Raw genomic sequence first — 230,686 nt, forward strand, 5'->3', positions numbered from 1 at the left:
TCATCGCTGAGGTTAGAAAGCGTCAACCAAACCTTTCTTATTTTGATGAAAGCTATACTGGGGAATATCCAAGTGAAGCACCATTTACTATCTCTGAGTTAGAGGAAATTTATCCAACTGCGAGTGAATATTCAAAAGAACATCCTGAGTTTCGTGAAGAAGCAAAAGAAGTTGTATTTGAATTACAAAATGGTCACCGTGGATACACGGCTCTTTGGAACCACATAATGACTGTTTCCATGAATGACTTAAAGAAAAATTATGATAACCTTAACGTTCATTTTGATGTATGGAAGAAGGAAAGCGATGCTCAACCTTATATTCCTGGCATGGTAACTTACTTAAAAGAGAATGGATATGCAAAAATCAGCGAGGGTGCTTTGGTAGTGGATGTTAAAGAAGAGACGGATACCAAAGAATTGCCTCCATGTATGATTTTAAAATCTGACGGTGCAAGCTTATATGCTACCACCGATCTTGCGACATTAGTTGAGCGTATGGAATTATTCATGCCTGCATCCGTTATCTATGTCGTAGATAAGCGCCAGGAACTTCATTTTGAATTAGTATTTCGCTGCGTGAAGAAAACAAAATTAGTTCCTAAAGATGTGAATCTGACTTTCCTTGGTTTTGGTACGATGAATGGAAAGGACGGAAAGCCATTTAAGACTAGAGATGGCGGTGTAATGCGTCTTGAACATTTAATGGATAGCATTAATGAAGAAGTTTATAAGAAGATAATGTCCAATCGAGAAATGGAAGAAGAGGAAGCTAGAGAAATTGCTAAAATAGTCGGTTTGGCAGCATTAAAATACGGTGATTTATCTAATCAAGCATCCAAAGATTACATCTTTGATATTGACCGCTTTACTTCCTTTGAAGGAAATACAGGCCCTTATATTCTTTATACTATCGTTCGTATTAAGTCAATTCTTGCAAAGTATCAAGAAGAAAACAAAGCAGTGGATGTTAGCAAGCTTTGCATTAAGTCTGGTAATACAAGAGAATACGGCATAAGTGAAGTAAATCTTATGTTAGAATGTGCGAAGTTCAATGATATGATTGAACATGCTGCATACGAAAATGCGCCACATAAGTTATGTGCTTATGTTTACGATTTGGCGAATGCATTTAGTACGTTCTATCATGAAAATAAAATTATTGCAGAAGAAAACAAAGAGAAACAGCAAGAATGGATTGCTCTTATTAAGTTAGTATTAAGAATTTTATCTACTTGCATCGAATTATTAGGTTTTAGCGCACCAGAAAAAATGTAAGAAATAATCTAAGCGCGCGAAAGGACTGGAAAGTAACGAGCTTTCCAGTCTTTTTTTATCTTCGAGGTATGTGCATATCATGTAGGTATGGCAAGCGAAGGTCTTAGCTTGATAAAGTGTATTCACATTGGCAAGTACCTTAGCTATAAGATAACGGCATGGGAAACCTAGAGTGGCAAAGCTACTTTGTTTAATTTATAGTGAGTAAATAAAAGAAGATTGGAGACTGATTTATGTATAAACTGTTATCTAAACTAGTCATTTATCGTAATATCGGAAAAGACAGTATACTGGTACGTTTAGCAGATATTATAGAACAGTATCAGCGAGGAAATTTAAATAAAGAAGATACGATTGCATCTATCTATACACAGATACATAATTTACTTGATATCGCAACGGAATATGGTTTTAATGATAACTTATGGCATAATTATTTGAGTTATTTACTTGCCTCTGTTGAGAATCCTTTTAGTATGTCTTGTGAGAAAATAGGGGCAAGAGAAGGTACTGTAAATAAGTTTGCTAAAGGGGACTTTGCAATATTTAAAGCATTATTTGATTATGACTTTACTCCATTAGAGGATGAGCTTGGCATTGATTGCTTTAACGTTATTACAGACTATAAAGCAATTGAGAAAAATGGAAAGTGCTACAATCGTAGTGTTAGTGAAAAAGTTCAAGTATTAAGTCGTAAGATTTCAGAAGCAAAGGATGAACATGAAATCTTCCAGATTGTAACGGATTTTTATAAATATTATGGTGTTGGGATGCTTGGGTTAAACAAAGCTTTTCGTATAGGGAAAGACAGTGATGAGTTCCGATTATCACCGATTACGAATACGGAAGAAGTAGTGTTGTCTGATTTGATAGGTTATGAGATTCAAAAGAAAAAATTAGTTGATAACACAAAAGCATTTATCGGAGGGAAAAAGGCAAACAATGTTCTATTGTTTGGAGATAGTGGGACAGGAAAGTCAACTAGTGTTAAGGCTATTCTTAACGAATACTACCCAGAAGGACTTCGTATGATTGAAATCTTTAAGCACCAGTTTAAAGATTTATCAACAGTGATCTCAAAAATTAAGAATCGAAATTATAAATTTATTATTTATATGGATGATTTGTCATTTGAGGAATTTGAAATAGAATATAAGTATTTAAAAGCAGTGATTGAAGGTGGGCTTGAAACAAAACCTGATAATGTTTTAATCTATGCGACCTCAAACCGTAGACATCTTATTAGAGAAACATGGAGTGATCGTTCTGATATGTCAAAAGACGAGTTACATCGTTCTGATACGATGCAAGAAAAACTCTCTTTAGTTGCTAGGTTTGGTATCAGCATCAATTATTCTGCTCCATCTCAAAAAGAGTATTTTATAATTGTTGAAGAGTTAGCGAAAAAATATAATAACTTTGGTTTATCAAAAGAAGATTTAATCCAAAAAGCAAATATGTGGGAGCTTAGTCATGGAGGTTTATCTGGTAGAACAGCCTCCCAGTTTATCACTTATATGCTAAGTCAAGAGCATAACTACGAAGATTAGAATTCGTCATTTTAAAATTAATGATATACAAAATCAGATGATATTTAGCGACTGCAAAGTCGATAAAAAATGAAATTTGTCGCATATAGTTAATAGAATCAAAATAAATACAAAAATGTACTATAATTGCTAAAAGAAGCAATAATTATTTTGACATTGTGATACGTCACTGGTAAAATAGGACTAGATGTATCATAAGGTGAGAGATTTTGCCTTATTATAAATAAAAAGGTAGTGTTTACTACTTGGAAGGTTAGTAGTATTAGTAATAGAAACAAATTGTATTGAAAGTGAGGTTAACCATGGAGGCAAGAATAAGTAAAAATGGAAAACGAATCTTAAGAGGTGCAATGTTTGGAGCTTGTTTTGCGATGACAGTAGCACTTTTTAAAACTTCAGTTACCTATGGAAATGAACTGAAAATAAATGCATTGGTTTCTACAACTCAAGATAAGGATGAAACTTATTATCTTGGTAAAGTAACGGGTGGTGTCAATGTCAGAGTTGGCGCAGGTGCGGATAAAGACCAACTAGTCGTGGCTAATCAGAGTGTGAAATTAAAAAAAGGTACTGAGGTTACCATACTATCCGAAGTAATGGTGGGTAATAAGGCTTGGTATGAAGTTAGGTTTAAATTAGGAAAAGAAGAAGTAGTGGGTTTTGCAACGAGTACATACATTGAGAAGACAAAAAAGACAATTACTCCGACTCCAATGCCAACACTTACTCCAGAACCTACATCAACACCAACACCAGTACCAACTGCAGTACCGACGGTAGAACCTACTGCGACTCCTGCTAAGTCAACGAACGAAGCAGGTGATAACAGTACAGGGAGCATGATTTTATGGATATTTGGCGGAATTTCTATGTTAGCTTTGGGTATTGTGTTAACACTTTCCGTTAGAAAGAAACGAAAAGAAGACTTTGAAGAGGCTAAGGAAGTATCTAAAAAAGTTGATAAACTTAAGAATATGGTGATAACGAAAGATATCGATGAGAAAGATTCTGCCGACGAAAATCCAAAGAAAAAGGCAGCAGGAAAATTCACAAAAGAAGGAAGGCCTACACGCCAACCAATTGCGATTCAGCATACCGCTGAGGTTTATGTTAAGAATTCAAAACTCGGTGATTCAAATAAATTTACAGATGAACTTGCTGTTACAAAAGAGCAAGTAGCTGAGGATTTCTCTGTAATAAAAGAGAGTTTAGAAAAAGACAGTGGTGAAAAAAATGAATTGCGTAAAGCAGTTCAAGCACTTCGTGAGCATGATATTGTAATTCATAAGTATTTTGGTAAAGGGGAAGTCTTCGATAACTCGGATGTTAAACTGATTGAGGTTCGCTTTGGCGGAGATGCCAGATTCCTTAATAAAGAACAGTTGGTTACTAAGAAGTTATTACAGATTACAAATGAGCGTAGAAGATAATCTGTTGAGTAATTCTTAAATTTAAAATAAATGCCATATGATAGGGACAACTACCATATGGCATTTTTAAAAGCATTTAGCGCTATTTGGCTATACTCATTCCCCTGGAAGCTACTGCTTCCTTCTGTTTATTACTTCAAAAACATCTAGTGTTATGAATCCATCCTCCATTACAAATAGAGGAATCCCAATATTCCCGTCATCTTTAACTTTATCAAATAATGAATTTGTATCGCGATATTTTAAAAACTCTTTTAAATGAGTTGTTGCTTGTGTGAATTCTCGATATTCTACAGTAATATCTGCATGATTTTGTAGTACGTTCATAGCCTCGGTGCAGTCCGGGCAAATATTCATTCCATACATAATAACGTTCATTGATGCCTCCATAGAAAGTTTGTTTTATATTATGAGTTAAGCATAGCATATTAATTATCCTTTTAAAAGGAGTTCAGTTAGAGAGTGATTTTTTTAGTTTTATTATTCATCGAATTAAGAATTTCATTAGAGAATCATAACCTCTGCTATGCATAATATATAACAGATATGTAAATAAAGTGAGGAATAATATGATGCAGGAAGGTAAAGGGGAAACTCTGTTAAAACATACAAAGAAAAAGACAGTAACGGACGAAGGTGGAAAACTCGATCTTTTAGAGTGTTCCTATGGATATCCTCAGATTTTAACTAATAAAGAAGATAGCCCACAGGCTAAGGTGAATAAGGATATTACAAGAGTTATGGATCAACGATATCAGAGTAATTGTGAAGAGGCATTGGTTAATGCCTTATATATTGTTGATTTAGTAAGCGTACCAAATGATGGTTTGATAGGACCTTCATGGTTTCCTTTAAAAGCAAGCGTTACTTATCGAGTAACATTTAATCAACATGGTATATTGTCTATCGTTTTTTTAGAATTTCGCTGGTATGGTGGTGCACATCCTATGACGGAGCAATTCTCCATGACCTATAATGTGGAAACGGGGAAACAAATTACAGCTCCGGAAATTTTGGGAGAATCAGAGGATGAGGTTAAGAAACAAATTGCAAGCGGTTTTACGAAACAGTTCGAAAAAGATCCTGATAAGTTTTTTCCAGATTCTATCAAAGATTTAGCCAAGCTTAAGTTTGAGTACCGCTTCTATTTGAAAGGGGATAATATCGTTTTTTATTTTAATCCTTATGAAATTGGACCTTTTGCCTCAGGAATTTTAGAATACTCCATGCCAATTTTAAAGAAAAAACAATGAGTTTTATAGTAAGTATTATAGAAACCATACACTATATTGAAAAACGATTAAGAAAATGATGGATATTGTCTAAATCAAATTTAAGATGGAAAGACTAAAATATGGTATTGACATTCCTATTGTTATGGTGTATTATACAACTAGTACACTAATCAACACATACAAGAGAAATCCTTTGAAAGGAGGCTTTGAATGGAGTTTAATAATAATATGCCTATTTATATGCAAGTAATTCATGAGTTAAAGAAAGAGTTAATTCGTGGTAATCTAGCACTTGGTAGTAAAATGCCTTCCGCTAGGGATTTAGCAATTCAATATCAAATTAATCCAAACACTGCGAATCGTATTTACCGAGAGATGGAACTTCAAGAGCTCTGCTACACAAAGCGAGGTCTAGGAACCTTTGCAACAGAGGATGAGCAAAGACTTATGCGGGTAAGGGAAGAGATGGCCAAGGAGTATATGAGTGCATTTCTTATAGGCATGAGAGATTTGGGTTTACAAGAAGAGGATGTGATTTCTCTCATTAAAAAAGAGTTTGACAATACAAAGGAGCAGGGTTTAAGTTAAAGATTTTCATCTGAAATAATGGGAATCTAAGAAATCATGAAACAAACTTTTAAATGAAAAAGTACATGATTAGAAATGGAGGCTAAGATGTTAGTTAGTAAGGATGTTGTAAAACGGTATATGTCAAAAGTGGCAGTATCGGGTATCTCCATGCAAATGGAGGAAGGAAAAATTTATGCATTACTCGGTCCTAATGGGAGCGGGAAAACAACTTGGATGAAGATGGTAGCAGGTTTGATTAAACCTACCATGGGGTCTATCACATACAATGAATTGCCGATTGGTATAGAAAGCAAAAAGAAAATTGCTTATATGTCCACGGAGCCATTTTTTTATGATTACATGACAGTAAAAGATGTTGGTAAGTATTACGCGGATTTTTTTGAAGATTTTGATATGGCAAAGTATGAACGACTAGTCGCCAAGATGGATTTAAATATGAAAGATAAATCAAAAAACCTTTCCTCTGGTCTTTCTGCAAAGTTAAAGATCGCAGCGACGCTTGCAAGGAAGGCAGAAGTATATTTACTTGATGAACCTTTAAATGGAATTGATATTATAGCGAGAGATCATATCATGAATGCAATATTAGAGGTAGCAAACGAGAAGACGATGATTGTAATATCGAGCCATCTGGTAGATGAATTAGAAAAAATAATAGACAATGCAATCTTTATAAAGAGTGGAGCATTAGTTTTAAATGGTGATGCGGAGACCATTCGAAAAGAACATCAAAAATCTATCGTAGATTTGTATAAGGAAATCTATGCATAAGAGAGGGGAGTAAAAAAATCTATGTTTAAATTAATTAAGTATGAGTTAAGAAAACAATGGTTTTCCAAGCTCTTTATATTGATTGTAATGGGAATATTAGAGCTTTCTTTTTTATTTAATCTGATAAGAGATAATAAGAATTCGTTAGGAATTACAATCGGAATTATGACATTTGTTGCATTCACCGCGATTATGTTTGTATCTTTTGAATGTATTATGACCTATTCCAAAGACTTAAAAACGAAACAAAGTTATATGCTTTTCCTTACACCAAATTCAACTTACAAAATTGTCGGTGCAAAAGTAATAACCTCTGTTGCGCAGATTGGAATTACAGCAGCATTTATGATTGGTGTGGTAATCCTTAATATGTCTGTAGTTATGATACGCTATAAAGAGATTGGGAATACGATAGAATTAATACAGAGACTGATGAGAGAAGTAATGGGATTAGATGTTGATTATGGTCTCATATTAATTGCTATTTTTGCATTTTTACTAGAATGGATAGAAAAAGTAATCATGGGTATGCTAGCGATTACTCTTAGTACCACTTTTTTATCCAACACAAAGGGAAAAGGTATTGTCAGCTTAATTATATTCTTTGTCTTAAATTATATCGTAGGAAGAATTGGAAAATTATTCATGCCAAAGAGCATGCCAATGTTTGATACATTTATGATTGATGCCATCTTTATGGCTTTTGTTATAGCAGCTTTTTACCTTGCGACAGCATGGATGTTGGATAAAAAGGTGAGCGTTTAATATTAGCTATTTTGGATATTTCGGATAAAAATCCGAGGTGTCTGCACAAAAGAAGCCACCACAATTTGATACTATAGAATCAAAAATAGGAGTAACATTACTATATAGTTCACCAGGGAAAGTTACCATATATAAACTTTGTATCTGATGTTTTGATAGAAATTCTGTACCAGCGGGATCACGAAAATAAGGTTTCATTTCCTCAAAGTCCAAAGAATTTTTTGGAGTAAGGCAGATTTCCATAACACCAGCGGTTTCCCACAACTCTATATCGGTATTGCTCTTAATAGCTTCATATAGTTCACGAATCGGAGTTTCTTTCGGATTCATATAAAACCAGTCACCAGTGATGGAAGATTTCTTCTCTGGAACGGCTGGTTTTTTATTTTCTTTTTTACTATCAAACTTGTCATTTTGTTTTTTAAAATTCATTAGAACTCCTATCTGCGTGCTTTAACACGCTTACAACCAAGAAAAAGTACGCTCCTTGCACTTTCCTCGCTTTATTATTGTTCATAGTATACCACAGGTGGAAAGGTTTGAAAACAAGCATGAACATAAGATTCTAAGAAACCAAGTTGTATTTTGGTAGTTATCATAGTAAAATTACGATAAAAAGATGTGGAGGGTATCAATATGGCAATTATAAAACCGTTTTATTGTGTTAGGCCAGAGAAAGAATATGCAAGTCGTGTGGCAGCTTTACCATATGATGTCTATAACAGAGTGGAAGCGAAAGAGGCTGCCCTAAAAGATGAATTATCTTTTTTAAATATAGACCGTCCGGAGACTGGATTTGAGGATTCCGTAGATATGTATGATGAAAGGGTTTACCAAAGAGCAAAAGATTTGTTAATAAAACGAATCAAAGATGGAACTTATCTTGAGGATGAGAAAAAGTATTATTACATATATGAGCTGATAATGAAGGGGCGTTCGCAAACAGGTATTGTCGCTTGTGCTTCTATTGATGACTATCAGAATAATATAATTATGAAGCATGAAAATACAAGAGAAGACAAGGAGCAGGATAGAATTCGTCATGTAGATACCTGTAGTGCTCAAACTGGTCCGATTTTTTTAGCATACCGATCGAATGAAGTAATTCATAATGTTGTGGAGCGTGTAAAAAAAGGAGAAGCGCTATACTCTTTTAGTACAGAGGATGGGATATCACATAATGTTTGGAAAATAGAAGAGGAACTTTCTATAGAAACTATTGAAAAAGCTTTCGGTGGAATTGATAGAATTTATATTGCGGATGGACATCATCGAGCAGCGTCTGCGGCTAAGGTAGGTTTAAAAAGAAGAAAAGAAGCCAAGGAATATGATGGTAGCGAGGAGTTTAATACATTTCTTTCTGTATTATTTCCGGAGGATCAGCTTATGATTATGCCTTATAACAGGGTAGTTGCTAATTTGAATGGCCTTAGTAAAGATGAGTTTCTAAATGCTGTTCGTGAGAATTTTTATGTCAAGAATATGGAAGAAGTTAGAGTGTCTCCGGAGAAAAAAGGTACATTTGGTATGTATCTTCATCATACTTGGTATGAATTGATTGCAAAAGAGACATTATTACAGATAGAAGACCCAGTCGATGCGTTAGATGTGTCATTATTACAAGATTATATATTAAATCCGATTTTAGGGATCAAGGATCCTAGAACAGATCACAGAATTGATTTTATTGGTGGTATTCGTGGTCTTGGCGAGCTAGAAAAACGTGCTACGGAGGATATGACTGTTGCATTTTCCATGTATCCAACCTCTATTCAGGAATTGTTTGCTGTATCAGATGTAGGTAAATTAATGCCTCCGAAATCTACATGGTTTGAACCAAAATTAAGAAGCGGTTTGTTTATACATCGAATTTAAGGAGATACTCACTTCCTGTGATTCTCATGAAATTCTAATCAATTTTTTCCAGTTTTATCATTGAACCAGATATTTGGGTATGTTATATTTTTTCTTAAAGAAGATTAAATTAGGAGGTTCATCGGCATGAGAGATTATTCTATTCAAGGATTGGGAAGTATCTCTGGAGGAGAGTTTATCCGATTAACAGTGGAGGGAATGGGAACTAACCACGGTGATATTACTGCTCAATATCTGTCTATTGAGGGCGTTTTCAAAAGTACAGGAAATGTAAATGCTGGAGAAATTCAATGTGAGGGGGTTGCTGATTTTTTTGGAAACCTTCGCTGCAAAAAAGCGATAATGGAAGGTGTACTAAATCTTAAAGCTTATAGCAAATTAGAAGCTGAGGATATTGTAGGAGAAGGATGTATTAATACAAAGTCAGATATAAATGCCACACGATTAAAGCTATATGGCTGTATAAATGCGAAAAGTATCTACGGAGATCAGATAGAGATAGAAAGTAAAGAAGAGGGCTATTCTACTTTTAAGAAATTCCTTCATAAGATTAATTTATCGGAGCATGGTAAGGGAAGTAATATTGAGTTAATTCAAGCAAACAATATAGTAATAACAGGGGTTTACGCAAAGGAAGTTATTGGTCATGATATCATTATTGGACCATATTGTGAGGTTGAGAAGGTAAATTGTACGGGAACATTAAAAGTACATGAAACTGCTAAGGTAGGTACTATCGTAGGGGCCACACCTAGTGCCTAAGAAGTGAATGTAAAGTTATTAACTGATTAGTGTTAAAACAGCTTGACCGTTTTAATGGCTGTATTGCAAGATAATAGAATTTTAAGGGTATTAGTGAAAGGAGACTAAGTATGTTTAAGAAAAAAGAAATTGTACCTGTAACTCCATATAAAAAGTCAAAAGGAAAGACAGTTGTAAAGGTAATTGTTGCGATTGCAGCAATTCAAGGGATCTTTAAAATCGTTTCATTTTATAAAAATAAAAAAAATGAGAATCAGTCAACTGACGCGGAAACTAAAAAGTATACCGTTTGGATGAATGGGAAGCAAGTTCGTTTAGATGAGGAAGAAGTACGCTCCATTGATATCCAAGCAGTGATGTCAGGAATCGATATAGACCTTACGAAAGCTAAGATTCATGAGGATATGTTCATCTCTGGTAAGGCAATCATGTCTGGTGTATGTATCCGTGTCCCTGAAGATATTAACGTAAAAATGAATTGTAAAACTATACTAGGCGCATGTGCAAATTCTGTTCCAAAATACTTTGATGAAACATTACCAACTGTTTTTGTTGAGGTAGATGGTATCATGAGCGGTATCGCGGTGAAAATAGGAAAAACTGATGAGACTGAGTATGATGAAAGTGATTCGGATAAAAAAGATTCCGATGAAGAAGATTTCGATCAGGTAATTGCAGAATAGAAAACAATCAAAACTTCTTATGAAAAAGGAAAGGAAGATAAAGTTATGATAGTGGAACCAAAAGTAAGAGGCTTTATATGTACAACAGCTCATCCAGAAGGTTGTAAGGAGAGTATAAAAAGACAAATTGAATATGTAAAAAGGCATGGCCAAAAAGAAGGACCAAAGAAAGTATTGATTATCGGTGCTTCTACAGGGTATGGTCTTGCATCACGAATTTCGCTTGCCTATACATACGGAGCCGCTACTCTTGGTGTTATGTATGAAAAGCCTGCAAAAGAGAACAGAACAGCAACTCCTGGTTACTATAATACAGAAGCGTTAGAAGAATTTTTACATCAAGATGGCTATTATGGTGAATCAATCAACGGGGATGCATTCTCAAGAGAAGTGAAAGAGATGACCATAGCAAAGATTAAAGAAGATCTTGGTCAAGTAGATATGGTAATATATAGCCTTGCAGCTCCACGTCGTACAGATGAAGATGGTGTAACTTATTCTTCCGTTCTAAAAACAACCAGTGTTCCTTATACGAATAAGTCTCTGGATTTAAGGAATAATCAGATATCTGAAGTAACGGTACCTGCTGCTACAGAAGAAGAGGAAATTGCTACTGTAAAAGTTATGGGTGGCGAAGACTGGGCGCTATGGATCGATGCGCTAAAAGATGCTGGTGTGTTAAGTGAAGGAGTAATTACAATCGCTTATTCTTATATAGGGCCAAAGCTTACTTATCCGATTTATTATGAAGGAACGATTGGTAAAGCAAAGGAAGACCTATACCAAACATCCGTTTTGTTAAATGAGACATTGAAAGATTTACAAGGGAAAGCTTATATCTCTGTAAATAAGGCATTAGTAACTCAGGCCAGTGCAGCTATTCCTGTGGTACCACTCTATATTAGTATTCTTTATAAGGTTATGAAGGAACAGCAGCTTCATGAGGGTTGTATCGAACAAATGGACCGTTTATTTTTTGAGAACTTAGATCATCTAGAAGAAGAACTAGATGAACAACAGCGTATCAGAATGGATGATTATGAGATGCTTCCAGAAGTTCAAGAGAAGGTCGCTGAGGCTTGGGATTATGTAACTACAGAGAATCTATCTGAATATGCTGATATTAAAGGATACTGGGAAGAATTTTATCATATGTTTGGATTCCATTACGATAATATCGATTATACGAAGGATGTTGAACTTTAAAGGGTATAGTAAAAGTTTCTTCATACGTAAATTTGCGCCTGTGAACCAGAGTTTGTAGGCTATGTAAAGGCAGGATTATTATTATGAAAGTATTATTTTTAGAAGATGAACCTGTGATTCAAGATGTGTTAGCGGAATATATGAGGATGAAAAATTATGATGTAGTGACAGTAAGCGATGGTGAAGCCGCCATCGCTACTCTTTCGAGAGAAGACTTTGATATCGCTGTTCTAGATATTATGGTACCTAAGAAAAATGGCTTATTTGTCCTAGAGTATATTAAAGAACGAGGAATCGATCTTCCTTGTATCATGCTGACTGCACTAGAAGATGAGCAGACACAGTTAAAAGCATTTAATTTATATGCCGATGACTATGTTATAAAGCCGGTTTCTCCGATTATTTTATTAAAGAGAATGGAAACCATTTTACGTAGAGTTTCTAGTTATAAAACCAAACCAATGAATAATAAAGAATTTTATTTACTTGAGGATTCCTATCAGGCATTTTTTCAAGGAGAATCCTTGAATTTAACCTTAAGTGAATTTTTACTTTTGCAGATGCTATGGAAAGAGCCAAATAGAGTATTTACTAGAGAACAAATAATTCTACATATCTTTAATGAAGATTATATTGGTAATGATCGAATTATTGATGCCCATGTGAAAAACTTAAGAAAAAAGTTACCGTTTTACTGTATTCGTACCGTGATTGGAGTAGGTTACCAATTTGATATCGCTCAGTTAGAGAATGGGGTGAAAAGTTGAAGTTATCCAAAAAAACACTGATTTATAGTCTGGCTGTTTCTCTCTTGATGGTTGCTTTATTTATTGGTTATTTTAATGCATTATTACCATCCCTTTATGTTGATTTTAAACAAGACAAAAATTTAGAATCTATCAAAGAGTTGCAGCAAAAATATTGTAAGGAACGTTCCTATGCGAATTTAAAGGTGTTAAACCCAACTAGTACTATTACAATAGAATTTCCGATGGTTGGTAGTACTCTAATTCTTAAGAATAATTTTATGGAAGTAGAAGCTACGATAAAGGATTCAGAACTTCTTGAGATGCTCGATAAGCTGAGAAATTTATCAGATGATTTTTCGAATGAAGATTTTCAAATCTCAGAGGATGAATTAAAAAGTTATCAGGACACTATCTTTGATAAATTAATGCCATCAAAATTAGTGTTAGAGAATTATCCTATTTCAGTTCATGTAAAGTCAACTTCTGATTATCAAGGGCTGATTCAAATATCAAATAAAATGCACCTTATTTCCAAGAAGACTTTTGTTTACGAATCCAATGTTGGAGATGGGCAGACTTATTATACCAGTTATTTTGCGATTTCAAGGTTATCTGATATGATTGTGGTTACTGTTTCCAGTGTAACTACGCCAAGTATGGATGATATTAAGCCTGTGATTGTTCGAAGTCTTCCAATGATACTTGCAATTGTCGTATTACTTTCTATGTTGTTATCGAGTATATTTGCGAAATACATTGTACAGCCGATTCGTAAAGTGACATTTATGGCAGAACATATTATAAATACTAAAAAATTAAAAATGAAACCAATTGTTCTTGGTAATAAGGATGAGATTGCTTATCTAGGGGAAACGATGAAAGAGGTTTACCAAAGACTAGAGGATAATTTCCAAGAGCTTGAGATAAAAAATGCTCGGTTATCGGAAGAAAATAGAAGACAGGAAGTATTTTTAAGAGCTTCCTCCCATCAGTTAAAGACACCGATTCAAGCTGCGCTACTTCTTACCGATGGAATGATAAATGAGGTCGGAAAATACAAAAATACGAAGGAGTATCTACCACAGTTAAAAGGACAAATCTTAAATATGAAGCGGATTGTAGAAGAAATTCTATCTCTTCATCACAACACAAATGAGCTTTCGATGGAAACGGTTGAAATATCTGTGCTATTAAAGAGTATACTTGCCCGCTACGATTGTCAAATCAGTGAAAAAGCGTTAACGGTTGTTACAAAATATGGAGAAGTAATGATGGTATCAAATCAAGAGCTGTTGGAGAAGATATTTGACAATATTATAGCAAATGCAATTAATTATACACCGAGCAATAATAGTATTCGAATTAATGTAACAAAGGAAGAAGTTAGTATTTGCAATGAAGGAACTATGATTGAGCCAGAACTATTGCCACATATTTTTGAACCATTTGTAACAAGTAATGTAAAGGAAAGAGGTCATGGGCTAGGGTTATATATTGTATCCTATTATTCAAAATTGCTTGGTCTAATCGTCAATATTGAGAATACGAAAGAGGGCGTATTGGTTAGAATTATGAATGATAAAAGTTGTTAGTTCGAAATCCTAGATATTACTTTGAAATCCTAGATATTACTATAAAATCCTAGATATTACTTTAAAATCCTAGAATATTAGTATAAAAAATTGATTATTTTCAATATAACATCATTCGATAATGCTCGTTGTTTTGCTTGCTCGACAATGAGCATTATTAGTGTGCCCAGTGGGCAGAATTTCGTGGGAAATAGCAGACTTAAACACTAAAGTTAAACTAACGCTATGCTACATGAAAACATCATCGTATCTTCATACCAAATTCATATCCCTTTGATATAATAAAAGCATCAAAGTTGGCAAAAGGAGGAAACCATGTTAACGATTAAAGACTTAAAAGTTACCTATGGTGAACAGATTGCTTTATCTATAGAGGAACCGATTGTTATCGAAGATGGTGATCGTATTGGAATTATAGGAAGCAATGGAGCTGGTAAATCGACGCTTGTTAAATCGATCTTAGGAGTTACGAAATATGAAGGAACCATTCTTACTAATTTACGACAAGAGGAGATATCTGTACATTTACAACAAAACAATTATGTAAATACAATGCCAGTGAAATATATAATTGAGATGGTGTTATCTGTTAATATAAAGAAAGATAAAAAACTACAAGATTTAATCTCTTATTTTCAATTTGAGGGGTGTCTTAACAAGCGATATGCTCATCTTTCTGGAGGTGAGAAGCAAAGATTAACGATAATATTAGTACTTCGAAAGGATACACCGCTTGTATTTCTTGATGAAGTAACTTCTGGTCTTGATTTTGAAACCAGACAGAAACTTATGCAAGGACTTAATAAGTGGTACGAAGGAAAAAAAACAACGTTATGTATAGTATCGCATTATTATGAGGAATTGGAGCAATTGGCTAATAAGTTATTAATCTTAGAAAAAGGGCGCGTAATGGCTTATGGCACGAGGGAGGAGCTATTTCATAAATATTGTGGAAAGACCCTCTATATCCTTGAAAATAACGAAAAGAATCAAGAATATAAGAAACAGTATAAGAGTGTTCTAGCTCCAGAACACCTTATAGCTCTTACTTGTGACACAGAAGAAGAGGAGCGAAATTTAACAAATCTCCTAATTCACGCAAATGTTGATTTTAAACGAAGTAATAGTGATATTGAGATTTTATCAATAAATGCTAAGGCGAAAGAATTTGCAGGAGCGGAAGGGGGAGTCCTAATTGAAAACGTTATTGCCTAATAAGAGAATGATTCTCTATGAGTTACGTAATGTAAAAGGGAATTTCTTTACTTTATTCTTTGGTATTGCATTTCCAATCGTATTTTCCATATTAATGCCAAGTATTATTATGAGAGATCTTCCAGAAAGCGAGCAATCAAAGGCTATCGTTTCAGTATTTGTCACAATGAGTATGGTAATACCGATGGCAGTTATGCTACTTGGATATGCTGCAAACTATTCGCAAGAAGTAGAAAATGAGGTTCCGCTTCGCCTTGACCTATTCGGTATTCAACCAAAGAAATTATTTGCAGCGAAGTTGATTGCACATTTGATATTTATTACAATAACATTCATGATCTATACCCTGGTTGACTTTATTGTACTTGATATTCCAATACCTGCCGCTCGTGTGATAATAATCTGGCTTTCCTGTTTGTATTTGTTAGCGATTATATTCTTTATGATGGCCCATGGGATCACATCCATACTGAAAAAATTCGGAACAACTTATGGTGTTATCATGTTCATGTATTTTGCATTTATGATATTATGCGGTATGATGGGATTGACAGTAGAACAGTTACCAAAGGGTTTAAAAAGTATTGCATTATTATTACCGATGTCTTATATCAGTAAAGATTTTGTGGGCATATGGGAAGGCGGAAGTTATAATTACGCCCCTCTAATTCAGTCCTTTATCTTTTTTGCTGCCATTGCAGGTATCTTAGTATTACTTGGTATTAGAAAGAGTAATCGTACGAAAGGAATTTATCAGAAGATGGAATAAATTATAAAGAATCCTCCGTAAGATGAGTACTTACGAAGGATTCTTTTTTTAGTTTGCGCGTCTTCCGAATTGATGGCATTGAGACACAATGCATCCATATTCAAATCTAATGTATAAAGAGCTAGTGTAAAATATTTGTATTAAATAAATAAAATAATAGAAGGTTCCTGTTTATATTTAAGCGACCAAACCAAAATAATATATAAAGTGAGGATTCTTCTATGATAAAGAGTATACAACGATTTAAGAAATTGGAAGGTGTATTTTTTGACACCACATTTTTTATACGTTATAATAAGATATTATTATAGAATATATGTTTAAGAACATGCTAACCAAATAGAGATAGTAAATATATTAGAGGATTATGTAATGTTTATTGAAACAAAACGTTTGATAATAAGGGATTTCCTAGAAGAGGATGTATTGGAAGCTTATCAATATCTTAGGGATGAGCGAGTTATGAAGTTTGTGGAACCTATTTTTAGTGTAGAACAAGCAAGGGAGTTTGTTTTAACATATGGATGTGAAAAAAATATGGTTTTTGCACTAATGGAAAAGGAATCTAAAAAATTAATTGGACATGTGATATTTCATCCTTATGACAGCCAAGATGAATATGAAATTGGATGGATTTTAAACAGTGATTTTTGGGGAAAAGGATATGCTGCTGAGGCGAGTGAAGCATTAATAGGGCATGCATTTGAAAATTTGAATGTGAACCGAATTGTAGCAGAAACCGTGGATAGAAATGTGTATGCTCTGTCAATCATTCAAAAACTAGGTATGCAAGAGAATAGGATGAGATCAGGAACGTTTTTGAAGTTATTTGAAATTAATAAAGTTGAAGTTAATAAATTTGAAATTAATAAAGCTGAAGGGGAAAAAGATGAAACTACTATTTAAACAAAGATTTTTTTCATGGTTTGACAGCTATGACATTTATAATGAATTTGGTGAAACCGTTTATACGGTAAAAGGTGTTCTCTCTTGGGGACACTGTCTAAAAATATATGATTCCGCAAATCGAGAGGTCGGAATGTTAAAAGAACAGGTTTTGACTTTTCTGCCGAAATTTCATATGTTTTTATATGGAAATGAAATTGGTACTATAAATAAAGAATTTACTTTTTTCCGACCTAAATTTTATCTTAACTGTAATGGTTGGGAGGTAGAGGGAGATTTATTTGAATGGGACTATTCAGTTAAGGATGGTTCACAGCTTATTATGACAGCATCAAAAAAGCTTTGGAATCTTACTGATACGTATGAAATAGATGTTATACAACCAGAAAATGCGCTTGTTGCTTTGATGATTGTACTTGCAATAGATGCTGCTAAATGTGGAAAAAATTAAGATTATTTTTATAACACAGTGAGAGGAGGAAATTTTCATTAATGATGAAGATTTCCTCCTTCTCGATTTAAAACAAATTCCCTTCAATAAAAATACATAATTGCATAGAGGAAAATTCAAAGATTTTTACAGCTTCCACATCAATCGCATGTTGTGGAAACTTATCACCACTTAACATCTGTGCATACTACTAAAAATGCCTCCAATGAAGGAGAGAGCCATTTATCACTATGGTGTACAACCTGAATGAACAATTCTAAATTTTTCCCTTTCCAATCGATCATAGAAAGTTGATTGGATGCTATTTCCTCATCTACGGCATATAAAGGTAAAACTGCTATTCCAAAGCCCAGTACAGCAAATTGCTTAAGATCAGAAATGCTTGCTGTTTCCAACATAATTCTAAATGACTCATTTGCTTCTTCCATAACCGCCTGAAAGATATTCTTCCAGCAACTGCTGTGCGATATTAAAAGCATGGGGTGACTTGATACATCGTGGGGAAGTATATTTCCCACGCCATCTAAAGGGTGATTAGGTGAAACAAAAAGACCCAATGATTCTTCCTGATATATTTTAACTGTTAGCTCAGGGACGTGCCATGGCTTGTCCAATAACACTGCTACATCAATTAGATTTTCTTTCAACCACAATTCCAATTCATCCGATGAACCGATTTTTATATGAAATTCAACCTCTGGATACCGTTTGCGATATTCGTCTAACAGTTTAGGCAATTTAACAGAGCAAACGGATTCATTCACTCCAATCGTTAAAATTCCATGTGGAGACTTTAATAAAGATAGAGAACCTTTTGCCTTTTCCCATGAAAAGAGAAGTTGTCTTGCATCTACGAGGAATTGTTCGCCTTCGGGTGTAAGGCAGACCTTTTTGCCTAATCTATCAAATAATTTTACACCCAATTCTTTCTCCAAAAGTTGTATTTGGGATGTAATGGATGATTGAGCGTATCCAAGCTGGTCTGCCGCCTTCGTGAAGTTATGCAGTGTAGCGACAGTCACAAATGCTATAATTAAACGTATGTCCATAATATGAAACCTTCCATCTGATTTATTGATTGTATCAATAGAAACAATTAATTTTACCGATTATATAAATCGTGTTACCATGATATCACATATTGAAAGTAAAAAACAATGCTTAGTTTTTTGAGTTGTGATTTATGAAATACAAGAATGGGAGGTAGTAATGTGAAAGAAATATTTAATCGCAGAAGTATTCGGGAATTCAAAAACATGCCTGTGGAGAAAGATAAAATAGACAAATTGTTACGAGCAGCTATGCAAGCACCTTCAGCGTTAAATCAACAGCCTTGGGAATTTATTGTATTTGAAAGCAAAACAGCCCTACAGAAACTATCCAAGGCTATGCCAGATGCAAAACCAGTTTATAATTCAGGGTTAACAATGATTTTGGTAGCGAATAGCGAAAAATTTAGATATGAACCAGATTGGGAGTTGGATATGAGTGCAGCAGCCCAAAATATTTTATTGGAAGCTGTTCATTTGGGACTTGGAGCAGTGTGGATGAGTATTACATCTGTGGATTCTGCTATAAATTATGTGCGGGAGATGTATAAACTGCCATCAAATATAAAACCTTTTGCCTTGATTGCTATTGGGTATCCAGATAAGCACAAAAATCAATTTATAGATCGATATAATTCTGAAAAAATCCATTATGAAAAGTGGTAAGACTGTGATTAGCAGAAATACACTTAATAATGTTGGAGCATTCCTCAATGGTATGAAAATTTGAAAAGGAGAAATTTGAAATGTCTAAAAATATTGTTGTAATCAATGGAAGTCCAAGAAAAAACGGTAACTCGGAACTTTTGGTGGATGCGTTTATTGAAGGAGCCAATGGTAGTGGAAATAAAGTCACCATATCGGCCGGTAGAGAGAGTGGTAAAGATTACTACCAAACCTGTAAAAGGTATGGGCGCCCAGATGGGCGCTTTTTATTTCCTTCATTCTATTTGGCTTTTATGGTAATTATATAAAATAAGGTTACCTTTTGCCCTATTTATGATATTTTCCTGTACACTCTACGATATCAATCTCAATCACAGCGGTACCCTTAATCATGTTATCAGGAAGCTCTTTCCCAGCAAATTGTGGCGTGTACTTCTCAACCAGCCTATTCAACACTTCACGTTTATATTCTAGGTCCTCAAGCAGCGAAGCGTTTCCAATAATTACAACACTATTGTACTCAGCCTCAGTGTCACAAGCATTTTCTATATTGTCAGTCAAGAGACCAAACAATTCATCAACCTCAAAGCATACTTTGGAATTTCGATTTACATTATCGATTTTTTGTCCCTTTGGAAGACCATGCATATAAATTTTATTATTGTAGTAAACAAAATGCATAGCAATGACATATGGATAACCATTCTCGTTGATGGTAGCGAATCGTCCAGTATTTGCACGATGAAGTAACTCTTCAATCTGCTCCAACGTTAATTGAAACTTTCTCATTCTATATTGCATAATTCTTCACCCTCCTAATTATGTTAAATTGACTTATATTCAAGATTTATATGTACTTGATATACAAGCAAACATATTATATCATGTAAGTGTACCTGTAAAAAGATACACTTATACGATATATTATGGGGTACACTTATGATTAAGGATGGTTATAATTCTATGATCTATATTCAGGAAAATTCAGATGATCCAATGTATCTTCAGATCTACTATCAGATCAAAGAAGATATTGTACAAGGAAATATTGTACCTGAGGAACGGCTTCCGGGTATTCGCACATTAGCCCAAACACTTGGTATAGCGCGTAATACTGTCAGTCGGGCTTATGCCCAGCTAGCTGTGGAAGGATATGCTGAGTCAAGACATGGTTCAGGATTTTTTGTTCTAGATGTCTCAAACAAAGTTACGGAGAGGAATTATGTAACACAAGATACAGACATTTTATCTGACGAAAGATTGAAACTGAAGCAATCAGTATGTCTATATGATTTTCAATACGGTGGGCTTCCTCATGAACAATTTCCTTTTAAGTTATGGCGAAAATATACCTCTCAAATTCTCTTATCATCACAAAAAGATGTAGTGAATCAATATCCGGATAAGCAGGGTGATCTGTTATTAAGACAAGAAATCAAAAAATACCTACACAGGTCAAGGGGGATGATTTGCCTTGAGGAACAGATTATCATAGGCTCTGGACTACACTATTCGTTAGATATTTTGTGCAAGATTTTGTTTAAAGAAAACAATACGATTGCTATGGAAGAACCCGGCTATAATGGAGCCAGAGATGTATTTATTAACAACAATTATAATTTGTATCCGATCCCAGCCAATAAAGATGGAATTATTCTCTCGTCCATTCATTGTTCTGGTGCATGTGCTGCTTATGTAACACCTTCACATCAATTTCCTTACGGAACCGTGATGCCAATATATCAGCGTAAGGAACTCCTTAATTGGGCAATTGATAACGATGCGTATATCATTGAGGATGATTATGACAGTGAACTCAGATATGATGCTAACCCAGTGCCATCGCTCCATTCCCTAGACATTGACGATCGTACTATCTATATCGGAACTTTTTCAAAGTCCCTTTCTCCTTCCGTGCGGGTGAACTATATGGTGCTACCAGTACGGTTACTCACGAGGTATTATAGTCTATTCCGTTCCTACAATTCTCCTGTATCATGGTTGACGCAACGTGTTTTAGCCGATTATATGAGAGATGGAAACTATGAGCGTCATGTTCGAAAAATGTGCCTCACCTATAAAAGACGGCATGATGTGTTAGTACGGGAGGCAACGAAACTGTTTGGCAGCAAAGTAATCTTATATGGTCGCGGAGCAGGGTTGCATTTCGTTTTGGTGTTCTCAGGTGGTGAAGAACAGGAGTGGCTTATTAATCAGGCGGAAAAAGTTGGGGTCAAAGTATATCCTATGATTCCATTCTGGAATGAGAGGAACGCTTGTCCCAAAAACGTGATATTTTTAGGATACAGCTTACTGAGTGAACAAGAGATACGAAGAGGCATCGCATTGCTACAGTCCGCATGGTTTGGTGTATTACCATAAGATGTATGTATACTTAATAGAAAACATAAAGCCTCTCAATTAGGAGATCATAAAGAACCATGTCGAGCATTTAAAAGATTTAAAGAGCCATGGAAAACTTGTACTTTGTGGGCCTTTCACGGATTATCCCGAAGGAATGGCTGTTTTCTTGGTTGGGGATAAAAAGGAAAAAGAGGCGGCTTTGACTGTTTTTAAAACCGCCTCATCGACTTAAATTATATTATTAGATGTTGATGTACAATCGTCCCTGATTTCTTCTTCAACTAACTCATCCCGAAAAATAAATTTTGCATTACACTTATATCCATAGCAAAAATTTCGATTGGAAGGTTGTATCGTCCAACAATAAGGACAACATACTCCATTTTTCGGGCGTGTTTCAAATACAATATCTTGAGGTGAAGTGAATGGTTCATTTGCAAGTTCTAAGAGATGATTCTGATACTCTTTTTTTAAGTTACGAATTCCTTCACAGTTCTTTCTGTTTTTGCTTTCTTTGTTGCAGAGGAATTGCTCATATATCATATTTAACGAGATTCCGATAGCAACCAGTACCCCACCTGTAAAAGTTTTTTCTGAGTATCCACTCTTTGTTAATATATCAATCACAATTCCTGTAAATATTTGACCTACAAAAGTTAAAAGTGTTAATCGAAATGCTGATAATTTCGGAACAGTTATGTTGCTAAGCAATACGGTGGTAACGCCAAGCATACCTCCTAAATATATCCATAACTCAGGCGTAAACTTATATACTATGAAAGATTGGCTACTTTTTGTGATCGCAATTGTGATTACAACTGCTATTGGGAGTCCCACAACATGGTTTATGAATGAACTCTGCATATCACCAACATGTTGTGACAACTTAGCATTTATTGAACGAGAAAGAACTATTGTAATTCCTGAACAGAAAGATAGCAATATAGCATATAATGCTGTTTCCGCTATATTATCTAACATTACAAGAATACCAAGAAGGGAAAAAACAAACCCGATAATTGATGACTTCCTAAATGCGTGCTTTTTCATACCAAAAAGTCCAAGACAGTCAATCAATAATGAAGCTACTGTCTGACCCAATAGACCTAAAGCTACGATACTTGTCAAACTGATTTTTCCAAATGCAAAGTTATTAAATACGAGTGTCAATATACCAATTGCTCCACCTAAATATAACCAGAGAGGCATATTTTTCTTTAGGGTAATCGTTTTTTTTGTTAATTTGCAAAGTAAGAATGCAAATATAACACCTACGACATGAACAATTATTATTGCATTAAAATTACCATATTGAAGTGCAAGTCTACCGTTGAGTGCAACCATTACAGCTATGACTAATCCAGTAATTAAAGATAGTATATTATACATATTATTACCTCCTTAAATCAATTGTACTAGATAAGTTGACATTCCCATAGGACATATGTCATACTGATTTATAATATATGTTATAATTTGGAGGGTGATAAATGCAGAGTAGTCCTTTGAAAAAAGAGCATCTCAATAAATTAGAAGGATATGGCATAAACAATATGCCCTTGGATGCATGCTTATGTCTGAGGTTTGAAGCTGGAGAAAACATTTTACATGAAGGAATGCCAATTATGTACCTTATGTTTGTTGTTACAGGGAAGGTTAAAATTTGTTCCACAGCGAAAAATGGCAAAGATTTAGTTTTATGCTATTATATTTCCGATGGCATTATAGGCGATTTAGAATTGATGACCAATACCTATGATGCAACAGCCAGTATTATAGCCATAACTGATTTTGAGTGTATCGCATTGCCCTATCAAAAATATGCTATAGATTTAAAAAATAATCTTGCCTTTCTGAAGAGAATTGGGAGTGAACTTTCTAACAAGCTATTGCGAATTTCAAAAAATTATGTATTTACTACCTTGCATTCAGGAGAAGAACGTCTATGCTCCTATATTTTACAAGCATCACATAATGGTATATTTAATGATATACTGACGGATGTATCTTGTTCAATAGGTATGAGTTATAGGCATATGTTTCGCTTGTTGAACCAGCTCTGTACAGATGGGTTATTGGACAAAAGAGACAATGGGTATATCATTGTTGACCGTGAAGAATTGCTTCGAAGAGCGCCAGGGGGATACGACGGCATGATGTGTTGAACAATAGATAAAAAAGGCATTGCATTTGCTACAATCCGCAAGGCTCAGTGTATTACCATAAGAAATGTTACGCTTTGATAAAGTGTCTTCGGCCTCAAGATAAATGACCTAGGAAGCCTAGGTCATTTATCTTGAGGCCGAAGACACCTTTTTTAGTCTAATCAGCTAGTACTAAAGATGGTACCCAGTTATCATCACCAGCTAATACTTTTTCCTTGGTATATTTAAGTGCTTCATAATCTGAGAGCTGCTTAGAAAAAGAAGCTCGTTTTCCTTCAGTGATAGCTTTTGAACCTTCACCAGTACTTTGATATTCTGCATAAAGCATCGTTTTATGAGCTTCTGGTTTATTCCAGTCATGCCAACCTTCCTCACGAATATGCTCCCCAATTTCACAATGTAGAAATACTGTCTTAGCAAAGTTTCGCCAAGGTCTTCCTAAATATATGCTATGTTTTGGGCAATCGCTGGTTAGACGGCAATGAGAAAAGACATATCCATATTCCTGTCCTTCTGCAGTACTTGCTGCAGTTATATAGCCATAGTTCTTCTGTTCTTCTCCTTGTTTTGCAGGAGGAAGATCGTCTGTCTTTTGAGAAAAAATTTCACAGTGATCAAAAAATGAAGTTGCACTTCCAAAGATAAAATCAACATCGCCTCGAATATAACAGTTACGATAATAATGACGACCATTTACTCGTGGTTCAAACTCTTTTGGTCCAGTAAAACCACCAAGTTGGTTTGCTGATGGAGGGAGTGGAGCTGTAAATAAGGTATCTTGACTACCAAGAAGAATACAATTATCAAATACCATTCGGTCTCCATCCACATAAAGTGCAAGTGCTTGTCCTACTTGATGACCATAACCAGAGTTATTTTGAAAAGTGAGATTCTTTGCTGTGAAATCATTAGCATCAATGAATACAGAAGGGGTGCGAAACGTTCCTCTTTTACTGCCATCTTCCATAATCATGTTAGCATAATCATCAAAGGTAAGTATGGTCTCTTCTTTTGATTCACCAATTAAGGTTAAGTTAGGCTGCTTAATGATAAGTTTTTCTTTGTATGTTCCCTTCTTAATAAAAATAGTTACCGGCTCTATAGTTCCTTCTGGAATACTTGAGAGTGCATCAGTAATCGTAGAAAATTCATGTTCTGATGTTTTGTCTTTGGATACGTAAATCGTTCTACTCATTTGTTCTTCTCCTTTATGTAGTGTAAGTAATCTATAAAATGATTAGGTTATTTAAATATATTTGACTTAGATGAGGAAATCTCAATATCCCTGACAATAAATCAAAAGTGACCGTATTGTTTATATAAAAGTACTTTGGTAAATACTAAGTCTTAAATTATAAGAACTCAAAATCGTGCTCTTATAATCTGATTGTCGGTGCAAAAAGGGCACCTTTTGTCAGAAGCATATAAAAGAACTTCGGATGATTTATATTATAGAGACTAAAATCATGTTTCTAAAATCGGATTAGCGGTGCCAAAAGCGCACCTTTTATCAGAAGTTAAAAATCAAACTTCTGATAATTTATATTATAGAAACTAAAAGCATGTTTTTATAATCAGATTAGCGGTGCCAAAACGCACCTTTCATCAGAAGTTTATAAATCAAATTTCTCATAAGACTTATTATAGCATACGGTACAAGAGGATACTATAAACAATTAATGCTCCCATGATATTAAAGGCGATGGAAGTTCACATTTACTTTTGTGGAGAAAAAAGCTATAATACTAACAGAATATGAAACAAGGTAGGTAAAAGAATGCTTAGAGCAACCTTTCAAAATATAGTAGAGAACAGGGATGTTAGAAAAAATCTGATTCTTTTAAAGGAGATGCTTCGTGAAGATGGAAAAAATGATAGTCATAATAGAGAAGCTTTGCTTTATGTGATTGCTGGAAAATATGAGGTATTTCGTGGCTTATTGCAGGATGAAGATGCAAAGGTTAGAAAAAATACAGCATTAATTATGGGGGAATTGGCAGTTCCAGAATTTGCAGAGATTCTTTATGAAGCTTATAATAACGAGACACAACGATTTGTGAAAAGCTCGTATTTATCTGCTTTAATGAACATGGACTATAATGAACTTCTTCCAAAGCTTCGGACAAACTATGAGGCTGTGAAAAGTATTCCATTAACGGACGAGAATAAAAAACATCTGAGTGAGGAGCTTCGATTACTGGAGGAGCTTTTGGTTCAATCAGAAGGAGAAAAAAAGCACACCTTTGTTGGTTATGATAAGGTAAATGAAATGGTTTTACTGTGCAATCGAAACCATATTTATGTGACCATGGAACAACTTGGGAAGATACCCAAGAAGGAATTTACAGCTGGGGTAATGGTAAAGACAAAAGAATTAAGAGAAGTTCTTAAAATACGGACTTACCGAGAGTTACTATTTGCAGTTGATGGAGTTCGAACAGTACCAAATGATGTTACGGAAGCAGCTGGAGTTTTGACAGATGGTAGCTTATATCAATTTTTAGAAGAACGTCACAAAGGAGAAGGACCTTTCTATTTCCGTCTCGAGATAAAAGGAAAGATGGATTTAGAGAAGCGCACTACCTTTGTTAAAAAACTTAGCGTTGAGATAGAGTATTTGAGTGAGCGTAAGCTTCTTAATTCCGTAAATCATTATGAGGTCGAGATTCGCCTTATTGAAAATAAAGAAGGCAAATTTAATGTATTATTGCGCCTTTATACGTTACCAGATGAGCGCTTTATATACCGTAAAGAAGTGATTGGTACCAGTATCCACCCAGCAAATGCAGCACTAACTGCGCAACTTGTGAAACCATACCTTATAGAAGATGCGCAAGTACTTGATCCATTTTGCGGAGTTGGAACAATGTTAATCGAACGTGATTTATGCGTGCGTGCAAAAACAATGTATGGTCTTGATATCTATGGTGAAGCTATAGAGAAGGCGCGTATTAATACGGAGCTTGTAAACCGATGTGGGCTTAAAAATGAAGATGGCGGACATCTCGTGATTAATTATATTAATCGAGATTTCTTTGATTTCAGGCATGATTATTTGTTTGACGAAATCTTTACCAATATGCCTACCGTAGGACGAAGCATGGACGAAGGTGAATTACTCAACTTGTACCAGAAGTTTTTTAGGAGAGCTCATGAACTTTTAGAGGATCAGGGGATAATTGTGTTATATTCACATAACCGTGATTATGTAAGAAAATTTGCAAGTACAAAGCCTTATCGCATTGAGAAAGAGTTTGAGATTTCTATGATGGAGAAGACTTATGTATATGTAATTAGAGTTAGTAGATAGTAGTATCAAAATCTTCAAAATGATTTGATACGCAAGTGTATTAGTGACAAAAGAAAGTAGAGGTTTTTATGTTAAAGATAGGTTCCCACGTCGGGATGAGTGGAAAAGAGGCGTTTTTTGGTTCTGCTAAGGAAGCTCATTCTTATGATGCGAATACATTTATGGTATATACAGGAGCACCACAGAATACGAGAAGAAAAGATATATCAGACCTTCGCTTAGAGGAAGGATTTGAGTTTATGAAACAGCATGGAATTTCCGATATCGTGATTCATGCACCGTATATCATCAATCTTGGTAATTCCGTGAATTTAGATACTTATAGCTTAGCAGTTGATTTTTTAGCAAAAGAAATGGAAAGAACCAAGGCATTTCGCAGTAAGTATTTAGTTCTTCACCCAGGAGCACATGTTGGGGCTGGTGTGGATGCTGGTATTAAACAAATTGTGCAAGGTTTGAATGAAGTTTTAACGAGAGATACAGATCTCTATATCGCACTAGAAACTATGGCTGGAAAAGGCAGCGAAATAGGAAGAAACTTTGAAGAACTAGCTAGAATATATGACGGTGTCAAGTATAATGACCGTTTACGTGTTTGCTTTGATACCTGTCATACCAATGATGCAGGATATGATGTTGTAAATGATTTTGATGGAGTCATAGAACAATTCGATAAACTGATAGGCAAAGAACAAATTGCGGTGTTCCATATCAATGATAGCAAAAATGATAGAGGGGCATCGAAAGATCGTCATGAAAACATTGGATTTGGGACATTAGGCTTTGATGCAATTAGCTATATTGTTCATCATAGTGATTTTATCGAAGTACCAAAGATTCTTGAAACCCCATATGTTAGTCTGCCAAATGAGAAAGAGAAATCCTTACCACCGTACCGATATGAAATTGAAATGTTAAGAAATAGCGTATTTGATCCACAAATCTTAGAGAAAATACAAAATAACCGATAGAAGTTGAATCCACTCCGTTCACTAGATTTCTAATTGAAACTTTTCTTATGTTTCTGGGTTACAATCTAGCTTGGGCGAAATACAGATAAAGAAGCAAAAGGGTGATTACGATTTTTAAAAGGGGTGTCTAACAGTATATAGTAACTGTGCGAAGGGAGATTGGGTATGAGAAGCCAATTATTACAGCGGGGTAATTTATTGGATGAAAAGGGTTGCCTAACGGGTACAGGTTATGCAACCTCCTTGGTAAAAGACTATCGACGAAAGGATATTAAAGCAGGTTCTTTACGAATCAAAGAGTGGGATTATTATTTAATCTATAATGAGGATTTCGGGATTGCGTTAACTCTAGCAGATAATGGCTATATGGGGCTTGTGGGGGCATCCTTTATAGACTTTAAGAATGCGACAGAGAAAACAACAAATATTATAACTCCTTTTCCAATGGGGCGTATGAAGATGCCCGAAAGTTCAGTAAGCGGCGATGTTAGTTACCAAAACAAACGGGTTGAGGTTTCTTTTCAAAACGATGGGAAGGAAAGACATCTTTATCTAAAGATGAAGCATTTTCATAAGGACAAAGATTTTTTTGCTGATGTTACTTTAACAGAAAAGCCAGAGCTAGATTCTATGGTAATTGCGACACCATTTTCTAAGAAGAAAAAAGCATTTTATTATAATCAGAAAATAATCGGTATGCAAGTGAGCGGATGTGTTATTATTGGGGAAAAAACTTATTCTTTCGGAAAAAGCAGCCTAGGGTTATTAGATTGGGGACGTGGGGTCTGGACTTATAATAATGTATGGTACTGGGGTGCTGGTCAGGGACAGGTTGATGGAAAATCATTTGGTTTTAACTTAGGTTATGGTTTTGGTGATACCAAAAATGCAACTGAGAATATGATTTTTTATGAGGGAAAAGCACACAAGTTTGACGATATTGAATTTATAATACCAAAGGATGAATCCGGGAAAGAAGAGTATCTAAAGTCGTGGAAATTTAAGTCGTCTGATCAAAGATTTGAGATGGATTTTACACCAATATTAGATCGAAAGTCACGAACCAGTTTTGCAATTTTATTAAGTGATCAACATCAGGTCTTTGGTAAATTTAATGGGAAAGCTATCCTTGATGATGGAACAGAGATCATGGTTACTGATTTTCTCGGGTTTGCGGAGAAAGTACATAACAAGTGGTAAGTGTGAAGAGAATTTCTAAGGCGTTATAAGACATCGCCCAAGAAATTCTAAAACTTCACGTCCTACTATGCAGTTTTCCGTCATAGATTGCTAGTAAAGTGAAATGTTTGGACATTTGTTAATAATATTAGAAGGGGGAAGGAGCTTTAGATAGGAATGTCTAAGTTGGCTCCTTTTTTATACTATGTATCAGTTAGAAGAAAAAGATATCAATTTAATTAGACCATTTTATGAAAAGTCTACCGATTCAACCATCTACGCATGCTTAGATGGATATATGGGAAAAGCTTTTGTGGATGATAAAGAATCAACGCAGCACACAATTATACTGCAGGGGGATTTTGTATTTCCTTCCAATTTAGGAGCGTTTCATGAAGAAACAGCGGGGAGGATGATAGAAGATTTGCTAACCTACAAGGACAAATATAATATGTTAATTGTTCCTCAAACTACGGAATGGAAAAAGTTCTTTAAAGATAGTGATAAATTTTCCACCATTACTCGATATCATTTACAAAGTCCATCCTTTGAACAATTTGATCCGTTGAAACTAGAGGAGTATTGTAATGGTTTATCAAAGGAATTTACCTTTCGTAGAATCGATGAAACATTATATGAAAAAGTAATGTCAGAAGATTGGTCCAGAGATTTTTGTAGTAATTTTTCCTCTGTAGATGATTTTTTACAACATGGAATTGGCATCCTTGTAATGAAAGGAGAAGAAATATGTTGTGGAGCCTCCTCCTATACGGCATATCGCAAAGGCATTGAAATCGAAATCGTAACAGAAAAAGATTATAGAAATCTTGGACTTGCTACCGCTTGTGGAGCAAAATTAATACAAACTTGTATAAATGAAGGGAAGTTACCTCACTGGGATGCAGCAAATGAAACTTCAGTGCGTCTAGCAATGCGCTTAGGTTATGACTATGTAGGGCCTTACGATACGTACTGCTTTAAGTAGGAGGGATAGACTTATGGTAATCGGAATAAGTGTCGTAGTTTTACTTTTACTCCTAGCAACCTATCAGTTATCTAACGTAATATTAAAACCAAGGGTGAAAACACCGGAGGACATCTTTAAACAGGAAGTAGAGAATGGAAGAATAGTACCGGATATTTATGAAAGTATGGAGAAAACAAAGGTACAGATACCAAGTCGCTACGGATATACTTTATCCGCTGTAGTATTAGAGAATGAATTTACAAAACGTGTTGAAAATAAACATAAAGTTGCGGTATTATGTCATGGATATACTTATGGGAAACTTGGTGCCATCGTCTATGCTCAGATTCTTATGGAGCTTGGGTTTACTGCTATTATTTATGATCATAGGAATCACGGTGAGAGTGGTAAAAAATACACAACCATGGGATACTATGAAAAGTATGATTTAGAAACAGTAGTTGATTGGTGTTTTGTAAATTTCGGAAGAGACATTCGAATTGTAACTCATGGTGAGTCTATGGGTGCAGCCACGGTACTAGATTATCTAAATATCGAAGGCAATGTTGCATTAACGATTGCGGATTGTGGATATTCCGATTTAAGAACTTTGTTACAACATCAGATGAAGACTGTATTTCATATACCGCACGTTATTTTTATGCCATTTGCTATTCTTTGTTTAAGGCTTCGTGCTGGTTTTTATATCAAGGATGTTTCACCAATGGATGGAGTTAAAAAAAGCAAAAACCCTATCTTATTTATACATGGAGATAAAGATACTTATGTACCTTATCAGATGTCAATCCAGATGTTTGAGGAATGTAAGGCACCAAAGAAATTATATTTAGCAAAAGGTGCGATTCATGCAAATTCTGTAGTCGTAGACTACGAACAATATAAGCGCGTTGTCAGAGATTTTATTAATAAGTATTACGATAGTGGGTATTAAAAAGTAAGAAGAGATATAAGAGGAGTGTGAAAAAACACAAGTATTTTTACACAAGAATTGTTTTGCAATTCACTCTACCAATATTGTGTCTGCGACCCAAAGTGTGCAGGTTATGGAAAGGTACGGTTATTTTTATATGGAAAATCAATTTGAAAGAAGCGCATTTATCATTGGGGAAGAAGGGGTAGAAAAACTCCAGCAATCTCATGTAGCAGTATTTGGCGTAGGTGGTGTTGGAGGTTATGTGGTGGAGGCTCTCGTTCGTAGTGGGATTGGAGAGATTACTATTGTAGATAACGATACAATTTGTTTGTCAAATATTAACCGACAGATTATAGCAACTCATGATACCGTAGGTCAATACAAAGTTGATGTAATGGAAAAGCGTATTAAGTCCATTAATCCAAATGCGATTATACATTCGTATCGTAGCTTTTTTCTACCAGAGACTGCAGAGGAGTTTGATTTTGCTTCTTATAATTATGTTGTAGACGCAATCGATACAGTAGCAGGAAAACTTTCTCTTGTAGAGAAAGCTCAAGCAGTGGGGACTCCTATTATGTGTAGTATGGGAGCGGGAAATAAATTAGACCCTACCAAGTTTGAAGTTGCGGATATCTACAAAACTTCTATTTGTCCTCTTGCCAAAGTGATGCGTTATGAGTGTAAGAAGAGAGGAATCAAGAAATTAAAGGTTGTATATTCAAAGGAATTACCTATTACACCAGTAATGCAACCACAAGAACAAACACAAAGACGCTCGACACCAGGAAGTATCGCGTTTGTTCCATCGGCAGCAGGATTAATTATTGCTTCCACAGTTGTAAGAGATTTGTTAGGAAAGTAATAATAAGTTTGAGCTTTAAATTTAGCTTTTCTAAATTAGTATAGAAACGATTTTGAAGGAGGGGTTATTTGACCCTCCTTCTTATTTTTGCACTTTTCCAAAGGTATAGATTTCCTGACTGAAAAAGTCAATTTATCATTTACTAACAGGCTTGTTATTTCATTAAATGATTGATTTTCATATTTCTCTATCATCTTACACCTCACTTCCGATAAATTTAATTGGTTAGGTGTTATCATAATGTATTTAACATCTGATTTCAAGAAAATTAACAGATATTTACTACATAAACATAGGTGGTGTGTTTCTTTCTATTGCATTCAGATGATACCTTAAATCATCGAACTCCACATGGATTCATATTATCTCAAGAATTAAATATCTCATAAAAGAATAAAGTCTTTACAGCTAGTCTAACTATCTCAACAGGTTTACGTATGGAGTAGCCCGGAATCATCATTTACAAAATGATTAACGTATCATTTCACGATATGCAAAAATAACAAAGATATTTTATAATTGCTATACCATTTGTATAAAAATGTAAATTCATCTGGATTTTGATAAAAGAGTATGCTATAATGTATAAAAGAAAGTAAAAAATTACCAATGCGTAGTGCAGTTAGCATAAAATAATAGAAATAGAAATAGAAATAGAAATAGATAGTGGTTAGAAAGATAGAATGATCTATTAATAGTTTAACGTTAAACTATTAACTAACCTATAATAATTAACTTAAATAAAAGGATTATTTCTTCCTACATTCATTAGTAAGATAATTTTAATTGAACAATATAGAGTTTAACGTTAAACCATGAGAGATATTTAATGCAGCGTGCTAGTTTATTCTTACTATAAATTTAAATTAAAAATAAGGGAGGAGGTTGGAGTATTTTATTAAGGGTTATATCAACAATAGAAAAATGTAAAAAAGGGCTACAAAAGAATGGGAGGAACGTACGCTTAAACAAAAAAGGTTCTATGCTTTTAAATAACGAAAGAAGGGAAAATTTTGTTTTTGATTTGAAGAGTTAAGTTAAATTAAGAAGGGAGAAAAAACAATGAAGAAAAAAGTAAGTAAAATTCTAGCGATGCTTCTTACAATTATGTTAATAGTGCAAACAGCTACTACATTTGTAATGGCGAAAGAAATTACATCCAATGCAACAGTTTATATTAAAAATGCTACCACAGGTTCTTATCTTTATGCTTCTGGTTCTAGTGTAAATGCTGGAGGTTTTCAAGAGAAAAACCCATATTACATATGGAGTATAACTAAGAAAACGGACGGTACTTTTTGGATTCAAAACATGGGAACAAACTCGTATTTATGTTTAGAACATGCGAGCGGAAAAGCACTATTAGAGACTACAATATACGAAGTATGGATGAGTAGTAAATGGTACATCGAAGGTAATGCGGATTCTTCTACAATTGATAATATGTGGAAGAGCACAAGAAGTAGTGGAACTGGTGGTTATTTATATACAAACAGTGGAAATTCAGATGTATTCTACGGAACAACAGCGCAACGATGGATTTTTGAAGACTACAGTTCAACTTCCAATATTCCAGAGGATGGTGTTAAAGGTAAATTAACAAATAAAGTTGCAGCAGATGCAATCGTAGTTCCTGCTCCAAACAGCGATGTTTCAAGCATTGGTGCCACGATGCCATATGTACGTTATGATTCCGAATATGCAGTATTAGGTGGTGGCGCAAGGCTTGCAACCTCAACGAATTGGGATTTAACGAATATTGCTAGCCAGGCATCCAATCAATCTTATGTCGTTCTTCCATCGAGCGGTTCTTATGCGGAATGGAGAGTAAATTCTTCTGGTAATGGTGTTGTTATGAGATTTACCTTACCGGATACTCCGAACGGAATGGGACAAAATGGTTCCTTAGACGTATATGTGAATGGCTCCAAAGTAAAAACAGTTAATTTAACCTCGTATTATATGTGGCAATATTTAAATGGTGGTGCAAGTGATACCCCAGGTGGTGGCACTGCATGTTTCGCATTTGATGAAGCACATTTTCGGTTAGATAGATCCTTAGTTCCGGGAGATACAATCCGAATTCAAAGTTCAGGAGCTTATGGTCTTACTTATGGAGTTGATTTCTTAGAAATAGAGGAAACGGGAGGTCCAATACCTCAACCAGCTGGTTCTTATTCCGTAGTAGATTTTGGCGCTGTACCAGACGATGGTATTGATGATTATGCAGCAATTACTGCTTGTGTTGCTGCAGCAAATGCGAATGGCAAAGATGTTTACTTCCCAGCAGGAACCTATCACATCAATCAAATATGGCGTTTAACGGCGTCTAATATGATGATTACTGGTGCTGGAATGTGGTATACCAACATTCAATTTACTAATTCAGCACAGCAGTCTGGTGGTATTTCTGGAAATGGTGATGGTAACACAAAGAATATTGAATTCTGTAATTTGTACATCAACTCCAATCTTCGTTCCCGTTATGGTGAAAATGCAATCTATAAAGGGTTCATGGATGTATTTGATGGTAAATCCTTGTTCCATGATTTGTGGGTAGAGCATTTTGAATGTGGATTCTGGATTGCAGACTATAATGGTGTCTTAGATTACTCAGATGGAATTAAAATTGCAAATTGCCGTATTCGAAACAATCTTGCAGATGGTGTGAACTTCTGTCAAGGAACAAGTAATGCAACAGTGTATAATTGCTCTATCCGAAACAATGGGGATGACGGCCTTGCGATGTGGAATAACAATTTCATGTCAGCGAAGGACTTAAGTAATAATATATTCTGTTATAATACGATTGATTTAAATTGGCGTGCTGGCGGCATAGCAATTTATGGTGGAAACAATCATAAAATTTATAACAATTATATTAGAGACTGTTTTATGTCTTCTGGTATTCATTTAAATACTACATTTCCTGGATATAAGTTTAATAACACACAAAGTATCCAATTTGCTAACAACACAATTATCCGAAGTGGTTGTAGTTATGATACTTGGAGAAGTGAGTATGGCGCAGTTGATTTAACCGGTTCTGTGAAAAACGTAACATTTGATAATACTTATATTTACGATGCACAACATGACGGAATACGTCTTGGAGATAGTGTTAACAATGTTGTTTTCAACAATCTTTATATTTATGGTACTGGTGTTGATGGTAACACCCCGTCCTACTCCTCCTTACCACATCTAGGGGCAGCAATCATGTCCTTTGGAGGAAATCCTTCTGTCACTATTAACGGTATGCATTTAAGAAAGATTGCCTATCTAGATGTTTATTATCTTAACCAGGCAAATGTTGTTCGTAATAATGTGACTAACGAAGGGAATGTGGCATATACGATACCGGCTTATCGTGCAGTTGGTTCCTTACAAACGGATCATGGTAACCATGGTCAGGTACCAACAATTATACCAACAGCTACGCCAACAGCAACACCAATACCAACAGCAAGTCCAAGTGTAACACCGACTCCAACAGCTACACCATCACCAACAGTAACGCCAACACCTTCTGTTCCATATGGTAATCCAGATATGATTGTTACAGATATTACGTGGTCACCAGCAAATCCAACCAATGGCAATCAAGTTACTTTTAGTGCAGTTATTAAAAATATAGGAACTGGGGTAGCGCCACTTGGATCAATTAATGGAGTTCAATTTCAAGTAAATGGTACTAGTGTTTCTTGGTCAGATAATGACAAAACTCAGATTCAACCAGGTCAATCCATTACAGTAACAGCCGTAAGTGGGCCTTCTGGCTCTGCAACATGGGCAGCGAAGACAGGTACCTATACCATTACTGCATGGGTAAACGATGTTAATCGTTATCCTGAGTCTAATACCAATAATAATATGTTAACAAAACCACTTACTGTAACAGAAGGAGCGGTACAACCAACGGTTACACCGACACCTACCCCAACGGGGCAACCTTATGGTAATCCAGATATGGTTGTAACGGATATTACTTGGTCTCCAGCAAGCCCAGTAAGCGGGAATAAGATCACATTTAGTGCAGTTATTAAGAATCAAGGAACCGGAGTAGCTCCAGTAGGGGCAATCAACGGATTACAATTCCAAGTGAATGGTACCTGTGTTTCTTGGTCCGATAACAATACAACTCAGATAATGCCAGGACAGTCAGTGACGGTAACAGCAAATAGTGGTCCAGCTGGCAGTCCAACCTATACTGCTACGGCAGGTACCTTTAATGTTATGGCTTGGGTCAATGATATTAATCGGTATCCAGAATCCAATACAGATAATAACACTTTGACGAAAACGATGACAGTACGTTAGTGTAGAAGTATGTTAATATAGTAATACATTAGCATAAAAGTACGTTAGTATGGAAATACATTAGCATAAAGTACGTTAATATAGAAATACATTAGCATAAAAGTACGTTAGTATGGAAATGCATTAATACAAAAGTACGTTAGTTTATAAGTTTGACTAATCATAACGCATCTCCGTATAAATTGGAAAGTGACAAACGGCATTCATATTAATGTCCGTTTGTCGCTTATTCTTAACAATGAGAAGCTCAATGCGTGATTTTCCTTGTTTTATATAAAACTTATTTAAGGACATACTTTTCTTAGAAACATAAAATTCTGAGTAATATCGATTCTGTGAAATAAACCCCGTCTCACATCTTTATCCATTATGAATTAGATATTGACATTATGCTAAAACCATAATAACTTATCAATAATAGCATATAAGATACTTAACTTTATTAAATTGTATCAGAAAGGTGAGCTCAAACTACCTGGTGAGAGTCTTAGGAAAAGGATTGATGAAAAAAGATAAATCTTTGCTAAATCGAAATGAGATTATTCGGTACCTTGGGTATCGTAATCAGGAACCGGATGAGATTATGTTAGAAGAAATAAAAATTTGTGAAGACGAGTTTTATAAAGTCATGGACCCGAAATTTCATTATGAAGTGTTTGATCTAAAAAGAGAAGGTGGGAGATTAATGCTTTCTGATGAAAGCTTTGAATTTATTGGCGAAAATATTAAAAAGCATCTATCTGGATGTGAAAAGGTGGCATTTAGTTGTGCAACCTTATCTGAGGGTGTTGATGAATTAATAGATCAGGCACAAAAAGAAGATATGTTAATGGCATTTATTTATGATGCCATTGCAAACGCTGTGGTGGAAGAAGTACGAGCGAAAGCAGAGTTTTCTGTTGCTAATGATTATCCAGATTATTTTTGCAATTGGCAATATGGAATTGGGTATGGTGATTTACCACTTTCTTTACAGCCATTGTTTTTAAATCGCATCAATGCAAAGGAAACGATAGGTCTAACGTGTAATGATCGTTGTTTATTAGTCCCTTTAAAGTCAGTAACAGGATTCATCGGTTTATCAAAAAAAGAGCAAAAGAATAATGGATGTAATCAAAGAAGTTGCCTCACTTGCAATAACCAAGAACGATGTATCTATCGAAAAAATGACATGGAATACTAAGCTCCATGTCATTTATGAATTTATATTATTTTTTCTTGTGAACTGAGGTAAACCTGATTACCCCAAGCCTTGTTACCTACTCATATAAAAGTGCTAAAAATATTGGTTATATTAAATAACTTATAGTATATCAAACTTAAGAAATCTTTTTGAAAAGTTTACCTATGACCTAATATTTTTAATACAAATATGCTGCAAGATAAATAGTAAGCGCAAGAAGCAATTGCCCGGAAAAATAATAAAGTATAGCTACAGTATCGGAAAGGCTAGTTTCTTTATATAAAGTGTTTCTTGCAAGAAGGATATCGCTAACGACAAGTAAAACCGAAGCTAAGGCTAGAGGGTATCCTAATATGCCAAAGGTGAATGGCAGTGTTAATCCTAGTGAAAGAGAGGTAAATATGGTAAGCCCATAGATACAATACAAATACTTTTCTTTTCCCAGTCGCGCACTAAAGCGATAGAAGTAGCAAAGTGCTATGCCAGCAAAGATTGAAATCATGGGGATACAAATTATAGGAAATCCCCCAAGCTCAATAAAGTATACGATATAAGCAATATGACCAAGAAAAAAGAGAACTCCTCCAATGTAAGCTTGAATCCCTAGTAGTACATCAGCAAATAAACATATTGTTAGTCCAACAAGTACAGAGCGGCTAAAAAATAATGCTGGTAGATTATCCATTACATCTGTAGACATTGCCTTCCAATAACCTATATACGATAGAACTACTGCAATTAATGTAGTTGCACCTTTAACAGCCAGTCTAAGTTTTTTATTTCTACCACTTCTTTTTAAAGAAAGATAGCATGGCATGAGTATAAAAATCATGAGAAAGATACCAAACATCGAGATAATGATAGCTTGCATCGGTAAACCTCCCTTCAAATACCTATTGATATATGTATATAGGATACAACATGTCAGAATACGTATTTTCGATAAAGGTTTGGATGATGGATAAATTCTTAGTCTCTAAGTAATTTGATAAATAGAGATAGGTTTGATTTTATTCTTAGTCTCTAAGTAATTTGATAAATTCAGTAAGTTTTGATTCTCCAATTACAGTGATTCCATGCTCCGCTAATAAATTAGCGGTAATTCCGTTACCATCTATTAGGGAATCGGTAAAGCTTCCATCGTATATTGTACCGTAACCGCAGGAAGGACTACGTTCCTTTAAAATAGCATAAGTACATTGATAAAGTTTTGCAAGTTTTAAGGATTCAAAAGCCCCTGCTTCAAATTGTTCTGTGACATCGATACCAGTTTTACTCATAACTCTTTGGTTTTGTATTTCAGAAGCTGGTCGAGGGGTGGGAAGCCCACCTAATTGTTCTGGACAAATTGGTATCAGATGATGATGCTCTTGTAGTTTGAGTAAATCCTCTTGTAATTTCCCCTCTCCGTTGTATCGACAATTCACTCCGAGCAAACAAGCACTCACTAATATGTTCATATGTTAACTCCTTTTCTACTAAATAAATTAGTTGTTATTTAATACTTTTAAAATCTATTGCAAAAACAATTGCTAATAGTACTACAATATCGGAAACTAGGAACAGGTTCCGATAATCAGAATGACGGTGCAAAAACCGCACCTTTTATCAGAAGTTTATAAAGCAAACTTCTGATAAGCCATATGACATTATAGCAATTTTTCGCCGAATAAGATACTTTCTTTTGCACTTCAAAAAGATATGTGTTAACATTGAGAAAGAGAAAATTGTTTTCTATGTTATGTTACATAGAGTAGAAAGGATAGTATATATGCTGTCGACCAATCTGCAATATCAAATTGTGTATAGTAAACGAAGAACCGTTGGAATTGAGGTAAGTCCAGATGGAACGGTTACTGTCCGTGCGCCATTACGGATGCCCAAAAAAGATATTGAACAGATTATAATGTCAAAACTTGACTGGATAGAACAAAAGAGAATGATGTTCCATAAAAAAGCAGAGAAGGCAAATCGTGTTTTAAATACGGATTATGCCGAAGGAAGTCTTATGCCATATCGTGGAGAACGTTATCCAATCCGCCGTTCCTTTCATCAAGGTTTAAAGAAGGTAATGGTATCCTTCGATGATACAGAATTTTCAGTTCGATACGGAAATGAGGATAGTGAAAGTATCAGGCAGGCTTTTCTTGTTTGGTATAAAAAAGCGGCTAAAGAGGAATTTCTCCGTCGTGTTGAATATTATAAGGATATTATGCAGGAATCTGTCGGAACTATCCGTATAAAAGAACAAAAAAGTTGCTATGGTAGCTGTTCCTCAAAACGAAATCTAAACTTTAATTGGAAATGTATTCTTGCACCACCAGAAGTATTAGACTATATTGTTGTTCATGAATTATGTCATCTTCGCCATATGAATCACTCGAAGGCATTTTGGGCTGAGGTGGAAAATATATTACCTGACTATCCTAAAGCAAAGCGATGGTTAAAAGATAATGGAATCTTATTAGAAATATAAATCAGCATTTTTATAAGTGATGGGATAAGTCTACCCTTTTGTATAGAAGTGCCGTTGGCTTATTGATGAATTTAGATTAAAAATATTACTGTATTCAAGAGTAGGAGGAACTCATGGAAGAAAAAGAGCTACAGAAAAAGTCCTATTCCAAAGTGATAGATTATATTAAACATCAGATTATGGCTGGTCAGCTAAGAATAGGTGATAAACTTCCTGCGGAGAGAGAATTATCGGAAGCGCTGGGAGTCAGTCGTAACTCAGTACGTGAAGCTGTCCGTACGTTAGATATTATGGGGGTTATATCCAGCCAGCATGGAGCCGGTAATTATGTCCAAGGAAACTTTGAGAATAATTTAGTAGAATCCATGTCCATGATGTTCTTACTAAACCAGATTAATTATGAACAGATCAGCCAACTAAGACTTGGACTGGAAATGCAGGCTTTAATGTTATCTATAGACAACATCACAGAACCTGAGTTAAAACAAATGGAACAGATTATATCCCAACTGGAGAACGTAACGGAAGAAAACAATGTGATTCTGGATAAAAAACTGCATTACAGTATTGCTGTGGCATCGGGGAATGTATTAATTCTTAACATATTACAAGCTTTGTCCACCATAGTAGATCAGTTTATTGTGGACTTAAGAAGAGAAATATTAAGTAGTGAAGACAGCAAGGCTGGCTTATGTGAAGCCCATAAGGGAATGGTTAGGAGCCTACTGACAAAAGACAAAGAACTGGGCAGAAAATCAGTATATAAGCACTTTGCATTAATTGATGATAAGTTAAAGAATTTTGATAAGTAAGGTTTTTAGTCCTAATTACAAATGTATTGAAAGATGGAGCTTGTATTATATTCGAATTTGTGATTGTCTCAGAAAGGCTCAGGTAATTATATCTTAATTTCTGATTGACTCAGAAATGTGCAGCTAATTATATTCGAATTTCTGAATGACTCAGAAATATGCAGCTCATTATATCTCAAGTACTACTTGGATCAGAAGGAATTTCTACCTAAGTTTTATATAATATGAATAAAAGATAAAACGAAAATTTCAATAAATACTACATATTTACCCATAACTTATTGACGCATAACTAAAATAATTAGGCTCTATGTCAAGTCTTGGGGTATAATTGTTATCAATCATGCTCCATTACTGGATGTAGAGCTATTTTTATATTTGGGGCCTATAACATATATTTTTGGGCATACGAAATAAACCTCGTGCCAGTCTATTGTTATTTAGTTACAAGAGTGTAAAATACGAGTACGGAAACGTTCAAAGTTTCGAATACCATAGGAAATACGTTTAAGAACTTTTATCTTATTATTAAAACCTTCTGTTGGTCCGTTTGTAATTCCATATTTAAAAGAATTTAATATTTCTTTTCCCCAGTGACGGTATGTGGCAGCACATTTTTCAAACTCTGCTATACCAGAACTTTCTGCATTGCGAATCCATTCGTAAAACTGTGTTCTCTGAAAGGAGTACTTAGTACTTTGACAAATATCATAAAACCATTCTTTCAACATATGCGCTTTTCGTAAGTCATCATTGTAATAAAGCATCAAGTCACATGCTTTTTTGTATTCGTCTTCTAGTTTATGATAGCGTGTTAAAATCAGTTTATGGCTTCGTTTATAGTATTTTCTTAAAGAAGTAGGCATTGTTTTTTGAAGTCGCTTTCTTACATTTTCAATTGCCCAGGTGACTTGACGAATAAAATGATATTTATCAATAATTACTTGTGCATTGGGGAAATAGCTATGGGCTAAATCCACATATGGCTGCCACATATCACACACAAAATATTTTACACGATATCGCTCGCTACGGTTTATATTCCGAAAATAGGCAGATAAGTGAGGTTGTGTGCGGTCAGGAAGGATATCCATAATGGAGCGCTGCTTTGGATTAACGATGATACATTGATACTTTCCAGTCTCAGCATTGCCTTTATATTCATCAATGGATATCGCGTCTTTTAAAGAAGGGCAAGTATAATGGATTGTGTCTAGAATCCTTACAATAGTAGCGGATGAAACATTGGCTTTATTAGCAACAGATTTTAGTGAAGTAGTATCTCTTAATTCATTTACTATGTATTGAGTTAAGCGAGTAGATCTTTGCTGATAACGAGCAAGGAAAGAATACTTTTCACTAAATCTTTTTCCACAAGAACATCGATAACGTCGCTTTTTTAAAACTAGGTAACAATGCTTTAGTTGAAAGGGCAAGTCCTTGATGGATTGCCAACGGTAATCATGAATTTGCTTGGTATGGCGACCACAGCAAGGACAAGTTTGTACGCTAGCCTTTGTTTCAATAAAGATTTTTACATAGGAATCCCCATGAATTATATTTTTTACTTTTACCTCTTTTAAATTTAGTAGTTTATTGATACAATAATTATGCATTTATGCAACCTCCTGGTGATTTGTTTCGAGACTGGCACTGGGAGGTTTTTTATTATTATAAAATAAAAAACGTTGGAGTAGCGAATTAATTTCACATACCCCAACATTTATTATAGAGCCAATAATTATATAATTAGAACAACAAGTGGTACTACCAGTTAGCTACCACTTTAATTTTTGCCAAAAGTGGTAGTACCAATTTTGAAAGGAGTAGATCAGTGAATATTTTAGTTTGTATTAAACAAGTCCCTGAAACCAACAAAGTTGAAGTAGATCCCGTTACCGGTGTACTTAAAAGAAATGGTGTTAGCTCTAAGATGAATCCTTATGATTTATATGCCATTGAAACTGCACTAAGGATTCGTGAAGAAAAGGGAGGAACCATAACCGTTATAACCATGGGGCCTAATCAGGCCATGAGTATTATAAGGGAAGCTTTCTCCATGGGAGCAGATCAAGGAGCGATTATTTCAGACCGCAAATTTGGCGGAGCTGACGTATTGGCAACCAGTTATACCATATCACAAGGAATAAAAAAATTAGGTCATTTTGATTTAATTCTATGCGGTAAACAAACAACAGATGGGGATACTGCTCAAGTAGGACCTGAAGTTGCAGAATGGCTGCAGATACCAAGCGTGTCTAATGTATGTAAGATAAAAGAAATAGATGAAAGTTCTATTGTTGTGGAAATGGATATGACTGAGGATATAGAAATAGCTATAGTAGGATTTCCTTGTCTTTTGTCAGTGGATAAAGATATATTTACCCCGAGACTACCTTCCTATTTGAAAAAGCAAGCCTCTAAGGATCGTGAGATCACTGTGATTACTTTTGATGATTTGGAAGACAAGAATGAAAAACATTATGGACTAAATGGTTCACCGACACAAGTACAACGTATCTTCCCACCAGAAGTGAATACCGAGCAGGTAATATGGAAAGGCAATGGTTCGGAACTGGCAAACCAGCTTTACGAAAAACTGGAAGAATTAAAACTGGTATAGGAGGAGTGAAAACATGGCTAAGCTTATTATTAATCAAAGTAAAATTGATAATATAAAAGAATTTATAAATATCTGTCCTTTTGGTGCATTAGAAGAAGCAGAGGGAGAAGTCAGAGTAAATGCTGCCTGTAAGATGTGTAAATTGTGTGTGAAAAAAGGACCGGAAGGTGCTGCAACTTATGTGGAAGAGACTGTAGAAGCAATTGATAAATCTTTATGGAAAGGTATCGCTATTTATGTGGAACATATCGATGGGGAACATATCGATGGGGACATTCATCCTGTTACCTATGAATTAATCGGTAAAGCAAAAGAACTCGCTAAAAAGATTCATCATCCTGTATATGCCATTATGATGGGAAGTAATATAAAAGATAAATGTGAGGAACTTCTTCATTATGGCATTGATAAAATATTTGTATATGACATAAATGAGTTAGACCGTTTTAAGATAGAACCATATACGGCAGTTTTTAAAGATTTTATAGAAAATATAAAACCAACTGCTATCTTAGTAGGTGCAACTACCGTGGGACGCCAGTTAGCACCTCGCGTTGCGGCAAGACTTCGAACCGGATTAACAGCAGATTGTACTATACTGGATATGAATGAGGATACTGACCTGATACAAATTCGCCCTGCTTTTGGCGGTAACATTATGGCACAGATTCTAACTCCTAATCATAGACCTCAGATGGCAACGGTACGTTATAAAGTTATGGATGCCCCAAAGAGAGAAAAAGAGAAATCCGGTGAAATACTTTTTTGTAACATAGATTCCAAACTCTTAAAAACCAATGTGGAAGTATTGGATATCATCAAGAAAGAAAAAGAACAATTTATCGAAGGAGCCGATGTACTGGTAGTAGCAGGCCGTGGTGTGAAAAAGGAAGAAGATATTGCAATGCTTGCGGAACTTGCAGATTTATTAGGTGGCCAGCTTGCTTGTACCAGGCCAATGGCAGAATCCGGATGGATGGAAGCAAAACGACAAATCGGATTAAGCGGAAGAACAGTAAGACCAAAACTTATTATCACCTGTGGTGTGTCTGGTGCCATTCAGTTTGTGGCAGGTATGGATCACAGCGAACATATTATAGCTATTAATAAAGATGAGAAAGCACCAATCTTTAAAGTAGCAAATGATTGTTTGGTTGGAGATTTATATGAAATCATACCGGACTTAATTGAGAAATTAAAGGCAAGTAAGGGGGCTTAACTGTGAATTATAAAAGAATGAATCAAATAGATTTAATATACATACAAAGTATCATTGGAGACAAAGAAAGAGTACTCTATGGTGAAAATATAAACGAAGAATATAGCCATGATGAATTAAGCGGTACAGAAAGCTACCCAGATGTAGTGGTTAGAGTAACCTCAGCAGAAGAAATATCTGCGATTATGAAATATGCATATGATAATAATATTCCGGTAACTCCTCGTGGAGCAGGAACCGGACTGGTAGGCTCTTCTGTGGCCATGGAACATGGTATTATGTTAGAAACTGGATTAATGAATCATGTACTGGAACTGGATGAAGATAATCTTACTATCACTGTCGAGCCAGGTGTATTATTAATGGACTTGGCCGCTTACGTAGAAGAAAGAGACTTATTCTATCCTCCGGATCCAGGTGAAAAATCAGCTACCATAGGAGGTAATATCAGCACCAATGCAGGTGGAATGAGAGCGGTTAAATACGGAGTTACCAGAGATTATGTCCGTGGCCTTGAAGTGGTGTTACCTAATGGAACTATTACAACTTTTGGCGGAAAGGTTGTAAAGAATAGTACCGGTTATGCTTTAAAGGATTTAATGGTAGGCTCGGAAGGAACACTTGGAATTATAACTAAGGCCGTACTAAAATTATTACCATTGCCTCAAAAAGCCATCAGTTTATTAATACCATTTCCAAGTTTAGAACAAGCCATCAGAACCGTACCATTAATTATAAAATCAAAGTCCATTCCTACCGCCATTGAATTTATGCAACGAGAAGTAATCATGGATGCAGAAAAGTATTTGGGTAAGAAGTTCCCTGACAATTCTGCCGATGCTTATCTTTTATTAAAGTTTGATGGTAATTCCGTTGAAGAAATTGAAAAATCCTATGAAAGAGTAGCGGGGATATGCTTAGAACAGGGGGCTATAGATATTTTAATCTCTGATACGGAAGAGAGAGAAGAATCCATATGGAAAGCAAGAGGTGCATTCTTAGAGGCTATTAAAGGATCCACTACCTATATGGATGAAGTAGACGTTGTTGTACCAAGAAGCTCAGTTAATGAGATGGTAGAATACATCCATAATCTTCATGAAAAAGTAGACATTCGAATCAAAAGCTTTGGTCACGCAGGAGATGGCAACCTTCATGCCTATATCTTAAAGGATGATTTAAGTAATGAGGAGTGGGAACTAAAGATGAAAGCTGCAATGGATAACATCTATGAAAAAGCTAGGGAATTAAATGGCCAGGTTTCCGGTGAACATGGAATTGGATATGCAAAAAAATCCTATCTATTAGAATCTATGGATCCTGTAGTTGTAGAACTAATGAAAGGGATTAAGGAAGCCTTTGATCCAAAAAATATATTGAATCCACATAAAGTCTTTAAATAAATTGCTTTATCTTGCAGCCCTTTACACCTTATTAGAAAAGTCCCATGCTTCTTTAAGCATGGGACTTTCCTGTTTAGGCAGGAGATCAAGTTTCGTTTTAATTGGCCTGTTCTACATAACTGTGAAGCCAGTCAGCCTTTTTATAATAAATTAGAAACGAAATAGAACTTAGGAACCAGGTTAATGGATATGCCCAAAAGATTACCCGTATGTCTGGTATAATACGTACCATAATTGTTATGTAGGTTATGCGGATAAAACACCAACAGACAAGCATAACAAACATAGGAATAGTAGATTTCCCAGCACCTCTTAAAATACCTGCTAGACAGTGAGAGAAGGCGAGTAGACAAAAAAACAATGCTTCTGTTCTTGACTGCATAACGCCAAACTCTATGACATCCGGCTGATTATTAAAGAATCCAATGAGTACCGGTGCAAAAATCCATAGTACAATGCCGACAGTTTCGGCCAACAGTACCCCAGATAGAATTCCAAAACGGGCACCTTTTTTTACACGTTCAAATTGCTTAGCACCTAGATTTTGTCCGATAAAAGTTGTTAAAGCAACGCTGAAACTAGTAATAGGTAAAAATGCAAAGCCCTCAAGTTTTGAATAACTACCGCAACCAGCCATGGCGATAGAACCAAAATTATTAATGTTGGATTGGACAATAACATTTGCAAATCCTATCACAGAATTCTGAACCCCAGTTGGGATGCCCATTTTTAGGATTCTTGTAAGCATGTTACGTTGGATGCGTATTTTATTGATTTGTATCCGGTGCTCACCATCGACTCTCAATAGTTTAACAAATCCAAGAATAGCGCTTACAAACTGTGAGATTACAGTTGCAATAGCTGCACCACCAATACCAAATCCTAGGACAGCTACAAATAAAAGATCCAAAACAACATTGATGATTGCTGCTATAATCAGGTAGTAAAGCGGGTGCCTACTGTCGCCTACTGCCTGAAAAATACCCATGCATGCATTGTACATAACAATGCCAATACCTCCAGCAAAATATAATTGAAAATACATAATAGAATTGGGAAGTACATCCTCTGGTGTTCCCATCATTTTCAGCATCCAAGGAGATAATCCCATTCCTAATGCTGTTACAATTATTCCGGCAATAATTCCAAAAGCAATGGTGGTATGGACAGCAATAGATAAATCTTTCATGTTTTTTGCTCCAAAATAGCGAGCAATAATCACGCCAGCTCCTACAAAGATACCATTTATAAATCCTACAATTAAAAAAATCAAGCTGCCGGAAGAACTTACTGCCGCTAGTGCATCTTTTCCAAGAAAGTTCCCAACAACAAGGGAATCTACAACGTTATAAAGCTGCTGAAATAAGTTCCCCAAAAATATTGGCATGGCAAAAAATACAATTTTTTTTGAAATTTTTCCTTCTGTCAAAGTTTTATCCTTCCTGTATGTAATTACTTCAACTTTATATGATAGTTGATGTGACGAATATATGCAAGTCCATAAAATAATGCTATTTTAACCTAATCGGTATAAATGTTTCCATGTGTGCCCAGCCTTGTGCATTTATAATCTCTTTGGGAGTGATAATATGTCCCATTGAATAATGATTAGAGCGAACATCCAACTCAAAAATCTCTGAGTTTTTTATGTATTCCATAGCTTCATTATATAGCTTACCATTTGTTTCTTCGTCGCCATCTCTATAGACATAAGTCAGATAGTATCCACCTTCAAAATCAACAATCTTGTTGTCGCCATCATTCATATCATCACTTAACGCCCACCACCAAACCATACCTTGATTTTCTTCATCAAAAAACAAAAAATCTCTTGGCATAAAATTATCCCTTGCTGAGGGAGTGATTGCAGAAAAATATCTATCAAACTTCCCTAATATACCATCTTCGGAAAAATCAAAGTTCTTATCTACACCAGAAGAAGCAGCTTTAAAAGGTGGCAAAGATATAATCCTAAACTCCATAAGAATACCTTCTTTCATTTTATTTATATTTATTTTACCATATTACCCCTGATAAAGGAAACCAATCTGTGTTGTAAAAAGTGTATTTTCTACAATAATTCGTGTTATCTTTAGCATTGGTAACAATTTTTACCGGATACAGTAAGAGCAGGAGACTGATCTAGTTTTTTAAATTTTTTTTTCTTCTTTACTGGACAGATTACTATAAAGAGTTTTTCACTTTGTTCTCCACAAAATTTCAGGTATATTTTGGATTTATAAAAAGCTGTTGCTACCTATTTTATATTTTAATTTTATTAAATATTTTTGGGAAGAAAACATGATAGAAAAAATCATATCAAAAGCTGACAGATTAACTAAAACATACCAGTGTATTATAAAAATCACTGCATATACTAAGAGCGTAACAAACAACAACATTTTCTGACGAAAAAAACAGCATGGTAATACCGTAAGGTAGACAGTTTAGTCAGACCATGAAATGGAGGAGTTTATTATGAGTTCTAGAAACCGTGTAGAAGTTCCAGAGGCAAAAGAAGCATTAGATCGTTTTAAGATGGAATGTGCATCTGAAGTTGGTGTACCTTTAACTAACGGATATAACGGCAACTTAACATCTTACCAAAATGGTAGCGTAGGTGGACAGATGGTTCGTAAGATGATTAAGGCACAGGAAGAACAAATGGCAGGTAAATAGTCAAAGTACAGTACAGAAGTAATCTCTAGATAAATATTGAGTCATTCTGCTAATAGCAGTAATCTCATAATAAAGCAGCAACCGGCAAATGTCGGTTGCTGCTTTCCGTTATGTTATGTTGTTTTGTATTTATTATAGTTAGTAATATTCTTCCATTTGTGTTTATGTTTTATATTATCCTTCTCTTTGATATTGGTTATATATATTCACAATTAGCAGTTATATCGTGAACTTCTTTTAATCGTTTTAATTTTATGAAATAATGGTAAAATACATGGTGCGTTTGCACTAATCAGTGAAAAATTGATTGACATTTAGCAAGAATATACTACAATATGATTATATGCAAAATAAAGTAAGTGAATTGAGTTTTTCGATGTTTCATCGTTGAATATACAAGAATTCCTGTAGATTTAATGCATTGTGTAATATACTTAAGGTACTTTCTAGTAGATAATTTTTTTATCGAAAGATACATACTGAATGTTAAAAAAAGTAATTACAAAAAGCTGAAATTGGAGTATAATATATGAGAGTTATCGCTGGAAAAGCTAGAAGAACATTGTTAAAAACCCCAGAGGGATTAGATACTAGACCGACCACAGATCGCACGAAAGAGACATTATTTAATATTCTTCAGGGAAATTTAGCTGATAGTTGTTTTTTGGATTTGTTTAGCGGAAGTGGTGCTATCGGAATAGAAGCTCTGAGCAGAGGAGCAAGTTTTGCAGTATTTTCTGATACAAGTAAAACTGCAGTTGATTGCATAAAGGCAAATATCAAAACAACCCATATGGAGGGACAAGCTGAAGTTTTTCAAAAGGATGCAATTTCAACAATAAAGGCAATGGAAGTAGCAGGAAAGGTGTTTCAAATTATTTTTATGGATCCACCTTATAACTGTGATCATGAAAAAATAATATTAGAGATGTTAGATCATTCTAACATAATAGATGAGGATACGATAATAGTAGTAGAAGCCTCTTTAGCAACGAAATTTGATTACTTAAAGAAAAGTAGGTTTCGCGTATATAGAGAAAAAGAATATAAAACAAATAAACATGTTTTTATAGAAGTTATAGGCTAAGGAATCGTCGATCCCATAGTTTGGAGGAATTTGATGAAAATAGGGATATATCCGGGCAGCTTTGACCCAGTTACATTAGGACATTTGGACGTAATTAGGAGATCTGCTAAAATTATGGATGAATTAGTGATTGGAGTATTAGCAAACAGTTCCAAAACTCCATTATTTACAGTTGAGGAAAGAGTAAAGTTACTGGAATGTGTGGTAAAAGACATACCGAATGTAAAGGTGGTTGCTTTTGATGGTTTAACGGTAGATTTTGCGAAAAAGCTAGGCGCTAAATTTTTGATTCGTGGCTTACGTGCTATTACCGATTTTGAATACGAATTACAAATTGCTCAAACAAATCATAAATTGGATGAGGAAATAGATACAGTATTTTTTACAACGAGTGTAGAATATTCCTATTTGAGCTCTAGTATCGTTAAGGAGATAGCTAGTTATGGCGGTGACATATCGAAATTTGTCCCAAATAGTATTATTCAAGTGATATATGACAAATACAATGGAAAGAGGAGTGAATAAGATGGGTATCAGCAGAATCGAACAATTGATAGAGGATATATATGAGTTTGTAGAAAGCTGTAAGATGCAGCCACTTTCTCAGACAAAGGTAATCGTACCGAAAGATCAGTTATATGATTTATTAGATGAGCTGAGACTTCGCACACCGGATGAAATCAAGCGCTATCAAAAGATTATTGCAAACCGTGATGCAATTATTGCAGACGCAGAGCAAAAGGCACTAACGATTCAAGCTGAGGCGAAGGAAAAGGCGAAAAATCTAATTAATGAGAATGAAATTATGCAACAGGCTTATTATCAAGCGAATGAGATGGTTAGTTCTGCAAGTGCTCAAGCAGAGTCAATTTTAAAAAGTGCAAATGACGATGCAGAGCAAATTCGTGAAGGGGCACTCGGTTATACTAACGAGATTCTTTCTGATGTTGAGAAAATATTATCTAGTGCGTATGAAAGTACTCGTCAAAAATCAGAGACTCTAGTAAGCTCATTAAAGACAAGTCTTGATATTGTTATTAATAACAAACGTGAAATCGTTGACTCACTCACTCCACATCAGGATTACGTGGCTCCTACACAAGAATATTTGAAAGAGGAACAACAACTACAAGAATCCTATGATGATGGCGATTATGACTTTGATGAAAATACATTTTTAGAAGATATTGATTAAAAAAATATTACATCTATTGCGATAAAAATTCCCATACCATATTAATCTGTGAAATAATACAGAAAATATGGAATGGGATTTATTCTTACTTGTTTATGGCTAATTTCATTAGCTGCCTTTTTCTATAATAGAAGTAGTACATATAGGGTACTAAATGCGAAGGCACAAACCATACTTAATGTTTTGGTAATAAAATATTGAAATAAGGATAATCCTGATGTATTAATGACACTTTTGGTCTGAGCGAAGCCAGAAAGCCCACCGAAAGCTGTGATTGTAGTAATCAGGATTATTTTTGTTGAGTCAGGAAATGGAATACGTGATAACTGATCGATTCCTGTTGTTATTTCCAAAATTGCAGAGATGAAGGCCGCTACAAAGGGTGGGAGCAACTTCATATGGAGTAATAGGCTTGCTAATACAGAAAATAAAATGATATATCCGCCAACTTTGGTAACAACCTCAAATCCACTTAGGATTGCATCATCAAGCATATGAAATTCAAAGGCATGCTTTTGTTTCACTATTACAGCGGGATTTTGCGGTATAATCTTATGATTGCTAATATTATCATCGGTATCATTTGATAATTGAAAGGCGTGTAGTAGTGATTTATTTTGATTAATTTTACTTGTTTCCTTTTTCTTAGAAAACTTTTCTTTTATGTAGTATATAATGAGTGAGCTTACGGCCGAAGAAGCAAAGAGTACAATTAATAACATATAACCAAGGTCAGGTCGCTTTAACTTCGATGCAGCAATATAACTAATAATAAACATAGGACTTGCATTATTACATAGCGCACATAGAAACTGAGCTTCTTTTTTAGAAATTAGCTGTTGCTCAAACATATCTGCTGTAGTTTTTGCGCCTACAGGAATTCCGGAGAGGAATCCAATGAAAATCGGATAACATCCTTCCTTACTGATAGGAAATAGATGCTTTAATACCGGATATAAGAATACGGATACCACTTTTGTAACACGAAGCCGTATTAATAGACCAGATAATATCATAAATGGAAGGAGTGCTGGCAATACAGTCTCAAACCAAAGCATTAAACCAGATTTTGCTCCCTCAAGTGAAGCAATTGGAAAGATAAGCATTAGTATTAATAAAAGTAAAAGACCGCCCTTTAGTAGGCGGCCTTTTCCAAAGATAGATGAATGGACGCTTGCCTTTCTATATTTAATTTCCTGTTTTCGTTTCATACGACACCATGTCACATACTGTTAATTAAATCTATGTGATAACTGACAAACTATTCCTTTAGAATTACAGGTCCATGGGTATATTCATCTGAAAAGTACGTATGAAATTTTTGAAATATCATTTGATGGTACAGATGGGTTGCCCTCACATCTTGTTCAAACAATTCATATTCTTCTTGATTTAGAAGTTGTTTTGCATTCGCTGTTTTTACAATGAGGGGAATCCTGTTTTCCTTAGTGGCTGTTCGAAGTAGCTTGGTAGCATCTGTACGAAAGCCAAGTATCCTAGCATAGGAAACTTCTATATTTTGTGTCTTAGGTATGGAAAGAAGGACGTGAAGCAACCCACGATTAATTCTTGTTAAGGTCAATTCTTTTGTTTTTAGTGACAGACAGAAGTCATCGTATGTCTTAGCATAGGTTAGGTTATTTATAATTCTATTTGCTAGTTCTGGTGTTACGTCAGCATATGAGGTTAGATCTTTTTCTTTTACCATGCTTAATTTATAATATAAAAGGGAAGTAAAATCGTTACGAAAGATAGGGTAGGTTTTTTGAAACTCCTGTTTTAATATCGTCATCGTTTCTACCGGTAGATCTTTTGGTAAAGAAAATAAGTCATCTTCTACTAAAACATTGCGAATTGCTGTGGCAGATGCATTTGGGAGTGAGATATCACTATCATGATATCCTGCACCTTGTCTCTTTATGGTGATGGCTCTTAGTTTGCTCTTTCTTTTTCGAATTGCCTTCATATACTCAATCCCTAAAATATTATTTGGAGAGTTCAAAAGAAGTTCCAGGGAGGTTTGATCATACCCTTTGCTTTCCTTTCCTTTTATATAGTATAGGAGTGCTTTTGTTCTTGCTTTTGGAAAGGATAGGCCTGTCTTTAACTCTTTTTTTAATTCTAGTTGATATGAGGTAGGTTCTTCTACTAAGATATCTGCAAGATGTTCTAGCAATTTGATATCACCGCATTCACTACCAAAGCAGACATAATCAACAAAACCTAAACGATCAAGAATCGAAATTCCTGCATAAGCAAAAGCCTCGGCACTAGCAGTGGCATAGCATACAGGCAGTTCAATAACAAGATCTGCACCATGCGATAAAGCCATCTTAGTACGAGCATATTTATCTATAATTGCAGGAATACCACGTTGTACAAAATTACCACTCATAACCACCACCACTTTTGTAGCGCCTGTTAGCAACTTTGCTTGTTCCAATTGGTATAGATGTCCTTGGTGAAAAGGATTATATTCCGCTATGATTCCAACAGTTTTCATTTTAATAACCATGCCCTTTCTATAACCTACAAACTTTGGGCTGTAGGCACAAATATGTGAAAAAACTAAGTTTTTTTACACGAACTTTAATTGTTATGCCTTATTCCACAGAATTTTTTTGGTTTTTACGCTATTCTTTTAAAAAGTAAACAAAATGAAAGCGTTTACATAATTTGCACTTGTATCTCTTGTTAGTTAGTATTATAATAAAAAATGGTTGTTTTGTGAAGAATAGTTCTTAAAGAAAATTAATCGAGGTCTTTCATATAATTACAGAGGCAGATTATAACATTCAAAATCGCAAAACGAAGGATAAAATTAGGTGCTATACATATAGACTGAAAGGAGTTTATTATGGGATTTATTGATGACATCAAGGCAAGAGCTAAACAAAGTATTAAGACTATTGTTTTACCTGAGAGTATGGACAGAAGAACAATTGAGGCAGCTGCTAAGACTTTAGAAGAGGGCAATGCTAACGTAATTATTATCGGTAGTGAGGAAGAAGTTAAGAAGAATTCAGAAGGTCTTGACATTTCGGGAGCTACAATCGTTGACCCTAAGACATCGGACAAGCTTCCAGCTTACATTAACAAGCTTGTAGAACTTAGACAGGCAAAAGGCATGACCCCTGAAAAAGCAAAAGAGCTTTTAACAACAGACTACATTACATACGGTGTAATGATGGTTAAGATGGGCGATGCAGATGGTTTAGTATCTGGTGCTTGTCACTCTACAGCAGATACCTTAAGACCATGTCTTCAGATTTTAAAAACTGCTCCAAATACTAAGTTAGTTTCTGCTTTCTTCGTAATGGTAGTACCTAATTGTGATATGGGCGCAAATGGAACTTTCCTTTTCTCTGATGCTGGTTTAAATCAGAATCCAAATGCTGAAGAGTTAGCAGCAATCGCTGGTTCCACAGCGAAGAGTTTTGAACAATTAGTTGGCTCTGAACCTATCGTAGCTATGCTTTCTCATTCAACAAAGGGAAGCGCAAAGCATGCAGATGTTGATAAGGTTGTAGAAGCAACTAAGATTGCAAATGAATTATACCCAGAATATAAGATCGACGGCGAGTTCCAGTTAGATGCAGCAATCGTTCCTAGTGTAGGTGCTTCAAAAGCTCCTGGTAGTGATATTGCTGGAAAAGCTAACGTATTAATCTTCCCAGACCTTGATGCTGGTAACATTGGATATAAGTTAACACAGCGTCTTGCAAAGGCAGAAGCTTATGGACCATTAACTCAGGGTATTGCAGCTCCAGTAAATGATTTATCAAGAGGTTGTTCTTCTGATGATATCGTTGGTGTTGTTGCAATCACTGCTGTTCAGGCACAGAGTAAATAATTAACTTAGCTTCATTGCCTGTTGAGGTTATGAGCAAGTAGCGTAAGCGGATTGCGAATATCCGCTTTGGCATTAAATTATTATTTCTTAACTGGAAACTCCAATTGTTAAGTTGAAGATTAAATAGTATAATAATCATTATACTGGGGGAACGATATAGAAGAACTATATTTCGGATATATTAAGTTGCCCCGTGATAAATGAATTTAAGAACATTATAAGGAGAAATACAATGAAAGTTTTAGTTATTAATTGCGGAAGTTCTTCCCTTAAATATCAGTTAATCGACTCTGTGACAGAGCAAGCATTAGCAGTAGGTCTTTGTGAAAGAATCGGTATTGATGGCCGTCTTACTCACAAGTCAGCTGACGGTGAGAAGGTAGTTCTTGAGGATGCACTTCCAAACCATGAGGTTGCTATTAAAAATGTAATCGCTGCTCTTATGAATGAAAATTATGGTGTGATTAAGTCCTTAGATGAAATCAACGCTGTTGGACATAGAGTAGTACATGGTGGTGAGAAATTTGCTCATTCCGTAGTAATCAATGATGAAGTCTTAAATGCAATTGAAGAGTGTAATGATCTTGCACCTTTACACAACCCAGCAAACCTTATTGGTATCAACGCTTGTAAATCAATTATGCCAAATGTACCAATGGTAGCTGTTTTTGATACTGCATTCCATCAGACAATGCCAAAAGAAGCTTACCTTTATGGTATTCCATTTGAGTACTATGATAAATATAAGGTAAGAAGATATGGTTTCCACGGAACAAGTCACAGCTATGTTTCTAAAAGAGCAACCACGCTTGCTGGCTTAGATGTAAATAACTCAAAAGTTATCGTTTGTCACCTTGGTAATGGCGCATCCATTTCCGCAGTTAAAAACGGTGAGTCTGTAGATACAAGTATGGGTCTTACACCACTTGAAGGTTTAATCATGGGAACAAGAAGTGGTGATCTTGATCCAGCAATCATTGATTTCGTTGCTAAGAAAGAAAACTTATCCTTAGATGAAGTAATGAATATCTTAAATAAGAAATCTGGTGTATTAGGTATGTCCGGAGTATCTTCTGACTTTAGAGATATCGAAGCAGCAGCAAACGAAGGCAATGAGCATGCAAAAGAAGCTTTAGCAGTTTTTGCATACCGTGTTGCTAAATATGTAGGTTCTTATATCGTAGCTATGAATGGTGTAGATGCTGTTGTATTTACAGCAGGACTTGGTGAGAATGATAAGAACATCAGAGCAGCAGTAAGTTCACACCTTGAGTTCCTTGGTGTATCTTTAGATGCTGAGAAGAATTCTCAAAGAGGTAAAGAATTAATCATCTCTAACCCAGATTCTAAGGTTAAGATTATGGTTATCCCAACTAACGAAGAGCTTGCAATCTGTAGAGAAGTTGTTGAATTAGTGTAGTTATTGTAAATTCCGGTAACCCTTGTAATGAGGGGAGCCGGGATTGTCTATCATAAGGAAGAACGATAATGAAGAGAAAATATGGTTACACAATTCTGACATTTTTAACAGTTAGGAGTTGACAAACCTATTTTAAGCGTTTATAATACTAACAGTGTGAATTTTTGGGCGCTTACATTATGCGTTTTTTTAGACAGGAGTTACTTATGCTGATACAAATGTCTGAAGTCATGAATGTTCCTAATGGTCTCAAAGAATACACTGCACCGATTGAATTTGATATATTCGAATTAAATGGTGTCGGTTATTCTATTACCTATAAAGAACCGGTTAAACTTAGATTAACTAATCTAGGTGGCCGAAAAATTCTGGTGGAAGCAAAAACGAAATTAGCGTTAGCCGTTCCTTGCGATCGTTGTTTGAAGGAAGAAACCATCCAACAAGACATCGACGTGGCTACAGAGATTGATTTATCGAAAACAGAGGAACAGCGTACCGAGGATTTAGATGAAACAAATTTTGTTTCCGGATATGATTTAGACGTAGATAAACTTATCTATGAAGAAGTCTTGATTGGTTTCCCAATGAAGGTTCTGTGCAAAGAAGACTGTAAAGGAATCTGCAAGGTCTGCGGTGCTAACCTAAATGAAGGAGAGTGCGGGTGTGACCGTACAGAACTAGACCCAAGAATGTCTGCTATCCGAGATATTTTTAACAAGTTTAAGGAGGTGTAATCAATGGGAGCTATTTGTCCAAAGAATAAACATTCCAAAGCTAGAAGAGATAGTCGTCGTGCAAACTGGAAGATGACTGCTCCAAACTTAGTGAAATGCAGCAAGTGTGGTGCACTTATGATGCCTCATAGAGTTTGTAAAGCTTGTGGATCTTACAACAAAAAAGAGATCATTGCTACAGCTGAGTAATTTACTTTATGATTTTGTAGTATAATATAAGGATGTTTCAAGAATACTTGAGGCATCCTTTTTTACATTGCACTCAGCTGGTGAACTTTCTCTGCATCAAGGTTAAGGCGAGGCTCCATGGAACCTCGCCTAGATACTAGTCGCAGAGTTGTTTTAAAAGTACGACCGAATAATTTCGCTAACGATCTTCTCACTATTCTGTTCTAACAATTGTTCTGTAAATTCAAAAAACTGTTGTTTTTGTTTCCTTTCCATTCGAAAACTTGGTGTAAACATTGCATAGGGCTGAGGTAAAAATTGGCCTGTTTTTTTAATATAGCAGGTATCAGGCTTTGCATTTTGTCGATATTCTTTTTCTACATATTCCCCAACACTTTTATGGACAGCAGTATCTTCTAAAGGAAGATAATAATAGTCTTTGTAGTTATCAAAATAGAATTTTAAGGAACCATGATAGAAATCAATGGAGATACACCCCTCATTTTCACTGGCAATTAGAGTAATGGGATATAGACTATCCATAACTTCATAGTTTGATTCTAACTTAAGTGATGTTGGGAGTTGGTTATTAATTTGAAAATAAAAGTTTACGGTCTGATCATTAACATTCCATTTATTTAATGTAATATTCCCTTCAAACAGCTTTACAAAGGATAACATCGGTAAGATTCTTGGCAAATTCGATATATCCTCAGCATTATGGAGAAGTAGCAATTGTCTTAAGGTACCGGAATCACTTTTTTCTATACTAGGTAGTCCAGAAACGGGAGATACTTGATAATGAGAAGCACCAGATGTGTGCTTTCTTTCATAGGTATAAAGAGCAAGGAATTTAGTAAAAACTGAAATTAATTCGCCACCAGAATACTGATCCTTACGCTCAACCTTTAAAAAATCTTCTACTGTCTTTAATTTTAAATTTTTGGTTGGCAATATTTTTTTGTAAGGAATTAATTGTTTGTAGATGTCAAAACTAATGATATGTTCAAAATTATATGATAATTGATAAGTAGAGCATTTCTGTAACAAATATGGTATGTCAAACCCCGAGCCGTTATAGTGAACCAACAACCGATAGGATTTTATAAATTCAAAAAAATTGGTTAAAAGTTCTTTCTCTTCTCTTATATCCTCCATAAACCATTGACGAAGTACGAAAGTAGATTGGTCAAAATAAGCGCACCCGATGAGATAAACATAAGACATCGAAGCTGAAAAGCCTGTCGTTTCAATATCAAAAAATAAAATCTCCTGATTTGAGACATGCTTAGAGGATAACATTGTTAGGTCAAAGTCGAAAGATATTTTTATTGGGGTTTCAATGATTTGCATAATACGGCTCCTTTCACATAGAGTATTGTAGCAAATTCATAGATTAGATTCAATAGAAGGAAGTTTACTGTAATATGTTTTTAATTTACTTATAATGTAATAAGTATCATTTTGTGGTATAATAGGTTACAAGGAAAAGCACGCTTTGCGAACTTTTCCTTGTTATGAATAATTTACTAGTTTGGTGGTGGGAACCAAACTTAAACTTTAAACATAAGTGAGTTCGGATAGGGGATTATCCACTTACTACATAGAAATGGAGAATAGGGATGGGGAACGATTTTAAAGACAAAAAGGGGATTGTTAAGAGCTATCTTAGCGGCTTTCTACGTGGTGCTGTTGTTGCATCATTAGTGATGGCACAATTCGCTGGGATTGTTCTATTATCCATATGGTTAAGAGGGTATTCTTTTTATATTTACACCGTAATTGAAGTATTAAGTATTATTATAATCTTAAGTTTAATTAATGATAGCAGAAGTCCGTCCTATAAGATAGTATGGATTTGCATTATTTTGGTACTACCTTTAACGGGACACATTATGTATGCATTATGGGGGAAATCAAGTTCAAAAAAGAAAATAGAGATAAAGGTTCTAGGTAAACTTCGTCATGGTGCTACATTCTATGAATATAGTGAAGAGACAATGAATGAATTTCAGGATAAGTACCCAACCAAAACCCGAATGGTAAAATACCTAGAAGCACATACGTTTCCTTTGTATCAAAATAATCAGGTAGACTATTACCCGATGGGTGAGGATACATTTAAAGCGATTATAAAGGACATTGAGGAAGCTAAGAAGTTTATTATGCTTAATTTCTTTATTGTTGGTGAAGGAATCCTTTGGGATAGAATCCATGATCTATTGGTTCGAAAGATTTCAGAGGGTGTTGAAGTCATGTTTATGTATGATGATTTCGGTGCGATGCTTAGGACGCCGAAGAATTTTAGACGTATCCTTGAGTGCGAGGGGTTTAAAGTTCAGGTATTTAACCCAATTCATAAATATACGGATAAATTATATATGAATTATCGAAGTCATCAAAAAATCATTGTGGTTGATGGGAATATAGGCTATACTGGAGGTATGAATCTTGCTGACGAATATATAAATCTTGTGGATCGCTTTGGAAGATGGAAGGACAATGCAGTTCGTATTGAAGGAGATGCAGTATGGGGGCTAACGGTTACCTTTTTACAGATGTGGGAGGTATGTGCCGACACTACACTTATGGATTATACTCCATATCGCCCAACAAAAACATTTCCAAAGAATCAGGTGTTTTGCCAGGTTATGTCCGATGGTCCTGCAAATAATCCACGTAATCCAATCGAGTCATTTTATAAGCAGATGATTCATTATTCAAAAAAGTATCTGTATGTAACAACTCCGTATCTGGTATTAGAGCCTGATATGCAGGAGTCGTTGGTGGCTGCATCGGAAAGCGGGATTGATGTCCGTATTATTACTCCACACATTCCAGATAAAAAGAGTGTAAAGATTGTTACGAATTATAATTATGGAATACTTCTAAAAGCTGGAATAAGAATTTATGAGTATCTTCCTGGATTTATCCATGCGAAGACGATTATAAATGAAGATTGTGGTGTTGTAGGGACTATAAATATGGATTATCGTAGCTTTTATTTACATTATGAATGTGGTGTTTTTATGTGTAATAGTGATGTTATCACTACCATCAAAGAGGACTTACTTAAAACGATGGAAGAGTGCCGTGAAGTTACTTATGAGGAATGGAAAAATCGTCCTTGGCATACGAAATTAGTGCAGCAGATGCTAAATTTATTCGCTACTTTAATGTAGAAGGAGATAAGAATTATCATGGATTTATGTATGTGCCGACACTGCCATAAGATTTTTTGGCATCGAATGAAAAAAAGCGTTTGCGATGAGTGTAAAGCGCTTGATGACAAGTTATTTGAAAAAATCGAAAAATATTTACTGGAATATCCAAATAGTAATGCACTTCAAATTTCAGAAGCACTTGAAATACAACCGTTTAAGATAATTTCCTTTATTGATGAAGGTCGATTAACTATGGTAGAAGGAAAGTTTGAGCAGATAAAGGATTAAGATATAAACTATACTTTTCATCTGGGAATTTGGGCTGGTGCACAGGTTTCATCGTCAGGAACTAGGGCGCTAGAATGGATGATAGAATGAGAGGAATGTAATGTTAGCATTTATACAAGGCGAATTAGCTGAGGTTAAAGAAAATTATGTTGTCGTAGACAACAATGGGATGGGGTATGAGATTTTTATACCACATACAGTCCATTCTTATTTGCCTGCGATTGGAGATAAAGTAAAATTTCATACGTATCTTCAGGTAAGGGAAGATGGCATGGCGTTATTTGGCTTCTTAAATCGTGAAGATTTAGCGATGTTTAAATTGTTGATTACAGTAAATGGAATTGGTCCAAAAGGTGCAATAGGTATCTTATCAGCAATATCAACCGATGATTTACGTTTTGCTGTGTTAGCAGAAGATGTGAAGGCAATTTCTAAAGCTCCAGGGATTGGAACAAAAACTGCAAGTAAGTTAATTTTAGAATTAAAGGACAAGTTCAAGTTAGAGGATGCTTTTGAAGCTACTTTCCAGTCGAATCAGGTGATATCTACTGGAGGAAAGGGCAATAATGATGGAATTCGAGAAGAAGCCATCCAAGCATTGGTAGCCCTTGGATATTCTGCAACGGACGCTCTTAAGGCTGTTAAGGCAGTAGAAATTACATCAAATATGACGTCAGAGGATGTGCTTAAGTTTAGTTTGCGCAATTTTTAAAAGACGGATAGAGGTACACTATGGCAAAGAGAATGATTACAACTGAGCTGATGGAGGAAGACGTTAAGTTAGAAACTAGCCTTCGTCCCCAGATGCTCGAGGATTATATCGGACAAAAAAAGGCAAAGGAAAATCTAAAGGTCTACATAGAGGCTGCTAAGCAGAGGAAAGAGTCATTAGACCATGTGTTATTCTTTGGACCTCCTGGTCTTGGTAAAACGACATTAGCTGGCATTATAGCAAATGAAATGGGAGTTAATTTAAAAACCACCGCTGGACCAGCCATTGAAAAGCCAGGGGATATGGCAGCGATATTAAACAATCTTCAAGAGGGAGATGTTTTATTTATCGATGAAATTCACCGTTTGAATCGTCAGGTAGAGGAATTATTATATCCTGCGATGGAGGATTACGTCATTGATATTGTAATTGGAAAAGGTGCTACTGCAAAGTCGATACGTTTAGATTTACCTAGATTTACATTAGTTGGTGCAACTACTAGAGCAGGTATGTTAACAGCACCACTTCGTGACCGTTTCGGTGTAGTACATCGCTTGGAGTTTTATACTACGGAGGAATTAAAAGAGATAATTACTCGTTCTGCAAAGGTGTTACAGGTAGAAATCGACGACTGTGGTGCTACAGAACTTGCAAGGCGATCTCGTGGAACTCCAAGATTAGCAAATCGACTATTAAAAAGAGTCAGGGATTTTGCTCAAGTAAAATATGACGGACGTATTACCGAAGAGGTGGCACGTTTTGCGCTTGATATATTAGAGGTGGATAAGCTGGGGTTAGATCATATTGACCGCCAGATTTTAGTAACGATGATTGAAAAATTCGCTGGTGGTCCAGTTGGAATTGATGCAATTGCTACGACAATTGGAGAAGATTCTGGTACAGTGGAAGAGGTATACGAGCCATACTTAGTACAGAATGGATTAATCCTTCGTACACCACGTGGAAGAGTTGTAACGCAGGAAGCTTATTTGCATTGTGGTTTACCATATGAAAATAAGGAATTAAGTTAATATAAAAAGAATGCTATTGTCAAGCAATAGACTTATGCGTATAATTAGGGTATTGGAGTATGTCCCAATATCATACATTTGTTTATGAAAACAACTACCAAAGATAATTAATCTGAGTTTGCCAGACGAATAAGAATTATTTATGATTCTAGAAAAGAGGACGGTATGAACAAGAGGACGGATATTGAGGTAATTATTAATAACAAACGATACACTCTTAGAGGCTATGAGAGTGAAGAATATTTACAAAAAGTAGCGACTTATATTAATAATAAATATGCGGAATTTAAAAAGCAGGATTTTTACCGTTCGCTTGATACTGAGATGAAAAATGTACTGATGAATATTAACGTTGCAGACGATTATTTTAAACTTAAAAAACAGCAGGAACAAGTAGAATCAGAGTCGGATAAAAAGAGTGAAGAAATCTTTGACTTAAAGCATGAGATCATTTTGTTACAAACGAAACTTGAGAGTGCACAGAATGAATTGGCAGCAACAAAATCTGAGTACTTAGAAGAACAAAAAAAGGTGATTCGTCTGGAAACAGAACTAAATGAGAGTAGAAAAAATAGATAACATAATATAACTTATCAGTAGCTGTAAAGCGGTTCTGATAAAAGTTCGGTTTTAGGTTTTTAACACCGTAAATTCGATCATCGAAATAAGAGTTTCGTATCGATAATATTGATACAAGAGTTCGTTCTTTTGTATGTTACTTAGGCTGTCAACTCATTGACGGCCTTTCTTTCTTATATGGAGTTAGAAGGACAGTAAATTATTTTCACTAAGCTGTTGTATCTGTGCTGCAAATACAAACTTAGTGATTCATAATAGCTTGCAAGCAATACATTGAGCAGTGCAGAGATTTGATCATACGGATTGTCATGTAAGACAATTCTAACGTAGAAATGAGGTTATAAATGAAAAAGGTAGAAATATTGGCACCTGCGGGTTCCATAGAAAGCATGAGGGCAGCAATCAATGCTGGCTGTGATGCTGTATACATTGGCGGTATGAAATTTGGTGCAAGAGCTTATGCAAATAATCTTACGGAAGATATGCTCTTAGATGCAATCGACTATGCGCATGTGAGAGGTAAGCAACTTTATCTAACGGTGAATACGTTACTAAAAGAGGAAGAATTAGAGGATTCCTTATACGAATATATTCGAAAGTATTATGAACATGGGTTAGATGCAGTAATTGTACAGGACGTTGGAGTTATGAGGTTTATTCATCGTAATTTTCCAGACCTTCCAATCCATGCTAGTACCCAGATGACATTAACCATGGCACAGGGGGCTGATGTATTAAAGGAGTTTGGTGTAACCCGTATGGTTATTTCAAGAGAGCTTGATTTAAATGAAATTAAACGAATCCGAGAGACAACATCTCTTGAGATAGAATCCTTTGTTCATGGAGCACTTTGCTATTGCTATTCTGGTCAATGTTTTATGAGTAGCATGATTGGAGGACGAAGCGGTAACAGAGGACGTTGTGCACAACCTTGCCGTATGGAATATAAGGTATCTGAACAGGGGAAGCGTGTATCAAGCACTGAGGAGAGCTATATCTTAAGCCCAAAGGATATGTGTACTCTTTCTAATGTAGCGGATTTAATGGAATCAGGAATTGACTCCTTCAAAATTGAAGGTCGTATGAAACGGTACGAGTATAGTGCAGGGGTAGTGGAAGCATATCGAAAAGAAATTGATCGCTATCTTGAGCTAGGGCCTAACAAATATAGAGAATTTCATAAAAACAATCCAAAAGTATTAAAAGATGAAATGCTTCGTTTACAGGATTTATATAATCGTGGTGGTTTTAATGAGGGATATTACCAATCCCATAATGGGAAAGAAATGATGTCAATGCATCGACCTAATCACAGTGGCGTCTTAGTTGGTAGTGTGAAAGCGAAAAAAGGAATACAAGCAGAGATTTTACTAAAAGAAGATGTAAATGCACAAGATATCTTAGAATTTCGTAATTCAGGTGAGAAAACCTATGATTTTACAGTAAAGGACGGGGTAGGGAAAGGGAGTATTCTAACTACCAATGTGAAACCTGGAAGTAAAATAGAGATTGGCGATGAGGTTTACCGTACCAAGAACGAGTCCTTGTTATCAGAACTATCAATGAAATACTATGACGCAGATAAGAAAGTCTTAGCTTATGGCAGTTTTTATGCAAAAGTGGGAGAACCAATGAATCTTACTGTTTGGGCAGATATTTCAAGAGATAGCTTAACGAACAAGACGGAGCAGGTTACGATTACCGAATACGGTGAGATTGTAATGGAAGCCAAAAACCAGCCAATGTCTGAAGAGAATATTAGGGAAAAATTAATGAAAACCAAAGACACGCCGTTTGAGTTTGATAACCTTACCATATCCTTGGAGGGAAATGTTTTTTTACCTGTTAGTAAGCTAAATGAACTTAGAAGAACTGCACTGATACAGTTAGAAGAAGCAATGGCATCTGCTTTTCGTCGTGAGGTTCTAGATCTTTCAGACAATCATCCTAAACAGGTTGATTCAAAAACTAAGAATCAATTTGGACTAATAGCTACCATTCGAAACAAAAGCCAGCTACCCCCAGTACTTGATTGTCCGGAAGTACAAATTGTATATCTTGATCTAGCAGAGCTTTCAAGAGCAGAATTACCGAATTTTGTTGCTAGGTGCAAAGAGAAAGGGAAAAAAGTATTTCTTTTACTTCCACATATTATGAGAGCATCCACATATGATGAATATTTAAAGAATAAAGAGTTGTGGATGGTCGATACTATAGATGGGTATGTGATTAAGAACTTTGAGGAACTCTACCTTCTTCGAAACGCACTAGAAACGAGCAAAGAAATCCGTTTGGATTATAATATGTATGTCTTAAATCATGAAGCAGTGAAGTTTTATCAAGATCTTGGAATCAATAATTTTACTGCATCCATTGAACTTAATCAATCGGAGTTAATGAGATTGGGTTGCAGGAATTTCGATCTTTTGGTGTATGGATATTTACCACTCATGGTTTCTGCTCAATGTGTTAGAAAAAATACAACAGAGTGTAAACCGGGAAATCTAAATCAACCGGCCATTTTGGAAGACCGTATGCATATGAAGTTTCGTGTGAAAACCAATTGTAACTACTGTTATAATACCATTTACAATTCGAAGTGCTTATCGTTACTGTCGAATCAATCTGAGGTATTAGCTCTAGCTCCAAATAATCTTAGACTCGATTTTACTTTTGAGGATGAGAATGAGGTTGCCGAGGTATTAAGGCAATTTGTTCGTGTTTATTGTTATGGAGAAACAGGAAGTTTACCAGGTGAGGATTATTCCAAAGGGCATTTTAAACGGGGTATCCTATAAGAATTGTGATAGAGAGTTTCTAAGGCGTCAAAAGACGCCGCTTAAGAAATTCTAAAGCTTCACACAGCCTACGGAAGGCATGTTTTCAAGGTTCAGCCTACTGATCAGACTTGATTTCAGGTGCAAAGTGTAACGTAGAAATGAGGGTACTATGACCAATATTATAGTTGAAATAACGAAATATTCGCTTATTCTTTTAATGACTTTCTATACATTCTTAAGTTTTCGAGTGTTAGTCATGAAGAATACGAAAGTAAGAGAAAACCGATATAGAATGATGAGCTTGTTAATGTATCTGATACATGGAGTTAGTTTTATTTCACTTTACATTACCAGTAACAATATCGAGGTCATTTTTCTCTATTTGGCGCAATTAGTTGTATTTATCATTACAGGCTTCTTATATAAGGTGAGCTATAAACGAATGTCACAGTTAGTTTATCGAAATATGATGACATTATTAATGTTTGGTTTTGTGATGATCGCTAGATTATCATTTCAAAAGGGAGTAAGGCAGTTTATTATCGCAAGCATTGCATTAGCAGTATGCTTGGTAGTTCCTATGTTAATTGACCGTGTCCAGTTATGGGGAAAATTATCTTTTCTTTATGGAATTATCGGTTTAATAATATTATTATTTGTCTATCTCTTCGGAAAGGATATCTACGGGGCAAGAAACTGGATCGTAATCGGTAATTTTAGCATCCAGCCCTCAGAGTTTGTAAAGATTTTATTTATTTTCTTTGTTGCTTCTGTATTAAGTAAGCGGCATGATTTTAAACGAGTTGTTTTTGTAACTATCCTAGCAGCTGCTCATGTTCTAGTACTAGTATTGGAAAAGGATTTGGGTGGTGCACTGTTATTTTTCTTTACTTATATTATTATGCTTTATTGTGCAACCGGAAAATTGTTTTATCTAATTTCCGGGATATCCTTCGGTGCTCTATCGTCGGTGGTTGCCTTTCAGATGTTTAGTCATGTTCGTGTTCGTGTCACTGCCTTTTTAGATCCATTTGCGGTGATAGAAAAAGAAGGGTATCAGGTGGCGCAGTCTTTATTTGCAATTGGAACCGGTGGGTTTACTGGTATGGGGTTAAATCGAGGGTTACCTACTAGTATTCCAGTAGCGGAAAGTGACTTTATCTTCTCTGCATTATCAGAGGAGTATGGCGCAATTGTTGGTATATGCTTGATATTAATATGTTTAAGCTGTTTTATAATGTTTGTTAATATCAGTGTGAAGTTTGAAAACCCATTTTATAAATTGACTGCATTAGGTTTAAGTACAATGTATATTTCACAGGTGTTCTTAAATATTGGTGGTGCAATCAAATGTATTCCTTCTACTGGTGTAACGTTACCGCTTCTTAGCTATGGTGGTTCTTCAGTTATAAGTAGTATCATTGTATTTAGTATTATACAGGGTATGTATGTACTTCATATGAGAAGTGAGGAAGAACTTAAGAGAGCTCAGGCGATGATGGCGCAAAGACTTGCGAAGCGTAAACTTGCTGCAGAGAAAAAAAGGGAACAAGAAAAACTAAGTAGTAAGAGCAGTAAAAAAGGATCTTCTGCTGAAAATTCCGTAAAAAGCGCTCCTACAGCTACTAGAAGTCGTTTTAGTAAAAAAGATGATAATCAAGGAGCAGAAGCGAATGTAGTGTATCGTGATAAAAAGGCTTACAATCGATCGATATACAGCTTGACTTATATTTTTTCTTTTCTATTATTTTTGGTCATCGGGTATTATAGCTATTTCCTAGTAGCGCAAGGTAAAACATTTGTTAATAACGCTTATAATAAACGTCAGGACTTATTAGCACAGTATATTGAGCAGGGTAAAATTTTATCTTCCGATGGTGCAGTGCTTGCCCAGACGATAACAAATGATGCTGGTGCGGAAATTCGTGTTTATCCATATGGGAGTGTATTCTCTCATGCCGTAGGCCGTGTTTTACATGGAAGAACAGGAATTGAGCAATCAGAGAGTTTTACCATGATAACCTCAAGTGTCAGTGGATTTGGTAAGTTAACGAATACGCTTAATGGTGTGAAAACTGCTGGAGATAATGTTGTTTCAACCTTAAATGCAAAACTACAACAAGTGGCATATGATGCTCTTGGAGATTATCGGGGAGCAGTCGTAGTATTAGAGCCATCTACCGGAAAAATTCTAGCGATGGTATCAAAACCCGACTATAATCCGAATACGATTACAGAGAAGTGGGAGAGCTTAAATAAGGACCAATCCTCACCGTTACTAAATCGTGCAACACAAGGACTATATCCTCCTGGTTCAACATTTAAGATACTAACGGCACTTGAATACATGAGAGAGAATCCAAATTATGAAGACTATGAGTATAAGTGCAAGAGTGAGGATCGAATTAATGATGTTACCATCCATTGTGCCAACGGTTCTAGCCATGGGAAAGAAAATCTGAAGGAATCTTTTGCAAATTCATGTAATACATCATTTGCGAATCTAGGTAGTAGTTTAAATATGGATTCGTTCCGTAGTTTATGTGAATCCATGTTATTCAATAAGACACTTCCTACTTCTTTTAAGACTGCACAAAGTAGTTTTGTATTGAATAGTCAAAGTAATCCTAATGATTTCGCTCAGACAGTGATTGGACTTGGAAAGACGCAGATTTCCCCTCTTCATAATGCGATGATTGCTGCAACCGTAGCAAATGGTGGTTTAATGATGAAACCATATTTGGTTGACCGAGTTGAAACCTTTGACGGCCGTATTGTAAAGAGATATTCTCCAGACAGTTATGGACAGGTTATCTCTAAAAAAGAGGCTGAAATAATGTCGGATTATATGAAGGAAGTTGTGAAAAATGGTACTGGTACAAGATTATCCGGTATGAAAGTCAGTGTAGCTGGAAAAACTGGTACCGCTGATTATGAAATAGGAAAACCTTCTCATGCTTGGTTTGTTGGGTTTGCTCCAGTAGAGAATCCTCAGATAGCAATTAGTGTAATCGTAGAAAGTTCTGGTACTGGTAGTAAGTATGCTGTACCTATTGCAAAAAAGATAATTGAGGCATATTTTAAGTAAGTTGATTTAGATAAAATTTAGTGTTAATCATTGAACGGGAAGATATGCGTAATATATAGGTTGAACTAAGTTTTCTTGCTGTTACAGGTGTAAAAAATGCCAAATAAGTAAGCATTTCATACCTAAACAGCAGAAAACTAAAGTTCATCATAGATAGGATGAATTATTAAGAAGGAAGCTACATCAGTATTTTTCTAGTTGAGAATTAGTATTGAAATCATTGTATAAATGTTGTATACTATGTATAAATCGTCCGTGTTAAAATCATGCTTTTTTGGCATCCTAGGAATATGGACAACAGTATTAAGTAGAGTTACACCAGAAAACAGGAGGCATTGCGATGATTGAAGCAACTAGCTGTGGTGGTGTAGTGATTTTCAGAGGAAAAATCTTATTATTGTATAAGAATTATAAGAATAAGTATGAAGGCTGGGTATTACCAAAGGGAACCGTAGAAGAAGGCGAGGAGTATAAAGAGACTGCGATTCGCGAGGTTAGGGAAGAGACAGGTGCAGTAGCATCTATCATTAAGTATATTGGTAAGAGCCAATACACCTTTAATACTCCGCAGAATACTGTACTGAAGGATGTTCATTGGTACCTTATGATGTCTGATAGCTATTACAGCAAACCACAAAGGGAAGAGTATTTTATGGACTCAGGGTATTATAAGTTTCACGAAGCATATCATATGTTAAAATTCTCTAATGAAAAACAAATTTTAGAACGGGCATACAACGAATATGTGGACTTAAAGAAGAGTAATTTATGGGGCAACAAGAAATATTTTTAATAGGAACCCAATGATATCAAGGAGTCACATTCATAGGGATATGATGTATAACCTCTATGGCAAACAGGCTACGGAACCAGCAATCGCACAGGAAAGTGTACGATTGTTGGTTTTTTTAATACATGTGGGAGGATAATTTATGATAAATATATCAATCAATGAAGACGTTGACGGTGTAAAGCTCAGTGAATTGATGGACTTTGTAATTAAGAGAAGTGATTCCATATCTGTGTCCAGATACTATACTGGTTTTTTAGATATTTCAGAATTCGAACAAATGCAAGAAAGCTATAAAGAATACATATATAAGGAAGATGCAAGCCGAAGAGAAGCTTATAAAAGTAATCTCAATGGTTATCAATTTAGAATAAAAAGTATGTTACATTTAGATTCTGAAGATGACGCATATTCATATTTTGACAGACTCTTGGAGCAGGATTTAAGTATGTTTGAAAAAGTGCAATATGATTCTTTTTCTGAAGAACCGGATAATAGATTCACATCTCAATCTGATGAATTTATTAAAACGAAGTACACCAGAGTTACTCCAGTAACTAGGAATCCGGTTTTTGAAATGTGCTTTTTTAAACTTGGACAAATCAGCTCGTCCATTACGAATAAATTGAAGAAATTATATGACTTCCCATACATGATTGATGGCATCGGTTATGAGGACATAACCTTTTATAAGAATGACGCTATCATACTTGAAGTATGTTCGCATGAAAGATATGCCAATCTAAGTCTCGATGAGAAAGATGTTGAAGTCTTTAAAGAGCTGGGAATAACTTATGACTAGTTTATTTATTTTATTCGATATGATATTATTGTATTAGGAATCTATAAACAGAAATTTACGGAGGGATATTAGATGTTAGAATTTAAATATGATACTCAATTATTGATTGAGGGAGAGAATCTTGATGAAGATGCTATCAATGATTATTTTACAAACAATTTTAAAGGAGATTGTCTCTTAGCAGTAGGAGACGAAGAACTTATTAAAATCCATTTTCACACGAATGAGCCATGGGAAGTAATGGAGTATTGTTCATCGTTGGGAGAAATATATGATATCGTAATTGAGGACATGGACAGACAGGCAAGAGGATTACACGGTTAACAAATTCTTATTTGGAATACTATATAATACTCATCAGCTTAACTATATAAATCAAAAAATGGTGAATAGGTTTAGCTACCTATTCACCATTTTAAAAACATTTTAATTATCAAACTCTTCATGTCTCGGATTATTCCCAACCAAAATAATTCCTTGTGTTATCGCTGTAGTAACATTAGTTTCAAATTGAAGATCCAAGGAATCAAGTCTTGTTATTAACTCGCCTTGTGTTGTCACCACATACTTTGCTGGCAGACGATTTAGCGCATATGATGCAATATCTAAGCGGCATTGCTCACATTTACAACAGTTGAAGGAATCTACAATATGATCTATCTGTTTAATCACGAGATCCTCCATTAAATTATGTAATATCTTATTCATACAATATTACCCCCAAAAACATTCATAGACCGTGCTCTTATAATGAATAACTTGCTGTTTCAGCTTATCCTCACAGTTCTTTTTTTTGTAGTATATTATTACTACAAGTAGTGCGCCCCCTTGCATTAAAATGCCATATCTATAATTTACCACTTAGCCAATTATTTGTAAAGAGTGTGCGTTGTTTTTTAAATTAGAGTTTGATATAATGAAATTCGTGGTAAAATTTAAAAGATACTAGTATAATATAAGTTGAACTAGGTTTTTATACTGTTTTAGTAGTAAAAATGCTATATACGCAAGTATTTTCATACTTGAAACAGCAGAAAACTAAAGATCAACATATATAGGTAAAACTATGGGAATCCTATCTATTGTTAGGAATGGCGAAAGGATAGAGGCGATGAGCATAAAAAATGAAAATGAGCCCCAAGAAACTAGCTTTTTAATAATGATGTGGAAGAAATTTGTAAATCGTGAAACGATAACCTATGCGATTGCAGGTGTGTTAACAACATTGGTTAATTTAATAACCTTTGATTTAATTGCAAATAAAATGCATGTTAATGATTTGGTAGCCAATATTATTGCTTGGATTTTTGCAGTTAGTTTTGCTTATGTAGTAAATAACTTTTGGGTTTTTCATAGTGGCGTGGGAAAAGAATACAAAGAAGTTGAAAAAATCTTAAAGTTCTTTGGTGCAAGATTAGTAACACTTGGCATTGAGGAAGCAGGTATTCTTTGTTTTGTTACCTGGTTACATTTTAATAACATGGTTGTGAAGCTTGGATTAGCAGTTATTGTTATTATCGTAAATTATATTTTTAGTAAGTTATATATTTTTAATAAGGACAAGGATGAGAAGTAATATACCAAGTCCATGGAAAGGGTTCAACAATGGAAAAAGCTATCGTAACGTTAAAAAAAGGGGAAGGAAGATTTTTAAAATCAGGTGGCCTATGGATATTTGATAATGAAATCAGTCAGGTTAGTGGTGAATTTAATAATGGAGATTTAGTAACTGTTCAAGATTTTGATGGTTATTGCATGGGAACTGGATTTATTAATGAATTATCGAAGATTAGAGTTCGCATGATGAGTAGAGTAAAAGGTCAAGAGATTACAGAAGAATTTCTTAAAGATCGATTACTTGCAGCATGGGAATATCGCAAGAAGACAGTCGATACCAGCAGTTGTCGTATCGTATTTGGAGAGGCTGATTTTCTACCTGGTTTAGTTATTGATAAATTCTCAGACGTTTTGGTAGTTCAATCCTTAGCGCTTGGGATTGATCGTATGAAGGATGTGATTGTACGATTATTAAAAGAGATACTGCTAGAAGATGGAGTTATCATTCGTGGTGTATATGAACGAAGCGATGCGAAAGTAAGAACCCAGGAAGGCATGGAGCGTATCAAAGGTTTTCTTGGAGAACCTTTTGACACGAATGTCTTGATAACGGAAAATGGAGTAAAGTATTACGTAGATGTTGAGGATGGTCAAAAGACTGGATTTTTCCTAGATCAAAAATATAATCGATTAGCAATCCAACGTATATGTAAAGACGCGAAAGTATTAGATTGTTTTACTCATACCGGTTCGTTTGCTTTAAATGCTGGAATTGGTGGAGCAAAAGAAGTACTTGGTATTGATGCCTCCGAATTAGGCGTAAATCAGGCAAGGAAGAATGCTGAGTTAAATGGGCTGGAAAAGATAGTTCGTTTCCAATGTGAGGATGTCTTTGAGTTACTACCTCGTTTAGAGGAGTCAGGTGAGAAGTTTGATGTTATTATTCTTGATCCACCTGCATTTACAAAGTCAAGAAATTCAGTAAAGAATGCCATTAAGGGATATCGTGAAATAAATCTAAGAGCTATGAAATTAATCAAAGATGGCGGTTACCTTGCAACTTGTTCTTGCTCACACTTTATGACACCTGATTTATTTACAGAGACAATTGGACAGGCTGCTAGAAATGTGCATAAGCGTTTACGTCAGGTGGAATATCGTACTCAGTCACCAGATCATCCTATCCTTTGGGCAGCAGACGAATCTTACTATTTAAAATTTTATATTTTCCAAGTATGTGATGAAAAATAAAAAATAATATCTTTGTACAAGACAAGTATGAATCGATAAGATGGATACTTGTCTTTTATAAAGAGGAAAAGGCTAGGAATCTGCTCCTAGTCTTTCTCTCTTTATTATACCTTATATTATACATTATACTATGGGTAAGCACTATAAAACTATTTTAATAGCAAAACCGATTAGTTGTTCATTCACTTAATAACTGGTGGCTGAAACAGTCTAAGTTCTCCGTTTTGAGGTTTATAAGCATATACATCGACCCCATTATAATCACGGAAAAAGACAAAGTTGCTAGTGCAACCGATTTGCTTATAGTCTCCGTCTAGGACAACCTTCTTCTCCATTGTGGTAAGGTTTATCTGCCCAAGATGATTATTGTCACCGCCATCTACTTGATAGAAAATATAATTTCCGTCTATGCTGATATTATAAGTAGAGCAAAATTCATCTATGAGGACTGTCTTATTGTTACCCTCATAGTCAATGCGGCAGAGAGCATAATTATCTTCCAAAGATATGTAGTAGATTCCTTCTGGTCTAGCAATTGGCATATAGCAATTACTGTTTAAAATAGATTTTACAGTATTGTCTTTTGTATTCATAGCGTAGATACTGTGATCTACATCAGCGCCTGCAAAGTACATAGAACCCTCATGGTAGGAGGCAGGCAGGATTGGAGAATCAGATAACCTAGTTTCATTCTTTTTATCGATATCTACACTATAAAACTGAATTCCGATTTTTGCCGAGTAATGTTGATAGTAGATTGTATTTCCATACAATGAAAGTAAACCACTTGGCTCACCATATAACTGTAAAGTATTATTTCCATTGTTTTTATCGATTCGATAGATACCGGAACAATAGAAGAGAAAGATACTTTTTGTTGGTTTTACTTTTGTATTATTTTCTCTGGAATAATAGATGTAATTTTCATCTACGTTGATATAGCGTGCTTTATCATCGTTTATTTTCATAACATTATTACATTCTAAATCCATACTGTACAAGGTACCATCATCATTGAAATTACTAAAATAAACCCTACCACCCTGTTCGCAAAAGGTTCCACCGTTATATAAATTACCAGCGGTATTGCCTATATAATCTTTCTTGTTATAGTGCACCTGTTCGTTTTGTTTGCTAATTATAACTAAGGCTATTAGTATAGCGGGTATAAATATGATAAGAAGTAATCGTATTATTATTTTTTTTTTCATTTTATTGTACACCATCCTTAGGATTTTTAATTATCAGCATTACTATCAATATAAGTGCTAATTTCTCTATAGAAGGTTAGTATAAATAGAATTGCTCCACAAAATAGCCCAGTCATTAATATGGAAAGTGCAATGAATCCTTTTTTCATATAAATCTATACCTCCATTCCTGTATACTATAAAAAGTTTTAAAGTATCTCTTTTTATTATCTGGATGATCTTAATTTAAAAGTGGAAAAGTTTACTTTGTATTAGTGATATCTACAAAAATGATATCGGCATAAATAAATTATCACATTATAATTAAGGTAACCTATCTTATCCTTATCTTTCCTTATTCTTTTCTTTTTTATTACACATAAAAGGATTAATAAAATGTTTATAGTTTTATTTTAGCAAAATTTATCAATATGTAAAGAGAAAACAATGGTTTTATTTGTACAATAAAAATATTTCTACTATTTATGACAAGGAAATGTTCGCATAGCGTACTTTTTCTTGTTTATCCACCATGAATAAAAGATTCAACCACTATGAAGTAAAGATTTTGTTGAAAAATAAGAAAGGTATAGATATAATAAGCGTTAAGAATGGAGGCGGTGACATGATTGACTTACAAAGAAGTAGAGAAGAAATAGATAAGATTGATGCTAAAATGGTGGAACTGTTTGAACAGCGAATGAAAATATCTCAAAATGTGGCAGAATATAAGATTAATACTGGTAAGCCGGTTTTAGATAGAGAAAGAGAGAAACAAAAACTTGACAGCGTAGAAAAACTTGCTCGTACAGAATATAATGGTCAAGCGGTAAGAGAACTTTTTTCACAGATTATGTCCATGAGTCGTAAACTTCAATATACTATGATGAATTATAACCAAGCAAGTGAGTTTCATAAGATTACAGAGATACCAAAAAATAACGAAACGAAGATTGTGTATTTTGGTACGAAGGGATCTTATTCGGAACAAGCAATGGAAGAATATTTCGGTACTGATATAACAAGTTTTGGTGCATCTAGTTTCTATGAGGTTATGTCAAAAGTCTCTAATGGTGAAGCAGATTATGGAGTATTACCAATAGAGAATACTACGACAGGTGGAATTACGGATATTTATGATTTGCTTGTGGAATTTGATAATTATATTGTAGCGGAACAAGTGCTTAAGGTAGATCAAGCCTTACTTTCCCTATCTGGTACCAATCTTTCAGAGATACGTACCGTATATTCTCATCCTCAGGGAATTCTACAAAGTAGAAAATTCTTAGAGCAGTATCCTAATATAAAAACTGTGGAATTTGGAAGTACAGCAGGATGTGCAAAAAAAGTACTGGAAGATGGAGATAAAACTCAGGCAGCGATTGCAAGCATACGTGCTGCAAGCACATACGGGTTAGAGGTGTTAGCAAGTAACATTAATTATGAAGAAGTGAATTCAACACGTTTCATCATAATAACCAAGCAACGTCAGTTTTGTGAAGGCTCTAATAAAATGAGTATTTGTTTTACGCTTCCTCATGAAAGTGGTTCTCTTTATAATATGCTATCACATATTATATTTAATAATTTAAATATGTCAAAGATTGAGTCCCGCCCAATACCAGGTAAGAAGTTCGAATATCGTTTCTTTGTTGATTTTGATGGATGTATCGAAGAAGCCTCCGTAATTAATACGCTACGTGGAATCGAAGCGGAAGCTTTGGATATCAAAATACTTGGAAATTATATTGGAGTTGATTTGTAATTGAACCATATTTTCATCATTTTTTCAAAATCTGAACACAAATCGTACACAAACTATTGTTAAACTAAAGCCATAAGTTAAACAAAAATAAATCATTGATTTGAAGATATCAGATAGAGAAGAAAGGAGAATGACATATGAACGATATGGATAATAGAAAGAATGAGGATGGCTTATTAAGCCAAGATAGTACACAGCAACAAAATAGTTCAGTTGATCAAGTGAATACATCTTATGAGACACCTAATTTTGTAATGATGGATAGTGACCAAAGGGAAGAAAAAGTAGTTGAGTCAACAGTGATAGAGAACTCAAACGAAAAAGAGCCATACTTAAACTCACAGGATGTAAATCAAGAGGAAATTAGAAACCAGTTCTTCCCTGATACAACTGTAAATGCAACTGTTTCCAATGAAGAAGATAAGAATAAAAATAAAAAGCAAAAAACAGGTAAGGGTAAGAGATTTTTGAAGAATACAGTAGCGCTTGTATCTGCCGCAGCCTTGTTTGGTGCTGTAGCAGGAGTTGCATTCAACGGTGTTCCGATCGGTGGAAAAAATGAAGGTGCGATAGGAATGAAACCAATCGATGAGATAACAGGAGTTACTGAAACTTCCTCAGGTGATTCAACCAACGGTGATATCGTACAAACTGGATTAACAGAGGTTAGTGCAACCGATGTATCCGGAGTTGTTGAAAATGTTATGCCAGCCATTGTAGCAATTAATTGTTCTGCAACTCAGACACAATATGATTTCTTTGGCAGAGAATTCAATCAAGAGATATCCGGTAGTGGTTCTGGTATTATTATTGGTCAAAATAATAAGGAAATATTAATTGCCACAAATAATCATGTGGTAGCAGATGCAACAGCAATCGAAATTGTATTTAATGATGATTCTAAGGCGACAGGAACGATTAAGGGCACAGAGCCTTCTTCTGACTTAGCTGTAGTAGCCGTTAATATTGATGATTTATCGGCAGAAACAAAGGCAAATATTAAAGTTGCGACTTTAGGAAATTCAGATAATATTAAAACTGGTGAAATGGCAATTGCGATTGGTAATGCACTTGGTTATGGTCAATCTGTAACCGTTGGATATATCAGTGCATTAAATCGTGAGGTTACTGTTGACGATGTTACCTTAAATTTAATTCAGACCGATGCAGCAATTAATCCTGGTAATAGTGGTGGAGCGTTAATCAATGCGAAAGGTGAAGTAATTGGTATAAACTCTGTTAAGTATTCGGATACCAATGTAGAACGTATTGGATATTCCATTCCTATTTCTCATGCGATTCCTATTATTAATGATTTAATGAACCGTGAAGAATTAAAGGAAAATCAAATGGCTTACCTTGGAATTTCAGGAAAGAATGTCGAAAAATCCTATGCAGAAGCATTTAATATGCCTGTAGGCGTATATATTTACAAAGTTTCCGAAGGTAGTGCCGCCCAGAAGGCTGGCTTGCATCAGGGAGACATCATCACTGCATTTAATGGTAGAGAAGTCTCTGATATGAATCAGTTAATGAGTATCCTTAGCTATACAAGAGGCGGTACTGATGCTAAATTAACCGTAAGTGTTCTTGAAAACGGAAAATATGTAGAAAAAGAGATTCCGGTTACATTAGGTTTTAGAACAGATTCCTCAAAAAAATAGAATAGACTAGCACAAATCCCCCTTCGATTCGATATACTATGTAGTGTGAATGTGAATTAAAGGGGGATTTCAATGAAGAAACGCGTTGTAGCTTTGTTCATTGTATCACTTATGATAGTATCGCTTGTAGGATGTAAAAAGGATACAAAATATACAGAGGTAAATTTAACGGAAGTAGCTCACTCCATTTTCTACGCACCGCAGTATGTAGCAATAGAATTAGGTTATTTTGAAGACGAGGGGTTAAAGGTTAATCTAACCAATGGACTTGGTGCAGATAAAACCATGACCGCTGTCCTTTCAGGAAATGCTGATATAGGTTTTATGGGATCTGAAGCCTCCATCTACGTATACAATGAAGGTGAAAAGAATTATGTTGTTAACTTTGCGCAATTAACACAGCGTGCAGGAAACTTCTTAGTGTCTCGTGATGCGAATGAGACTTTTGCATGGAATAATCTTAAAGGTAAAACTGTAATCGGAGGACGTATCGGCGGAATGCCTGAGATGATATTCGAATATATTCTTAAAAAGAATAGTATTGATCCTAAAAAGGACTTAACAATTATCCAAAATATTGACTTTGGTATTACTGCTCAAAGTTTTCAAGCTGGTACTGGTGATTATACAATTGAATTCGAACCTGCTGCTACAGGTCTTGAGCTTCAAAAAGCAGGAAAGGTTGTCGCTTCGCTTGGTGTAGAGAGCGGTATGGTTCCTTATACGGCTTATTCAGCAAAACTTAGCTATATCAAAGATCATCCAGAGACAATTCAGAAGTTTGTAAATGCTCTTCAAAAGGGTATGAATTATGTTAATACTCATACTTCAGAAGAGATTGCAAAGGTTATTAAACCTCAATTTAAAGAAACAGATATTGATACTGTAACTAAGATTGTAACAAGATACAAGGATCAACAGACTTGGAAAGAAGACTTAATCTTTAAAGAAGAAAGCTTCAATCTGTTACAGGATATTTTAGATAGCTCAGATATGTTAGCAAAACATGCAGTTTATACGGATTTGGTTGATACTACGTATGCTACGAAAGCTGCAAATAAATAATTAAGAAAATAAAGGAAGCGCGGGGGTGACCCGTGCTTTTTTGTTGCTAGGATATTTCTCAAATCGGTAAAAGCGTAAGATACTATTGAAATAAAAAATGGTATATAAAATGAGGAATTCTTCACCATGATTTTGAGTATAACAATGATAGATCAGTTTAACATCAGAGAATGCGGTCATAGGTTTTATGGGATATGAATTACCCATCTATTTTTATAATGAAGGTGAAAAAGATTATGTTGCTAACTTTACTCAAGTAACACAGTGTGTTGGTCACTTCTTAGTGTCTCATAATGCGAATGAGACTTTTGTATGAAATTTTATAGGTAAAACTGTCATAGGTGTACGTATTGGTGGCATGCCAGAGATGAGCTTCGTATATATCTTATGAAGAGTAATATTGATACTAAGATAGATTTAACTGGTAAATGAAATACTCGCTATAGGATATAAGAAAGCTTTCATATTGAATTAATCTAGTATGACGCAAACTAAAAAAGCAGGCTTTGCGAACTTTCCTTGTCGCGAATAAAATATGAGAACAATTATCATAAACGTTGCAAGATTGCTGAAAAAATGGTATTATAGTAGATATCATAATGAGGTATTTAGTAAATTTGGAGGTGGATTGTATGAAGATGATCTTAGCAATTCTAAAAAATGATGATGAACAAGCTACAATCGCAGAGTTAAATAAGAAGCATTATTTTGTTACAAAGTTATCCTCTACCGGTGGTTTTCTTAAGCAAGGAAATACCTCTTTGCTGATTGGTGTAGATGATAATAAAGTTGATGAAGTGTGTGGAATATTAAAGAAAATGTCAGGTGTGCGTAATGAGGTTCAATGCTTGTCTTCGTATGCAGGTACAGACTCTATGTATCCAGGAGTAAGCACCCCTTACCCAATTGATGTGCAAGAAGGTGGCGTAACAATATTCGTTCTTCCTGTTGAACAGTGTTATAAGATATAGTTTCTTAAAGTTTTATTCTATGAATTAGAAATCAAAGAAACAATAATTAGCTAAGAACATAAAGAAACAATAGATTGATGCAATTAGATTTTAATGAAGAAGATTTATTGCAATAATAAATAAGTGAATTGTGTCCATAAACGAATAATCTCCAGAAGAATGTTACAATTACATTCTCTGGAGATTTTTTAATATACATACCGATTAAGTTAGCTTATAAACTTTTCTCATAAAATAAGAAAAGTTGGAATTTATTAACTACAGTTACATCATAATTTATTAGCTATAGTTACATTATAATTTTTAGCAGATGAAACACCTATAGTCTTTGCACGTTTTAAAGAGAATCCAAGGAAAAACGGATGTTTCATAATAAATTGAGTAAATCGATTTAAATAAGTGTTCGCCAAAAGGACTGCGAGTAAAACACAAAATGGTATTATTAATAAGATAATTAGTTTTGGCATACCAAGTAACCAGGCGAAGAATCCATGTGCTGTTAATCGATTCCGTAGGAAGATATGTAAAATATAAACTGGTAACGTTCGTTCTCCAAGTACGGTAAAGGATAATTTGATTCTAGGTACTAAAAATAGAAAACTTATACTAAACACGAATGCAAGAGCGTACCAAAATAAACGAATGAAAGCACCATAATGCCAGTATTTTTTAAATATAGAAATATAGGAAGAACCCGCAAATAATATTTTAATGAATGGTTTTACATAAGGATAAATAACAGTAAGTAACAAAAAGCTACTGATAAACAAAAGAATTGCAGGTATTCTTAATCTTAAATTGAGTAACTTATCTAAATGTTCTTTCGTTGTATAAAATCCTAATATAAAAAATGGTAGAAAGACTATGATTCTTGATAATACCAAAAAAGAGCCTATGGAGGAATCATAACCACACAGTAGTGCGAGTAGGATGGTAGTGGTAATTACAAATTTCTTATTGAATTTTTCCAAAAATGGAATTATCATCGTCCAAAATACAAGTGCTAATAAATACCAAGGAGCATCTTTAACATCAAATAGGTTAAGTTTACCTTTCATTCCAGTACAAATATAATTACCAAACTTGAATAGTAGAAACATCCAAAATAGGGCCATAATTTTACGTGTATTGAATTTTCCGTTTTTATGTACATTTTTCGAGACATAACCAGATACAAATACAAAACATGGCATATGAAAAATATGAATCAAATAATAAAGATATTTTAGTTCTTTTATTCTAGTAAGTTGACTTAAAAAATGTCCTATAACGACTAAAATAATTAATAAAAATCGTAAGTTATCGATATAGGGATCGCGTCTTGTATCATTTTTAATAATTGGCTGTGGATGATACCATTTTTTTAATAACAAAAACATAGAACTTGTCCTTTCGAAGGTAGTAATAATATTTTAAATAACGTTATTAAAAGTTTTTGAATATTAATATTTGGTTTCATATGTGTAAATCTTAGAATACTAGTAATAAAATAATGTCTGTACTGTAGTAATGTCTGTACTGTAGTAATGTCTGTACTGTAGTAATGTCTGTAATGTAGTAATGTCTGTAGTGTAGCAATGTCTGTAGTATAGTAATGTCTGTAATATAGTAATGTCTGTAATGTAATAATGTCTGTACTGTAGTAATGTCTGTAATGAAATAATGTCTGTCATGAAAAAAGATTAGATAATCGTATTATAATAACCTATAATGACGATATGTAATAAATTACCATCTTATAATGAGAAAAAACCCCATAAAATTGAATAGCGTAATATTTGTCTAACCAATTCTATGGGGTTTCGTTAATGTAGGCAATTAACTCGTAAAATATTTTACGAGTTAAAACGTATACTTTTCTTATTTCTTATTCTTCTGTTGTTTCTGCTTCGTCTGCACAATCGCAGCAGTCGCATTCAAAATCATCGTCAAATTCATCGTCAAAATCATCTTCAAAATCTTCTAGATAATCAGGAGTCATAAATTTGTATACAGCATAAGCAATGCCTGCAATAGCTGCAATTGCTCCGACAATAGCAAGTACGAAGATTAAAGTATGTTTCTTCTTCTCAATCGGATCTTCTTTTTTGTGAATTAACTCGCTTAGCTTAGAAGCAGCAAGCATCTCACTGAACTTGTCGATTTTATTATTCATAACAGCACTTCCTTTCCTATTCTCTGATGATTCATTACAAACGAGTGGATTATCATCATTTGTATTGATTTCGGTAATTAGCACTTCGTGGCAAGCATATTGCACGCGAATCAAAATCATATAATCAAACACGATTTTGGTTTAATAAATTCCGTTCGTGTATATTATACCACCCACTTGCCGTTTTTACTATATGAAAATAAGAAAATTAAACCAGACTATGAAAAATAGAGCAATAAAGACATTACTTAGTACGTCAAAACGCGTTTAATCTTCAATTTTTTCCAATTTAGCGAAAGAGGATAGCATTTTTTTGATACCTTGTTCGCCAAAGTCAACAGTAACTTCGTAATCTCTACCGCCTTTTGTTAGATTAGTAACAACGCCTTGTCCAAATTTAATATGTTTCACAGTATCACCAACGCCATAGGCAAGGGTGCCAAGATTACTGTTACCAAAATTTTTGGTTGGTAATGTACCGCCAACGGATGGTTGAAAACCACGCGCTGTTTTTGCTTGACCAGAAAATGATGGCATGGAATTAATTCCAGTCGTACCACGCATAGAAGGTGTAGCTTTATCAAACATGGTATCATTGTAACTTGATGATTTGTCAAATGGATTATCTGAATCAAACATACCACGTGACTGAGTTGAAAAGTTTGGTGATGCATTACGGATTGGACTTTCGCCATAGGAATCTTTTGCAAGATATCCTTTATTCTGTGCGGACTGAATCGTCAGAAGATAGCGGGGAATCTCGTTAATAAATCTGGATGGTCGATTAAATTGAGTTTCACCTCGCATCATTCGCTGCCTAGCTGCACTTAAATGTATCTGCTTCATAGCTCTCGTGATACCTACATAGCAAAGACGTCGTTCTTCTTCGATTTCAAGTTCTGGATTTTCTGCATTGATTGACATATAACTAGGGAAAATACCATCCTCCATACCACAAAGATACACATAAGGGAACTCAAGTCCTTTTGCACTATGAAGGGTCATTAATACTACATGATTACTATCTTCCTCAAGAGAGTCAATATCAGCAACCAAAGCTACTTCTTCTAGGAAACCACTGAGGGTTGGAGGTTCGGTTGCTTCCACTTCATAGGTTACGATTTTATTAATTAGTTCATTGATATTTCCGATACGATCTTCCGCGGACTCATCATCAGCTTCTTCTAATTCTTTTAAGTATCCAGTGCCCTCTAAAATTTCTTCCATCAAATCCTTTAAGGTAAAGGTATCAGAGCTTAGTTTACTTTTTATAGTTTCTATAAAACTGACAAATGAGGTGATTTTTGAGGTGGAACGGCCTAATCCAGGGATATTTTCTGCATGACGTAGAGCGTCATAAAAACTCATATTATTTTTCACAGAGAATTCTTCCACACGGTCAAGTGTAGTTAAACCAATCCCTCGTTTAGGAACATTAATAATACGCTTTACTGCAATACCATCAAGCCCGTTATCAATCGTTTTTAAGTAGGCTAGAAGGTCCTTGATTTCTTTTCTTTGGTAGAAATTAATACTACCGATGATTTTATAAGGAACGCTTCGTTGAATCATTTTCTCTTCGAATACACGAGACTGAGCGTTTGTTCTATATAGGATGGCAAAGTTATTAAAAGATATACCATCTTGATCATTTAATGTTTTAATACTATCAACTACCTGAGTTGCTTCTGCAAAATCAGTATCATACTGGCAAAAACTAACTTGCTCACCATCTTCATTATCGGTCCACAAAGACTTATCCTTACGGCCAAGGTTATTGTGAATTACTTCATTGGCTGCATTTAGAATATTTTTTGTAGAACGATAATTTTGTTCCAGTTTAATTACGACTGCATCTGGAAATTCCTTTTCAAAATCAAGGATGTTTCGGATATTAGCACCACGGAATTTATAAATGGATTGATCGTCATCACCTACTACGCAAAGGTTATGTTCTACTTCATTATATTCATTCAAGCTATGTGCAAGTAAACGTATTAATTTAAACTGAATGGTATTGGTATCTTGATACTCATCCACCATAATGTATCGAAAACGATTACGATAGTAATTTAATGCCTCTGTATTAGATTGAAAGAGTTCAACCGTCTTCATAATTAAATCATCAAAATCAAGGGCATTGTTTGTCTTAAGTCGTCTTTGATATTCCTTATAAACATTGGAAATCTTCATTTTATTATAATCACCCAATGCAGATAGTTCAAACTCTTCTGGGGAGATTCCTTCATCCTTAGCACTTGAAATAGCAGAAAGAAAGACTCTCTCTTTGGTCTGCTTTGTATCAATTTGTAAGAATTTTAAAACTTCACGTATTAAAGTCTTTTGATCGTCTGTATCATAGATTGTAAAATTTCGATCATATCCAAGGGTTTCAATAAAACGTCTTAGGATACGAACACAGGTGGAGTGGAAAGTACTGACCCAGATATTTTCAGCGCCATATCCCACAATCTTATCGACACGTTCTCTCATTTCTTTGGCTGCTTTGTTCGTAAAGGTTAGAGCCATTATCTGATATGGATTTACATTTCTCTCTTCAATCAGGTAGGCAATTCTATGGGTTAACACTCTTGTTTTACCAGAACCAGCGCCGGCTAAAATTAACATTGGACCACGATCGTGCTCCACAGCTCTTCGTTGTTCCGGGTTTAGGGAATCGTATATACTCATGAGGTATCAAACCTTTCTTAGTTATTCATGACAAGGAAAAGCATGCGAAGCGCACTTTCTCTTGTTTCTATTAATCTTTTAAGTAGGAGTTGCCATAGAAAGCTTATTTTCATCAATAAAGATTAAGAGATTATGTAATTAGCTTTCATAGAAAAACTTTCTCTAAAGAAAAACATAAAATAATCTCTGCATAAAAATAAGAAAATAAGAAACTTAACTATAATCTATAGCGATTAACTTAAAAGAGCAAACATATGTTTATTATAGCATGCAGGGAAAGGAGATACAATAGGAAATCCCAAGGTATTCATACGTACAAAATCACTGTATTTATTCGTGTTGACATGTGGTATTCATTACTATATAATGTGATATAGAGGTGATATTTTGGACAAACAACGGGAAAAAGAGATTATGGAACTCATCGAAGGCTTACGGAAAATCAATTATGTAAAACCTGGCGATGTTCCAAATATTGATTTATATATGGACCAGGTGACCACGTTTATGGATAAACATCTTGAGTCCTCAAAGCGTTATTCTGAGGATAAATTGTTGACCAAAACGATGATTAATAATTATACAAAAAATAATTTACTTCCGTCATCAAATAAGAAAAAATATTCAAAGGATCATATGTATCTTCTTATATTTATATATTACATGAAGAACGTATTATCCATTAACGATATTCAAAGTATACTTACTCCTTTGACTGAGAAATTCTTCGAGGGGGATAACAAAGTTAGTTTAGAAGAGATTTACGAAGAAATCTTTCGACAGGGAGAGGAAAACTCCATGACAGTGAGTAAGGATGTTATTCGTAAGTATCAGAAATCAAAAGATGCTTATCCCGAGATGAAGGACCAAGAGGATCACGATTTCTTACAGATGTTTTCTTTTGTGTGTATGCTATGTTTTGATGTCTATATGAAAAAGCAAATGATTGAGAAAATTATCGATGATCATTTTACAATGCCATCAGAGAAGGATAAAAATACAAAAGAGAAATCGAAAGATCATGCGAAAGACAAGGATAAATCATCTAAGTAAATAAATAAGATAAATAATCTTAGAAATTTAAACAGATGATATTCAAAGCATTTTATGATATGAATAAGCTAGTAAAAACGTGTTAAATAATTAATCCTTATAAAATTCTAAAAAAGGTATTCGAAATATTCCGAATACCTTTTCTTATGTTCTATTATTGTGCTTCCTCTTCGTCCATTTGTGAAATTTCAGGAATTCTACTGAATACTAAATCATAACCATCATTACCGTAATTTAAAGAACGGTTCACACGACTTATAGTAGCAGTCGAAGCACCTGTTTTTTCTGCTATTTCAAGATATGTCTTTTTTGCACGAAGCATTGCAGCCACCTCGAAACGCTGAGAAAGAGACAGTAATTCATTCACAGTACAGATGTCTTCAAAGAAAACGTAACATTCTTCCTTGTTCTTTAGACTTAAAACCGCATCAAATAAATAATCTACTGAATCATTCTTAATATTTTTACTCATTTTAATTTCTCCTTTATAGGCTTCTCAATCATAGTAAGTACGATTTAGGATTTCTTATCCTAAGTAGTCGAAATAGCTACGATATTGAATTTAGCTACTTTCATAAAAATATACGATTCTAATATTAAATAGAATCGTATCATTATAACTTTGTGTTCTATCTCATATAACTCTGATACAGTCATATTTTATCACTATACATTACTAAAGTAAAGGGATTTTCTTATCATTTTTATGAAAGTTTTATGAACTAGAAAAATTGGGAACCTAGACAATAATAAAAAGATTCGATATAATAGGAAAAGTATTTATCAGGAGTAAACAAGAAAAAGTACGCTTCGCGAACTTTTCCTTGTCATGAATAAAAGGATAACAAGTCAAAAGCTTGATTTTCAAGTGAAATAGAGAGGAATATTGGATGAAAAAAGGAACAGAATGTATTGGATTAGTAGAGCGAATTGAGTTTCCTAACAAAGGAATTGTAATGGTGGATGATGAGAAGATTATCGTGAAAAATGCCATCACAGGTCAGAAAGTTCGTTTTGTAGTTAATAAAGTAAGAAAAGGAAAAAGCGAAGGTAGATTATTAGAAGTAGTAGAAAAATCTTCACTGGAAACGAAAGAAGCTGTTTGTTCTCATTTTGGAGATTGTGGCGGTTGTACTTATCAAACTATACCTTATGAAACTCAGATTAAAATAAAGGCAGATCAAGTGAAGAAGTTAATTGATGAGGTAATCGCGACAGATAATAAAGAGTATGAGTTTCAAGGAATTGAGGGTAGCCCATTAGAGTTTGGGTACCGAAATAAGATGGAGTTTTCATTTGGTGACGAATTTAAAGATGGACCACTGGCACTTGGACTTCATAAAAAAGGAAGCTTCTATGATATTGTTACAACATCAGATTGTAAATTGGTACATGAAGATTATAATCGCATCTTAGGATGTGTGCTATCCTTAGCAAAAGAATATAACCTTAACTATTATCACAAGATGAGTCATGAGGGTTATCTACGTCACCTTTTAATTCGTCGTGCAGCCAGAACAGGGGAAATTCTTGTAAGCTTAATTACAACTTCACAAACGAATGTCTTAGTAAATGGGGAAGAAGAATTTTTAAATAAACTACGTGAGTCTCTTAAAAACCTTTCCTTAGAAGGTAGTATTGTTGGAATACTTCATACAGTAAATGATAGTCTTGCAGATGTAGTACAAAGTGATCGTACGGATATTCTTGATGGTCAAGACTTCATCTTCGAAGAGGTTTTAGGGCTTAAATTTAAAATTTCAACCTTCTCTTTCTTTCAAACAAATTCACTAGGAGCGGAAGTGCTTTATAACTGTGTTCGTGATTTTGTCGGCGAAACAAAGGATAAGCTTATCTTTGACTTATATAGTGGAACAGGAACAATTGCTCAGTTATTGGCTCCGGTAGCTAAGAAAGTGATCGGTGTAGAGATCGTGGGAGAAGCTGTTGTTGCTGCTAGGGAGAATGCTTCCTTAAACAAATTAACTAACTGTGAATTTATCGCGGGTGATGTCTTAAAGGTAATCGACACGATTGAAGAAAAACCTGATTTAATTGTACTTGATCCTCCAAGAGATGGAATTCATCCAAAAGCACTTGATAAAATAATTGATTACGGGGTAGACCGTTTGGTTTATATTTCATGTAAACCAAGTAGTTTAGCGAGAGATCTTGTGGTACTTCAGGAGAGAGGGTATTGGGTGGAGAAGGTAAGGTGTGTGGATATGTTTCCTTGCACAGTGCATACAGAGACAGTTTGCTTACTTAATAGAACAAAATAGATTAATTTGTGATATAATGAAATTATCGAATAATTAGTTTTAATAATGAAATAAGTAGCGGAGTCTTTATGATGGAACGCAAAACCTTATTTTTTGATTAAAATATACACTGTTAATAAAAATTAAGCTTATAAGTTATCTGGAATATATAAAATTTCGTTTGAGCAAATGATCAAAATTTTAATTAAGCATAAAAAACTAGAAGAAAAGAAATTAGAAAAAATGAATTGTAATAAAATTCAAATTCTTTAGAGCCTTTGTTTGTTATTTGAGGGTATAAAATTTTCTTGGTTAAATGTTATTTTGAAAGTAATCTTTTTATAATACTTATTTAATGAAGATATGGGGGAAATATAATGGAAGTGGAAGATATTGTTTTATCAGTTAAGGAATGGAATAGAAAAGGGAATGTTTGTAATTCTCAAAAGGACTATGATAAAGCTATTGAATGCTATAATAAGGCAATTCAAATAAATGAAAACCATGAATATCCTTGGAATGGTCTTGGAAATGTTTATAACTCTCTAAAGGACTATGATAAAGCTATTGAATGCTATAATAAGGCAATTCAAATAAATGAAAATTATAAAAATCCATGGAATGGCCTTGGAATTGTTTATAACTCTCTAAAGGACTATGATAAAGCTATTGAATGCTATAATAAGGCAATTCAAATAAATGAAAATTTTATAAATCCTTGGAATGGCCTTGGAAATATTTATAGCTCTCAAAATGATTATGATAAAGCTTTTGAATGCTATAATAAAGCAATTCAAATAGATGAAAATCAAGAAAATCCTTGGAATGGTCTTGGAAATGTTTATTCCTTTCAAAAGGACTATGATAAAGCTATTGAATGCTACAATAAGGCAATTCAAATAAATGAAATTTTTGAAAATCCTTGGAATGGTCTTGGAAATGTTTATTCTTTTCAAAAGGACTATGATAAAGCTATTGAATGCTACAATAAGGCAATTCAAATAAATGAAAATCAAGAAAGTCCTTGGAATGGTCTTGGAAATATTTATTACTTTCAAAAGTACTATGATAAAGCTATTAAATGCTACAATAAGGCAATTCAGATAAATAAAAATTATGAACTTCCTTGGAATGGCTTTGGAAGGGTTTATGAAAAACAAAAAGACTATAATAAAGCTATTGAATGTTATAAAAATTCGTTTGCTATTAATCCAAATTATAGATCTCCATATAACAATCTCACTAATTTATGTGAAAAGTTAGAAAAAGAAAAAAATTTTACCTATAATATTGAAAAATTATTAGAATTTAATCCATCAAATCAAGAAGCATATAGGATATATGGAAATTTTTTGATGGAATGGAAACTATTAAATGAATCACCAAAAAGTTTAAATAAAATAAGAAGTTTTTTTGAAACATCAATAAGATATTATGAATCTGTTAAAGATAATTCTGGAATCTCTTTATCTAGAATCAGTTTGGAAAAATTAGAGTCATTGCTAAATGATCTAAATGATAACGAGACCAAACAAAAAAATGATATTAATTCTCCAATGCATAAAGTTATGTATGCTATTAAGGAAAGTAAAATAAGAGACAAATCTAATATTACAAAAAGGTCGTTTTTACCTTTTATTAACGCAAATTTTGAGTATAAAGATGACTTAACTACTGTTGAAAATGAACCACAAGTCTATTTTGAGGTTCTTAGAAGATGGAATTCTTATACCCCAATTATTGCAGATAATTATGAGGTAAGTAAAGGTGGGGGTTACTTTATTAAATATAGGGACAAGGGAATTATAATCGACCCAGGATTCAATTTTATTGATAATTTTAAAAATGCAGGTCATTTTTTTAAAGATATTGATATGATATTTATTTCACATGCACACAATGATCATATGGCTGATTTAGAATCAATTTTAACCCTTCTCCACAAATATAATGATGAGATAAAAGAATCAGATGATCTTTCTAAGGAAGATACAATAAAAAAAGAAATTTCAAAACGAGATAATATTTCATATAATGAAGTAACTGCTGAAAATATAGAAAAGGAGTTTTTAAAATCTAATAGAAGAAAAATAATAGAATTCTATATGCCATTAAGTGTTTTCAAATTTTATTCGGGTCTTTTTGAATTAACTGCTAAAACTAATTATAGAATTCACATTATTGAGGATGGCTCCATATGTAGTTTGGGTGATAAATATACTACCGATACTAGGGATTCATTTAGAATACGAACAATAAGAGCAAAGCACAGAGATATGATTTCTGATATTTGCGCGATTGGTCTTTCGATTGAATTCAAAAATTTAGTAATTCTCTACACAGGCGATACAGGATGGGATGAAAATATAGGAGTTCAATATTCAGAACTAAAGGCTTCCTATCAGGAAAAGAACGTTATTTTACTGGCTCATATAGGTGGATTTAAAGATTGTGAGGACAATTATTTAACCGGTGGAAAAGATTCGGATATATTTTACAAGAATCATCTTGGAAGATTAGGTTTAGTTAAATTGAACGAAGAACTTAAGCCTGATATGTGCCTTATATCTGAATTTGGCGAAGAATTTAAAGGCAACCGAACTGATTTAGCTGCTATTTTTCAAGAAGCCTTTGAAAATAAAATTTTATTTTTCCCGGTAGATATAGGGTTTCGGCTAGATATGAATAATAGAAAAATAAAATGTATTCAGAATGCTGAAGAAAATCCATATTCACTTAAATATTCCTATAAAGATCCTTGTGATGTAAGAGCCTATGAGCATAAGAAAAATTATTCCTTGCACTATTATGATAGGAATCTTGACTCAAGGCTGATAACTGCAGTTGTATCTGAACTGGTTAGTCAGAACAAATTGTGATTGAATGAAAATTAATTTATCTAAGTTTCTACCGAGTTCCCAACAGCCTCACACGTCATCTTTTTGTATTTTCAAGGCATGTGGAGACGGTGGTTCTGCAGAAGAGAAACAGCTAAATTATTGAATGAAGCTAATAGAGTTTCATTAGAATTGAGGACGGGAGAGTAAAAACTTTCACGTCCTTTTTTAAGTTTTGCTGGTGCATTTCATGATGCTGGAAAGGTTGGTTAAGGAGGAAGCAATCTTATTTTTTACTACTTTGAAGGTAAGTGGCTAATAATACCGCACATCGACTACCATTAAATTAGGAAATATAATTGTAACAAAATAAGTGGAGCATTTCACTCCAGATGGAGGTTTACAATCATGCGATAGCACTACAAACATTACAGCAACGCTGAAAAGACAAAGGTAATAAATCCGATTTATTTTGCTATGCCAGAGAGTCAGTTGTTAAAAAAATAATTGAAGCTACTGATTATCTTCCCTGTGGTTACAAGTTTGTAATTAAAGAAGCATATAGACCTCTATCACTACAAAGAGGATTTTTTGAAGGAGCATTTAAATATTATAAAACTCAATATCCATTAAAAAATAATGATGAAATTTATAAATTAACATGTCAATATGTAGCACCTGTTAAAGTAGCTGGACATCCAACTGGTGGGGCAATAGACATAACTTTGATCAAGGATGGAATTGAATTGGATATGGGATCGGAATTTAATGAAGCACCTATTGAACCAGAAAATCTTTCACATCTGCATTCCACCTATATAAATGATCTAGGTAAAGCAAACCGAAAAATAAAATACTTATCGATTGCATGGAAAAGGTGGATTTGTAAATTATCCAACTGAATGGTGGCATTGGTCATATGGGGGTTGCTATTGGGCTTTCCTAAATAACTGTGATGCTTTTTATACAGCAACTGATGAGAATGAAATAATGTAAAAACATTAGATAAGGGATTAAAAGATTAGTCACCGCCAAGGCCCTACCAGGCTCAAGTGGTATCTTTTTTATCTCCTCAAGGCATGTAGAGACTGTAGTTCTGTTACAGCGAAAAAACAGTTAAATTATTGGAGAGAAACAATAGAAATATACTAAAAATAAAGGACATGAGAGTGGAAACTTTCACGTCCTATTTTTATAGAAAAAGATACGGATTGGTCAGCATTATTTTTCCTAAAATAAAATAAAGAAAAAATTATTAGTAGGCTAATTATAATAGTAGTTCCTGTAATATAAGACTTGAAATTCCTCATAATATCTGCTCCCAATTCATAGTTTGTAAATAATTGTTTATTATTGATATCGTATAATGAATTGTTATAATATTCAACTACAAATTCGTTGCAGAAGAGAAAAGTTCGTCTCGTTTTGCTTTCCCAATGTTGTATTTATTCTTTATCAAGGGTATTATAAGTGTATGGTTTATTAGTGCGAACCAACGAACAGACTAGGCGAGGTATTGATTACGGATAAAAGAGAACAAATTGAAACGATACAAGAAGATTTTAAGAATGCACAAGCGATTTTGACAGCAATCGGAGATGAAACACGCCAGATAATACTTCTGGTCTTAATGGGCTCCGATTGTAAAAGCGGTATGCGTGTTGGTGAAATCACGGAAAAAACACACCTCTCGCGCCCTGCTGTATCGCATCAATTGAAAATATTGAAGGATATAGGAATTGTAAGAATGAGAGAAGAAGGAACTAAAAACTACTATTATATCAATGTTTCAGCAAAACTAAATATATTAAAAAAATTGGTTCTAGACATTGAAAATTTGATGAAAGAGTTTTATCAGTAAAGTTAACATATTTTTCAGTTGACATTATCAACCGCAAAATAAATTTTAGGAGGTAATTTCATGCGCAGTGCGATAGAAGACAGAGTTTCAAGGAGAAAGTTTGAAAAGGAACCGATTACTGAACAGGAAAAGGAGAAAATTGTTTCTCTTATTAATCAATTAAATGAAGTATCCGGTTTAACAATGGCATTTCTAGAGGATGGAAGCAGTGCTTTTCAAAAGTTAAGAAAGAGTTATGGGCTATTTACCAATGTGCGTTCTCTAATATTGATGAAAGGCAAGAAAGAGGATAAAAACCTGAAGGAAAAGATTGGATATTACGGAGAAGATTTAATTCTAGATATAACTGATTTAGGCTTGGGGACTTGCTGGGTTGGAGGCACCTTTGATAGGGATGAATTAACTATTGATAGCGGAGAGGAATTGATTTGTGTTATTGTAGTAGGTAAAGTGGCAGCTCCTTCACTGAGAGAAAAGATGATGCGGTCAGCTATGCATAGAAAAGTAAAGAGTATAGAAGAACGAATTATAAGCGATCAACCGTTACCTCAATGGGTACAAAATGGAATGAAAGCTGTATTATTTGCCCCAAGTGCTAAGAATACACAAAAAGTAATGTTTAAGTATCAGAGCAACATTTTAAGCGCTCAAATTGCGGATGACTATTCAATGGATCTGATTGATTTGGGTATTGCAAAGAAACATTTTGAACAAGAGTCAGAAGGAAAATTTGAATTTGGGAATGGTGGTATCTTTCATCTAAAATAAACTATAGCAGACGCCAATTGCCAAGAAAACGATAGCAATAGGCAGTAAATTCATGAAATAAAAGGTCGTGAGACCGTTCATTTTCAAACTATTTGAGAATGAGCGGTCTCTTTTGTTATCGAGAAATTGATTAAAGAAAGGATGTAGTTGTAGTCATTTCAAACATCTATGTGATAGAGCAACGGGAAAAATTGACTATAAGTATAAAATATGTAATAATTTACATAAGTTTTTCTATAACAAGTTTTTCTATAAAGCTTTATTCAATTTCAAAGCTATGTTTTTAGTGATATATTGAAAAAGCATATTACATAAGGAAGGAGAAAATAATGAGTAAGGTAGTCAGAAGATTTATACTGGATGACATCTGGAGACTGGGTAGAACTGAATCATGGTTCTCTGATATGGCTATGAAGGGATTACATCTACGGAGAATTGGACTTATGTTCGCTACCTTTGAGAAGGGGGAGGAAAAAAAGACAAAGTATAGAATTGGCATTATAAGTCCTAGAATAACTAAAGATCAACTTGAAATATACAAAGAATCCGGTTGGCAGCTTGTTACTAGATTAAAAGAGTTTTATATCTTTTCATCGCCGGAAGATGAGAATTGTCAGGAGCTTTATACAGATCCTATAGAACAGAGTAACACTATGGTAGTATTGGTCAAGCGAATGCGAAATCATGTAATTGCGATGTTGATTTTAATGGTGCTCTTTTTAGGAATGGTATTTTTGATGTTATCTCTTCAGCGTACACCAACACTTGCTATGATAGAGGGATCAATGGTTCAGTATCTGTGGTTTACATTCGTTGAGATTTATGCTTCTTATACTGTTATTCGAAATTTCATAGTTTTACGCAGGCTTAAAAAATCTCTTTCAGAGGGAAGGCCCATCAATCACCGGGAAAGCTGGCGAAAGCCTCGTTTGATTAATAGCTTTATAAGCATATTCCTTATACTTACAACTTTCCTGATTGCTTGTGTACCAGTCGCTCAAATTATCAGTAGAAAAACCTATAATTTACCAGAAACACCAGTTGATCTTCCTGTGATTCGACTTTCGGAAATTGAACAGAACCCTGATCTTGAGCGTCAGGTAGGATATAGTTTGCGTGATGTGGACAGGGAAAACCGGGTTGACTATGATTGGGCGCTTCTATCTCCGGTAAAGTTCGAGATATATGAGCATGGTATTGTGAGAAACATAAAGTGGAATGATAATAGCGGTTCTTATTCACCAAGCATTGGAACACATTATTACCGACTGATTTTTTCATCAATGGCCATAGGCTTGGTACACGACCTTATGGATCGTTATGTCGATGACTTCGATCCGAATGTGATGGTTCAAGAGGTGGAACATACATATTTTGATAAGCTATTTGTGGCTGAAAGTGGCATCAGGAAGCAATTCTTTGCCTGTTCCGGAAATGAAGTCATCTATTTAAATTATTATGGTAATGAGCAGGCTGAGGATATTATTATGTTGTTACCGAAAGCGTTCATGAAGCAATAATTAAATGAAATTGGCTTATATCAGTATCTAAATGAAATAGGCTTATACCAGTATCTTTATATCTACTCAAGACTTGTGGAGTCGGCAGCTACCCAAATGATAACACAAAACCCCGCAATCCTATAAAAAAGGACTGCGGGGTTTTGTGTTTGTTGATTAGTATAAATGTTATAAAATCTGTGTCTAAATTTACTTCTAAATTTAAGCTAAGTTGAAATAGGCGGGCGATTTTATTATATATTATGAAAAAATAATTACCTGTGTGTTATATTCTTAGAAACAGCTCCTCATTAACAAAGTGAGAATATATCAGAGAAATATCAATTAAATTACAATCCCCCCTATTCCACCGATTTTAATGACTCTGCCATATTAATCCTGTTAATTTTTCTTATCAGTATCACATTAACAATTAAGGTCAGCCCTATGGTAACAATCAGTGCGTAAAGATAGCTGATAGGAAATATTTGAATATTAAAGGATATTGATTCAATCTTAATTTGATCCATGACGAAACGGTGGAGTAAGATGCCTGCTGGAAGTCCGAACATGGTACTGATAAGGGTTATCACTATATTTTCCCTGAAAACATAACTATAGGTTTCCTTCGGATAAAATCCTAGTACTTTAATTGTTGCAATCTCTCGGTTTCGTTCCGTGATGTTGATATTGCTCAAGTTATACATAACCACGAAGGATAGGGCACAGGCGCAGGCGATTACCAGCCAGACGATATAGTTAAGACTGTTCATCATATTTGTAACGCGGTTTTTGGTATCGGCGGTAACAACTACGCTGGAGGCTCCATGATCCTTCATGAGCTTGGCAGATATATTATAAATATCGGTAGAATCTGTAGTGGCAAAGGCAGTCTTATAAGCGCATTCCTCTCCAAAGACCTTCTCGTAGGTGGCTTCGCTCATGAACATATAGTTATGAGCATAATTTTTAAAGATACCTCCGATGACAACTGTATAGGTTTTTATGTTATCTAGGGTTATGGTCATGGAATCACCGATTTTCAGATTTTCGGTTTCTGCAAGACGGTCATTTATGGCTACATAACCGTCTTCCGGGAAAGGAACTGTCTTGCCGTTAAGGCGAAGCCCGATAACATTTGTAATATCAGGGTCATCACTTGCTACGACATTTACCTTCTGGTTTCTACTTGTACCTGTGACTTCATAGGTATCAAAAGAGATAAAGACACATTCTGAGAGCATATCGGAGGTACTTTCTCTAAAGTCTGTCATTTCCTCTTTTGATTGAGCCTCTAAAAAGGAAATGGTGTAATCGAAGAGCATTATGGAACCAAACTGATCATCGGCTATTTTACTGATGGAATCATTTAAACCTAAGCCGGCTAGTAGTAGTGCTGTACAGCCTCCGGTGCCTAGTATCATCATAAATAAACGTTTTTTATAACGTAAGATATTACGGATGGATACCTTGTGTAGGAAGCTAAGAGCCTGCCATAATACCGGGATTCGTTCCAGAAAGATTCGTTTGCCCACTTTGGGAGACTTTGGTCTCATTAATTCTGCAGGCATCTGTGATAGTTCTGTTCGGCAAGCAGCATACGTTGCACCAACGGAACAAAGAAGGGAAACCATCAATGTAAGAAGGGCTAAACCGCCGTTGAATACATATTTAATCTCCGCAATATTATAAAGCATCTTGTAGGCCTGCCATATAGCATAAGGAAATAGTCTGATCCCGGCAAAATAACCTAGGATACAGCCAAGAACAGCTGCACTTCCAGAATAGGAGATGTATTTCCATGCGATGGAGCGGTTTGAATATCCTAAGGCTTTCAGGGTTCCTATCTGGGTACGGTGCTCATCCACCATTCTTGTCATGGTAGTACTGCAGACTAGAGCGGCAACGAGAAAGAAGAAGATAGGGAATATCTTTGCAATACCTTCTACAACAGAGGAATCATTTTCAAAACTTGCATAGCTGATGTTTTTCGTTCTATCCAGCACATAGGTGGATGGTTTATCCAGTGAGGCTACCTCTGCTTTGGCATCGCTTATTTTATCCTTTGCCTCAGCCAGCTTTTTTTCTCCCTCCGTCAAAGCACTATCTGTATCTTCTTTACCATCCTTATATTTCTGTAAGGCTTCGGAATACGCTTTTTTAGCTTGGTCAAGTGCTACTTTTCCGTCTGCTATCTGCTTTTTAGAGTTAACAAGAGTTTCTTTTGCAGTAGAAAGTTGAGTTTTAGCTAAAGTAAGTTCTTTTTCTGACTTCTTAAATTCACTGTCCGCAGTTTTTTTAGAAGTATCCAGAGTATCCTGTGCTACCTTTATCTGTTTTAGGGTTTCACTTAATGTCTGATACTGATTTATTACACCCAAACCTTCTTCTACCTGTTTAAGCTGGTTAGCATAAGTCTGATAATCCGTACTGTTTGGGTCTGAAATCTGTGATAGAGCGGCTTTTAAGGAATCTTCCGATTCTTTTAAAGTACTGTATTGATTAAGTACACCGCTTTTTTCAATCTCTTCCATGCCAGTAGTTACTTTAGAGCGGTTCGCTGTAATTTCCTGCTGTTTTTCGTTTAATGTATTTTGTATTTCACATTTTTTCGTATCGAAATCTTTCTTTGAGTTATTATAAGCGGTAAGGGAGGAGTTATATTCCTTTTCTTTAATCGCCAATGTACGCTCACTATCAGCTAATTTCTTTTCATTGCTGTTTATCTCAGTTTTGGCGTCTTCTAACCTCTTTTTTGAATCACTTAACGAATCTTTTGCTTCCTTTTTTTCGTCAAGGTATTCCGAAGATGATGCGTCATAATCACTTTGAGCCTCTGCTATTTTTTTGTTGGCTTCTGTTATGATATCCTGATAGCGTAAATCAGCGCGGTAATCAATGGCATCCTTTAAAGGTTGTTCCATAGCAGATACCGTATCCTCGTAATCTTTACTAAAGATCTGGCTTTGGTTATTGTCTAAAGTTACATAAATTTCACTATAATAATCAAATTGAAAACCGCCTTCTGGAATATATAAAAAGGCATTGATGGAACCGCCGGCTAGTTTTGTGGTACCGCGGTCACTGAGGTACATATAGTTCACAGAGTTGCATAAGCCAACGATGGTATAATCCTGATAGATAAAACCATTTTTAACATCTTCTTCATTTTTGGCAGATACGGTGATTGTTTTTCCAAGGTCATCTTCTTTAAAATAAATAGAATCTACAACACACTCATTATCAGCTTCAGGAAGCCTGCCTTTTACTAGGGTTATCTGATTTAAATCATCTGTTATGGAGTGGGCTTTTAATACAACATCGTCTTTATCATTAAAATCTGTAATAAAATCCACATTGACTGCACCCGCTGCTACATTAACCCCCTCAAGATTGCTGATATAATGGATGTCCTCAGCGGTAAAACCCAGAGTTGAGAGTAGCCGGTAATCATACATATTGGATTCTTTAACATAAGTTTCACCCGTATGAAGCATCGCTTGTTTGGTTATCTTAAGCCCAGAAAAAAATCCCACTCCAAGAGCGATAATGACCAGAAGAGCAATATAACGACCCAAGGTGTGCCGTATTTCCCGGCGGTTGTTTTTGTTCCATGCTGAATTTTTCATTACCATTCAATCTCCCCTACAGGTATTACATTTTCATTTTTACGGACTGATGAGACCGTACCATTCTTAATATGAATTACCCGGTCAGCCATAGCTGTTAATGCGGAGTTATGAGTAATTATAATAACGGTCATTCCGTTTTTGCGACTCTGATCCTGTAATAATTGCAAAATTTGTTTACCCGTATTATAATCCAGTGCACCAGTAGGCTCATCACATAATAAAAGTTTTGGGTTCTTTGCTAGGGCGCGGGCAATGGAAACACGCTGCTGTTCTCCACCCGATAACTGGGAAGGAAAGTTATTGAGACGCTCTGAAAGACCTACACTAGTAAGAATCTCTGCAGCAGGAATTGGATTCTTAATCATCTGGGAAGCTATCTCAACGTTTTCAAGAGCGGTCAGATTTGGTATCAGATTATAGAACTGGAATACGAAACCAATATCTTCTCTTCGGTAACTTATAAGACCTCGTTTGCTCAGGGATGAAATCTCTGTTTCACCAAGAAACACTTTACCGGTGGTAAGGGTATCCATCCCACCCAGAATGTTCAGTAGAGTAGTCTTACCTGCACCTGACTGGCCTACAATAATACATATTTCTCCTTTATCTACTTCAAAGCTAGTATCATGCAGAGCGTTAACCTTAACATCCCCTGAGTGATACGTTTTTCCGACATTTTCAAATCGTACAAAAGAATTCATGCTACCTCCTAAATCCAGGATAAATGTTTGACAACAAGTATAAGTTGATGGTCACTATTTATCCTACTAAAGTTAGACAAGTGTTGAAAAATAAACTGCAATTTAGTATAATATAGGAAGTGAAAGAAATCAATGAACAGTATAAAACGGGATGTGTATTTTTCAACATAAATGAAAAATCTATTGAAAATATAAGGTAAAATATCTATGAATAAAAGTGGAAATGATAACAGAAGTGTTCGGAATACCAAGAAAAAATTATTAACTGGATTATTAAGCCTCATGCATCAGAAAGCAATATCTGGTATAACAGTACGTGAGTTAACGGAGCTTGTGGATGTTAACCGAGGAACTTTTTATTTTCATTATGCAGATATATATGACATGATCAGTAAGGTGCAGGAGGAATTCTTTCAAAAATTCAATGAAATCATTGACCAGATGATAATACAAACGCCGGTAAAGTGTAACCCTCCTGAAGTTCTTGTAAGTATTTTTTCTATCTGTGCCGAAAACCGGGAATTTTGCGAGATTATGCTGGGACCCAACGGGGATGCTGCTTTTTTAGACCGTATTACGAATATTGTGGATGAGAAAATCTCAGACTTATGGAAAAGCGTAGGAGCACATATGACTCCGGAGGAGTATGAATACTTTAATGCCTTTCTTATCAACGGCTATATCGGATTTCTTCAAAAGTGGTTGATAACCGGTTGTAAGCAGTCACCAGAGGAAATGGCAGTATTTGCAGCTAATGTTCTTATTCCGACCATAAAGAACTCCCTTGAATTCAGTGGATTAATGAAGAATTACAATCATTTGAATTAAAGGACAGATAGATTTATATTTTGGAGTAATTTGAAGCAGCTACCATTATTGGTTTTGTAAAAAATAGGTACTGCATTTATTGGAAGCAATGGGTCTTGAAGCGATTGAGACATGTTCGGGTGCAATGCCTGGAAATGAATTGTTTAAGGTGACAGTATATTGTATGCAGCAGAAAAACCGCTAAGAAGGATTATCGCTCTCATACGTTTAAAGCTAAACAGTTGAGAGCGATTGGTAGAACGATTGGTAGAACGATTGGTAGAGCGGTTGATAGAACGATTATGTAAAAAGTACTTGAAAGAATATATAAAGGAGAAGATGCAATGAGTGGGAAAATTATTATGAACTTAGCCATCAGCATTGACGGATATATTGCTGATGAAAACGGCGGCTATGATTGGATCGTGGGACAAGGCGATACCTCTATTGATACAGCCGAAAAAAGTGATTTTATGGAGTTTCTTGCGGGCGTTGATATCGTTGTTATGGGTAAAAAATGCTATGATCAGGGTTTTGCTAAAGAATATCCAACAAAAACGGTATATGTAGCTACAAATGAAGTAAAAGATGATGAGGGCAATATCCATTTTATTAGTGGCGATATTGTAAGCAAATTTCAAAATGAAAAAAACAGCGGGAAAAATATATATCTGTTTGGGGGTGGTGGCTTGATAGATCACTTTGTCAAGGCTAATGCTATTGACGAATATATTGTGGGAATCATTCCAACGATACTTGGGAAAGGCCGTCCACTATTTTTAGGAAACAATCCAACAATACAGCTTCATCTTGATAAATACACCGTTAGCGATGGAGTTACTGTGTTACATTACTCAAGACGATAAAAGAAAAGTGGCTTAATGGAGTAAAAATTTGAAGAACATCACAATAAGGCAAAAGGGTCTGAAATATTCAAAATTTTCGGTCATAGAGGAGAGCTGCATTTAATACTACAAGAACAGATCCAACATTATGAACCAAAGCTCCTGAAATAGGGTTTAACAAACCTAAAACAGACAGAACAATCGCAATAGCATTGATACACATAGAAGCAGTTATATTACCCTTTATTGTACGGATTGTGGAAGTGGAAAGTCTTTTTATGTATGGGATTTTGGCAATATCATCGCCCATTATTGCAATATCAGCTGCTTCTATTGCAATATCACTTCCAATGCTTCCCATGGCAATACTGACATTAGCCATTTTTAACGCCGGAGCATCATTTATTCCATCTCCTACCATGCAGACAATTTTGTTTTCTTGTTTTTGGAGTTTTTCTATGCTTTCAACTTTCTCGGTAGGAAGAAGCTCTGAATAGATGTTTGTAATACCTATCTGAGCTGCTACATACTCGGCTGTAAGCTGATTGTCTCCAGTTAGTAAAACCACATCGGTATTCATGGAATGAAGTTTGTCTATCACATCTTTCGCAGTTTCCTTGATTGTATCTGACAGTGCGATGATACCAATGACGGTATGTTCTTCTGCTAAGATGAGGGAAGCTTTGCCTTGATTTCTTAAGCAATCAAGTTTCTCTAAGATGTGATTTTCAATGGATATTTTATGATCTGAAAGGAATGTTGTGTTCCCACAGTAAATCATTTTTCCTGATGAAAGCCCCATTACGCCTTGTCCTGGAATCATCATAAAGTCAGATATTTCAGTAAGTAAAAGATTTTGACTTTTTGCAAATTTTACAATTGCTTTTCCAAGAGGATGTTCAGAGTAAGATTCTATGGAAGCTCCTTTTAAAAGTACTGAACTTTCAGTCTCAGAATCAATGAAAGGTATAATGTCAGAAACTTGTAAATTGCCATAGGTGAGTGTTCCGGTTTTGTCAAATGTTATACAATTGACCATTCCCATACGTTCCAGTGCCTCACCGGATTTTATTAAGACACCGTGTTTTGTTGCCTGACCAATGGCAGCCATAATGGAGGTTGGTGTGGCAAGCGCCAGTGCACATGGACAGAATACAACAAGGACAGTTACAGTTCTTACAATATCTTTTGTGATGATATATGCAACGATCGCAATAAGAAGAGCGATGGGAACAAGCCAGGTAGCCCATTTATCAACAATTTTCTGCATGGGAGCTTTTTTGTTCTCTGCTTCTTTGACAAGTAAAATCATTTTTTGCAAGGACGAATCTTTTCCAACTTGGACAGCTTTTATATCAATGGTTCCAAAACAGTTCATTGTTCCACAGAAAACAGTATCATTTGTAGATTTATCAACAGGAAGGGATTCACCGGTAATGACAGATTGATCGACAGAGCTATTCCCATTCATGATGATTCCATCAATAGGAATTGCCTCCCCAGGTAAGATGCGAAGCAAATCATTTATCTGTATTTGTTCAGTAGGTATCATTTCTTCATAGTACCCGTTCCCATTTGTAATCAGCTTTCTGCCTTGTGTTGGGATGAGTGACACAAGGTTACCGATTCCCTTTTTTGCTCTGGCTACGGTCATATCCTCAAGTATAGCTCCGATGGCCATGATAAATGCAACTTCACCAGCAGCAAATAACTCACCAATGAAAATGGAAGCAATCATGGCAATAGAAATCAAAAGGGCAGAGGAAATCCATTTTTGGAATATGAGCCTTGTGAAAGCGAGATATAATAACGGTAAACCCGAAATGAAAACCGTAATCCATGCAGGGTCAATTGGAAGTTTTTTATTGGTGATCATCAGAATGAAAGAAATAATTAGAAATATGCCAGAGAAAACAGTTAATTTGGTTCCTGCTAAAAAGTTAGTGAATTTTTTCATTTTGTTATTCCTCGCTATTCTTACTATAATATAGTACACTTTATTTGATAACTAACATTCTGTTCTACTATTATTATATTTTACCGTATTGTATTATCAACAATCAAAAATGGTAGATTGTAAGTTATGAAACAAATTATTGTTTTTGTACGGAAAGGAACTGGTATGGATAGAAGGATACAGAAAACAAGAGATTCGATATTTACGGCATTTAGCAGATTACTTTCAATGAAAAAATATTCACAGATAACGGTTCAGGATATTATAGATGAGGCCAATATTGGGAGAAGCACATTTTATGCCCATTTTGAGACAAAAGATCAATTGTTGGATGAATTGTGTCGGGATATTTTTGATCATATTTTTGCTAAAGATTTATCTTCAGAACAGCATCATGATTTTTCGGGGAACAAGGACTTTGAAGCGAAGATTACTCATATTTTATATCATTTGAAAGAAAGTAAGCATGACATGAAGTCAATTCTAACTTATGAAAGTGCTGATATCTTTTGGAGTTATTTTAAGAGGTATTTTGAAAAGCTATTTGCAGACTTTATAGATAGTGAAAGATATCATAATGTACCAGAGGAGTTTCTGTTGAACCATATGGCGGGCAGCTTTGTTGAGCTGGTAAAGTGGTGGATGAAAAAAGATATGAAGCCAGAACCAGAAGTTGTAGCATCCTATTTCATAGAAGTAATAAAGAAGTGAAAAAGAAGTGAAAAAGAAGTGAAAAAGAAGTGAAAAAGAAGTGAAAAAGAAGTGAAAAAGAAGTCATGAAAAGGAATCTATGAAAAAGAAGTAATTCTGTTAAAGAAGAGAAAATATAAGTTAATAGTAAAATAACCTAGCCGAACGATAGCATTCGTATGAATTGGTTGTGTTTTGGAATTCAAAGATTCTGTCCTATGCAGAATCTTTTTTTGATGAAATGGAGAGATTATTCAAACTTTTGGAAGAGATGACGAGATTTGTTATCATTGACATATAAAAGTTATAATGATACTATTTTAAAATAACAATTTAGATCTTTAAGGTGCTTGGTGTCATGCCGTTAGGTATTGAAGTCCAAGATAATAGGGAAATGGGTGAAAATCCCATACGGTCTCGCCGCTGTGAAGGAAGAATCATATCTTGAATATCACTGTGTAAAATTACATGGGAAGATGAGATATGGTGTTGACGCCTGAGTCAGAAGACCTGCCTTAAGATAGTTTTTACACTTATTTACGAATGATGATTAGGTGTAATTGGGATAGCACCATGGGGAAGCTATCTCCTTTTACGCCTTTTACAATTTATGTAAAAGGCTTTTTTTTGTTTGCACAGTATTGTCGAACTATTATTTAAATATTTGGAGGAAGTAAAGTGAGTATCCGCATGTTGGGAATTGATCATAATAAAGCATCTATCGAGGAACGAGAAATATTTTCGTTTACGAAAAAAATGGCAGCGGATGTTTTACTTAATATAAAAGAAATAGAAGGAATCAATGGTTGTATTATTTTATCAACCTGTAATCGAATGGAAGTGTGGGTTAGCTGCTTTGAAGAATTTGAAACTTCTATTTATGAAATTTTATGTTCAATAAAAAAGGTTGACGACAATCGATATAGACATTGTTTTATTGAACGTGGTGGGTATGACGCCATAGAGCATTTGTTTTATATGACCTGTGGCTTAAAGTCAAAAATCATTGGAGAAGACCAGATTCTGACACAGGTAAGAGAGGCATTGGAGCTCAGTAGAGAGAACTACTGTACCGACAGTGTTTTAGAAACACTGTTTCGTTTCGCCATTACTTCGGCAAAGCAGGTCAAGACACAGATACATTTATCTGTAGTGAATTCTTCTGTCATTCATCATGTGGTTCATGAGCTTAAATTATCTAATTATCTCTTTAAGGGAAAGAAATGCCTGGTTATTGGCAATGGTGAAATGGGGAAATTAGCAGCGACAAAGCTAGAAGAGGAAGGTTCCGATGTTACTGTAACAGTCAGACAATATCGAAGTGGTATCATTGAAATACCAGTTGGATGCAATAGAATCAATTACGGAGACCGACTTGAACATATCGTGGAATACGACTTTGTTATAAGTGCTACTTCAAGTCCTAATATGACAATTCATTTGGAGCAGTTAAGTAATCTGGAGTTTAAGAAACCAGTATTATTTATTGATTTGGCTGTTCCAAGGGATATCGATCCAAGGATTACGGAACTAAAAAATATAACGTTGTACGATATTGATCATTTCAAAGTGGAAACTGTATCTGATGAAATGAAAACACAGCTTCGTCAAATCGATGAGATACTAAAAACTAAGATGGATGAGTTTATATCCTGGTATGAGTGCAGGGGCATCATCAAGGTTGTACAGACGTTAAGTGAAAATGCAGCGATCGATGTGGGGCTAAGAATTGATAAAACGATGAAAAAAATAGAAATGGACAGTAACGATAAAGAATTATTAGCAGCAACAGTACATTCTGCAACGAATAAAGTTGTCAGTAAGTTGATGTTTGGGTTAAGAGATCATGTAAGTGCTGCTACATTTCAGGAATGTATGGTAGCACTAAAAAATATATATTAGGAGAAAAGAGTCATGTCTGAGGATGCAGCTGCATATTTTCCATTATTCGTTGATTTGAATAAGAAAGAGATAGTGGTATTTGGTGGAGGGAAGATTGCTACACGAAGGATTTTATCTTTATTGGATTTTGGAGCCGATATTACAGTAGTTTCTCCAGCATGTACCAAGGAGATTTCGGAGCTGTCAGCTCAAAATAAGCTTGTTTTGGAACAAAGATGCTATATGGTAGGTGAAATTAAGATGCCCTATATGGTACTGGCAGCAACCAATGATCCTATAGTCAATGACATGATACATAGAGAGTGTAAAGAAAAAGGGATTCTTATAAATGTAGCTTCGGATCAGACAAAATCTGATTTCTTTTTTCCAGGACTTGCTGTCCAGAAACCCATAGTAATTGGTGTTACAGCAAGTGGTAAGGATCATAAAAAGGTAAAAGTAATTACCCAGAAAATAAGAGATATGCTAAAAGGTGAGTGATGACAATGAGAATAATTCGTATCGGAAGCAGAGAAAGTGAACTGGCAGTTAGACAGTCGAGAATACTGATTGATTCTATAAAACAATATCATAATGAAATAGAGACTGAGCTTATTACCATGAAGACGACAGGAGATATCATACTGGATAAAAGCCTAGACAAAATTGGAGGAAAAGGTCTCTTTGTAAAGGAGCTAGATTTAGCGCTTATCGAAGGGAGAAGTGACCTGTCGGTACATAGCTTAAAGGATATGCCAATGGAAACGCCGGAGGAATTACCTATTTTAGCATTTTCAAAAAGGGAGGATCCAAGAGATGCGCTGGTTTTACCATTAGGATGTACAGAAATTGACCCTGTTTTACCAATTGGATGTTCCAGCCAGAGACGAATGCTTCAACTAAAAAAGATTTATCCAGGTGCCAATTATAAAGGAATCAGAGGAAATGTACTTACTAGGCTTGAGAAACTTGATAGAGGAGAATATGGTGCTCTTGTCTTAGCTGCGGCAGGGTTAAAGAGATTGGGATTAGAAAGCCGTATCAGCCGAATCTTTACGACGGAGGAAATTATTCCAGCTGCCGGACAGGGGATACTGGCTGTTCAGGGAAGAGCGGGTGAAAGTTATGAATTCTTAAAACAATTTCATAATGAAGAGGCAACCTTTCAAGCAGTATGTGAGAGAGCATTTGTAAAGACATTGAATGGAGGATGCAGTTCCCCGGTAGCAGCATATGCAAAGGTTGAAGATGAAATGATTACAGTAACAGGCTTATATTTCGATGAAATAACCGGTGATTATATCACTGGAAATCTTACCGGAAAGAAGGAAGATGCAGAGCAACTGGGGGAGATGTTAGCGAATAAGCTTAGAACGGAATGGTGCATGCGATGAAGAAAGGGAAGGTTTGGCTTGTAGGAGCAGGTCCTGCAGAAACAGACTTACTGACAATTAAAGCAAAAAAGGCAATCGAGCAGGCTGATGTGGTAGTTTACGACAGACTGGTTGGTCAGGGAATCCTGATGATGATACCTGAGGATGTAAAATGTATTGATGTTGGGAAGTGTGCTGGAAATCATACGATGCCTCAAAAACAAATTAATCAAATTTTATTACAAGAAGCTATGTCTGGCAAACAAGTTGTACGCTTAAAAGGTGGAGATCCGTTCCTATTTGGAAGAGGCGGAGAAGAACTCGAGTTGTTAAGTGAATATGACATACCCTTTGAAATAGTACCCGGTATAACATCTGCCATATCCGTACCAGCATATCATGGAATTCCGGTAACCCATCGTGATTATTGTTCTTCCGTTCATATCATTACGGGGCATAGGGGAAAAGATAAGCCCTATGATATAGATTTTGATGCACTTGTTCGCACCAAGGGAACGCTGGTATTTTTGATGGGGGCTTCCGCTCTGGGAGATATTTGCGATGGATTAATGAGGGCAGGTATAGAAACAGATATGCCAGCTGCAATCCTACAAAAAGGTACTACATCAAAGCAAAAACAAATTGTTGCGACAATTGGTACGCTAGAACAGGAAGTAAAAAGACAAGGGGTCGAAACTCCAGCAATTATCGTAGTGGGGAAAGTATGTCAGCTAGCGAATGATTTTTCCTGGTACGAAAAACGTCCATTATCAGGTAAGAAGATTGTGGTTACCAGACCGAAGGAGCTAGTTTCAACTCTTTCTGAAAAGCTGAAAAGTAAGGGAGCTGAAGTATTGGAGATTCCAACCATACGAATTGCTCCATTAAAAAATAATATTGTTTTGAAAAATACACTTTTGCAACTAGATCAGTTTCAATGGCTGGTATTTACAAGCCCTTCCGGAGTAGATGTCTTTTTTAACGCGATGAAGGAAGAAAAAATAGACATCAGAAAGCTGGCTAATCTAAAAGTTGCAGTTGTTGGTGAAGGAACCAAAAAGAAAGTGGAAGACAGGGGAATCCTGGTTGACCTGATTCCGGAAAATTACTATGGGAAATCCCTTGGAAAATCAATCAGAATGAGTTGCTGCGACGGAGATAGAATCCTTATTCCGAGGGCAAGTATTGGAAATGAAGAAATCATGGAAGAGATTAAAAAGAATCCACTGTTGGAAGTTATGGATATTCCAATCTATGATACGGTATATTCTACACCAGACATAATTAACTTAAAGGATGAATTTGAACGTGGAAATATTGATTTTGCCGTATTTACAAGTAAATCTACGGTGACGGGATTTGTCAAGGCAACAAAAGACTTGGATTATCACTTAGTGAATGCAGTTTGTATTGGAGAGCAGACCAGGGATGAAGCACAGAAAAATAATATGAAAACCTGGATGTCAAAAAAGGCTACAATTGATAGTCTTGTTGAAACGATCGAAGAGTTAGCAAGTGTTATATAGAGTGATGAATAGAATGCATTGAATGTATAGAGAGGCATGGCGGTAAAAATGGATATGATACAAAGACCAAGAAGACTAAGAAACAATTCGATACTCAGAAAAATGGTGAGAGAAACCAGAATGGATAAATCCTCCTTAGTATATCCTGTGTTTATTAAAGGAGGAGTAGGAATTGAAGAAGAAATCAAATCTATGGAGGGACAGTTTCGCTACAGTATTGACCGTCTTCCATATAAGCTAGAGGAATTAGCGAAAGCTGGCATTGATAAAGTTTTATTGTTTGGAATTCCGGAAGAAAAAGATGAATGTGGAAGTTCTGCATTTGATGATAATGGAATCATTCAGAAAGCACTTCGTTCCTTAAAAATGCAATTTCCCGAGATGTACTGTATCACTGATGTATGCATGTGTGAGTATACCTCCCATGGTCATTGTGGAATCTTAAATGGCGATAAGGTTGATAATGACAAGACATTAGAGTATTTGGCGAAGATAGCATTATCTCATGCAGAGGCTGGAGCAGATATGATTGCACCGTCTGATATGATGGATGGCAGGATAGGGGCGATTAGAAGAATGTTAGATAGCAATCAATTAGAACATATTCCTATCATGTCCTATGCAGTAAAGTATGCATCAGCTTTTTATGGACCATTCCGAGAAGCAGCAGGCTCAGCTCCTGCTTTTGGCGATCGCAAAACCTATCAAATGGATTATCACAATAAAAGAGAAGCAATGAAAGAGGCATTGCTTGATATAGAAGAGGGTGCAGACATTATTATGGTAAAGCCGGCACTTTCTTATCACGACGTAATCAACGAGGTGTCCAATGCTGTACAAGTTCCTGTTGCTGCGTATAGTGTAAGTGGAGAATACGCAATGGTAAAAGCAGCTGCAAAGGCTGGATTTATTAACGAAGCAGATGTTATATGCGAAATGGCAACAGGTGCATATCGAGCGGGTGCGAGTATCTATATTACTTATTTTGCAAATGAACTGGCAAGATATATGGATGAAGGGAGAATTGGCTAATGACTAGATCAGAAGAACTTTTTAAAGAAGCACTTAAGGTTATCCCAGGTGGAGTTAATAGTCCGGTAAGGGCATTTGGTTCTGTCGGAGAAAGTCCAAGGTTTATTAAGAGGGCAGAGGGTGCCCATTTGTATGACGTAGATGGTAAAGAATATATTGATTATATCTGTTCCTGGGGACCAATGATTTTAGGACATAATCATCCAGATATTTTAGAAAGTGTAGTACAAGCCTGTCAGAATGGTTTAAGCTTCGGAGCTGTCACAGAGATGGAAGTTAAGATGGCAAAGCTGATTTGCGAGTTGGTTCCTTCGATTGAAATGGTTCGTATGGTGAATTCAGGCACCGAGGCTGTTATGAGTGCCATTCGTGTTGCAAGGGGCTATACCGGTAGAAACAAAATAATAAAATTCAATGGGTGCTATCATGGACATAGCGACGGTCTGCTTGTAAAAGCGGGATCAGGTGTAATGACAGCGGGAGTTCCGGATAGTCTTGGCGTACCAAAAGGGTGTACGGAGGATACTCTTACTGCAAATTATAATGATATTACCGGTGTTCAGGAATTATTTAACCAATATAGGAGTGATATTGCAGCAGTAATTGTTGAACCAGTAGCTGCCAATATGGGAGTTGTTCTTCCGAAGGAAGGTTTTTTACACGGATTAAGAAAGCTATGTAATGAGAATGGGACAGTACTTATTTTCGATGAGGTAATCACAGGTTTTCGTCTTGGGATAGATGGTGCCCAGGGGTATTATGGGGTAACACCGGATTTGACTACTTACGGAAAAATCATAGGAGCAGGTATGCCAGTTGGAGCCTATGGGGGGCGTAAAGAAATCATGGAAGTCGTAGCACCCCTTGGAGCCGTATACCAGGCAGGAACCTTAAGCGGTAATCCGGTTGCTATGACGGCGGGCTATACTCAGCTGACAATTTTAAAAGAAAATCCAGATTATTATACAAAGCTAAATCAGATGGGTGAGCTGTTATTTGGTGATATTGAGATGAAATTCAGACGTGCTGGAATTCCATTTCAAATGAATCATGTCGGTTCTTTAGGAAGCTTGTTCTTTGCCAAGGAGGAAGTGTATGATTATCAATCTGCAAAGGCTTCTGATACAGAACAATATAAAGCATATTTTAAATATATGCTAAATAAGGGCATTTATTTGGCACCTGCACAGTTTGAAGCTATGTTCTTATCTGTGGCACATGGAGAAGAAGAAATAAAACAAACATTAGATACAATGGATGGTTTTTTAGAGTCAGTAAGATAAAATAAGGCTTTTAAAAATCAGAAAGATAAAATAAGTTTTTTAGAGCCAGCAAGATAGAATAAGTCTTGATCTGATTCTGAGCACTCTGGGGAACTCCCTTATACACAGCTTTGTGGTTGATTAAGTACTCATTCTTTGAAAGGAGGTTCAGATTCACTTGGAATATAAGAACGGACTGGAAGATTTGTATATATTAAAGGATAACAAGAAATTAAGATATGGATATACTACCGGATCGTGTGCGGCTGCAGCGGCTAAGGCAGCAACCTTAATGCTGCTTTGTAAAACAGAAGTACATTATGTGGATCTGATGACTCCGAAGGGGATCCGATTAAATCTCAAAATTTTAGATATTATCATGGAAGAGGATTCTGTTACTTGCGCTGTGCAAAAGGATAGTGGAGATGATCCGGATGTAACCAATGGTATTATGGTATATGCAAAGGTTTCTAAGAATGAGGAAGGAACTGTTTGTATTGATGGTGGTATTGGTGTTGGAAGGGTAACAAAAGCAGGATTGGAGCAGCCCAAAGGTAATGCGGCAATCAATAGAGTTCCAAGACAAATGATTACAGATGCTGTAATGGAAGTATGCGATGAAAATGATTATGCCAGCGGAATCAATGTAGAGATCATCATTCCTCAGGGAGTTGAAATAGCAAAACGAACCTTTAATCCCAATTTAGGGATTGTGGGTGGTATTTCTGTGCTTGGAACCAGTGGTATCGTAGAGCCGATGAGTGAAGCTGCACTCATTGAAAGTATTCGTGTCGAAATGAAAATGGCTGTGGCAAACGGAGCAGAATATCTACTACTTTCACCAGGTAATTATGGTGCGGACTTTACAAAGGAAAACCTGTCCATTCCCAACGTGCAATCCATTAAGTTTAGTAATTATGTGGGAGAAGCGATTGATATCGCAAATGAGTTAGGTGTAAAAGGGATATTATTTATCAGCCATATTGGAAAGTTCATAAAAGTGGCGGGTGGTATCATGAATACCCATTCCAAATACGCAGATGCAAGAATGGAGATTCTTGCGGCAAATGCTGTTTTAGCAGGAGCCTCTATCCATACTTTAGAAGAAATATTAAAATGTGTAACCACCGATGAGGCACTTGCCATATTAGAATTATCTGGAATAACGGAAAAAACAATGGAGCATGTAGTGGAAAAGATAAAACATTACCTGAATCGCAGAGCGTATGAATCCATGGAAATAGGTGCCATTATCTTTTCTAACGAGTATGGAATATTAGGACAAACAGAAAATGCAAAGGAGTTACTTCGATGTTTGGAAAATTGTACGGAGTAGGAGTTGGGCCGGGAGATCCGGAGCTATTAACCATAAAGGCAGTAAGGATTCTAAAAGAAGCAGACATTCTTGCGGTGCCAGGAGAAGAAAAGGAAAGTAGCGTTGCCTATAAAATTGCAAGTCAGTCAGTAAAAGAGATTGACAACAAGAAAATCATTTCTATCCATATGCCAATGACAAAGGATGAAAAACGTCTGGAGGAGAGTCATAACAACGGGGCTGGTGAAATCATCAGTTATTTAGAACAAGGAAAAAATGTGGCATTCCTCACTTTGGGAGACCCAACTATCTATTCCACCTATATCTATTTACATAAGATAGTAAGTGAAAGAGGTTATGAAACAGAAATCATAAGCGGGATTCCATCCTTTTGTGCGGTAGCTGCAAAACTAAATCAAGGGTTGGTGGAGAAAAACGAGCAGTTACATGTGGTTCCATCTTCCTATGATATTAAGGATGCCATGGAGCTTTCTGGTACGAAAGTATTGATGAAATCCGGTAAAAAAATAAGCTCAGTGGTAGAACACCTGAAAACACTTAATTGTCAGGCTTCCATGGTTGAAAACTGTGGAATGGAAAACGAAAGAATTTATCAAAGTCTGGATGAAATAAAGGATGATGCAGGTTACTATTCGTTAATTATTGTAAAGGAGAATTAGAATGGTACATTTTGTTGGTGCGGGATCAGGGGCGGCTGATTTGATTACTGTCCGTGGGCATGGGCTTTTAAAGGAAGCAGACATTATTATTTACGCAGGATCTTTGGTGAATCCGGAACTATTAGAAGTAAAGAAAACAGACTGTGAAGTTCATAATAGTGCAACCATGACGTTAGAAGAAGTTATGGAGGTAATGATACGGGGAGAAGCAGAAGGAAAATTGATCGTGAGGCTTCATACCGGCGATCCATGCTTGTATGGTGCCATTCGTGAGCAGATGGATTTACTAGATGAAAAAAATATTGCTTATGAAGTGTGTCCCGGAGTTAGCTCATTTTGTGGTGCAGCTTCTGCTTTGAATCTCGAGTATACCTTACCTGACGTGTCACAGAGTGTCATTATCACACGGATGGCAGGCAGGACTCCGGTTCCTGAAAAAGAAGAAATTGCATCCTTCGCAGCTCATCAAGCTACTATGGTTATCTTTCTTAGCACGGGAATGTTAAAGCAATTATCTGAGCAGCTCATTGCGGGAGGATATGATAAAGATACTCCGGCAGCGATTGTTTATAAGGCAACTTGGAAGGATGAGAAGAAATTTATTTGTACGGTAGATACGCTTGCACAAACAGCAGTGGAGAATAATATTACAAAAACTGCTCTGATTATTGTGGGTGATGTAATTGCCCATAGCAACTATCGTCGTTCTGAGCTGTATAATCCCACTTTTTCTACTGAGTTCCGACCGGCTAGTGTATGATAAATTATCTTAGGGTACCCGAAACTTGTCCAGTGTGGAAAAGGAAAAGCAGATAAGAAAATGCAAGATATTTACAGAATGTTGTACTAGCATAGGAAGGAGGAATAGATGGTATGAAAGTTAGCTTAATTAGTTTTACATTAAATGGAGCGAAGCTCGGTCACAATCTTTTGATGCTTCTAAAAGTACAGGAATATGAAGCAAGAGCATTTACCATCGGAGCCTATGCACAAGAAACAGGATTGGAATCCATTAATGAGCCTTTGAAGGAATGGACGAAAAGGCAGTTTGATGAAGCGGAGGGGATTATTTTCATCGGTGCAACAGGGATTGCAGTAAGAGCGATTGCTCCGTTTGTCAAAGATAAAACGAAGGATCCGGCAGTTCTCGTAATAGATGAAAAAGGAGAGTTTGTGATTCCACTTCTCTCGGGTCATATTGGGGGAGCTAATGAATTGGCATATGAGATCGCTAGTCTCATTAGAGCTATTCCAGTTATTACAACTGCAACTGATATCAATCAGAAATTTGCAGTTGATTTATTTACTAAGAAAAATAATTTATATATATCCAGAATGGATTACGCAAAAGAAATATCAGCAGCAGTTTTAAATAATAGGAAGATTGGATTTGAGAGCGACTTTCCGGTGATTGGTACACTTCCCAATGACCTTACAGATAATAATGATCTGACAAATAATGAGGATTGTGAATATGGGATATGCATTTCTCTGAATGAAAAGAAAGAACCATATGAGAGAACCTTAAACCTTATTCCCAAAATAATAACCCTGGGGATTGGGTGCAGAAAAGGGAAAGCATCGGATGAGATTGAAAAGGTCGTTTCTGAGGTATTGAAGATGAATCATGTATCCATTCATTCGGTCGCGAATGTTTCATCCATAGATTTAAAGAAAGAAGAAGCAGGACTATTGGAATTTTGTGATAAATTTGATTTAAAATTGATTACTTATCCGGCAGAAGTGTTAGAAAAAGTGCAAGGAAACTATAATGAATCAGACTTTGTAAAGTCTGTAACCGGAATCGGAAATGTGTGTGAAAGAGCTGCTATTCTTGGGAGCTGTAGTGGAACTCTGTTACAGAAAAAATTTGCAGAAAATGGTGTTACCGTTAGCATAGCGAGAAAAGACTGGAGTGTGAGATTTTGAATAAAATATATGTAATTGGTATAGGACCTGGCGAATATGAACAGATGACGATGAAAGCGATGAAAGCATTAGAAAACAGTGATGTAATCGTTGGATATACCGTGTATGTTGATTTGGTAATGACTTATTTTCCGAAAAAAGAGTTCTTGACTACTCCTATGAAGAAGGAAGTGGATCGATGTATTCTGGCTTTTGAGGAAGCAAAAAAGGAAAAGATAGTTTCCATGATTTGCAGTGGTGACGCTGGGGTGTATGGAATGTCAGGCCTTATTCTTGAACTAGCAGAACAGTATCCGGAAACAAGTATAGAAATCATACCAGGAGTTACGGCAGCATTAGCCGGTGGAGCAATACTTGGAGCACCACTCATGCATGATTTTGCTGTAATAAGTCTTAGTGATTTGCTTACTCCATGGGAAAAGATTGAAAGCAGGTTGGAATGTGCAGCGAAAGCAGATTTTGTAATCTGTTTATATAATCCATCCAGTAAGAAGCGTTTTGATTATTTGCAGAGAGCATGTGATATTGTTCTGAAATGTGCAAATCCAGGCACCCCTTGCGGCATTGCAGGTAATATTGGAAGGGACGGAGAAGCTATGAGTGTTATGCCTTTAAAGGAGTTACGTGAAGCTACAGTTGATATGTTCACAACTGTTTTTATTGGTAATTCACAAACAAAAATCATCAATGGGCGAATGGTAACACCAAGAGGCTATGAATTTTAATGGTTTAAGAAGTTACATGTGATGGAAGGAGGTAGGCAGGGTATGAGTAAGGTTCTGATTTTTGCAGGTACGGTAGAAGGTAGAAGAATTGCAGAATATTTAATCAGATCTGGTATAGCTATCCATGTATGTGTTGCAACGGAATACGGTGAGAAGCTCCTTCAAAAAGGGGACGGGATTACCATAACATCGAAGCGTTTGGATACCGCTGAAATGAAAGCAGTAATGATAGAGCAAAAGATATCTCTTGTAATCGATGCAACCCATCCTTACGCGGTTTTAGTATCACAAAATATTAAACAGGCATGCATGGAGACAGAGATAGAATATATGAGAATGCTAAGAGATAGCATACAGAAACAGGCTGAGCATTGTATTTATATGGATTCCATTGAAGAAGCTGCCCAGTATCTTAAAAATACGGAAGGAAATGTTCTGCTTACAACCGGAAGTAAAGAACTGGCAAAGTTTACAGAAATCACAGATTATAAAAGCCGCCTCTTTGCTAGAGTTTTGTCGACTCCGAGTGTCGTTGCCGAGTGCTCAAGGCTTGGATTTGAAGGTAGAAATCTGATTTGTATGCAGGGACCTTTTTGCGAAGAATTAAACTATGCGATGCTAAAACAAATTGATGCAAAATATCTAGTAACAAAGGAATCAGGAAGTGCGGGAGGATTTTTGGAAAAGCTTAATGCAGCCAGTATGGCTGGAGTTCAATCCATCGTAATAGGACGACCAAGCAAAGAAGAAGGGATTACATTTGAGGAATGCTTGAGTGTATTACGCGGACGCTTTCAAATTGAGAGTAAGAAAAAGATTACACTACTTGGTATAGGTATGGGTTCCCTAGAAAATATGACGATAGAAGGCAGAAATGCATGTGAAAATGCAGATGTTTTAATTGGAGCCAAAAGGATGTTAGAGTCTTTGGAGCAATTTCATAAACCGGTATTTGTTTCGTATCGAGCTGAAGAAATCTGTGAATTTGTGAATAACCATGAGGAATACCAGAGTTTTGTTGTGGCACTATCTGGAGATACCGGATTTTATAGTGGAGCCACAAAATTGATTCAAGCATTAGATGATTATGAGCTAGAGGTCTTACCAGGTATTTCTTCTGTGGTTTATCTGTGTTCCAAATTAAAAATGACATGGCAGGATGTAAAGTTCATCAGTAATCATGGAAGATATGAGAATGTAATTGCAGCAGTGAAAAACCATGAAAAGGTATTTTCTCTGTTAGGAGGACAGGACTGTGTCAGAAGTCTTTGTCAAAAACTCATAGACTATGGATTAAATGAGGTAATTGTATATCTCGGAGAACAATTATCCTATGAGAATGAAAAGATTACGGTAGGTAGTCCATCTCAACTGCTAAACCATACATTCGTAGAACCATGCGTTGTTCTAATAGAAAACAAGGAAGCAAGACTATCAGTCACAACCCATGGATTTTCAGATGAGAGTTTTATCCGTGGTAAAGTACCAATGACGAAGGAGGAAATACGAAGTATTTCTATTTCAAAGCTTCGGTTAACCAAGAACGCAGTTGTTTACGATATAGGTGCGGGCACAGGTTCTGTTTCGGTTGAAATGGCGTTACAAGCCATAGAGGGTACTGTTTATGCTGTTGAAAAGAAGTCAGAAGCAATTGGCTTGATTGAAGAAAATAAAAAGAAGTTTGGTGCAGATAATTTGGTTGTGATAGAAGGCATTGCGCCAGAAGCAATGGAACAATTACCTGTACCTACCCATGCATTCATTGGAGGAAGCTCTGGTAACTTACGAGACATCATGAAGCAGCTACTTAAAAAAAATCCTAATGTTCGGATTGTAATAAATGCAATTACGTTGGAGACAATTTCAGAGGCATTGGAGTGTATAAAGAGTCTTGAAGTTGCGGAGACGGAAGTAGTGCAGGTTTCTGTTTCAAAATCACAGCAGATTGGCGAGTATCACATGATGATGGGACAAAATCCTGTTTTTATTATCTCATGTACTGGTAAATAGTAATGGAGGAAAATATGGAACTGCCTAGAATTATGATTGGAGCTCCAGCTAGCGGAAGCGGTAAAACATTGGTTACCTGTGGGATTTTGCAGGCTTTTGTGAATCGAGGGTTAAAGGTTGCTTCTTTTAAATGTGGCCCAGATTACATTGATCCATTGTTTCACTCAAAGGTCATAGGAACAAAGTCAAAAAACCTAGATACCTTTTTTAGCAAGGAAGATACAATTAAATATTTATTTGGTAAAACGGCGAAGGAAGTTGATATATCCGTAATGGAAGGTGTTATGGGGTATTACGATGGAGTAGGCGGGATATCGACGCAGGGCTCATCCTACGAGCTTGCTGGGATTACCAATACCCCATCAATTCTTGTGATAAATTGCAAAGGGATGAGCCTTTCACTTATTCCGTTGATACAAGGATTCTTACAATACCGAAGTGACAGTAATGTAATCGGTATTATATTAAATCAAATGTCGCAAAGCTTGTATATGCCAATCAAAGAACAAATTGAGAAAGAGCTTGGAATAAAAGTTCTTGGATATGTGCCGTTTGCAAAAGAGCTGGTAATTGAAAGTAGACATTTAGGCCTGGTCATGCCAGAAGAACTGGAAGATTTTCATTCCAAATTAAATAAACTTGCGGGTATCATTGAGAAGACCGTTAATTTAGATGAAATATTGAAGATTGCTAAAAAGGCAGGGGATCTTAGTTATTCCATACCTGAAATACCAAAAGTGGATAGAGAAGTGAATATAGCAATTGCTAAGGATGAGGCATTCTGCTTTTATTATCAGGATAATCTGGATCTCTTACAGGAGATGGGAGCCAAGCTGGTTGAATTCTCTCCGATACATGATAAAGAACTACCAAAACATATTGATGGCATTCTGTTGGGTGGCGGATATCCAGAATTGGTAGCAGAAAAGCTCAGTGCAAATAAAAGTATGAGGGAGAGCATTAAGGCTGCATTAAACAATGGGCTGCCTTGTCTTGCTGAATGCGGAGGCTTTATGTATCTCCACCAACAAATGGAGGACATATCAGGAAAAAGTTATCCTATGGTTGGGAGCATTGTTGGAGGAGTTTTTAAAACAGACAAATTAAAAAGGTTTGGTTATATAACCTTAACTGCAAACCAGGAACAAATGGTTGCTGATTGTGGTGACAGCATAGTGGCACATGAGTTTCACTATTTTGATAGTAATGCATGTGGAGAAAGCTTTACGGCCAGTAAGCCATTACGAAAGACACAGTGGAGCTGTATTCATGGAAATGAGAATATGGCGGTCGGATTTCCTCATCTCTATTACTATTCCAATATGAGAGTACCGTTTCGCTTCCTTAGCACATGTTTAAATAGAAAAAAGTGAAATTAGAATAAAATATGAAATGACAGAGAGGGGAATATGAGAGGCTTAATTCATATTTATGCAGGAGATGGAAAAGGTAAGACCACTGCATCCATTGGACTGAGTGTTCGATGTGCAGGTAGTGGAGGGGATGTAGTGTTTGCACAGTTCATAAAAAATAACCAATCAAGTGAGCTGAACATCCTTAAACAGTTACCTAATATTCAAGTTATAACCTGTGATAAAACATTTGGATTTATTTCAAAGTTAACAGAAAGTGAAAGACTTGAAGCGAAAAAAGTATATAGCGATCATTTTTGCAATGTGATAAAACAGGTAAAGTCAAAGGATTGCAAAATGCTTGTACTAGATGAGATTATTGGAGCATATAATTACAATGTAATTGATCGGCAAGAGTTAATTGACTTTTTGAAAAGCAAACCAGAATCCTTAGAAGTGATTTTGACGGGAAGGAATCCGGCTAAAGAATTGCTTGATATGGCAGACTATGTATCTGAGATAAAGAAAATAAAGCATCCATTTGACCAGGGGATTTGTGCAAGAATTGGAATTGAAAAGTAGGAGTTAATCAGAATGAAAATAGATTTAGAAAATGTTTTACCAGCTGATATTGAAAGGAGAAGTTTCGAAATAATCGAGCAGGAGTTAGGTGGGAGAATCCTTGATAAAGAAAAAGCTCCGATAATCAAACGCGTAATACATACATCTGCTGATTTTGAATATGCTGATTCATTGATGTTTTCTGAAAACGTAGTGGAATATGCCTTAGCTGCGATAAGACGAGGAGCCTGTATTGTCACCGATACTGAAATGGGAAAGGCGGGGATTAATAAAAAGGTTCTAGCGAAATATGGAGGTGAGGTACTTTGTTTTATGGCAGATGAGGAAGTTGCTAGGATTGCTAAGATAAACGGAAGTACAAGAGCAACCGCAAGTATAGATAAAGCAGCCCTACTCGATAAAGAAATCATATTTGCCATAGGGAATGCCCCTACTGCGCTTGTGCGTCTTTATGAACTGATAACTGAAAACAAAATAAAACCAGCTTTGGTAATAGGAGTCCCTGTTGGGTTTGTTAATGTGGTACAGTCAAAAGAGTTGGTCATCAATTCTTCAGCTCCATACATTGTCGCGCGAGGAAGAAAAGGCGGAAGTAATGTGGCAGCAGCAATATGTAATGCTTTGCTCTATATGGTTGATGAAACTAGAGGAGCATAATGTATTTAGAAATATTTTAGAATAATGTATTTAGAAATATTTTAGTATAATGTATTAAGAAATATTTTAGTATAATGTATTTAGAAATATTTTAACATAATGGATTTATAAATATTTTAGTGTAATGAGTCTGTAATTATTACTTGTAAATATTAGCGTTATGCATTTGTAAGTATTTTTTAACTCAGCCATATTCCTAAGTTAGAGTAAAATTTATTTATATAAAAAAACTGAATAGAATTGAATTATACAAATTTTGTGCGAGTTCTCTCGTACAGGAAGTTGGGTGCAATTCCCACACAGGAGCGCTACTGTGATAACGGAGCAGTTTTCGAAAAGAACCTGAATAGTATGTTCTTTGACCACTGGAAGTAATTCTGGGAAGGTGAAAAATTTGCGGTGATGTTTAAGTCAGAATACATTTGTATAATGAAATGTACTGTATATTGTTTCAATATACAAAAACTCTTCGATCTCAAGAGGTACACACCTGATAGCTGCAATTTTTTAGAGAAGATTGTATTATTTCTTTTACCCTAAAATAATTACAGTATATTTGTGTGCTAAAATTACAGAACAAAGCTGTATTGAGTTCGTTTGAACTTAGTATGGCTTTTTTTAATTTTAGATGGAAGGCAAGGTTATTTATATGACAAAATTAATTGCTTTTTGCACCATATTTGTGGTGGCTGTCATTTTTTCTATATGGGAATTTCGAAAAAAACATGTTCATAGCAACAGTGCACATAAGCATCATCATGGAATAAAACATAAGCATGGAGAAGGGTTTTCCATTGACTTATATGCTTATACATCTCATATCAGAGACTGGAGTTCTGATTTTAAAGTTACCTTTTCAGTCATAGTCATGATTTTAAGTATTGTACTGAACAATCCTTATGTATCCGTTGTAATTATTTTTGCAATGGCTTATATCACTGTGGTAAAAGGTGGTTTGTCGATAACAGAATATTTATCATTTTTGGCGATTCCATTATCTTTTATTTTGCTTGGTACATTTACGATTGCCATTGATTTTTCAAAAGAACCAATAGGTCAATATAATTTGTATCTTGGCTTTTGTTATGTATTTACTTCTTTAGTACAACTAAAGAAAATGTTGTTTTTAATACTTAAAGTTTTTGCAGCTGTAAGCGCTCTACAGATGATGACATTATCTACTCCATCAAGTGAAATCATCGCTGTTTTAAGAAAAGTTCATATGCCAAAACTCATTCTTGAATTAATGAACCTAATTTACCGTTTTATTTTTATTCTAGTTGATGTTTATAGGCAGATGAAAAACTCAGCAGAAGCACGTCAGGGTTATTGTGATTTTAGGACCTCTTGTATTACTTTTGGGAGTATTGCAAGTAATATGCTTGTCGTTTCACTGAAAAAGGCAAATGCTTATTACAATGCTATGGAAGCCAGATGTTACGATGGGGAATTACATTTTTTGGAAGAAAAAAAAGCGATAAAGTGGAATCAACTAATTGCAGCAACTGCATTTATTATGTTTCTGTTTTTGCTCTGGGGAATCATGTGATGGAGAGGAAAGTGTGAATAATGAAGAAACCAATATTACAGGTTGAAAATTTATATTATGCCTATGGAAGTGGAGAGACCGTATTAAACGGAGTGAATGTCGAGATTTACGAAGGCGAAAAAATAGCGGTGGTAGGCTCAAATGGTTCTGGAAAATCTACATTTTTTCTAAATGTGAATGGTGTACTGACCCCAGATCAGGGGGAAATAACTTACCGGGATACGATAATCAATAAGAAAAATTTAAGAGAACTTCGAAAAAACATTGGAATTGTATTTCAGGATGCAGATAACCAGATTATTGCTTCTACCGTAAGGGCTGAAGTAGGATTTGGTCCAATGAACTTAAAACTTCCCAAAGAGGAGGTTAAAAAACGGGTTGAAGAAGCATTGGAATACATGAACATTACGGAGTTTATTGACAGACCACCTCATTATTTAAGTGGAGGAGAAAAGAAGCGGGTATCGATTGCTGATATCATAGCTATGAAATCAGATGTCATCATATTTGATGAACCAACGGCAGCGTTGGATCCTTTAAATGCAACGATGCTAGAAGATGTTCTAGAGAAACTGAATATGGAAGGTAAAACAATGTTGATTTCTGTCCATGATGTGGATTTTGCATACCGATGGGCGGAAAGGGTGCTTGTATTTCATCGAGGAAAAATTATTGCGGATGGAACACCGCTAGAAATATTCCAAAATGAAGAAATTTTAATTCAAACAAATTTAAAGCAACCAATTATGTTAGAAGTCTATGAAGCTCTTATAGAAAAACAGATATTAGAGGATTTAAAGATATATCCCAAAACACCCGCGGAATTTAGAAATATCCTGGGGAACAAGTATAGTTCATTAAGCATGAGGTAAACGAAATGCTTTTGATAAATTAATGTAATAGTTTTTAGTGACGTCCCATTAAAAACAAAAAGGAGGAAAAATGAATAAGAAAGAAAAAAGAATTGTTGCTATTGCAGCAGCATTTGCGTTATGTTTTGGAATTTCTCCAGCAGTAAACGCAATGCACATCATGGAAGGATATCTTCCACCGAAATATTGTATCACTTGGGGGATACTGTCTATTCCATTCCTTGTAGCTGGATATTTTTCAATCAAGAAAACGGTATCTAAGCAACATAGATCGATTACTATGCTTGCGATGGCAGGTGCGTTTGTTTTCGTACTTTCATCCCTGAAGATACCTTCAGTTACAGGTAGCTGCTCACATATGACGGGTACCGGATTAGGTGCCATTTTATTTGGACCAAGTGCAGTTAGTATTCTTGGTATTATCGTACTTATTTTCCAAGCTATTTTACTTGCTCATGGTGGATTGACGACACTTGGCGCAAATACATTTTCAATGGCGATTGCAGGCCCATTTGTTTCGTTTGGCATCTATAAATTATGTCAAAAGTTAAAAGTTAATAAGCTTTCTGGAATTTTTCTTGCAGCATTTGTTGGTGATTTATTTACATACTGTGTAACGAGTATCCAGCTTGCTCTTGCCTATCCTTCAAGTAATGGTGGTGTAGGAGCTTCTGCTCTTAAATTCCTTGCAGTCTTTGCACCGACACAGGTACCATTGGCTATTATTGAAGGTATTTTAACTGTAGTTATTATGATTGGATTAGAAACATATGCGAAGGCAGAGCTGAACGATTTAGGCTTGGTGAATGGAGGTATTAATTAATGTCAAAGACAAAAAGAACAGTTATAATCTTATTAGTTGTTGCTGTATTAATTGCAGTTATCCCGTTATTCGTGTTAAAGGGCGCTGAATTCGGTGGCTCTGATGATGCAGGTAGCCAAGTTGTTTCAGAGATTACAGGCGAAGAATATGAACCATGGTTTACTCCTGTTATGGAAACATGGATTGGTGGAGAATTACCAGGTGAAATTGAAAGCTTAATCTTTTGCGTACAGACCGGTATTGGTGTAGGTGTTTTAGCTTTCTTTATGGGTAGATTTGTAGAGAGAACAAAAAAAGAAAATAGACAAGCAAAAGAAAATGTAATGAGTTAAATTCTAAGCCTCATCTAGTCTTATTCTGGATGGGGCTTGGAATTTTGGTATAGCAGTACCAAATACTAAGATGGTAAATTCTTAGATTAATACTATAAAGATAGGTAGAGGTGATAGTGTGGTAAATCAAGGCTTTTCACACTATTGCGACAGAATGGAGGATTTATATGAAAAGAAAAGCAATTCTTGTAGTAAGTTTTGGTACAAGTCATAATGATACACGTCAAAAGACGATTGATCAAATTGAGATGGATATACAACAGGAATATCTGGAGTATGCTATCTATCGTGCATTTACAAGTAAAATGATTATAAATATTCTAGGGAGTAGAGATGGAATTCATGTATTTACAATGACAGAAGCAATGGAGCAGATGAAACTAGATGGCATTGAAGAAGTTATTGTTCAACCTACACATATTTTAAATGGAATTGAAAATGACATCATGATTCACGACGTCAATTTATATAAAGAAGACTTTAATGTTATTTTATTTGGAGCACCGTTATTGAATGTGACTGAGGATTATAAGAAGGTAATAAAAGCATTTGTAAAGAAGATACCAGCACTCAGCCAAAATGAAGCTATCGTTTGTATGGGACATGGATCAGAGCATTATACCAATGCATCCTATGCCGCTCTTGATTATATGTTTAAGTCGCAAGGATATGATAATATTTATGTTGCAACGGTGGAAGCATACCCATCTCTTGAAGATATAATAGAGAAATTGAGGGAAAATAAGTATCGTAAGATTATACTTATTCCATTCATGATAGTGGCTGGGGATCATGCCAAAAACGATATGGCTGGTGATGAAGATGATTCATGGAAAGTTATTTTGGAGAGCGAGGGTTTTGAAGTTACTTGCGTGCTGGAAGGACTTGGAGAGAATTCGGATATTCGAAGAATATTTGTTGAACATATAAATGAAGTACTCACAAGTGAATAAAAAGATTCTGATGTTAGTTGAGAAACTGATCTTATTATATGTGATGTAGGTATTCGCAGAGCCGTCTGTAATCTTGTTGGAGAGAATAAATTCGAGGTAACAGCCACCTTGCGGTGTAGTAATAAATATAGATAGAAAGTTATAAGTGTACAATGATATAATATGAATTGTTGCATATTGTAATAGAAAGCGAACTAAAGTTTTCTAAGAATTTTGACAGGAGAGTGATTAAGATGAAAAACCAAATTAAAAGTATGCTTATTGTGTTTCTATTATTTATTTCAATTACTGGATGTTCGAGTGCGAAAAAAAGTTTAGACACAAACAATAATAATAGTACAAATGGTAACGAAATTTCTAAAACCAGTGTTCCAACAAGTCCAACTCCTACCATTTTAGATAGTATTAATGAAAACACAGAGACCCAGATACCTTCCAATAATTCAGGATTGGAAGCTTATAAAGCAGTATTGCAGAACAAAACTGAATTCTTCAGCACAGATAACAATAAAAAATTATGTTTGAATGATTTTTTAACAAACAAAGAAAACTATGACACTATCTTCAATGTAACGCACTTTACGGTACTAGACATGGAGGATGGCAAAGTAGTTGTTCTTGAATTATCAGTAGGCGATCAACCAGAGTTTTATGAAATCCTTCATTATGCAAATGATACAGTGTATGGATACCTTATTGTGTACAGGGGGTTAGAACAGCTAAAAGCGGATGGAACATTTCTTTACTCTAGCGGTGCAGCAGATAATGGTATCGGAAAATTAAAATTCGAGTCAGATACCCTTGAAACGGATATATTAGGGTACAGTAAATCAAATCAGAGCGATGATAAATTAGTCATATTATATTCCATTCATAATCAACCAGTTACGAAAGAACTCTTTGATGCTTTCGTGAATGAACAGCTTGAAAAAAAAGATGTCATATGGCATGAATTTTCTCAAAAAAATATGGAAGAAATCTTTGGACTATGATTAAAAACTAAACTTTAAACATGATACATACAGATGATAGATACGGCAAATTATTGAAATGAGGGGATTTAATATGTTAGGAACACAAGTAAACTTATACTACTATTCGGGAACCGGTAATACCTTGCTGGTAGTTAAGGAAATGATAAAAATCTTTTCTGCAAGAGGGATACAGGTTACTCTCCATAAAATTGAATATACGGACCCAAAGAAAATAGATACCGAAAAAGCTATCGGACTTGCTTTCCCGGTTGCTTTCCAGTCTACATTTCCCTTTGTATGGAATTTCCTTAAAGCTCTACCCCAGACGGAAGGGACTCCTGTTTTCATGATAGATACAATGATGGCCTTCATGCGAAGTATGCATGCGGTGCCTCAGTTTCTGCCCAGCTAATGCTGTACTCATTCCGGGGAAAAAGTTCAAACAATATCGAGTCATTAAGGCAAAGGAACTATGAAACCAAAACTTGAATCAAACGCCGAGTCTATGTTTTTCTTTTTGAAAAGCGTAGGCTCTTTTTTTTGCTCTGAATACGCCATATCTTGAAAATGTCATGAAATGAACATAATCAGTAATTAGAAGGAATTATCTCAAATGACATCTGATTGTATAATCAATACATAGGAATAAGAAACGAGGAATGATATGAAAACATTTGTCATTAATAAAAAAAGGTATATCAAAAATAAGCATAAAGATAATTTAACAGCGTTTTTATTTTTACTACCCTGCTTGATAGGCTTTGTGGCATTCATCGTATTCCCTGTAGTAGCATCATTACTGCTGGGCTTTACGGAGTGGAATTTCCTAGGGGGATTAAAAGGAATTAAATTTATTGGACTTGATAATTTTAAAACACTATTAAGCGGTAAGGATTTGTGGTTTAACGAGTCGTTTAAAAACACGCTTATATTCGCAGCTATAACAGTACCGGTAGGTTTGGCATTGGGACTTATTGTTGCAACCGTTATGAATAAATATGTATATTGCTCTGGATTATTCAAAGTAATTGTTTTTATACCTTATATCTCTAGTGTTGTAGCTTCGGTAATTGTATGGCAGGTTATGTTGCAGCCATCCTATGGACCAATCAATTCTATATTGACTTCTTTAGGAATTTCAAATCCGCCAAAGTGGTTTGTTGATCCAAAATGGGCTATGCCAACCATTATAATATTTCAAATATGGCAGACACTTGGCTATAACGTAATCGTGTTTATGGCAGGCTTAAAAGGAATTTCAAGTGAGCTTTATGAAGCGGCATCCATTGATGGAGCCTCAGAATTACGGAAGTTTAAAGATATAACAATTCCTTTAATTTCACCTACAACGTTCTTCTTATCTACCATGGGTATCATTGGTTCGTTCAAAGTATTTGATTCTATCAGTGTTGCTACGAAAGGCGGACCGGGAAATGCAACTTCGGTCGTTGCGTTTTATATTTACCGAGAAGCTTTTGAACTATATCGAATGGGAACCGCAAATGCTGCAGCATGGATTATGTTTATCATTATCTTTGTTGTTACCATGATACAACTTAGGGGACAAAACAAATGGGTTACTTACGACTAAGAAGAGGCGGGGCGATTAAGTGAAAAAGAGTATGTATAAGAAAAAGATTATAAAAAAGTTGATTACAACAATAGTTCTCGGTTTATTTATATTAACTATGTTATTTCCTTTACTATGGATGCTGTCAACTTCGTTTAAATTGGAGATAGATGTATTTAATTTCCCAATTGAATGGATTCCACCCAAGTTCACACTTAATAATTACATAAAAATTTGGAGAGGTAATTATAACTTTCCATTATATTATTGGAATACAATCAAAGTTACGGTATTAGTTGTATTGATTCAAATTGTTATTTCATCTATGGCTGCATATGCATTTGCAAAACTTGATTTTAAATTTAAGAATCTACTATTTTCTATATTTTTAGCGACAATGATGATTCCGGATCAGGTAACTTTGGTACCACGATTTATGCTGTTAACTAAAATGCAACTTTTAAATTCACATTTCGGATTAATACTAATGTTATCCTTTAGTGTTTACGGAGTTTTCTTACTGCGACAGAGTATGATTGCCCTGCCGGATACTATAATCGAAGCAGCAAAAATTGATGGAGCAAATCATTTTATTATATTTATAAGAATAGTCCTTCCGATGACGAAATCAATTATAGCAACTTTAGCAATTTTAAGATTTGTATGGACCTGGAATGATTATCAAAACCCATTGATTTTCCTTCGTGACAGCAAGTTATTTACCTTACAGTTAGGAATGCAGCAGTTTGCATCTGTATCGGGAACGTTCTATTCCTTACTGATGGCAGCATCTGTTTGTGCTATTGTGCCACTCCTACTAGTGTTTATAATTGGTCAGAATTATGTAATTGAAGGTATCGCATCCGGTGCGGTAAAGGGATAAAACTGCATATAAAACTGGAAAGACCAGTTTATTATATGATATAATGAAAAAGGAGGTTTACTATGAAAAAAATTTTAGTATTATTCATGGTTTTTACACTCAGCGTGTCTACGCTTGTTGGATGTGGGGGCAAGACAGATGAGAAAACCGGAACAACGCCAACCACCAAAGGAACATCGGATGAGGTAATTGAACTTACCTATCTGACCTATAATGGTACCAGAGATGCAGCTGGCAATTTGATCGTTCAGAATATGGCTGATGCTTATATGGCAGAACATCAAAATGTTAAGATTATAGTTGATATTCAAGCAGAGAATAATTCAACGGATTTCTTGACAAAATTGGATTTATTACAATTAACTGGCCAGACCGGAGATATCATTCAGATTCCTAGTTATAGAGAATATGCTCCGAGAGCTGCGGAAGGTTTCTTTGCATCGATTAATGATGTGTTAACATCAGAAGGGATTAAGTATGATGATGTATATGCATACCCTTCCGTAGTTAATGGAACCTACTATGGGATTCCAAGTGAGCCGGGAATTTACGTTGTATTTATTAACAAAGAAATGTTAGACGAAGCAGGATTACCAATACCGAAAGAAGGCTGGACCTGGGATGACTATAGGGATTATGCTGTTGCCATGACAAAGGGCGAAGGTGCAAATAAAGTATATGGTTCTTATTTACATACATGGTCAGAATTCAGAAGAGAAGGCTTATACAATGCGGTTTTAGACAACCCGTTTATCAAGGCGGATGGTACATCTAATTTAGACAGCCCTCTGTTTGGTGAATGGTTACAGTTTATGTATGATATTGAGAACACCTATGGTTGTCAAGTTCCTTATGCAGATGCCAAAGCGACAAGCATGGCATACAGAGATGTATTTTTACAAGGGAAGGCAGCTATGACCGTGATTGGTACATGGGTATATTCCGACATAGTAAATACAGAAACATATCCACATGATTTTCAGACTGTAACTGCTCCTTTCCCAGTATTTGCGGATGGTAAGGCAGGAGTAACACAAGGTGGAATTAGCTATAACTGCGTCGGTGCAGGAACAGAGCATGTGAAAGAAGCTTATGATTTTGCAAGATATATGTCAAATGAAGGGGCTGTCTCACAAAATATTTTCCCAGCAACAAAAGACGGTGATATTGTGTCCGTATTAAAAGCTAAAGTTGGTGACAGAACAGATTTGGTTGATATTGATTCCGCAGTAAAAGTGTGGACAAGTAATGATTTAGTGCCGAATATTGTTACCAACAAGCCTGATAAGTTTGTAGAAATAGATAGTATTTTCAATACAGAATCAGAAAAGTTCTTATTGGGAGGACAGAATCTAGAAACAACATTGAAAAATCTTCAGGATCAGGGAAATGCTATTATTAATCAAAAATAAAAGTATGGTATAATAATCTCAAACAGGGATGGGCATTTGCTTATCTCTTTTTGAGATTTTGCACAATAAGTCAAGTAACTTGCTTATTCATTTTGATAAGGGAGATAGAGAGCGTGAGAAATATGAAAAAATGGTTGAGTAAATTAAGCATATTTCAAAAAATAATTTTGATTATTTCCTTAACCATTGCTATTTCGTTAAGAATTACCAATAATTTTACAGAGAAAACAATTACTAATATTGTAACAAAGCAAATTTATGAAGGAAATATAAGCACGCTGAGTTCTTCCTCAGCTCAGATAAGTGATAAGATAAATCGTAATGTGTCTTTAATTCGTGCTTTAAGTACCGACTCTCAAGTAAAAGAGTATTTACAGGAAGTTCCGAGAAGTGATTATGAGAATATAAACATCATTAACAAGATGAATGAAATTATTTTAAACTATGTTTATAACATGTTTGATACAGAAACAATGATAGCTATCATATCAAGTAAAGATGATGTATATGCAAACTGGGAAATGCAAAATCAGGAAACATTAATTAATTTAAAGAATGAATACTTGCGTTACCATAATAAGGGTCAGGACAAAGAATATACCTTATATACCAAGATGGAATTGGATATATCATTATCCTCCAATAAAACGTTCAAAAATAAATTTACAATGGCACTGCCGATTTATAGCAATAAAAGCGAGAACAATATTTTGGGAGTGGCAATTGTATTTATAGAGGAAGAAAATTTATATGATGCTATTTCTTTTAAGGTTGATGAACAACATACAACGGTACTAATTGATAAATCAAATAATATAATTTCAGCCAAAGACAAAACACTGATTGGAAAACAAGTGGAAGTGGCATTTAACTTTGTGAAAAATAAATCCTCTAAAGGTTACTATGCCGATAAAGAAGGCAAGATGATAATAACCCAGAAGCAAGTGAATAAGTCTAAATTTACTATCATAGATATTATGAAAGTCCAGTATGTACAGGAACAAGTTGACCTGGTAATGAGGAATGTGCAAATAATTAATATTCTTACAATTATTATTATAATTATTGTTTGCTATTTTACATTAAGAGGAATCACAAAACCACTAAAGAGATTAACAGAGCAAATGGTGACCCAGGATTATTCAACCTTTGAACAAGATAACCAGAATCTAGGCAAAAACGAGGTCAGACTATTAGAAAAAAGCTTTCAAGTCATGAAATACGATATAGAAGAGCTGATAAAAGAAAATAAATTAAAAGAAGAAGAAAAGCGAAAGACAGAAATTAAAGCACTTCAATCACAGATTAAGCCTCATTTTTTATTTAATACGCTGAATGCAATTCGCTGTACAATTATAAATAACAATAATGATAAGGCAGCAGATTTAGTTTATAAACTAGCAATGCTTCTACGTATGACTTTAGTGAAAGGTGATGCATTAATTACTTTAAAAGAAGAATTAGAAACAATAGGATATTATTTAGATATTCTCATCATGCGTCATGGGACTCAAATCGATTACCAGATTGATATTTCACCCTTGGCAGAAGAAGTTTTAGTTCCAAAACTATTTTTGCAGCCACTTGTTGAAAATAGTGTAGTTCATGGATTTTCACAGCAGAATATAGATGCTACGATTAAAATTAAGACTATTTTTGTAGACAATTTTCTTGTTATTCAGGTAATGGATAACGGTAAGGGGATAGAGGAAGATATTGATATGATTAAATCTGACATCCAATATGAAAATGAGTTTTCTGGTATCGGACTTATGAATGTTAATAGTAGGTTGAAGCTTTATTTTGGAAAAGAATCGGGACTGAAAATCTATTCGAAAAACGGATGGACTATTTCTGAAGTATGGATACATCAACATAGATAGCAAAGAGTTGTAGAAAAGTGAAAGATTATTTCTTAGGGGACATAAAAGATGATGAATGCTGTATTAGTAGATGATGATATTGAAATGCTGGAAATGTTATCGCACCTTATCGATTGGCAAACCTACGGTTTTTCCATATCGGGAAAGTATAATAATGGTGAAAATGCATTAAAAAGTATAGGTGAGGAGAAAGTAGATCTATTAGTTACAGATATTACGATGCCAGCTATGGATGGTTTTGAACTAGCGAGAAATCTAAGGAAAATTAATCCGGAAATGAATGTCATATTTCTTACTTGTCATGAGGATTTTTCTTATGCGAAAGAGGCAATTCAGATTGGTGCTGACGATTACCTGGTAAAATACACCTTAACGAAAGAAAAACTAATCGAGTCACTTAATAAAATGAGTATTAAATACAATAAACGTAATAATATGAACGAAAAAATCAATCGTTATACGGAGGAAATGAACGAAAACCGTAATAACTTTAAAGAAAGTTTATTATATAGTATTGTAAAAGATTTAACACAGGATATTGATGGACTGAGTGAAAAGATGAGTTTGTATCAAATAAAAAAACCATCGCACAGCTACTGCCTGATTGGATTATACGTTAATTATAATGAACGGATTTTAATTGAAAACGGAGAACCTCAAAAGAAGCTTTGGCGTTATGAAATAGCAGATATCATTAGTGAGGAATTAAATAACAATGGAATAACGGATGAGGTTTTTCCATATGACAAATACGTAATTATCTTACATGAATGGAGCACCTTGGACAAAACATTCTCTGTAAAATACAAAAATATAATAGAGAAAATATGTAACATTATTAATGAAACCATGAGAATGAGGTTAGCGATATGTGTCAGTGATACATATGATAATTTTTGGGACATTAAGAAGGGAATTGTTGATTTAAACAACCGTAAAATGGCACCCTTTTATCTGAAGGGGAAAATAGAATTAAGGCGTGATGATGTAACAAAATTTACAGTAGTTTCTCATGAAATATTTGATCAACTTAATGAGCGGTTTAAAATAGCATTTAGAAATGGCGAGAATTTTATTGAAGAAATGGACAAATTATGTGTAGAGATTGAAAAAAAGAATTATAATCCGGATATCATAAGAAAACTATTTCAGTTGTTTTTGTTCAGTATTTATAGAGAAACAATAAAAATGAATAAAAGCGTAAATGAAATTCCGTTAGAAGATGCGTCTTTCCAGTTTTGTAAAGATGCATTATATCAGCAATATGATTGGTATATCGGTAATTATAAGGAACAATTAAATAAGAATTACAACGACGATATTAAAAGCATACTTAGTTACGTGGATGAAAATCTTGATAAGCCGATTAGTTTACAAGGTGTAGCAGATTCTATCTATAAAAACAGTAGCTATCTTAGCCGTTTGTTTAAACAGAACATAGGTATGAGTTTTACTGACTATTTAATAAAAAGACGAATTGAGATGGCATCTTATTTATTGACGGAGACGAATCTGCCTGTAGAGGAAGTCGGAAGACGGGTAGGAATAAATAATGTAAGCTATTTTTACCGATTTTATAAACGAGAAACGGGTAAAACACCTAAGAATAACAATTCGTAGTAATAAAAGTAAGGCTAGATTTCGTTTCGGGTTAAGAAACTATGGTGTAAAAGAGAATTTCATAAAGAATCTATACCCTAGAAACTCAGCTACTATTGATATATCTAATAATTTACATAAAAAAGATAAAATGGAGAGATAAAAGTGAGCCAAAATACGTTTTTATTCTATGATAAGCCTGCAAATGCTGATATTTGGGAGGAGGCACTCCCGTTAGGAAATGGTTCTTTTGGAGCAATGTTATATGGTAATGTTGAGGAAGAAGTTATAAAACTGAACCAAGAATCGGTTTGGTACGGTGGATTTCGGAATCGCATCAATCCCGATTCTAGGAAGGTATTACCCAAGGTGAGAGAGTTGATTTTTGATGGACAGTTGAAGGCAGCGGAGGAACTTGTCTATACCAGCATGTTTGGTACGCCAATTTCACAGGGGCATTATGAACCTTTAGCCGATTTAAGAATCGCTTTCAATAAAAGGATTCTGCATCATAGTGAGCAGTGGCAAGAACGTCAGATAAACCATTCAAATTATAAGCGGTTTCTTGACTTACAAACGGCTTGCTATAATTCTTCCTATACTTGGAGGGAAACTGATTATAAGAGAGAAGCACTTATCTCATATCCAGATCAGGTGATGGCAATCAGACTAACAGCAGACAACCCAATGGGAGTCAGGATAGAGCTGGATCGGGGCGAGAACTATGAAAAAGTTGAGGCTAATGAAAATACGATAACTCTTTCCGGTTCTTGTGGTGGGAATGGTTCAAAATTTATAGCGAAAGTCCAAGTAATCAGCGACGGAACAATTGTTAGAGCAGGTGCTTTTCTGGAAGTAGAAAATGCTTCTGAGATAGTGCTCTATGTAGCCGGAAGGACTGATTTTTACGAGGAAGACCCAATGGATTGGTGTAATGAAAAATTAGCACTTGCCGCCCAAAAAGGTTATGAAGAAATAAAGAAAGATCATATAGCGGATTACGCATCCTTATATCAACGGGTTGATTTAGACCTAAATGGCGATAAGAATTATTTGAATTTACCTACGGATGAACGATTAAGGTTATTTAAAGAAAATAAGTTAGACGATGGCTTATTAGAGCTCTACTATAATTATGGACGTTATTTGTTGATTTCTTCCAGTCGGGAAGGTGCATTGCCTGCAAATCTTCAAGGAATATGGAACAAGGATATGATGCCGGCTTGGGGATCTAAATATACGATTAATATTAATACACAAATGAATTATTGGCCTGCTGAGGTAACTAATTTAAGTGAGTGCCATACACCTTTATTTGAACATATAAAGAGGATGGTGCCGCATGGAAGAGAAGTTGCTGAGAAAATGTATGGTTGCAGGGGGATTGTAGCTCATCATAATACTGACATTTATGGTGACTGCGTACCGCAGGGGAAATGGATGCCAGCTACTATGTGGCCAATGGGGTTTGCATGGTTAGCGACTCATGTGATCGAGCATTATAGGTATACCAAAGATGTAAGCTTTGTAAAAGATTTTTATTCTATATTAAAGGATGCATCCTTATTTTACGTTGATTATTTGGTACGCGACAAAGAAAATCAATTGGTGACATGTCCTTCGACATCTCCGGAGAATACGTATATATTAGAAAATGGTGAAAAAAGTACTTTGTGTTATGGACCATCCATGGATAGTCAAATCATTAAGGAATTATGGACTGGTTTCATTGAGGTTTCGAGTGATTTAGAGGTATCTAATGATGTTGTCTCAGCTGTTGAAAATATGCTTAAGGAATTACCAAAAGCAAAAGTAGGCTCAAGGGGGCAGTTACTTGAATGGACAAAAGAATATAAGGAATGGGAAGCAGGACATCGTCATATATCCCATTTATATGGGTTATATCCAGGAAGTACTATCACTTTTGAGAAGGATAAAGAATTTTTTGAAGCTTCTAAGGTAACTATAAATGAACGCTTGTCAGCAGGAGGTGGACATACAGGCTGGTCACGAGGTTGGATTATAAATATGTGGGCCAGATTACTTGATGGTGAGAAAGCGCTATATAATCTTCAGGAATTATTATGCCATTCAACAGCACATAATTTATTTGATTTGCACCCTTCGAATACGACTGGAATGTCCTCAATTTTTCAGATTGACGGTAATTTCGGAGGAACTGCCGGCTTATCTGAAATGCTCTTACAAAGTCATGAAGATGTCATCTGTTTACTTCCTGCATTACCACAAAGATGGGAAAATGGATATGTGACCGGATTAAAGGTAAGAGGTAATATTGAAGTAAATCTATGGTGGGAAAATGGAAAATTAAATAGGGCAGAGTTTTTATCACCGATTAATCAAAGGAAAAAGATTAAGCTAAACGATAAGATAGTTATACTGGATTTATGTGAAAATAAGATTGTCGATTATATGAGCTAAAAAACATTAACGGGGCTATGTTTTTCACACACTGAAAAGCATAACCCTTTTTTGCTACCGGAAATATGTTAAATAAGAATATTTTTAGAGCGTGTTTTCATCAAGCATTTTTCAAAACACGCTCTTTATTTTAGCACATTTATCCCGAATGTAATGGTATTTAATTAAGCAGGTCATCGGCGCGGGACGTGGTTCTTACAATGAGAAGGTCTTGTATTAAAAAATACATAAATTAACTACTAATTTCTAGTTTTTTTTATTGACAAATCATATAGTCTTGCATATAATGATTTTAAATCATACTAAACATATATGAATATAGTCTATATAATAACAGGAGGTAGCATTTATGAAAAGAAAATTTATATCAAAACAAAAAAATTACATCAAGGATAGTTTTATGTGTTGCTCCTGTTGCTGTTGTTGTAATTCTTGACACTAAATAAAACAGTATATTTAAAAATAGAAGGAGACAAACATGAATATAGACTTTTTAGCATTAGGTGCATTAGGAGCAGCCGCTATTTTAATTGGCGCATTAGTATTTTTAAGAAAAAAGAATGTAGATTTTGGACTTAGAACAATTATAGCTTTAATTTTTGGATTAGGATTAGGAATAGTCTTTGCAGGCCATACCAGTTACGTGCAGCTTATTGGAGTTGTATATGCAAATATTATTTCAGCATTAGTAGTACCACTTTTATTTTTTAGTGTTATTTCAAGTGTTTCACAGTTGGAGAATATACACCAACTGAAAAAGATAGGCGTTAAAAGTATTGGATTACTAACATCAACCACATTTATAGCCTCAACTATAACAATAATAGTTGCTTTAGCTTTAGGTGTTGGAAAAAATGCTTTAATTACGCTTCCTACCGATTATCAAGCGAAGGAAGTACCAGCAATTACACAAGTAATTACTGATTTATTCCCAAAGAACTTTTTTGCGCAAGCATCGACTAATACAGTAGTACCAGTTATAGTATTTTCTTTATTTATTGGTATAGCAGTAGTTTCACTTTCCACCAAAGACCCAGAGGGCGTTAAACCTTTTAAAAATTTTGTGGATTCCGCTTCCAAAGTTATTAATACAGTAATATCATTTGTTATTGAATTCACCCCATATGCAGTATTAGCCTTAGTAGCACATGCAGTTTCCAATAATGGTGCAGACAAATTATTGCCTTTATTGCCGGTATTAGCTATAGCATATCTGTTGTGTGTTATTCAAACCTTTGGTGTAAATAGTATTCTTATTGCAACAATAGCTAAATTAAACCCTTTCAAGTTTTTTAAACACATTTGGCCTGCACAGGTAATTGCGTTCACTACCCAAAGCAGTGTGGGTACAATACCGGTGACAGAGAAATGTCTAAAAAACGCTGGTGTATCAGACAGTATTTCTTCTTTTGTTGTTCCTTTAGGAGCTAATGTTGGAATGCCTGGTTGTGCAGGAATTTGGCCTACTTTATTAGCAGTCTTCGCAATACACGGATTAAATATTGAGTATTCTATCGGACAGTATGTAATTCTTATTCTGATAGCAACTTTAGTTAGCATTGGTACAGTTGGTGTTCCAGGAACGGCAACTATTACCGCAACTGCAGTATTTGCTGCTGCAGGACTTCCAATTGAAATTATTGTATTATTAACACCAATCAGCTCTATTGTAGATATGGCTCGAACCGCAACCAATATAAGTGCAGCAGCAACAAGTGCATTAATTGTTGCAAAAAGTGAAAATGAAATTGATTTAGAAAAATATAATAATTTCAATAAAGACACGTTGTACAATGGAGTTGAACTAAATGCAAAATCCATTGTTAAATAGCTAAATACCCTCATACTGAAATTTAATAAAAACCGCAATCCTATTTAAGGACTGCGGTTTTTACTTGCTGCTTCGTATAAAGTTTTAAAATCTGTTGTTAAAATGGCTTCCAATTTGAAAGCCAAGATTTATCATTTGCAATTGCAGATACTACTTCCTCACCAGAGTGGAAATCATCAAAGGTTCCTCTGTTAATTTCGTCGACAGCTTTACTTAACAGTTTTTCGTAATAGGCTTCAGGTGTTAGATCGGTTGTGGACTGGATAAAATACTGTTGGGATTCTTTAGAAGCTATTCGTGCATACTCGTCTTTTACTTGGTCTATGAGTTTTTCACGATCCATATAATTTACTCCTTTCATAAAAAGTCTATTATTTGCCTTTACTAGGTGCGTGGTTTTTAGTCAATTTGCCATAAAAGTTCCTTAATTAATAGAGTTATTATTTGCTAGAAAAGGAATATTATTCAGTTTTGTACCGGACATAACTCAAATATCCATTATTTAATAGGAAAATCCAATTTCGAATGTGATTTGTGACTGTTTTATTGACACAATTCCATTTTTATAAATTCAATCACAAAGAAAATGTACTGAATGGTAAAATATGTTATAATGGTCTGAATTAAGAAATGAAACGATTAATGTGCCAAGTATGTGCCAGAGCGACATTTTACATACATTTATGAAAAAACGTCATTACTGTCTTACAGGTCTTTATCTTGCATTCTCAATTGCTGGTTTTATATGTGTTGTTGTAAATCTCTGCGTTGGAATAAACAATCCCTGGAGTCTTATTCCTGTTTCAGCATTGATTTATGTTTCTATGATTATATGGTCGATTAGTAAGAAGAGGGAGAACAGGCTTATTAAGACACTTGCGTGGGGAAGTGGATTGCTATTTTTATTTCTAACAGTAATACAGGTTGTATGCTTAATCAATAAAAGCTCAGGGTTCTGGTTGATAAATCCAGCATTCATCATAGCGGGTGCGTGGATGCTGTGCATATGGGCGATAGTTTTGTGTTATAAAGTATTCCGGTTAAATCTGTGGATCAGTTTTGGAGTGGGAGCATTATTTACGATGGTTGCTAATTATATAACTAATGATATTGATGGAAGTTTTCAGGGATTTCAAGAATATTTGGATAGTTTTTTTAGCTATGGATTTTTTAATCTGCTTGTAGGTGTGATTTTAATCATTATTGGCGTTATAACAGCAATTGTAAAAGGAATTAAAAAAGCAATAGAGAATAGGGGAATGAGTGGATCTTTGTTTGCGTTACTGTGTAGTCCTACCATTAGAAAATACAGAGAGGTATTACGATGAATATAATGCTGGTATTGTTTCTAGTTATCCTAATATTCCTAGTAGGCTTTTGTACTCTTGCTTTTTGTATCATAAGCAGAGCTCATAGGGAGCAGTTTAAAAGAGCTGATTATGATATTAACCATAATTCTTCTCTGACTTATTGTGACTTTTCTTTGTCCTATCCACGAGAGACACTAAAAATTCCTTCCGGTAAATACATGCTGAATGGGTATTTATATGGCATGGAGAACAAAAATGGACTAATTATATTAAGCTCTGGACATAGGAATTCCACGGAAGCATCTTTATTAGATATGAAATATTTTGTAGATAATGGCTGGATGGTATTGTGTTATGATTACACAGGTTACTATAACAGCGAAGGAAAGAATATGACCGATTACACTCAGGCTGTAAGAGACTTGGATGCTGTTTTATCTTACCTTGAAAAATTAAGCAGATTTAATAGAGTACCTTTTTTATTATATGGACATAGCCTTGGTGCTTATGTATCAGCAGCTGTGCTTAAATTTAACCATAAGATAACTGCGGTTGTTGCCGCATCTGGCTTTGATAAGCCTATCGATCAGTGGAACTATTCCATAAAGAGATTTTCTGGCAGACTAGGTACTATCTTAGGAACAATGGCGTCTATTTATCTGTATATTATTTTTGGAAAAGATACTGTGCGCTTTTCTGCAGTAGACGGCATTAATTCGACGGACATTCCTTTGCTAATAATCAGTGGTACAGAGGATGTGTACTATGGAGGTAAAAGCCCTATTTATACAAAACGGAATCAAATTACAAATTCAAACTGTAGCTATATATTGATGGATAAAGAGAGACATAATGGTCATTTTGATTACATAATAACCGACAATGCTCTAGATTATCAAAAGCTTTGTAAAGACAAAAAGATTTCACAAGTGGATAAATGGCTTATTATGGAGCGTGATAAAAATTATCATGATATGATTAATAAGTTTTTTCTGTCTGCGAAGCGTTAAGTCATTTGAATTTTGAGATCAAATTAATTATTTATGATGAAACTGGCTAACACCACCAAGTGGTGTAGTAACAAATATATAAAATGGTACGGCAGATAATGAATCGGAAAAGTAAATTCTAAACTATTCAGTGAAGTGAAGGAGTATAGGTGGTGGATATTCAATTTAGAAAAGGAACTGTAGAGAATTTAGATGATTGCGTAAAAGCAATGGAAAATTCAACAATGTGTACTTCCTATTTTCCATCGGAAGAAAGTAGAAAAAAAGCAGTGATGGAAGGAATAGATAGAGGAACTCTTTATGTTGTTTTGTGCAATGGTGAATGTGCTGGCTTTGCATATTTTATCTTAGAAGGTGCTTTTCATGCATATCATTACCTACATCTCATTGCAATTAAAGAAGAATACAGGGGAAAAGGGATAGGAAAGAAATTACTGGAATTTATTGAAGATATACTCTTTAAGACCAAAGATAAAATATTCTTATTAGTCGGAGATTACAATTCAGGAGCAAAGATTTTTTATGAGAAATTAGGATATCAGTACATAGGAACAATACCAAGCCTTTATCGTAAAGGTATTGATGAGTATTTAATGATGAAGTTATGTAAAGAGGGAAATATTATGCAACATTGATTTACTTATTAGATAATTAGATGAAGGATTTAGTTGGATAAGGGAGTTTAGCACATGGCAAAGTCAAGACAACATAAGAATTGGGATGAAGTTTTTCAAAGTCCACAAGACATTACAGTGGAATCGCTAAATACAGGTTACATTATAGGAACTAAAGAAGGAATGTTTAATGTCCACTCAGAGGTGTATCAAAATCAGTGTTCTTTTAAAAAGCAAAACTACCGGTGCTAGCGCATCTAATTTCTTACAAGAATAAATGTTATCTTGTAGATACGGGTTTTGATTCTTCATTTTCCCAAAAACATGGAGGCAGCTTCAAAGGGACATGTCTCCTATCTAATAAACGGGGTCAATAGAACAGTGCTGATAACTGGCGATGCATCCAATAACTCGCTGGGATTTTCAATCGGTGTTGAATCCGGGACATATAACGAAAACATTACATATTCAAAGTTAAGCTTTGATAAATTAGTAAAATTTGCAAAAGCTTATCCTCGAGTTGAACTTGTTTTTGGGCATGAGGTTTCTGGGCTCTTTGATATTGTATATATGAAATTATAAAAAAGTAGCGTGTTGACATTCAATATATGAAATTATACAACAAGGGAGGTTGTCATGAATAGAGGAATTGTTGTTACCGGAGGTGGACATGGTATAGGGAAGCAAATATGCCTGGATTTCATTCAAGCGGGTGATCGAGTATGTTTTATTGATATAGATGAAAAGAAATCGGTTGATTTTGCAGAAGAGAATCCAAACCTATTTTACTTTTATGGAGATGTTGCAGACCCGCTAACATTAAAAAGATTCATTGAATTCTCGCTAGAAGCTGGCATAGAGGGTACTGTAAAGCAAGCTATATTTTCATTGAATGGACAAGAGTACATGTGTATAGACAGCTATATCAAGCATGAATTTACATTTACTCCTGCAATGTCATTATATGTAACATGTGATACGCGAGAAGAGATTGATAGATTGTTTGAAAAGCTTTCAGAAGGTGGAAATATATTGATGCCCCTTGGGTCATATCCATTTAGTGAAAGATTTGGTTGGGTAAATGATAAATACGGTGTCTCTTGGCAATTAACTTTCGAAAAATAAATATAAATTGACATTTTTATAATTGGAATTTATAGTAAAGGCAGAACAAACATTACTCAGTTTGTTCTGCCTTTCGAGTTTAATGAAGTAAAAAACATCAATAGATTTTTTAGGAGGCAACGGTACCATTAGCATCATCAAATTAAGATTAATTTTGTTAACAAAAGAGAAATATGAGTTAAGAATGTAAACGGTAAAAATATAAATTATCAAAAGAGGGGACTTATATATGCAATTAACAAAAAAATCTAGAAATATTTTGATTGGTTTTTTAGTTTTTACAATTTTACTAGTTTGCTATTTATTAAATATTTCACATCACAAAGAATTACCCAATAATATGAAACAAGTGTTTATGAAAGATAGTAAGAATGGTTGGGGAATAGTAAATGATGGTGAACTTTTGTCAACAAATAATGCGTGGAAAACATATAAACAAATATATAAATTCAGATGGAATGCTCAGGAAACATCGATACCATCCATAACATATGTAGATAATACTCTGTTTGTCGTGGGATTTTCATCGGATCATAAAAACATTAGTATATTAAGCTCTAAAGATGAGGGGAATACATGGAGAGAAAGTTATATTGACTTTTCTGATGTAAATAGTGGCGCGAATCAACTATTCACTAGTTTTATAGATAGTCAAAATGGATATATCTTATACTGCGGAGGAGCGGCAGCAGGACAAATGAAGAAAATTCTTTTTAAGACTACTAATGGTGGAAAATCATTTCAAAATGTTGCAGATTTAACTTATATAAATGGCTATCCTACTGGGATGTCATTTAATACGAATGGAATTGGATTTATTGCAAGTACTTATCATGGGAACGATAATGCTTATTTATATAGATCGGTTGATGAAGGAATGACCTGGAACACTTTCACAATACAACCACAAGCAAGTTTGAAGGATATAAGTTCTCAGGGTTATATTAACGGTTATGTCCCATGTTTTATAGGTAGAAATGGGATTATGATTTTAGAATATGTGGACCCAAACCCGTCTTATATTATTTACTACTCTTCCGACAATGGAGAAACATGGAGCGAAAATGGGAATGTTAATATAAAATCAAATTCTATAGAATCCATTGCTAGTTACAGCTTTTCTGATAAGAATACATTATTTATAATAGACAATGAAGGGAATATGATGAAAAAAAATAAAAGTGATGATACGTGGAAATAAGTGAGCACTGTTTTAAATAATTCTAATAATGCATTGGGTGACTTTTCGTGATTGGGGAACTAAGAAAACTACTTCTTGAATAGCTTGTCGTTTTACTGATAATGATACTCTTAGATCATTATTAAGCAATAATGGGTTTCATATTGAAAACCAATATTCAGATTGGAATAAAACTCCCTTTTCACCTTTAGATCCTAACAATATTAGTGTTTGTAGGAAGTTGTGATAGCTTTATTTTGTTATTATGAAGTTAATGACTTTTAGGAAAATGGAAAATAAACAAATAATAGAAAAAGGTGACATAATAAGGCTCTTCTCATTTACTTACATATGCGAAATAGAAGCCTGAATTGTCACCTTTTCATAGTATCGATATTCGATGCCTTCGGGTCCATTTTTGTAGACCGTATTATTGAGTAGAATTGTCTTTATTCAGCCGTAAAGCTTATGACCATGACACATTTGTTTTACTGACGTTCAGGATGATTATGGAAATCCGATTTGGCATATCCAAAAGAATTTCAAGATATATTATTCAATAATATATGCACTAAGAATCTCTCCGTAATAAGCAGTATGAAAATCCTTATTTGCACCGTGGAATGTACTGTCAACATCCTGTGGGTAAAATGCGTTCTTATTCTCATCTGTAATTTCACGCTCATCTTGTTTTTGCTTGTATATAACCCTACACTCTAAAGTTAAAGGAAGTTCCTTAATAGCTGGTACTGAAACATTATTCGGTGTTTCAAGTGTTAAGTTAAGTTCTTTGATTTTATCAATTTCATGACCGGATTTTGTTCCGCAAATCCCTAATATCTTTTTGTCAAATGCGCCATATGGTATGTTTATTGTGAATTCAGGATTTTTTTCGAGTTGCTGCTTCGTAAAGCGATTCTCTCTTACGAAAACAGTAAAGATTGGTTTTGACCATTCAATTCCTAATGTACCCCATGAAATAGTCATAGAGTTCACTTTGTCCTCCGCCTTTGTAGTCAATAAAACGCCTGTTTTGACCGCTTTCATAATCTCATTAGCATAATCAAATACTTCGATTTCTTTTTTCATAGTGTTATTCTCCTTGTATATTTTATGATGATATAATAAGATAGAATAATTATATTAACAAGTATGCACTTTTTTGATAGATACTATATAAAAGGAGAGTTAGAATGGAACAAGAAGAAGTCTATTCCAAGCCATTTGAATATACATTGTCTTTGGTGGGTGGAAAATGGAAGAAGCATATTCTTTTTTGGTTATGGCACCGTAAAGTGATGCGTTATAGTGAAATAAAAAGAGTTCTTAAAAATATTACACATAAAATGCTCAGCAACCAATTAAAAGAACTTGAAGCTGATGGGTTAATCATTCGAAAAGAATATCCACAGGTACCACCAAAAGTAGAATATCGACTTACAGATAAAGGAGTTTCTCTAATGCCAGTTCTAGATGCTATGTGTAAGTGGGGGCACCAGTTTGTAGAATAATAAGTTAGCAGTTTCATATATGAAGGGGGCATGTATCAAGTGCATCATTATTATCTGCACTAGATATACAGATTCAGTTTGCCTTTTAAAATTAAATAATAAATTATATTTGCACTCATTGCAGTTTAATGGGTGCATTTTGATATTTAAATATGAATGATTACCTTTATGTTTCATACGGAATGGTATATAATGGAAATAATGATTAATAGATGATATGAAGAGGGGTAATATTTATAAAGAAATTACTTGATTCAATATGATTGCGAACTAATTATATAGAATGTCTTTAAAAAATTCTAGGCGTTAGTATTTGAAAAATTATAGGGCATCGAGTTTTGGTTTTAATCAATTAGTAAAAAGAGTTTCAAATTTTGAACTAGAGGGGAATGTATATGGGAAGAAAATGTAAATATTGTAATAAAGTATTAGATTATATGGAAGAAGATGAATATTGTTCTCTTGAATGCAAAAGTAAAAGTGAAAGATTTTTGAACTACTATAAAAAATGGAAAGTGATTTTTTATAGTATGATATTAGTTTTCATTGTTTTGTTATTAATACCAGCCATTAAGAAAGGTAACGGTTATTTCGCTGCTTATGGTCTTGGTGGAGTAGGAATTACTCTTTTTATCTTCCCTTTTTCAACTCCGCAAGGCATAGAAATGTATGGAATTAGAAAAGCAAAGTTTATTGTAAAGGTATTGGCGCTAGTATCGATACTTTTAACTATTTTTATAATTTTGGCTACACGGTATAACCCCTGAGATAAGGCGGATTGCAGTAAGGCGCTATTTGTTAATAAAATAATTTCAATGGAGGTTATTATGTGGTTTATCATAAAAAAGGAACTTACTTGGTTTTTAAAAAATCCAATCTATTATATAGGTGCAATTTTAGTTTTTTTAGTTGTATACGTACAGTGTCAACCTTATTTAACTATTAACTATTTTCAACAAGGCCAAATGATAGAAACACTTCCAATTGAACAAACAGGGGATACCGATATTATGGATGGCTATATACCTGTAACAGAAAAAGAAGGATTTGATATAAGCTTAGATAATTTAAGACAGGATTTGATCAATAGTATTGGAATAGATGAAAAACAGGTAAATGAGCTGATTAATTATATAGAAGAAAAAAATATGAATAAAGAAGAAACCATTGAATTTATAGAGTCGAAATGTAGTTATATTGGTAATGTAAGAGATTATTTTTATAGTGCAGACGAAATGAAACTAGGAACTGTAGAAGAGTTAAATTCCTATATAGGAAATGCTCTAGATAAAGAAGATTATGCTGCTTATTTTGGAAGATAGAACTGTTTTGTTTTCTACTCATGTTGTAGAAGATTTAAGTGCAACTTGTTTTCAGCTTTGTGTGCTTAATAAGGGAAAAATAAAGTATAAAGGTACATTGGAAAACATGTTGCAAAAGGCAGAAGGACATGTATATCAATGTAAACTGAATAGTGAGAATGAAATGAGAGCAATAAAAGAAAAGTATTTTGTTACTGGGAGTGTATATGAGGAAGGAAAAATCCATATTAGATTTCTTTCAGAAGAAATACCTGAAATTCCATCATGCATTAAAGTTAGTGCAACTTTAGAGGATGCCTATATATATATGAACCGTTAAAATAAAAGACGTGCCTTTAGATATTTACTAATTAGAAAGGAAGTGATAAAAGTGGTTATCGGTCAGAAGATTGCAGATACCCATATAGATAATCGATAAAATTAATTTGTATTGGAGAGATTAAAAATGAAACAGAATAAATATGATGACAAAATATTTTTTGATAAATATAGTAATATGGAACGTTCCAAAAAAGGACTTGCTGGTGCCGGTGAGTGGAAGACCCTTGAATCTATGTTACCTGATTTTAAGGATAAACGAGTTTTGGATCTAGGATGTGGATTTGGATGGCATTGTCAGTATGCTGTAGAGCATGGTGCTAAAGCTGTCACAGGGATTGATATATCTGAAAAAATGTTAGCTGTAGCAAAAGAAAAAACAGATAATAATATATGCTATATCAAAATGCCTATCGAAGGTATTTCATTTAGTGAAAACTCATTTGATACAGTAATTAGTTCGCTTGCTTTTCACTATATAGAATCCTTTGAGTCGATTGTTGAGAAAGTATCTGATTGTTTAGTACACGGCGGGGATTTTGTTTTCTCCGTAGAACATCCGATCTTTACCGCTTATGGCAATCAAGACTGGTATTACGACGAAAATGGGAATATTCTTCATTTTCCTGTAGATAATTACTTTTTTGAAGGACTGAGAACCTCTAACTTTCTTGGAGAAAATGTAATCAAATATCACAAGACACTTACAACATACCTGAATGGTTTAATACAGGGCGGCTTTGAATTAACCGGTGTTGTAGAGCCTCAACCATCAGTGCATTTACTTGAAATTGTTAAGGGAATGGCAGATGAGCTACGCAGACCAATGATGCTGATTATCTCAGCGAAGAAAAAATAATTTATATCATAAATCACCATAGGCATCGGAATGAAAAGTCCGATGCCTTTGATTTTTGTAACTAGGTTCCTTAATGAGATAGCCCATGGCAAAAAAACGAAGCTTCAACCGCATATTTTCTCAACTCATGGCAAAAGTGTTTCAAAAGTAGTCTTATAAGATAACTTTTTTAAATAATTTGCATAATTTACAAGTATCAAAGCAGTATTTTCAGGTGTAAAATTGACATATAACTAGTATTGACATTCCCCTATACGGGAAGGCTTATACTATTAATGTATAGGGAAAATAAGTAAGGAAAAAATAAGTAAGGAACATGTAGAGAAGAGCAGATGCTTATGGAGGTTTACATGGAGGAAAAGAAATTATATTCTATAGGTGAAGTCAGTAAGAGTTGCAATATTTCAACAAAAGCTTTAAGGTTTTATGATAAAATGGGTATCATCTCACCGGACGTAATTTGTAAAGAAAACAGCTATCGGTACTATAACAAAGAGTCTCTTTTAACCGTTCCGATAGTTAAATATTACAAGCAGATGGGATTTAAACTTGAGGAGATGCAGGGGTTAGTGGAGGGAAATACCTATTTCTATCTTGAACATAACTTCCGCAACAAGATCGATCAGTTACGCCTACAAGAGCAACAGATTCATAACAGCTATATTGCAGTAAAAGATTGGTACGAGCTTATACAGGAGGCCAAGATGGTTCTGCAGAATGATGTTCATGATGTTTCCGTAAAGTATATGCAGCCTACAACCTACTGTGGGATGGATCAGGATTTTGATTATCAATATATGGAATCCATCATTAATTTAGAATGGACGAGCCACTTAGAAAAAGCTAATAATGAGATTACAGGACCAGTAATATTGAAATTTGATTCCTTTGAGGAAAAGATGGCAGGAAGGTGCAAACGGACTAGAATCATGCAGGAGGCTATCTATCCATGTAAGGGCTGCAAGAATCGACAAGTTTTTGGTGGAGTCATGGTTGCATCAGTTTATCATATTGGAAAGCTTGAGAATATCGATGAAGAATATGAGAAAATCCTAAACTGGGCCGCTAAAAAAGGTTATAAATGCGGTAAGGAAAGCTATGAACGATATGTGGTGGATTACTGGACTACCAGAAACTTGGATGAATTTGTTACAGAGATAATGGTCCCTGTAAACAGGGAGTAAGATAGTAAATAAAAGAGTTTAAGCTTTAATAAATATAAATATAAATATAAGGGAAAGGTTCCCCTGATACAGTGATTTTATAAGAAAACTGCATCAGAGGAACCTTTCTTTTTTTGCAGTTTCATAGGGGCATAACCTGTAGGATTAGGGTTTAATAAAACTCTACTGATAGCAGTTTTTTACTCCTAGAAATGGAAGAATAAAAAAATTGAAAAACATGTTGACATTCCCCTTAGGGGGAAGGGTTATATTAAATGTACAGAAAACGACAAAACACGATATCGAAATTAGTAATATTAACTGGTGTGATGTTTTTTCTAAATGTTTAGCTGAACATAAGAAGTAAAAAAGAAAACAGAATGAATTGAATTTTGTGCAGTATTCAAACAGGGTGAAAAAGCAATTTTAGTATTCGTAGACCCAGTTGAATTAAGAAGGAGGACGTAAGCTATGAAGTTTGATGCATTAGGAATGATTGAGACAAAAGGATTGGTTGGATCTATCGAAGCTGCGGATGCAATGGTGAAGGCAGCGAATGTAACTCTTATTGGAAAAGAATTTGTAGGCGGTGGACTTGTAACCGTAATGGTTAGAGGAGATGTTGGTGCAGTAAAAGCTGCAACTGATGCGGGAGCAGCAGCAGCGCAGCGAGTTGGAGAATTGGTTTCAGTTCATGTTATTCCACGCCCTCACGGAGATGTAGCAATGATTCTTCCGCAAGAGAAAAAGGAGACTAGATAATGGGGAATCAAGGGATGAGCAATACGTCTGCAGATGCAAAGATGGCAGCAGTGAATAAAAAATTCAGAACGACTGGTCTGACAACTGGTATGATTTCCGGACTTACTTATGGTATTTATACGGTTCTTATATTGGTGGCTGGACTTTATGAGCCTCTTCTGGGCGCGGCTGGTGCAGCAGGTGTGGCAGGTATCTTAACTGTTCCTTACATTTGCGCTGGCTTAAATGACTTGTTCGCAGGAATATGGCTTACTGCTTTTAATGCGAAAAAAGGTCGTATTCGGGAAATGGGCAGGAGTTTAAATACGTTTCCGGGAAAGATGATTGTGATTGGCTCTTTACTTGGTGGTCCGATAGCGAATGGTGCTTACCTAGCGGGACTTGCCATGGCTGGGGCATATGCAATTCCAATTTCTGCAATGTGTAGTTTATTTGGTGCTATATTTGCATGGATTTTCCTAAAGCAGAAGATAACAAAGAGAGTCTTACTTGGTATGCTGGTATGCGTAGCGGGAGCAATCATTATTAACTGGACAAAGCCAGAAGGCAGTGACAATTTCACATTAGGAATTATTTGTTCACTAATTGCCGCTGTTTGCTGGGCACTTGAAGGTGTATTTGCAACCTATGGCGGTGCAATGATTGATACCGATGTAGCAGTTAATTTACGCCAGTTGATTTCTGGTGTAGTCGATTTATTCGTTATTCTTCCTATTCTCGGAGGCATGGGACTATTAGGAATGACCCTTTCAGCAGGAGTACCTACTATCTGGCTTGCAGCAGCTGGCCTTAGTGCAGCGGTATCATTTGTATGCTGGTATAAGAGTAATTCTACCGTAGGCTGTGCAGTTGGAATGTCCTTAAATGTAACATATGCTTTCTGGGGAGTTTTCTTCTGTGTACTGTTTTTAGGACAGGCACTTACCCCTACGATTGTCGTTGGTTCTATTGTAATTGTACTTGGTGCGATTGTAGTAACCATGAATCCATTGGATTTATTTAAGAAAGGGGCTTAATGAGATGCTATTACCTGCAAAAACAGCGGTTTTAAATTATTTATACGACGTTAAAGATGCGGATATCAGCCAGATTATGGAGGCTTTAAAACCTCAATATGGTGGAGAACGCCAGTTTACAAAGAAGCTTTATACAGATCATGTTATGTCTCTAGAAGCAAACGGATTTGTTAACATAAGTAGCTATGACCTAGATAAGGGCGGAGAGTTACGCGTGTGCTATGAAATCAGTGATGATGGAAGAAGCGCAGTTGATAAATATGTGGATAAGAAATACCACAGCCACAAATAAAAAAGAGGAGGTTTACAAAAGTGAAATATTACGGAAATGAAGCTTTAGGCTTAGTAGAAACCGTTGGTCTGGTTCCTGCACTGGAGGCAGCAGACAAAATGCTCAAAGCCGCAAATGTAGAATTGATTTCCTATGAAAATGTAGGCTCTACTCTGGTAACCATTATGGTAAAAGGTGATGTGGCAGCAGTGCGTTCCGCTGTAGAAGCTGGTGCAGAAGCTGCAGCAGCTATCGGTAAGCTGACCGCAAAGAATGTAATGCCAAGACCAATCAAAGAGGTTGGCGACATTGTATCAGTATACGATATTGACGCATAGAGAAAGGAAAACAATATATGGAAAGATATGAAGCCATAGGCTCAATAGAAACATTCGGTATTGTATACGTTCTGGAAGCTGCTGACGCAATGGGCAAGGCAGCGGATGTGGAACTTATTGGTTTTGAGAACGTAGCTTCCGGTTATATTTCTGTCCTTGTATGCGGAGATGTGGGAGCTTGCAAGACTGCAGTAGAAGCAGGAATTAAGGCAGTGAACGATATGGGAGCGGAAGTTTATAGTTCCGTAGTCATTCCAAGACCTCATCCTGATCTTGTAAAAATCATTAATCGTTATGCCATAACTACTGCTCCGGAACAGGAGTAACAAGCATCCCGAATGAAGGGAGAAATGTAAATGAGTTTTGTAGATAAAGACCTGCTCTCCATACAGGAGGCAAGGATTCTAATGGAAAGTGCACGAGATGCTAGAAACACCATGCTCACATTTCCTCAGGAAAGACTGGATCTCATCGTAGATGTTTTAGCCGCTGCAGCGAAGGAAATTGCTGAGGAACTGGCAGTTATGTCCGCAGAAGAAACCGGATATGGACGATTTCAAGATAAGTATGTGAAGAATAGATTTGTCTGCGATTACCTGCCAAAACGCTTAAAAGCCATGAAATGTGTAGGCTTTTTAAATGAAAATACTCAGTTAAAGACCATGGATGTAGGCGTTCCTGTAGGTGTGCTTGTTGCACTTGCTCCGCCGGTAAGCCCGGTTTCCACTGCGCTATATAACGTACTGGTGGCTGTGAAGTCTGGTAACCCCATTGTCATTGCTCCTCATGAGAGAGCAAGAAAGGTAACCGGTAAACTTCTTGATCGTCTGTTAGAAGCGGGAAAATGCTACGGGCTTCCGGAAGGAGCAATCGGCTATTTAAAGACAGTAACAAGACCAGGAGCTCTGGAGCTAATCCATCACCCAGCAGCAGCCATGATTATAAACACCGGAGTTCCGGAGCTTAGTAGCGAAGCATCTAAAAGCGGAAAGCCTTATATTTACGGCGGAACGGGAAATGGACCAGTCTTTATTGAACGTACCGCTGATGTAAGAAAAGCGGTAGAGGATATCATTGCAAGCCGCACCTTTGATTACGGAATCGTGTCTGCGGCAGAACAATATATGGTAGTAGACAGTCTTATTGCAGCTGAAGTAAAAGCTGAGATGTTAAGAAACGGTGCCTACTTCATGAACGAGGAAGAGGAGAAAAAGCTAATAGACCTCCTAAACCTTACGAGTGGAAAGGCAGATACAGAAATTATGGGAAGACCAGCCGAAGAACTTGCCAAACGAGCAGGATTTATGGTACCTAATACCACGACTGTGCTGGTTTCCGAACAGAAATATATTTCCGACAGGAACCCATTTGCAAAAGAGCTTCTTTGTCCTGTATTGGCTTACTACATCGAAAATGACTGGATGCATGCTTGTGAGAAGTGCATGAGTCTTTTAGTAAACGAAAGCCATGGACATACCCTGGTGATTCATTCCAGGGATGAAGAAGTAATAGGCCAGTTCGCCTTAAAGAAACCAGTAGGCAGAGTACTTGTAAATACCCCCGCTACCCTGGGTAGTATGGGTGCAACCACAAACTTGTTTCCGGCTATGACCCTAGGAAGCATTACAGCAGGCGCCGGAATCACAGCGGACAATGTTTCTCCTATGAATTTCATATACATTCGTAAAGTAGGATATGGAGTTCGGGGAGTACAAGAATTTCTTGGTTCGGTTGAGAAAACCTCAAGCGGATACGCGAAAGCTCCTGAAACAATCAGGAACAATGCCCTTGAAACAAACAAGGTCAATGCCTTTGAAACAAGCAAAGGCATGGAAGATGCTAGAGATCTTTTGAAACAGATTTTACAAGCCTTGTCCAAAGAACTGGATTAAGAATAATTGAAAGAGAGGGAAATCAGATTGGATATTCGCGAATTTTCAAATAAATTTGTCGAAGCAACGAAGAACATGTCACCAGAAGAAAGATCTTCTTTAATGAAAATGTTTGAAACTGTTTCTGATGAGATTAACAAAAAGGAGACTGCACCTTCTACATCAAATGTATGTAACGAAGAAGGTTCCAACATACCGGATGGCATTACTCCAAGACTTCATAAATTAAAAGAGAATTATTTAACTCACAAACCAACAATTACAACCTACCGTGCACGCGCAATTACCAAAATCGCAAAAGAGAATCCTGGTATGCCAAAGATTATGCTTCGTGCAAAGTGTTTCCGTTACTGCTGTGAGACAGCACCACTAGTAATTCAAGACAACGAGCTTATCGTAGGTGCTCCTTGTGGCGCTCCACGTGCTGGTGCATTTTCTCCAGATATCGCTTGGAGATGGATGGTAGATGAAATTGATACCATCGGAACACGTCCTCAGGATCCATTCTATATTTCTGAGGAAGACAAGAAAATCATGAAAGAAGAGCTTTTCCCATTCTGGGCAGGCAAATCTGTTGATGAGTATTGTGAGGATCAGTACCGTGAAGCAGGCGTATGGGAATTATCAGGAGAATCCTTTGTATCTGACTGTTCCTACCATGCCATCAACGGTGGTGGAGACTCAAACCCTGGTTATGATGTAATCCTTATGAAAAAAGGTATGCTTGATATCCAACAGGAAGCGAAGGATCATTTAAAAGAACTAGATTATGAAAATCCGGATGATATAGAGAAGATTTATTTCTATAAATCCATTATTGATACAACCGAAGGCGTTATGATTTATGCAAAGAGACTTTCCGAGTATGCCGCAGAGCTTGCAGCAAAGGAAACGAATCCAAAGCGTAAAGAAGAATTATTAAAGATTTCTGAGGTAAATGCTTACGTTCCTGCTCACAAGCCAAGAACCTTCTGGGAAGCAATTCAGGCTGTATGGACCATCGAATCCTTACTTGTAGTAGAAGAGAATCAGACTGGTATGTCCATCGGACGTGTTGACCAGTATATGTATCCATTCTACAAAGATGATATCGAATCCGGACGTATGAATGATTATCAGGCATTTGAACTTGCAGGTTGTATGTTAATTAAGATGTCTGAGATGATGTGGATTACTAGCGAAGGTGGTTCCAAATTCTTCGCAGGTTACCAGCCATTCGTAAATATGTGCGTAGGTGGTGTAACCCGTAGCGGACGTGATGCTACCAATGATTTAACTTACCTGTTGATGGATGCTGTTCGTCATGTAAAGATTTACCAACCATCTCTTGCATGCCGTATTCACAACAAGTCCCCAAAAGAGTACTTGAAGAAGATCGTAGATGTAGTTCGTTCCGGTATGGGATTCCCAGCTTGTCACTTTGACGATGCTCACATCAAGATGATGCTTGCAAAAGGAGTATCCATTGAAGATGCACGTGATTACTGTTTAATGGGATGTGTAGAACCTCAGAAGTCAGGACGCTTATATCAGTGGACATCCACCGCTTATACTCAGTGGCCAATCTGTATCGAGCTTGTTTTAAATAACGGTGTTCCATTATGGTATGGCAAGCAGGTTTGCCCGGATATGGGTGCCTTAAGCAACTTCAAGACTTATGAAGAATTTGAAGCAGCAGTAAAAGAACAAATCAAATATATTACAAAATGGTCTGATGTTGCCACTGTCATATCTCAACGTATACACAGAGATTTAGCTCCAAAGCCACTGATGTCTATTATGTACGAAGGTTGTATGGAGAGCGCCAAGGATGTATCCGCAGGTGGAGCTATGTATAACTTTGGACCTGGTGTTGTATGGTCTGGACTTGCTACCTATTCAGATTCTATGGCAGCAATCAAGAAACTTGTATTTGATGAAAAGAAATATACTCTAGAGCAGTTAAACGAAGCGTTAAAGGCAGACTTTGCAGGTTATGATCAGATTCGTACGGATTGCCTTAATGCTCCAAAATACGGAAATGATGACGATTACGCAGATTTAATTGCTGCAGATTTAGTAGATTTTACTGAGCATGAGCATAGAAAATACAAGACATTATACTCAATATTATGCCATGGTACCTTATCTATTTCCAATAATACTCCATTCGGACAGTTGACAGGTGCTTCTGCCAACGGCCGTCACGCATGGTTACCGCTTTCCGACGGTATCAGCCCAACTCAGGGTGCGGATTTTAATGGCCCGACTGCTATCATTAAGTCCATATCTAAAATGGCCAATGACAGCATGAACCTCGGTATGGTTCATAACTTTAAGATTATGTCAGGACTTCTTGATACGCCAGAAGGAGAAGAGAGTCTTATTACCTTACTTCGTACTGCTTGTATGTTTGGTAACGGCGAGATGCAGTTTAACTATCTGGATAACAATACTCTTATCGATGCTCAGAAGCATCCAGAAAAGTATCGTGACCTTATCGTTCGTGTAGCTGGCTACAGTGCATTCTTCATAGAATTATGCAAGGATGTACAGGATGAGATCATAAGCAGAACCATGCTGACACATTTCTAAGAAAAAACGGAGAGTAATCAAAATGGACCATGGAAAATCAGGAGAGATTGAACGTAAGGCGTTTATATTTAACGTGCAGAAGTACAACATGTATGACGGGCCGGGAATCAGAACCTTGGTATTCTTTAAAGGCTGTCCTCTTCGGTGTAAATGGTGCTCCAATCCGGAAGGTCTGGAACGAAAATTTCAGGTAATGTATAAGCAAAGTTTTTGTACAAACTGCGGGGCGTGCGCTGATGTGTGCCCCGTAGGAATCCACGTGATGTCGAACGGAACACATGAAATTGTTCGGGAAAAGGAATGCATCGGCTGCATGAAGTGTAAAAACATCTGCCCAAAGTCGGCGCTTACCATTGCAGGAGAGGTAAAGACCATTTCAGAACTGCTTAAGATTGTGGAAGAGGACGCTGCTTTTTATGATATGTCCGGAGGTGGCGTGACCCTTGGGGGTGGTGAAGTAACCGCACAACCAGAAGCGGCCTTAAATCTTTTGATGGCTTGTAAACAGGAGGGAATCAACACAGCAATTGAAACTTGCGGTTATTCGAATACAGAGAACATTTTAAAAATTGCGGAATATGTGGATCTTTTCCTGTTTGATATCAAACATATGGATCCAGTACGTCACAACGAGTTAACAGGTGTGAACAATGAACAGATTCTTACTAACCTTGAGGAACTGCTTCACCGCCGCTATAACGTAAAAGTCCGTATGCCAATGTTAAAAGGAATTAATGACAGCAGGGAAGAAATTGATGCGGTTATCAAGTTTTTAATGCCATACCGTACTGATAAGAACTTTAAGGGAATTGACTTACTTCCATACCATAAGCTCGGAGTTAATAAATACAATCAGCTTGATAAGGTATATCCGATTGACGGCGATCCTAGCTTAAGTGCTGAGGATTTAGACCGAATTGAAGGTTGGATGAAAGAATACGATTTTCCGGTTAACGTGGTAAAACACTAAGAAAGGGGAAGGACGCCATGGAAGAAGAGATGCGCCGTGTCATTGAAGAGTCCGTTCCGGGCAAACAAGTGACCATAGCCCATGTGATCGCATCACCCATACGGGAGGTGTATGAATGCCTAGGCATTGACCAGTTGGGAGCCATCGGAATTCTTACACTGTCTCCTTTTGAAACGTCCATCATTGCTGCGGATATTGCTGCAAAAGCAGCGGACGTGGAAGTGGGTTTTTTGGACCGCTTCACCGGATCCGTAATTATTGCAGGCGACGTAGACAGTGTGGAAACTGCTTTAAATGCGGTGTGTGATATCTTAAAACGCGGGCTTGGTTATATGGTGCCCGTAGTTACAAAGACATGAGAAAAAAAAGAATCATGATCATCGGACCCAGTAGGAGCGGGAAAACCTCACTGGCCAACTTAATAAACGGTTTGACCGGCCCGACAAGAAGAACCCAGAACATGGTTTATGGGGAAAAAACATTAGATGTACCCGGGGTTTATTTAGAAAGTCCCTGGATGCACAAACATTTGATCGTGGCTGCACAAGACGCTTCTCATGTACTGATGCTGGTAGACCAGTCCTCATTCTTAGAGAGTTATCCACCAGGGTTTGCAAAGACGTTTCGTGTACCAGTTATCGGTGTGATTACCAGAAGCGGAGTAAAACCGGAGAATAACGACTGGTGTATCCGTCAGTTAAAAAAAGCTGGGGTGCGGGAACCCTATTACAATATTAATTTGGCCGAAGAGGCAAGTTTAGTTGAATTAATGGAAATATTAAAATAAACGGAAAGGAGGGAAATGTAACGTGGAACAATTTGTAATGAACACAAAGATATATATGGGATCTTCTTGTCTTGATAAGATGAAGGATCTTCCTGCAAAAAAAGCCTATATTATCTGTGACCCCTTTATGGCCCAGTCCGGAAAGGTGAACTTAATTACAGATATTTTAATAGAAATGGGAAGCAGCTTTGAAGTTTTTTCAGAAGTAGTACCGGATCCAACCATTCAAGTAGTTTCAAAGGCCATCGGCGGAATGAATAGCTTTAAACCAGATACCGTCATTGCACTTGGCGGCGGTTCTGCCATTGATACAGCAAAGGCAGCAAGCAATATTTATTCACAAATGGGAAATGAGAAACTGTTTTTGATTGCGATTCCAACAACTAGCGGTACCGGAAGTGAAGTAACTAATTTTTCTGTAATCTCCGATCCTCAGGCGCAGGCTAAATATCCGCTTCGTTCCGACAGTATGGTACCAGATGCAGCGTTCCTTGATCCACGCTTTACAGTATCGGTACCGCCTCAGATTACAGCGGATACAGGAATGGATGTTTTAACCCATGCCTTAGAAGCTTATGTTTCAACCAATGCAGGTGATTTTACCGATGCTTGTGCGGAAAAAGCAGTGAGATTAGTTTGGAACTACCTTGCTCGTACTGTAGAGGAAGGTAGTGACATGGAAGCTAGAACACACATGCACAATGCTTCTTGTCTTGCAGGTGTTGCCTTTAACGGGGCTTCCTTAGGGCTTTGCCACAGTATGGCTCATGCTCTTGGAGCACGCTTCCACATTCCTCACGGAAGAAGCAACGCGATCCTTTTACCTCATATTATCAGCTATAACGCTGGTTTAGAAGATGCAGGTGAACAGGAAGCTTGCGGTAGATATGTGGCGATTGCTAACATGCTTGGAATAGCGGCTGGAACAGATAAGGCTACGGTACACGGTCTGTTGCGTCACATCAAGAATCTGATGATTAAGATTAAAATACCTCAGCAGATTACGGACTTAAAAATTGATAAAGACGAATATGAGCAGGCGCTACGAGAAATGGCAGAGAAAGCACTAGCAGATAACTGCACATTAACCAATCCAAGAGTACCTAAGATAGAAGAGATTGAAGCCATCTACAAGAAATTATGTAAGGGGGGATATTAATGAAATTCATCACGGAAGACGATTTGAGAATTTTATTCAGAAGAGAACCCTTTACCTTTTATGATATCCCTACGGGAAACAGACTAACACCGGGAGCTAGACAGTTTCTGGTAGATAAGAAAGTTCCCATAAGCAATGACCCAATGGTGGTAAAACGAAAAAACGAAAAGTCTACAGAGATAAAAGTAGAAGCATCAAAAAAAGAAGATGCACCGAAAAAAGAAATTTGCAAGGAAGTTTTTCAATTAAAAAAGAAAACACTTCAAGCACAATTTTTAGAAGCGGGACTCGAACTCTTAAGCAGGGACGTGCTGTTAGCACAGCAAGTATTTGACTTAGAACGAACACTTTTTTTCATAGGAAAAGAAGGTCGGGAAGAGGTAATTACATGTAAGAACTGCACCGGATTTCATGAGGGAAACATGCACGAATCTTTTGAGGATTGCTTTGAAATAACAGGCTTTCATGCACAGTCAGAAAAAGGGAAGGAAATCGTTCTTCTACACCGCCTACGCTGTAATGTCAGAGAGCTAGCAGCAGAAGCAGAAAACGAAAATCTAAACCCTATCATTAACCGCTTGTCACAGATGATATGTCTGGAATATGGAGGAAAACTATGCCAAAGGAAGAATTAACATTTGATAGCTGCAATGAATTGGTTAGCCAATTTGAAGCAGTAGTTAAACAACCTATAAAGGAAAGCTCCTCTGTTTACTATACCGGAGTGGATTTGGGTACAGCGTGTGTGGTGCTGGCTGTGTTAGATGAGAATTACAAACCCGTAGCAGGTGCTTACCGATATGCGGATGTAGTCCGAGACGGAATGGTTGTGGACTACATCGGAGCAATCCGGATTGTACGTGAGCTTAAGGAAGAGCTAGAAGAAAAGCTAGACACTGAGCTTATTTATGCAGCTGCTGCCATTCCTCCAGGGACTGATACCTTGGACGGTGGAGCAATAAAGAATGTGGTTCAGGGAGCGGGATTTGAGATAACCGCCCTTTTGGATGAACCTACGGCTGCGAATGCAGTCTTAAAAATAAAGAACGGCGCGGTAGTGGACATCGGCGGCGGAACCACCGGAATCACCATTTTAAAGGATGGAAAGGTGGTATATGTAGCGGATGAACCAACAGGAGGAACTCATTTCTCCTTGGTAATATCAGGAGCTTATCATATACCATTTTCAGAAGCGGATGTTTTTAAACGCAAGGAAGAAAACCATAAAGAACTACTACCGCTATTAAAGCCGGTGGTGGAGAAAGTGGCTTCTATCATAAGTAGCCATATCAAAGGATATGACGTCGAAGAAATCTATCTGGTAGGTGGAACTTGCTGCTTAACTGGAATTGAAACAATTATTGAAAAACAGACAGGAATCAGGACACGTAAGCCTGAAAACCCAATGTTTGTAACCCCTCTTGGAATCGCATTTTCCTGTAATCAGGAAGTGATGGAATAAAGGAAGTGGACGTATGGAATACCGAATTATTAAATCACCGTCACAAGGAACCCTAGATATTTTAAACCGCAGGAAAGGATCCGGTAATACCTCCCCAATAGGACCGGTGGATGCGGTAGGGCTTATACAGGGTAGAATTATCGAAATGGTTTGTGCTGCTGATGTGGCAGAAAAAGCAGTAGGTGTTACGGTAGAAGATATCAAAGGAAGCTGCCCGCAGAACATGATTATGCTGGCGATTTTCGGAGATACAGCATCGGTAGAGGCAGCCATGGAAGAGATTAAGCAAAGAGAGAAGAGAGGTACCGAAGAATGGTAGCGGCTAGATTAATTGATAACGTATGGGCTACAAGAAAGACGGATTCCTTAAACGGATTGAAATTCATGCTTGCCGAGATCATCGGAGGCACACGGGAAGGCGAAAGGCTGATCGTAGCAGATATCATCAGCGCAGGTATCGGTGACCGTGTGATTGTTTCCACCGGTTCTTCCGCTAGACGGATGCTGGAAAGTGATGATATTCCAGTAGATGCCGTAGTAATTGGAATTATCGATGAAGATTGCCAATTAATATAGGAAGGAAGTGATCAAATGAAGCAGTTGATTTGTGCAAAAGATGTAGAAACATTAAATGCAGAGGGAAAAAAGGTTTATTACGTGGAAAGCGGAAGTATCATTACTCCTTCTGCAAAAGATGCAGCAGATGCATTTGGAATCACATTCTGTGAAAAGGCAGAGGAGCAGACACAGGTTCCAGCAGCTTTCGCAGGTATGGATATTGACAGCGAGAAAATTTATAAAGTGCTTAAGACTTTGATGGAAAAGGGTTTGTTAAATGATCTTTTAAAACCTTACGAGTCAGAAAGCCATGGTAACGGCCTAAAGGTAGTCCGTGGAAATACTGTAAAAATGGATGTATTTGATACTGGTGATCCATCTGTGAAAGCTTACTATCAGGAGTTGGTAAGCAAGGAAGAATCCCATATCAGTGCAGGTTTCCTTACGATAGATCATTCCAAGTTTGTATGGGAATTAACCTATGAGGAAATCGATTATGTAATCGAAGGAACCTTGACCGTTACTATTGACGGAAAGACTTATACGGCAAAAGCCGGAGATGTTCTCTTCGTACCATCAGGCTCCAAGGTAACCTGGGGTTCACCAGATAAAGCAAGAGTATTCTACGCAACTTATCCGGCAAACTGGGCTGATTTGGTTTAAGGAGGTAAACGATGCAGGCACTTGGTTTTATAGAAACAAAAGGCTTTCTCGCAGCCATTGAGGCAGCGGATGCTATGTTAAAAGCAGCGAATGTGTCTCTTATAGAGAAGACTAAAGTCGGCGGAGGTCTCGTCGCTGTTACGGTAACCGGTGATGTAGCGGCAGTAAAGGCAGCGGTAGACGCAGGAGTAGCAGCGGTAGAACGCATAGACAGTGCCACTTTAGTCACATGTCATGTGATTCCTAGACCTCATGATGAGCTGTCAGATATCTTTGGTGGAGAAACTCCGGATGATCCGAATGGAAAATCGGTAGAATCAGAAGCTGAATTGGTTGAGCCAGAAGAACCAGTAGAGCCACAAGAACCGGTAGAAACCAAAGAACTGGTAACATCGAATGAACCGAATATAGGACTTAAAGAGGAACCATCTTTGAAAGAAGAAATCCTGACAGAGGATAGTACCGAAGAGTCTTCCGATAAGCAAGAAACGGTGGAAAACATAAAAAGAGAAACCGTGGACCTGTGGAGACAGGATGGTTTGAAAAAAACCATGAAGAAACTTGAAGATATGAAGGTAACAGAACTTAGAACACTTGCCCGTGAATATCCAGAATTCAGCATAGCTGGTAGGGAAATATCAAAGGCAAATAAAGCAATGCTGCTGGAAGAATTCAAGAAGTATTATAGACAAAAATAATTAAGACTTTTAGAAAAGGAGAAATGGAACATGGAAAACTTTGATTTTGATTTACGTTCCATCCAAGAAGCAAGGGATTTAGCAAGAAGCGGTGAAGCTGCTGCTAAGAAGATTGCTCAGTTTAGTGAAGAACAGATAGATCGTATTCTTAAGAGTATGGCTAAGGCAGGAGAGGAACATGCCCTATGCTTAGGAGAAATGGCTTCTGAGGAAACTGGATTTGGAAAGGCTATGGATAAGGCATATAAGAACCACGCTGCTTCTACCCTTTTATATGAAGAGATAAAGGATATGAAGACTAGAGGAATCCTAGCTGAGGATACCGTAAATAAGACTATTGATGTAGCTGAGCCGGTTGGTTTGGTAATGGGAATCGTTCCTTCTACAAACCCTACCTCAACCGTATTCTTTAAATCCATGGTTGCAGTAAAATCAGGAAATGCTATTGTATTTTCTCCTCACCCTTCCGCAGCAAAATGTACATTAAAGGCAGCTGAAATTATGCGCGACGCTGCAATCGCTGCAGGCGCACCAGAAGGAATCATCGGTTGTGTGACCATGCCTTCCATGGGATCTACCAATGAACTTATGAAGTGTAAGGAAGTTTCCGTTATTATCGCAACTGGAGGTCCAGCTATGGTAAAGGCTGCTTATAGTGCAGGAAAGCCAGCTATCGGTGTAGGTGCAGGTAACTCTCCTGCTTACATTGAGAAGACAGCAGATGTAAAACAAGCAGTTAAAACAATCATTGCCAGCAAGACATTTGACTATGGTACTATCTGTGCATCCGAGCAGTCCATCATCTGCGAGGAAAGCAATGAAGCAGAAGTATTAGCTGAATTAAAGAGTCAGGGCGGATACTTCATGACAAAAGAAGAAACCGATAAGGTTTGTGGCTTGTTATTCAAGAACGGATACACTATGAACGCTAAATTTGTAGGTCGTTCCCCTCAGGTGATTGCTCAGGCAGCTGGAATTGAAATTCCGATGGATACCAAGGTTCTTATCGGAAGACAGGAAGGCGTAGGTCAAGGCTATCCATTATCCTTTGAAAAGCTTACAACAGTTCTTGGCTTCTATACCGTAAAGGACTGCCATGAGGCTTGCGATTTAAGCATTCGTCTTTTACAGAACGGAATCGGACATACCATGAGTATTCACACTCAGGATAGAGATATGGTTCTTAAGTTTGCTGCAAAGCCAGCTTCCAGAATTCTTGTTAACACAGGCGGTAGCCAGGGCGGAACTGGAATCAGCACAGGTCTTCCAATTTCCTTTACATTAGGATGCGGTACTTGCGGCGGAAGTTCTGTTTCTGAAAACGTGAGTCCAAAACATCTCCTTAATGTTAAGAAGGTAGCCTTTGGCTTAAAGGATTGTTCTACTATCGCAGCAGATGATGAAACTTTCACATGGAAGGAAAAAGCAGGAACTAATTCCTGTAGTCCAGCAGATTTTGTTGCTTCCTTTGTAAAGAAAGAAGGTACTACAGCTAATTCCTGTCAGGGAAGCTGTGATGATAACGAGAAGCTAGCAGCACTTGTTAAGGAAATTGTGTTGGCCATGAAAGGTCAGTAGTAAATCAACTGGAAAAAGGAGAACAGGAATGGATAAGTATGAAGCGGTAATCAAGCTCATAATGGAAGCCATGAAAACAGAATCCGAGCCAAAAGAGTCTAAAATCCCAGTGGGTGTTTCCAACCGCCATGTGCATTTATCCCAGGAAGACTTGGATATTCTTTTTGGTCAAGGTTATCAGCTGACCAATATAAAGGAATTATCCCAGCCTGGACAGTACGCATGCAAGGAAATGGTTACCGTATGCGGACCTAAGGGAGCGATTGAAAAGGTTCGTATTTTAGGACCAGTCAGAAAACAGACTCAGGTTGAGATTCTGGCAGCAGATTGCTTTAAGCTTGGAACAAATTCTGAGCCTAAGATGTCTGGCGAATTAGCTGGTACACCAGGAATCACATTGGTAGGACCAAAAGGTTCCGTTCAAACAAAAGAGGGCCTTATCATAGCCCAAAGACATATTCATATGAGTCTTGAAGATGCGTCAAAATTCGGCGTACATGACGGACAAACCGTAAACATTCAGACAGAAGGGGCTCGCGGAGGTATTTTCAGCAATGTAGCAATTCGCGCGAATAATTCCTCAAGCTTAGAATGCCACCTTGATACAGAAGAAGCCAATGCCATGGGTCTTGGGGGATCTTCAAGTATTACCATTGTAAAGTAAGTTAACTATTAAAAATTAATTATATTATTAGGAGGATTTTAAAATGAAATACGATGCATTAGGAATGATTGAAACAAAAGGTTTAGTAGGAGCTATCGAGGCTGCAGATGCTATGGTTAAGGCAGCAAATGTATCATTAGTTGGAAAAGAATTTGTTGGTGGCGGTCTTGTTACTGTTATGGTAAGAGGCGATGTAGGAGCTGTTAAGGCAGCTACAGACGCAGGTGCTGCTGCAGCTCAGCGAGTTGGCGAATTAGTATCCGTTCACGTAATTCCTCGTCCACATGCTGAAGTTGAAATTATTCTTCCAGCAACAAAAGAAGCGTAATTATACAAGAGGAATTCAAATTCACTAGCCATGAATGAACTTGAATGAAATTAAGGGAGTTTTTGCAAAATAGTTGAGTAATCAATCTATGGAGCAAAAGGCTCCCTTTTTTGACTATAAGCAAGTCCTTGAGGATTCTACCTAGAAGGTTTCTTCAGTACTTCATGCTCATTTTAATTTTTTAACCAACTATTGCTTTTTTATAAATGTATCCACATATTCTTTACATAATATTATCAATCCAAGAAAAAATAAAAAACAACTTATTATCATTGGTACAAGACTATAGTTATTAATTAACGATTGGATATACTCACCGTATTTGTTATAATACATAGATAGAGGTAAACTATTAACTGCAATTTTATGGAATGTACTAAATCCAAGTGTGCCAACAACTAAAAATGCTATTCCTATAAAGCATCTTTTCATATAATTCTCCTTCTTTCATGTTTATTATGTAATTGGTAACTTACTAATAATTATATAAGTTGCATACTAACTCTATATATAATATTACAAATTTAACCAAATTGCAAAGAGGTGAAGATATAGCAACTTGCGCTTGTATTAATTCAAGTGTAAAAAATGCAAATGCAAAATTGTTAAGTAATTTACGGAGATATTTACAAATAATTATAAATAGGAGGATATGATATGACGAGATATATCGCAGTAGCGACATTGTTTTTGCTTATAATCCTTGTTTTATTCCGAGCTTTCCAATTAAAAAAATTAGGAATAAAAGTTATTCGTTTTGGAGAGATGGATAAGAAGGATTTTATTATCCCGCCCTTTGCCTTACTGTTATTTTATATTGTTTTCGCAAGCGCGTTTGGTTTACCTAAAGTAGGAGCTGAATTGTATAAAAGTGATTATGTAGGTTGGATAGGTGTGGCTTTATGCGCTTTGGGAATTATCTTATTTCTATACGCACTGATTTCATTTGGAAAGAGTTTTCGCGTCGGTTTGGATGAAGACCACCCCGGTGAACTTGTAACCACAGGAGCTTTTTCTATTAGTCGCAATCCAATATATTCAGCATTTGGATTGGTTCTGATCGGAATCTTTTTGATTATTCCGAATTGGATTATATTAATTTACGTTTTAACAGGAATATGGCTTTTCAACCGTCAGATTTTACTTGAGGAACAATCGCTTAGAAAGATATACGGTGAAAAATATGCGGAATACTGTAAAAGAGTAAGGCGTTTTCTATAATTCGGAGGTCAATCATGGAAGTATATCCGAATAACGCCCATGGCGAAGAAAAATACCTAATTTAAAACGGAGGAATTATAATGAACGAAGGTCAACAAAGATTTTATGAATTTGTAATGGAAAGAGTAAAAGAAGGCAAAGAGGAAGAAATCAAAGCCATAATGAGTGAAGACAGCAGGAAGGTACATTTACGAAGGAGTATATGACTGAAATCGTACCAAAGATGATAATGTTATTAAAGCCAGAGTGTGTTGAGGAATTTAAAAATGCTGCTCAACATATGAGCTCACAGTTAAAATAAGGTTGATGAGGAGTTAGGGGTCATGGATTTATACTGTGGTCCTTTTTTACTAGTACATCGCGTAATGTTGGTACTTCATTTCGTTCTGTTAGATACTTCAAGGAATTATGGAGGTATATAATTTTGGATACTTGTAGGAGAGCAGTTTTTTTAGATATGCAAGGTACTTTAGGTGGTAATGGTGTAGATGATATTAGTACATTTGAATTTTACCCTTTCGCGATCAATGCTATAAAAAAACTAAATCAAAATAAGCTATTAGCAATTGTTATCACAAACCAAAGTAATATATCAAGAGGTTACATTTCTCAAAAGGACTTCGATGAAAAGATGAATATGTTAAATCTAGTATTGTCGAAACAAGATGCATATCTTGACGACATCTATTGCTGTCCACATACTAGAAAAGATCAATGTAATTGCAAAAAGCCTTTAACAGGACTGATTGATAGAGCTATGAAAGAGCATAACATAGATTTGAAACATAGTTTTGTAATCGGTGATATGGGTATGAGTGATATTGTTTTGGCAAGTAATATTGGGGCAAAAGGTATCCTTGTATTGACTGGTGCAGGCAAAGGAAGTTTGTCTGAATATAGAGACACTTGGGCTAACTATGAAGCTGATTACATAGCAGACAATGTTCTTGAAGCAGTGAATTGGATCTTGGATAATAAATGAGCATAAATATGTATAATTAATGGCCATGCAAATGGATTATTGATGATGTAGAGAGGCTTTGTTTCGAAGAGGTTATGGATTTTTAAGATGGATATATAGTAGATATTTTATTTGTTATGTAGTACTATTAATAGAAGGCGGTTTATATTCTAACCGGTTATCCAATTACTTTGGTATAGAATTATAGATTAGTCGATCTATTACCTACTAGTACATAAAAACTATGAAAATGTGGAGGTAAGCTAATGAATTACAATGATTTTCAATGGACAATCGAAACGCAATATGAAGTAGTAGAAGATGGAATACATATTTATGCGCCTGCTAAAACTGATTATTTTGTAAATCCAGCTGATGGAAAAGTTGTTACGGATGCGCCATTTTTCTATAAGGAGGTTGAGGGAGATTTTGTTCTTAGAGCAAAGGTAAGCCATGATTTCGTATCAACTTATGACGCATGCGTATTACTTGCGTTAGAAAACGAAAAGCTTTGGGCGAAGGCTTGTTTTGAGTATACAGATTTGGGTACTCACTCTGTTGTTACCGTTATGACAAATGAGAGATCAGACGATGCCAATGGTGTCGATGTGGACGGAGATGAAGTCTGGCTTCAGTTAAGCCGTAAGGATAATCTCTTTGCGATTCATTATTCACAGGATGGAAAAGAATTTAAGATGGCTAGACTTTGTAATCTTCCGATGCAGAAAAAAATTAAAGTAGGGTTAGAAGCACAATCACCAACCGGAGATGGTGGATCAAGAAGATTTTCTAATGTTTCTTTAGAATTAAGGAGCCTTGAAGATATCCGCAAAGGAAATTAGTTGATTTGTTTTAAGTCTAATCAAAACTGATATTGTAAATTTAATAGTTATTTGTGGGCAAGACCATCTTAAGTGGTTCTTGCCCATGTGTATATTACAAAGAGAAAATAAAAAGATGCGGATTCATGGGATATGCTGGTATTTACAACTAATCTTTATATAATCACGCTGATTACATCTTCTTTCTTGTGGGTACCAATTTTTGTTCTATCTTAATCCCAAATTTTAATCTGGTAGGATATTCCTACTTTTACCTAAAAACATCATTATCATAAGATTTCAAAATTCATTCATTAAGACAGAATAAATTTGATTTATCGAAGGGATATCATAGCTTTAAAGTTGAACTTATAAGGCATACCAAAAGGTAGAAAAATCTCAAATAATATTTTGTACCATATTTACATTTTCTCACAATAACTCTCTTTAATAATCACATAAACAACTTAGAGATGTTTATGTGATTAAATTTTAGGAGGTTATTATTATGGCAAATGGAGACAATGCCAGTGTAACACTGGCAAAGATTCGCGCGGGTACAGCATATTTTCAACAGGACTCTACCACGTATAGCGATGAACTTAAGGCAGTTCAAAAGGCTCTGTATTTGTACGGCTATTGTCCAGGAGGAGCTCCTGATGGATACTTTGGATCAGGTATGCTCGGTGCAGTAAAGGGATTCCAAAACGAAAATGGTCTACTCAATGACGGTCTTTTTGGCCAAAGTAGTCTAACAAAGCTGGAAGCTTGGTCTGGCACTATCTATGGTACTCCGACTGCAACACCATCTCTTGATCAAGTTCGAAATGGTCTGGACTATTATCATTCCGGGGACACTGGGACTCCAGTTACCACTATCCGCACTTTATTGAACAATAAGGGTTACACTTGCGCTTCTACTGGTAGCTATGATGCCGATCTGGTGAACGTTGTCAAGAGCTTCCAGACCGCTATGGGATTAAGTTCTGACGGCTCTGCAGGTCAGGGTACTCTTGCAGCTTTAGAAGATACTATCTCTGATACCGCTTGGCTGTCCTCTGGAACTGTAAATCTTACTGCGGGTAAGTTGGCTAGGGTAGGATTCAAGAACATTCTATTGCGCAGAGATATTGTGACACTTCTAAACAATGCTCTCAATACTCATAGTATTAATACCAAAGAGAAGGTAAAGCAGTTTTTAGCGCAGTGTAAGGCAGAAACAGACTCAGGTGCGTCGCTGGTGGAATATATTTATAGACCTGGAACAACGGGTACTGCGAGCTATGCACCTTATTATGGAGCCGGATTTCTACAACTTACATGGTCTGATGCATATACTCAATACAAGGCATATAAGGGTGATTCAAAAATTTTGTCTCCTGGCGAATATGCTACACAGCATGTGGCTATCGCATACCCTGGAGATAGCGCTGGATGGTTTTGGAATACGTATAAGTCTTTTAATAACAACTCCGTTGTTGACTGGTCTGGAACTGCTCAGAGCATCTGTACTACTCTGACTACTAAAATCACCGGAAGCTCTTCTGGAGCAACAACTAGATATAATAATTATCAGCAAATTAGTAATGTATTGAAATAATAAGACAAAATGAAAGGGCTGTTTCAAAACTAATTGACAAATTAATCGAGAACAGCCCCTTTAAGTACACCATGCTAGTCATAACTAGGTAGTGAAAGTCTGCTATAGGGGCAAACAGTTGCCACCAATTGGCCAAGCGTAAGGGTGCAGTTCGTGAGGACGAATCTGAAGGAAGTGTGGTGAGCAATATTCCTACGCGAGGAACACGAATCATATCAGGTACAGAGTGAGGGGTGTTTCTGTTAAACAAGATAATGCCAAATAAACTGCAAGGATACATCAGTGTAAATGTGACGATACGCTGAAGGAGGACCTAGGCTTACTTGAATATGAGTCCGGGAAAATTAATTAGTTTTTCTTAATAACCTATTTTTATGGTAGAGAACAACCCCATTCTTTGATATCAATCTCCTTTGCAGACACATTCTTTTTTGTAGTAACCATCTTCCCATCAATTAGGACTTTTTCCGTGTATATGGGATTTGGAGAGCCTCCATAAGTTGCATGAAGGCTTGCCACAAGAACTAACTTAGTTCCATCGACCCGGTATTTATTTCTACCATATTCATTAAATTCACCTCTCAGTTCCTCATAGATATAGCCTGCATTATAGTGTGGAGTCATCAATTCATCAAAACCGGTCAACTGAATATAGCCCTTCTGATTGGGGTCATATATGTAACATAATGCAAGCTTAATTTTACCATAAATACCTAAATCTATAATGATATCATAGCTACCATCATTGTTTACATCGGCGGTTTCAAGTGGATTATGTACGGTCTCAGGCATAAAATCATCACGTAAAGTATACGATAGTTGCTGAGTAAGCTCTTTTGAATTGTTATCATAAAATTCCAAGTCGATAACGTATCGATCTTCCCCCATTTGTTTAGTTGCAATCTTATATAAAACTTTTCCATCTACAGTGTCAATATTTCCATAGTAGAGTGAGATAACGAGGTCACCTTCTACAATCCCTGGAGAACTTTCAAATTCGTTCTCATCCAAGGCTTCAGATGGAGTAACAATTACATCATGTAAAATTGAATTTTTCATGTTGCTATTTTTATTTCTGTCAGTTTGAAACTCTGCCTCGGTGGTCGCGCAGCCAGTTTGTAATACGGTTAGTAAGATTATTAGAATAAAAGCCAAATAAGATTTTTTTAGTAAATTCATAATAAAACAAGTCTTCCTTTCAAATAATTTAGTCATATAATGACGTAGTAATAAATCGAGTAAGGATTATCTTTTTGAGGTAAGCGCTAGAAGGATGCTTCCGTAACTTTGCTGCTATGCAGCAATCATGTTCGTAGTACTAACTCGTCGTAGGAGAACTCGCAGGCACGGCCGATGTCCTATCTGGTAGGATAGGATATACAAGCGGATTGAACAATAGTTGGGACAAGTTTTTTACAATGTCTTCAAACAGTTTTTTATATATTTTCTGTTCGAGTATTGGTTATGCGCGGATTCAGTTATGATGGGAATTTATAATCCCCGGCGTTCCCGTCGGAAATGAGTTTTGATACTAAAATCTTCCTGACAACTCGTGTCGTATATTGACTGGCGATACCGATTAGTGGACTCATAAAGATTACGCATAATCTTCGGTTCTTAATTCATGTTTATACTTTAAGGCCGTTCATTATTCATCCCTCCTATAAAAGTAATATTATGGTAATCTGTACTTAAAGTTTAGCGCAGCAATTTTATTGCGTCAATCTGAAATTTGCATTATTTTATATTTTCTTTAATGACGCAAAAAATGCTATTTTGGGCAGTGGATGCGGATGGGAACAGGTGCTTTCTCTCATATATAAATACATTGATATTGTGATGAATGAATTGAGAAGAAAATCATACTGTCAGAAAACGTTCAGGATGCTGCTTTCTGCTCCAAGAGATAAGATCATTAGTATGCTTTGCATGAAACCGGTTGAAACAATATCATATGTTCGCGGATTGACAGGGATAGAAATGAAGGTAAAAGAAATTTGCTGTTTTTAGTCTCGCTGTCGTTACAGGCCCTCGTGTATCGCATCATTGTAATAATGTTATAGACTGGAGACGGAGGAATTACATCTGACACAGGAGAAAACACAGGAAAGGCTTGTTCTTCCACACAACCGCCTGAAGACGGAAGATAAACACCTCCTTATCAGAAACTGTACCCGGTAAAGGTCTCCAGGACGCAGCATCCATTGCATATATCTCCTTTAAATATCTTCATGTTGGTGGGATAACACATTTCATTGAAGTGCCAAGATCATGCATGGCTACGCTAGGGATTGGGAACTTATTTCTGAAGGTATAAAAGATGCCTTGTGAATTATAGTCGGAAGTTATCCTAACTTTTCGATTAGTTATCCTATAGTGTATCTCGGGATAATTTTAAAGTCGGGATTAGTGCTTTGAGTATGAGGTAGTTGAAATATTCCGCTACCTCATACTTAATTAAATTATGATAGTTTCAGTTCATAGTATATTTTTTTAGCAATGGGTTAAATTTATCAATAAGTTTTGAAATCATATCACTATTACCATTTTGTATTTTAATAATATCATCAAATAACATACTAATTTCCACCTTTCAAATAATAAAGAGATGGAATGGTAAAAAATGTAAACTTAAAGAAATGTTAATATTTTAACATCCTATCAAAGTAAAGTTTACCTGTCAAATAATGAATTAAATTGTTGACAATTCAGACAGCCTTAAGTATGAAGACGGGTGCATTTAAAGGAAGTTTGTCTGAATATAGAGATACTTGGGCTAACTAGCTGATTAAATATCAGACAATGTCTTGGAGCAGTAAATTGAATTTTGAATAATTAAGAGTGTATGATTGGATTATTGAGGAAGTAGATAGACATTGTTTTAAAGAGTATTATGGAATTTTGAAATGAATAAATATGAAAGTATTTTATTTCTTAATGTGAATGCAGATTATATTATAGCCAGTTATCCATATAGAATTATAGATTGGTCGATTTACCAAGGGAAAAACTGCAGAACAGAGACTGAATCAATGACAAAAATAATGCAATTAAGCGATATTTGCGAGAGAAGTGTAACTGAATGGGTTTATAAAAATACATCGAAGCGCTAACAGGAAATTATGTAATTAGTAAGATAATTGCGTAAGATAACTACGACAAACTCAGGAATGAGAGAAAAACAAAAGAAAACTCGAAAAATAGTAATGGAGTTACTTGTTCATGAAAAAAATCGAAAGAATGTTTCAAGAGCTTATATCGCAAATCAAGGGTAACAATGATATAATTAGAGTGATTATTTGGTAAATGAAGATGATTTTGAAAAATTTGCAGATTTGATCTTATATTTGTTCCGCCTTTTAAAACTGCTGCCCCTCCTCCGTACGGGAGGGCACTGAAAAAGTAAGTATTAACTTGTATCTGCTGAATAAAAGTTTTATAGCTACGCATAAAATATAGATGCAATATTAGAAATTGTAAAATAATGTTAAAAAGCATATAATAATCTATATATTAATTATTAGAGAGGATTATGATTATATGAAAAGAATAGTTATTTTTGTACTTATAACGATTGCTTTATGCTCTTGTTCAAGCAAAAACAAATTTGTTACAAATAAAGATGTAGATGAAATTACTAATACACCATTTATTAAACCAACATCAACTTCAGATATTTCTGATAAAAATACTCCTACTATAGAAAATTTTCCTGAATTTACATTAGGAAAACTAAAGGAAACTACAAGTAAAGAGGATTGTATACATTACTTTTTTGAAAGTATTACAGACTTAATTGCTTTAGAAGAATACTCAGTCAAAATAATTGAAATGGGATATGATGTAATAGGTGCCTGGAATTATGTACGTTTTCTGGATATTAGCGATTCTTCTATTAATATTCAAGAAAAACATTTTCATGCTAAAAATTCAGAAAACAACTTTATTGATATAATTGTTAAAAATAGTAATTGTGAAATTGTAGTAGGAAAAATTACTGATACAACAAAAAATGAGATTGCATGTAAAGTTTTTGAAAAGTTAGAAGATTTTCTACGTTTTGATAATGGTATATTATTAAGTGAAGATTTGCATGACTTACCAATGTATACATTTGGTGATGTATCTGATGAACAAGTAAAAGATTATGTAACTAAGCTAAATGATTTGGGTCTTTATCAGATGGAGTATAAAGATAAATTTGATTCAAGAATAGATCTCTCATATGAGTATGATTTATGTAATAAAACTGGATGCATAATTACAGTTCAATATCAAAAAGAAAAAAGTATAATGAATATAATTATAAGAAATAATGCTGCAATGATACTACAAAATTGGGCAGAAGACTTTAATTGATATAACAAGGGGGTGTTGCAAAATGACTAAATTTTAGTCATGGAGCAACGCTCCTTTTTTGGCTCTTTGTCAAGTGTTGGGGTGGGATTTACGGAATCCCGCTCCATTACTGTTTTTAGAGATATTTTAATGTTTAGGTTTATAATTCATGTTTTTGGGCGTGCCAAATAAGGCCCTTGCCTAGTCGTCCATTTTCTAATTAGATAGTGCAGTGTATAATTCTTGTTCGGAATCTATTGAAGTTACGCATTCCAAAAGATAATCTTTTCAGTACCTTGATTTTGTTATTGTAGCCTTCGGTAGGTCCATTTGTATATTTATATTTAAAGGCATTTAATATACCTTTTGACCAGTTTCTATAGGTTTTGGCGCAGTTCTCAAATTCAGGTATTCCTGATTTTTCAGCTGTTTTAACCCAATCCCAGAAAGCTGTTCGTTGATAAGAATACTTTTCGCTTTGGCAAATACCATAGAACCATTCTTTAAGATTGTGAGCTACTCTCAAGTCATCATTGTAAAGCAACATAAGGTCGCATGCTTTCTTGTTTTCATCCTTAAGCTTAGCGTAGCGAGTTAGTATTAGCTTTCGGCTACGTTTGTAGTATTTTCTGAGGTTTGCTGACATTGTTTTCTGGAGTCTTTTCCTTACATTTTCAATTGCCCATGTAACATACCGGATGAAATGATATTTGTCGATAATGATTGTGGCATTAGGGAAATAAGCTTTTGCTAAGTCCACGTAAGGCTGCCACATGTCACAAACGAAGAACTTCACACGGTGACGCTCTGCTCGGCTTGTTTCTTTAAAATAGGCACTTAAATGGCTCTGCGTTCTGTCCGGTAGGATATCTAGAATGCTACGTTTCTTGGCATCCAAAAGAATACATTGGTATTTTCCTGCATCCGTATCTCCCTTGAACTCATCAATTGAGATACACTCTGGAAGAGAGGGAACGGAATAGTTAATGGTGTCTAAAAGGCGGGTAACAGTATTTACCGATACATTCGTTATTTCAGCAACGGACTTGATATTTATAAGAATTCTGAGTAGGTCTATAATCTTGTAAGATAATCGTAAAGTACGCTGTTGATAAGAGGGAAGGAAATGATATTTTTCCGTAAATCTTTTACCACACTGGCAGACATAGCGCCTTTTCTTAAGGACCAAATATGTATGCTTCATTTGAAATGGCAGATCCTTAATTTCTTGATAACGGTAATCATGAATGCGTTTGGTTTGATTACCGCAGTCAGGGCAAATATGTAAAGAAGGAGATGTTTCAATGAATATCTTTACATAGTGATCAGCATGCATAACCTTTTTGATATAAACATCTTTTAAATCTAAAAGATTTCTGGTACAATTAGAGTGCATTTATATGGAACCTCCTTTGAAAGTGGTTGTTTGGACGACGGGCATTTTCGGGGAGGCTTCTTTTATTTTATTACAAAAAAAGAAGGTTGGGAATGTGTTAAGTGATACACACCCCAACCTTTATTATAGAACCCCTTTTTTCTTGCATAGGGTTTTATCTACTTTTTTAATAGAACTAACAAAACTCCAGCTTTTTGGGTGACCTTAATAAAACTACTCTAAAAGCCAGAGTTTTCTATGCTTTATGCAGTTTCTTTTAACGGATGTAGCTGATGGCCAAGTCGTCCATTTTGGATTTTTGCATGCAGTTTGTTGATGTCGTATCCAAAGACAAGGAAAAGAAACTCAGTTTTTACACTGGTTTTGCCGCGGGTAAGAAATCTATTGTATTTATAATCATTTTTCAATACTCCAAAAGCGCCTTCTACCTGAATCGAACGGTTCATCCGTAGCTCCGTTCCTTTTTCAGAGATGATGTTTTCATAGGATACCTGTCGTTTTGCAATGAACAACTTCGATACTTGTAACTTTCGGTTTCCCTGGCTTTTCGTACATTTTTCTTTGAATGTACATCCCGTACAGTCTTGGCACTTATAATAGCTCACATCCGAAACATATCCACTTGCACTTTTTCTATGTCCAGTATATTGATAAGTCAATTTCTGACCATTATGACAGGTGTATTGATCTTTGATTGGATCATAGGACATATTTTCACGCTTACTGATATCATTCTTGAAACTGCGTTTCTTCCATTTTTCATAAGTTTGTGGCTTGATGTATGCAGTTTGTCCTTTCTCTTCCAGGTAAAGATAACCTTCTTCACTTTCATACCCAGAATCTGCAATCACATTTCTATAGCGGTGTCCACTCATTTCTTCCATATGCTGAAGCATTGGTTTCAGAGTATTCAGATCATTCCGTTCAGAAAATACGCCAACTCCTGTGATGTACTCTGCCTCGACACCAATCTGAAGATTATAACCAGGTTTGAGCTGACCATTTCTCATATGGCCTTCCTTCATGTGCATAAAAGTAGCGTCATTATCCGTTCTGGAGTAGCTGTTTCTTCCCTGAAAAGTCTGCTTACTCAGGTCATACTTTTTCTGCCGGTCCTGATATTCCTTCATCTGTTCGTACTGTTTCTGAAGATGTTTTGGCCGTTTCCCACTCCCATAGACAAACTCAATCTTTTCAGTTCTGCATTTCTGATCAAGAAATGTCACTACCGAGGTGATATCAGTAAACGCATTATCTGCTGAAAACGAGAAACTCTGGACATAGTCAGTATTAATCATCTGGATTAGTTCTTGTACTTTTATGTGCATCTTAGCTTCGTTCTTCATGATGGTTTTCTTCCAGACAAAAGAGTAGCGGTTTGCATTTGCTTCAATTTTTGTTCCATCAATAAAGACGTTTTCATATCTTATCTCACCAGTTCCATGAAGCAGATTTACAAACTGATAGAATAGTGTTTCAACTGCAGAAATAGCGTATCTCTGACGGAACCGATCGATAGTGGAATGGTCTGGAGCATCAGCACCTCCAAGAAGCCATCGGAAGTTGATATCGCGTCTACAGGCTTTCTCAATCCCACGGCTGGAGTAGATATTTTGTGAGTATGCGTAAACAAGAATCTTAAACATAGTTATCGGTTCGAGTGCAGGTTTTCTTCCTTTCGAAGAATAAGCCTTATACAGTTCTGTATAATCGAGTCCCTCCAATACATGGCTTAGCAATCGTACCGAGTCATCCTCTGGAATTAGACCGTCCAGATTTAATGGCAATACCAGTTGATAAGAATCCTGAAAAGTAGTATAATCTTTCTGGTATTTTAAGTTACTAGTCATAATTTAATTATACCACTAGCGGGTGCTTTAGCACCCGCTTTTTACATTTTAAATCAAAAAAGGAGCCGTTGCTCCATAACTGATTAATACTCAGTTATTTTGCAACAGCCCCTTGTTATATAAATTAGCATAGAAACTTAGGTATTCCATAATGGGTAAAGCGTGAAGAGAGATTTTCTTCTACTACACCAATAGAAGATCCTGAAGAATGAATAACTTTTCCATTTCCAATGCACACTCCAACATGAACTTTACTACCGGCTTTATCTTCAAATACTAAACAACCTTTTGGTAATGTTGCATAATCTGCACTTGTTAAAACAGCCTTTGTTGAACACTCACTTGTATAAAATTTGTCTGCATTATAATTTCCAACAGGGGACTCAAGTGAGATTTTTTTATCTGTGAGATATGCTCTTAGTAAACCACTACAATCTACAACCCTATGATTTTTCCAAAGATTAATTTGTGTTACTGTATAGTAAGTATAATCGTAAAGGGTTGTATTATGTACAGTATATAACTGTTTAGCAACATCATCTGTATAAACCTCACCACTTCCTCCCCATACATATCCCCATCTTTTTGCTATAGTTCCATCGGCAGTTGCATCTTTACAATAATTAATTAAATTATCTACTTTAGTTGCATTCATAGATGTTGGAGGTGTTGTACCAGATGTAATTGCATCAAGTTTCGTAAGTGTGTTTTTACCGGCACAGCCATCTACAGTAAGGCTATTCGCTGTTTGAAAGCTTCTTACTTTACTATCAGTGGTAGAACCAAATTTTCCATCAGCTGTTCCGCAATTATATCCCGCTTTATTAAGTTTCTCTTGCATAGTTTTTACACCATCAGCATAGCGAAGTTTATCATCCATTTGATAATATACTCCGGTACCACCTTGTAAAACCTGTGCATAAGTAAATCTAGAATTATCCCAATCTGCCATAAAAAATACTCCTTTTTTATAATTTGTAAGCTTACACTGTATAAAGACAAAGGAATCATTTATTTGTAAACTATCATTTCATTTTTTAAATATATCACATACTTTTAATCAGATAGTGAGGAGCTCTTATTTAGTTTGCTTAAGGTTTTTAAGTATACTCATAAGTTCATCAATAACTAAAGAGATTATAGTAAACCAACCAAGAAGATTATAGTAAACCAACCAAGAAGATAGGTAATACTAAGATCTATTTCTATTATCTTTTTACCTACAACATCAAAAATAAATGAAAATCAAAATGAGGTACATATTCAACTTAACATCCGATTTCTTAAATTTCGTTAATTCCAATGTCAGAAGTAATTTGAAGATGGAATACATATTTATGCACCTGCTAAAACTGATTATTTTGTAAATCCAGCTGATGGAAAAGTTGTGACGGATGCGCCATTTTTCTATAAGGAAGTTGAAGGAGATTTTATTCTGAGAGCAAAGGTAAGCCATGATTTCGTTTCAACTTATGACGCATGCGTATTACTTGCGTTAGAAAACGAAAAGCTTTGGGCGAAGGCTTGCTTTGAGTATACAGACTTAGGTACTCATTCTGTTGTTACCGTTATGACAAATGAGAGATCGGACGATGCCAATGGTGTCGATGTGGATGGAGATGAAGTCTGGCTTCAGTTAAGCCGTAAGGATAATCTCTTTGCGATTCATTATTCGCTGGATGGAAAAGAATTTAAGATGGCTAGACTTTGTCATCTTCCAATGCAGAAAAAAATTAAAGTAGGGTTAGAAGCACAATCACCAACCGGAGATGGTGGATCAAGAAGATTTTCTAATGTTTCCCTAGAATTAAGGAGCCTTGAAGATATCCGCAATGGAAATTAGTAAATTTTTAAATCGTAAGTCAAAAACTAATTTAGATTTTTAATAGTTATTTATGGGCAAGACCATCTTAAGTGGTTCTTGCCCATTTTTGGACCATCCAGTATGGGCGAAAACATCAAAAAATTAGCAATTGCCTCCTTGACATTGACGGCACTTCGTGTTGCTGTTGTTTAAAACTGACCGTCGGTCTAAAAGAGGGGGATTAGTATATGCGTCGCATAAAAGAGCCGGAAGTAAGAAAAAGTGAGATATTGGACGCAGCACAAAAGTTGTTCGCTGAAAAAGGATATTCTAAGACGACCGTTACCGATATATTGAATGTGCATGGCTTATCCAAAGGTGTGTTTTATTACTATTTCAAATCCAAAGAAGAAGTCATGGACGCTATTATTCAGCGAATCGTTGATGCCGAGGTCGAGGGTGCAAAAAGAATTGTGTCGAGCCCAGATTTGACACCACCGCAAAAGCTGTGCGCAATTTTATTGGGCCAAGGTCAGACCGAGGAGAATGTAAAAAGCAAGGAAGATATGATTGATCAATTCCATATGGCAGAAAATGCTGAAATGCATCAAAAAAGTATGGTACAGTCCGTGAAGCAACTTGTGCCTGTTATTGCCGAAATCATTTCTCAGGATAAAAAAATCTTTAAGACCGATTATCCTCAGGAAACAGTAGCGTTTTTTTTAGCAGCGGGGCAATTCATATTTGATCAGGGATTATTTCAATGGAATGAAGAAGAACTTTCTAAACTTGTTATGGCTTTTGTTGAATTGATTGAAAAGACATTGGGCGTTTCCTTTACTTGTGGAGGAAAAAAAGCTAGAGGGTGCAAACGGTATTGTTCAAGCTGTTCAAGCATTATCTGCCGTGGCAGCTCCGATTTTAGGCGGCATCCTCTATGGGATTATGGGTGTGCAAACTGTTATCGTATTTAGCTGTTGTTCCTTTTTCATATCAGCCGTCATGGAGATTTTTATTAAAATACCGTTTATAAAAAGAGAACAGACGGAACATATTATACCGACCATTGCAAAGGATATGAAAGAGGGTTTTGCATACGTCATTAAACAGAAATTCATACTGAAGGTCGGCGTTATCGCCGTCTTGCTGAATCTAATTTTGTCTCCTTATTTCCTTGTGGGAGCCCCGATTATTCTCCGGGTTACTATGCAAAGCAGCGATACCTTATATGGTGTCGGCATGGGGCTCATTAACTTTGCCACGATATTAGGTGCGTTATCCATTGGGTATTTTGCGAAAAAAATGAGACTGAAAAAGCTGTACTACTGGATTCTTGCCGCCGCTTTGATGATGATACCTATGGTGTTATCCTTAATGCCGTTTATGCAAGGTCTTGGGTACTACCCGGCATTCATCGTATTTATGTTGGGTGCGATCCCAATAGCGGCAAGTATGACGATTATTTCAATCTATATCATTACAAAGGTTCAAAAGGTGACGCCAAATGAACTCCTTGGAAAAGTTATGGCAATTATGATGTCGGTTGCTCAATGTGTCGCACCACTGGGACAGATACTGTATGGCATGATCTTTGAGATATGGAGCGCGCAAGTATTCATTCCCACATTCGTTGTCAGCGCGCTGACACTTCTTCTAACTGTACTGACGAAGCGATTATTGAAAAATGAGGAGGAGCCGGCGTAATGATAGGAAGAATGCTTAAAAAAGATTTATTAAGAAAGCGAGTAATCACCGTAACCTTATTTGTGTTTATCATGTTGGCAGCTCTGCTGGTTGCAGGAGCTGCTGGAATCATAACGGAGTTGTTCGGCTCTATGGACAGCTTGTTTGAGAAATCAAGCGTTCCTCATTTCATGCAAATGCACGCCGGAGAAATCGACCAACCGGCCATAGACAGTTTTGTCGAGGAAAGAGTAGATATAGTAAAAAACCAACAAACGGTTGAACTTCTCAACATAAACGGTGCGAATATCATATTGGGAAACAATGAAAACTCCGAAGCTGACAGCGTGATGGAAAACGCTTTTGTGAAACAAAATGTAACCTTTGACTTCTTACAGGATACAGACAATCAGATTTTACAGATGCAGGATGGGGAAATTGTCGTACCACTGTATCATAAACAACAGTATAATTTACATATTGGTGATACAGTCAGGGTCACAAGCGGCAGTTTCAGCATGAAATTTACCATTGCAGCCTTTGTTCGTGACGCACAGATGAATCCGTCTATTATTACCTCCAAACGCTTCTTAGTCAGTGATAATGACTGGAATTCTTTAGAGGAAGCTCTTGGGGAAATCAAATATCTTATTGAGTTTCAGCTATACGACATAAACCGCGTTGGTGAGCTTGAAAGCCTATATCAGTCTTCTGGCCTGCCGCAGAAAGGCACGGTTGTCACTTATTCTCTGTACAGGCTGATGAACAGCCTTGCGGACGGTATAGTCGCGGCGGTCATCATTCTCGTCGGTATTCTACTGGTCGCGATTGCTGCTCTATGTCTGCGTTTTACCATGTTAACAGCTATTGAGGAAGATTACCGGGAAATTGGAGTAATGAAAGCAATCGGTTTGAACCACAAATACATCCGAAAGCTGTACCTGACAAAGTATGTTGCAATGGCGGCAACAGCTGGCATTTGCGGTTATGTATTATCCCGCTTAATCAGCTATGTATTTACTGCCAATATTACGCTGTATATGGGAAGTGCCGAAAAAAACATCTGGAGTGTTATGTTCCCCGTTGCTGGCGCAGGGCTTGTTATCATAGCGGTCGCGGCCTTTTGCCGGTTAGTGCTGCGAAGATTTAAGCACATATCCGCAGTGGAAGCCATACGGACGGGAAGCTCGAGGGGAGGTGGCAGAATGCGGTGGGGCTTTAAACTCCACGAAAGTAAATTACCGAATGTAAATGTGTTCCTTGGCGTAAAAGAAGTTTTAGGGCACTTCCAGTCATACGGACTATTATGCTTTGTATTCGTTATCTGCTCCTTTCTGATGATTGTTCCTTTAAACGCATTAAACACCATTGAATCGCCGAAATTTATCACATATATGGGCGCGGGTCAATGTGACATTCGGATAGATTTACAGCAGGCTGGGGATATGGAACGGCGATATAACGATATGATGGGCTATATACAAAATGATAATGATATAGAAAAGTATTCCGCTCTTATCACCAGTACATTTCAGGCGCTAAGCAGGGAGGGATTATATGAAAATATAAAGGTGGAGATCGGGGATTTTACCAAGTTCCCGTTGGAGTATTCCAGTGGATCCGCGCCGAGGCTAGAAAATGATATTGCCCTTTCTGTTATGAATGCCAGTGAATTTCAAAAAAGCGTTGGGGATACGTTGACGGTATTGGTAAACGGCGAGAAACGGAATTTAACTGTCTGCGGTATTTATCAGGATGTGACCAATGGCGGCAAGACAGCCAAAGCCATCCTGCCTTATGACCCCGACAATATACTTTGGTATATCGCAAACCTGGACGTTAAGGATGGTACGGACGTTCCTGCAAAGATAAAAGAATACGCCGCAGCCTTTTATCCAGCTAAAGTTACTGATATGAACGATTATATGTCTCAAACATTGCGCGGTATTGTAAGCCAACTGGAACTGGTGGTGAGGTTCTCGCTAGGGCTATCCATAGGAATAGCCGTACTTATAACTGCTATGTTTATCAAAATGCTGACGGCAAAGGACTCTGCGCCAATATCCATCATGCGTGGGCTTGGCTTCTCTCTTAGACATATCAGGACGCAATACATTACTCGTGTACTGTTCGTCCTTTTTATAGGAATCTTAATTGGAACTTTGGCGGCGGGGACGCTTGGGCAGAGAATCGTAAGCGTGATTATTCCGGGGGTAACGAGCCTTAAGTTTGTAATCAATCCTCTTGTCGCTTACATTCTATGTCCCCTGTTGTTGGCGGCAGCGGTAACGGCTACCATATGGATCAGCGGTATTTCAATGAAAAAAATGAGCGACTTAAGGATAGTCGCAGAATAAGGAGATGCACAATGCAAAATATACTAGAAGCTAAAAAACTGAATAAAATCTATACAATAGACAGCGATAATATCCAACATATTCTAAAGGATGTAGATTTGGAAATACGGCAGGGCGAGTTTATATCAGTCATGGGGCCATCCGGTTCCGGCAAGTCAACGCTTCTTTATAATCTCAGCGGTATGGACAAAATGACCTCCGGTAGCGTTAAATTCTGCGGTAATGAGATTTCCACAATGACGGAGGAAGAACTATCAAAGTTGCGTCTTACTAAGATGGGTTTTATCTTTCAGCAGAGTAGTTTATTGAAGAACCTGTGTATTCTTGACAACATCATCCTGTCAGCTTATTTGGCTAAAGATGAGAGTCTGCAAAAAATAAATACACGAGCCTTACAGCTTATGGAACGGACAGGGATCAAGGAACTGGCTGGTAATGACATAACACAGGCGTCTGGTGGACAGCTTCAGCGAGCGGCGATTTGCCGCTCACTAATCAACAATCCACAAATCGTCTTTGGCGACGAACCGACGGGTGCCTTAAACTCAAAGGCTACAGGAGAGGTCATGGATATTCTAGCGGATATCAATAACGAAGGTACAACCATTCTGCTGGTGACGCATGACGCAAAGGTGGCAGCAAAAACCGAACGAGTGCTGTTTATGATAGATGGAAAGATTGTTAGTAAAAAGATTATTGGCAAATATCAGAAAGAAAAAGGTAACATAAAAGAACGTGAAAACCAACTTTCCTCATGGCTCTTACAGTTGGGATTTTAACTATAAAAAGTCATTGTATTTTTAATGGAATAAGAAAATGGTAGAAATAATAAATAACTCACATCTGATATGATATAGATAAATCAGATGGGAGTTATTGTTATTAATTTTTCTAATTTCACTAATAAATTTCCTTAACAATCTGTGAAACACCCTCTTCAATATGCTCCTCATCTACATTTGAGACGTTAATCTTTATTATGGAATCATTTATGGGGAAGGACTTTAAATAATTATTATTTACACCATCTACTAGTATTGACTTTCTTCTTAAACGGTTAATAACTTTTTCGCACGATATCCGCTTATCCAATTCAACATAGGTATGCACACATATATTTTTTACAGGAGTATATTTAAATAAATTCTGATTGGATTGGTTCAAATTATTTTTCAACGCAGTAGTTAAACATTTGGATCTTAAATAGTATGCTGCGTTCATTTTTTCTTTGTGTTTTTCAAACATACCGCTATTAATATAGATTTCCAATGCAGCTTGGGAAAGCATTGAGCTGTCTACATCAAGTATTCTTTTATAACTGCTGAATACGTTGATCAGACTATCAGGGATTACGGCAATACCAATCCTCAAACCTGGGAATATTATCTTTGAATAGCTCTTTAAATAGATTACATTTTTTGAATTATCATAGGAATATATAGGATCGGCTTTTGAGTTCTGCTCAAAATCAACCAGATAATCATCTTCTACAATAAATACATCGTATTTTTGCGCCAGTTTTAAGATTTCATATTTCTCTTTTTGTGAATAGGAAGTGCCCAAAGGATTGTGATATCTTGGCATGGTATAGAAAAATTTTATGTTTTCCTCTTGAAATAATCTTTCTAATTCTGTAAAGTTAATTCCCTCACTGGTTCGTCTTATGCCTATGACCGGTATCTGCATTGTTTGCAATGCTTCAATGAATAAATGGTACCCTGGTTGCTCAAGCAATATAGTTTGCTTATTATTCGGAAAAGGAAGTGCGGCTAAGATGGACAATGCCTGCTGAACACCTGAGGTTATAAAGATATTTTCCTTACTAGTAAACACTTGGTAATTTGCCAGCTGCTTTTGTATTACATCGACTAAGGAAGGCAATCCTTTTGGTGTTCCATAGATAAAAAGGTCATTTTTATAAATATCAATTGCTTGATTAATACAATGCTGAAAATCTAGATATGGAAATACAGCAGGATCAGGGGCAGAAGATGAAAAATTGAATTTTGGCACCTTCCCATGGTCGGAGACATTCTTTGTAGTCACAACATAATATCCGCTTTTGGGTAGGGAATAAATTACATGTTTTCTTTCTAATTCGTTTAGTGCACTAATCACAGTACTTTTATTGCAATTGTAGATCTCGGATAAACTACGTATCGAAGGAATTTTTTCACCCTGCTTATAAATACCGCTTTTTATCTTAGTTTCAATTTCATTTAATAAAGTTAAATACTTATACATAGACATATCCCCTCCATTTCTGTACCGGTACACATTGATTTAATTTCCATAGTAACATAACCTAAATTATATTAAAATAGAAATGTGAAACAAAGATATTAGATAGGAGATTAACATATGAAAAATAATAATACGAAAGCATATTTTGCGGCTATATTAAACGCCTTGATTATAGGATTATCCTTTCTCTTTACAAAGTTAGCATTAAATGTGACTAACCCGCTGAATATTCTGGCACATAGGTTTACGGTGTCATTTATTGCTGCCTCTGTACCGGTTTTACTTGGATGGATTAAGCTGAATATCAGCAGAAAGGACATACTTTCTATTTTACCTCTCGCATTATTTTACCCTGCGCTCTTTTTTTCATTTCAAGCTTTTGGGCTAGTTTATATATCTTCCTCTGAGGCCGGTATTATTCAAGCTATAGTACCTGTCTTTACCATGATTCTAGCAACTATTTTTCTAGGAGAAAACATTAACTTATTACAAAAGATTTCTCTGATGTTGTCAGTTGGAGGAGTAATCTATATATTTCTAATGAAGGGTATAAACTTAGGATCTGCAAGTTTTGCAGGAATTGTACTGATTGTATTATCCGCATTTTCTTCCGCCTGCTATAATGTGATGGCAAGGAAAAAAACAAAAAAATACAAGCCAGCGGATTTAAGCTATATTATGATTGTGATTGGATTTTTAAGTTTTAACACAATATCCGTTGCGGATAACATGATTAGGGGAACCTTAGCTGATTATTTTGTACCTTTAACAAAGCCTATATTTTTAATTTCAATTTTATATTTGGGTATATTATCATCATTGATAACATCTTTGTTAGCAAATTATTCATTATCAAAAATGGATGCAACTAAGATGAGCGTATTTGCTAATTTATCTACATTAATTACCATGATTGCAGGAGTCATCTTTTTGCATGAGGAATTAAAAAGCTATCATGCTATCGGGGCAATTATGATTATTATAGGAATCATCGGTACGAACTTCTTAGGTAGTAAGAAATACAAATATTGAGGTAAAATAATAACAATTTATATAGTAGACAGGAACATTTGCTGGGGCAAGTCCATTTATAATGGTACTTGCCCATTCTTGTAGCTAATTTTAACAAACATTTTGCAAATCAATTCAAACAAAAGTTTAGTAAACATTATTTTATTAAAATCTATGTAAAATTTAAAAAACTGATAATAAAAGTAAAAAACAAAACAAAAATTCACATAGGAAGAAAATATTACATATATTTTACTTAAAAAACACTTGAAAATTTACTAAATTAATATATTATAAATAGTGTATAGATTATACGGTAAATCATTAGGAGGATAATGTTTATGAGAAAGAAGATCATGAGTTCTTTACTGGCTCTAACAATGGTAGCAACACTATTTACAGGTTGCGGCGCAAAAAAGGATGGGGGAAGTGCAAATGAATCTGGTAATAAGAACATTGATAAATTAAGTGTTTACTTTGTTCCTTCAAGAGAGCCAGCAGAAATTGTTACAGCTACAGAACCATTAAAAGAGATGTTAAAGACTGAACTTGCGAAAGAAGGTTATGACATTGCTGACGTAGATATTACCGTTGGTACAAGTTATGAAGCAGTTGGTGAAGCATTATCTGCAGGTACAGCTGATATTGGATTAATTCCAGGTGGAACCTATGTATTATATGATGATGGTGCTGAAGTTTTATTAACAGCAACTCGTGATGGTTTAAATAAAGATTTTGATAACGCGAAAGATTGGAACGATGGAAAAGCTACAGAAGCATCTACAAATCAAGCAGTATCTTACCGTGCATTAATGATCGCTGGCCCTTCTGAAAAAGGACAAGCATTAGCCGCAAAAGTAAATGCAGGTGAAGAGTTAACTTGGGAAGATTTAGATGCAGTAAATTGGAGTGTAATGTCCTCCTCTTCACCAGCTGGATATATCTATCCTTCTTTATGGTTACAAGATAAGTACGGTAAGGGAATCACTGATTTATCTCATGCAGTTCAATCAGATTCTTATGGTAGTGCAATGGCTCGTTTAGCAGCTGGACAAGTGGATGTCTTATTAACCTATGCAGATGCAAGACGTGACTATGCAGAAAAATGGAGTAGTGAATATAACCGTGCTGCTTCTATTTGGGAAGAAACAAATGTAATTGGCGTTACAGCACCAATCTTCAATGATACAGTATCTGTTAGCAAGAATTCCGCTAAAATGGATGATGCATTTAAGAAAGCTATTCAAAATGCCTTCATTAACATTGGTAACACAGAAGAAGGTAAAAAAGTAATTGCTATTTACAGTCATATGGGTTATCAACCAGCAAAAGATTCTGATTATGATAATGAACGTGCTGCACAAAAGTTAATTCAAGAATTAAATCAGTAATCTGCCTATAATAGATTACTATAGAAACGATAACTTAGAAGAAATCAGGGATGAGAGTGTACTACCTTATCCCTGAATTTATGTGGAGTTATGGGTAATTACGAAGATAAGTAATAACCCCTCATTTTGGAGGTATTTATGATAGAATTTAGACATGTAAATAAGGTTTATCCCAATGGAGTACGAGGGTTAGATGATGTGTCACTTAAAATAGAACAAGGTGAGTTTGTAGCGATTATTGGATTATCAGGAGCAGGAAAATCTACGCTAATCCGTTCTATTAATCGTATGCATGAAATTTCATCTGGAGATTTACTTGTTAATGGTGTAGAGGTTAAAACCTTAAAAGGAAAGAGCTTGCGTAAATTTAGAAGAGGCATTGGAATGATATTTCAATCCTTTAACTTAGTAACGAGAACTACAGTTATAAAAAATGTTTTAACAGCAAATGTTCCTGACATGTCTTTTATTAGAGTTCTGTTTGGTTTATTTACAAAGCAGCAAAAAGTAGAAGCGTTAGAAGCACTAGATAAGGTAGGAATTCTTGGAAAGGCATATAACAGAGTAGATCAGTTATCGGGTGGACAGCAACAGCGTGTTGCTTTAGCACGTACGTTAGCTCAGAATCCTGAAATTATATTAGCGGATGAGCCGGTAGCAGCGCTAGATCCTGTGACAGCAAGACAGGTAATGAGTGATTTTAAAAAGATTAATGAGGATATGAATATATCTGTTTTAATCAATATTCACCATGTTGAACTTGCACTTGAGTATGCAACCAGGGTAATAGGAATTCGTTCCGGTAAAATCGTATACGATGGTCCAGCATCTTTAGTAAACCAGGAGGTACTTACCGCAATCTATGGAAATGAACTTCCAATTGATGTGGAGGAAACTGCATGAAACTATATGATAAGATCCTAAAACCAAAGGAAATGACCATAGCTAACGGTAAAAAAGTATTAGAATACCGCAGCAGAACGCCACTTATCCTAATTCTTATCCTCATTGCTACTGCAATTTCTGTTAAGATTACAGGTTTTGATTTGTCTGTTCTTATGAAGCGAGGAAATGAGTTTTTTGTCATTCTTAGTAAGATGTTTCCGCCTAAGACTTCCTATATGCCAAGTGTGTGGAAGCCACTATTTGATACGATTAAAATGTCATTATTAGGTTCTGTCATTGGAGCTGTACTTGCGATACCATTTGCAATTATTGCCTCAAGCAACATAGTTAAGAACCGTTTCATTTTATGGGTGGTACGTTTATTTCTAAGTATTGTACGTACGGTACCTACTTTAGTATCTGCGTTAATAGCAACTTATATTTTTGGACTTGGAACCTTCGCAGGTATGATAGCGATTGCAATCTTTACGTTTGCATACATTGGAAAACAATTATTTGAACAAATTGAGACAGTAGATATGGGCGCTTATGAGGCTATGGAAGCTATGGGTGCAAATAAATTATCTGCATTTACTACTGCAATTGTTCCACAAGTACTTCCGGCTTATTTATCGACTAGTTTATTCTGCTTTGAAGGAAATGTCCGTTATGCAGCGATTCTAGGTTATGTTGGTGCGGGTGGACTTGGACTTATCTTAAATGAGAAAATTGGCTGGAGACAATATGATAATGTAGGTATGATATTAGTTATGCTGTTTGTTACCGTTATTATTATTGAAGTAATTAGCCATTATTTACGTAAGAAACTGACGTAAGGAGGAAACAGTAAATGAATGATGCAGTTCGAAGACAGATGGAAAAAGAACCAAAAAAGTGGATTTATAAGGTTATGGTTGCACTCATTGTAGTAGCTTTACTTGTTTGGTCAGGGACTACGGTTAAATTAGATAGTATGCAAGGAAGCGGATTTGCGATAGCAAAGAATATTATTTCAGGTATTTTTCATCCTGATTTAGACCTTCTACTTAACTTTACAAAAACAGGTGTTGCTTATCTTTTATTAGAAACCATGTGTATTGCATTTCTTGGTACCATTGTAGGTGCAATTATAGCAATACCACTAGCGTTTATATCAGCTACCAATATTATGCCAAAATGGATTACCTTGATAGGTCGCTTCATTATCATAGCGATTCGTACTATTCCGACTTTTGTTTATGCGTTAATGTTTATTCGTGTAACAGGTGGTGGACCTTTTACCGGTTTGCTTACAATGTCGCTATGTTCAGTAGGTATGGTCTCTAAAATGTACATTGAGGCAATCGAAGATTTGGATACTCGCATCTTAGAATCTTTAGATGCAAGTGGTTGTAATACTTTCCAAAAAATACGCTATGGTATTTTGCCACAATTATTCTCCGATTTTATATCCACAATTATATATCGTTTTGATATGAATCTTCGTGATGCTACCGTATTAGGTTTAGTTGGTGCAGGTGGTATCGGTGCTCCGTTAATGTTCGCTATGAGTTCTTATCGTTGGAATGAAGTTGGTGCGATTTTAACTGGACTTATTGTTTTGATTCTTATTGTAGAATTCATCTCTACGAAGATTCGTGTTAAATTAGCAAGAGGATAAGGGGTTAACATCCCAACTATTTGAGGAATCTAAAATAAAATTCAGAAGGAATTTATTTTAGGTTCTTCTTTTCAATAAAGGGAGTGTGAAAAATCAAGATTTTTCACACACGAATTTGTGCTGTCTCCCAAATTCGCGGGATTGCGACAGAATTGAGGTTTTATGAAAGGAATGTGGTTTAGAATGGAAAGTAACAGAAGTTTAAAGATTTATTTTACCTCGGATATACATGGTTATATATTTCCTACCACCTATGACACAAAAGAGCAAAAGGAAATGGGGCTCTTAAATTGTATTAATAATTTTAAAAAAGATGAAAACACATTAATTATAGATGGAGGGGATTCTTTACAAGGCTCCCCTCTAGCGTACTATTGTCAGAAAAACGAGCCTACTACCTATCCGATGGCGGATGTAATGAATGCAGCAGGATATGACTTTATTACACTCGGAAATCATGATTTTAACTATGGGTATGAATATCTGAATGGATATTTAAAGAAGTTAGATGCAGTTTGTTTAAGTGAGAATGTAAAAGATGAATTAGGAGAATTACCGATTACAACATCTTTCATTAAAGTAATGGGAAATGGTCTTAAGGTTGGATTAGTCGGTATTGTTACAGATTATGTGAACTTGTGGGAACGTCCTGAGAATTTAAAACACATAAAAGTTACAGATCCGTTTCCAAAGATTAGGCAAGCTTATGAAAAGATGAAAAGTGAAGCGGATATTTGTATCTGTATCTATCACGGAGGCTTTGAGGAGGATTTAGAAACTGGGAAAAAACTCTCAAAAACCACCGAAAATATCGGGAATCGTATTTGCCGTGAACTGAAATTTGATTTACTTTTAACAGGGCACCAGCATATGCCATTAAAAGGACAATGGTTAAATGACACTTATATTGCGCAACCTCCTGCGAATGCTTTAAAATATATTGAGATTGAAGTGCAGGAAAGTAAAAATGGATTTGAAATAAGTTCAGATTTAAAAGAAGCCGGTGGAGTTTGTGATGAGGGTCTATATCAGAAACTATTACCGATAGAAGCGCGGGTACAAAAATGGTTAGATGGGCCGGTTGGATTCCTTCCACATCCTTTACTCCCTGATTTCCCACTTTCTATGGCTGTTCATGGAACACAAATAGCTGACTTTTTTAATCAGGTTCAACTAGAGAGTTCAGGGGCACAAATTTCCTGTACGAGCCTTGCAAATGAAGTTGCTGGTTTTAACCAGGAAGTAACCGTTCGAGATGTTATAGCCACTTATCGCTTCCCGAATATTTTAATCGTTCTTGAAGTAACTGGTGAAGTATTAAAACAAGCGCTTGAGAGAGTTGCTGAATATTTTGATATTGACTTAAAAGGGGATCTGTGTATCTCTGATTCATTTTTAAAACCCAAAGTAGAACATTATAATTATGACTTTTTTTCTGGAATCTGTTACAATATAGATGTTAAAAAACCAAAGGGCAATAGAGTAGAGTCCATCAATTATCAAGGAAAACGTATCGAAATGAATGATACTTTTACTTTATGTATGAATAATTACCGTGCAAGCGGTGCCGGTGGATATGAAATGTACCAAGGCGTTAAGGTTGTGAAAGAGATTCAGATCGAAATGCCAGAATTGATTCTACAATATTTTGAAAAACATCCTAAGGTCATCTTACAAAAAAACGGAGAATTCCATGTGAAATGGTAATTAGTAACTACTAATCAACTCCAGAAAGTGGTCTTTATGAAGCATTTACTAGAAAATTCTCATAGGATTTTAACTGGTGGTCATCGTGGGTGTACTTGTATGTATCAAGAAAATACCTTAAAAGCGATGAAAGAAGGGATAAAAAGGGGAGCAGATTATCTAGAAATTGATATTCTGTACACAAAAGATAATAAAATTGTTATTTATCATGATACTTGTTTCAAAGAGACGCTTCCATTGTGTGGGGCTGTAAAGGACTACACTTTAGAAGAGCTTAGAGAGCGCATAGATATCAATACATTGGAGGAGGTCTTAACTTGGGGACGAGAAAATAATGTATTTTTTGGCCTTGAGCTAAAAGAGATACCCGTAACGATGTATGAAAAAAGCAGACAAATGCTACCTTCCTTAATCTCCTGTATAAAAGAACATGATATGTTAGATCAAGTCTTTGTCTTTGGGGCGAACTATAAAGTATTAAAAGAGTTAAAAGTATTGGAAAAACAGATAACCATTGGAATTATAGTTCCTTTTGTACCATTAGATCCAGTTACAATGATGAAAGAGATGGATGCACTTATTTATTTATCCTACGTAAATAACTTAACACCTGAGATTGTAAATAATCTGAAACAGAATGGTTATTACATTGATGGTTCTACAGTGAAAACGAAGCAAACTATGGAACTTGCTATAAGTCTTGGAGTTGACATGGTAGAAGTAGATGATCCAGATCAATGGAAGGATGTTTTAGATAAAAAAGAGAATAGGAAAGTGGGTGTGTAGATGGCAACCTTATTAGATATTGCAAACCTGGCTGGGGTGTCAAAGTCTACCGTATCAAGGGCGTTACGAGAAGACCCAACACTTGATATTGGGGGAGAAACAAGGAAAAAGATATTTGAAATAGCAGAGAAGTTAGACTATAAGGTAAAAAAAGAAAAGTTACTGACAGAAAGGCCAGTGTTTGTAATTGTTCATAAAGACACCCACTTTATCAATCAGATAGATAACGCATATTATTTTTCTGCACGTACCGGTATTGAAGAAATCTGTTATCAGAAAAACATACAATTTTCTTTTATACCGATTGGATTTTTAGAATCATTTACAAAGCCTGTGGATGGCGCATTACTTTTAGGAAATTTTACAAAAAAGCAAGTTGATTTTATATGTGATCGGTTAAAAACAGATAATATTGTATGTTTGTCTAAAATGAATTACTATCCGGATAAGATAGACTGGATTACCTATAATATTAGTGATTGTGTTACCATGGCAATGAAGCATTTGTACGATTTGGGCCATAGAGAAGTTGCCTATTTTGGTGGATACGATGAAGAAGATACAACAGAATCCTATAGTAAGCTATACTATTTTAAAAAATTTATTAATGAGCATAGTGATGTTAAGTGCTTGGGAATTATGGAAGGAGAACATGGTTCAGAAAGTGGATTTCAGATGATGCAATCGTGGTTCGGGCAAGAGAAACCGATACCTCCTGCAATTTTTGTATCAAATGATCCAATTGCGATTGGAATTAGCCATGTTTTAAATGAACGAGGAATTACAATTCCTTCTACGACTTCAATGATTTCAATCAATGGAGACAGCCCGGGAAAGATTGCGTATCCGCCTCTTACAACCATTGATATTCACACATATGAAATGGGAAAAGAAGCAATAATAAGTTTAGAGGATCGATTGTTGTTTAAACGTAATTTTACTAAAAAAATAGAGGTACAGGCAACACTAATTTGCAGAAGTAGTGTAGCGGTGAAAATAAAATAAATATTTTTTAAAGATCAATAATTTTAACTTTGATTGTTTGTCCTTTGAAATCAATGATTTTGACTTTGGTTGTTTGTTCTTTAAAATCAATGATTTTGACTTTAGTTATTTGTCCTTGAGATCAATGGCTTTCGATTTTAGTTGTTTGCCTTTGATAAATTGAATGAATAATTCTCCTATCCTATTGGAATTGCATCATAATAGAGGTATACTTATAGAAACAATATTTTATTTCCTGAGGAGGATATGAATGAAAGCAAAGAAATATGGGATAATTTTCAGCCTTTTAGTCTTTATCATATTAAGTGTATATTCAGTAAAAGTACATGCTGCTGAAGATGCAATTCCCTCTATTCAAATCAAAGTTATTCTAAATAAAGATGGTTCTGCTATCATTACAGAAGTTTGGGAAGTGAAAGGGGTATCCAGTGGTACCGAATATTATAAAGCACTCAATAACATGGAGGGTAGGAAAGTACATTCCTTTTCGGTACGTGAATCCGGAAGACTTTATACCGCTTTGGATAAGTGGAATACAAAACTTTCAAGAGAAGAAAAAAAGGGTACTAGTGGTATTTTAAAAAAGTCAGATGGGTATGAGTTGTGCTGGGGAATTGGAGACTATGGTGATCATACTTATTCTTTGCAATATACGATAGATAACTTAGTACAAAATTATGGTGAATATGCAGGTTTTTATCATCAGTTTATTTCAAAACTTTCTAGTGCCCCAAAAGCCATAGCGATATCAATTCAAATGGAAGATGAGGCCTTTAATCAAGAGAATGCCCGTATTTGGAGGTATGGATTTGATGGGAAGGTAGCAATTCAAAGTAATGGAAGCCTAACAGTAATTTCAAATAAGGCATTAGCTGGTAAAGATTATGTCAATGTTCTATGTCGCTTTGATCAAAGACTCTTTCCAAACGCTGCTGTCGCTAAAATTTCTTTTGAGGAGCTACAAAACACTGCCAATGATAAGGATATAAATCCATTGATAGTGGTTTTGATTATTTTTGGGTTTATTGGTGGAGGTATTGGCTTAATCGGATTTTTTTATTCAAGATTTAAGCTTTCTGATAATACCGTAGTTCGGTTACCAAGCACTAAAAAAATAAATATCAATTACTCCATTCCTTTTGGTGGGAATATTCCTGCAATTTATGCTGCCCTTAAATTACTTCGACAAGGAATTTCCTATAATCAGCTTATGGGAGCCTATCTAATTCTTTGGCAAGAAGCGAATTACATTAGTATTGATAAACGAACAAAAAAATCTAAAATGGAAGAATCTATCCTATTTAAATCAGAACATATTTCAGCAACTACAATCGAGCTATTATTATTTGATTTATTAATGGAAGAAGTTGATCACGATAATATACTTTGGTCTTCTGATATTATTAAAAATGCAACTAACATTTCTCAAAAACTAAAACTATGGGAAAAAGAAGTTAATAACGAGGGCATAAAAGAATTAAGTCGGTTAGGTGTGGTAGAAGAGAATAAGGGTACAATACGATTTACTAGCCAAGGCTTTGATAAAACTATCATGATACTAGGCTTAAAAAAATATTTATCAGAATTAACTAATCAAAGTGAGGAAGTTAACAACGAATTGTGGGGAGACTATCTAGTAATTGCAGCGATGTTTAACATGGGTGAAAAAGTACTAAAAGCCTTTGAGAACATTGATAAGTCCTATTACAATGGCTTTGTAAATCATTATGGCTGTAACGCTTACAGTATGTTCTACTTTATGAGTATGACGAGCCACATCAGTAATAGTACTGTGATGAATGCGGGGGGTACAGGTGGTTCCACATTTTCCAGTGGTGGAGGTGGCTTCTCCGGCGGCGGAGGAGGCGGTAGTCGCTAACGTTATTCACAATTTGTTATACGCGTAATTTTTATAAGTCTGGACATTTTTATAAGTTTGAACATTTTAATAGCTTGAACATAAATATATAAAGCCGCAGTTAAAGTACTGCGGCTTTATATATTTTAATTGTTTTATGGAGAAGTCCATGTAAAAAATACTTGCTTATTTTTTAATATATATTACGTTCACTGACTTAGTAAAGAATTTCGCTACCTACATTTTAATGTAAACTGGTTTAAGTCATAGATAGCTAATGACTTTTCTATTTGAGTTACATGTTCAAGGACATTTTGAAAACCATTTTCACCAAATTTTTGTTCTTCAATATCTTCAAATTTCTCACCTAATGCACGGAAGGTATCTGGCGGTGTTAATTGATGAAAAGCTGGGAAAATTACCGTATCTTCACGAGCAGAATGAGGCTCATACATTTGTATAAATTCTGACATTAGTTGTAAAAGACGTTTCTGATATATTTTTATTCTTTTTAACTCAGATCCTAAAATAGTTAAAATTTCATCTGTTGCACACTTTGCTGCTTCATGCTGTGTTAAAAGTATTTGTATGAGTTGTTTGTATTTCTCATGTTGAGATAGTATCGGGAAAACATAATCTTGTTCTAATACTTGGTGATATTCAATTATAAATCGTTTTACAATAATGGTTGATTCACGGATACAAGAATAGATAGGTTCCGGAGTATAGATATCACTTACAGTCATTCGGTCAATAATGTCTTTATATATTAAAAGTATACGATGTAACAAACCATGTTCCCTCATTAAATCTTCAACTGGTGAGATCTGAACCTGCTGATTCGTTTTGTCCATTTTTTGCTCCAAAACATCACTCGCCTTTTTTGTGTATAAATTATAATATGTAAGTAGATGGATTTCGTGAAAGTAACGTAATATTCATTTATTCTAGAATCAGCTTTTCGAGCATACCGGAGTAATGGTTCATATTAGATTCCTTGCAACCATCAAAATTACATAAGAAAAGCACAAGTAAATTTCGGTCGCTTATTCGTACGATTTTTGTACTATAACCTGGAGCATCGCCGCCATGGCAAGCATAATTCCCGTTGATAAACCAACCCATAGCGTAACCAGATAATACTGGTCTAAATGACTCTTTTAAAAGCTCATTACATAATATTTTTTCTGTATATAAGGCCTCATCCCATTTGCATAGGTCAGCCGCAGTGGAATAAATTCCCCCAGCTCCTGCAAAAGAGGTAGTTATTGTTGTTAAGTTCTCTTCCCATTTAGAAATGCGAGGAGATTTATATCCTATGGCAAGATTTGTGTCTGTCGGGTTAACAGGAAGCATCGAGGTTCGTTTCATGTTAAGAGGTGTGAATATGTTTTGATTCATATAATCTACGAGGCTTTGACCTGATACTCTTTCAATTAATTTACCCAAGACTATGTAATTTGAATTGCAATATTCAAACCTTTTTTTAGGCGGCTGATAATCTGAAAGAGTTTTAATAAATTCATAGGAATCCTCACTGGTTGTAATAGCGGTCTCGTGCCATTCCGGTTTACACCAATATTCCGGCATTCCAGAAATCATGTTTAGCAGATCTCTTATTATTAAACCTTTACCATTTATAAAATCAGGTAAATACTTAATTGTGTTATCGTCAATAGATAATAAGCCTTTTTGTTCTAGTTGTAGTACACAGACAGCAGTGAATTGTTTTGTTATCGAACCAATATTGAAAATCGTATCTTCATTTGCATTCTTCTTTGAATTGAAATCGGAATATCCAAAACCTTGTTGAAATATAATTTTATTTCTGTCTTTAACTAGTATGTAACCATTGAAGTCTTGAAACAGTGGATTTTCATCATATAATTTGTTTATTTTATATGATAGCTCTTTGTTCATATTAAATCCTCCTTGCAAGTTTTTATTTTATTCTAAACCTTGCCCCAAGGATAAAGTCAATATATTTATTACAATTAATTTCCAAATAATTTACTTCAAATCAAAAAATAAGTTGTGGGTAATTCACTACAGCCATAAAATCTGTGTAAGAGATTCTTCTAGTTTTGCATTTTCCAAGCAGGTTACTCTAGATAAAAGAATAGCCCTTTCCTGTTCTGTAAGCTTGTCTTGAATTAGCGTTCCTTGTTTCAAGGAGGATATCATATCTTCAATTAGCTCCATATTATATTCTAAAGAATCTACCATACTTTGGAGTTGTGTATGCTTTTTACGAAATATAGTTGCTATTTCATTATTACTGATGTCCCCATTGACAAACAGGGATATTTCACTCAAGGAAAAGCCAACTCTTTTTAGATTTAAAATTACTTCCAGACGACTTATCTGATTCGGACTATAATATCGGTAACCGCTTTCACCATCAATACTGGAGGGCTTCAGCAAACCAATTCGGTCGTATATACGTAATGTTTTTGTTGATATATCGAACATAGCGGCTACTTCCCCAATTTTAAAGCTCATTTCTGTAAAATTAACTGATTTCATATCCATCTTAATACTCCTTATGAAAATGATAAATTTAATAAGCTAAGATGCTTTATTAATATATTGGTATTATTTATTTATACATGGCGTAACCTCATGAAAATAATTCCATTGCATATTAATAAGCCGTTTCTAAATAGTAATATATTAACTTCATGAGTTCGTTGTTTTAATGTGTATAATATTAATTTGCATTAATTATACCATACTTTACCAATATCAACAGTTAAACATAATTTTAAAGGTGTGGAGTAGAAGATTAAATATACAAAAGAGACTTTCGATATTTAGAATGCAATTTCAAGATAAATTCATAGTCGATGATTTATATTTAGGTTATTACCTATAGTTAATACTGGATATCGTATTTCAGGGATTTGTCTACAAAGATTATAAGTGGAATTTTATGATACCTGGAAATATGAATGCATCGCAAGATGATTATACTTTGCTAAACACATACGCTATAGAAAAATACAACATGGAAGCAGTAAACAAAAAGCGATACCGATTTTGAAGAATCGGTATCGCTTATCATAATAACTTTTTACTTTGATTTAAAAATCTCACAGGTCTTCCTGCATGCAGCGTCCGTAGCCGCGCAGCCACCAAGTGCAGTTTCTCTTAATTCAAATGGAATCGAACGCCCCACAGCCATCATGGTGTCCACCATCTGGTCAAATGGAATGAACTGTACTATTCCTGATAATGCCATTTCTGCACATACCAGTGCATTGGCAGCACCTATAACATTACGGTTCTGACAGGGATATTCCACCAGACCGGCTACCGGATCGCAGACAAGCCCTAAGAGATTTGATAATGCAACAGTAGCTGCATCCAAGCACTGCCGCGGTGTTCCGCCCATGATTTCTGCTGCCGCTGCCGCTGCCATTGCAGAAGCTGCACCGACTTCAGCCTGACAGCCAGCCTGTGCTCCAGCTACGGTAGCGTTCCTCATAATCAGATAACCAACCGCACTTGCCGTAAAAAGACCATCTATGATCTGATTGTCATCCAGGGAAAACTCTTCTTCTAGAGCAAGTAGAAGTCCAGGTAGCACCCCGGAGCTTCCTGCCGTAGGCGCCGCCACAATAAGTCCCATCGAAGCATTCACTTCTAAAACGGCTAGTGAATAGGTAATCGCCTTGGACAGCATGCTTCCGCAAATGGATTTTCCTGATCTCCTTCTGTCTCGTACCTTTGCAGATTCTCCCCCGATTAGTCCGCCAACGGAAATCACAGGTTCATCCAGTGGTTTGTGGCAGGCTTCTTTCATAATCCGGTAAGCTTCCTTCATACGGCCAATGGTCTCTTCTGGACTGGAACCGAACTCGCTGGCTTCACGTTCCCGCATCACATCTGAAATCCGATAGTGGTTTTCCTCACATAATTTCAGCAATTCATTTCCTGATATAAAATCCATAAAAGCCTCCTAAACCTGAATAAGCATAACATCTTCTACTTTTGGATGTTCCCTAAGCTTTTCCAATAATTCTCGTGGGATTTCCTCATCAGATTCCACCACAGAGTAAGCAGTAGCACCTTTCCGTTCCCGGAACAAACGCATGAAAGCGATATTTACATTGCGCTCACTTAAACTGGTAGCGATATATGCCACCATTCCGGGATAGTCATGGTGCCGTATAACCAATGTGGAATATTCTCCGGTAAAGTCTACATCAATGCCGTTGATTCTGACAATTTTAATTTTACCGCCACCCAATGAGACGCCTCGGACCGACATGGTTTCAGCCTTTTCTCCAGATATATGAATATCTACTGTGTTTGGATGCACTTCTGTTTCTTTTTCATCCGCACGGAAGGTATACTTCAGTCCACATTCATCCGCTAGCTGGAAGGAATTCTTAATTCTCAGATCATAAGTCTCAAATCCCATGATTCCAGCAAGAAGCGCACGGTCAGTTCCATGGCCTTTGTAGGTCTTTGCAAAAGAACCATACAAAACAAACTCAACTTTGCTGATCGGCCCATTGAACATTTTTTTAACTAGAAGAGCAATCGCCACAGCACCCGCGGTATGTGAGCTGGATGGCCCTACCATATTGGGGCCGATTACATCAAAAATACTGATAGACGGCATAAACAGTAGTCCCCCTTTCGCAGTCAGTTAACTTTTTTTATCTTTTTTAATATATTTATGGTAGAACATATCGACCAGTGCGCTAATCGCATTATCTCCGGATACGTTACATGCAGTACCGAAGCTATCCTGAGCAATATACATTGCCTGAAGAAGACTGGCAATATCTGAAGCTAAAGGTATTCCTACAATCGGGAAGAATGGAGTCGCTGTGAAGATGGAACCACCTGGAGCTCCTGGAGACGCAACCAGGGCTATTCCTAGTACACAGATAAATGGGAACAGGGTAAGGAAGCCATGAGGCATGCCGTAAATGAGCAGGGTTGCGGTCACACAGCAGGTAATGGTAATCATAGAACCAGCCATATGAATATTTGCACATAGAGGAACTACGAAATTACGAATTTCTTCTGAAATACCATTGCTTTCTGCACATTTGATATTAACCGGAATCGTAGCAGCAGAAGACTGGGTACCGATCGCAGTTAGGTAACCAGGTATCTGGTTCTTCATCATGGTAATCGGATTTCGTTTTGTCATTAAGCCTGCAAAGGTAAAGGCCACAATCAGATAGATCAAATGAAGAAGTATAACAATCACGAATACCTTCCAAAGCACGGACATAATCGCAAAGGTAGTTCCTTGATAAGTCATCTTAGCAAAAGTTCCACAGATATACAAAGGAAGAATCGGAATAATCACACGGCCAAGTACCTTTGTAATAATCTTAGAAAAATCTTTGATCACATTGTAAAGAGTATCTCCAATCTCTTTGCCACGCATGGCGCTGATGCATACTCCCAGTACAAAGGCCAGAACAACAGCGGATGTCGTTTCAAGTAGCGGTGTGATCGTCAGGGAGAAATATCCGTCGATGACCTTGTCACATGCTGAAGCAACTTTCGCAACAACCCCTTCATTCACAAAAGATGGGAAAAACTTACTGGAAACAGCATAAGATGCGCTTCCCGCCAGCAGCGTAGAGGCATAAGAAATCGCTGCGGTAAACGCTAGCAACTTTCCGGCTCCTTGAGATAAGTCTGCAATTCCCATAGTAACAAAAGCCACTATCATAAGTGGGATGATAAACATTAAAAACTCTTTAAACAAATCCGATGCTGTAATCAATATTGAAGTTACAAAACTAGGGCAGTACATTCCGACTAAAATACCAATGGTAATAGCAATAATTAGCCTTGGTACTAGACCCAACCCCTTCTTACTCTTTTTACCTTCCACCATATCAATACCTCCCTTTCAATAAAAAAAATTTCATTATCTTTACCAATTGGCTGTAATTTATTTTATCATAAACACAACCAAATAGCAATATAATTTCTAATAATTCGACAAAAAAACACAGATTATTTAGTTAAAATGCACAAATAAACTGGAAAATTTTACGGATGATACCTGGAAACCCTTGACAAAAGGAAGATTCAAATGTTATAATCCAAAAAAAAAGAAGGATGTGTTTTGATGTCGGCTTTATCTGTTAATATGGTTTTCAACTGAATATAGTTGAAAAGGTGCATTCATGATGGGGATACCTCCTTTCTTTGTATTGCCCTTTTATAAACATACCTAACAGATTGCTTTATTCCTTTCATCATTATTGCGGGACAGGTGTGACTTGTCTCGCTTTTTTATTCATGACATGGGAAACTTCGCGAAGCGTGCTTTCTCTTGTTTTGATTTCTTATACCCGCAAGGAGCATTCTGCACTTTTACAGGTGTGGTATGTTTTTTTGCGGGTATTTTGCTTTCGGAATGTAAGTTAACATTCTGAGGATAAATTAACTTAAATAGAGGATGTAGAGTGGAAAATCAAGATTTTTCAAACTCGAATTGTGCTGTCGCCTAAATTTGTATGATTGCGACAGAATGGAGGATTTATATGAAATTTAGCTCGGTTCGTTATGCATAGCAAAGGCTAGTGCATGGCATCAATAAATGATACTTGTATAGCCTTTGCTCAATCCTAAATTTTATACTAGGAGGAGCTTAATGAGCTATATCAAAGCAACCGATGTGTTGCCAGAAGAAATTATCGAGATTATTCAAAATTATATTGACGGTGAATATATTTACGTTCCAAGGAAAGAAAATAATCGTAAAGGCTGGGGTGAGAACACCAAGAGTAAAGATATGATTATCTTAAGGAACTTAGAGATTTATGAAAAATACAAAAAAGGAGCGCAGATTGGTCATCTTTCGGAAACTTATTATTTATCGCCGAAAAGTATACAAAAAATTATAGCAAAGTTAAAACTTAAGAATCAGTAAATTTAATGATAATAACAATCTCAAAGGATTGGTATGCAAAAATGAGGATACAATCTCAAAGGATTGGTAAGCAAAAAAAGTGTCATGTATTAATGTTACGTGGCGCCTTTTTGTTTCTGAATTGTTTCATCGGTTGCAGTTATAAGGGCACAGATTTTATAATATTACTTGAAAAGAGAAATGTGTTTCCTAAATTTGTCCCTTGTTAGGAGGTAACTAAGGTGAAGAAGAAAAAGACAAAAGAAATAAATAAAACAAAAGATTCACAGAAAGAAGTGATTCAAGGTACTGTTGTAAATATCTTAAATAAACAAGTCAAAGTATTATCGGAAGGTAACATAATTACTTGTCTGATCCCTGGTTCTTTGTTAACTAGCAAAAACTCTTTAATAGTTGGGGATCAAGTCGAAGTGGAGCTAACTGGAACCGATCAATATAGATTAAACCATATTCATACAAGGACAACAGCGGTATATCGTGGTAACCGAAAAAGCCCTGAGGAAGATATTTTAATAGCAGCAAATGTTCAGTGTCTTTTAGCTATCGTTACTGCTGATTATCTTCTTCATCAGGCCGGTTATATAGAGTCCGCAATCATAGCTGCTAGACGAGCTGGGATACAAGTGGGTGTATTTATTAGTAAGTGGGATTTGATTGGAGAAAACACTCAGAATCTGTTACAAGAGAAACTAACTTACTATCAAAGTACCGCTGACTTTGTATTTGTTGGCTCTGCTTGTGAATGTCAAGAAGAATTAATAAATAAGGTAGAAGGTAAAACTGTTGTAATTATTGGTGATAGATCATGTGGTAAAACATCTTTAATCCGAAGTTGTTTAAACGAATTAGCGATAATTGAAAAGTATCAGAGGAATATAGCAAGTACCTATAACAGTGATTTACATGCTGGTTTTAATGGAACATTGTGGATTGATACACCTGGATTTCGCGATTTTGCTTTACAAGGAATAACAGAAGAAGAACGAGGTGATGTATTCCCTGAGATATCGCAATTGACGAAAGGGTGTTATTTTAGAAATTGTACCCATGTCCACGAAGATGGGTGTCAGGTTCTAGAGGAGTTACGAGCAAAAAAAATAAGAAGAGATCGATATGATTCCTATCAAAAGATGATTGGTACGAAAGCTACATCAGATACGGAATCAAAGTTAGATTATCGGCGTGCTGCCTGTACAGAGTGCTTTCCATGTAAAGTGTGTGGTGCGTTTGTAGTACCAGATGGGGCCGGAAGCCAACATCGTAATCATTGCCCAAAATGTTTATCGAGTATACATGTAGATATTGAACCAGGCGATCGAGCATCTTTGTGTCAAGGGATAATGGAACCGGTCAGTGTGTGGGTACGTAAGGGTGGTGAATGGGCAATAATCCACAGGTGTAAGGAGTGCGGTGATTTAAGCTCTAATCGTATCGCAGCGGATGATAACCCAGCTCTTTTAATGTCGATAGCTGTGAAACCTCTGGCTATGACTCCTTTTCCACTTAATAAATTAGAGGATATATTTAAGCAGTGATATGCTTTTTTAGAATATTTTTCACTGATCGTGTTAAGGAGACGTTTTCAATCTGGTAAGAAATAATTATGTAGATACAAAATGTATATAATAAGAAGATCCCTTACTTTTCGTTTAGAAAAGTAAGGGATTTTGTATGTTTAGGATAGAGAAAGCAAATGGTATAAATAGTAATAATTCATTGCATGAATAAAATATTTACATAATTAATTTGTGGAACAGATAATTAATCAGTAGTACTCAGCCCGACTATAACTTAAAATAAATTTTAAACACCAGATAGGTCTATGTTTTAGGAAAAATTCTCACCGAAAGATATAATAATTTATGTTGTAATAAATTGATAAGGTATTATAATTAGATTAATTTATTTAGGACAGGGAAAAGCTCGCGAAGCGTACTTTTTCTTGTTTACAGTTATATAAAAATAGAAAGAAGGGGATTGTATGATTGAAGAAATTCTAGAGTTTAATAAAGCCTTTGTCGAAAATAAAGGATACGAGAAATATATAACCAATAAATTCCCACAGAAAAAAGTTGCAATTGTATCTTGTATGGATACTAGGTTAACGGAATTATTACCAGCTTCCATGGGACTTAAGAACGGAGATGCAAAAATAATAAAAAATGCAGGTGGAGTTATTTCACACCCTTTTGGTAGTGCAATGCGAAGCTTGCTTATAGCTATATACGAATTAAGTGTTAGCGAAATACTAGTAATAGGGCATACGGATTGCGGAGCTAGGTATACGGACAGCCAAAAGATGATAGAAAAAATGAAAGGACAAGGAATAACACAAAATAATATCGATATGATGAAGTATTGTGGAATTGACTTTGATTCTTGGCTGGGAGGTTTTGTAGATTTAGATGAATCAATCAAGAAATCAGTTGAATTGATACGTAATCACCCTTTAATCCCGGAGACGGTAATGGTATATGGATTAATAATTGATTCTGAGACTGGAGAGTTAAGTAGAATTGTTTAGCTATAAGAACTAAAATTCAAAGTGTTTATGAAGGATGAATTATTAAAGTATGTTACCACTAAGGAGGATCTTGGTGTGATAATTATTAGTTATAAGAAAATGAATTAGAATGAAAAAAGAAATAAATGAAAATGAATTAGAGTGAAAAAAGAAATAAATGAATATGAATTAGAACGAACGAAAAAGAATAAAATGAAAAGGAATTAGAATGAAACAAATTATACTTATACCGCAAGATGTGGACGAATCAGGGAAAAATTATTTACAAGAAAAAGGATATGAGCTTCGTATTTTACAAGACAGTTCAATAGAAAATATCTGTAATAATATTGGTGATTGTAGTGGTCTTTTACTTCGTACTGTACCTTGTACGAAAGAGGTTTTTGATGCGGCACCTCATTTAAAGGTAATCGGTAGACACGGGGTGGGATATGATAATATAGACATCGCTGAAGCAACAGCTCAAGGCATTAAAGTTTGTTACACTCCATTGGCCAATGCTAACTCGGTAGCTGAACACACTATAATGCTACTATTAGCTTGTGCTAAGAATATTGTAATAGCGGATAAAGAATTAAGGCAGGGCAATTATGAAATCAGAAATCAAATGCCTGGTATTGATGTCTTTGGTAAGACTTTAGGAATTATAGGATTTGGAAGAATTGGTAAGAGTGTTGCAAAAAAAGCTGCATTAGGATTGGGTATGAAAATTCTTGCTTATGGACGTGGACTAGAGATTAAAGAAGTACCAGATTATGTAACGATAATAAAAGAAGTGGATGAGCTTATTCGTCAATCTGATTTCATCTCGTTACATATGCCCTATAGTAAAGAGATGCAAGGTTTCATGGATTCTACGAAGTTATCGCTGATGAAACCAGAGGCAGTTTTAATTAATACTGCAAGAGGTGGTATCGTGAATGAGGATGATTTATATCATGCACTAATAAATCATAAGATAGCGGGAGCAGGACTGGATGTTTTTATAGATGAGCCGTTTAAGGAGACGTTATCAAACTTATTCCAATTAGATAATGTTGTTGTAACACCTCATAGCGCTGCGTTAACAAAAGAAGCCATGGCAAGAATGAGTTTAGATGCCGCAATTGGAATTGATGAAGTATTAAGCGGTAAAAAACCTTCTTGGCCGGTGAATTGAGACCGACCCTGAATTTAAAAATTAAAAACCATGAAAAGTTACAAAGGTGAGTATATCGACCTTAATAACATTTCATGGTTTTTTCTATAATGTATTATATGTAACAATAAATCATAAATATTTCATCTGAAATAGATATCAGCATCACAATAGTCTTACTTGCAAATTTTCTGATTCGTACGCTCATAATGATACTGTCTATTTGTTTGAACAATATAGAATAAGGTGGAACGTATTTATTGCATTGTTTATATTGAGTTTAAGACCAAATGAAAAATTTGTGCTATACTTTAAGCATATACATCTGTGAGGTGGTATTTCCTATGAAAATAAAGGACATGTTTACAAAAAATATAACAATAAAAAAGAGGCTTGTGATTTCAAATATCCTGATGATTCTCGTTCCGGTGGTAATCACTGCGTTCATCGGGTTTGTGTGCGTAGGCATCATCTGGGTTTCCGTCACACATGGGATGGGGCTTGGGTTTGAGGATAGTGAGGACTTCTACAACGCTAGCCGTAACATTACTATGATCATCGAGAAATCACTGGAGAAAGGTACACATATTAATTTAGCCGAGGATCTGAAAGGAATCAGCGAAATGCTTGACAAAAACGCCCTGACGTTGTTTGTGGATTTCTCTGGTGAAAATCTATACCGGTACGGGCATACAACCGATGCCGATGGAACACTTCTAGAAGCAGTGGAAGTATTGGGTGGCGAGGGGTTCGTTTCCAACGGAAGCCGGGAGCTGTATATCCAGCAGTCTGAAATTGACGGCAGTGCCTATCGCATCGCCCTTTTTGCCAGCCCTTCGGAGCTGTCATACAATACCCTGAAAGTAGCTATCGTGTTATCGACCATTATTTTGCTGTCTGTCGTATTCTTTTCCATCCGGCTCACGAATCGATTCCTAACCAAATTCGTTTTTCAGAAGATTGAGCGACCGCTGGACATACTTTCAAACGGAGTGATGCAGATCAGCAATGGGAATCTAGAGCACCGCATTGATTATGAATATCAGGATGAGTTTGCACCTGTCTGTGCTGATTTTAATGAAATGGCCGCCCGGCTCAAAGCTTCGGTGGAACTGACGGAGCAGCATGAGCAAAGTCGCAAAGAGCTTCTGGTCGGCATTTCCCATGACCTACGCAGCCCGCTGACCTCTATCCGCGCCTATGTGGAGGGGCTTTTGGACGGCGTTGCAAAAACACCCGAAGCCCAAAGAGGATATCTGGAAATCATCAGGAGCAAAGCCGAAGACATCGACCGCATGCTGACCAAAATCTTCTTATTCTCTAAAATGGAGCTGGGCGAGTACCCGGACAATCCGGAGCTGCTGTACCTTGACGATGAGGTGCGACAGCTTGTACGGGCATTGGGTACAGAGTACGAAGAAAAGGGGTTAGTTCTCTCTGCTGGCGATCTTGTTCCGGCCACCGTGTCGGCCGATCCGGATCAGCTCCGGCGTGTGCTTACCAACATTATGGAGAATAGCGTAAAATATAAAACAAAGGACGTGGGCACCCTGACCATTTCCTTGCAAGAGGAAGACAGTGGGTACCGCCTGTCTCTTTGTGACGATGGACCTGGTGTCTCGGAGGCTGCATTGCCCCACTTATTCGAGGTATTCTATCGCAGCGATCCATCCCGACAGAACCCTCATCGTGGTAGTGGCCTAGGTCTTGCCATCGCAGCCAATGCGATACAGCGTATGAAAGGAACTATAGAGGCAAAAGTCAGCGGGAATGGCGGTCTGGAAATTGTGATCTGCCTACCGAAAGCGGAGGTATAACATGGGAAAAATATTGATTATAGAAGATGATGCAGCGATTGCCGCCATTGAGCGGGATTATCTTGCGATTGACCATTTTGAAGTAGAGATTGCGCTGGACGGGAGAAGTGGTATGGAAAAAGCCTTGCAGGGCGGCTTTGATCTGATTCTACTGGATTTGATGCTTCCAGGCATCGACGGTTTTACCGTTTGCTGCAAGCTACGAGAGACGCTGGACATTCCGATACTGATGGTCACAGCCCGGCGGGAGGACATTGATAAAATACGCGGGCTAGGGCTTGGTGCAGATGATTACATTGAGAAGCCTTTTTCTCCAAGCGTGTTGGTAGCAAGAGTTAAGGCGAACTTGGCGCAGTATGCCAGATTGAAGAAAACGGATAGAACCGCACCAATACAGCTCAACATAGGCAGTATCCGCATCAACACCGATACCCACAGGGTCTATGTGAATGACATTGAAATTGATTTAAAAAATAAAGAATACGAGCTTTTGCTGTTTTTGGCGCTCAACGCGGATGTGGTATTCAACCGGGAAACGCTTTACGAACGCATTTGGGGTATGGACGCCATGGGGGACAACGCCACGGTCGCTGTCCACATTAATCGGCTACGGGATAGGATTGAGGAAGATCCGGGCAATCCTCGGTATATCCAGACGGTTCGTGGTGCGGGTTATCGGCTCAAGGCGTAAGAAAAATATAATAAGTTTTCCATCTCATCATATTTTATCCATAGTTTAACTTGAGGATAGGTGTAGTTTAATCTGCTTGTTTATACTGGCTCTGTACCAGAAAGCAAGCAGATTTTTTATTATGAGACTTTTTAAATTATTTTATCTCCAGTTTATATACATGCAAACAGCAGTTTAAATATGGTAGATACAATGAACACAGAAACTTGTAAGGAGGCAACACCTATGATACAAACAGAACACCTTTCAAAGACTTACCGAAATGGCTTTAAGGCTGTCAAAGATTTAAATCTTCATGTGAACAAGGGCGACATTTTTGGATTTCTAGGACCGAATGGCGCGGGAAAGACCACAACCATACGAATGCTTGATGGGTTGCTTGAACCGACCGCCGGACAGGTTTTTATCGACGGCATGGATGTCAATAAGCAAGCATTGGAAATAAAGAGGCTTATTGGAGTTGTACCAGAATCTCACGGATATTATGACTGGATGACCGCAAAAGAATATCTGCAATATTTTAACTCTTTATTCGGCGGAAACGAAGGGGACGTCTATCTCGAAGAGCTGCTCAAAAAGGTGGGGCTTCGAGAAAAAAAGAACGTGCCGGTAGGCGAGTTCTCACGCGGAATGAAGCAACGTTTAGGTATTGCAAAAGCCTTGGTAAACCATCCGAAGATTATTTTTCTTGATGAGCCGACTCTGGGACTCGATCCAAGTGGGCAGAGAGATATCCAGCAGCTTATCCGAGAAATTAATCTGAATGATGGCATCACTGTTTTCATCACTTCCCATCTGCTTAAGGATATTGAGGTACTGTGCAATAAGGTCTCCATTATCAAGGATGGAATCCTTGTGGAGCAAGGCAGTATTAAGGAACTTCAGGGAAGATATGTAACTGCTTATACGATCCTGCTTCAAACAAATGACAACGATTTGGCTCTGTCGCTCATTCAAAGGCTCGACGGTATTAGCGATGTATCAAAAGGTGAGAGACAACTTGTCGTGCGGCTTTCCGAGGGACTTGACGCAAACGAAATTAGCACGGTCAAGCGGAACTTGGCAGGCACCGTTTTCACAGCGGGCATAGATATCCGGGAAATGACGCATAAGACCCTCAGCATGGAAGATATCTTCTTCAAGGTGACGGAAAGCAGTCAGATTGGAAGGGAGGCGGTTCTATGAACAGTCACATCATCAAGAAGGAATTGCGTGAAAGTCTCTATGAAAGCAAGGGGCTTTGGATGATTGTCGCTTCGACGTGTATTTTATCTGGCCTTTGCTTGATTACGGTCTTCAGTAAAGAGGGCTCTGTGTTGGCTCAAAGTGATATTCTTCAGTACGCCATTAAAGCGGCCATGTTCGTGACTCTCATTGTCTCCATTGTGCTGGGTGCCACCTGCTTTGTAACAGAACGTGAGGGCAATACGCTGGAAAGCCTGCTTTTGACGCCCATCTCGAAACTTAACTTGACCATGGCAAAATACATCGGTGTTTTAATCATCGGTACCGTCCTGTTCGGAGTATCCATCCCTTATCTCATTGCCATTGGCGCCGGATCGGGGTTGACTGTAAGCGCTTTGCTGATTACATTTGGTGCGGGAGGGATCCTGCTTTTGGCCTTTACCGCAGTCTCCGTTGCTCTGTCTATCTTGATGGAAAGTTCCAAGGCATCGCTTTTGACTTCGATGTTGATTTTGCTTATACTGGCTTTTCCTGCATTCATTCAGAGCCTGTTCAAACTGTCACCGGTGGGGTTGTTTTTTATTCAGATCGACCCTGTCGTTTGTTGCTTAAAAATGATGACTGCCATATTAATCGACAAAACATCCATCTTCTCACTCGCTGGCTACATGATACCGCTGGTAGTCTTTGCCGCACTTGCGATTGCCCTGCTTGTACATACAAGCAAAAGAGTATCATTAAAAGGGGGAAAAACAATATGAAAAAGATATGTTCAGTCATTGTCTCCCTGCTGATTTTAGCAAATTGCGCTGTTCCTGCTTTCGCAGCGACCAATCCGATTGCACAGAATATAGGAGTAGAGATTACCTCTCCCACCAGCATTGAAGGTAAGCCAGTTTATAACGCTGATATAGAAATCACGGTGAAAAATATGACCGACCATGAAATAAGTAACCTTATTTGCTATCTCATGATCGTGGACTTGGGCCGTGATATGACCTATCCTGTTGATGAGTTTGGTACCGAAGCGTATCAGACGAGAAGTATCACTTCACTTCCCGCACATGGAGAATGCATAGTAGTGATACCTGTCAAAATCCTCTATGTGGGGCACTTCCAGTTCTCAGCCTCGGTCACCGACCTTGAGAATAACCATACTGTCACAGCCGACCCACTCAGTGTTAATATGATTGCCGTCTCTGAACTGAATAAGCCGTTGGTCGTATCGGTTGCGGTTGTTATTCCTTTACTGATTGCCGGGTATGTTATCTTGCATACCAATCATAGGAAAGGCAGTAAAAAGCACAATTAAAAAACATATAATTTTTGGAGGTAAAAATTACAATGCAAAAAACGAAGTATGAGGTAATGCTAAATAAGGTGCCGGAAGTCACCATTTTCTTTTGGATCATCAAGGTCTTGTGTACCACGGTTGGCGAGACCGTATCGGATTTTTTAAACGTAACATTAGGGCTCGGCTTAAATGTAACCTCGGTTGTCATGGGTGTACTACTGGCGGTTGCTCTTGTTTTTCAGTTTCGGGCGAAAAAATATATGCCCGGATTGTATTGGATGAACGTTGCATTACTTAGTGTATTTGGAACGCTTGTGACAGACACGCTGACAGATGCACTCGGATTGCCGCTTGAAATCAGCACGGTAGGGTTCTCCATTTGTCTGCTACTTACGTTTTTAGTCTGGCATCATTATGAAAAAACATTGTCCATTCACTTGATATATACAGTGCGCAGAGAAGCATTTTACTGGCTGGCCATTCTTTTCACTTTTGCACTCGGAACCGCCTCCGGTGATTTGATGGCTGAAGGGTTGGGTCTTGGCTATTTACCTACCGGTATCATCGTCTGCGCGGTTATTATCTGTGTTGGAATTGGATACAAATTGGGACTTGATTCGGTTTTGTCCTTCTGGATTGCGTACATTATGACCCGGCCTTTGGGCGCATCATTGGGCGACTTTCTTTCCCAACCAAAATCGAATGGAGGACTTGGACTTGGAACGACTTCAACAAGTGTTATCTTCCTTGCTGCAATTCTCGCAACAGTGGTGTTCCTTATCGTAACCAAAAAAGATATTCGGGAGTTGAGTACTTCGGATCAAATGCCGACCGGCGAAACATCAAGCAAGAGTAATCGTCGCGTGTTGATACAGACAATAGCAGTCATTTGCATATTAGCGTTGCTCAGTGGAAGTGGATATGTCATCCGACAGGCAAGTCTTGCAAACAATACAAACAGCTCGGTATCCTGGTCGGATATGTCGCAGTTTGTAACTATAGAGGAGGATGTGCTTGTGCTTGTGAATAATGGTGACTTTTCAGCGGCGAAAACTCGTGTCAAAGATTTGGAGACCACTTGGGATCAATCCGCTGCTGTGCTGAAGGCTGCAGACAAAGAGAGATGGAAACAGGCAGACTCCGGAATTGATGCGGTTTTGCATGAGATTCGGGCAGGCAAACCGGATATGGACTCAAGCAAAATAGCATTGGAAAACTCAATGAATATGTTTAAATAGAATTAAAGGGCTGTTGCAAAGTTTAATAAAGCCTATGCTGAAAATAGAGGATACGAAAAATATGTAACCAACAAATACGAAAAACCATGAAATGTGCAAAGGTGAGTATACCAGCCTTTAAAACATTTCATGGTTTTTCTATTATGTATTATATGCAACAATAAATCATTAATATTTAATCGGAAAATAGATATCAGCCTCACAATAATCTTCTTTACAGATTTTTTGATTCATACGTTCAAAATGAAACTGTCTAGTTGGCTTGAAACTCGTTGTAGGTAACCACACTGTTTCAATCACTTCATAGATCTCAGACAATAATTTCATAGTTAAATCCTCTGGCGAGTGAAGACCAACATAGCGAAAAACCGCATAATCAGAGCGTTCAATCGTCTGACAAGTAAAGATAGAATTGAAATCAAAAGACTCAGACACTTCAACACTAGGCATGTAATAATCTGCTGTATAAAAATCATGGTAGGTAACCAATCCATAATACAAATGCTCGTTTATTGCATTTTGAAGGAGATACCGTTTATTATAATAAAAATCCATGGCACTTGAATTTGCAGTTGCGGTATTATAATTTTCTATGTGGTTAATCAAAGTTTTGATACCCGCAAGGTGAAACTTGGGCATGGTACAATACCATGGGGTAATGACAATTCCTTTTGATATATCATTAAGCAGGCTGGTATCAATTCTTGGAACAATGGGAAGTTCACAGTTTTTCTGACGAAAGGCTGAGGGAGTAAGACCAAAAAGTTGTTTAAATGCTCTTTCATAACTTTGTTCATATTCAAAATTATAATCATAAGCGATATCAATAATTTTAAGTTTATCATCAAGTAATTCATTCAGGCTACTAGTGAGTTTTCTTCCACGTACATAAGTAATTAAAGGAGAGCCTGTTATTGCTTTAAATATTCTGTGAAAATGAAACTTTGAAATACCTATTTGTTTTGCAATCTCATCTAATGATAAATTTGTTTTCAAGTTATCTTCAATCAGAATTACAGCATCTTCTATAAGCTTTCGATTTGCAATGTTCATATTAATCCCATGCCTTTCCAGAGCCTGCAAACATTGAACTGTGAATATATTATTTGCAACATGAATTGAAATTCACTTTGTGAAAAAACTTTGTTATTCACAATAACTACCCCAAAAACGAAAATTAAGGTAAAATAGCAAGAATTGTTCAGTAAGCTTTTATTAAGAATGATATACTATGGGCAGCGTTTTGTCAAAATATAGTAAATGGGAGGATGCAGATACATGAAACAATTTCCTAAGACAATCATTATAGTTGCTATCTTAATATTCGGACTGACAGGGTGTAAGAATAATTCAAAAGCACCAGAGAAGGAAGTATCTAGTGTGACACTAGGCAATCCGGAAGATAAAGATAATCAAGAAAACAAGGATGATCCGGAAGTTAAAAATAATCAAGACGTAGATCAAAATACTAATCAAGAAGCCAATAAGGAAACTGGCCAAGAAGAATTTGAATTAAAAGAAGGTACAATAGAATCAGTTACTTATAATTCCAAAGCTATTGCAGAAAATCTGATCAAAGAAAATACAGAAAAAAAGATACATATCTATTTACCACCATCTTATAATGAAAGTGAAAAAGAATATCCAGTTGTTTATTTTTTACATGGCTTTGGTGATTCAGCATATGCTTTTATCAAATTGGCCCAAAGAGGATTAGATCCGATATTTTCAGAAGATTCCTCCAAGGAATTTATTATGGTTGGAGTGGAAGGAACGAATTCAGCAGGTGGCTCTTATTATGTAAATTCACCAGTTATCGGTAATTGGGCAGATTATACTACAAAAGAGGTAGTATCGTATATTGATTCCAACTACAGAACACTTGCAAATGCTGAGTCTAGAGGAATCTGCGGATTTTCTATGGGAGGGTTTGGAGCTTTAAATTTAGCATTTCTCTATCCAGATGTGTATGGAGCGGTTTATTCGATGTCTCCTGGTGTAGTGGCGAAAGGAGATATGGATGAAGTTCTTGACTCTTGGAAAAGAGATTCCGGATTTTTAAGGGCATATTCCTATGCTTTTGCATACAATACAACACCTCCATATAATACTACTCCCCTAAGAGATGGTTCGAAAACAGACAATGCTTTAATAGAGCGCTGGGAATCTGGATATGGTAATTGGAAGGAAAAATTAGATGCTTATTTGGCATTAGAAAAGCCCCTTAGAGCAATTGGCTTATGTTATGGAGAAAATGACAATTACAGTTGGATACCGAAAGGGACGAAGTATCTTTCGGATCTTTTAAAAGAGAAGAACATTGAACATACCCACTTTACATTTTTAGGAGGACATAGTTTTCCTGGAAATGTAATCGGCGACCATTTGCTTCCTTTCTTTCAGGAAGCTCTAGTATGGGAGTAATTTAAAAATGCAGTTTTAGGAACTGAATATTATATTTATAGCAAGAAAACACTTCTGATTCTCAGAGGTGTTTCTTTTATTTCTGACAAGGAAATATTATCATGGCGTGTTTTTTCTTGTTAAATGATGGTATCAGATAGATACTGAAAGACTTTTACAAAGATAATGACATTAGCTAAAAATGAAGGATTTAATTATGAATAATAAGTTAATGTCTTGTTGTATTGCTACAATAGTAATTTAGTCATTGATTAATTATTTTAAATGCATACCTTATTCTAGTGATATTTAATACGCTTGAAATAATAAAAAATCCTTTTGGAAATAGTGAAAAATGCTTAGGAAATAGTGAACAAATTCTTTAGAAAATAGTAAAAAAGTACTCTTGAAAAAAGTAAAAAAATACACTAGAAAAAAAGTAAAATAATACATTAGAAAAAAAGTAAAATAATGCACAAAAAAAGTAGAAAATATTATCCATATATTTAAATAAATGTTGTAAAATACCAGATGAAATGATAATATAAAGAGAATTTGTGTAGCTAATGGAAATATTCAAATTTGGGAGGATTTTTGAATATTTATTATTATCTCATGGGTATATCATTATAGAAAAGTTTATAATCTCGAAAACTGCGGAGGAAAATATTAAATGAAGAAAATGTCTATCAAGACAAAATTGTTATCTAGTTTCATCTTATGTGTCTTTATATTGATTTTTGTAGGTGTTACTGGAACTAGTGGAATGAAATCTTTGAATAACAATGCTAAAGAAATGTTTCGATACAACTATAAAAGTGTATCCACTCTTTATCAGATAGAAGAGCAACTATTTCTTGCTAGATTGGAAATAGATAAGGTATTAATGTATGGAGATAATGAAAAAACAAAATCTGCCATAGATAATATTCATTTTTTGGATATAGAACTAGATAGTTTAGTAAAAGAGTATGGAAATTTAGATCATTCGTCTGATATAAAAGATAGGTTTGAAAGTTTATTAGCTTCCATAGAGGAATATCGACTCATAAGAAGTGATATTTTGACACTTGCTAATAGTACTAATTATGCAAAAGCTAAGGAAGAGTTACCTCGTATCACGGTAATAAATGATAAAATATATGACGAACTACATTCTCTAATATTTGATGCGCAAGAGAATGCAGATGTGAAAAATGATCATAATAAGAATACTTATAATTCTTTGAGAACATATATCATAGTAATTATCGTTGTTGGAGCAATAATAGCTATATTGATTAGCTTAGTAATATCCTTATCAATAGCGAAAAAGATTAAACAGATGCTTATATTAGCTAGTGCACTTGGTGAAGGTGATTTCACGATAAATACACATGTAAAGGGTCAAGATGAACTTGCGAAATTATCAAATGCTCTTAATAGTGCTAAAGAAAAATTAAGACTTTTAATAAAAGCTATTATGGACCAAACCCAAGAGGTTTCGGCTTCAAGTGAAGAGTTATCTGCTACTCTTGAGGAGATGACAAGTAACTTTACGCAAATTGATGCGAACGTATCTACGATTGTAGGTAATATTCAAGAAATTAATGTAACTACAGATGAGTTATCTGAAACGGTAGATCAAGTGGATTCTGGCATATCTCAATTAGCTTCAGATTCTACGGAAAGTAATGTTGAAGCAGCTAAGATTAAGAATAGAGCTGTCGAAATAAAAACTAGAGGTTCCAAATCAAAAGAATTAGCGGATAAGTTAAGTAAAGAAAAGAACGATATGATTTTAGAAGCAATTGAACAAAGTAAGATTGTCGAGGAGATTAAAGGTTTTACAGAATCCATCGCTGAGATTGCGAATCGTACCAATCTTCTAGCACTTAATGCTGCAATCGAAGCAGCTAGAGCAGGAGAACATGGTAAGGGATTTGCGGTGGTAGCGGATGAAATCCGTTCTTTGGCAGAAAAATCTACAAGTGACGTTAATAACATACAGAGTGTGGTATCCAATGTAAAGGATGCGGTTACTAATCTAACGATTCACTCAAAAGATTTACTTGATTTTATTAACGGTCATGTTAGGGAGGATTATCAGTTATTGATAGATACTGGGGTTAATTATGAAAATGACTCCATCTATGTAAGTAATTTATCGAATAGCATTGCTGCAATGTCCGAAGAATTGAATGCATCAACAAATGAAATTGCTAATGTTACACAAACCATTACTTCTAATATAAAAGATACATCCAATAATTCAGGAGAAATGTTAACTAGCATAAATCAGATAGCAATTGCGATGGATGAAGTTGCAGAAACTGCACAACATCAAGCTCAAATTGCAGAGAAGTTAACTCAAATGATTTCACAATTTAAAATATAATTACGAGTTAGAAAACAAGGGATAAACAGTAACCTAATAGTAAGACACAGAAAAAGAAGTTGTGTTGAACTATTAGTGCACAGTTTATCCCTTATTCTTTTAAGACAAAAAGGAGCATGCGCTCCATAGATTGACTATTCAACTATGGAGCATAAGCTCTTTTTAAACATCTATCTATTTATCTTTTTAAACATCTATTAATTTTCCTTTTGTATCGACTTAGCTATGGATATCACATATCTTATTAAGACATAGAAAACCATAATTACTGCAATGATTTCTTCAACCTTAACAACCATAGGTAAAAAGCGGATTGCTTTCCCTTGATTAATTAGAAAAGTATTACTTGACTTTAGAGCAATCGCAGAAATAACTAATGGAAATGTAAAGCCTGAATAACTAGGATAAAACTTTAATTTTAACAATTGAATTAATTTAATGACGGCGAGGACATAGATGAATTGGGATAGTATAAGTAAAAAACCAAACAAAATCATATTCTTCGTATCGAAAGAATTTATGTATCCCGTTAAACATAAGGAACCAGGAGCTGAAAAAATGATTAGAGTTGGAAGTGCTGGTTCCGGTATCTTTTTTATCACTAGGACTCGTTTTCCAATGATAGGTAGTAAAATTAAATAACTTAAGAAAGCGAAACCAAAAGCCCATTGTCCGATGGTTTGGTTAAATGCTTTGCTAGTAACAGCAGCAACAGCAATACCGACATAAACAATAAACCAGCTAGGGAATACTTCCATAATGTTAAATTTTCTAACATATTTCAAAGTAAAATAAATAATCAAAACAATATGAAGTAGTATTGCTATAATCCAAATTCCGTACGCTAACTCACTGTTATAAGATTTTAAATAGGTTGCTAATAGCATAATACCCATGGTATAGGTAGGAAAAACGGAAGCACCAATCGGTGTGGACAAATCTTTTTTTAGACCAGGAAAATCACAAAGAAACTTAAGTGTTGCAATGATAAAAATTATTGTCGCTAATATACCTAATATTGTTCGATAGTTTTCACCATATGACTGCACTAAGTTGCCCAGTGCTACTAGACTGAGCATAACACCTACGATTGGCATAGGGATTTTTTTTAATATACGATTCATTCTCTTTCTCCTATGCTATTCTTCTGCAGTTATAATCCCGTTTTCGATAAACTGTGTTGCAACCCACTGTGCCACTCTACCAGTGATTTCAATACAATGTTGTTTTCTCTCAGGAGACTGGAAGTTATCACCACTCCATTGACGAGTGATTACACGGCAGCATAAAGATTTGTACTCTTCTTTAATATAGTCATGAAGTTCCTTTGCAATTTCAAGCATTTTTGGATCCATTGGTTCTCCGTGAACCCTGCCATATACCATTCCTAGAGCCATCTCTCCACCCGATACAGCACCGCATAAACATTGTGCTTTACCAAGACCAACAGGAAATCCGGAAGCTAATTTTACAACTTCATCAGGATATGGCTTTCCTAATGCATCATTGATAGTTTTTACAACTGCTTCGGAACAAAAAAATTCTCCTTTACTAAAATAATTCTCCGCTGTTTTTCTGATAGATTCTACATACTGTTCTTGTTTTGTGTTCATTTGATTTAACCTCTCATCCTTTCGTTAGCTAGTCAATTGCACTAGCTACATTTATAAGTGCAAGACTTATGTGATTTTTTTTCTGATTTTTTGTAGAAATGACGGAAATTCAAACTATTGTTACTTAAATTTTATTAATGCACATGAATTCTAGCATAGATATACAGTTCGGTAAAATTCATAATCTTTATACTGATGATTCATTTATAGAAAAAATCTATAAATGAATTGATTATGAGGAGATGGTATGTTATATTATGACTGTTGAGGATGATGAACCGAAAGTAGGTATTTAATATGGAATTAAAACAACTCGAGGCATTTGTTCAGGTTGTAGAGCTACAAAGTTTCTCTAAGGCAGCAGAAAAATTATATCTTACCCAGCCAACCATTAGTGCACATATTGTGTCATTGGAGAAAGAGTTTAATACCAAGTTTTTAGATCGTACAACAAAAAATGTACGAACTACTGTGGCAGGAGAGAGATTATATGAGTACGCCAAAGAAATGTTGGCTATAAAGGAAGAGCTGTATCAAGGGTTTGGCAGAGAGTGGAAGGAAGAACAAAGAATCGATATTGCAGGTTCTACTATCCCGTCCCAGTATATACTACCAGAACTGATACATGCTTATCAAAAACAAAATGCGAAGGTCCGCTTTTCCATTAATCAAGGTGATAGTGATCATGTCATTGGAGAAATATTAAAGCACAAAGCAGCCATTGGCTTCGTTGGTATAAAAAGTAAGGATGATAGATTACGTTATATACCATTTTATGAGGATAAACTAGTGGTAGTAACACCCAATGAAACACATTATAAAGAGTTATTAGAGGGTAATTGCTCTTTTGAAGAGCTCATGAGAGAACCTATTATTTTGAGGGAGAATGGATCTGGTACGAAGAAAACAGCAGAAAGATTCTTGGAATCAAAGAATGTAGATATAAAGAAGCTAAATGTTGTAGCATTTATTAATGATCAGGAAATAATAAAAAAATCAGTGAGTAGAGGCATGGGTATTACCATAATGTCAAAAAAAGCGGCATTAGATTATGTCGAGGATGGTAAAATGCTACTTTATGAACCGGAAGGCGATAAGGTAACTAGAAATCTTTATATTGTATATGCAAAACGCAAAAAGTTTGACAGACTAGAAAAAAAGTTTATCGAATTTTGTTGTCAGTTTTATGTACAGTAAATCTTCCTATCTTGACAAGAAGGACAATGCAAGCAGGAAGATTATTAATACTTATAACTCTTATAACCTTTGTGAGAGCACAATTCTTACGTGGTAAAAGAGCGATGCAAATGTGAAACTTCACAGACGCATTTAGGATTGGAGGCAGAATTTATGAAGTTAATAAAGACAGAGGATGCAGTTGGACATGTATTATGTCATGATATGACTCAAATTATAAAAGGGGTAACAAAGGACGCTATCTTTCGTAAAGGACATGTTGTAACCGAGGCGGATATACCTGTTTTATTATCCATTGGAAAAGATCATTTGTACGTGTGGGAAAAAGAAGAAGGAATGATTCACGAGAATGACGGTGCGGAGATACTATGCTCCATATGCAAAGGTGATCATATTGAAAGAGGCAATGTAAAAGAGGGTAAGATAGATCTTTTTGCGGAGTGTGATGGACTTTTTAAAGTAAATATTGAGCTTTTAAATAAGATCAATTACTTAGGAGAAATGATGATAGCTACCAGAAACGGTAATTTCCCAGTAAAGCGTGGTGACAAACTCGCGGGTACTAGAATCATACCTCTTATCATTGAAGAAGAAAAAATGGAGAATGCCAAAGCGATAGTTGGAGATGAAAAAATCCTTGAAGTAAAGCCTTTTATTCATAAGAAGGTCGGAATCGTTACTACTGGTAATGAAGTATTTTACGGAAGAATCGAAGATCAATTCACTCCAGTTATTTTAAATAAATTAAAGGAATATAGTACAGAACTAGTGGAACATGTAATTTTAAATGATGATCATGAAAAAATTACGGAAGCTATTGTTAACCTAATCAATAAGGGTGCAGATTTTGTTATCTGTACAGGCGGTATGAGCGTCGATCCAGATGATAAGACTCCTCTTGCAATCAAGAATACAGGAGCTGAAATTATTACCTATGGAGCACCAGTTTTACCGGGAGCAATGTTTTTATTATCTTACTTTAATGGTGATATTCCTGTGGTTGGACTACCTGGCTGTGTTATGTATTCAAAACGTACCATATTTGATCTAATGTTACCAAGACTAATGGCAGGCGAGAGAATTACTTATGAGGAAATTTCAAAATTAGGACATGGTGGTCTTTGCTTATCTTGCGATATCTGTACTTTCCCTAATTGTGGGTTTGGTAAAGGAATGTAGGAAGAAAGAATAGAATGGAGAAACAGATGGATTTTACTCATTTTGATCATAATGGCAATGCAGTAATGGTGGATGTTAGTGATAAGCAGATAACAGAGCGAGAAGCGGTTGCCATAGGAAGAATTAAAGTTAGCAAAGAATGTTTCGAGGCAGTAAAACTTGGTACAGCAAAAAAAGGTGATGTTCTTGGTGTTGCTAGAATAGCAGGAATTATGGGCGCTAAGAAGACTTCCGAACTGATTCCGTTATGCCATGTACTAAACCTTACGAAAGTATCCATAGAGTTTCTCATGATTGAGGATAGTCTTGAGATTGAAGCTTCTTGTACTGTAAAGGTTTCAGGAAAAACAGGCGTTGAAATGGAAGCTATGACCGGAGTAAGCATTACCTTATTAACGATTTATGATATGTGTAAAGCTATTGATAAAACGATGGAGATTGGTTCTATTTATCTTGCTGAAAAATCTGGCGGGAAAAGTGGGCATTTTAGCAACCGTAAAGATTGATAAGAATAAGCACAAAAAGTAAAGTTCAGCCAACAATTTGTGATACTCTACAACTTGTCAGGCGTTATACAAAGGCGCTAAAGCGTTAGAATAGAGGTTAGAATGATTGACCAATATAAAAGATCAATTGATTATATGAGAATTTCAATTACAGATAGATGTAATTTAAGATGTACTTATTGTATGCCAGAAGATGTAGAGAAGTTAGAACATGAATCTATATTAACGTACGAAGAGATTCTTCGAATCTGTAAAAGTGCTTCATCACTTGGAATCCGAAAGATTAAAATCACAGGTGGCGAGCCAATGGTTCGCAAGGATGCAGTTAAATTAATGGCAAATATAAAAGCAATCCCAGGTATAGAATTTGTTACTTTAACAACCAATGGTGTACTTTTAGAAGAACACGTGGAGGAGTTAGCTAAGATTCCTCTGGATGGTGTGAATGTTAGCCTTGATACGTTAAATACAGATACTTTTAAGAAAATCACTAGGAGAGATGAGTTTCTTAAGGTATGGAATGGCATACAGAAATTAATAGAAGCTGGTATTCCTACTAAGATAAATTGTGTTCCTCAAAAAGGTGTGAATGAAGAAGAATTAATGGATATCGCAGAATTAGCGGTTAAGTACCCTGTGGATGTTCGCTTTATAGAAATGATGCCAATTGGCTATGGCAAAGAATTCGAGCCAATAAAGGGTGAAGAAATTAAAAGTAGAATTGAAGCAAAATATCCAAATGTAGTCAGCCAGAAAAAGAGAAGAGGGTTTGGACCGGCTGAGTATATTACTTCTAATGAGTGGATGGGGAACATTGGATTTATTAGTGCAATCAGTCATAAATTCTGTTCTTCCTGCAATAGAGTACGTTTAACTTCTAAAGGATTCCTAAAATCATGCTTATGCTATGGTGATGGAATAGATTTAATGGAAGCTTTACGAAGTGGTGCTTCGGATGAGGAATTAACGAGCTTGTTATCAAAAGCAATTGAAAAGAAACCATTGGAACACAACTTTGAAAGGCATACTCATGGCTCCAATAGTCAGGTGCAAGATCAAGATAATATGGAAAAAAGTGAAATGTTTAAAATAGGAGGCTGACACGAATGGGAAAAGTGAAAGCAATATGCATAAGCGAACGCCGCGGTACTCAAAAGCATTGTATAGAAAAAGCGGATTTTACAACAGACTGGGGTATTGTTGGAGATGCTCATGGTGGAAATTGGCATAGACAAATTAGTTTACTATCCTTTGATAAAATAGAGGATTTTAGAAAAAAAGGCGCTGACATAGATTTTGGAGCTTTTGGTGAAAACATTGTAGTGGAAGGCTATGATTTTAGAAGCTTGCCAGTAGGAACGAGATTCCAGTGTAATGATGTAGTACTTGAAATGACCCAAATCGGGAAGGAATGTCATACACATTGTCAGATTTATCATAAGATGGGCGACTGCATTATGCCAAGAGAGGGTGTCTTTGCTAAGGTTATTGCGGAAGGTACTATCAGTGTTGGCGATGAAATGAAGATGCTAGAGCCAAGGGAAGATAGACCGTTACAAGCAGCTGTTATTACCTTAAGTGATAAGGGATTTAAAGGAGAAAGAGAAGATAAAAGCGGACCTCTTCTAGCATCTATATTAGAAGAGCAAGGTTACGAGGTAGTGGAATCCATTATTTTACCTGATGTACAGTCCCAAATTGAGAAGGAATTAATTAGATTATCCGATGGAAGACAGGTGGATTTAATCTTAACAACAGGAGGAACCGGATTATCCGTAAGAGATGTAACTCCAGAAGCAACACTAGCTGTTGCGACAAGAAATGTACCAGGGATTTCAGAAGCAATTCGCGCCTATTCCATGGGGATTACTAAAAGGGCAATGTTAAGCCGTGGTGCTTCTGTGCTACGTAATTCTACATTAATCATTAACCTACCAGGTAGTCCTAAGGCAGTGAAAGAAAGTATGGAAGTTATTTTATCGGAGTTAGATCATGGGCTTAAGATATTAAAAGGCTCTGCATCAGAATGTGCAAGATAGAGAGTAATCCATAATATATGAAAGAAAATGAAAGATAAAAGGATGAGACAATGAAAAAGAGTATTTTAAGCATTATTTTAGTGATCAGTATGATGATTCTAGCTGTGGGATGTACGAAAAAAAACGATGCTGGTTCAAAGGATGATGGTAATAATACCGGAAATACCAATCAAACAGAAAATCAAGGGAACAAAGAAACAGATACAGAGGAACCAAATACAGAGGAACCAAATCAAGAACCAATCACAATTTTAGTGGCAGCAGCAGCTAGTATGCAGCCATCCCTAGAAGAATTAAAGTCTATGTTCCAGGATAAGTATCCATGGATTACCGTAGAGGGTACTTATGATAGTTCAGGAAAGCTTCAGACCCAAATTGAAGAAGGATTGGAAGCAGATGTTTTCCTATCCGCCGCTATGAAGCAAATGAACACCTTAAAAGAAGAAAATATGGTAGATGAAGATACAATCATTCAACTATTAGAGAATAAAGTTGTACTTATCGTTCCAGAAAACGTAGAATCCAAGGTTACAAGCTTTGATGATATTTTAAATGCTGAAAAGATCGCAATTGGTGATCCAGCTAGTGTACCTGCAGGTCAGTATGCGAAAGAAATCTTTGATAACTTAGGAATCTTTAGCAAGGTAGAAGAAAAAGCAAGTCTTGGTACAAACGTAACTGAAGTATTAAATTGGGTTGCAGAAGGAAGTGCAGATGCAGGTGTTGTATATGCAACGGATGCAGCGACAACAGATAAAGTTGTTGTAGTAGCAAATGCGCCAGAAGGAACTTTAAAAGATCCTGTAATTTACCCAATTGGTATTGTTAGCGCCTCACAGAAGAAAGAAGCTGCGAAACTTTATGTAGAATTCCTTCAAAGCGCGGATGCAAAAACAATATTTGAAAAATACGGATTTTTAGCTAAATAGTGTAAAAGAACGGTGTTCTTTTACACAGAAGTTTGTGCTAGCGTAATCCTCGGCACAAACTTCCAGCCTACTACAAAACGGACTTGTTCTACATTCACTTTGTGGTAACAGATTGGAGATTAACATGGATTACTCACCTATTTTGGTTTCTCTAAAAACTGCATCTCTTAGTATAGTGATTACTTTTTTTCTTGGAGTTGCTGCAGGGAAAATGGTATATGCTATGAGAAATGAAAGAATAAAAATTATTATTGATGGTATATTTACCCTTCCTATGGTACTACCACCTACGGTAGCGGGATTTTTCCTACTCTATATATTTGGTGTAAAACGTCCCATCGGTGAATTCCTGCTTAACCAGTTTGCATTTAAAATTGCTTTTTCCTGGTGGGCTACTGTTTTAGCGGCAGTAACCATATCTTTTCCATTGATGTATCGATCAGCCAGAGGAGCCTTGGAACAAGTAGATATTAATTTGGTTTATGCAGGTAGAACGCTTGGGATGTCAGAATGGAAGATATTTCGAAGTATTATATTACCAAATGCATTACCGGGAATACTATCCGGAGCCATCCTATCCTTTGCAAGAGGACTGGGAGAGTTTGGAGCGACTGCTATGATAGCAGGCAATATCGCTGGAAAAACACGTACGCTCCCAATTGCTGTATATTCGGCAGTGGCAGCAGGTGATATGAATCTAGCATATCGTTATGTTATTATTTTAGTGTTAATATCTTTTATTATTATTGCTTTTATGAATTATTTGTCGTTTAATAAAGGAAGAAAATAATGGCCTTAGAATTCTGGTTGAAAAGTTAATCTTTTCAACCAGTTGTTATACATTCCAAAAGTTAAAATCATATTAGGCGTTGATACGCCGGAATAAAGGTTAAGATGAGTTTAATTGTTCATATTGAGAAAAAATTAAAAAATTTCACCTTAAAGGTTGATTTTGAATCAAGAGAATCCTGTTTAGGAATTCTCGGAGCCTCCGGATGCGGTAAAAGTATGACGTTAAAATGTATTGCTGGTATTGTTACCCCGGAGAAAGGTTATATTGAGCTGAATGGAAAAGTTCTTTTTGATTCTGAAAAGAAGATTAATCTTGCCCCACAACAGAGGAAGGTAGGTTATTTGTTTCAAAACTACGCGTTATTTCCTAATATGACGGTCTATGAGAATATTGGTGTTGGAATAAAAGCGTCTAAAAGAGATAAGGATAGCATAATTAAAAAAATGATTGAAAGTTTTAAGCTTACGGGTTTAGAGGATCAATATCCAAGTAAGCTCTCAGGCGGACAACAGCAAAGAGTTGCGCTTGCAAGAATGCTTGCATACGAACCAGATGTATTGTTGTTTGATGAACCATTTTCAGCGATGGACAGTTACCTTAAGGAAGAACTACAGATCCAATTGCAAGATTTATTAAATGAATACCATGGGGACTCAGTTATGGTCACCCATAGCCGAGATGAAGTATATCGTTTTTGCAGAGACATCATTGTACTTGACAGTGGGAAAATATTAGAAGTTGGAGAAACGAAGAAAATTTTTGCGAATCCACGAAAAGTTCAGTCTGCAAGGCTGACTGGTTGTAAAAATATTTCTCGTGTGGTTAGAATATCTGAAAATCAGGTGGAAGCACTTGATTGGGGATGTAAGTTAACCGTTAAGTCCCCAGTACCGGAGAAAATTGCTTACATTGGTATAAGAGCCCATTCTTTTAAAGAATGCTTCGATCCTAAGGATAAGAGGAATCTATTATCATGTACGGTATATAAAATTGCGGAAGCCCCTTTTGAGTGGAATGTACTGGTGCAGATAGAAGATAATACGAAGGATACTAAGAAAGATATGAAGAAAGATACTAAGATGGATACAAAGACAATTAGTAGAATTAAGTCGGCTGATAAAATATGTGTAGAAGAAAAGAATCTTTTCAAATTGACCAACCAGAAAGACTCTGTTATCTTGTGGAAAATCAGTAAAAGCCAATTGAGTAGTAGTTTTCGTGAAAATGCTCCGATTTACCTGACAGTATCCCCAGAAGATATCCTTCTGCTGGAATAATTTTATATAAAGGAAAGCTATAAGGATGAAATGAGGATGATTCATTTCGCGGGAATGAAGGAAAACTTACGCTTGATTGAAGGAAAACATGCACAGGAATGGAGGAGAAAAATGGGTAAGAATATATATAGTGAAATATTAGATAGTGTTCATAATGGAAGAAAAGTTTGTATGGTTTCTAATCTTGTTGGAGAAGATGGGAAAATCGGTACTGATTTAAATAAAGAGTTGGTTTATTCCACTAATGAAGATATGGTAATTCAACAATCCTTAGAAGAGGGAGTGCCACAGTTTGTAAAACAAGGGGAAGCTAAAACGATAGCAGAGCCTTTTTATCCAGAAGAACGTTTAATCATTCTTGGAGGAGGCCACATAGCCATTCCTCTTGTAGAATTTGCAGCAAAAACAGGTTTCCAATTAATACTTATAGATGATAGACTTTCGTTTGCCAATACGGGTAGGTTTCCACTTGCTAAACAGGTTATCTGTGATAATTTTGAGCATGCACTTGGCGAATTAAAGATAAGAGAATCGGATTATGTAGTGATTATTACACGAGGTCATCGCTATGATAGTACTTGTTTAAAAAGTATCTGTCAGGGAGAAGAACCAAGCTACGTTGGTATGATAGGATCTAAAAGACGGACCGCTATTGTGAAAGAAACACTAGAAACAGAAGGATGCGATCGTAATCGATTAAGTAGGGTTCATACACCAATAGGTTTAGCGATTGGAGCTATCACACCAGAAGAGATAGCAATTTCTATCTTAGCTGAGTTAATATCACATAAGCGTTTAGGCGCTTTAGATACCAAAAAGAGAAATTGTTCTGATATGGATTATGAAGTACTACAAGTATTATCAGAGGAATCTGATGTTCCAAAAGCAATTATCACCGTGGTCCATACCAAAGGATCTGTACCAAGAGGTGCTGGAGCTAAAATGATTGTTTACAGAGATGGTATGATTCTTGGAAGTATAGGTGGAGGTTGTAGCGAGGCTGCAGTAATAGGGCAGGCAAGGCAAATGATAGGTACTAATACGTTTCAATTAGTTGATATTGATCTAACTGGAGATGCAGCCGAAGAAGAAGGAATGGTTTGCGGTGGTATTATGACTGTATTAATTGAAGATTATATATTGACTTCTTTATAAATATCAAATCATTATTTTTTGTAATTGAAAAGTTTTTTTCAACTTATTTCTGTTAAGTAGTATAATGCACATAACGATATGTACCTAGAAACATTTTTAAAATGAAGGTACGGAATTACCCAAAATGGTTAGGAGCTAAGGAAATGGAAAAAGAAATAGTTTTTTGTAAAGGCGGTGGCTGTACCGCAAAACTAGGGCCAGAAGCGTTAAAGCATGTGCTTGATAAAATACCTAAGGCTAAGGACCCTAATCTGTTGGTCGGTTTTGAAGGGTCAGATGATGCTGCAGTATATCGGATTTCAGACGATGTAGCGATTGTACAAACGTTAGATTTTTTTCCTCCTATGGTGGAAGATCCTTATATTTTCGGACAAATAGCAGCTGCCAATGCGTTAAGCGATGTCTATGCTATGGGTGGAGATGTAAAAACAGCCCTTAATATTGTATGTTTTCCAGAGAAGATGGATTTAAATATTTTAGGTAAGATTTTAACTGGTGGCAATGAAAAAGTAATGGAAGCAGGTGGCATCCTTGCAGGTGGCCATTCTATTGCAGATGTGGATGTAAAATATGGTCTGTCAGTCACGGGTACTATTCATCCAGATAGAATTTTTAAGAATTCAGGAGTAAGGCCAAAAGATAAGCTTATTCTAACCAAGCCACTCGGAGTAGGAATTATAGCGACTGCGGATAGAGTAGGAGAAGCTTCCGAGGAGGCGATGGATAAAGCAATAAAATCAATGACTACATTAAATAAATATGCTTCTGAGATTATTAGAAAATATGATATCCATGCTTGTACCGATGTTACCGGATTCGGACTTTTAGGGCACCTTCATGAAATGCTACAAAACGAGTATACCGCTGTGATTCAAAGTAAATCAGTTCCTTATATCAAAGAGGCATACGATTATGCAAATGAATTTTTAATTACTGCAGCTGGTCAAAGAAACCGTAATTTTGTTGAAAGCTTTATTGAATATGAAACGGATGATTTTGCTATGCAAGAAATTCTGTTTGATCCTCAAACATCAGGAGGGCTTTTATTTAGTGTAAATCCTGAGGATGCAAATAAGATTCTTGAAGATCTTCATGGTTTAGAGATGCCTTGTGGTATCATCGGAGAGATTATGGAGCTACAAGAGAAGGAAATTATAATTAGGTAACAATTCTTCTGATTTATTAATTAAGGTCTGAAGATTTATCATAGTGAAAAGTATGCATATTGCTGAAATCTGGCTTCTGAAAGAATAAATGATTGAAACATTATGAATCTTTTATATGGAGCGAAGAGTAGTGAAGGAAAGAGGTTATAAATGAAAAAAACGATTGATGCAAGAGGATTGCAGTGTCCTCTTCCAGTTATAGAGACAAAAAAAGTATTAAAAGAGCTTACAGATGGTATGGTTGAAATTTTTGTAGATAACGAGATTGCTGTTCAAAATCTAACAAAGATGGCAAAACAAATGAAACTTAATTACTCTTCTGAAAAAATTGCGAATGATCACTATGCTGTAAGAATTGAAATAGTAGATCAAGCAAAAGAAGGTGTAAATCAAAACAGTAACTCTAGAGAAAACATTCAGAGTAACTCTAGCCAAGATGTTACGTTAGTTTCTACAACAGACCAATGCAACCCAGATACCAGAGAAGAATCTACTATTATTGTATTGTCCACGGATCATATGGGAGAAGGGAATGAGCAACTTGGTAAAACCTTAATGAAAGGCTTTATTTATGCGCTTACAGAACTAGATAAGCTCCCAGAGAAGGTTATACTTTATAATGGCGGGGCGAAACTACCGGTAGAAGGCTCAGATTCTTTAGAAGACTTAAAACTATTAGAAGCTCAAGGCGTTGAAATATTAACCTGTGGAACTTGTCTGAACTTCTATGAAATATCCGATAAATTATCCGTTGGTTCAGTGACCAATATGTACGCGATTGCAGAGATAATGATGAATGCATCAAAGATAATTAAGCCTTAAGAAGTCGAATTCATGAGGTAGCAGGATTTACTAATAATCCTAAATTAAATATACGAAATTAATGATTCTAAATTAGAGATGTTTTATCAAAAGATACAAGTTATAATAAATGTGCTATATGAATGATGCTTAGATAAATAGATTAAGTCTATTGGCGGTATTTTGCTGGCGTACAAAGTAGTCGTGATTAAGGGTGCGAAAGCACCAGAATGGAAGTTAAAGATGGAAAAAATAATTGTTGTCCGAGGGGGCGGAGATATTGCAACGGGAACGATTCATAAATTATATCAAAGTGGATTTCCTGTTGTGGTATTAGAGATTGAAAATCCTTCTACGATTCGAAGAAAAGTAGCATTTTCTGAGGCGATGTATGAGCGTGAGGCAACCGTGGAGGGGGTAACCTGTAAAAGAGCAGACCACTTTGATCAAATAAATGAAATTTTAGCAGAAGGTAAGATTCCAATTATAAAAGATGAGAATTGTGACATCTTAAATTATATAAAACCATTGGCATTGGTAGATGGGATATTGGCTAAGAAAAATCTTGGTACTAAAAATACGATGGCGCCAATCACGATTGCATTAGGACCAGGATTTGAAGCAGGCGTAGACGTAGATGCCGTTGTAGAAACCCAAAGAGGGCATGATTTAGGTCGAATTATATTGGAAGGATTTGCTACAAAAAATACAGGAATTCCAGGAATCATAGGTGGATATGGTATAGAGAGAGTAATTCATAGTCCGGCTACTGGAATTATTAAAAATATAAGCCATATTAGTGATACCGTAACAAAGGGACAAGCTATTGCTTACATTGGAGATACTAAGGTAGAGGCTAGCATTGATGGTATTTTAAGAGGTATCATAAAAGATGGATATCCTGTAGTGAAGGGACTAAAAATCGCTGACATCGATCCTCGAATTGAAGAGAAGAAAAATTGCTTTACCATTTCAGATAAAGCCCGTTGCATCGGTGGAAGTGTACTAGAATCCATCCTGTATTTACGTAGAAAGAAAAACCTTTCATAATAAAGGAGAAATGTAATGATATATTTTGATAACGCTGCAACCAGTCTAAAAAAGCCAGATTCTGTAGCAGATGCGGTTTATGCTGCTATAAAAAATATGGGGAATAGCGGAAGAGGCTCTCATACAGCTTCTTTAGAGGCTGGAAGGGCTATTTATGCAACGAGGGAAATACTTGCAAAACTATTTTGCATTAAGGACGCAAGTCGTATTGCCTTTACTTCAAATGCAACAGAAAGTCTTAATATTGCAATAAAAGGTTTGTTGCATAAAGGAGATCATGTTATCACTACGGAATTAGAGCATAATAGTGTTTTGCGACCTCTTTATGAATTGGAGTCAAGCGGTGTAGAGCTCACTATTATAAAAAGCGACTTATCTGGGAATATCAAGATAGAAGAAATTGAGAAAAGTATAAAAAAGAATACCAAGATGGTAATCTGTGGGCACAGCTCTAATTTAACAGGTAATCTACTTGATATAAAAAGAATAGGAAAACTTTGCAGGGAAGAAAAAGTTTTATTTGTAGTGGATGCTGCACAAACAGCAGGTGTGTTCCCAATCGATGTAGAAGAACAAAGTATTGATGTTCTTTGCTTCACAGGACATAAAGGACTTCTTGGTCCACAGGGAACTGGTGGTATTTATGTTAGAGAAGGTGTTTTAGTATCTCCATTAAAAACTGGTGGAAGTGGCTTTTCATCTTTTTCCAAAACGCATCCTGATGTAATGCCAGAGTGTTTAGAAGCAGGTACTTTAAATGGACATGGCATTGCTGGCTTATATGCGGGAGTTACTTATATTTTGGAGAAAGGCATCGATCAGATAAGAGAGAAGGAACAGAAGCTGATGTGGCAGTTTTATAAAGGTATAATAGATATTCCTAATATAAAAATTTATGGTAGCTTTACTACAATCGATAGAGCTGCAATTGTCACGTTTAATATTGCAGATTATGATTCGGGTGAAGTAAGTGATCAATTAGCAGAAGAGTTTGGTATTTATACAAGGTCAGGGGGACATTGTGCTCCGCTGCTCCACGAAGCACTCGGAACAAAAGAACAGGGAGCGGTTCGTTTTAGTTTTTCTCATTTTAATACTGAGGAAGAAGTTAACATAGCAATAGATGCAGTAAAAAAGCTAGCAATTGAAATCTAGGAGGCTGACAATGAGAAAAAAAGAACGAAAAGCTGTCATTACCTTTCAAAATACAACAAGTGCTATGGCTATGGAAAAACTTTGTAAGGAGAAAGGAATTAGCGGCAGAATAATTCCGGTTCCAAGGTGTATAACGGCTGGCTGTGGATTAGCCTGGAGCGCG

Annotated in this window: 217 protein-coding genes and 2 riboswitches (2 of these 219 only partly in view); of the genes, 176 read left to right on the forward strand and 41 right to left on the reverse strand. The window is 35.9% G+C overall.

Annotated elements, in window-relative coordinates; genetic code table 11:
- The 3 genes from argS to CPHY_RS06695 form a co-directional block, all read left to right on the forward strand.
- Nucleotides 1-1,277 carry the 3' portion of an arginine--tRNA ligase gene (gene argS / locus CPHY_RS06685; protein ID WP_012199306.1) on the forward strand. The gene continues 508 nt to the left of window position 1, outside the view, so the window shows 1,277 of its 1,785 coding nt (coding positions 509-1,785); its start codon lies off the left edge, out of view; it ends in the stop codon at nucleotides 1,275-1,277.
- 233 nt (nucleotides 1,278-1,510) lie between these two features.
- Nucleotides 1,511-2,827 carry an ATP-binding protein gene (locus CPHY_RS06690; protein WP_012199307.1) on the forward strand — a complete coding sequence of 439 codons (1,317 nt, stop codon included), beginning with the start codon at nucleotides 1,511-1,513 and terminating at the stop codon, nucleotides 2,825-2,827.
- Nucleotides 2,828-3,129: 302 nt separating this feature from the next.
- Entirely contained in the window at nucleotides 3,130-4,257 is a 1,128-nt protein-coding gene (locus CPHY_RS06695; RefSeq protein WP_012199308.1) for an SH3 domain-containing protein, read from the forward strand.
- Between the two features lie 111 nt (nucleotides 4,258-4,368).
- On the opposite strand, the gene CPHY_RS06700 is transcribed toward CPHY_RS06695, so the two are convergent.
- Nucleotides 4,369-4,635, reverse strand: coding sequence for a glutaredoxin (locus tag CPHY_RS06700; protein WP_012199309.1), 267 nt, complete (start codon nucleotides 4,633-4,635; stop codon nucleotides 4,369-4,371).
- 191 nt (nucleotides 4,636-4,826) lie between these two features.
- On the opposite strand from CPHY_RS06700, the gene CPHY_RS06705 reads away from it, so the two are divergent.
- The 4 genes from CPHY_RS06705 to CPHY_RS06720 all read left to right on the forward strand — a co-directional run bounded on the left by CPHY_RS06705 (nucleotide 4,827) and on the right by CPHY_RS06720 (nucleotide 7,619).
- The gene (locus CPHY_RS06705; protein ID WP_012199310.1) at nucleotides 4,827-5,510 is read left to right on the forward strand and encodes a DUF3298 and DUF4163 domain-containing protein; all 684 of its coding nucleotides are present in this window, start codon (nucleotides 4,827-4,829) and stop codon (nucleotides 5,508-5,510) included.
- A gap of 192 nt (nucleotides 5,511-5,702) precedes the next feature.
- Nucleotides 5,703-6,080, forward strand: coding sequence for a GntR family transcriptional regulator (locus CPHY_RS06710; RefSeq protein WP_012199311.1), 378 nt, complete (start codon nucleotides 5,703-5,705; stop codon nucleotides 6,078-6,080).
- Between the two features lie 87 nt (nucleotides 6,081-6,167).
- Complete coding sequence (locus CPHY_RS06715) at nucleotides 6,168-6,854, forward strand: ABC transporter ATP-binding protein (RefSeq protein WP_012199312.1); 687 nt, start codon at nucleotides 6,168-6,170, stop codon at nucleotides 6,852-6,854.
- Between the two features lie 21 nt (nucleotides 6,855-6,875).
- Nucleotides 6,876-7,619 (forward strand): ABC transporter permease, encoded by a 744-nt coding sequence (locus CPHY_RS06720; RefSeq protein ID WP_012199313.1) that lies wholly within the window; start codon nucleotides 6,876-6,878, stop codon nucleotides 7,617-7,619.
- A gap of 6 nt (nucleotides 7,620-7,625) precedes the next feature.
- Here the strand turns inward: CPHY_RS06720 and CPHY_RS06725 are convergent, their stop codons facing one another.
- Complete coding sequence (locus CPHY_RS06725) at nucleotides 7,626-8,051, reverse strand: hypothetical protein (RefSeq protein ID WP_012199314.1); 426 nt, start codon at nucleotides 8,049-8,051, stop codon at nucleotides 7,626-7,628.
- Nucleotides 8,052-8,255: 204 nt separating this feature from the next.
- Between CPHY_RS06725 and CPHY_RS06730 the strand changes: the two genes are divergently transcribed.
- The 10 genes from CPHY_RS06730 to CPHY_RS06775 all read left to right on the forward strand — a co-directional run bounded on the left by CPHY_RS06730 (nucleotide 8,256) and on the right by CPHY_RS06775 (nucleotide 17,827).
- On the forward strand, nucleotides 8,256-9,494 hold the full coding sequence (locus tag CPHY_RS06730; protein ID WP_012199315.1) for a DUF1015 domain-containing protein: 1,239 nt from the start codon (nucleotides 8,256-8,258) through the stop codon (nucleotides 9,492-9,494).
- Nucleotides 9,495-9,620: 126 nt separating this feature from the next.
- A complete protein-coding gene (locus CPHY_RS06735) occupies nucleotides 9,621-10,256 on the forward strand; it encodes a hypothetical protein (protein ID WP_012199316.1) in 636 nt (211 codons plus the stop codon).
- Nucleotides 10,257-10,366: 110 nt separating this feature from the next.
- Entirely contained in the window at nucleotides 10,367-10,939 is a 573-nt protein-coding gene (locus CPHY_RS06740) for a LiaF domain-containing protein (RefSeq protein ID WP_012199317.1), read from the forward strand.
- Between the two features lie 45 nt (nucleotides 10,940-10,984).
- Nucleotides 10,985-12,145: an enoyl-ACP reductase FabV gene (gene fabV, locus CPHY_RS06745; RefSeq protein WP_012199318.1), complete on the forward strand. Its 1,161-nt coding sequence runs from the start codon at nucleotides 10,985-10,987 to the stop codon at nucleotides 12,143-12,145.
- Between the two features lie 83 nt (nucleotides 12,146-12,228).
- Entirely contained in the window at nucleotides 12,229-12,912 is a 684-nt protein-coding gene (locus CPHY_RS06750) for a response regulator transcription factor (protein ID WP_012199319.1), read from the forward strand.
- Nucleotides 12,909-14,486 (forward strand): sensor histidine kinase, encoded by a 1,578-nt coding sequence (locus CPHY_RS06755; RefSeq protein ID WP_012199320.1) that lies wholly within the window; start codon nucleotides 12,909-12,911, stop codon nucleotides 14,484-14,486. Before CPHY_RS06750 ends, CPHY_RS06755 begins: the two co-directional genes overlap by 4 nt.
- 315 nt (nucleotides 14,487-14,801) lie before the next feature.
- Nucleotides 14,802-15,701: an ATP-binding cassette domain-containing protein gene (locus CPHY_RS06760; protein WP_012199321.1), complete on the forward strand. Its 900-nt coding sequence runs from the start codon at nucleotides 14,802-14,804 to the stop codon at nucleotides 15,699-15,701.
- The gene (locus CPHY_RS06765) at nucleotides 15,682-16,470 is read left to right on the forward strand and encodes an ABC transporter permease (protein WP_012199322.1); all 789 of its coding nucleotides are present in this window, start codon (nucleotides 15,682-15,684) and stop codon (nucleotides 16,468-16,470) included. The genes CPHY_RS06760 and CPHY_RS06765 overlap by 20 nt, the downstream gene beginning before the upstream one ends.
- Before the next feature lie 372 nt (nucleotides 16,471-16,842).
- On the forward strand, nucleotides 16,843-17,376 hold the full coding sequence (locus tag CPHY_RS06770; protein ID WP_012199323.1) for a GNAT family N-acetyltransferase: 534 nt from the start codon (nucleotides 16,843-16,845) through the stop codon (nucleotides 17,374-17,376).
- Nucleotides 17,360-17,827 carry an LURP-one-related/scramblase family protein gene (locus CPHY_RS06775; protein WP_012199324.1) on the forward strand — a complete coding sequence of 156 codons (468 nt, stop codon included), beginning with the start codon at nucleotides 17,360-17,362 and terminating at the stop codon, nucleotides 17,825-17,827. Before CPHY_RS06770 ends, CPHY_RS06775 begins: the two co-directional genes overlap by 17 nt.
- A gap of 164 nt (nucleotides 17,828-17,991) precedes the next feature.
- Here CPHY_RS06775 and CPHY_RS06780 read toward each other — a convergent pair whose 3' ends face one another.
- Entirely contained in the window at nucleotides 17,992-18,876 is an 885-nt protein-coding gene (locus CPHY_RS06780) for a LysR family transcriptional regulator (RefSeq protein WP_012199325.1), read from the reverse strand.
- Nucleotides 18,877-19,038: 162 nt separating this feature from the next.
- Here CPHY_RS06780 and CPHY_RS06785 point away from each other — a divergent pair, with 162 nt between their 5' ends.
- Nucleotides 19,039-19,542, forward strand: a complete 504-nt coding sequence (locus CPHY_RS06785) for a nitroreductase family protein (RefSeq protein WP_012199326.1) — start codon at nucleotides 19,039-19,041, stop codon at nucleotides 19,540-19,542.
- A gap of 80 nt (nucleotides 19,543-19,622) precedes the next feature.
- Nucleotides 19,623-19,850, forward strand: a complete 228-nt coding sequence (locus CPHY_RS22415; protein WP_012199327.1) for a hypothetical protein — start codon at nucleotides 19,623-19,625, stop codon at nucleotides 19,848-19,850.
- 19 nt (nucleotides 19,851-19,869) lie between these two features.
- Here CPHY_RS22415 and CPHY_RS06795 read toward each other — a convergent pair whose 3' ends face one another.
- Nucleotides 19,870-20,343, reverse strand: a complete 474-nt coding sequence (locus CPHY_RS06795; protein ID WP_012199328.1) for a pyridoxamine 5'-phosphate oxidase family protein — start codon at nucleotides 20,341-20,343, stop codon at nucleotides 19,870-19,872.
- 138 nt (nucleotides 20,344-20,481) lie between these two features.
- Here CPHY_RS06795 and pdxR point away from each other — a divergent pair, with 138 nt between their 5' ends.
- Entirely contained in the window at nucleotides 20,482-21,924 is a 1,443-nt protein-coding gene (gene pdxR, locus CPHY_RS06800; protein ID WP_012199329.1) for a MocR-like pyridoxine biosynthesis transcription factor PdxR, read from the forward strand.
- Nucleotides 21,925-22,134: 210 nt separating this feature from the next.
- On the opposite strand, the gene CPHY_RS20680 is transcribed toward pdxR, so the two are convergent.
- Nucleotides 22,135-23,295, reverse strand: a complete 1,161-nt coding sequence (locus tag CPHY_RS20680; RefSeq protein WP_012199330.1) for a DMT family transporter — start codon at nucleotides 23,293-23,295, stop codon at nucleotides 22,135-22,137.
- Between the two features lie 101 nt (nucleotides 23,296-23,396).
- Between CPHY_RS20680 and CPHY_RS06810 the strand changes: the two genes are divergently transcribed.
- On the forward strand, nucleotides 23,397-24,071 hold the full coding sequence (locus CPHY_RS06810) for a Crp/Fnr family transcriptional regulator (RefSeq protein WP_012199331.1): 675 nt from the start codon (nucleotides 23,397-23,399) through the stop codon (nucleotides 24,069-24,071).
- A 157-nt stretch (nucleotides 24,072-24,228) separates the two neighbouring features.
- On the opposite strand, the gene CPHY_RS06815 is transcribed toward CPHY_RS06810, so the two are convergent.
- The gene (locus CPHY_RS06815) at nucleotides 24,229-25,266 is read right to left on the reverse strand and encodes a pectinesterase family protein (protein ID WP_012199332.1); all 1,038 of its coding nucleotides are present in this window, start codon (nucleotides 25,264-25,266) and stop codon (nucleotides 24,229-24,231) included.
- 582 nt (nucleotides 25,267-25,848) lie between these two features.
- On the opposite strand from CPHY_RS06815, the gene CPHY_RS06820 reads away from it, so the two are divergent.
- The 8 genes from CPHY_RS06820 to CPHY_RS20685 all read left to right on the forward strand — a co-directional run bounded on the left by CPHY_RS06820 (nucleotide 25,849) and on the right by CPHY_RS20685 (nucleotide 37,800).
- Complete coding sequence (locus tag CPHY_RS06820; RefSeq protein WP_012199333.1) at nucleotides 25,849-27,381, forward strand: methyltransferase domain-containing protein; 1,533 nt, start codon at nucleotides 25,849-25,851, stop codon at nucleotides 27,379-27,381.
- A gap of 68 nt (nucleotides 27,382-27,449) precedes the next feature.
- Nucleotides 27,450-28,352, forward strand: a complete 903-nt coding sequence (locus CPHY_RS06825; RefSeq protein WP_012199334.1) for a deoxyribonuclease IV — start codon at nucleotides 27,450-27,452, stop codon at nucleotides 28,350-28,352.
- 165 nt (nucleotides 28,353-28,517) lie between these two features.
- On the forward strand, nucleotides 28,518-29,552 hold the full coding sequence (locus CPHY_RS06830; RefSeq protein WP_012199335.1) for a DUF2804 domain-containing protein: 1,035 nt from the start codon (nucleotides 28,518-28,520) through the stop codon (nucleotides 29,550-29,552).
- Nucleotides 29,553-29,736: 184 nt separating this feature from the next.
- On the forward strand, nucleotides 29,737-30,516 hold the full coding sequence (locus tag CPHY_RS06835; RefSeq protein ID WP_012199336.1) for a GNAT family N-acetyltransferase: 780 nt from the start codon (nucleotides 29,737-29,739) through the stop codon (nucleotides 30,514-30,516).
- 13 nt (nucleotides 30,517-30,529) lie between these two features.
- Nucleotides 30,530-31,450: an alpha/beta hydrolase gene (locus tag CPHY_RS06840; RefSeq protein ID WP_012199337.1), complete on the forward strand. Its 921-nt coding sequence runs from the start codon at nucleotides 30,530-30,532 to the stop codon at nucleotides 31,448-31,450.
- Between the two features lie 112 nt (nucleotides 31,451-31,562).
- The gene (locus CPHY_RS06845) at nucleotides 31,563-32,297 is read left to right on the forward strand and encodes a tRNA threonylcarbamoyladenosine dehydratase (RefSeq protein WP_012199338.1); all 735 of its coding nucleotides are present in this window, start codon (nucleotides 31,563-31,565) and stop codon (nucleotides 32,295-32,297) included.
- A gap of 1,062 nt (nucleotides 32,298-33,359) precedes the next feature.
- The gene (locus CPHY_RS06850; RefSeq protein WP_012199339.1) at nucleotides 33,360-36,617 is read left to right on the forward strand and encodes a CARDB domain-containing protein; all 3,258 of its coding nucleotides are present in this window, start codon (nucleotides 33,360-33,362) and stop codon (nucleotides 36,615-36,617) included.
- A gap of 502 nt (nucleotides 36,618-37,119) precedes the next feature.
- Nucleotides 37,120-37,800 (forward strand): vitamin B12 dependent methionine synthase activation region, encoded by a 681-nt coding sequence (locus CPHY_RS20685; protein ID WP_012199340.1) that lies wholly within the window; start codon nucleotides 37,120-37,122, stop codon nucleotides 37,798-37,800.
- Nucleotides 37,801-37,978: 178 nt separating this feature from the next.
- On the opposite strand, the gene CPHY_RS06860 is transcribed toward CPHY_RS20685, so the two are convergent.
- Nucleotides 37,979-38,671, reverse strand: coding sequence for a lysoplasmalogenase (locus tag CPHY_RS06860; protein ID WP_012199341.1), 693 nt, complete (start codon nucleotides 38,669-38,671; stop codon nucleotides 37,979-37,981).
- Nucleotides 38,672-38,816: 145 nt separating this feature from the next.
- Nucleotides 38,817-39,260: a DUF523 domain-containing protein gene (locus CPHY_RS06865; RefSeq protein ID WP_012199342.1), complete on the reverse strand. Its 444-nt coding sequence runs from the start codon at nucleotides 39,258-39,260 to the stop codon at nucleotides 38,817-38,819.
- A gap of 311 nt (nucleotides 39,261-39,571) precedes the next feature.
- On the opposite strand from CPHY_RS06865, the gene CPHY_RS20690 reads away from it, so the two are divergent.
- The gene (locus CPHY_RS20690; RefSeq protein ID WP_012199343.1) at nucleotides 39,572-40,276 is read left to right on the forward strand and encodes a M48 family metallopeptidase; all 705 of its coding nucleotides are present in this window, start codon (nucleotides 39,572-39,574) and stop codon (nucleotides 40,274-40,276) included.
- Between the two features lie 113 nt (nucleotides 40,277-40,389).
- Nucleotides 40,390-41,088: a FadR/GntR family transcriptional regulator gene (locus CPHY_RS06875; RefSeq protein ID WP_012199344.1), complete on the forward strand. Its 699-nt coding sequence runs from the start codon at nucleotides 40,390-40,392 to the stop codon at nucleotides 41,086-41,088.
- Nucleotides 41,089-41,528: 440 nt separating this feature from the next.
- Here CPHY_RS06875 and CPHY_RS06880 read toward each other — a convergent pair whose 3' ends face one another.
- Nucleotides 41,529-42,704 carry an ISL3 family transposase gene (locus CPHY_RS06880; protein ID WP_012198596.1) on the reverse strand — a complete coding sequence of 392 codons (1,176 nt, stop codon included), beginning with the start codon at nucleotides 42,702-42,704 and terminating at the stop codon, nucleotides 41,529-41,531.
- Nucleotides 42,705-42,922: 218 nt separating this feature from the next.
- On the opposite strand from CPHY_RS06880, the gene CPHY_RS06885 reads away from it, so the two are divergent.
- The 3 genes from CPHY_RS06885 to CPHY_RS06895 are packed head-to-tail and all read left to right on the forward strand — an operon-like array spanning nucleotide 42,923 to nucleotide 46,333.
- The gene (locus CPHY_RS06885; protein ID WP_012199345.1) at nucleotides 42,923-43,711 is read left to right on the forward strand and encodes an electron transfer flavoprotein subunit beta/FixA family protein; all 789 of its coding nucleotides are present in this window, start codon (nucleotides 42,923-42,925) and stop codon (nucleotides 43,709-43,711) included.
- Nucleotides 43,712-43,724: 13 nt separating this feature from the next.
- Entirely contained in the window at nucleotides 43,725-44,930 is a 1,206-nt protein-coding gene (locus tag CPHY_RS06890) for an electron transfer flavoprotein subunit alpha/FixB family protein (RefSeq protein ID WP_012199346.1), read from the forward strand.
- A gap of 2 nt (nucleotides 44,931-44,932) precedes the next feature.
- A complete protein-coding gene (locus CPHY_RS06895) occupies nucleotides 44,933-46,333 on the forward strand; it encodes an FAD-binding oxidoreductase (RefSeq protein WP_041703312.1) in 1,401 nt (466 codons plus the stop codon).
- 97 nt (nucleotides 46,334-46,430) lie between these two features.
- Here CPHY_RS06895 and CPHY_RS06900 read toward each other — a convergent pair whose 3' ends face one another.
- Together CPHY_RS06900 and CPHY_RS06905 are read right to left on the reverse strand one after the other, a co-directional pair.
- On the reverse strand, nucleotides 46,431-47,720 hold the full coding sequence (locus tag CPHY_RS06900) for an MATE family efflux transporter (protein ID WP_049762467.1): 1,290 nt from the start codon (nucleotides 47,718-47,720) through the stop codon (nucleotides 46,431-46,433).
- Between the two features lie 124 nt (nucleotides 47,721-47,844).
- The gene (locus CPHY_RS06905; protein WP_012199349.1) at nucleotides 47,845-48,315 is read right to left on the reverse strand and encodes a hypothetical protein; all 471 of its coding nucleotides are present in this window, start codon (nucleotides 48,313-48,315) and stop codon (nucleotides 47,845-47,847) included.
- A gap of 496 nt (nucleotides 48,316-48,811) precedes the next feature.
- On the opposite strand from CPHY_RS06905, the gene CPHY_RS06910 reads away from it, so the two are divergent.
- The 4 genes from CPHY_RS06910 to CPHY_RS06925 all read left to right on the forward strand — a co-directional run bounded on the left by CPHY_RS06910 (nucleotide 48,812) and on the right by CPHY_RS06925 (nucleotide 51,294).
- A complete protein-coding gene (locus tag CPHY_RS06910) occupies nucleotides 48,812-49,012 on the forward strand; it encodes an alpha/beta-type small acid-soluble spore protein (RefSeq protein WP_012199350.1) in 201 nt (66 codons plus the stop codon).
- Nucleotides 49,013-49,541: 529 nt separating this feature from the next.
- Nucleotides 49,542-50,099, forward strand: coding sequence for a 16S rRNA (guanine(966)-N(2))-methyltransferase RsmD (gene rsmD, locus CPHY_RS06915; RefSeq protein WP_012199351.1), 558 nt, complete (start codon nucleotides 49,542-49,544; stop codon nucleotides 50,097-50,099).
- A gap of 33 nt (nucleotides 50,100-50,132) precedes the next feature.
- Nucleotides 50,133-50,624, forward strand: a complete 492-nt coding sequence (coaD, locus tag CPHY_RS06920; RefSeq protein WP_012199352.1) for a pantetheine-phosphate adenylyltransferase — start codon at nucleotides 50,133-50,135, stop codon at nucleotides 50,622-50,624.
- A gap of 1 nt (nucleotide 50,625) precedes the next feature.
- Entirely contained in the window at nucleotides 50,626-51,294 is a 669-nt protein-coding gene (locus tag CPHY_RS06925) for a hypothetical protein (protein WP_012199353.1), read from the forward strand.
- Nucleotides 51,295-51,416: 122 nt separating this feature from the next.
- On the opposite strand, the gene CPHY_RS20695 is transcribed toward CPHY_RS06925, so the two are convergent.
- Both CPHY_RS20695 and CPHY_RS06935 read right to left on the reverse strand, forming a co-directional pair.
- Nucleotides 51,417-52,505 carry a nucleoside recognition domain-containing protein gene (locus CPHY_RS20695; RefSeq protein WP_012199354.1) on the reverse strand — a complete coding sequence of 363 codons (1,089 nt, stop codon included), beginning with the start codon at nucleotides 52,503-52,505 and terminating at the stop codon, nucleotides 51,417-51,419.
- A gap of 50 nt (nucleotides 52,506-52,555) precedes the next feature.
- The gene (locus CPHY_RS06935; RefSeq protein WP_012199355.1) at nucleotides 52,556-53,809 is read right to left on the reverse strand and encodes a nucleotidyltransferase; all 1,254 of its coding nucleotides are present in this window, start codon (nucleotides 53,807-53,809) and stop codon (nucleotides 52,556-52,558) included.
- Nucleotides 53,810-54,151: 342 nt separating this feature from the next.
- On the opposite strand from CPHY_RS06935, the gene pta reads away from it, so the two are divergent.
- The 4 genes from pta to rpmF all read left to right on the forward strand — a co-directional run bounded on the left by pta (nucleotide 54,152) and on the right by rpmF (nucleotide 57,490).
- A complete protein-coding gene (pta, locus tag CPHY_RS06940; protein WP_012199356.1) occupies nucleotides 54,152-55,147 on the forward strand; it encodes a phosphate acetyltransferase in 996 nt (331 codons plus the stop codon).
- 232 nt (nucleotides 55,148-55,379) lie between these two features.
- Nucleotides 55,380-56,567 (forward strand): acetate kinase, encoded by a 1,188-nt coding sequence (locus tag CPHY_RS06945; protein WP_012199357.1) that lies wholly within the window; start codon nucleotides 55,380-55,382, stop codon nucleotides 56,565-56,567.
- A 206-nt stretch (nucleotides 56,568-56,773) separates the two neighbouring features.
- Entirely contained in the window at nucleotides 56,774-57,301 is a 528-nt protein-coding gene (locus CPHY_RS06950) for a YceD family protein (RefSeq protein WP_012199358.1), read from the forward strand.
- A 3-nt stretch (nucleotides 57,302-57,304) separates the two neighbouring features.
- Nucleotides 57,305-57,490: a 50S ribosomal protein L32 gene (gene rpmF, locus CPHY_RS06955; protein WP_012199359.1), complete on the forward strand. Its 186-nt coding sequence runs from the start codon at nucleotides 57,305-57,307 to the stop codon at nucleotides 57,488-57,490.
- A gap of 153 nt (nucleotides 57,491-57,643) precedes the next feature.
- Here the strand turns inward: rpmF and CPHY_RS06960 are convergent, their stop codons facing one another.
- Nucleotides 57,644-58,822 (reverse strand): ribonuclease H-like domain-containing protein, encoded by a 1,179-nt coding sequence (locus CPHY_RS06960; protein ID WP_012199360.1) that lies wholly within the window; start codon nucleotides 58,820-58,822, stop codon nucleotides 57,644-57,646.
- A gap of 269 nt (nucleotides 58,823-59,091) precedes the next feature.
- On the opposite strand from CPHY_RS06960, the gene cls reads away from it, so the two are divergent.
- The 10 genes from cls to CPHY_RS07015 all read left to right on the forward strand — a co-directional run bounded on the left by cls (nucleotide 59,092) and on the right by CPHY_RS07015 (nucleotide 71,027).
- Nucleotides 59,092-60,651 carry a cardiolipin synthase gene (gene cls, locus CPHY_RS06965; RefSeq protein ID WP_012199361.1) on the forward strand — a complete coding sequence of 520 codons (1,560 nt, stop codon included), beginning with the start codon at nucleotides 59,092-59,094 and terminating at the stop codon, nucleotides 60,649-60,651.
- An 18-nt stretch (nucleotides 60,652-60,669) separates the two neighbouring features.
- Nucleotides 60,670-60,921 carry a MerR family transcriptional regulator gene (locus CPHY_RS06970; RefSeq protein WP_012199362.1) on the forward strand — a complete coding sequence of 84 codons (252 nt, stop codon included), beginning with the start codon at nucleotides 60,670-60,672 and terminating at the stop codon, nucleotides 60,919-60,921.
- A gap of 100 nt (nucleotides 60,922-61,021) precedes the next feature.
- Nucleotides 61,022-61,633, forward strand: a complete 612-nt coding sequence (ruvA, locus tag CPHY_RS06975; protein ID WP_012199363.1) for a Holliday junction branch migration protein RuvA — start codon at nucleotides 61,022-61,024, stop codon at nucleotides 61,631-61,633.
- A 20-nt stretch (nucleotides 61,634-61,653) separates the two neighbouring features.
- Nucleotides 61,654-62,664, forward strand: a complete 1,011-nt coding sequence (gene ruvB / locus CPHY_RS06980) for a Holliday junction branch migration DNA helicase RuvB (protein WP_012199364.1) — start codon at nucleotides 61,654-61,656, stop codon at nucleotides 62,662-62,664.
- A 165-nt stretch (nucleotides 62,665-62,829) separates the two neighbouring features.
- A complete protein-coding gene (locus CPHY_RS06985; RefSeq protein ID WP_012199365.1) occupies nucleotides 62,830-63,243 on the forward strand; it encodes a cell division protein ZapA in 414 nt (137 codons plus the stop codon).
- 344 nt (nucleotides 63,244-63,587) lie between these two features.
- Nucleotides 63,588-66,041, forward strand: a complete 2,454-nt coding sequence (locus CPHY_RS06990; protein ID WP_012199366.1) for a U32 family peptidase — start codon at nucleotides 63,588-63,590, stop codon at nucleotides 66,039-66,041.
- A gap of 151 nt (nucleotides 66,042-66,192) precedes the next feature.
- Nucleotides 66,193-69,111, forward strand: coding sequence for an FtsW/RodA/SpoVE family cell cycle protein (locus CPHY_RS21450; RefSeq protein ID WP_012199367.1), 2,919 nt, complete (start codon nucleotides 66,193-66,195; stop codon nucleotides 69,109-69,111).
- Nucleotides 69,112-69,451: 340 nt separating this feature from the next.
- Nucleotides 69,452-69,904, forward strand: a complete 453-nt coding sequence (locus CPHY_RS07005; RefSeq protein ID WP_012199368.1) for an NUDIX hydrolase — start codon at nucleotides 69,452-69,454, stop codon at nucleotides 69,902-69,904.
- Nucleotides 69,905-70,043: 139 nt separating this feature from the next.
- Nucleotides 70,044-70,703 (forward strand): hypothetical protein, encoded by a 660-nt coding sequence (locus CPHY_RS07010; RefSeq protein WP_012199370.1) that lies wholly within the window; start codon nucleotides 70,044-70,046, stop codon nucleotides 70,701-70,703.
- A 72-nt stretch (nucleotides 70,704-70,775) separates the two neighbouring features.
- Complete coding sequence (locus CPHY_RS07015) at nucleotides 70,776-71,027, forward strand: hypothetical protein (RefSeq protein WP_012199371.1); 252 nt, start codon at nucleotides 70,776-70,778, stop codon at nucleotides 71,025-71,027.
- A 102-nt stretch (nucleotides 71,028-71,129) separates the two neighbouring features.
- On the opposite strand, the gene CPHY_RS07020 is transcribed toward CPHY_RS07015, so the two are convergent.
- Nucleotides 71,130-71,411 (reverse strand): late competence development ComFB family protein, encoded by a 282-nt coding sequence (locus CPHY_RS07020; protein ID WP_012199372.1) that lies wholly within the window; start codon nucleotides 71,409-71,411, stop codon nucleotides 71,130-71,132.
- A gap of 403 nt (nucleotides 71,412-71,814) precedes the next feature.
- Here CPHY_RS07020 and CPHY_RS07025 point away from each other — a divergent pair, with 403 nt between their 5' ends.
- Together CPHY_RS07025 and CPHY_RS07030 are read left to right on the forward strand one after the other, a co-directional pair.
- Nucleotides 71,815-72,279 (forward strand): GtrA family protein, encoded by a 465-nt coding sequence (locus tag CPHY_RS07025; RefSeq protein WP_157668669.1) that lies wholly within the window; start codon nucleotides 71,815-71,817, stop codon nucleotides 72,277-72,279.
- A gap of 29 nt (nucleotides 72,280-72,308) precedes the next feature.
- Nucleotides 72,309-73,511: a class I SAM-dependent rRNA methyltransferase gene (locus CPHY_RS07030; protein WP_012199374.1), complete on the forward strand. Its 1,203-nt coding sequence runs from the start codon at nucleotides 72,309-72,311 to the stop codon at nucleotides 73,509-73,511.
- Nucleotides 73,512-73,693: 182 nt separating this feature from the next.
- On the opposite strand, the gene CPHY_RS07035 is transcribed toward CPHY_RS07030, so the two are convergent.
- Entirely contained in the window at nucleotides 73,694-74,722 is a 1,029-nt protein-coding gene (locus tag CPHY_RS07035; RefSeq protein ID WP_012199375.1) for a DUF5050 domain-containing protein, read from the reverse strand.
- A gap of 26 nt (nucleotides 74,723-74,748) precedes the next feature.
- Nucleotides 74,749-74,871 carry a hypothetical protein gene (locus CPHY_RS22300; RefSeq protein WP_278183987.1) on the reverse strand — a complete coding sequence of 41 codons (123 nt, stop codon included), beginning with the start codon at nucleotides 74,869-74,871 and terminating at the stop codon, nucleotides 74,749-74,751.
- 455 nt (nucleotides 74,872-75,326) lie between these two features.
- On the opposite strand from CPHY_RS22300, the gene pheA reads away from it, so the two are divergent.
- From pheA to CPHY_RS07055, 4 genes are all read left to right on the forward strand, one after another.
- On the forward strand, nucleotides 75,327-76,466 hold the full coding sequence (gene pheA, locus CPHY_RS07040; RefSeq protein WP_012199376.1) for a prephenate dehydratase: 1,140 nt from the start codon (nucleotides 75,327-75,329) through the stop codon (nucleotides 76,464-76,466).
- Between the two features lie 137 nt (nucleotides 76,467-76,603).
- Nucleotides 76,604-78,130, forward strand: coding sequence for a S1C family serine protease (locus CPHY_RS07045; RefSeq protein WP_012199377.1), 1,527 nt, complete (start codon nucleotides 76,604-76,606; stop codon nucleotides 78,128-78,130).
- A gap of 72 nt (nucleotides 78,131-78,202) precedes the next feature.
- The gene (locus CPHY_RS07050) at nucleotides 78,203-79,195 is read left to right on the forward strand and encodes an ABC transporter substrate-binding protein (RefSeq protein WP_012199378.1); all 993 of its coding nucleotides are present in this window, start codon (nucleotides 78,203-78,205) and stop codon (nucleotides 79,193-79,195) included.
- 632 nt (nucleotides 79,196-79,827) lie between these two features.
- Entirely contained in the window at nucleotides 79,828-80,166 is a 339-nt protein-coding gene (locus tag CPHY_RS07055; protein WP_012199379.1) for a cyclic-di-AMP receptor, read from the forward strand.
- A 269-nt stretch (nucleotides 80,167-80,435) separates the two neighbouring features.
- On the opposite strand, the gene CPHY_RS07060 is transcribed toward CPHY_RS07055, so the two are convergent.
- The 3 genes from CPHY_RS07060 to CPHY_RS07070 form a co-directional block, all read right to left on the reverse strand.
- Nucleotides 80,436-81,545: an acyltransferase family protein gene (locus CPHY_RS07060; RefSeq protein ID WP_012199380.1), complete on the reverse strand. Its 1,110-nt coding sequence runs from the start codon at nucleotides 81,543-81,545 to the stop codon at nucleotides 80,436-80,438.
- 488 nt (nucleotides 81,546-82,033) lie between these two features.
- Nucleotides 82,034-82,321, reverse strand: coding sequence for a hypothetical protein (locus CPHY_RS07065; RefSeq protein ID WP_041703321.1), 288 nt, complete (start codon nucleotides 82,319-82,321; stop codon nucleotides 82,034-82,036).
- A 267-nt stretch (nucleotides 82,322-82,588) separates the two neighbouring features.
- A complete protein-coding gene (locus CPHY_RS07070) occupies nucleotides 82,589-85,012 on the reverse strand; it encodes an ATP-dependent helicase (protein ID WP_012199382.1) in 2,424 nt (807 codons plus the stop codon).
- A gap of 414 nt (nucleotides 85,013-85,426) precedes the next feature.
- Between CPHY_RS07070 and CPHY_RS07075 the strand changes: the two genes are divergently transcribed.
- On the forward strand, nucleotides 85,427-86,065 hold the full coding sequence (locus CPHY_RS07075) for a DUF1836 domain-containing protein (RefSeq protein ID WP_012199383.1): 639 nt from the start codon (nucleotides 85,427-85,429) through the stop codon (nucleotides 86,063-86,065).
- A gap of 154 nt (nucleotides 86,066-86,219) precedes the next feature.
- Here the strand turns inward: CPHY_RS07075 and CPHY_RS07080 are convergent, their stop codons facing one another.
- Nucleotides 86,220-86,537: a YerC/YecD family TrpR-related protein gene (locus CPHY_RS07080; RefSeq protein WP_012199384.1), complete on the reverse strand. Its 318-nt coding sequence runs from the start codon at nucleotides 86,535-86,537 to the stop codon at nucleotides 86,220-86,222.
- Between the two features lie 418 nt (nucleotides 86,538-86,955).
- Between CPHY_RS07080 and rlmD the strand changes: the two genes are divergently transcribed.
- The 6 genes from rlmD (at nucleotide 86,956) to CPHY_RS07110 (ending at nucleotide 95,312) form a co-directional block, all read left to right on the forward strand.
- Nucleotides 86,956-88,347, forward strand: a complete 1,392-nt coding sequence (gene rlmD / locus CPHY_RS07085; protein WP_012199385.1) for a 23S rRNA (uracil(1939)-C(5))-methyltransferase RlmD — start codon at nucleotides 86,956-86,958, stop codon at nucleotides 88,345-88,347.
- A gap of 356 nt (nucleotides 88,348-88,703) precedes the next feature.
- Nucleotides 88,704-91,205 (forward strand): MBL fold metallo-hydrolase, encoded by a 2,502-nt coding sequence (locus CPHY_RS07090; protein WP_012199386.1) that lies wholly within the window; start codon nucleotides 88,704-88,706, stop codon nucleotides 91,203-91,205.
- Nucleotides 91,206-91,669: 464 nt separating this feature from the next.
- Nucleotides 91,670-92,065: a M15 family metallopeptidase domain-containing protein gene (locus CPHY_RS22540; RefSeq protein WP_278183992.1), complete on the forward strand. Its 396-nt coding sequence runs from the start codon at nucleotides 91,670-91,672 to the stop codon at nucleotides 92,063-92,065.
- A 638-nt stretch (nucleotides 92,066-92,703) separates the two neighbouring features.
- Nucleotides 92,704-93,024 (forward strand): ArsR/SmtB family transcription factor, encoded by a 321-nt coding sequence (locus CPHY_RS07100; RefSeq protein WP_408611171.1) that lies wholly within the window; start codon nucleotides 92,704-92,706, stop codon nucleotides 93,022-93,024.
- A gap of 60 nt (nucleotides 93,025-93,084) precedes the next feature.
- On the forward strand, nucleotides 93,085-93,792 hold the full coding sequence (locus CPHY_RS07105; protein ID WP_012199389.1) for a nitroreductase family protein: 708 nt from the start codon (nucleotides 93,085-93,087) through the stop codon (nucleotides 93,790-93,792).
- 329 nt (nucleotides 93,793-94,121) lie between these two features.
- On the forward strand, nucleotides 94,122-95,312 hold the full coding sequence (locus tag CPHY_RS07110; RefSeq protein ID WP_012199390.1) for a DUF2812 domain-containing protein: 1,191 nt from the start codon (nucleotides 94,122-94,124) through the stop codon (nucleotides 95,310-95,312).
- Between the two features lie 341 nt (nucleotides 95,313-95,653).
- Here CPHY_RS07110 and CPHY_RS07115 read toward each other — a convergent pair whose 3' ends face one another.
- Both CPHY_RS07115 and CPHY_RS07120 read right to left on the reverse strand, forming a co-directional pair.
- On the reverse strand, nucleotides 95,654-98,920 hold the full coding sequence (locus CPHY_RS07115; protein ID WP_198301339.1) for an ABC transporter permease: 3,267 nt from the start codon (nucleotides 98,918-98,920) through the stop codon (nucleotides 95,654-95,656).
- Complete coding sequence (locus tag CPHY_RS07120; RefSeq protein WP_012199392.1) at nucleotides 98,920-99,624, reverse strand: ABC transporter ATP-binding protein; 705 nt, start codon at nucleotides 99,622-99,624, stop codon at nucleotides 98,920-98,922. Before CPHY_RS07120 ends, CPHY_RS07115 begins: the two co-directional genes overlap by 1 nt.
- A 207-nt stretch (nucleotides 99,625-99,831) precedes the next feature.
- Between CPHY_RS07120 and CPHY_RS07125 the strand changes: the two genes are divergently transcribed.
- Together CPHY_RS07125 and CPHY_RS07130 are read left to right on the forward strand one after the other, a co-directional pair.
- Nucleotides 99,832-100,452: a TetR/AcrR family transcriptional regulator gene (locus CPHY_RS07125; protein ID WP_012199393.1), complete on the forward strand. Its 621-nt coding sequence runs from the start codon at nucleotides 99,832-99,834 to the stop codon at nucleotides 100,450-100,452.
- 323 nt (nucleotides 100,453-100,775) lie between these two features.
- Entirely contained in the window at nucleotides 100,776-101,297 is a 522-nt protein-coding gene (locus CPHY_RS07130) for a dihydrofolate reductase family protein (RefSeq protein WP_012199394.1), read from the forward strand.
- A 67-nt stretch (nucleotides 101,298-101,364) separates the two neighbouring features.
- On the opposite strand, the gene CPHY_RS07135 is transcribed toward CPHY_RS07130, so the two are convergent.
- Nucleotides 101,365-103,233 (reverse strand): heavy metal translocating P-type ATPase, encoded by a 1,869-nt coding sequence (locus CPHY_RS07135; RefSeq protein ID WP_012199395.1) that lies wholly within the window; start codon nucleotides 103,231-103,233, stop codon nucleotides 101,365-101,367.
- A 126-nt stretch (nucleotides 103,234-103,359) separates the two neighbouring features.
- On the opposite strand from CPHY_RS07135, the gene CPHY_RS07140 reads away from it, so the two are divergent.
- The 30 genes from CPHY_RS07140 (at nucleotide 103,360) to CPHY_RS07285 (ending at nucleotide 137,370) form a co-directional block, all read left to right on the forward strand.
- Complete coding sequence (locus tag CPHY_RS07140) at nucleotides 103,360-103,944, forward strand: TetR/AcrR family transcriptional regulator (RefSeq protein ID WP_242657972.1); 585 nt, start codon at nucleotides 103,360-103,362, stop codon at nucleotides 103,942-103,944.
- Between the two features lie 306 nt (nucleotides 103,945-104,250).
- A riboswitch (cobalamin riboswitch) is annotated at nucleotides 104,251-104,455 on the forward strand.
- A gap of 146 nt (nucleotides 104,456-104,601) precedes the next feature.
- Nucleotides 104,602-105,825: a glutamyl-tRNA reductase gene (gene hemA / locus CPHY_RS07145; protein ID WP_041703324.1), complete on the forward strand. Its 1,224-nt coding sequence runs from the start codon at nucleotides 104,602-104,604 to the stop codon at nucleotides 105,823-105,825.
- A 12-nt stretch (nucleotides 105,826-105,837) separates the two neighbouring features.
- Nucleotides 105,838-106,305 (forward strand): precorrin-2 dehydrogenase/sirohydrochlorin ferrochelatase family protein, encoded by a 468-nt coding sequence (locus CPHY_RS07150; RefSeq protein ID WP_012199398.1) that lies wholly within the window; start codon nucleotides 105,838-105,840, stop codon nucleotides 106,303-106,305.
- A 5-nt stretch (nucleotides 106,306-106,310) separates the two neighbouring features.
- Nucleotides 106,311-107,198, forward strand: coding sequence for a hydroxymethylbilane synthase (hemC, locus tag CPHY_RS07155; RefSeq protein ID WP_012199399.1), 888 nt, complete (start codon nucleotides 106,311-106,313; stop codon nucleotides 107,196-107,198).
- Nucleotides 107,195-108,703 (forward strand): uroporphyrinogen-III C-methyltransferase, encoded by a 1,509-nt coding sequence (gene cobA, locus CPHY_RS07160; RefSeq protein ID WP_012199400.1) that lies wholly within the window; start codon nucleotides 107,195-107,197, stop codon nucleotides 108,701-108,703. The genes hemC and cobA overlap by 4 nt, the downstream gene beginning before the upstream one ends.
- Nucleotides 108,704-108,751: 48 nt before the next feature.
- Nucleotides 108,752-109,735, forward strand: a complete 984-nt coding sequence (gene hemB / locus CPHY_RS07165) for a porphobilinogen synthase (RefSeq protein WP_041703326.1) — start codon at nucleotides 108,752-108,754, stop codon at nucleotides 109,733-109,735.
- Entirely contained in the window at nucleotides 109,735-111,018 is a 1,284-nt protein-coding gene (gene hemL, locus CPHY_RS07170) for a glutamate-1-semialdehyde 2,1-aminomutase (RefSeq protein WP_012199402.1), read from the forward strand. Before hemB ends, hemL begins: the two co-directional genes overlap by 1 nt.
- Before the next feature lie 157 nt (nucleotides 111,019-111,175).
- Nucleotides 111,176-112,333, forward strand: a complete 1,158-nt coding sequence (gene cbiD / locus CPHY_RS07175; RefSeq protein ID WP_012199403.1) for a cobalt-precorrin-5B (C(1))-methyltransferase CbiD — start codon at nucleotides 111,176-111,178, stop codon at nucleotides 112,331-112,333.
- Nucleotides 112,309-112,992, forward strand: coding sequence for a precorrin-2 C(20)-methyltransferase (gene cobI, locus CPHY_RS07180; RefSeq protein WP_012199404.1), 684 nt, complete (start codon nucleotides 112,309-112,311; stop codon nucleotides 112,990-112,992). Before cbiD ends, cobI begins: the two co-directional genes overlap by 25 nt.
- Before the next feature lies 1 nt (nucleotide 112,993).
- Nucleotides 112,994-113,752, forward strand: coding sequence for a precorrin-4 C(11)-methyltransferase (gene cobM / locus CPHY_RS07185; protein ID WP_012199405.1), 759 nt, complete (start codon nucleotides 112,994-112,996; stop codon nucleotides 113,750-113,752).
- A gap of 113 nt (nucleotides 113,753-113,865) precedes the next feature.
- Entirely contained in the window at nucleotides 113,866-114,921 is a 1,056-nt protein-coding gene (cbiG, locus tag CPHY_RS07190; RefSeq protein ID WP_012199406.1) for a cobalt-precorrin 5A hydrolase, read from the forward strand.
- Entirely contained in the window at nucleotides 114,918-115,646 is a 729-nt protein-coding gene (gene cobJ / locus CPHY_RS07195; RefSeq protein WP_012199407.1) for a precorrin-3B C(17)-methyltransferase, read from the forward strand. Before cbiG ends, cobJ begins: the two co-directional genes overlap by 4 nt.
- Nucleotides 115,647-115,688: 42 nt before the next feature.
- On the forward strand, nucleotides 115,689-117,656 hold the full coding sequence (gene cobK, locus CPHY_RS07200) for a precorrin-6A reductase (RefSeq protein ID WP_012199408.1): 1,968 nt from the start codon (nucleotides 115,689-115,691) through the stop codon (nucleotides 117,654-117,656).
- 14 nt (nucleotides 117,657-117,670) lie between these two features.
- Complete coding sequence (locus tag CPHY_RS07205; RefSeq protein WP_012199409.1) at nucleotides 117,671-119,029, forward strand: cobyrinate a,c-diamide synthase; 1,359 nt, start codon at nucleotides 117,671-117,673, stop codon at nucleotides 119,027-119,029.
- Between the two features lie 36 nt (nucleotides 119,030-119,065).
- Nucleotides 119,066-119,590 carry a cob(I)yrinic acid a,c-diamide adenosyltransferase gene (locus CPHY_RS07210; protein WP_012199410.1) on the forward strand — a complete coding sequence of 175 codons (525 nt, stop codon included), beginning with the start codon at nucleotides 119,066-119,068 and terminating at the stop codon, nucleotides 119,588-119,590.
- A gap of 12 nt (nucleotides 119,591-119,602) precedes the next feature.
- A complete protein-coding gene (locus CPHY_RS07215) occupies nucleotides 119,603-120,247 on the forward strand; it encodes a precorrin-8X methylmutase (RefSeq protein ID WP_012199411.1) in 645 nt (214 codons plus the stop codon).
- A 234-nt stretch (nucleotides 120,248-120,481) separates the two neighbouring features.
- Nucleotides 120,482-120,687, forward strand: a riboswitch (cobalamin riboswitch).
- A gap of 209 nt (nucleotides 120,688-120,896) precedes the next feature.
- Nucleotides 120,897-121,796 (forward strand): cobalt ECF transporter T component CbiQ, encoded by a 900-nt coding sequence (gene cbiQ, locus CPHY_RS07220; RefSeq protein ID WP_012199412.1) that lies wholly within the window; start codon nucleotides 120,897-120,899, stop codon nucleotides 121,794-121,796.
- A 20-nt stretch (nucleotides 121,797-121,816) separates the two neighbouring features.
- Nucleotides 121,817-122,668: an energy-coupling factor ABC transporter ATP-binding protein gene (locus CPHY_RS07225; RefSeq protein WP_012199413.1), complete on the forward strand. Its 852-nt coding sequence runs from the start codon at nucleotides 121,817-121,819 to the stop codon at nucleotides 122,666-122,668.
- Between the two features lie 70 nt (nucleotides 122,669-122,738).
- A complete protein-coding gene (locus tag CPHY_RS07230) occupies nucleotides 122,739-123,491 on the forward strand; it encodes an energy-coupling factor ABC transporter permease (RefSeq protein ID WP_012199414.1) in 753 nt (250 codons plus the stop codon).
- The gene (locus tag CPHY_RS07235; protein WP_012199415.1) at nucleotides 123,491-123,823 is read left to right on the forward strand and encodes an energy-coupling factor ABC transporter substrate-binding protein; all 333 of its coding nucleotides are present in this window, start codon (nucleotides 123,491-123,493) and stop codon (nucleotides 123,821-123,823) included. The genes CPHY_RS07230 and CPHY_RS07235 overlap by 1 nt, the downstream gene beginning before the upstream one ends.
- 167 nt (nucleotides 123,824-123,990) lie before the next feature.
- Nucleotides 123,991-124,776 carry a sirohydrochlorin cobaltochelatase gene (locus CPHY_RS07240; protein ID WP_012199416.1) on the forward strand — a complete coding sequence of 262 codons (786 nt, stop codon included), beginning with the start codon at nucleotides 123,991-123,993 and terminating at the stop codon, nucleotides 124,774-124,776.
- 233 nt (nucleotides 124,777-125,009) lie between these two features.
- Nucleotides 125,010-125,768 carry a hypothetical protein gene (locus tag CPHY_RS07245; RefSeq protein ID WP_012199417.1) on the forward strand — a complete coding sequence of 253 codons (759 nt, stop codon included), beginning with the start codon at nucleotides 125,010-125,012 and terminating at the stop codon, nucleotides 125,766-125,768.
- Between the two features lie 73 nt (nucleotides 125,769-125,841).
- A complete protein-coding gene (locus CPHY_RS07250) occupies nucleotides 125,842-126,162 on the forward strand; it encodes a flavodoxin family protein (protein ID WP_041703329.1) in 321 nt (106 codons plus the stop codon).
- A 252-nt stretch (nucleotides 126,163-126,414) separates the two neighbouring features.
- The gene (locus tag CPHY_RS07255) at nucleotides 126,415-127,341 is read left to right on the forward strand and encodes a carbohydrate ABC transporter permease (RefSeq protein ID WP_012199419.1); all 927 of its coding nucleotides are present in this window, start codon (nucleotides 126,415-126,417) and stop codon (nucleotides 127,339-127,341) included.
- A 19-nt stretch (nucleotides 127,342-127,360) separates the two neighbouring features.
- Complete coding sequence (locus tag CPHY_RS07260) at nucleotides 127,361-128,203, forward strand: carbohydrate ABC transporter permease (protein WP_242657973.1); 843 nt, start codon at nucleotides 127,361-127,363, stop codon at nucleotides 128,201-128,203.
- A gap of 62 nt (nucleotides 128,204-128,265) precedes the next feature.
- The gene (locus tag CPHY_RS07265; protein ID WP_012199421.1) at nucleotides 128,266-129,615 is read left to right on the forward strand and encodes an ABC transporter substrate-binding protein; all 1,350 of its coding nucleotides are present in this window, start codon (nucleotides 128,266-128,268) and stop codon (nucleotides 129,613-129,615) included.
- 122 nt (nucleotides 129,616-129,737) lie between these two features.
- Complete coding sequence (locus CPHY_RS20705) at nucleotides 129,738-131,498, forward strand: cache domain-containing sensor histidine kinase (RefSeq protein ID WP_012199422.1); 1,761 nt, start codon at nucleotides 129,738-129,740, stop codon at nucleotides 131,496-131,498.
- A 48-nt stretch (nucleotides 131,499-131,546) separates the two neighbouring features.
- A complete protein-coding gene (locus CPHY_RS07275; protein ID WP_012199423.1) occupies nucleotides 131,547-133,118 on the forward strand; it encodes a response regulator transcription factor in 1,572 nt (523 codons plus the stop codon).
- Nucleotides 133,119-133,262: 144 nt separating this feature from the next.
- Nucleotides 133,263-135,539 carry a glycoside hydrolase family 95 protein gene (locus tag CPHY_RS07280; protein ID WP_012199424.1) on the forward strand — a complete coding sequence of 759 codons (2,277 nt, stop codon included), beginning with the start codon at nucleotides 133,263-133,265 and terminating at the stop codon, nucleotides 135,537-135,539.
- Nucleotides 135,540-136,017: 478 nt separating this feature from the next.
- On the forward strand, nucleotides 136,018-137,370 hold the full coding sequence (locus CPHY_RS07285) for a dicarboxylate/amino acid:cation symporter (RefSeq protein WP_012199425.1): 1,353 nt from the start codon (nucleotides 136,018-136,020) through the stop codon (nucleotides 137,368-137,370).
- 97 nt (nucleotides 137,371-137,467) lie between these two features.
- Here CPHY_RS07285 and CPHY_RS07290 read toward each other — a convergent pair whose 3' ends face one another.
- Nucleotides 137,468-137,713: a hypothetical protein gene (locus CPHY_RS07290; RefSeq protein WP_012199426.1), complete on the reverse strand. Its 246-nt coding sequence runs from the start codon at nucleotides 137,711-137,713 to the stop codon at nucleotides 137,468-137,470.
- Nucleotides 137,714-138,053: 340 nt separating this feature from the next.
- Between CPHY_RS07290 and CPHY_RS07295 the strand changes: the two genes are divergently transcribed.
- The 7 genes from CPHY_RS07295 (at nucleotide 138,054) to CPHY_RS07320 (ending at nucleotide 142,630) form a co-directional block, all read left to right on the forward strand.
- Nucleotides 138,054-138,698, forward strand: coding sequence for a hypothetical protein (locus CPHY_RS07295; RefSeq protein ID WP_157668671.1), 645 nt, complete (start codon nucleotides 138,054-138,056; stop codon nucleotides 138,696-138,698).
- The gene (locus tag CPHY_RS20710; RefSeq protein ID WP_012199428.1) at nucleotides 138,695-139,690 is read left to right on the forward strand and encodes an alpha/beta hydrolase; all 996 of its coding nucleotides are present in this window, start codon (nucleotides 138,695-138,697) and stop codon (nucleotides 139,688-139,690) included. The genes CPHY_RS07295 and CPHY_RS20710 overlap by 4 nt, the downstream gene beginning before the upstream one ends.
- Nucleotides 139,691-139,842: 152 nt before the next feature.
- Nucleotides 139,843-140,325: a GNAT family N-acetyltransferase gene (locus tag CPHY_RS07305; RefSeq protein ID WP_041703336.1), complete on the forward strand. Its 483-nt coding sequence runs from the start codon at nucleotides 139,843-139,845 to the stop codon at nucleotides 140,323-140,325.
- Nucleotides 140,326-140,379: 54 nt separating this feature from the next.
- Entirely contained in the window at nucleotides 140,380-140,556 is a 177-nt protein-coding gene (locus tag CPHY_RS21660) for a hypothetical protein (RefSeq protein ID WP_157668673.1), read from the forward strand.
- Nucleotides 140,557-140,685: 129 nt separating this feature from the next.
- Complete coding sequence (locus CPHY_RS07310; RefSeq protein ID WP_012199430.1) at nucleotides 140,686-140,886, forward strand: hypothetical protein; 201 nt, start codon at nucleotides 140,686-140,688, stop codon at nucleotides 140,884-140,886.
- Nucleotides 140,887-140,940: 54 nt separating this feature from the next.
- Nucleotides 140,941-141,429, forward strand: coding sequence for an SDR family NAD(P)-dependent oxidoreductase (locus CPHY_RS07315; protein ID WP_012199431.1), 489 nt, complete (start codon nucleotides 140,941-140,943; stop codon nucleotides 141,427-141,429).
- A gap of 229 nt (nucleotides 141,430-141,658) precedes the next feature.
- The gene (locus CPHY_RS07320) at nucleotides 141,659-142,630 is read left to right on the forward strand and encodes a WD40/YVTN/BNR-like repeat-containing protein (RefSeq protein ID WP_012199432.1); all 972 of its coding nucleotides are present in this window, start codon (nucleotides 141,659-141,661) and stop codon (nucleotides 142,628-142,630) included.
- A gap of 531 nt (nucleotides 142,631-143,161) precedes the next feature.
- Here the strand turns inward: CPHY_RS07320 and CPHY_RS07325 are convergent.
- Nucleotides 143,162-143,698, reverse strand: a complete 537-nt coding sequence (locus tag CPHY_RS07325) for a flavin reductase family protein (RefSeq protein ID WP_012199433.1) — start codon at nucleotides 143,696-143,698, stop codon at nucleotides 143,162-143,164.
- 104 nt (nucleotides 143,699-143,802) lie between these two features.
- Here CPHY_RS07325 and CPHY_RS07330 point away from each other — a divergent pair, with 104 nt between their 5' ends.
- The 26 genes from CPHY_RS07330 to eutM (CPHY_RS07455) all read left to right on the forward strand — a co-directional run bounded on the left by CPHY_RS07330 (nucleotide 143,803) and on the right by eutM (CPHY_RS07455) (nucleotide 163,502).
- Nucleotides 143,803-144,120, forward strand: a complete 318-nt coding sequence (locus CPHY_RS07330; protein WP_012199434.1) for a winged helix-turn-helix transcriptional regulator — start codon at nucleotides 143,803-143,805, stop codon at nucleotides 144,118-144,120.
- A 395-nt stretch (nucleotides 144,121-144,515) separates the two neighbouring features.
- Nucleotides 144,516-144,887: a hypothetical protein gene (locus CPHY_RS07335; RefSeq protein ID WP_041703340.1), complete on the forward strand. Its 372-nt coding sequence runs from the start codon at nucleotides 144,516-144,518 to the stop codon at nucleotides 144,885-144,887.
- Nucleotides 144,888-144,947: 60 nt separating this feature from the next.
- Nucleotides 144,948-145,442 carry a hypothetical protein gene (locus tag CPHY_RS07340; RefSeq protein ID WP_012199436.1) on the forward strand — a complete coding sequence of 165 codons (495 nt, stop codon included), beginning with the start codon at nucleotides 144,948-144,950 and terminating at the stop codon, nucleotides 145,440-145,442.
- The gene (locus CPHY_RS07345; RefSeq protein ID WP_012199437.1) at nucleotides 145,420-145,761 is read left to right on the forward strand and encodes an ATP-binding cassette domain-containing protein; all 342 of its coding nucleotides are present in this window, start codon (nucleotides 145,420-145,422) and stop codon (nucleotides 145,759-145,761) included. The genes CPHY_RS07340 and CPHY_RS07345 overlap by 23 nt, the downstream gene beginning before the upstream one ends.
- Before the next feature lie 126 nt (nucleotides 145,762-145,887).
- A complete protein-coding gene (locus tag CPHY_RS07350; protein ID WP_012199438.1) occupies nucleotides 145,888-146,619 on the forward strand; it encodes a class I SAM-dependent methyltransferase in 732 nt (243 codons plus the stop codon).
- Nucleotides 146,620-146,969: 350 nt separating this feature from the next.
- Nucleotides 146,970-147,803, forward strand: a complete 834-nt coding sequence (locus CPHY_RS07355; RefSeq protein WP_012199439.1) for a MerR family transcriptional regulator — start codon at nucleotides 146,970-146,972, stop codon at nucleotides 147,801-147,803.
- A 450-nt stretch (nucleotides 147,804-148,253) separates the two neighbouring features.
- Complete coding sequence (gene eutM, locus CPHY_RS07360) at nucleotides 148,254-148,544, forward strand: ethanolamine utilization microcompartment protein EutM (protein WP_012199440.1); 291 nt, start codon at nucleotides 148,254-148,256, stop codon at nucleotides 148,542-148,544.
- Nucleotides 148,544-149,560 carry a DMT family transporter gene (locus CPHY_RS07365; protein WP_012199441.1) on the forward strand — a complete coding sequence of 339 codons (1,017 nt, stop codon included), beginning with the start codon at nucleotides 148,544-148,546 and terminating at the stop codon, nucleotides 149,558-149,560. Before eutM (CPHY_RS07360) ends, CPHY_RS07365 begins: the two co-directional genes overlap by 1 nt.
- A gap of 4 nt (nucleotides 149,561-149,564) precedes the next feature.
- Nucleotides 149,565-149,852: a hypothetical protein gene (locus CPHY_RS07370; protein ID WP_012199442.1), complete on the forward strand. Its 288-nt coding sequence runs from the start codon at nucleotides 149,565-149,567 to the stop codon at nucleotides 149,850-149,852.
- A gap of 20 nt (nucleotides 149,853-149,872) precedes the next feature.
- Entirely contained in the window at nucleotides 149,873-150,169 is a 297-nt protein-coding gene (locus CPHY_RS07375; protein ID WP_012199443.1) for a BMC domain-containing protein, read from the forward strand.
- A gap of 17 nt (nucleotides 150,170-150,186) precedes the next feature.
- On the forward strand, nucleotides 150,187-150,495 hold the full coding sequence (locus tag CPHY_RS07380) for a BMC domain-containing protein (protein ID WP_012199444.1): 309 nt from the start codon (nucleotides 150,187-150,189) through the stop codon (nucleotides 150,493-150,495).
- Nucleotides 150,496-150,525: 30 nt separating this feature from the next.
- Complete coding sequence (locus CPHY_RS07385) at nucleotides 150,526-152,061, forward strand: aldehyde dehydrogenase family protein (protein WP_012199445.1); 1,536 nt, start codon at nucleotides 150,526-150,528, stop codon at nucleotides 152,059-152,061.
- A gap of 27 nt (nucleotides 152,062-152,088) precedes the next feature.
- Nucleotides 152,089-154,635 carry a choline trimethylamine-lyase gene (gene cutC / locus CPHY_RS07390; protein WP_012199446.1) on the forward strand — a complete coding sequence of 849 codons (2,547 nt, stop codon included), beginning with the start codon at nucleotides 152,089-152,091 and terminating at the stop codon, nucleotides 154,633-154,635.
- Between the two features lie 22 nt (nucleotides 154,636-154,657).
- Nucleotides 154,658-155,605, forward strand: coding sequence for a choline TMA-lyase-activating enzyme (cutD, locus tag CPHY_RS07395; protein ID WP_012199447.1), 948 nt, complete (start codon nucleotides 154,658-154,660; stop codon nucleotides 155,603-155,605).
- 17 nt (nucleotides 155,606-155,622) lie between these two features.
- Nucleotides 155,623-155,964, forward strand: a complete 342-nt coding sequence (locus tag CPHY_RS07400) for a BMC domain-containing protein (RefSeq protein ID WP_012199448.1) — start codon at nucleotides 155,623-155,625, stop codon at nucleotides 155,962-155,964.
- A gap of 14 nt (nucleotides 155,965-155,978) precedes the next feature.
- Nucleotides 155,979-156,392, forward strand: a complete 414-nt coding sequence (locus CPHY_RS07405; protein WP_242657990.1) for a EutP/PduV family microcompartment system protein — start codon at nucleotides 155,979-155,981, stop codon at nucleotides 156,390-156,392.
- Between the two features lie 22 nt (nucleotides 156,393-156,414).
- Nucleotides 156,415-157,551: a 1-propanol dehydrogenase PduQ gene (locus CPHY_RS07410; protein ID WP_012199450.1), complete on the forward strand. Its 1,137-nt coding sequence runs from the start codon at nucleotides 156,415-156,417 to the stop codon at nucleotides 157,549-157,551.
- Nucleotides 157,551-158,186 (forward strand): hypothetical protein, encoded by a 636-nt coding sequence (locus CPHY_RS07415; RefSeq protein WP_012199451.1) that lies wholly within the window; start codon nucleotides 157,551-157,553, stop codon nucleotides 158,184-158,186. The genes CPHY_RS07410 and CPHY_RS07415 overlap by 1 nt, the downstream gene beginning before the upstream one ends.
- Nucleotides 158,168-159,013 carry an ethanolamine utilization protein EutJ gene (eutJ, locus tag CPHY_RS07420; protein ID WP_012199452.1) on the forward strand — a complete coding sequence of 282 codons (846 nt, stop codon included), beginning with the start codon at nucleotides 158,168-158,170 and terminating at the stop codon, nucleotides 159,011-159,013. Before CPHY_RS07415 ends, eutJ begins: the two co-directional genes overlap by 19 nt.
- A 13-nt stretch (nucleotides 159,014-159,026) precedes the next feature.
- Entirely contained in the window at nucleotides 159,027-159,332 is a 306-nt protein-coding gene (locus tag CPHY_RS07425; protein ID WP_012199453.1) for a BMC domain-containing protein, read from the forward strand.
- Nucleotides 159,326-159,589 (forward strand): EutN/CcmL family microcompartment protein, encoded by a 264-nt coding sequence (locus CPHY_RS07430; RefSeq protein WP_012199454.1) that lies wholly within the window; start codon nucleotides 159,326-159,328, stop codon nucleotides 159,587-159,589. The genes CPHY_RS07425 and CPHY_RS07430 overlap by 7 nt, the downstream gene beginning before the upstream one ends.
- A gap of 15 nt (nucleotides 159,590-159,604) precedes the next feature.
- Nucleotides 159,605-160,234 carry a cupin domain-containing protein gene (locus CPHY_RS07435; protein WP_012199455.1) on the forward strand — a complete coding sequence of 210 codons (630 nt, stop codon included), beginning with the start codon at nucleotides 159,605-159,607 and terminating at the stop codon, nucleotides 160,232-160,234.
- Between the two features lie 11 nt (nucleotides 160,235-160,245).
- Nucleotides 160,246-160,932, forward strand: coding sequence for a BMC domain-containing protein (locus tag CPHY_RS22630; protein WP_012199456.1), 687 nt, complete (start codon nucleotides 160,246-160,248; stop codon nucleotides 160,930-160,932).
- Nucleotides 160,933-160,962: 30 nt separating this feature from the next.
- Nucleotides 160,963-162,510 carry an acetaldehyde dehydrogenase (acetylating) gene (locus CPHY_RS07445; RefSeq protein ID WP_012199457.1) on the forward strand — a complete coding sequence of 516 codons (1,548 nt, stop codon included), beginning with the start codon at nucleotides 160,963-160,965 and terminating at the stop codon, nucleotides 162,508-162,510.
- Between the two features lie 28 nt (nucleotides 162,511-162,538).
- Nucleotides 162,539-163,174, forward strand: a complete 636-nt coding sequence (locus CPHY_RS07450; protein ID WP_012199458.1) for a phosphate propanoyltransferase — start codon at nucleotides 162,539-162,541, stop codon at nucleotides 163,172-163,174.
- A 43-nt stretch (nucleotides 163,175-163,217) separates the two neighbouring features.
- Nucleotides 163,218-163,502, forward strand: coding sequence for an ethanolamine utilization microcompartment protein EutM (gene eutM / locus CPHY_RS07455; protein WP_012199459.1), 285 nt, complete (start codon nucleotides 163,218-163,220; stop codon nucleotides 163,500-163,502).
- 189 nt (nucleotides 163,503-163,691) lie between these two features.
- Here the strand turns inward: eutM (CPHY_RS07455) and CPHY_RS07460 are convergent, their stop codons facing one another.
- Entirely contained in the window at nucleotides 163,692-163,934 is a 243-nt protein-coding gene (locus tag CPHY_RS07460) for a hypothetical protein (RefSeq protein WP_012199460.1), read from the reverse strand.
- Nucleotides 163,935-164,159: 225 nt separating this feature from the next.
- On the opposite strand from CPHY_RS07460, the gene CPHY_RS07465 reads away from it, so the two are divergent.
- From CPHY_RS07465 to CPHY_RS07485, 5 genes are all read left to right on the forward strand, one after another.
- Nucleotides 164,160-164,723 (forward strand): methyltransferase family protein, encoded by a 564-nt coding sequence (locus tag CPHY_RS07465; protein ID WP_012199461.1) that lies wholly within the window; start codon nucleotides 164,160-164,162, stop codon nucleotides 164,721-164,723.
- A gap of 80 nt (nucleotides 164,724-164,803) precedes the next feature.
- On the forward strand, nucleotides 164,804-164,929 hold the full coding sequence (locus CPHY_RS22310; protein WP_278183988.1) for a hypothetical protein: 126 nt from the start codon (nucleotides 164,804-164,806) through the stop codon (nucleotides 164,927-164,929).
- A 218-nt stretch (nucleotides 164,930-165,147) separates the two neighbouring features.
- Complete coding sequence (locus CPHY_RS07475) at nucleotides 165,148-165,705, forward strand: D-glycero-alpha-D-manno-heptose-1,7-bisphosphate 7-phosphatase (RefSeq protein ID WP_012199462.1); 558 nt, start codon at nucleotides 165,148-165,150, stop codon at nucleotides 165,703-165,705.
- A gap of 245 nt (nucleotides 165,706-165,950) precedes the next feature.
- The gene (locus CPHY_RS07480; protein WP_012199463.1) at nucleotides 165,951-166,526 is read left to right on the forward strand and encodes a DUF1349 domain-containing protein; all 576 of its coding nucleotides are present in this window, start codon (nucleotides 165,951-165,953) and stop codon (nucleotides 166,524-166,526) included.
- Between the two features lie 487 nt (nucleotides 166,527-167,013).
- Nucleotides 167,014-168,105 (forward strand): peptidoglycan-binding protein, encoded by a 1,092-nt coding sequence (locus tag CPHY_RS07485; RefSeq protein WP_012199464.1) that lies wholly within the window; start codon nucleotides 167,014-167,016, stop codon nucleotides 168,103-168,105.
- A gap of 372 nt (nucleotides 168,106-168,477) precedes the next feature.
- Here the strand turns inward: CPHY_RS07485 and CPHY_RS07490 are convergent, their stop codons facing one another.
- Nucleotides 168,478-169,284, reverse strand: a complete 807-nt coding sequence (locus CPHY_RS07490) for an XAC2610-related protein (RefSeq protein ID WP_041703344.1) — start codon at nucleotides 169,282-169,284, stop codon at nucleotides 168,478-168,480.
- A gap of 2,361 nt (nucleotides 169,285-171,645) precedes the next feature.
- On the opposite strand from CPHY_RS07490, the gene CPHY_RS07500 reads away from it, so the two are divergent.
- The gene (locus tag CPHY_RS07500) at nucleotides 171,646-172,464 is read left to right on the forward strand and encodes a hypothetical protein (protein ID WP_012199466.1); all 819 of its coding nucleotides are present in this window, start codon (nucleotides 171,646-171,648) and stop codon (nucleotides 172,462-172,464) included.
- Nucleotides 172,465-172,663: 199 nt separating this feature from the next.
- Here CPHY_RS07500 and CPHY_RS07505 read toward each other — a convergent pair whose 3' ends face one another.
- From CPHY_RS07505 to CPHY_RS07520, 3 genes are all read right to left on the reverse strand, one after another.
- Nucleotides 172,664-173,839, reverse strand: a complete 1,176-nt coding sequence (locus tag CPHY_RS07505; protein ID WP_012199467.1) for an ISL3 family transposase — start codon at nucleotides 173,837-173,839, stop codon at nucleotides 172,664-172,666.
- 242 nt (nucleotides 173,840-174,081) lie between these two features.
- Nucleotides 174,082-175,689 carry an IS1182 family transposase gene (locus CPHY_RS07515; RefSeq protein ID WP_012199468.1) on the reverse strand — a complete coding sequence of 536 codons (1,608 nt, stop codon included), beginning with the start codon at nucleotides 175,687-175,689 and terminating at the stop codon, nucleotides 174,082-174,084.
- A gap of 124 nt (nucleotides 175,690-175,813) precedes the next feature.
- A complete protein-coding gene (locus tag CPHY_RS07520) occupies nucleotides 175,814-176,641 on the reverse strand; it encodes a peptidoglycan-binding protein (RefSeq protein ID WP_012199469.1) in 828 nt (275 codons plus the stop codon).
- A 375-nt stretch (nucleotides 176,642-177,016) separates the two neighbouring features.
- On the opposite strand from CPHY_RS07520, the gene CPHY_RS07525 reads away from it, so the two are divergent.
- The 5 genes from CPHY_RS07525 to CPHY_RS07540 all read left to right on the forward strand — a co-directional run bounded on the left by CPHY_RS07525 (nucleotide 177,017) and on the right by CPHY_RS07540 (nucleotide 182,312).
- Nucleotides 177,017-177,532, forward strand: a complete 516-nt coding sequence (locus CPHY_RS07525; RefSeq protein ID WP_049762318.1) for a DUF1349 domain-containing protein — start codon at nucleotides 177,017-177,019, stop codon at nucleotides 177,530-177,532.
- Nucleotides 177,533-177,741: 209 nt separating this feature from the next.
- Nucleotides 177,742-178,467 carry a TetR/AcrR family transcriptional regulator gene (locus CPHY_RS20715; protein WP_242657974.1) on the forward strand — a complete coding sequence of 242 codons (726 nt, stop codon included), beginning with the start codon at nucleotides 177,742-177,744 and terminating at the stop codon, nucleotides 178,465-178,467.
- On the forward strand, nucleotides 178,370-179,197 hold the full coding sequence (locus tag CPHY_RS07530) for an MFS transporter (protein ID WP_242657991.1): 828 nt from the start codon (nucleotides 178,370-178,372) through the stop codon (nucleotides 179,195-179,197). The genes CPHY_RS20715 and CPHY_RS07530 overlap by 98 nt, the downstream gene beginning before the upstream one ends.
- Nucleotides 179,197-181,533: an ABC transporter permease gene (locus tag CPHY_RS07535; RefSeq protein ID WP_012199472.1), complete on the forward strand. Its 2,337-nt coding sequence runs from the start codon at nucleotides 179,197-179,199 to the stop codon at nucleotides 181,531-181,533. Before CPHY_RS07530 ends, CPHY_RS07535 begins: the two co-directional genes overlap by 1 nt.
- A gap of 11 nt (nucleotides 181,534-181,544) precedes the next feature.
- Complete coding sequence (locus tag CPHY_RS07540) at nucleotides 181,545-182,312, forward strand: ABC transporter ATP-binding protein (RefSeq protein ID WP_012199473.1); 768 nt, start codon at nucleotides 181,545-181,547, stop codon at nucleotides 182,310-182,312.
- A gap of 121 nt (nucleotides 182,313-182,433) precedes the next feature.
- Here the strand turns inward: CPHY_RS07540 and CPHY_RS07545 are convergent, their stop codons facing one another.
- A complete protein-coding gene (locus CPHY_RS07545; protein WP_012199474.1) occupies nucleotides 182,434-183,783 on the reverse strand; it encodes an aminotransferase-like domain-containing protein in 1,350 nt (449 codons plus the stop codon).
- 111 nt (nucleotides 183,784-183,894) lie between these two features.
- Between CPHY_RS07545 and CPHY_RS07550 the strand changes: the two genes are divergently transcribed.
- The 9 genes from CPHY_RS07550 (at nucleotide 183,895) to CPHY_RS07590 (ending at nucleotide 194,101) form a co-directional block, all read left to right on the forward strand.
- Nucleotides 183,895-184,809: a DMT family transporter gene (locus tag CPHY_RS07550; protein WP_012199475.1), complete on the forward strand. Its 915-nt coding sequence runs from the start codon at nucleotides 183,895-183,897 to the stop codon at nucleotides 184,807-184,809.
- Nucleotides 184,810-185,129: 320 nt separating this feature from the next.
- A complete protein-coding gene (locus tag CPHY_RS07555; RefSeq protein WP_012199476.1) occupies nucleotides 185,130-186,179 on the forward strand; it encodes a phosphate/phosphite/phosphonate ABC transporter substrate-binding protein in 1,050 nt (349 codons plus the stop codon).
- 138 nt (nucleotides 186,180-186,317) lie between these two features.
- A complete protein-coding gene (gene phnC / locus CPHY_RS07560) occupies nucleotides 186,318-187,082 on the forward strand; it encodes a phosphonate ABC transporter ATP-binding protein (protein WP_012199477.1) in 765 nt (254 codons plus the stop codon).
- Nucleotides 187,079-187,900: a phosphonate ABC transporter, permease protein PhnE gene (gene phnE, locus CPHY_RS07565; RefSeq protein ID WP_012199478.1), complete on the forward strand. Its 822-nt coding sequence runs from the start codon at nucleotides 187,079-187,081 to the stop codon at nucleotides 187,898-187,900. The genes phnC and phnE (CPHY_RS07565) overlap by 4 nt, the downstream gene beginning before the upstream one ends.
- Before the next feature lie 14 nt (nucleotides 187,901-187,914).
- Nucleotides 187,915-188,724, forward strand: a complete 810-nt coding sequence (phnE, locus tag CPHY_RS07570) for a phosphonate ABC transporter, permease protein PhnE (RefSeq protein WP_012199479.1) — start codon at nucleotides 187,915-187,917, stop codon at nucleotides 188,722-188,724.
- Between the two features lie 183 nt (nucleotides 188,725-188,907).
- Complete coding sequence (locus tag CPHY_RS07575; RefSeq protein WP_041704148.1) at nucleotides 188,908-190,431, forward strand: bifunctional metallophosphatase/5'-nucleotidase; 1,524 nt, start codon at nucleotides 188,908-188,910, stop codon at nucleotides 190,429-190,431.
- 36 nt (nucleotides 190,432-190,467) lie between these two features.
- A complete protein-coding gene (locus CPHY_RS07580; protein ID WP_041703351.1) occupies nucleotides 190,468-191,217 on the forward strand; it encodes a glycerophosphodiester phosphodiesterase in 750 nt (249 codons plus the stop codon).
- Nucleotides 191,218-192,222, forward strand: coding sequence for a LacI family DNA-binding transcriptional regulator (locus tag CPHY_RS07585; RefSeq protein ID WP_012199482.1), 1,005 nt, complete (start codon nucleotides 191,218-191,220; stop codon nucleotides 192,220-192,222).
- 250 nt (nucleotides 192,223-192,472) lie between these two features.
- Nucleotides 192,473-194,101, forward strand: a complete 1,629-nt coding sequence (locus CPHY_RS07590) for a DUF2207 domain-containing protein (RefSeq protein WP_012199483.1) — start codon at nucleotides 192,473-192,475, stop codon at nucleotides 194,099-194,101.
- 212 nt (nucleotides 194,102-194,313) lie between these two features.
- Here CPHY_RS07590 and CPHY_RS07595 read toward each other — a convergent pair whose 3' ends face one another.
- The 6 genes from CPHY_RS07595 to CPHY_RS07620 all read right to left on the reverse strand — a co-directional run bounded on the left by CPHY_RS07595 (nucleotide 194,314) and on the right by CPHY_RS07620 (nucleotide 199,952).
- The gene (locus tag CPHY_RS07595; RefSeq protein WP_012199484.1) at nucleotides 194,314-194,934 is read right to left on the reverse strand and encodes a hemerythrin domain-containing protein; all 621 of its coding nucleotides are present in this window, start codon (nucleotides 194,932-194,934) and stop codon (nucleotides 194,314-194,316) included.
- An 88-nt stretch (nucleotides 194,935-195,022) separates the two neighbouring features.
- Complete coding sequence (locus CPHY_RS07600; RefSeq protein ID WP_012199485.1) at nucleotides 195,023-196,000, reverse strand: serine hydrolase domain-containing protein; 978 nt, start codon at nucleotides 195,998-196,000, stop codon at nucleotides 195,023-195,025.
- Between the two features lie 126 nt (nucleotides 196,001-196,126).
- On the reverse strand, nucleotides 196,127-196,612 hold the full coding sequence (locus CPHY_RS20720; protein ID WP_012199486.1) for a MerR family transcriptional regulator: 486 nt from the start codon (nucleotides 196,610-196,612) through the stop codon (nucleotides 196,127-196,129).
- Nucleotides 196,613-197,153: 541 nt separating this feature from the next.
- Nucleotides 197,154-198,032, reverse strand: coding sequence for an L-serine ammonia-lyase, iron-sulfur-dependent, subunit alpha (gene sdaAA / locus CPHY_RS07610; protein ID WP_012199487.1), 879 nt, complete (start codon nucleotides 198,030-198,032; stop codon nucleotides 197,154-197,156).
- Nucleotides 198,033-198,041: 9 nt separating this feature from the next.
- Complete coding sequence (gene sdaAB, locus CPHY_RS07615) at nucleotides 198,042-198,710, reverse strand: L-serine ammonia-lyase, iron-sulfur-dependent subunit beta (protein WP_012199488.1); 669 nt, start codon at nucleotides 198,708-198,710, stop codon at nucleotides 198,042-198,044.
- A 27-nt stretch (nucleotides 198,711-198,737) separates the two neighbouring features.
- Nucleotides 198,738-199,952 (reverse strand): dicarboxylate/amino acid:cation symporter, encoded by a 1,215-nt coding sequence (locus tag CPHY_RS07620; protein ID WP_012199489.1) that lies wholly within the window; start codon nucleotides 199,950-199,952, stop codon nucleotides 198,738-198,740.
- Between the two features lie 765 nt (nucleotides 199,953-200,717).
- Between CPHY_RS07620 and CPHY_RS07625 the strand changes: the two genes are divergently transcribed.
- From CPHY_RS07625 to CPHY_RS07670, 10 genes are all read left to right on the forward strand, one after another.
- Nucleotides 200,718-200,996, forward strand: a complete 279-nt coding sequence (locus CPHY_RS07625) for a CD3324 family protein (RefSeq protein WP_012199490.1) — start codon at nucleotides 200,718-200,720, stop codon at nucleotides 200,994-200,996.
- Nucleotides 200,997-201,271: 275 nt separating this feature from the next.
- Nucleotides 201,272-202,531, forward strand: coding sequence for a ribosome small subunit-dependent GTPase A (rsgA, locus tag CPHY_RS07630; protein WP_408611172.1), 1,260 nt, complete (start codon nucleotides 201,272-201,274; stop codon nucleotides 202,529-202,531).
- Nucleotides 202,532-202,977: 446 nt separating this feature from the next.
- Nucleotides 202,978-203,520: a beta-class carbonic anhydrase gene (locus CPHY_RS07635; RefSeq protein WP_012199492.1), complete on the forward strand. Its 543-nt coding sequence runs from the start codon at nucleotides 202,978-202,980 to the stop codon at nucleotides 203,518-203,520.
- Nucleotides 203,521-203,728: 208 nt separating this feature from the next.
- Nucleotides 203,729-204,679 (forward strand): hydroxyacid dehydrogenase, encoded by a 951-nt coding sequence (locus CPHY_RS07640; protein WP_012199493.1) that lies wholly within the window; start codon nucleotides 203,729-203,731, stop codon nucleotides 204,677-204,679.
- 323 nt (nucleotides 204,680-205,002) lie between these two features.
- Nucleotides 205,003-206,475: a sensor histidine kinase gene (locus CPHY_RS07645; protein ID WP_012199494.1), complete on the forward strand. Its 1,473-nt coding sequence runs from the start codon at nucleotides 205,003-205,005 to the stop codon at nucleotides 206,473-206,475.
- Nucleotide 206,476: 1 nt separating this feature from the next.
- Nucleotides 206,477-207,166: a response regulator transcription factor gene (locus CPHY_RS07650; protein ID WP_012199495.1), complete on the forward strand. Its 690-nt coding sequence runs from the start codon at nucleotides 206,477-206,479 to the stop codon at nucleotides 207,164-207,166.
- A 225-nt stretch (nucleotides 207,167-207,391) separates the two neighbouring features.
- A complete protein-coding gene (locus CPHY_RS07655) occupies nucleotides 207,392-208,351 on the forward strand; it encodes an ABC transporter ATP-binding protein (protein ID WP_012199496.1) in 960 nt (319 codons plus the stop codon).
- Nucleotides 208,348-209,112: an ABC transporter permease gene (locus tag CPHY_RS07660; protein ID WP_012199497.1), complete on the forward strand. Its 765-nt coding sequence runs from the start codon at nucleotides 208,348-208,350 to the stop codon at nucleotides 209,110-209,112. The genes CPHY_RS07655 and CPHY_RS07660 overlap by 4 nt, the downstream gene beginning before the upstream one ends.
- Nucleotides 209,109-209,663, forward strand: coding sequence for a hypothetical protein (locus CPHY_RS07665; protein ID WP_012199498.1), 555 nt, complete (start codon nucleotides 209,109-209,111; stop codon nucleotides 209,661-209,663). The genes CPHY_RS07660 and CPHY_RS07665 overlap by 4 nt, the downstream gene beginning before the upstream one ends.
- Before the next feature lie 32 nt (nucleotides 209,664-209,695).
- The gene (locus CPHY_RS07670; protein ID WP_012199499.1) at nucleotides 209,696-210,883 is read left to right on the forward strand and encodes a COG4705 family protein; all 1,188 of its coding nucleotides are present in this window, start codon (nucleotides 209,696-209,698) and stop codon (nucleotides 210,881-210,883) included.
- A gap of 168 nt (nucleotides 210,884-211,051) precedes the next feature.
- On the opposite strand, the gene CPHY_RS07675 is transcribed toward CPHY_RS07670, so the two are convergent.
- Nucleotides 211,052-211,936 carry an AraC family transcriptional regulator gene (locus CPHY_RS07675; RefSeq protein ID WP_012199500.1) on the reverse strand — a complete coding sequence of 295 codons (885 nt, stop codon included), beginning with the start codon at nucleotides 211,934-211,936 and terminating at the stop codon, nucleotides 211,052-211,054.
- A gap of 225 nt (nucleotides 211,937-212,161) precedes the next feature.
- Between CPHY_RS07675 and CPHY_RS20725 the strand changes: the two genes are divergently transcribed.
- Nucleotides 212,162-213,307 (forward strand): alpha/beta hydrolase, encoded by a 1,146-nt coding sequence (locus CPHY_RS20725; RefSeq protein ID WP_012199501.1) that lies wholly within the window; start codon nucleotides 212,162-212,164, stop codon nucleotides 213,305-213,307.
- 652 nt (nucleotides 213,308-213,959) lie between these two features.
- Nucleotides 213,960-215,663, forward strand: coding sequence for a methyl-accepting chemotaxis protein (locus tag CPHY_RS07685; protein WP_012199502.1), 1,704 nt, complete (start codon nucleotides 213,960-213,962; stop codon nucleotides 215,661-215,663).
- Nucleotides 215,664-215,860: 197 nt separating this feature from the next.
- On the opposite strand, the gene CPHY_RS07690 is transcribed toward CPHY_RS07685, so the two are convergent.
- Nucleotides 215,861-216,787: a TDT family transporter gene (locus CPHY_RS07690; protein WP_012199503.1), complete on the reverse strand. Its 927-nt coding sequence runs from the start codon at nucleotides 216,785-216,787 to the stop codon at nucleotides 215,861-215,863.
- A gap of 15 nt (nucleotides 216,788-216,802) precedes the next feature.
- Nucleotides 216,803-217,276 carry a C-GCAxxG-C-C family protein gene (locus CPHY_RS07695; protein WP_012199504.1) on the reverse strand — a complete coding sequence of 158 codons (474 nt, stop codon included), beginning with the start codon at nucleotides 217,274-217,276 and terminating at the stop codon, nucleotides 216,803-216,805.
- A gap of 297 nt (nucleotides 217,277-217,573) precedes the next feature.
- On the opposite strand from CPHY_RS07695, the gene CPHY_RS07700 reads away from it, so the two are divergent.
- The 14 genes from CPHY_RS07700 to CPHY_RS07765 all read left to right on the forward strand — a co-directional run.
- Nucleotides 217,574-218,473: a selenium metabolism-associated LysR family transcriptional regulator gene (locus CPHY_RS07700; RefSeq protein ID WP_012199505.1), complete on the forward strand. Its 900-nt coding sequence runs from the start codon at nucleotides 217,574-217,576 to the stop codon at nucleotides 218,471-218,473.
- 153 nt (nucleotides 218,474-218,626) lie between these two features.
- Complete coding sequence (locus tag CPHY_RS07705) at nucleotides 218,627-219,652, forward strand: molybdopterin-binding protein (protein WP_012199506.1); 1,026 nt, start codon at nucleotides 218,627-218,629, stop codon at nucleotides 219,650-219,652.
- 14 nt (nucleotides 219,653-219,666) lie between these two features.
- Complete coding sequence (gene moaC, locus CPHY_RS07710; protein WP_012199507.1) at nucleotides 219,667-220,158, forward strand: cyclic pyranopterin monophosphate synthase MoaC; 492 nt, start codon at nucleotides 219,667-219,669, stop codon at nucleotides 220,156-220,158.
- Between the two features lie 102 nt (nucleotides 220,159-220,260).
- A complete protein-coding gene (gene moaA / locus CPHY_RS07715) occupies nucleotides 220,261-221,259 on the forward strand; it encodes a GTP 3',8-cyclase MoaA (protein ID WP_012199508.1) in 999 nt (332 codons plus the stop codon).
- A gap of 5 nt (nucleotides 221,260-221,264) precedes the next feature.
- Nucleotides 221,265-222,197, forward strand: a complete 933-nt coding sequence (locus CPHY_RS07720) for an MOSC domain-containing protein (RefSeq protein WP_012199509.1) — start codon at nucleotides 221,265-221,267, stop codon at nucleotides 222,195-222,197.
- A 50-nt stretch (nucleotides 222,198-222,247) separates the two neighbouring features.
- Entirely contained in the window at nucleotides 222,248-223,126 is an 879-nt protein-coding gene (gene modA, locus CPHY_RS07725) for a molybdate ABC transporter substrate-binding protein (RefSeq protein WP_012199510.1), read from the forward strand.
- A 124-nt stretch (nucleotides 223,127-223,250) separates the two neighbouring features.
- The gene (gene modB / locus CPHY_RS07730; RefSeq protein WP_012199511.1) at nucleotides 223,251-223,916 is read left to right on the forward strand and encodes a molybdate ABC transporter permease subunit; all 666 of its coding nucleotides are present in this window, start codon (nucleotides 223,251-223,253) and stop codon (nucleotides 223,914-223,916) included.
- Nucleotides 223,917-224,020: 104 nt separating this feature from the next.
- On the forward strand, nucleotides 224,021-225,196 hold the full coding sequence (locus CPHY_RS07735; protein WP_012199512.1) for a sulfate/molybdate ABC transporter ATP-binding protein: 1,176 nt from the start codon (nucleotides 224,021-224,023) through the stop codon (nucleotides 225,194-225,196).
- 111 nt (nucleotides 225,197-225,307) lie between these two features.
- A complete protein-coding gene (locus CPHY_RS07740; protein WP_041704157.1) occupies nucleotides 225,308-226,351 on the forward strand; it encodes an XdhC family protein in 1,044 nt (347 codons plus the stop codon).
- 143 nt (nucleotides 226,352-226,494) lie between these two features.
- The gene (gene selD, locus CPHY_RS07745; RefSeq protein ID WP_012199514.1) at nucleotides 226,495-227,517 is read left to right on the forward strand and encodes a selenide, water dikinase SelD; all 1,023 of its coding nucleotides are present in this window, start codon (nucleotides 226,495-226,497) and stop codon (nucleotides 227,515-227,517) included.
- Nucleotides 227,518-227,667: 150 nt separating this feature from the next.
- A complete protein-coding gene (yedF, locus tag CPHY_RS07750; protein ID WP_012199515.1) occupies nucleotides 227,668-228,339 on the forward strand; it encodes a sulfurtransferase-like selenium metabolism protein YedF in 672 nt (223 codons plus the stop codon).
- A gap of 222 nt (nucleotides 228,340-228,561) precedes the next feature.
- Nucleotides 228,562-229,368, forward strand: coding sequence for a selenium-dependent molybdenum cofactor biosynthesis protein YqeB (yqeB, locus tag CPHY_RS07755; RefSeq protein ID WP_041703356.1), 807 nt, complete (start codon nucleotides 228,562-228,564; stop codon nucleotides 229,366-229,368).
- 15 nt (nucleotides 229,369-229,383) lie between these two features.
- Nucleotides 229,384-230,523, forward strand: coding sequence for an aminotransferase class V-fold PLP-dependent enzyme (locus CPHY_RS07760; RefSeq protein WP_012199517.1), 1,140 nt, complete (start codon nucleotides 229,384-229,386; stop codon nucleotides 230,521-230,523).
- 10 nt (nucleotides 230,524-230,533) lie between these two features.
- Nucleotides 230,534-230,686 carry the 5' portion of a DUF3343 domain-containing protein gene (locus tag CPHY_RS07765; RefSeq protein WP_012199518.1) on the forward strand. It continues 84 nt past the right edge of the window, so 153 of the gene's 237 nt are visible here — the first part of the coding sequence; the start codon lies at nucleotides 230,534-230,536; its stop codon lies beyond the right edge, outside the window.

It is taken from the genome of Lachnoclostridium phytofermentans ISDg (genome assembly GCF_000018685.1).
Classification (GTDB): Bacteria; Bacillota; Clostridia; order Lachnospirales; family Lachnospiraceae; genus Lachnoclostridium; species Lachnoclostridium phytofermentans.

Bases quoted from the DNA above. Each gene is read 5' to 3' on its own strand.
- CPHY_RS06690 (WP_012199307.1), top strand. From the start codon at position 1,511: ATGTATAAACTGTTATCTAAACTAGTCATTTATCGTAATATCGGAAAA.
- CPHY_RS06695 (WP_012199308.1), top strand. From the start codon at position 3,130: ATGGAGGCAAGAATAAGTAAAAATGGAAAACGAATCTTAAGAGGTGCA.
- CPHY_RS06700 (WP_012199309.1), bottom strand. From the start codon at position 4,635: ATGAACGTTATTATGTATGGAATGAATATTTGCCCGGACTGCACCGAG.
- CPHY_RS06705 (WP_012199310.1), top strand. From the start codon at position 4,827: ATGATGCAGGAAGGTAAAGGGGAAACTCTGTTAAAACATACAAAGAAA.
- CPHY_RS06710 (WP_012199311.1), top strand. From the start codon at position 5,703: ATGGAGTTTAATAATAATATGCCTATTTATATGCAAGTAATTCATGAG.
- CPHY_RS06715 (WP_012199312.1), top strand. From the start codon at position 6,168: ATGTTAGTTAGTAAGGATGTTGTAAAACGGTATATGTCAAAAGTGGCA.
- CPHY_RS06720 (WP_012199313.1), top strand. From the start codon at position 6,876: ATGTTTAAATTAATTAAGTATGAGTTAAGAAAACAATGGTTTTCCAAG.
- CPHY_RS06725 (WP_012199314.1), bottom strand. From the start codon at position 8,051: ATGAATTTTAAAAAACAAAATGACAAGTTTGATAGTAAAAAAGAAAAT.
- CPHY_RS06730 (WP_012199315.1), top strand. From the start codon at position 8,256: ATGGCAATTATAAAACCGTTTTATTGTGTTAGGCCAGAGAAAGAATAT.
- CPHY_RS06735 (WP_012199316.1), top strand. From the start codon at position 9,621: ATGAGAGATTATTCTATTCAAGGATTGGGAAGTATCTCTGGAGGAGAG.
- CPHY_RS06740 (WP_012199317.1), top strand. From the start codon at position 10,367: ATGTTTAAGAAAAAAGAAATTGTACCTGTAACTCCATATAAAAAGTCA.
- fabV (WP_012199318.1), top strand. From the start codon at position 10,985: ATGATAGTGGAACCAAAAGTAAGAGGCTTTATATGTACAACAGCTCAT.
- CPHY_RS06750 (WP_012199319.1), top strand. From the start codon at position 12,229: ATGAAAGTATTATTTTTAGAAGATGAACCTGTGATTCAAGATGTGTTA.
- CPHY_RS06760 (WP_012199321.1), top strand. From the start codon at position 14,802: ATGTTAACGATTAAAGACTTAAAAGTTACCTATGGTGAACAGATTGCT.
- CPHY_RS06770 (WP_012199323.1), top strand. From the start codon at position 16,843: ATGTTTATTGAAACAAAACGTTTGATAATAAGGGATTTCCTAGAAGAG.
- CPHY_RS06775 (WP_012199324.1), top strand. From the start codon at position 17,360: ATGAAACTACTATTTAAACAAAGATTTTTTTCATGGTTTGACAGCTAT.
- CPHY_RS06780 (WP_012199325.1), bottom strand. From the start codon at position 18,876: ATGGACATACGTTTAATTATAGCATTTGTGACTGTCGCTACACTGCAT.
- CPHY_RS22415 (WP_012199327.1), top strand. From the start codon at position 19,623: ATGTCTAAAAATATTGTTGTAATCAATGGAAGTCCAAGAAAAAACGGT.
- CPHY_RS06795 (WP_012199328.1), bottom strand. From the start codon at position 20,343: ATGCAATATAGAATGAGAAAGTTTCAATTAACGTTGGAGCAGATTGAA.
- pdxR (WP_012199329.1), top strand. From the start codon at position 20,482: ATGATTAAGGATGGTTATAATTCTATGATCTATATTCAGGAAAATTCA.
- CPHY_RS20680 (WP_012199330.1), bottom strand. From the start codon at position 23,295: ATGTATAATATACTATCTTTAATTACTGGATTAGTCATAGCTGTAATG.
- CPHY_RS06810 (WP_012199331.1), top strand. From the start codon at position 23,397: ATGCAGAGTAGTCCTTTGAAAAAAGAGCATCTCAATAAATTAGAAGGA.
- CPHY_RS06815 (WP_012199332.1), bottom strand. From the start codon at position 25,266: ATGAGTAGAACGATTTACGTATCCAAAGACAAAACATCAGAACATGAA.
- CPHY_RS06820 (WP_012199333.1), top strand. From the start codon at position 25,849: ATGCTTAGAGCAACCTTTCAAAATATAGTAGAGAACAGGGATGTTAGA.
- CPHY_RS06825 (WP_012199334.1), top strand. From the start codon at position 27,450: ATGTTAAAGATAGGTTCCCACGTCGGGATGAGTGGAAAAGAGGCGTTT.
- CPHY_RS06830 (WP_012199335.1), top strand. From the start codon at position 28,518: ATGAGAAGCCAATTATTACAGCGGGGTAATTTATTGGATGAAAAGGGT.
- CPHY_RS06835 (WP_012199336.1), top strand. From the start codon at position 29,737: ATGTATCAGTTAGAAGAAAAAGATATCAATTTAATTAGACCATTTTAT.
- CPHY_RS06840 (WP_012199337.1), top strand. From the start codon at position 30,530: ATGGTAATCGGAATAAGTGTCGTAGTTTTACTTTTACTCCTAGCAACC.
- CPHY_RS06845 (WP_012199338.1), top strand. From the start codon at position 31,563: ATGGAAAGGTACGGTTATTTTTATATGGAAAATCAATTTGAAAGAAGC.
- CPHY_RS06850 (WP_012199339.1), top strand. From the start codon at position 33,360: ATGAAGAAAAAAGTAAGTAAAATTCTAGCGATGCTTCTTACAATTATG.
- CPHY_RS20685 (WP_012199340.1), top strand. From the start codon at position 37,120: ATGAAAAAAGATAAATCTTTGCTAAATCGAAATGAGATTATTCGGTAC.
- CPHY_RS06860 (WP_012199341.1), bottom strand. From the start codon at position 38,671: ATGCAAGCTATCATTATCTCGATGTTTGGTATCTTTCTCATGATTTTT.
- CPHY_RS06865 (WP_012199342.1), bottom strand. From the start codon at position 39,260: ATGAACATATTAGTGAGTGCTTGTTTGCTCGGAGTGAATTGTCGATAC.
- CPHY_RS20690 (WP_012199343.1), top strand. From the start codon at position 39,572: ATGCTGTCGACCAATCTGCAATATCAAATTGTGTATAGTAAACGAAGA.
- CPHY_RS06875 (WP_012199344.1), top strand. From the start codon at position 40,390: ATGGAAGAAAAAGAGCTACAGAAAAAGTCCTATTCCAAAGTGATAGAT.
- CPHY_RS06880 (WP_012198596.1), bottom strand. From the start codon at position 42,704: ATGCATAATTATTGTATCAATAAACTACTAAATTTAAAAGAGGTAAAA.
- CPHY_RS06890 (WP_012199346.1), top strand. From the start codon at position 43,725: ATGGCTAAGCTTATTATTAATCAAAGTAAAATTGATAATATAAAAGAA.
- CPHY_RS06900 (WP_049762467.1), bottom strand. From the start codon at position 47,720: ATGCCAATATTTTTGGGGAACTTATTTCAGCAGCTTTATAACGTTGTA.
- CPHY_RS06905 (WP_012199349.1), bottom strand. From the start codon at position 48,315: ATGGAGTTTAGGATTATATCTTTGCCACCTTTTAAAGCTGCTTCTTCT.
- CPHY_RS06910 (WP_012199350.1), top strand. From the start codon at position 48,812: ATGAGTTCTAGAAACCGTGTAGAAGTTCCAGAGGCAAAAGAAGCATTA.
- rsmD (WP_012199351.1), top strand. From the start codon at position 49,542: ATGAGAGTTATCGCTGGAAAAGCTAGAAGAACATTGTTAAAAACCCCA.
- coaD (WP_012199352.1), top strand. From the start codon at position 50,133: ATGAAAATAGGGATATATCCGGGCAGCTTTGACCCAGTTACATTAGGA.
- CPHY_RS06925 (WP_012199353.1), top strand. From the start codon at position 50,626: ATGGGTATCAGCAGAATCGAACAATTGATAGAGGATATATATGAGTTT.
- CPHY_RS20695 (WP_012199354.1), bottom strand. From the start codon at position 52,505: ATGAAACGAAAACAGGAAATTAAATATAGAAAGGCAAGCGTCCATTCA.
- CPHY_RS06935 (WP_012199355.1), bottom strand. From the start codon at position 53,809: ATGGTTATTAAAATGAAAACTGTTGGAATCATAGCGGAATATAATCCT.
- pta (WP_012199356.1), top strand. From the start codon at position 54,152: ATGGGATTTATTGATGACATCAAGGCAAGAGCTAAACAAAGTATTAAG.
- CPHY_RS06945 (WP_012199357.1), top strand. From the start codon at position 55,380: ATGAAAGTTTTAGTTATTAATTGCGGAAGTTCTTCCCTTAAATATCAG.
- CPHY_RS06950 (WP_012199358.1), top strand. From the start codon at position 56,774: ATGCTGATACAAATGTCTGAAGTCATGAATGTTCCTAATGGTCTCAAA.
- rpmF (WP_012199359.1), top strand. From the start codon at position 57,305: ATGGGAGCTATTTGTCCAAAGAATAAACATTCCAAAGCTAGAAGAGAT.
- CPHY_RS06960 (WP_012199360.1), bottom strand. From the start codon at position 58,822: ATGCAAATCATTGAAACCCCAATAAAAATATCTTTCGACTTTGACCTA.
- cls (WP_012199361.1), top strand. From the start codon at position 59,092: ATGGGGAACGATTTTAAAGACAAAAAGGGGATTGTTAAGAGCTATCTT.
- CPHY_RS06970 (WP_012199362.1), top strand. From the start codon at position 60,670: ATGGATTTATGTATGTGCCGACACTGCCATAAGATTTTTTGGCATCGA.
- ruvA (WP_012199363.1), top strand. From the start codon at position 61,022: ATGTTAGCATTTATACAAGGCGAATTAGCTGAGGTTAAAGAAAATTAT.
- ruvB (WP_012199364.1), top strand. From the start codon at position 61,654: ATGGCAAAGAGAATGATTACAACTGAGCTGATGGAGGAAGACGTTAAG.
- CPHY_RS06985 (WP_012199365.1), top strand. From the start codon at position 62,830: ATGAACAAGAGGACGGATATTGAGGTAATTATTAATAACAAACGATAC.
- CPHY_RS06990 (WP_012199366.1), top strand. From the start codon at position 63,588: ATGAAAAAGGTAGAAATATTGGCACCTGCGGGTTCCATAGAAAGCATG.
- CPHY_RS21450 (WP_012199367.1), top strand. From the start codon at position 66,193: ATGACCAATATTATAGTTGAAATAACGAAATATTCGCTTATTCTTTTA.
- CPHY_RS07005 (WP_012199368.1), top strand. From the start codon at position 69,452: ATGATTGAAGCAACTAGCTGTGGTGGTGTAGTGATTTTCAGAGGAAAA.
- CPHY_RS07010 (WP_012199370.1), top strand. From the start codon at position 70,044: ATGATAAATATATCAATCAATGAAGACGTTGACGGTGTAAAGCTCAGT.
- CPHY_RS07015 (WP_012199371.1), top strand. From the start codon at position 70,776: ATGTTAGAATTTAAATATGATACTCAATTATTGATTGAGGGAGAGAAT.
- CPHY_RS07020 (WP_012199372.1), bottom strand. From the start codon at position 71,411: ATGAATAAGATATTACATAATTTAATGGAGGATCTCGTGATTAAACAG.
- CPHY_RS07025 (WP_157668669.1), top strand. From the start codon at position 71,815: ATGAGCATAAAAAATGAAAATGAGCCCCAAGAAACTAGCTTTTTAATA.
- CPHY_RS07030 (WP_012199374.1), top strand. From the start codon at position 72,309: ATGGAAAAAGCTATCGTAACGTTAAAAAAAGGGGAAGGAAGATTTTTA.
- CPHY_RS07035 (WP_012199375.1), bottom strand. From the start codon at position 74,722: ATGAAAAAAAAAATAATAATACGATTACTTCTTATCATATTTATACCC.
- CPHY_RS22300 (WP_278183987.1), bottom strand. From the start codon at position 74,871: ATGAAAAAAGGATTCATTGCACTTTCCATATTAATGACTGGGCTATTT.
- pheA (WP_012199376.1), top strand. From the start codon at position 75,327: ATGATTGACTTACAAAGAAGTAGAGAAGAAATAGATAAGATTGATGCT.
- CPHY_RS07045 (WP_012199377.1), top strand. From the start codon at position 76,604: ATGAACGATATGGATAATAGAAAGAATGAGGATGGCTTATTAAGCCAA.
- CPHY_RS07050 (WP_012199378.1), top strand. From the start codon at position 78,203: ATGAAGAAACGCGTTGTAGCTTTGTTCATTGTATCACTTATGATAGTA.
- CPHY_RS07055 (WP_012199379.1), top strand. From the start codon at position 79,828: ATGAAGATGATCTTAGCAATTCTAAAAAATGATGATGAACAAGCTACA.
- CPHY_RS07060 (WP_012199380.1), bottom strand. From the start codon at position 81,545: ATGTTTTTGTTATTAAAAAAATGGTATCATCCACAGCCAATTATTAAA.
- CPHY_RS07065 (WP_041703321.1), bottom strand. From the start codon at position 82,321: ATGAATAATAAAATCGACAAGTTCAGTGAGATGCTTGCTGCTTCTAAG.
- CPHY_RS07070 (WP_012199382.1), bottom strand. From the start codon at position 85,012: ATGAGTATATACGATTCCCTAAACCCGGAACAACGAAGAGCTGTGGAG.
- CPHY_RS07075 (WP_012199383.1), top strand. From the start codon at position 85,427: ATGGAACTCATCGAAGGCTTACGGAAAATCAATTATGTAAAACCTGGC.
- CPHY_RS07080 (WP_012199384.1), bottom strand. From the start codon at position 86,537: ATGAGTAAAAATATTAAGAATGATTCAGTAGATTATTTATTTGATGCG.
- rlmD (WP_012199385.1), top strand. From the start codon at position 86,956: ATGAAAAAAGGAACAGAATGTATTGGATTAGTAGAGCGAATTGAGTTT.
- CPHY_RS07090 (WP_012199386.1), top strand. From the start codon at position 88,704: ATGGAAGTGGAAGATATTGTTTTATCAGTTAAGGAATGGAATAGAAAA.
- CPHY_RS07105 (WP_012199389.1), top strand. From the start codon at position 93,085: ATGCGCAGTGCGATAGAAGACAGAGTTTCAAGGAGAAAGTTTGAAAAG.
- CPHY_RS07110 (WP_012199390.1), top strand. From the start codon at position 94,122: ATGAGTAAGGTAGTCAGAAGATTTATACTGGATGACATCTGGAGACTG.
- CPHY_RS07115 (WP_198301339.1), bottom strand. From the start codon at position 98,920: ATGAAAAATTCAGCATGGAACAAAAACAACCGCCGGGAAATACGGCAC.
- CPHY_RS07120 (WP_012199392.1), bottom strand. From the start codon at position 99,624: ATGAATTCTTTTGTACGATTTGAAAATGTCGGAAAAACGTATCACTCA.
- CPHY_RS07125 (WP_012199393.1), top strand. From the start codon at position 99,832: ATGAATAAAAGTGGAAATGATAACAGAAGTGTTCGGAATACCAAGAAA.
- CPHY_RS07130 (WP_012199394.1), top strand. From the start codon at position 100,776: ATGAGTGGGAAAATTATTATGAACTTAGCCATCAGCATTGACGGATAT.
- CPHY_RS07135 (WP_012199395.1), bottom strand. From the start codon at position 103,233: ATGAAAAAATTCACTAACTTTTTAGCAGGAACCAAATTAACTGTTTTC.
- CPHY_RS07140 (WP_242657972.1), top strand. From the start codon at position 103,360: ATGAAACAAATTATTGTTTTTGTACGGAAAGGAACTGGTATGGATAGA.
- CPHY_RS07150 (WP_012199398.1), top strand. From the start codon at position 105,838: ATGTCTGAGGATGCAGCTGCATATTTTCCATTATTCGTTGATTTGAAT.
- hemC (WP_012199399.1), top strand. From the start codon at position 106,311: ATGAGAATAATTCGTATCGGAAGCAGAGAAAGTGAACTGGCAGTTAGA.
- cobA (WP_012199400.1), top strand. From the start codon at position 107,195: ATGAAGAAAGGGAAGGTTTGGCTTGTAGGAGCAGGTCCTGCAGAAACA.
- hemB (WP_041703326.1), top strand. From the start codon at position 108,752: ATGGATATGATACAAAGACCAAGAAGACTAAGAAACAATTCGATACTC.
- hemL (WP_012199402.1), top strand. From the start codon at position 109,735: ATGACTAGATCAGAAGAACTTTTTAAAGAAGCACTTAAGGTTATCCCA.
- cobI (WP_012199404.1), top strand. From the start codon at position 112,309: ATGTTTGGAAAATTGTACGGAGTAGGAGTTGGGCCGGGAGATCCGGAG.
- cobM (WP_012199405.1), top strand. From the start codon at position 112,994: ATGGTACATTTTGTTGGTGCGGGATCAGGGGCGGCTGATTTGATTACT.
- cbiG (WP_012199406.1), top strand. From the start codon at position 113,866: ATGAAAGTTAGCTTAATTAGTTTTACATTAAATGGAGCGAAGCTCGGT.
- cobK (WP_012199408.1), top strand. From the start codon at position 115,689: ATGAGTAAGGTTCTGATTTTTGCAGGTACGGTAGAAGGTAGAAGAATT.
- CPHY_RS07205 (WP_012199409.1), top strand. From the start codon at position 117,671: ATGGAACTGCCTAGAATTATGATTGGAGCTCCAGCTAGCGGAAGCGGT.
- CPHY_RS07210 (WP_012199410.1), top strand. From the start codon at position 119,066: ATGAGAGGCTTAATTCATATTTATGCAGGAGATGGAAAAGGTAAGACC.
- CPHY_RS07215 (WP_012199411.1), top strand. From the start codon at position 119,603: ATGAAAATAGATTTAGAAAATGTTTTACCAGCTGATATTGAAAGGAGA.
- cbiQ (WP_012199412.1), top strand. From the start codon at position 120,897: ATGACAAAATTAATTGCTTTTTGCACCATATTTGTGGTGGCTGTCATT.
- CPHY_RS07225 (WP_012199413.1), top strand. From the start codon at position 121,817: ATGAAGAAACCAATATTACAGGTTGAAAATTTATATTATGCCTATGGA.
- CPHY_RS07230 (WP_012199414.1), top strand. From the start codon at position 122,739: ATGAATAAGAAAGAAAAAAGAATTGTTGCTATTGCAGCAGCATTTGCG.
- CPHY_RS07235 (WP_012199415.1), top strand. From the start codon at position 123,491: ATGTCAAAGACAAAAAGAACAGTTATAATCTTATTAGTTGTTGCTGTA.
- CPHY_RS07240 (WP_012199416.1), top strand. From the start codon at position 123,991: ATGAAAAGAAAAGCAATTCTTGTAGTAAGTTTTGGTACAAGTCATAAT.
- CPHY_RS07245 (WP_012199417.1), top strand. From the start codon at position 125,010: ATGAAAAACCAAATTAAAAGTATGCTTATTGTGTTTCTATTATTTATT.
- CPHY_RS07250 (WP_041703329.1), top strand. From the start codon at position 125,842: ATGTTAGGAACACAAGTAAACTTATACTACTATTCGGGAACCGGTAAT.
- CPHY_RS07255 (WP_012199419.1), top strand. From the start codon at position 126,415: ATGAAAACATTTGTCATTAATAAAAAAAGGTATATCAAAAATAAGCAT.
- CPHY_RS07265 (WP_012199421.1), top strand. From the start codon at position 128,266: ATGAAAAAAATTTTAGTATTATTCATGGTTTTTACACTCAGCGTGTCT.
- CPHY_RS20705 (WP_012199422.1), top strand. From the start codon at position 129,738: ATGAAAAAATGGTTGAGTAAATTAAGCATATTTCAAAAAATAATTTTG.
- CPHY_RS07275 (WP_012199423.1), top strand. From the start codon at position 131,547: ATGATGAATGCTGTATTAGTAGATGATGATATTGAAATGCTGGAAATG.
- CPHY_RS07285 (WP_012199425.1), top strand. From the start codon at position 136,018: ATGAATATAGACTTTTTAGCATTAGGTGCATTAGGAGCAGCCGCTATT.
- CPHY_RS07290 (WP_012199426.1), bottom strand. From the start codon at position 137,713: ATGGATCGTGAAAAACTCATAGACCAAGTAAAAGACGAGTATGCACGA.
- CPHY_RS07295 (WP_157668671.1), top strand. From the start codon at position 138,054: ATGAAAAAACGTCATTACTGTCTTACAGGTCTTTATCTTGCATTCTCA.
- CPHY_RS20710 (WP_012199428.1), top strand. From the start codon at position 138,695: ATGAATATAATGCTGGTATTGTTTCTAGTTATCCTAATATTCCTAGTA.
- CPHY_RS21660 (WP_157668673.1), top strand. From the start codon at position 140,380: ATGGCAAAGTCAAGACAACATAAGAATTGGGATGAAGTTTTTCAAAGT.
- CPHY_RS07315 (WP_012199431.1), top strand. From the start codon at position 140,941: ATGAATAGAGGAATTGTTGTTACCGGAGGTGGACATGGTATAGGGAAG.
- CPHY_RS07320 (WP_012199432.1), top strand. From the start codon at position 141,659: ATGCAATTAACAAAAAAATCTAGAAATATTTTGATTGGTTTTTTAGTT.
- CPHY_RS07325 (WP_012199433.1), bottom strand. From the start codon at position 143,698: ATGAAAAAAGAAATCGAAGTATTTGATTATGCTAATGAGATTATGAAA.
- CPHY_RS07330 (WP_012199434.1), top strand. From the start codon at position 143,803: ATGGAACAAGAAGAAGTCTATTCCAAGCCATTTGAATATACATTGTCT.
- CPHY_RS07335 (WP_041703340.1), top strand. From the start codon at position 144,516: ATGGGAAGAAAATGTAAATATTGTAATAAAGTATTAGATTATATGGAA.
- CPHY_RS07340 (WP_012199436.1), top strand. From the start codon at position 144,948: ATGTGGTTTATCATAAAAAAGGAACTTACTTGGTTTTTAAAAAATCCA.
- CPHY_RS07345 (WP_012199437.1), top strand. From the start codon at position 145,420: ATGCTGCTTATTTTGGAAGATAGAACTGTTTTGTTTTCTACTCATGTT.
- CPHY_RS07350 (WP_012199438.1), top strand. From the start codon at position 145,888: ATGAAACAGAATAAATATGATGACAAAATATTTTTTGATAAATATAGT.
- CPHY_RS07355 (WP_012199439.1), top strand. From the start codon at position 146,970: ATGGAGGAAAAGAAATTATATTCTATAGGTGAAGTCAGTAAGAGTTGC.
- eutM (WP_012199440.1), top strand. From the start codon at position 148,254: ATGAAGTTTGATGCATTAGGAATGATTGAGACAAAAGGATTGGTTGGA.
- CPHY_RS07365 (WP_012199441.1), top strand. From the start codon at position 148,544: ATGGGGAATCAAGGGATGAGCAATACGTCTGCAGATGCAAAGATGGCA.
- CPHY_RS07370 (WP_012199442.1), top strand. From the start codon at position 149,565: ATGCTATTACCTGCAAAAACAGCGGTTTTAAATTATTTATACGACGTT.
- CPHY_RS07380 (WP_012199444.1), top strand. From the start codon at position 150,187: ATGGAAAGATATGAAGCCATAGGCTCAATAGAAACATTCGGTATTGTA.
- CPHY_RS07385 (WP_012199445.1), top strand. From the start codon at position 150,526: ATGAGTTTTGTAGATAAAGACCTGCTCTCCATACAGGAGGCAAGGATT.
- cutD (WP_012199447.1), top strand. From the start codon at position 154,658: ATGGACCATGGAAAATCAGGAGAGATTGAACGTAAGGCGTTTATATTT.
- CPHY_RS07400 (WP_012199448.1), top strand. From the start codon at position 155,623: ATGGAAGAAGAGATGCGCCGTGTCATTGAAGAGTCCGTTCCGGGCAAA.
- CPHY_RS07405 (WP_242657990.1), top strand. From the start codon at position 155,979: ATGATCATCGGACCCAGTAGGAGCGGGAAAACCTCACTGGCCAACTTA.
- CPHY_RS07415 (WP_012199451.1), top strand. From the start codon at position 157,551: ATGAAATTCATCACGGAAGACGATTTGAGAATTTTATTCAGAAGAGAA.
- eutJ (WP_012199452.1), top strand. From the start codon at position 158,168: ATGCCAAAGGAAGAATTAACATTTGATAGCTGCAATGAATTGGTTAGC.
- CPHY_RS07425 (WP_012199453.1), top strand. From the start codon at position 159,027: ATGGAATACCGAATTATTAAATCACCGTCACAAGGAACCCTAGATATT.
- CPHY_RS07430 (WP_012199454.1), top strand. From the start codon at position 159,326: ATGGTAGCGGCTAGATTAATTGATAACGTATGGGCTACAAGAAAGACG.
- CPHY_RS07435 (WP_012199455.1), top strand. From the start codon at position 159,605: ATGAAGCAGTTGATTTGTGCAAAAGATGTAGAAACATTAAATGCAGAG.
- CPHY_RS22630 (WP_012199456.1), top strand. From the start codon at position 160,246: ATGCAGGCACTTGGTTTTATAGAAACAAAAGGCTTTCTCGCAGCCATT.
- CPHY_RS07445 (WP_012199457.1), top strand. From the start codon at position 160,963: ATGGAAAACTTTGATTTTGATTTACGTTCCATCCAAGAAGCAAGGGAT.
- CPHY_RS07450 (WP_012199458.1), top strand. From the start codon at position 162,539: ATGGATAAGTATGAAGCGGTAATCAAGCTCATAATGGAAGCCATGAAA.
- eutM (WP_012199459.1), top strand. From the start codon at position 163,218: ATGAAATACGATGCATTAGGAATGATTGAAACAAAAGGTTTAGTAGGA.
- CPHY_RS07460 (WP_012199460.1), bottom strand. From the start codon at position 163,934: ATGAAAAGATGCTTTATAGGAATAGCATTTTTAGTTGTTGGCACACTT.
- CPHY_RS07465 (WP_012199461.1), top strand. From the start codon at position 164,160: ATGACGAGATATATCGCAGTAGCGACATTGTTTTTGCTTATAATCCTT.
- CPHY_RS22310 (WP_278183988.1), top strand. From the start codon at position 164,804: ATGAACGAAGGTCAACAAAGATTTTATGAATTTGTAATGGAAAGAGTA.
- CPHY_RS07480 (WP_012199463.1), top strand. From the start codon at position 165,951: ATGAATTACAATGATTTTCAATGGACAATCGAAACGCAATATGAAGTA.
- CPHY_RS07485 (WP_012199464.1), top strand. From the start codon at position 167,014: ATGGCAAATGGAGACAATGCCAGTGTAACACTGGCAAAGATTCGCGCG.
- CPHY_RS07490 (WP_041703344.1), bottom strand. From the start codon at position 169,284: ATGAATTTACTAAAAAAATCTTATTTGGCTTTTATTCTAATAATCTTA.
- CPHY_RS07500 (WP_012199466.1), top strand. From the start codon at position 171,646: ATGAAAAGAATAGTTATTTTTGTACTTATAACGATTGCTTTATGCTCT.
- CPHY_RS07505 (WP_012199467.1), bottom strand. From the start codon at position 173,839: ATGCACTCTAATTGTACCAGAAATCTTTTAGATTTAAAAGATGTTTAT.
- CPHY_RS07515 (WP_012199468.1), bottom strand. From the start codon at position 175,689: ATGACTAGTAACTTAAAATACCAGAAAGATTATACTACTTTTCAGGAT.
- CPHY_RS07520 (WP_012199469.1), bottom strand. From the start codon at position 176,641: ATGGCAGATTGGGATAATTCTAGATTTACTTATGCACAGGTTTTACAA.
- CPHY_RS20715 (WP_242657974.1), top strand. From the start codon at position 177,742: ATGCGTCGCATAAAAGAGCCGGAAGTAAGAAAAAGTGAGATATTGGAC.
- CPHY_RS07535 (WP_012199472.1), top strand. From the start codon at position 179,197: ATGATAGGAAGAATGCTTAAAAAAGATTTATTAAGAAAGCGAGTAATC.
- CPHY_RS07540 (WP_012199473.1), top strand. From the start codon at position 181,545: ATGCAAAATATACTAGAAGCTAAAAAACTGAATAAAATCTATACAATA.
- CPHY_RS07545 (WP_012199474.1), bottom strand. From the start codon at position 183,783: ATGTCTATGTATAAGTATTTAACTTTATTAAATGAAATTGAAACTAAG.
- CPHY_RS07550 (WP_012199475.1), top strand. From the start codon at position 183,895: ATGAAAAATAATAATACGAAAGCATATTTTGCGGCTATATTAAACGCC.
- CPHY_RS07555 (WP_012199476.1), top strand. From the start codon at position 185,130: ATGAGAAAGAAGATCATGAGTTCTTTACTGGCTCTAACAATGGTAGCA.
- phnC (WP_012199477.1), top strand. From the start codon at position 186,318: ATGATAGAATTTAGACATGTAAATAAGGTTTATCCCAATGGAGTACGA.
- phnE (WP_012199478.1), top strand. From the start codon at position 187,079: ATGAAACTATATGATAAGATCCTAAAACCAAAGGAAATGACCATAGCT.
- phnE (WP_012199479.1), top strand. From the start codon at position 187,915: ATGAATGATGCAGTTCGAAGACAGATGGAAAAAGAACCAAAAAAGTGG.
- CPHY_RS07575 (WP_041704148.1), top strand. From the start codon at position 188,908: ATGGAAAGTAACAGAAGTTTAAAGATTTATTTTACCTCGGATATACAT.
- CPHY_RS07580 (WP_041703351.1), top strand. From the start codon at position 190,468: ATGAAGCATTTACTAGAAAATTCTCATAGGATTTTAACTGGTGGTCAT.
- CPHY_RS07585 (WP_012199482.1), top strand. From the start codon at position 191,218: ATGGCAACCTTATTAGATATTGCAAACCTGGCTGGGGTGTCAAAGTCT.
- CPHY_RS07590 (WP_012199483.1), top strand. From the start codon at position 192,473: ATGAAAGCAAAGAAATATGGGATAATTTTCAGCCTTTTAGTCTTTATC.
- CPHY_RS07595 (WP_012199484.1), bottom strand. From the start codon at position 194,934: ATGGACAAAACGAATCAGCAGGTTCAGATCTCACCAGTTGAAGATTTA.
- CPHY_RS07600 (WP_012199485.1), bottom strand. From the start codon at position 196,000: ATGAACAAAGAGCTATCATATAAAATAAACAAATTATATGATGAAAAT.
- CPHY_RS20720 (WP_012199486.1), bottom strand. From the start codon at position 196,612: ATGGATATGAAATCAGTTAATTTTACAGAAATGAGCTTTAAAATTGGG.
- sdaAA (WP_012199487.1), bottom strand. From the start codon at position 198,032: ATGGATTTTATATCAGGAAATGAATTGCTGAAATTATGTGAGGAAAAC.
- sdaAB (WP_012199488.1), bottom strand. From the start codon at position 198,710: ATGCCGTCTATCAGTATTTTTGATGTAATCGGCCCCAATATGGTAGGG.
- CPHY_RS07620 (WP_012199489.1), bottom strand. From the start codon at position 199,952: ATGGTGGAAGGTAAAAAGAGTAAGAAGGGGTTGGGTCTAGTACCAAGG.
- CPHY_RS07625 (WP_012199490.1), top strand. From the start codon at position 200,718: ATGAGCTATATCAAAGCAACCGATGTGTTGCCAGAAGAAATTATCGAG.
- CPHY_RS07635 (WP_012199492.1), top strand. From the start codon at position 202,978: ATGATTGAAGAAATTCTAGAGTTTAATAAAGCCTTTGTCGAAAATAAA.
- CPHY_RS07640 (WP_012199493.1), top strand. From the start codon at position 203,729: ATGAAACAAATTATACTTATACCGCAAGATGTGGACGAATCAGGGAAA.
- CPHY_RS07645 (WP_012199494.1), top strand. From the start codon at position 205,003: ATGAAAATAAAGGACATGTTTACAAAAAATATAACAATAAAAAAGAGG.
- CPHY_RS07650 (WP_012199495.1), top strand. From the start codon at position 206,477: ATGGGAAAAATATTGATTATAGAAGATGATGCAGCGATTGCCGCCATT.
- CPHY_RS07655 (WP_012199496.1), top strand. From the start codon at position 207,392: ATGATACAAACAGAACACCTTTCAAAGACTTACCGAAATGGCTTTAAG.
- CPHY_RS07660 (WP_012199497.1), top strand. From the start codon at position 208,348: ATGAACAGTCACATCATCAAGAAGGAATTGCGTGAAAGTCTCTATGAA.
- CPHY_RS07665 (WP_012199498.1), top strand. From the start codon at position 209,109: ATGAAAAAGATATGTTCAGTCATTGTCTCCCTGCTGATTTTAGCAAAT.
- CPHY_RS07670 (WP_012199499.1), top strand. From the start codon at position 209,696: ATGCAAAAAACGAAGTATGAGGTAATGCTAAATAAGGTGCCGGAAGTC.
- CPHY_RS07675 (WP_012199500.1), bottom strand. From the start codon at position 211,936: ATGAACATTGCAAATCGAAAGCTTATAGAAGATGCTGTAATTCTGATT.
- CPHY_RS20725 (WP_012199501.1), top strand. From the start codon at position 212,162: ATGAAACAATTTCCTAAGACAATCATTATAGTTGCTATCTTAATATTC.
- CPHY_RS07685 (WP_012199502.1), top strand. From the start codon at position 213,960: ATGAAGAAAATGTCTATCAAGACAAAATTGTTATCTAGTTTCATCTTA.
- CPHY_RS07690 (WP_012199503.1), bottom strand. From the start codon at position 216,787: ATGAATCGTATATTAAAAAAAATCCCTATGCCAATCGTAGGTGTTATG.
- CPHY_RS07695 (WP_012199504.1), bottom strand. From the start codon at position 217,276: ATGAACACAAAACAAGAACAGTATGTAGAATCTATCAGAAAAACAGCG.
- CPHY_RS07700 (WP_012199505.1), top strand. From the start codon at position 217,574: ATGGAATTAAAACAACTCGAGGCATTTGTTCAGGTTGTAGAGCTACAA.
- CPHY_RS07705 (WP_012199506.1), top strand. From the start codon at position 218,627: ATGAAGTTAATAAAGACAGAGGATGCAGTTGGACATGTATTATGTCAT.
- moaC (WP_012199507.1), top strand. From the start codon at position 219,667: ATGGAGAAACAGATGGATTTTACTCATTTTGATCATAATGGCAATGCA.
- moaA (WP_012199508.1), top strand. From the start codon at position 220,261: ATGATTGACCAATATAAAAGATCAATTGATTATATGAGAATTTCAATT.
- CPHY_RS07720 (WP_012199509.1), top strand. From the start codon at position 221,265: ATGGGAAAAGTGAAAGCAATATGCATAAGCGAACGCCGCGGTACTCAA.
- modA (WP_012199510.1), top strand. From the start codon at position 222,248: ATGAAAAAGAGTATTTTAAGCATTATTTTAGTGATCAGTATGATGATT.
- modB (WP_012199511.1), top strand. From the start codon at position 223,251: ATGGATTACTCACCTATTTTGGTTTCTCTAAAAACTGCATCTCTTAGT.
- CPHY_RS07735 (WP_012199512.1), top strand. From the start codon at position 224,021: ATGAGTTTAATTGTTCATATTGAGAAAAAATTAAAAAATTTCACCTTA.
- CPHY_RS07740 (WP_041704157.1), top strand. From the start codon at position 225,308: ATGGGTAAGAATATATATAGTGAAATATTAGATAGTGTTCATAATGGA.
- selD (WP_012199514.1), top strand. From the start codon at position 226,495: ATGGAAAAAGAAATAGTTTTTTGTAAAGGCGGTGGCTGTACCGCAAAA.
- yedF (WP_012199515.1), top strand. From the start codon at position 227,668: ATGAAAAAAACGATTGATGCAAGAGGATTGCAGTGTCCTCTTCCAGTT.
- yqeB (WP_041703356.1), top strand. From the start codon at position 228,562: ATGGAAAAAATAATTGTTGTCCGAGGGGGCGGAGATATTGCAACGGGA.
- CPHY_RS07760 (WP_012199517.1), top strand. From the start codon at position 229,384: ATGATATATTTTGATAACGCTGCAACCAGTCTAAAAAAGCCAGATTCT.